The organism is Microbacterium sp. AG1240, from assembly GCF_003635115.1.
In the GTDB taxonomy this organism is placed as follows: domain Bacteria; phylum Actinomycetota; class Actinomycetes; order Actinomycetales; family Microbacteriaceae; genus Microbacterium.
Genome location: NZ_RBXJ01000001.1, coordinates 1244882 through 1469305, shown reverse-complemented (window position 1 = coordinate 1469305; position 224424 = coordinate 1244882). Strand labels below are relative to the sequence as shown.

Sequence of the window (224424 nt, the reverse complement as noted above, 5' to 3'; positions counted from 1 at the left end):
CGAAGATAGTCGCGGATGCCCGCGATGGCACGCTCGGCGCACACCTCTTCGGGTCCGGAGACCAGCACCACCGGCGCCGGCCTCGGTTCGCGCCAGGAGACCTGCGGGATCGCCGACTTCGCCTTCGCCGGAGCGGATCGACGGGGAGCGGCGGCCATACCCACCAGCCTAACGAGCCCCCACGACGTCACGCTCCCGCCAGAGGGCGAGCGCACCGTCATCGCCCCGCCACACCGCGACGATGCCTTCCTGATCGGTGCGGGCGACGGTCGCCCCCACCGAGGCCAACGTCGACAGGATCGACTCCCGGGGGTGGCCGTAGTCGTTGTCCGCACCGACCGTGATGAGCGCGAGCGTCGGCGACGCCGCTGCGTAGAGGCGTGCGTCCTGGTCGGCGCTGCCGTGGTGCGCGACCTTCACCACATCGAACTCCCCCAGCGGCTCGTTCCGCTGCATCGCCTGCTGCGCCTCGGCGGACAGGTCGCCCAGGAGGAGGGTGTCGGGGACGCCCCCGCCGCGCACGTCGAGCACGACGCTGGCATCGTTCCCGGCAGCGACAGCCGCCGACGGCCACAGCACCCGCCACCGTGCACCGCCGAGGATCCCCTGCATCCCCGGGTGGGCGATCTCCGTGCGCGCCCCGCTCCGCCGCAGACCGTCGAGCAGTCGATCGGCGGCGCCGCCGCCGGACGGCCCGTGCACGACCAGGTCGACGCGACCGCGCACAGCCTCGACACCGCCGCGGTGATCCGCATCGAAGTGAGTGAGCACGAGCAGGTCGAGCCGGGAGATCCCGAAGCGCGCAAGGCACGTCTCCAGCCGCGCGGGGTCGGGCCCGGTGTCGATGAGCGCGACGGCACCCTCCGATCTCAGCAGCACGGCATCGCCCTGACCGACGTCGCACGCGGCGACCGCCCACCTGCCGGGTACCGTCCATGGCCCCGCCACCGTGCGAAGGGCCGTCTGTCCGCCGCTGACCCCGACGACCGCGCAGACCACCACGACCGCGACGCCGCGCAGCATCCGCCGATTCGTTCCGGGCGGAGCGAGCACGACCACAGCGACGCACACCGACACGCCCGAGAGGGCGGCGAGTCCGCCCAGTTCGCTCCACCACGGCAGCTGCTGACCGGGTAGTGAGCCCACCACGTCGGCGATCGCGGCGATCCAGCTCGCCGGGAGCCACGCGATCGCCGTGAGGCCGTCCTGCACCCAGGGGAACGGAGCCGCAAGGCACGCCGCGAGCCCAGCGAGGGTCGCGACAGGGGCGGCCGGCGCTGCGAGCAGATTCGCCGCGACCCCGAGCACCGGCACGCGAGGGTCGACGAGCACCAGAAGAGGCCCGCAGGCGAGCTGGGCCGCCAACGGTATCGACAGAGCGAGGGCAAGCGGTCGCGGCATCCAGCGGCAGAGCCCGGCGGCCAGCGGACGAGCGAGCACGAGAAGGGATGCTGTCGCCACGGTCGAGAGCGCGAACCCCAGCGACACGGCGAGCCAGGGGTCGACGGCGAGCAGCAGCACGACGGCGATGCAGAGCACGCTCAGTCCCGCACCCGCACGCCCGAGCGCGAGAGCGAACATCGCGATGGCAGCCATCGCTCCGGCGCGCACCACGCTGGGTTCGGGAGTGACGAGCATGATGAATCCCCCCAGTGTCACGAGTCCGGCGGCGATCCGCGCACCCCGTCGCGCGCCGACGAGGGCCGAGGCGCCGTACGCCACACCGACGACGAGGGCGCAGTTCGCACCCGACACGGCTGTGAGGTGCGACAGCGATGACGCCTTCATGCTCTCGTCGAGGGAGGGCGAGACCGCGCGCGTCTCCCCCACCGCAAGGCCCGGCACGAGCGCTGCACCGGGGCCGGGAAGCGCTCCCGCCGACTCGACGAGCCCTCGACGCAGATCGGACGCGGCAGCCAGCACCGCGTGGGGCCGCTCCGCGCGCACGATCACCTCCTGAGCACGCACGACGAGCACGGCCCGGTCGCCCGCCCTCACCGGGATGGAGGTGCCACGGACGGTGACCTCGCTGCCGATGTCAGCACGACCGAGCGACGCGACGGCGTCGGCCGAGACCCCGATGCGCAGGGGCAGAACTCCGCCGGTGACGGCACGGTCACCGGCCGCAATGCGGTCGGCGAGAGCGTCGAACCAGATGTCGCCGGCACTGTTCGGGTCGAGCTTGCCCGAGATCGTCGCCTCGACGACGAGCGAGCGTCCGCCACCTGCAGCCAGGTCGTCCACGCTCGCGCGGCCCGGTTGCGCGAGGGCCACGTGCGACACACCCACGGCGGCGCCGACGACGGCCACTGCGATCACCGCGCGCACCGGCGTCGGATGCTGCCAAAGCAGGGCGCAGCCCACGACAGCGACCGCCCAGAGCGCCGGCGCTGCCCACACCGCCGCTTGGGGGACGCACACGGCGAGGGCGGCCGCCGCCCACGACGCCGCAGCCGCCGGAACGAGCCGCGCAGCGCGCCGGCGTCGACGCGCAGCACTCATACCGTGACGAGATCGCGCATGCCCTCGACGATCTTCTCGCCGATCCCGGGGACGCTCAGCAGGTCGTCGACGCTCGTGAACCGTCCGTTGTCACCGCGCCACGCGACGATGCGCTTCGCCAGCGCCGGGCCGATCCGCGGCAGCGTTTCGAGTAGCGAGGCGTCGGCCCTGTTCAGATCGACGAGACCGCCGGCGGCGCCGGCCCCAGCATCCGTCTGTGCCTGCGCCGGGTCATCGACGACCGCCCCGACCACGGGGACGACGAGCTGCTCACCATCGGTCACCGGGCGGGCGAGATTCACCGACCCCCGATCGGCGTCTTCGGCGAACCCTCCCGCCGACCCGACCGCGTCGACGACGCGCGCGCCCACCGTCAGACGGTAGAGCCCGGGCGTCGCGACCGCACCGGTGACGTGGACGTAGACCGCGCCGGCGGTCGGATCGCCCGACAGCGCTGTCGCCGACGGGGTCACCGTCGTGGTTCCCGCACCGCCCGCGCCGCGAGCGATCCCGATGCCGATCGTGATCACCAGACCGGCGAGCAGGAGCACGACGACCGCGCCCACGCCCAGGCGTCGCGAGGCGGTGCGGTCGTGGGCGTCTGGCACCCCGGTGACGCTACGTGGAGCCGGTGCGCGTCGGGAGACGCCGGCTCACGATCGGGGAGGAATCACGGCGCACGAGGCCTGGGGAGGGGCGGATGCTGCGCCCCGCCCCTCCAACCGGAGCTGCTACTTCGTCGAGAAGCTGACGACCTTCGGAGGGCGCACCACCGCACGCACGATCTCACGATGGCCGAGTGCTCGGCGCACCTTCTCGTCGGCGCGCGCGCGAGCCTCGAGATCGGCGGCATCGATCCTCGCCGACACCTCCAGCGTCGAGCGCACCTTGCCGTCGACCTGCACGACGGCGGTGACGGACTCCTCCACGAGGAGCGTGGGGTCGGGTTGACGCCAGACGGCCAGACCGACGAAGGGCTCGTAGCCGAGCACCTCCCACATCTCTTCCGCGGTGTGCGGGGCGAAGAGGTCGAGGATCATCGCGATCGCCTCGGCTGCCTCGCGGACGGCGGGATCGCCTGCCCCGGCTCCGGTGTCGATCGCCTTCCGGGTCGCGTTGACCAGCTCCATGAGTCGGGCGACCACGACGTTGAACTTCGTCTGCTCGATGAGACCGGGCGCATCCGCCCACAGGCGGTGCGTGACGCGACGCAGAGCCGTGTCGCCCTCGGCCCACACGACGTCGGTCTCGCTGTCGACGTCGTGGGCGATGCGCAGCGCTCGTGCGAGGAACTTCGTCGCGCCCGTCGTGGAGACGTCATCCCAGTCCTTGTCGTCTTCCACCGGGCCGGCGAAGCCGAGTGCGACGCGGAGGGCGTCAGCGCCGTGCGCGTCGAGCTCCTCCTGGAAGAGCACGAGATTGCCCTTGCTCTTCGACATCTTCGTGCCGCCGAGGATCACCATGCCCTGATTGATCAGGTGCGTGAACGGTTCGGTGAACTCGACCATGCCCATATCGAACATCGCTTTCGTGACGAAGCGCGCGTAGAGGAGGTGGAGGATCGCGTGCTCGACGCCGCCGATGTAGAAGTCGACCGGGCCCCACTTGTCGGCCTCACGCGAGGAGAAGGGCTGCGTCGTGTCGCCGGGCGACAGGAACCGCATGTAGTACCACGAGCTGTCGACGAACGTGTCCATCGTGTCGGGGTCGCGCCGAGCGGGAGCGCCGGTCTCGGGGTCGGCCACCTCCACCCAGTCCTTCGCGGCACCGAGCGGCGATGCACCCTTGGGGGTGAGGTCGAGACCCTCGACCGCGGGCAGACGCACCGGCAGCTGGTCGTCGGGCACGGGCACGATGCGACCGTCGTCGGTGTGGATCATGGGGATCGGCGTTCCCCAGAAACGCTGACGCGAGATGAGCCAGTCGCGCAGACGGAAGGTCTTTGCGGCGCGGCCGAGACCGTCCTTCTGCAGTTGATCGATCACGCGGGAGATGGCCGTGCGCTTGGACAGCCCGTCGAAGGGGCCGGAGTTGATCAGACGACCCTCCCCCGTGAGTGCGATGCCCGTGCGCGCCGGATCGAGGTCGTCGATGCTCTCCCCGCCCGGATCGATCGGGACGCCGTGCTCGTCGAGCTCGATCACGGGGATCGCGCCGGTGACCGGAGCGGTGGTGTCCACGACGATCCGCACCGGCAGGTCGAACGCGCGCGCGAAGTCGAGGTCGCGCTGGTCGTGGGCGGGGACGGCCATGACCGCGCCGTGACCGTAGTCGGCCAGCACGTAGTCGGCCGCCCAGACGGGCATGCGCTCGCCGTTGACGGGGTTGATCGCCCAGCGCTCGAGGAAGACACCGGTCTTCGGGCGGTCGCTCGACTGCCGATCGATGTCGGTGGCCTTGCGGACGTCGGCCAGGTAGGTCGCGAACCGCTCCTGCGCCACGGCGGACGCGCCCTGGATGAGCTCGGCGGCGAGGTCGGAATCGGGTGCCACGACGAAGAACGTCGCTCCGTGCAGCGTGTCGGGGCGGGTGGAGAAGACCGTGACCTTCTCGGCGCGCCCCTCGATCTCGAAGTCGATGTCAGCGCCCACGGAACGACCGATCCAGTTGCGCTGCATTTGGATGACCTTCTGCGGCCAGAAGCCCTCGAGCTGGTTCAGGTCGTCGAGCAGACGGTCGGCGTAGTCGGTGATGCGCAGGTACCACTGCGTCAGCTTCTTCTTGATGACCTCGTTGCCGCACCGCTCGCAACGGCCGTCCACGACCTGCTCGTTGGCGAGCACCGTCTGGTCGAAGGGGCACCAGTTCACGGCGCCGTCCTTGCGGTACGCGAGGCCCCGCTCGTAGAGGCGCTCGAAGAGCCACTGGTTCCAGCGGTAGTAGTCGGGGTCGCTCGTGTGGAGCACGCGGCTCCAGTCGAAGGAGACCCCGTAGTCCTTCATGCTCGTCTTCTGCTGAGCGATGTTCGCCGAAGTCCACTGCACCGGATCGGCCTTGCGCTGGATGGCCGCATTCTCCGCCGGCAGGCCGAACGAGTCCCAGCCGATCGGATGCAGCACGTTGTACCCGCGGTGCCGCCAGAACCTCGCGACGATGTCCGAATAGAGGTAGTTCTCGGCGTGGCCCATGTGCAGGTCGCCGGAGGGGTACGGGAACATCGCCAGCACGTACTTGCGGGGGCGGGTGTCTTCGTCGCCGCCGGCGCGGAACGGGTCTTTCTCAGCCCAGCGTTCCTGCCACTTCCGCTGGACCGCGTGAACGTCGGGGCCACCGCTCTCAGCGGGCGAAGAGGGCATAGAAGACATACGGAAGAGCCAATCGTGGGGTTCGGGTCGCGCACACGGCGCGCGATCCACGTTACCGGAATGCCACCGTCACCAGCCCGGCGGCAGAACGGCGCCGATCGCGGCCAGCGGGGCGCGTGCTTTCCAGCCCACCTCGCGCACCTCGGCCTCGGGTCGGGAGTGCCAGGTGATGCCGCCCCCGGCGCCGACGTACGCGCCGTCGGGGTGCACCACGACGCTGCGGATCACCATCGCGAGGTCGACTCCCCCGTCGTCGCCCACCCACCCGAAGCAGCCGGAGAACACGCCCCGCGGAGCCGCCTCGAGCTCGTGCAGGATCGTCATGGCCGACAGCTTCGGGGCCCCCGTCATGCTGCCGGCCGGAAACGCGGCCGCAAGCAAGGAGCCCAGGGTCGTGCCTCCGGCCAGAGAGCCCGCGATGGTGCTGACGAGCTGGTGGACGGCGGGGTAGCTCTCGACGTCGAGCAGCCGTTCGACGGTTACGGTGCCGGGAGCGCACACCCGCGCGAGATCGTTGCGCATCAGATCCACGATCATGACGTTCTCCGCGCGTTCCTTCGGATCGGCGCGCAGCTCATCGGCGAGCCGGCGATCATCGACGGGATCGATCGAACGAGGTCGCGTGCCCTTGATCGGGTGCGTCCGCACCACCCCGTCGGTCACCGAGAGGAAGCGCTCCGGGGTCGCGCTGACCAGCGCCGTGCCCCCCGCCCGCACGAAGCCGCCGTGGTGGCTCGGTGATGATGTGCGAAGTCTGCGATGCACCGCGCGGGCATCGATGGGCCCGTCGACGTCGAAGCGGGTCGTCAGACACAGGAGGTAGGCGTCGCCCTCACGGATGTGATCGCGGCACCTCTCCACCAGCTCGCCGTACTCCGACGGCACATGCCGGGAACGGGCCACGGATGCGACGGGCTCCGTCGGCAGCGCAGCATCCGGCCGGGAGCGTGCCGCCGCGGCGGCCACACGCGCGGCTCGCTCGCGCGTCGGCGCCCACGCCCAGACGCGGCGGTTCGCGTGGTCGAACGCGAGGAACTCGTCCACCCGCAGCCACCACCGCGCGGGGTCGTCGCCTGCCACGGTGGGCGCACCGGCAGCCGCAGCGCCGGCCTCGTAGGTGACCCAGCCCACCCATCCGCCGCGGAACGGGCCGGCCTCATCGGTGCGATCCGTCGGACGCGACACGTCCACCGCGTCGACCGCGGCGGTATCGGATTCGGGGCGACCGATGCCCAGCCAGCTCCAGCCGTCGGAGGCGTCGGCGCCGGCGTCGAGCCAGAAGCCGTGCGGATCATCCCCCACGACACCGGCGTACGCGTCGGAGGGGTCGATCCATGCGTCGACGGCGACGGCGACGTTCGGTGGCGACACGCTCCCAGGGTAGACGCGACGACGGGTTCTAGGCTCGTGGCGTGAACGAGATCCTGACGTGGCTGCTCGACACGGTGCAGAGTGTCGATCCCGTCGTGCGGACGATCATCGCCGGCGTGGCCATCATGCTCGAGACGAGCGTGCTGGTCGGCCTCGTCGTGCCCGGCGACACGGTCGTGATCGTCGCGGGCACCGCCGTCTCCGGCCCCGTCGAGGCCATCGCGCTCGGGTTCGCTGTCGTCGGTGGTGCGCTCGTCGGCGAGAGCATCGGCTTCGCGCTCGGGCGCTTCCTCGGACCCCGCATCCGCGCCTCGCGGTTGGGTCGGCGCATCGGGGAGAAGAACTGGCAACGGTCGGAGCGCTACCTCGAACGCCGCGGCGGCCTCGCGATCTTCCTCTCCCGCTTCCTCCCGGTGTTGCACTCGCTGGTTCCGCTCACGGTGGGCATGAGCAACTACTCCTACCGACGGTTCCTCGCCTGGACGACGCCGGCCTGCGTGATCTGGACGACGTTGTACATCTCGGTGGCCTCGCTCGCCGCGGGCACCTATCGGGATCTGTCGCAGTCGATCCACTACGCGGGGTACATCTTCGTCGCCGTGATCGTGGTGTTCCTGGTGCTGATCTTCATCGGCAAGAAGGTGATCGAGCGCGTGGAGCGCAAGCATCTCGGCGATGATTCGACCGAACCCTCGCGCGCGGACGATGCGGGCATGAAAGACTGAGGGCGATGCCTTCCGACGCACCTGAGCGCCCCAAGATCCTGTGGCTCGCCCGTCTCGAGCGACGCTTCCACTCGTGGCGGGAGCGTCGCGCCCGTGGGCGTGGCCTCGTGCCCACCGCGACCGGCTTCCCCGGATACGGCAGCGAGGAGTGGGTACGGGTCCTCGGACGCGTCCTGATCGTCCCCGCTGTGAAGCAGAGATCGTCCGGCGAGTACTCCAGCCTCCGCGGGTGGCGGAGCTTCGCGGCCGTTCCCGTGGCATTCGCGCAGGTCACGGTCACCATCGAGGGCGAGCGGCACGACGTGCGCGCCGACCGAGGCGGGGTCATCGACACGGTGCTTCCGGCCCGGCTCGAACCGGGCTGGCAGACGATCATGGTCGCTGTCGAAGACGGCGAGCCCGTCGAGTCACGAGTGTTCATCGTGGCCTCCGGCGTGCGCTTCGGGCTCGTCTCCGACGTCGACGACACGGTCATGGTGACCGCCCTCCCCCGGCCTCTCCTGGCCGCGTGGAACTCCTTCGTCGTCGACGAGCATGCCCGTCAGCCCGTGCCGGGCATGGCAGTGATGCTCGAGCGACTGACCCGGGAACACCCTGGATCGCCGGTCATCTACTTGTCTACCGGCGCGTGGAACGTTGCGCCCACCCTCATCCGCTTCCTCCGCCGTCACCTCTACCCTGCCGGGGCCATCCTGCTGACCGACTGGGGTCCGACCCACGACCGGTGGTTCCGCAGCGGGAAGGACCACAAGAAGACGAATCTGCGGCGGCTCGCCGAGGAGTTCCCCGACATCCAGTGGCTGCTGGTGGGAGACGACGGTCAGCACGACGACGAGATCTACACGGGCTTCGCGATCGACCACCCCGCGAACGTCGCCGGAGTGGCGATCCGCAAGCTCTCACCCGCCGAGGCGGTGCTCGCGGGTGGCCGCACGGTGGTCGACGATCACTCCGCGGCGGAGGTGCCCTGGGTCACGGCGTCGGACGGCGCAGGCCTGCTCGAACGGCTCGCGGCCGTCGGCATCGCCGAGGAAGACGATCCCGAGAAGTGACGGTGTCGTAGGGCCCGTCTACGGTGGAACCATGTGCGGTCGTTTCGTGGTTGCCAATGTCGGTTCCGAGCTCGTCGGGGTCTTGCGCGTCGACGTCGAGAACGATGACCTCCCCGCTCCGTCGTACAACATCGCCCCCACGGCGTCGGCGGCGATCGTGCTCGATTCCGTGAAGACCGATCCGCCCACCCGGCGACTCGAACCCGCCCGCTGGGGCCTCGTACCGTCGTGGGCGAAAGATGCCGGAATCGGCGTCAAGGCCTTCAACGCCCGCTCGGAAGAGATCGAGAACAAGCCGATGTTCCGGGGAGCTCTCGAGAAGCGCCGTGCCATCGTTCCGGCGTCCGGCTACTACGAGTGGAAGACGACCGACGACGGCAAGGTTCCCCACTACATCCACCCCGCCGACGGATCGCCGCTGTTCTTCGCCGGGCTCTACGAATGGTGGAAGAACCCCGAGCTCGCCGACGACGATCCGGCTCGGTGGATGCTGAGCTTCACCATCCTCACCCGCGCCTCGATCGGTCGGCTGGGGTCGATCCACGATCGGATGCCGTTGTTCATGGACGCCGATTACGCCGACGCGTGGCTCGACCCGTCGACCGACAACGTCGGCGACATCCTCGACGCCGCGATCGATGCCGCGCCCACCGTCGCCGACACCCTCGACGACCACGTCGTCTCCACGGCAGTCGGCAACGTGCGCAACAACTCCCCCGAGCTGATCGAGCCGGTCGACGAGTGACGCCGCCCATACCGCAGACCGCCACGACGATCCGGCTCAGCGACGACGAGTGGCGAGCGGCCGCCGAGACGCACGCGGCGCGCGCAGATGAGCTCACCGCGGGTCGTCGCGCCCGGGCGTCGCGCGGACAGACGCACCCGGTCGACGACTTCCTCTTCACGTACTACTCGTACAAGCCGTCGCTGCTGCGGCGCTGGCACCCCGGGGCCGGCGTGGAGCTCGCCGATGCCGGCGAACGAGCCGGATGGCGGTGGTACCGTTCGACCGACGACCACCGCGGCGTCGTCGTCGACACCGCCGCGTTCCGAGCTGATCGCGGCGATCTGATCACCGCCGTCTCCCGTCTCCTGCGGGCGACATCGCAACGCCCGGCGCATTTCGGATGCTTCGGACTCCACGAATGGGCGATGGTCTACCGAGACGCGACGCCCCGGCACGACGTGCCGCTACGCCTGAGTCCGGCCGAGACCGATGCCGTGGTCGAAGCATCCGAACTCCGCTGCACGCACTTCGACGCGTACCGGTTCTTCACCGATGCCGCGGTGCCGCTCAATCAGGAGCCGCTGAGCCGCGACCTGCAGGTCGCGCGCGAGCAACCGGGCTGCCTGCACGCGGGCATGGACCTCTACAAGTGGGCGGTCAAACTCGGGCCTCTCGTGCCGGGTGAGGTGCTGCTCGACGCATTCGAACTCGCGCGCGACATCCGAACGCTCGACATGCAGGCATCACCGTACGATCTGCGCGACTGGGGGTACGAGCCGGTGGCGATCGAGACGGTCGACGGGAAGACTGAATACGGACGCCGCCAGCGCGCGTTCAGCATGCGCGCGAGTGAGATCCGGGCGCGCCTTCTGACCCGGCTCGACGACGGGTCTTAGCCCCATCCACCCGAGTTGCGAGTGGAGCGCATGTCGAACTGGATACGCGTCATCGGGTCCTGCTCACCCAGCTCGCGCTGCCGCTGCATCTCTTCTCGGCTCATCGGCCGTCCCGTGAACACGCGGATCAGGCGTCGCCAGAACGAGAGCTTCTTCTGATCGGTCATCATGGCCTCCGTTTCTCTGTGACGCTTTCAGCCTGCACGATCAGCCCCCGCGGGTCCAGGCCCTGCGGCGACCGCTCCGTGAGCCCCGCCTGTCGGCGGGTCATCACGGGCACTCAGCACCCCTGGTCTCGCTGGAGCGTGAGTCGACCTGCGATCACCTCGGCCGCGACGGCGCTGATCGGAGTCTGGGTGGAGCGGGCGTGCATACGCAGCAGCCGGAAGGCTGCGTCCATATCGATGTCGTGGCTGAACGCGACGTACCCCTTCGCCTGTTCGATGACCACCCTGCTGTCCAGGGCCCTTTGCAGCTGCCTCTGAGCCATGGCGGATTCCTCGGTGCGCCGGCTTTGCAGAACGCTGATCGTTGCGATGTCGGCGAGGGTCTTCGCCGCTGTGGCGTCGGCGTGATTGAGATCGCCGGTCTGATCGCGGAACAGGGTGAGTGAACCGACCACAGCGCCGCGCAGCCGCATGGGGATCGCGTACAGCGAGGCATACCCGGATCGATGCGCGTCGACCGCGAATCGCGGCCATGTGTCGGTGATGTGCCGGAGGTCGGGGACCGAGACGACGTCGCCGGTCAGAGCAGCTTCGACGGAGGGCCCTTCGCCGACGCGACACTGGAGGAGTCCGACGAGCTCGCTGCGCTCGCTGGTGGACGCGCTGACCTGCCACCCAACACCGGGCGTGGCCAGCAGGACACCGGCGGCGTTGGCGTCGAAGAGCTCGGTGCAGTCGTCTACCAAGAGCTGCAGCAGTCGGGCGATGTCGAACTGCGCGTCGAGCGAGTCGGACAGTTTCGTCGCGGTTCGCAGCAGGTGCTCTTCGCGGGTGGCCATAACTGAGTCTAGATACCGCGACTGCTCAGAGATCGAATCGCACGCGACGTGCAACGACGTCTTCGGCGACCTGCGCCACCGTTCGACCCGTCGAATAGGCGCGCCCGCGCAGCACGAGGAGGGCGTCTTCTACTCCGATGTCGAGCTGCGCGGCGACCATGCCGGAAGCCTGGTGCATCTCTCGGCGGGAGTGCGGACCGTCCGGCAGGCCATCCTCGGTGTGCTCGACGTCGTCGAGCGCGCGCTGAAGGATCCGTCGGGAGGCGATCTCAGCGAGGGTCGTGACGTCGGCGACGGCCCGCGCGGTCAGGTTGCGAGGTCGTGCGCTGTAGAGGTCGACCGCACCGACGCTCAACTCGCCGACGTAGAGGGGAAACGAGTAGATCGCGCCGACATCGAGCGAGCGGAATGCCTCCCGCGCGCTCGGCCAGTTCGTCGACGTCGAGCGGGCGAGGTCCGATTCGAGCACCGGCCGCCGGTGCCTCAGGGCGTCCCAGCACGGTCCCTCACCGAGATCGATCTGGATCTCGTCGATTCGCGCCGCCGTGACGTCGGACGCGCAGACGGTCTCGCTGCCCAAAGGACGACCGAGCGTCGAGATGGAGGCACCGGTGACCTGCGCCGCGCCCACGAAAGGGCCACACAGGTCATCACCCTTGCGCGCCACCGAGAGACGTGCGAGCGCTTCTGAGAAAGCCGCACGATCATCGCCGGGGAGAGGCGTGCTCATACTCAACCGTCCACCTGCGTCGAATGCTCGGGCTGTCAATTCGGGTGCCGTATGGCCGACGCTATCAGCACAGATGCGGTCGCGGGGAGCAAACCCCACGGGGATCGCGCGGCACGGCACCGGAATGGCGCGCTCCCCGCCCCGCGTCGGTGCCGCACGGCCCCCCGGAGGGGAACTACGGTCGTGCACGGACCCATCTCTGGTCGAACGGGAGAGCCTCATGGACAGAACATTCACACTCGTCGAGCGAGTACCCACCGTAGCGGAGCTGCGTTCACTGGCTCGTGCCGTGGGCTGGGACGACCACTACGACTGGAACACGATGCAGAGTGCGCTCGACGGATCGCTCCATGGCGCCGTAGCCGTGTACGACGGGCTCGTCGTCGGCGCCGGACGCCTCGTCGGCGACGGCAGTCGCTACTTCTACGTCCAGGACGTGATCGTGCATCCCGACGCCTCCGACGACGGCCTGGCAACCCGGCTCGTCAATCGCCTGCTGACATGGGTTCGGCTCACGGCGGGGAGCTCCGCCATCGTCGGCCTGTTCTCCAGCCCTGACGCCGTCGGTGTCTACTCCTCCTTGGGATTCATCCCCGCCTCGGAAGACCCGGTGGGTATGACGCAGCACCTGCGCGGTGAGAACCATGCGGGGTGAGTTCGTAGGCGGCTACCGCCCGGCCCGTGAGACCGCCACCGGCCGTCGGCGCTCACTTGCCATGCCCGCGAACCCGCGCACTCGCACTCGAATGCGTTGGCCGTGTTCCGGTCGCACGACGAGGCCCATGCGAGCACGGGATCGTCGTGCCGACATAGGCTTCGGGAGACGTCGACGCGCACATCTGCGGATCGTCAACGGTGAGTGGTGGACCTGAGGGGACTCGAACCCCTGACCCCCTGCATTGCTTGCCACGATCCCAAGATGCTCCGAAGCGTCGTCGTTACTCGATGTTCGTAGGCGTTGACTGAGGTTCGGCGGATCGGAGGTGCTCGATCGAGGTGGTTGTTGGCCGATCAATACTGACAATCTCACTTACACACGGCCCCCAGAATCCTCACGCAGCGGAACCGGACAGTCGCCTTGACCGCGATACGCCCGGTCGTTGGGGCAGCTCCGCTGTTCGGGGTTCGAACCCCACCATCCTGACCTGGCGACCCCCCTCCAACCATTGGGATCTGCCTTTCGCCCCTCACGAACTCCGGAAACTCGCGGAAGTAGGTCGCCGCGCTCAACTCCTGACGCCCGACTCGACGCCACGATTGCGGGCGGAGAGACCGTCGCGCACATTGACATCGCTGAGAGGCTAGGGAAGGTGCTCGAACGTACTCCTCCAGGCGACCCCAAACCGCTGCCGACTACCTGCTTCGTCGACAAGCGCTCGGAAGTTCCGCCAGAACTGAATACGGACTTCTCTTGATTCGAGGCCGCGCAGCTTCGCGATGCGGCGCTCGACCGCCGCCACTCCCCCGGGCTGTTTCACACCAGCCGTTCGGCGGTCACCATACGGGTGATCGGTCTCAGGCAATATCCGCTCAAGCGGGATGAGTCGGAGAATCTCGAGCGACGACATCATGGCCGGGGGTAGCGAGAAATAGCAGCCAAGCCGCACCGCCTCCTCGGTTAGCTCCGCTGAGCCGGTCCACCAATGCAGAATCACACCTTCGACCGGCGTACGGTGAAGTTCCCGCAGCACCTGGAACTGGGCGCTCGAGCTGTGCACGCTCACAACACGTGGTTGTCGTCGGAGTTCCTCGAGCACTGCTCGGAACACCCGCGCCTGGTCAGCGAGCGGCACCCGACTCCCACCATCGAGCCCAACCTCACCGACAAAAGCAGCCGACGCTACCGCCGTGCTGAAGGCGCTGGCGTCAAATGACTTGATGCTCTGCACAAGCCCGGGGTGCACACCGACACCCCAGCTCGCCCGCAAGTCACTGCGCGACGATACCGCCGCGAACTCGTCGATGGACCGGGTCATCGCCAAGATGAACGCTCCAAGACCACGCAGTGCCGCCGGATCGATATCTGCGGCGAGGTGCGCATGTGTGTCGAGAGGGGGTGGGGTCCTCATAGGGCCAAGTGTCCGAGCTCGTCGCGACCGCGTTGGACCAGCTTCGCTACATCGGAGAGCGGGATGTCCACGGGTATTTGCAGGCGGGAGAGATCAAGCTCCTCGAACGGCGAAGCGAGAAAATCACGCATCGCCGGCACGACGGTTTTGTCTTCGAGCCAATTGCGCTGCCTGTCGTTCGCCGGCTTTAGGTAGTGGGTGCCGTCGTTCAGCCCGCTCGCTGCGAATGAGGCTTTCCGCAGCACACACCCGAAGCAGACACCGCAGGCCACATCGGGCCCAATGCCGTACGACCGAGCACCCGTGTGCGAGCAAGAAGATGTGGACGACAGGAAAGTACTTGCCGCCGCGCTGCCAATAACGTCACTGACGAGCGAGAACATCTCTCCCTTCGTCGCGGCGGCATAGGGATTGACGACATCATGGTGCGCACCGACCGCTTCGAGGATTCGCTTGAGATCTGCGATGAACTTCGGATGAGTGGTCTTGGTCGACAGGCTTCCGCGGCGACTCTTCGAGAGCGGTGGGTTAATTGACGCGTAGCCGTTCTCCGGAAGCCACAGCGGCAGGCCATCGATCGACGCGACAGCCAGCCCGAGCGCGATGAAAAGTAACGAGCGCGACCGCGTCGAGTTCTCCCGACCGTACGCCGCTCCGCTCGGGGCATGCCGCCCGCGCGCGATGCGCACCTTCATATGGTCTGCGGTCGCGCCCTTCGCCATCCGCTCGATCTCATTGGCCACCCGTGTTTGAAGCGGGCGGAGATTTGTTGATGCCCAACTCGAAACCAGCACTTGCTTCTCGGCGCGTCCGGCCAGCTCAAGAGCGGAAAGTAGCGCTCCAGTTGCAGAGTCCGCACCGCCGCTCAGAAGCACCGCACGCTTCGCCCCGACAGCAGCATTTCCGAGCTGCTCCGGCGCCCCGACTTCTCGTCGAAACGTGAGCGACCAGGCGTCGCCGGTCAGAAAGCCAAGCAGCCGTTCGAGGTCGCTCTTGACTCCGTCCCATGGGTCAACCGCAAGCACGTCGATTGTGAGCACGATGTCTCGTTGATTCCAACGCGACAGACTACCCGAGCGACTGGCTGAGCGGTCGGCGGCGAGCACTGCGGCGGCGATACGAACGAGGTCGATATTGCGGTTCTTCACCAGTCCGTACTCAGCAAGCCGCGGTCCGACGTTGGCATGAAAGTAGGGCATGCTCTGCTTGCTGTGCCAAAAGAAGGTGGTGTCCGCGTCGGTCGGCAGCGGGTCAGCAGGCGGAAGGACTGACAGACGAAACTCGAACATGATTACGCGGCACCCCCGCGGTGAGCGCGTCGAAGCCAACGCAGCCCGCGCTGGATGGCCTTGTCTATGTCCCTCTGACTCGCACCGGATTGAGTCAGATTTGATCCGGCCGCGAGTTGCTGACTTGTCTCGTACACACCGCTGATGAACTCTTCGCGGGATACGGCGTCGGTGGAGTGAAACTCTCCGGCCTCCGACAAAAAGATCTCGGCCACGATCAGCCCAATGGCATGCTCTGCGGTCGCGACCGCGTCCGGCAGCGTCGAGTTCTCAGTCGCATCGAACATCCAGTCCAGAAGGTGAGCAGCGATGTCACGCTGTTCTTCAGCTGGGATGTCACTCCCCATGTCGGCGCCGCAGACGACATCGAGAATCGCACGCACCAATTCGGAGCGAGACGGGAGCTCGGAGAGGCGATCGAAATCGAGACCCGCCTCGGCAAGCGCCTCGCGATTACCCTCTCGAAAGGCCCTCGCGAGCCCGGCTGCGCGACTTGCGGTCGAGGCGTACGCACGCGCGTCGCGGCGCGGCGAGCTCTGTTTCTTGGATCCGTCACCTTGACGGCCTCCGCCTCCGCCCGAACCGGCACCCCCGCCTCCTCCGCCAGAACCGCCGCTTGAACGCGGGAACACTGGAATATTGAGCGCCTGCGCGATCACACTCTGCGGAACCGGCGTCTTAGATCCGTCAGTCTGCGACTGCGACCACGAATCGACGCCGTCCCGAAGCGCGCTCGACACTTTGCTCGTCGAACCCTTGTAGGACGAGCTGGTCCCCACGGCTAGATGCCTTCCTTGACGGCACCAAACGCCCCAACGAGTTCTTCCTTACCGCTGGCGCTGGCCATCGCTTCGAACTGGTCGAGAATCCCCGGTGCGTCAGTGGGCTGCAGTGTCGTAAGCGCCGAGACCTTAAGCTCGGCGGGCTTGATCCGCTTGAGCGCGTTCACCACCGAGTCGACGGCACTAGTTTGCACGCGCGAGATGCGCAGCATGGCAATGATCCCCTGCGCCTGCCGCGCTGGCTCGTCCACGATGACGCCGCCGATGTAGGACACGAGACGCGTTGCGTTCGACTGTTCGAGCTGCCTGAGCATGTCGTCGCTCACGCGGCGCGCCTCTCCAGGCGAGCGAGAAAGGAGCTGCGTGGCCATGTCTCGGATCGACTCGGGAAGCGCATCAGACTCCAGGAAAACGCTCTTGAAGCTTGCCGCGAAAACGAGGTACGGCGCGATGTCTTTCTTGGCGAGCGCAGGCGAGAGGCGCGCCCATCGAACTAATCCCTCGCTGAATTGAGGCTTCGCTTCGGTCGGTGCGGGCCGTGCAGGCTTTATGACCTCGGCACTTGACTTCTTGTTGCCCTCTGTGGGCGAGTCGCCCGGACTCTCTGAATCCAGCTGGTCATCGGCTATGGGCTTGGAGGTGTCGTCAGTCCCGTCCGTGGCCTGCGGTGTACCCGCAAACGCCTCGAGGGCTTCGAGGTTTGTGCGCAGCGTGCGCTGCCGAAGCCAGTCCGTCAGGGTCATGAAGTCGGCGGGGAAATACTGCTCTAGCACCATGAGCTTGGCGATCATGGCCTCGTCCAGTGAAATGCCGCGCTTGGCAGCGATCGAAAGTCGCACGGACAGGTCATTGAGGAACCGCTTGATTCGTCGGGGATTGCCGCGGGTCTTCTCGTGGACGATAGGGCGGATACGCGCGGCGTTATTGCGCTCCTCGACGAAGTCGTCGCGCTGCAGCGACTTGACGGTTTCGAGGGTCGCGGCTGCGCGGCGGGCCTCGGCCACCTCCATGACAATGACGTTGTAGGCACCGTCGTCGGGCACGAGCGAGCGAATCTGAAGCAACACGAGATACGCCTCTGTGTCGAAGTCGCTGAGCGCAGGAACGGGTACGGAGGTCTGCACGATCTTGTGGAGATACAGCCGAGCCGGGGATTCCTCGCCGATCTCACCGTCATCCGAGAACCGAGTAGCGATGGCTTCCGCGACCCGTTCTTCGTCGGCAGCGATGACGAACGACATCTTCGGAACCGACAGGAATAGCCGAATCGTCTCGAGCGTCTCGACGACAGTTTCGGGAAGGCATCGATCGAGGTCATCGACGAGCACGACGACGTTCTCGATCGAGGCGAGACCTTCTGACTTCAGGAGATTCTCAAACTCGGCACGGAACTGCACCATGTCGGTGATCGGCTCTGGCTGCTCCTCGCCCTCGACTTCGCTCTTCGGCTTCACAAGATCGAGCACGCTTTGCACGGATGGCAGGGTGACCGTGATCGCCGACGTCGCCGCAAGCTTCATCGCCTTTGTCCAGTCGACGCGCCTGACGAGTCGCTTGAGAAGCGATTTTGATTTTTCGCCGAGTCCGTCATCTGGCAGTGCCGCCTCAATCGCCGCGAGGATCTCGCCGATGAGCGATTCCTTAATGCCGAGCTGCGGGTCGTAGCGCCAGGGATCAGTTTCGATGACAATACGGGTCAACTTCGCGTCGTCCGCCGGACGCAGTTGGCGTCCGATCAAGCGGAGGACGGAAGTCTTGCCACTTCCCCAGCTTCCAGAAAGCCCGAGCGCGATGGGGTCGAGACCAGGGTCGAGGACTGCGTCCACGACGGTCGATGCGACAGCATCGAAAGAAAGCAGGTCAACTTCAGTTGGCTCATCGAGCAGAAGCGGGTAACGCTTCGATTCGGTACTGCTTCCTCTTGTGTCTGTCATGCTCAATCCCCCAGAAGAGCTCAACCGGAATCGCTCATCGAACTCGGTCGTATCCTAGTCTTCCGGTAGATATGCCGCCAAGGGCATCACAGCCGTCGGCTGATGCTGCGATCGACAGTAGCGGGCAAGCCGGATGCCGTGGCCAGTTACAGCGAAGAGAGCCGGATGTTTGCGTACGCGCGCGCCCAACTGGTCGGCCTCGTACAAGCGCCTCGCCACGTGTGAGCACATTTCTGGCCCGCCGCGCATATAACAGTTATGACCGATTACAACGACAACAGCCCAGAACACTTCAATCAGATGATGCTGCCCGCGGCGGCTCGTATCCGTGGCATCGACCACTTCGTCAAGCACGGCGGCACGGACCGTCCTAGCCCCGTCCCCGCTGCCCCGGCCGACGAGATCCTCTACGCGTTGATCGCAGTCGGAGCGGACTTCGCGAACGATTACTCCGCAGACCTCGATTTCTTGCGAGACATGCTTCCTCCGGTCTACAGCGGCCGGTACACCGAGTCCTTCCAATGCGAGTTCAAGACCGCCCTGGCTGAGGTAACGAAGCAACTGCAGCAGCGCTGGGAGGGACCGCGCTGCGTCGCTCACGAGCTCGCGCTTGCCATCATCCTGGAGTACGCCCTCGGCGTTGCTCAGAGCTGGGAGATCCCGCTCGATGAGGAATTCTTCGATGACCTGTTCGTCTACCTCGTCGGTAACGGAGATTACGAGCAGCTCTACTTCGGAACCCTCGCGGCGGTGGAAGGTGGCGGCTACGACACCCTCAGGGACTACCGCTTCGACCTCTGGTTCGAACCGTATAGCTGAGACCCCCGAACAGGCCCGGACACCCTCGCTATCTCGCCAGCGGTGTCCGGGCCCCTTGCGAGCTCTGCCGAGTCGAGGTCATCCGGCGACGCGCCTGCGGTCCTGCCAGTACTGACCTCGGCTAAATCGAGCGGTCATGCGCTGAGCGTTTTGCCGCCGGGGCCCTGCTGTGAATTGCGGCGCTTCGTGGCGGTGTTCTGACGTCGCTCCGTGTCGCGCTTACAGCAGCTCGGCCCGGATCCGGGCGGCGACAGCCTCGCGAAGAGGTCGCACGTTCTCCGCACTCCAGTCGGTCGGGTCGGGGAAGGACCACTCCAGGTAGCGGCCCGTCGGGGTCGCGGGGAGCGGCAGTCCGGGCTTCATCGCGACGACGATGTCTGCGGTCTCGATGTCGTCGGCGGTGACTGCGCGGGGGGTGCGGCCGCTGATGTCGAGGCCGAGCTCCGCGACGGTCGCGGCGATCGCCGGGTTCACGCTGTCGGCTGGCGTGATGCCGGCGGAGGTGGCGGTGAAGCGGTCGCCGGCGATGACCTCCAGGAGCCCGGCTCCGAGCTGGGAGCGGCCGGCGTTGTGCTTGCAGAGGAAGAGGACGGTGGGGGTGCTCATACGGGGAGGCTGCTTCCGGATCGGTGGTCGTCGGGGTCGGGAGGAGTGTGCTCAGCGGCGGTGAACGGCCCGTGAACCGCGCCGCTCAGGGTGCGGGGAGGTGGCGGGGAGCCAGGAGTCGGACGCCCGCCCAGCCCAGGGCAGCGCCGACCAGCTGCGCGGCGATGAACAGCGGCGCGGATCCTGGCGCGATGCCCGCGAAGGTGTCCGAGAACATCCGGCCGATCGTGATCGCAGGGTTCGCGAAGCTCGTGGAGCTGGTGAAGAAGTACGCGGAGCCGATGTAGGCGGCGACGGCGCCGGCGGCCCAGACGGAGCGGCCGGTGCGGGCGAGGACGAAGATCACGGCGACCAGGCCGGCGGTCGCGACGACCTCCGCGACCAGGTGCCCCGGGGTGATGCGGTCCATGGTGCTGATCGCGACGGGCGGGAGGTCGAACATGATGTTCGCGAGGACGCTGCCGATGATGCAGCCGAGGATCTGCGCGCCGATGTACGGGGCGATGTCGCGGGCGCTGCGGTACCCGAAGGCGAGGTCGACGAGAGAGACGACGGGGTTGAAGTGGGCCCCGCTGATCGGGCCCAGCACCGTGATCAGCACGAAGAGCCCGAACACGGTCGCAATCGCGTTGATGAGCAGCTGCACCCCGACGTCGTCGGACAGGCCAGTCGCGGCTATGCCGGAGCCGACGACCATCGCGGCGAGGGCGGCGGAGCCGACCAATTCGGCGGCGACACGGCGGAGGAGGGCGGAGGGGGCGGGGGTCACGCGCCTAGCATCGCATAGACTTGCATCTATGGATTCCGTCGGTTCGACCACTGCCCTGCGGTTGCTCGCGGATCCCACCCGGGCGCGGATCGCGTCGATGATCCTCGACAGCCCGGACGGGCGCCAGCTCGTCGGCAAGATGGCCGAGGCGCTCGAGCTGCGCCAGCCCACCGTCAGCCATCACGTGCGCGCCCTCGCAGCGGAGGGCCTTCTGGTGCGCCAGCCGGAGGGGCGGACCGTCTGGTACTCGATCGCCCCGGATCAACTCGACCGGGTGAGCGATTACCTCCGCCTCCCGCCCGAGGACGCGCCCGTCGACGGCGATGTCCTCGAGCGGATCGTCGCGGACCTCTCGATCCGGTTCGCCGGCACCTTCTCTCCGGAGACCGTCGAACGCTACGTGCGCGAGAGCCGCGACCTCCTGGCGGAGCGTGCGCACCCGACCCGACTCCTGCCCTCGTTGACGTCACGCTTCGCCGCCGACCGCCTGGACGCGTTGCGCGCCTCCTCGGATCCCACTCGTGAGGGCGGCGCTCCAGAGGTGCTATTCGTATGCGTGCAGAACGCCGGCCGCTCCCAACTCGCCGCCGCGATCCTCCGCCACCTCGCCGGCGACCGAGTGCGTGTGCGCACCGCCGGCTCCGACCCGGCCGACGCGGTGCGCGCTGTCATCATCACGGCACTGGATGAGATTGGGGTGCCGGTCGGCGGGGAATACCCCAAGCCGCTGACCGACGAGGTGGTGCGCGCGTCCGACGTCGTGATCACAATGGGCTGCGGCGATGCCTGCCCGATCTACCCCGGCCGCAGCTACCTCGACTGGGACCTCGAAGACCCCGTGGGCCGGCCCCTGACGCGCGTGCGAGAGATCCGCGACGACATCGACGCGCGGGTGCGCGCCCTTCTCGCGACGCTTGAAGTGAACGCGGCGTGAACCTCGAGCGGGCCTGCTAGCCAAACCAATAGATGTGCGTCTATGGTTTGAGGTATCCGAGGAAGGAATACTCATGACCGAGAAGCCCACCGTCCTGTTCGTCTGCATCCACAACGCCGGGCGCTCCCAGATGGCCGCCGGATACATGCGCGCCCTGTCCGGCGGCTCCGTCGAGGTTCTCTCCGGCGGCTCCGAGCCCGGCGACCAGATCAACCCGATGGCGATCGCCGCGATGGCGGAGGAGGGCATCGACATCTCCCAGGCCGTCCCCACGCTGATGACCACCGATCAGGTGCGCGAGTCGGATGCCGTCATCACGATGGGCTGTGGCGACGTCTGCCCGATCTTCCCCGGCAAGCGATACGAGGACTGGGCGCTCACCGACCCCAAAGGCAAGTCGCTCGATGAGGTGCGTCCCATCCGCGACGACATCAAGGCCCGCGTCGAGGCGTTGCTCGCCGAGCTGCTGCCCGCGAAGGTCTGACGATGGTCGATTTCAGCGCCCGCCGGGAGATGCCCGGCCTCGTATACCCGGAGGCGTACCTGGCGCGGCTCGCCGACGAACTCAGCCAGAAGTTCACCGGAGTCTTCGCGGCCGAAACGGTCGAGAGGTACGTGCTCGAGTCGTACACGGGACTGCTGCGCACCTCGAAGGTCAAGGCGCACCTCGCCAGCCAGACTGCCCGCTTCGCGACCGACCGCCTTACCGCGCTCGCCCAAGCGAAGGGCGCGTACGCGCACGACGTGCCCGAGGTGCTCTTCATCTGCGAGCAGAATGCCGGCCGCTCCCAGATGGCGGCCGTCATCACCGCAGCCCTCGCTGGCGGCCGCGTCCACGTCCGCTCCGCCGGGTCCATGCCCGCCGCGGAACTGAACCCGTCCGTGGTCGAGGCGATCACCGAGCTCGGCCTCGACGTGGCCGAGGCGTTCCCCAAGCCCCTGACCGACGACGTGGTGCAGGCGGCGGACGTCGTCGTCACGATGGGCTGCGGCGACGCCTGCCCGATCTACCCCGGCAAGACCTACCAGGACTGGGACCTCACAGACCCGGCCGGTCTCCCGCTGGAAGAGGTCCGCACGATCCGCGACCAGATCACCACCAAGGTCGAGGCCATGCTCGCGACCCTCGGCGTCACCCCCGAAGGAGCCTCCGCATGAGCGGCATCGAGAACGTCGTCGTCGTCGGATCCGGCCCCGCCGGCTACACCGCCGCCATCTACCTCGCCCGCGCCGGCCTGAACCCGATCGTGCTCACCAGCGCCGTCGAAGCCGGCGGCGCCCTGGTCAACACCACCGAGGTCGAGAACTTCCCCGGCTTCCCCACCGGCATCATGGGCCCGGACCTGATGGAGAACATGCGCGCCCAGGCCGAACGCTTCGGCGCCCGCATCATCTACGACGACGCCACCGCACTTGGGCTCACCGGCCCGGTCAAGACCATCACCACCGGCTACGGCGACACCTACCAGGCGCACACCGTCGTCCTGGCAATGGGCTCCGCCTACCGCAAGCTCGGCATCCCCGGCGAGCAGCACCTCACCGGACACGGAGTGTCCTGGTGCGCGACCTGCGACGGGTTCTTCTTCAAGGGCCAGGACATCGCCGTCGTCGGCGGCGGCGACTCCGCTCTCGAGGAGGCAATGTTCCTCACCCGCTTCGCGGACAGCGTGACCCTCATCCACCGCCGCGACTTCCTGCGCGCGTCGAAGATCATGCAGGACCGCGCCCTCGCCAACCCCAAGATCCGCGTCCTCTGGGACACCGAGGTCACCGAAGCGGTCGGCACCGACCGGCTGACGGGGCTGCGCTTGCGGAACACCGTCACCGGTGAGGAGTCGGAGCTGGCCGCGACGGGCCTGTTCATCGCGATCGGCCACGACCCCCGCTCCGAGCTCGTCCTCGGCCAGGTCGACGTCGACGCCGACAACTACGTCCGCGTCTCCTCACCCACCACCGAGACGAACCTCCCCGGCGTCTTCGCCGCCGGGGACCTCGTGGACCACCGCTACCGCCAAGCGATCACCGCCGCCGGCACCGGCTGCGCAGCCTCCGCCGACGCCGAGCACTACCTCGCCGCCAACGGCCTCGCCAGCTACGCCCAGCAGGAGACCGCCGAACTGGACGACGCCCTCACTCGCTAGCCGGGGAATCCCTCCTTCCGCCTGTGCGCGGAGGGAGGGGGCGTCGTGGACGGTTAGCGTCAGACGCGAGTGAGCATCCCCGCGAGGGAATCGAGCGCGCCGGGGACGAGGGAGAAGTAGGCCCACGTGCCGCGCTTCTCGCGGTGCAGGATCCCGGCGTCCACGAGGATCTTTAAGTGGTGCGACACGGTCGGCTGACTCAGCCCGACCGGCTCGGTGAAGTCGCAGACACACACCTCACCGGATGCGCTGGACGCGACGATCGACACCAGGCGCAGCCTCGCCGGATCCGCCATCGCCTTCAGTGCCCGCGCCAGCAGTTCGGCGCCCTCGGCGCTCAGCGGCTCGCGCGTGAGCGGCGCGCAGCACGCGGCCGCCGCCGCGGTGAGAGTCAGCTCGATCGTCGCCATGCCTCCACCCTCCCATACATTGACAGTCATCGATATAGCGGGGCAGACTCGGTCCATTGATGACCGTCGATGTTGAGGAGTGCACCTGATGACCATGCTGCTGACCGTCCCGCCCCGCACCGACGAGCGCCGCCTCACCGGCCTGCCCGTCGCCGTCATCGGCGCAGGGCCCGTTGGTCTCGCCGCTGCCGCGCAGCTGCTCGAGCGCGGGCTCGATGTCATCGTCTACGAGGCTGGCGAGAGCGCCGGAGCCGCGGTGCAGCAGTGGGGCCACACCCGCCTGTTCTCCCCGTGGGAGTTCCTGGTCGATTCCGCTGCCGGGCGCCTGCTCGACGCCGCCGGCTGGGAGGCGCCCGCCTCGAAGAAACTGCCCACCGGGCACGATCTCGTCCGCGACTACCTCGCACCCCTCGCCGCGACCCCGCAGCTCGCCCCGGTCATCCGCTACCGCTCCCGCGTCACCGCCGTCTCTCGTGAGGGCATGGATCGCACCCGCTCCACCGGCCGCGCTGCGACCCCGTTCCTGCTGCGCCTGGACACTCCGGAGGGCGCCGTCGACGTCACCGCCCGCGCGGTCATCGACACCTCCGGCACCTACTCGACCCCCAACGCGCTTGCCTCCGCGGGCCTTGACCCAATCGGTGTCCTCGATGTCGCGGAGCACCTTAGTCACGCACTGCCGGACGTGCTCGGCGCCGAGCGTGCCCGGTTCGCCGGGAAGAGCGTCCTCGTCGTCGGCGCCGGCCACTCCGCGGCGAACACTCTGATCAAGCTCGCCCGTCTCGCCCGCGAGGAACCGGATACGAGGATCACGTGGGCGATTCGTGGCACGAGCCCGCTGCGCGTCCTCGGCTCGGGCGATGACGAACTCGAAGAGCGCGGCAAGCTCGGCGGCACCGTGCACCAGCTCGTCCGCGACGGCGCGATCACTCTCCTGGACCGCTTCGAAATCGACCGCCTCGAGAAGACCCCCTCCGGCGGTGTCACGGTGATGGGGCGGCGGCGGAAGGAGCGCGAGAGCGTGGAAGTCGATGTCGTGGTGCAGGCCACCGGGTTCCGGCCCGACCTCGACATGCTGCGCGAGATCCGCGTCTCCCTGGACGAGATCGTGGAAGCGCCCCGCGCTCTGGCGACGCTGATCGACCCGAACCTGCACTCCTGCGGCACCGTCGACCCCCACGGCGTCGCGGAACTCGCCCACCCCGAGCCGAACTTCTACATCGCGGGGATGAAGTCGTACGGCAGGGCGCCGACCTTCCTGCTCGTCACCGGCTACGAGCAGGTCCGCTCCATCGCGGACGAGCTCGCCGGCGATCACGCCGCCGCTCGGCGCGTGCAGCTCGTGCTCCCTGAAACCGGCGTCTGCTCCACCGACATCGGATCCGCCGGAGGAAGCTGCTGCGCATGACCGAGATCCGGGCGATGACCCCCGAGGACTGGGCGGCGGTCGAGACGATCTACCGGGACGGGATCACGACCGGGCACGCCACCTTCGAGGCCGAACCGCCCACGTGGGAGGCGTTCGACGCGGGCAAGCTCGACGTCGGGCGCCTGGTCGCCGTCGACGGGGAGCAGATCTTCGGCTGGGCTGCGTTGTCGAAGGGCTCGACCCGACCCGTCTACCGGGGTGTGGTCGAGCACTCCGTCTATATCGCCGCCGCCGCACGCGGCCGCGGCGTCGGTTCGATCCTGCTCGCCGCGCTCATCAGTGCAGCGGACGACGCAAACCTGTGGACGATCCAGTCGAGCATCTTCCCCGAGAACACCGCCAGTCTCACCCTCCACGATCGCGCGGGATTCCGGCGCGTGGGTATTCGGGAGCGCATCGCGCAGATGACGTACGGGCCGGAGGCTGGTCGGTGGCGCGACACGATCCTGATCGAGCGAAGGCGCCCGTGAGGCCGTGACTCGTTCAGGATCCGCGTGTATCGTGATCGTCACAACGGGCCGGTTCCCGGAACGTTGCCAGCCTAAGACCCCGCCTCGGTGGGGTCTTAGTTTTTAAGGCGTCCAGATCCAGTCGTGCGACGTCGACGCGGCGATCAGACCGCCCAGGCGCGCCATCGTCGCCGCGGACTTCGGGTGCGTCTTCGTCACCGTCTGCCGACGCCGGTGCAAGTAGATCGCGAGGTCGGCCGCCTGCACCCCGGCAGCGTTCCTCGAGGACGCGAACTGGATCGGAGAGGAAATCTGGTCAAGGCGGCTCGTCAGGTAGCCCGGCGTGCCCAGTGACCGGTAGCTCTCGAACTGCCGCCGGTGCTCCTCCTGCGTCGCGATCTCGTCGGCTACGACGATTACCTCCTCGGTATCGAAGGAGAAGACGTCACGGCGGTACTCATTCACCCGCTCGAGCAGGTGCTGCAACACGACCTTGTGCGGCTGCTCCGGGTACCGGTACCGGGCGTTCAGCCGCTTCACGTCCACGCCCCGGAACAGGTAGCGGACTTCGGCCTCCTGCGCGATGCGCAGCGCGGCCGCGTAGATGCCCGCCGCCTCACGATGCTTCCCCCGCAGAGGAGCCCACTCGCCGGCGCCGCCCATCAGCTCGTGCCCGTGGAACTCGACATCCGCCGGTACCCCGTGATCCGCGGCTATCTGCTCCCTGAGAGCGGCGTAGCCGTGCTCGAGCTGCTCCCACTTCTCCTGTGTCGTCACGGCAGCGCCGATGAAGTAGAAGTCCTGTGTGTAGGACTCGTCCACGTACGCGATCAGCATCCGGTCATCATGTCAGCGACCTCCGCCACCACCAGCGGCAGAACAACGCCGATGAGCCGCTTCGAACGGCTCGCAGACGTGAACACGTCGCGGGAGCACTGATGCTCGGGGTGCACGGAGCGCACCTGATCGATCTGTCGTCACTGGTGTTGTCCGCGGGCGCGGAAGATGCACTCGGTCGAGCAGAGCTCGTCCCGATCGGGGCACGCGGCGAGGTCGTGGTCGGCGCGGTCGAGGCGAGAGCGCAGCTCATCCAGTCGCGCACGCTTCTCGTCCAGCTGCCGGACTCGTTCCGCGAGGAGCGGGCGGAGCGCGTCCCGGACATCGGTGCAGGAGGTGGTTTCAAGGGCGCGCAGGTGCCGGCCGATGTCCTCGAGCGGGAGGCCGAGTTCCTTGCTGGACTCGATGAGGTCCAGGCGCGCCAGCACGTCCGCGTCGTAGTCGCGGTACCCGTTTCTACTACGGCCGGGGGTGATGAGTCCGATGGACTCGTAGTACCGCAGCGCCGTCGCGGAGACGCCGCTGCGCTTGCTGACGTCCGAGATCCGCACACGCCGACCCTACGGCGCGAACCCCCACTTGCGCTGGCAGGCCCACCAGCAGAACGGGCCCCGCCTGTCGAAGTCGACCGCGCAGCAGCTGTGGCGCCGGTTCCGCGACGCCCGCGCGACGGTCGACCGTCACCGCCGCGAGTACTTCTCGCAGCTCGACGACACCCACAAGGTCGCGCGCGACGCCAAGACGCGTCTCGTCGAGCGCGCCGAGGCCCTGGCCCCGCGCGGCGAGGACGGCATCGGCGCCTACCGCGACCTGCTCGACGCCTGGAAGGCTTCGGGCCGCGCCGGCCGCAAGGTCGACGATGCTCTGTGGGCACGTTTCAAAGCCGCCGGTGACGCCCTGTACGGCGCTCGCATCGAGCGGGAGTCCGCCGAGACCGAGGCCTCGAAAGAGAAGATCGAGCAGAAGAAGGTGCTCCTCGCCGAGGCGGCTCCGCTCGTCGACGAGAAGAACCTCGCCACCGCGCGACAGAAGCTCACCGCCATCCAGCGCCAGTGGGACGAGATCGGTCGCGTGTTCCCGCGCGACAAGGAGCGTGCCCTCGACGACGACCTGCGCAAGATCGAGCAGAGCGTGCGCACCCGCGAAGACGCCGACTGGAAGCGCAACGATCCCGAGCAGAAGGCGCGTGCCAACGACATGACGCGCCAGCTGTCCGACGCGATCGACAAGCTCGAGGCCGAGCTCGCCGACGCCACCGCGCGCGGCGACAAGCGCGCGGCGGCTCAGGCGTCCGAGGCCCTCGAAGCGCGACGGACCTGGCTGCGCGCCCTCGGCGGCTGAGCGGGTTCTCCACAGATCTCTACGGTCAACAGAAAGGGCGACACCCTCGCGTCACACTGACGGGATGGTGTCGCCCTTCCTGTTCTTCGCCGACGAGCGCATGGCCTGTGAGCAGCCTCGCTCTGTGTCGTCGTTTTCGCTGCGATCGGTGTCGGGTCAGGTGGTGCCGATGACGAGGGTGCTGCGGGCGGCCTCGACGACGTCGTTGGTGATGACGTCGAGCTCGTTGATCTTCAGGACGCGTTGGATCTGAGGGAGGAGGCGCTCAAGGAGCCGGAAGTTGCCGCGGGTGATGCGTTCGACGGCGGCGATGGCTTGCGCGTCGGTGAAGTCGTCGGGGTCGAGCGTCTTGCCGAGCTTGCGCCATTGACGTTCGAGGACGAAGAGCAGCTCGTCGTGGCCGAGCGGACGGTACTGGTGGGCGAAACCGAGGCGGCTGTAGAGCTGCGGGTAGTGGCTGAACTGCTTCTCGATGCCGGGCATGCCGATGAGGATCATCGCTATGCCGGTGCGGTCGTACTGGTCGCGGAGCCACTCGATCGCGTTGCCGGTGAGGCGTTCGGACTCGTCGATGATGATCAGCTCGAGCAGGGACGGGTTGGGGCCGTGTGCGTGGTCGAAGTGGCGACCCTGGAGCAGGAGGTGTTCCTCGATGCAGCGTTCGGTGCGGAGCATGTCGTGCCGGAGGTCGTCCTGCAGGGCGCGCATCGTGGCGGAGACCTCGGGCGTGTAGAAGACGGTGCGGGCTCGGTGGGCGGCGGCGTAGATCTTCGTGTCGTCTTCGCTGCGTGCGGCCCATCTGGCGATGAACGGGCCGATGCTGTCCCAGTGGGCGTAGCGGCGTGCGGAGAGGGTCTTGCCGACGCCAGCGGGGCCGAAGCAGACGCCGATGGTGTTCTGCTTCCGGACGGCGTCGGCGAACTCCGCGAACCGACGGTGTTCCTTCGTGATGATGAACTGGCTCGTCATGACCGGTCCTCCTCGTAGGTCATCAGTCGCGGTTGATCCGGTGCCGGTGCGGGTGCTGGTGGGGTGTGATCATCGGGTGTGGGGCGGACGATCGCGATGCGTTCGCGGATCTGCCCGCGCAGGGCTCTTCGTTGCGCGTTCCGGGCGGCCTGGATCTGCTTGAGACTGATGGTCTCGGTCTGATGCGCGGTACTGATCGCGGTGCACAGGAACGCGTCGCGGTGAAAGACACGGATCTCGGTGACGTCGCGGGGGTCGTACCGGACGCTGACGGTGCTGCCCACGAAGGGTGCGAGAGTGGTTGCGGTGTAGCGGAGCCCTTCGAAGTGGATGCCGTCTCGTTGCACGACACGCGTGGTCGGGACGGTGAGCAGGAACCCGTCGAGCTGCTCGAGGGAGTCCGGCATTCGTGGCAGCCACCCGTCTGCGATCCACGCTTCCAGTGGGCTCTTCCGGAGCTCGCGGTGGATGCGGGCGTTGTAGCGGCGGATGAACGTGTTGATGGCACTGTCGACACCGGCGAGATCCAGCGCCGGCGTCGGCGCCGGCGCCGAGGATCCGGGTGCGAGGTGGCCGGGGAGCGTTGGGAGCAGCTCGGTGTTGATGGTGCCGAAGAACCGCTCGATCTTCCCGCGGCCCTGGGGGCGAGCGACCTGCGAGTGGATGATGCGGAGGTGCAGCACGGCGGCGGTGTCGCCGATTCGGTGGCTGGTGAAGTCGGACCCGTGGTCTGTGTAGAGCACGTCTGGGATCCCGCAGACAGGCCAGTCCGGTTCCGGCTTGTGCCAGATCGCTTGCCGGAGCGCGAGCGCGGTGTTCGCGGCGGATGGGGCGCCGAGGAACACCATGTACCCGCAGACCGCGCGGGAGTAGTCGTCGAGGATCACCGTCAACCACGGCCATTCGGGCTTGCCGTCGGGTCCGACGATGAGCAGATCGAGCATCGTGTGGTCCGCCTGCCAGATCGCGTTGGGGCGATCCGCACGACGTCGGAGCAGCAGTTCGTGCTTGTCCCGATATGACGCGGGCCCCTCAAGCGCGAGCGTCACCATCCCGGGATCAAGCCCGTTCACGATCGACCGCACAACGGAGTACGACGGCGCTGAGAGACCTCGTTTGGTGCAGTAATTGTCGACCTGGCGGTGAATCGTGGCGATCGAAGGTCGTGGCTTGGTGAGTGCGAGCCCCTCAATCAGGCGCACCAGTTCCGGTGCCGTCCGTCGGGCGCCGTGATCGGTGCGGGTGCCGTCGGCGAGAGCCGGGTATCCGCCGGTTCGGTAGCGGGCCAACCAGCGTTGCAGGGTGCGCTCAGCGACGCCCGTGGTGCGGGCCAGGGTGGCGAGCGGGATGGCGTCCTCGACGTGCAGTCGAAGGATGCCCCACCGCTCGCTCGCGTCCATAGCCAGCTACATCGTTGGGGAAGGCTTGGTTCGTCGCGCCGCGACGGGCTCGGCGTGCTTCGCGAGTGCACGGTAGATGGTGGTGCGGCTAACGCCGAGCACGTCGCCGATCTGCGCGACGGTCATGTCCTGCTGTTCGTAGAGCCGGCGTGCGGTGCGCACCTGGTCCGCGGAGAGCCGAGATGGTCGGCCGCCGGTGCGGCCGCGGGCTCGAGCGGCGGCGAGGCCGGCGTTGGTGCGTTCCTTGATGAGGTCCCGTTCGAACTCCGCCAACGCGGCGAAGACGTGGAACACGAGCCGGCCGCCGGGCGAGGTGGTGTCGATGGTCTCCTGCAGGGACCGGAACCCGATGCCGCGCTCGGCGAGAGCGTGCAGCTGATCGATGAGGTGCCGGATGGACCGGCCGAGCCGGTCGAGTCGCCAGACGACGAGAGTGTCGCCGGGGCGGAGCTGGTCGAGGAGCTTGTCGAGCTCGGGCCGGTGTTGGAGCGACCCGGACATGGTGTCGACGAACACGCGGTAGCAGCCAGCGGCGTTGAGCGCGTCGATCTGCAGCGACGCGTCCTGGTCTGTGGTGGACACGCGCGCATACCCGAGAAGGTGACCCATGAAGAGAACGTAGCGAAACTCGACCAGGAGGGGTAGTGGCGGCACGTAGATTCTGGGACTGGGTTCCGCTACAAGACACGGCGCCTCGCACCCGGACTGAGCGCCGGTACGGATAGTTGTAGCGGAATCGTTCGTATTTGTTACGTCTGCCGCGCTCGCGCGGCGAGCCGGAGTGCTTGCACGGAACGGAGGTGTTGTTCCGATCGGTGGCGGCCGTTGGCGGGAGACGGATGTGGTGCTGCGATGACCGGAAGGAGTCGGGGGTGCTCGTCCAGGGTGAAGTGTCGCATGACGCCGTCGAGGGCAACGGCCCCGTACGTGACGATCGCAGTGAGAGCGGGGAGGGCCGCGAGCAGTGTGGCGAGGGCATGCCGCCCCTCGTCGATGTCCTCGAGTCGCACGCGGTCGGGCAGTTCCCATGGGACAAGGTTCCAGCGGACGTACTCGCCGCGTGCGAGTCCGGACTCGATACGGGCTGCTCGGAACGCGGCCGCGGTCGGGCCCGGGTTGTCCTCGCTGCAGATCGCTGCGTGCGCTGCGGCGATGGTCTGGGGGCCAGGCGACTGCATCAGGACCAGGACACGGCTGAATCTGCCGCCGGATCGTGGGTCGAAGCTCGGGACGAACCGTCGGCTGCCGTCGGGCGCGGTCCGCCACGTCTCCGCGAGACCGTTCAGCGATCGAACGTCAGCGAGTTCCTCGGGGGTACTCATGCCGGCTGTGGCGGTGCCAGCAGGGTGCCACGGATGACGGATCCGTGAAAGGTGCGAAGGGCAACGGTGATCCATGCGGCGACGAGGCCGGCGTAGTAGATGACGGCGAGGACGGCAACGACGGTCAGGCCTGAGTGCAGGGCGAGCCCGTTCAGGCCGGTGACGCAGGTCCCGACGGGGAACGTGAAGGACCACCAAGTCAGGCTGAACGGCAAGTGTTCGCGGGCAGTGCGGATGGTGATCGCGAGGGCGATGACGGTCCACAGCAGCGCGAAGCCGAGCATCGCGAACCCGTACACCAGCGCCACGACCAGCAGGGCATGCGCGGTACTCGCATCGACAACGGTGGGGGCGTTCGATGCGAGGAGGTTCACTGCGGTGATCGACTGTCCGACCGGCCCGAGGACGATCCACAGAGTCGGGACCATGCCGGCGGCCCCGACCTTGTGCTGCGCGAGACGGTTCCAGATCAGCGTGATCACGACCAGCGACGTGATGAGGCTGAGGCCGAAGAAGCCGTAGCAGGACCACAGCAGCGTCTCCCGCGCCTGCCCGGCGGGGGCGTACGGCAGCAGGAGCGCACCGGTGGAGGCGGACACCATCGGCGGGACGATCGGCATCAGCCAGCCGCCGAACGCGGAGTCGGGCTTGTTCTCGTGGCGGGTGAACGCCAGGTACGGCACGAGCACTGCCGTGAGCAGTCCTCCGATGGTGCCGATGGTCCACAGGACCCAGTCGATGGTGACGGCGGCGGGCAGGCCGACCCAGTCCTTGCCGAGCAGGAGTGTCCCGGCGCCGACGGTGAGGAACGCCATCGGTGGTGCGCCGTAGAAGTGCGAGATCACCGGGTTGAGCTGGTGCCCGGCTGCAGTGCTCCGGTAGCGGATCCAGTGCAGCACCGTCGCGGTCGTGAGGGCGACGAGGAGCACCGCGGCGATCGCCCACACGACCGTCGCCGCGAGGCGCAGCCCGGGGAACTGCAGCGGCAGTGACGCAGCTGCGACAGCGACGATCCCCGTGCCCATGATCGACGCGAACCAGTTCGGTGTGAGATTCGACACGATCAGGCCTGGCCGCTCCAGGTCACGGAACAACGCCGTCTGCGGCCGTTGGGGCAGCTGGCTACCGTTCGCGGGTGCAGGGTCCGTGCGGAGCGTTGTCATGGGCCAAGCCTGCGCGAATCCTGCCTCTGGCGGTACCCGGAACCTCTTGGCAGGGCACAATCAATGATTGTGGCACTACGGCGACTCACGGACCGAACCCTCGACCTCGACACACTCGACGTGCTCGCACGCGTCGCCGAGACCGGCTCCCTCTCCGCTGCCGCTGGAGCGCTCGGCGTCACGCAACAGGCAGTGTCTGCTCGGATCCGGGTCGCCGAGCGCATGGTCGGTCACTTGTTGGTGCACCGCTCGACCACGGGGTCGGTGCTGACCGAGACCGGCAGGCTCGTCGTCGGGCTGGCCGGACCGGTCCTCGACGCGTCTCGCCACCTCGAAGCAGGAGTGGCTGCGCTGCGGACTCCCACGGGTTCGCTCGTCGTCGCAGCGTCACAGACGATCGCGGAGCTGCTGCTGCCGGGCTGGCTGCTCGAATTCCGCCGCCGCGAACCCGACGTGCGGGTGCGCCTGATCGCGGGCAACTCCGCCGCGGTGACGGACCTCGTGCAGTCGGGTGGCGCGAACCTCGGGTTCACGGAGACCCCGGTGACGGCGGCAGGTGTGTCCGCGCAGGTGATCGCGGACGATGAGCTCGCGGTCGTCGTTGCGCCGGAACATCCCTGGGCTCGGTCGACCGGGATCACTGCGGAGGTCCTGGCGGCGACGGCTCTGCTCCTGCGGGAAGAAGGTTCCGGAACTCGCGCGACCCTCGCCGCATGGCTCAGGGAGGCCGGTTTGAGCATGTCGGTTCCGGCCGCGGTGCTGGAGACCACGAGCATCATCCGGGCGAACGCGCAGGCTGGAATTGCACCGGCGGTGATGAGCCTTCGCACGGTCGCCGCCGACATCAACGACGGGTCGCTGGTGCGGGTCCCGCTCGCTGGGCCGCCACTTGCCCGGCCGTTGCGGGCGATCTGGTCGGGAGAGCCTCAGCCAGCTGGTTCTGCTTTCCTGCGCGTCGCCCACGAGGTGACCGGTCGGGGTCAGCGCAGCCCGTAGGGCAGCTCCGGATTGTTCTCCGCGATCTCGGTGAGCCGGTTGTACTTGGCGACGCGTTCTCCGCGGGCGGGTGCGCCGGACTTGATCTGTCCGGTTCCGGTGCCGACGACGAGGTCCGCGATGAACGTGTCGGTGGTCTCGCCGGACCGGTGCGACACCATGCTCCGCATCCCGAGCGAGCGTGCGACGCCGATCGCGTCGAGGGTCTGGGAGACGGTGCCGATCTGGTTCGGCTTGATGAGCGCCGCGTTCGAGAGCCCGTCCTTCCCACCGTCGCGGATGCGCTGCGGATCGGTGACGTAGAGATCATCGCCGACGATCTGGAGCATGTCGCCGAGCGCGAACGACATCGCCTTCCAGCCGCCGTGGTCATCTTCGGAGAAGCCGTCTTCGATACTCCGGATCGGATACCGGCTGATGAGGTCGCGGTAGTAGTCGACCATGCCTGCGCGGTCGAGCCGGCGGTCCACGACCCGGTAGCTACCGTCACCGAGCGCGAACTCGTTCGCCGCCGGGTCGAGTGCGATCGCGACGGTGTCCACGCCGGGCTCGTAACCGGCGGCACTGATCGCGGCGACGAGGAGGTCGAGGGCCTCCTCGGGCGCGGCGATCGACGGGGCGAAGCCGCCTTCGTCCCCGAGACCGAGACTGCCGAACCGTTCCCGGACCAGTGCCGCCAGCGCGTGGTAGACGTCCGATCCGATCCGAACCGCGTCGGTCATGGTCTCGGCGTTCACCGGGGCGATCATGAACTCCTGGAAGTCGAGCGCGTTCGCTGCGTGCGCTCCGCCGTTGAGCACGTTGAAGTGCGGGACGGGCAGGCGGGGCGTGCTGCCGGTGACGTCTGCGATCCAACGCCAGAGCGGCAGCTCCGCTGCGGCGGCGAGAGCGCGTGCCATCGCGATCGAGGTCGCGACGACACTGTTCGCGCCGAGCCGGCGGTGGTTCGGGGTGCCGTCGAGGGCAGCGAGGGCGGCGTCGGCCTGCCCGATCGAGGTCCACGACTGGCCGGTGATCATCGGTGCGACGTCCGTCGTGATGAGGTGCAGTGCCTGGCTCACGTCGCGGCCGCCGTAGCTGCTGCCGCCGTCGCGAAGCTCGACAGCCTCATGCGCGCCAGTGGATGCGCCTGCGGGGGCGTCACCGGTGACGACGGTGCCGTCCTCGAGCTCGAGACGCACCTGGATCGTCGGGTAGCCGCGGGAGTCGAGGATCCGGGAGCCGTGCAGGCTGCTGATGGTGACGGGGCGGCTGGTGTGGGTCACGTACTCGCCCTGATGGTGGGTGGTGTGGTGGACGTTGCTGATGTAGTCGTTCACGGCGGTTGTCGCCTTTCGGGTTGGTCGTGCGGGTGTGGGCCGCGGGGAGGCGGAGGGACGACCTCCTGGCGATCACTGGGCGCCAGTTGCCTCCCCACGGCGGTTCAGGGCGCGCACTGGATGGTGTCGGGTGCGCGGGTGCCGGTCAGGGGTGCGGGGTGAACCGTTCCTGTGCGGCGCGGATGATGGCTTCGGCGTCGACACGGTTCGCCCACCCGTTGGTGGTGACGTGCTTGCCGTGCTCGATCTCCTTGTAGTGGGCGAAGAAGTGCTCGATCTCCGCCAGGACCGGCTCGGCGACGTCGGAGATGTCCTGGACGTGGTCGAAGCGGACGTCTCCGGCGGGGACGGTGAGGATCTTGTCATCGCCGCCGTTCTCGTCGACCATGCGGAGCATCCCGACCGGGCGGACGTCGATGACGACGCCGGGGAACGTGGGCCGGGGCAGCAGCACGAGCGCGTCGAGGGGGTCGCCGTCATCGCCGAGAGTGTCGTCGATCGAGCCGTAGTCCTGCGGGAACACCATGCTGGTGAACACCGCCCGGTCCAGGCGGATCCGTCCGGTGGCGTGGTCGACCTCGTACTTGTTGCCGCTGCCGCGGGGGATCTCGATCGTGATGTCGAAGTGCATGAGCTGTTCGTCTCCCAGTCGGATGGTCAAGTGAGGGTGCCGAGGGTGACGCCCCCGGCGGCTGCGGCGACGGAGACGACGAGCATTCCGAGCCCGTTCACGGCAGCCGCGGTGGTGCGGCCAGTGCGTGCGAGGCGGACGGTCTCGAAGCTGGCGGTGCTGAACGTGGTGTAGCCACCCATGAGCCCTGTTCCGAGCACCGCGACGGGGGTGGCGCCGAGGTGACCGGTGGCGCCGGTGATCAAGCCCAGCAGGAACGAGCCGGTGATGTTGATCGTCAGCGTCCCGACCGGGAGCCGGAACTGCCGACCCCGGTTGATCGCACCATCCACGAAGAACCGTGCGGCCGCGCCGACACCGCCAGCGACCGCGACGCTGAGGAAGGCCAGGGCGCTCATGATGTGGCCCCGTTCGGTCGGACCAAACCCGCGATCGCGAGGCCGCTACCGGTGGCGATCGCGCCGGCGAGGACCGTCAGGAGCGCGTACCCGGTGCCGGCCAACCCGCGGCCAGCGAGGAACAACACCGCGGTGCTGGTCGCGAGGGTGCTGTAGGTGGTGAACCCGCCGAGGACACCGGTTCCCAGAAGCAGGCGCAGTGTCCGGCGGCGACCCTCGTCAGGTCCGCGATGCGCGAGGTGTTCCAGCAGCACACCCAGTAGGAGCGCGCCGGCGATGTTGATCCAGAAGATCGCCCAGGACACCTCCTGCTGAGCGGGGAACGCGGTGCTGAGTCCGTCGCGTGCGGCGGTACCGATGGCGCCGCCGAGTGCGACGACACCGAGGTACCGCCACCGCGGATGCACTGGCCGGTCGATACGTTCCGGGTCGTTGGCGTCGATGTCTGGGTCGGGCGGGAGCTGCCCATCGGGCAGGTGCGTGTCCGTTCGGGAGGTCATGTTCCACCTTCCGCAGCGACCGCTGCCGCTGCTGCTCGTGCTGCCGGATGCAGGTACTCCCCACCCCGCGGACAGAACCCACCGTCGCCGTCGAACCGGTAGATCAGGGGTTCGCCCGTGGGGAGGTTCAGGTCCGCGAGCTCACCGTCAGTTAGGCCGTCCATGCAGGCACACAGTGCCCGCAGTGAGTTGCCGTGCGCGACGACGAGCACTGTCTGCCCGTCGCGGAGTGCCGGGGTGATGCTGTGCGACAGGACGGGTTGGACCCGGCGGATGACGTCGGAGAGTGTTTCGGTTCGACGAAGTGCCGCCCACGGCAGTCCACGAAGCGCCGGCGTCCGCCGGAGCGCCAGCCACGCGCGGATCGACATGCGTGGTGGCCGTCCCGTGCGGGTCCGACGAACAGCGAAGAACTGCTCCGCCCCCAACGCCGCTTGCGCATTCTGCTTGGACATGCCGGTGAGGGCGCCGTAGTTCCGCTCGTTCAACCGCCACGTCGACTCGATCGGCGCATCACGTCCGAGGACGTCGGTGACGAGCTCCGCCGTGTGGAGCGCCCGCTCGAGCGTCGACGTGAGCACGAGGTCCGGTCGGATGCCGGCATGCAGAAGTAGCAACCCAGCCCGATTCGCTTCGGCGCTGCCCTGTTCGGTCAGCGCGACGTCTCGCAAGCCGGTGAAGGTACCGGCAGCGTTCGCAGTGCTCTGTCCGTGGCGGAGCAGAACAAGCTGGCCGGTCACGGGGTGTCCCACGGCAGTGGGGCATCGAACCCGACCGGATCAACGGGCACTACGAGCACTGAACGGTGCTGCTGATGGGTCAGCCGTACCGCGACCGACCCCGTGAAGAACTCCGCGATTCGACCCGCTCCCGTCCTGGCCCCGACGACCAGCATCGCCGCGTCGCGGTCTTCGGCCACCTGCGACAGTGCCCGGCTCGGATCCCCGACACCCGGGACGAACGTGACGTCGACGCCGTAGGTCGTTGCGGCAGCACGTACTGCCGCCTTGTCACTGTCCGACAAGCCCTGCGGTGTCGTGTCAGCGGTGTCAGGGTCGATCGGTTCCACCATCACCGACCCGTCCGAGCGCGTACCGGCATCGAAGAGCGATGCATCCACGCTGACGCACACCAGCGTCGTACCGAAGCGCCGCGCGATAGACGACGCAACCTCGATGACCCCCGGAGCGAGGCCGGGCAGGACGCCGACGACGACCGGTCCGGAACCGATTGGTGCTGTCATGACACTCCCTACCTCAGGCGCGCAGAAGCGCGACCAGCTGAGATAGGGACTGTTGTCGACAACTGTCGAGGTTGGGTCCGGCAAGCCCCACTACCGGGTCCGAAGACACCACCATTATGCACCCGAACCCCAAGTCACGCGGGCCGTCTCGCGCACCCGCGACGTCCCGACACCGAAGGAAGCGATTCCGACGACACGGAGCGAAGCTGCCCACACCGAGAGCTATGCGTCGCAAGGTACGTCCGCAGTACAGTCAGCTCATGGCATCGATCGGATACGCCCGCGTCTCGACCAGGGACCAAAACCCGGATGCGCAGACCGACGCGCTCACGGCCGCCGGCTGCGAGAAGGTATTTGTGGAGCACGCCTCGGGAGTGCTCGCGAAGCGACCCGAGTTTGAGAAGGCTCTCGACTACCTGCGCGACGGCGACTCCCTCGTCGTGACGAAGCTGGACCGTCTCGGCCGATCAGTGCGGAACTTGAAAGAAGTGGCGGATGGTCTAGAGCTGCGCGGCGTGGGGTTGAAGGCGCTCTCGCAGGGCATCGATACGACGACTCCGGGCGGGCGGCTGTTCTTCCACATGCTCGCCGCGATCGCGGAGTTTGAGCACGACCTGATCGTGGAGCGAACCCACGACGGCCTCGCCGCCGCTCGGGCCCGCGGACGTAAGGGCGGTGGGCGCTTCAAGATGACGCCCACGAAGGCGAAGCAGGCGCGCGCGATGTACGACGAGAAGACCTACACGGTCCAGCAGATCGCAGACACCTTCGGCGTCTCCCGCGGCACCATCTACCGCCACCTGACCGAAGACCACTGACGCCGAGCTGCGCCACGGAGCGGCGTCAGAACGCCGCCACCGAGCGTAAACATCCACAGCCCTGCAGAACAAGCGTGACCGTTGAGGAGCCCGTCCCGGCGGCCGCGCCCACCATCAACGCGGACCAGGGGTCCGGTCGGCAGGTGAGACCTGGCGTCTCAGAACCATGGTTCTGAGACAACCCGCCGTGCGCACGCCGAGGGGCGTCTCTTGCCGCGGGAGGCGTTCTAGAAACTGTCTCTGCAACCGATTCGCATAATGCGACACAGAGCCAGCTTTTGAACACAGAGTCGCGCTACCCGGGGACGACATGGATGGCGAGCCCGAGATAATTGTTGTCCGCGGGGCCTATCTGCTTACCAAGACGGGTGCGGAGTACATCTCTGCGATCCGCGACGCCCGGGAACTGCACTGATCTGAGGCTTGCGCACTGCCGCCGCGCTGCTATGACGCCCGGCAAGCCGCGACCATCGCGCATTGCCCGCGTGGGGATCGTAGGCGTCCTTCAGGGATCTACGATCGGTTCACGCAAGCCCTATCCCTTGAAGCCAAGCGTCCGCAGCAGCACACCGAACGCCTCTCGGGGGGTGTCGCGAGGTTCCGTAGTCGTCGCGGACCAGTTGGAATCAATCGATCGACTCTTGCCTACCCACCCCTGCGGACGAACTGAGATTGAGCCGATCTCGTCGCCATTGGCCGCGGTGACCTTGTACTCACCGGTTGCTTCCACGAAGGTGGCGACGTAGGCGCCATCTCGGAGTCTAATTTCGAACCGTCGCCAGATCTCAAGCGCCTGGGGGTACTCGTGGACACTGAACTCAGCGATCCTCAAGCGACGCTTCTCAGCGACCCAGTCGCTGACTGCGCCATGGGCATCGAGCGTGCTGTGACTTCCATCGCGATGCAGCTTTATCCGGTTCGTCTGAGGGTCGACGTCGATATAGCTAGCCTCCGCCGAGGCGCCGCCCTCGCCTGCGACCTTTAGCCAGTCATCGAGCAGCTCGAAGAGGCGGCCCTCGTTGCCTGCGGCAATAGCAGTGACTCTAGTGGGGCTGTGCTCGATACTCATGGCCATGAGGCTAGCTGGCCGCGCCGTTCCGGCAGAAGGGGACTTCTGCACGCATAGGGATCCCTGCGACCTCTCGTGGACACGTTTAGCGTGCATGAAATCGACCCGCGACCGACGATAGTTTCGTCTCGTGACTCCATCATCTGGACCGACGCCAGCGGTACCGCTCACGGGCAGTGAGATCGCGATGCTCACAGAAGCGATGCGGGACCTCCAGATGTCCGTCGCTGAGTACTACGCCGACTCGGCTGGTGCGGGTGACCTGGGTCGGCGGATCCGCGGATTCTTGACAGCGACGCAGACTTTGAACGACCTCCTTGCGAACCAGATCGCGCAGGCGCCGGCATACTTGAGCCTCTTCGCGACCAACCGCCACCCGGCCGCAGGACTTATCGAGGGGGTCAAATTCGCTAGGAACATCCAGCAGCACGTCCTTCACATCGTGCGGCCGAGCGACAACATGACGCTGATTGGCGGCACGTTGGGGTTCCGCCTATACGCCGTGTGGGACGAGGTCCCGGCGAATGTCGTCGCTCGGCTTCGCCCGGGTACTCAAGCGCTCGAGCCGCACTACCAGGCGGAGCTTCAGGGGAAGGAGGTCACCGGGACCATGATCGCGGTCCTCCGCTTCTTCGCCGAGGTCGTGCCCCAAATCGTGCACCGGGACGTACGCGGAGAGTGGACGGGATTCCCTCTGCTGAGCCAGCCGGGCGTCAACTCCGCCATCCACCCCGAAGAACCTGAAGATCAGGCTCACGCGAGAGCGTGGATGGATGGTCGTCGCCCGGGCGGAGACTGCCGGGTCGTTTGCGGCCAAGTCACGGTCAACGACGTGCCGTATGTGTACGGTCATACGTTCGTCGGACGACTGTCCTTCGCACCGTTCGTCGAGACCGTCGAGCAGGCGAACTTCGACATCAGTCTCGGCTATGCATATCTCGAAGGGAATCTCGCCGCGAACTTTGACGATGTCACCGACCGGTTCGACAACGTCCACCAGGGCGCGGTACTGCAAAGTCGAGGCGACGTCTCAAGCTGGGCGACCCAGATGGCCTCTATCCCCGGCCGCGCCGACTGGACTGCGCCAGGAGTCCTCGCTGAGTCCTGGGAGCAGGTCGTCAAGATGGAGATCGACACGCGGATTCCAGGATTCAGCTTTGGTCCGAGACGCGCGCGGCGTCTCAACGCGCTCGTGCCGCCTCGCTGATGCGGTTCACTGACTAATAATGCGGGGAGCCCGGTCGCCTCTCGGCGCGGACTCGGCGGGCATACTGAGGCTTCCGGACGTGCCTAGAACGACCCGGGTACGAGCCCCATGATCAATCTGTCCCCTCGGGTCGTCGAGCGTTGCAGATCGGCGTAGCCCGGATCGAGGAAGATGGTGTCTCGAGATGGATCGAAGTGAGGCTGGCGCGCTGTGATTGCAACTACGCCGTTGGTGGTCGCCTGTGATGAATCCGGTAACGACGGCGAAAACCTGCTCTCGGGGGGGTCTACGGTCTTCGCCCACGCCAGCGTGACCTTGTTGCCAGACGAAGCTGCCGCGCTGATGGAAGAGGTCCGTGCGCGCACGCGCAGCCAGGCCACGGAGTTGAAATCGAAGACGATCCTTCAGCCCCAGCACCTCGTCACGGCCAAGTGGCTGCTCTCGCATCCTTCGATCGACGGGAACGCGTCTGTGCACCTCACCCACAAAAAGTACTTCGTCGTTTCGAAGCTGTTCGACTCGACGGCGGAAGAACTCGCGCATGAGCTCGGGTACGACATTTACGAGACAGGGGTCGCCCTTGCCGGAGCGAATCTGCTCTTCTTCGTTGCGCCCCGGAGCTATGGGACCGCATGGGACATGCTCCTGATGACCTTCCAGCACTTCATGCGAGCGAAGGACGCAGACCAGGCGCAGCAGCTATTGGCACGCTTGATAGGAAGCACTGTGAAGCTGTTATCCGATGAGAATGCGGTTGCACGAGATGTCCTGGGTACGGTGTTCGCTGGATTCAGCCATCTTGGGTCACTGTCAAGGCTCCAACTCGGTGACGGCCTTGAGGAACGGCTTCGCACTATGGATCCGCTCATCTCCGCAGTCGGGGCGGCGGTGCACTTCTGGGCGTCCATCTCAGGCAAGCCCATTGAGCTGATTCACGATGCCGCGAAGGAATTGACCCCGGTGAAGATCGAGTGGGCGAAGCGGTCACTCGCCCGCCCGGAGGACATTGCCCCTTCGCGACAAGGATTGGCTAGCGAGCTGACTGATGTTCGGCTGGTCGACTCGAAGGAGGATCCGCGTGTCCAAGTCGCTGATCTGCTCGCTGGCATCGGTCGCATCGTCGGAGAATCGATCGTCAACGAGCAACAGCATCCGCTGGGTCCTAGCCTGCTCCCGATGGCCAGCGGAGCCAGTCTGTGGCCAATACCGGAGAATATGAACGTCGAGAATGCCCGTCAGGCGATGCTCTCGCAGTTCTAGCGCGACTCGGTGATCGCCATGCCCAATGCGGCCGCCCACTCCCGGCGGCGACGGGCACCATCGCGCACTGCCGCAGGAGGATCCGATGCCAGCAGATTGGTTGACGTTGACCTTGCTGCTCGCTGCGCTTTCCCAAAAACCCGGCTGCTTGACTGACGCGCCCACGCTGACCTAATCGGAGCGCCGCCATCGGTCCCTTGTATCGATGACGTGCGCAGTCGGGTGAGCATATTCACCGGTCCCGAAGCCGATGTCCGCGAGGCGAGAGCTGGTGACGCGGAGAGCGACGCTGACATCGTCGGGCACCTTGTAGTTCTCGAGTACGACTTCTGGCGCCGTTGTAGTCGTGTCGAATCGCCATGGACCCCACATGAGTGAAATCTTCAGCGGGTCGGCAGTCACTTGAGTCGGTGAGACCGAGACCCACACCACGCCCGCCCATGAGGCTGGCCATCTGTGCCCGGCCTCCCGCACCTCTCGAAGAAACGAATACTGCGGAGGCTTACGGCGAGCGCGTTGAGCCTCATAAAGATCCACGAGTTCGGTGCCGGTGCCGAGGGCGGCATCCAAACTCCTCAAATCAGGAAGCGTCGCGTGCGCGAGTCCCATCTCCATGCGCTGGAGGGATGACTTCGTCACCGGAACCAACCTCGATACGGCCTCGAGTGACAACCCGGCCTGTGAACGCGCGGCACGGATCGCGCGACCTATCATCACTCGATCGTCCACGAGCTCCCCCACCTCTGCCGACTCAGATTCGACCCAACCTGTCGCGCAGATCTTCATCATTCCCGATCTGACTCGCATCCTGGAACTGGATGGTGACGGCGGGTTGCCATTCGCACCGAAGGAGTGGCGTATGAGCACGAACACATCGCCGCGGCGTACGATCGCCGCGGCGCTGGCCGTAGCCTCGATTGTTACCGCGATGCAGATGGGAACGACGTCAGCACACGCAAGTTCCGAGCGGTTTGAGGTCGGCTGGACCCATATCGGCATCTATCCCCGCTCCACACCAGAATTGTTGGAGTCAAACCGTGTTGGAGGAGCGCTTCCAGACGGCTATGGGGTCGAAGTAGCTTGCGAGACAACCGGAGCCACAGTCAAAAGCGACGCCGGAACGTCGAACGTGTGGGAGAGGTTGACGGATGGAACTTATATCCCCAACGTGTTCGTGAAGACAGGACACGACGGGTTCACGCCTGGAGTGCCGCGTTGCTCGACGCCCACAACGCCAGCGTCGGCTGAGGTTCGGAAGGCCATCACCGCCGACTACTTCCTGCCCAATCAGGATGTGCCCAATTCCCTGCTGAACTACTACTTCTCGGCGGCGGGCGGCACAGTCGAGGTCGATTTCGCGTTCTACGCGTCTGACCCACGCCTTATGGCGTGGGCCAAGCAGCTCAAGATTGATGGCATCGGTAAGCAGTACCTGGCGACCGCGGCGGACGGAGACGTCTACTGGGCGAGCGGAGCGTTCTCCGTTGCCCGCACATCTGAACACTGCTGGGCAGTAAAGGACAACTACGACTTCAATCCAGATAAGCCCACAAACATACCCTTCATCGGCAACTGGGGGATGCAGTTCTTCGGCAATGCGAAAGAGTTCACTGTTCGCTCGTCAGGCTGCCTCTTCGATTAGCGTCAAGCGCACCGCAGCCTGGCACTTGCCGTATTCGTGCAGATGCCGGGCTGCGACTCGCCGCGTCCGGCCCCCGACTACGTCGACCGTTCCCAGCGTTGGCTGCCCAGGCGGGAAGACAGCCATAAGCGCAGAGGACGTCGCAAGGTCGAACGCACGTACAGCAGGGCGAACGCGCTGATCAGGCACGTGGTTGGCCTTCCGTGCCTGATCGAGGACGAATAGCGCGACGCCATGGTGTCGAAATGCGCCTCGAAAGCACGCTACGCCGACCCAGCGGTCAGCGAACGCATCGGCCCCTTGAACGCGCGATGCCCGCACAGGGATCCCCCAGCGGTCGTCGACCACGCGGCAAGCGTTGCGTCGCTAGATCGGTTCGATAAGTGTGGGGTCGGTGGGGTCGGCGGTGCGGGTGTTGTTGACTTTGCGGTCAACGTCGTAGCTGGTGATCGTCCCGGCGACGCGATCGGATTCCACGGTGAGCAACTGGATCATGTCCTGTTTCCCGGCGTCGTCGAGCCTGTCGGGCCACAGGTATTTGTCCCACACATCGTGCTCGAGGAACACCGGCATCCGGTCGTGGATCTCCCCCGACGCATCCCGTGCGGGACGGGTGATGATCGACGCTGACACCTCCCACTCGTCGTCCACCTTGCGCGCGGTGTAGATGCCCGCGGCCGCGAGGAGCACCCCGTCAGCGGAGTGCAGGAAGTGAGGCTGCTTCTTGCCGGCGGTGCCGGTCCATTCGAAGTACCCACGCATCGGGAACAACGCCCGAGAGGACGCGAACGCGCCCTTCCAGAGCCCGTTGGTTGCAACGGTCTCAATCCTGGTGTTGAAGTTCGGGCGTTTGGAGTCCTTCATGAACGCCGGATGGAAATTCCACACCGCGGCGTCCACAGTTCGTTGGAACTCCCCCGTCTGCGGGTTGGCACGCTCCCTCACGATCGGGACCACCTGGGTCGGCGCGATCGAGTACCGCGGGGTCCAATCCTGCGCATTACCGCCCGCGGCGACGAACTCGCTGATGAGCGTGTCGACTTTGTCGGCGGAGAGAATTATTGATGGGGGAAGTATTCGTCAGTCCCGCAGGGCTGGGTAGCTTGACCAGATTCCGCCGGCGCGACCCCTGCGCTGCTCGGCGGTGTGGAGTGTGACGCCGAGTGTGTCGGCGACGATGGAGGCCGGCAATTGGCGGGCGAGGAGGTCCAGTTGGGTCTCTCGAGCGTGGCGAGAGTGGATGCCGTTGTCGGTGAGGCGGAGTCGTGCGTATGCGGCGCTGAGGTGCTGGCCAGGCATGATTCCCTCGAACAGCCATCTCGAGGTGCCGGTCGCAAACCCCCGCCGCGCGGGGGCCGCAAGATGCTGCCGCACCAAGTCGGCGACGGGCTCGGGGAGTTGTACGGGGGTGGGTCCGAAAGCGACCATCAGGCTGTTCCCGCGGGTCTGCAGGTCGTCTCGGGTGAGGCGAACGGAATGATCGAGCGGTTGCGCGTAGATGAGGGCGAAGAGTCCGATGATGCGGACGGGAAGCTCGACAGTATCGGTGCGGAGAAGCTGGTGAGTGTCTTCCCAAAGCTCACCCTCGCTGTATGTCGAGGGCGCTGCGCGGACGGGTTGGGAATGGGTTACCAGGTCATCGGCAAGGTGTGACCGTGCGGCCCAGCCGATGAATTGATTAATGGTGACGCGCGCCTTCACGCGCGCCATGTAGTAGTCGAGGGTGGACTGGTCGAGATCCGTGAGGGCCAGGTCCTGCTCACTGACCCAATCGAGGAACCTCGCCCTGACTAGTGTTGCGCTGCGCTGCGTGGTGAAGACGCCGGTGGTGATGTCGACGCCCTGGTCTCGATAGCGGCGGTGCAGTTGCGGTAGCACTTCCCATCGGTGGAACCGGCGGAGCACTGGAGCGTGCTTGGTCGGGAGTTGCGCGGCGGCGGTGTCGACGAAGATGTTGAGCTCGTGGAGGAGTACGGGGATCGGTGGGAGTGTGCCGGCATCAATGAGGAGTCGCCGGAAGTAGCGGGTACGTGGTCCGGGCTCTAGCTGGTCGATGGTCAAGTGAGAGATTGGCAGCGTGTTGGTGGCCATTCCGCGCAGGGTCCGAGCGATCGGTTCGCGCCGTAGCCAGCGAACGATCGAGCGTGGATCCATCGGTGCGGCGGTGAGGTAGGAACGCAAGAGCGCGAGCGGCGGCAGGGTGGAACCGTGATTGTCGAGGAGTTCCTGGAGGCGTTGGTCTAGGCGGCAGTGACCGCAGTGTGTGCCGGTGAGGAATTGTTCGCTGCCGCGGCTACGGCAGGCGAATCGGCGGGGTTGACCAGCGCAGCTTGCGCAAGTGATCTGTCCCTTGTCGTCGATGAAGGCAAGGACCCGAATCTCGGTGCAGGACGGGCAAGGCTTCGGGTTGCGACGGAGTGAGCTGTAGCAGGTGTTGCAGATCTGTCCGCCGAGGAGCAGGTAGCGGCCGGTCGCTGTCTGCCCGCAGCGGGTGCACGTGTGTGGCGTGGCGGGCATGGTCAGCGGTTTGGTGTGTCGGGGCGATGGAGCCGGGCGCGGACGGGTGGGAGATCTCCGATGGAGATGTCGCGTCGGCTTCCCTGCCCGCCCGCTTCGGCTTGGGTGCTCGTGTGCTGGGCCTTGACGGTGATGAGTTCGCTGGGTCCGCAGTCGAAAATCTGGCAGAGGGCGGCGAGCACCTCGATGTTCAGCCGCTCTGGGGTTCGGGTGACCAGGCGGAAGACTTGCTCTCGCGAGAGTTGGACGTCGTGATCTCGAAGGGGCTGGATGAGGTCGGTGGTTTGGAACATGCCGGCGTCGGCCATGAGGGCGCGGAGGTTCCAGCGCACGGGACTGTTCTGATTAGCGGCCATCGGTATCTCCGTAGATGTGTGAGAGGGCGCGGGCAAGTGCGCGGTTCTTGAAGTCGTCGCCGACCGAGGTGTAGATCGCGGTGGTGGATGCGTAGGCGTGGCCGACTTGGTCTTGGACGAATTTCTCGCTATAGCCCCACTCGATCAGGTTGGTCACGTAGGTGTGCCGCAGAGCGTGTGGGGTGAGTTCGCTGGGGAGTCCGATTTGATCGCGGAGGTCCGCGAATCGCATGTTTAGGTAGCGGGTGCTGACCCTGGTATGCCGCTCCGTGGGCCATAGGGCATCGGTGTGCCATTCGTTGAGAAGTCGGGGACGAGCGAGATCGACCCATTGCGTCAGCCCGTCAACGACCCACCCGGTTTCCGGGACGGTCAGGACGGTGCGCCGCTTCGGACCGGTCCCCCGCGTGCCTTTACCGTGCCGGACGTAAAGTGCGCCGTAGCTACCGAACTGCGGTGCGCCCGGATTGGACCGTAGGTCGGCGATGTCGAGCCCGACCGTCTCAGCGCGGCGCAGCCCGAATGCGTAGATGGTCTTGAAAAGCTGCGAGTCCCTGAGCGCGTTGAGTGCGCCCTTCCGTCGGGTGCGGACGATTGCGTCCACGCGGCTGTCGGCGGCGTCGAAGAACTGTTCCAGTTCGTCCGTCGTCAGAGCCCGCCTGGCCGGGCGTCCTTCGAAGTCGAGCAGGTGCGCGATGGTGTTCCAATCGTGGCAGATCTGCTGAGGCACGGCTCCGAACCTGTTCGAGCACTCTGCTGGCCAGCCGTAGCGGGTGTCGGTGACGAACTCGCAGAACAATCGGATGGTCAGTTGGTAGCTGCGAACGGTGGACCGTGTCAGTGGAGCGGCGCCAGACCTAGCCTGGGTCGTAAAGTCTTCCAAATCGCCCGGTCTCCACCGCCACGGGTAGTCCTCACAGAACGACTGAAATCGGCGGATGAACTGTTGCCGCCGCTCAATCGTGGTCGGCTGTAGTCCACGGCTGGTCTGCTGGTCACCCCATCGCGCCACCATCGCATTGAAGACGAACCGTTCTTCGTCCAGCGCCACCACATTCGTCGCGAGGGCGATAAGTGAGGGCGGATGCATGGTTTTGTGTGGCACACCTATATGTTGCAGCTAACGCATCATCGTTGCAATAGATTGGACGCCGCTATTTGAGGAACGAGAGCGCCGGACCTGCGACGAGAGCTTGTGGCCGATTGTCCAACAGGTCATTGGACAATCGGCCGCTGCGCAAGCGGATCGTCATACGAAACATCAAGCAAAGGTTTGGTGAACGCCCGCTTTGCGCACGTCGCATTCGGGCGGAATACCAGACACGGAACCGCGGTTGATACCCTAGGGGGGTATGGTATCCGAGATGAACGGTTACGACGCGAGCAAAGACGATCTGCAGCAGCGACTTCGACGTATCGAGGGGCAGGTGCGCGGGATCGCGCGGATGGTCGATGAAGACAAGTACTGCATTGACATCCTCACGCAGGTGTCCGCGGCGACGCGGGCGTTGGAGACGGTTGCACTGTCACTGCTGGGCGATCATCTTCGTCACTGTGTCGCGGAGGCCAGCGCTGAAGGCGGCCAAGTTGCGGCCGAGAAAATTCGAGAAGCCAACGACGCGATCGCGCGTCTGGTCCGTTCCTGACAAACACCATCTATCACCTTGGAGGACACTATGACTGACCGCATCGACCTCGGCCTGAAAGACGCCGTTACCGCTGGTTGCGCGTGTTGCGCTGCGCCTGCTTCCACCGCTACCGAGATCCCTGCCGCTGGGAACGCCGCGGTGACGGAGGAGATCCTGGTGTCGGGGATGACGTGCTCGCACTGTGTGTCCAGCGTTACTGAGGAACTGTCGGGCATCGACGGTGTGCAGAACGTGACCGTGGACCTGCACGCCGGCGGCACATCCCGCGTCACCATTCACAGCACCAGCGCGCTTGACCCCGCACAGGTGAAAGCAGCCGTTGACGAGGCCGGGTACGCCCTGGCTGACAGCCCGGTCTAAACACTTCGCACGCACGCAACGAAGGAGGCTCTGATGAGCCAGCACGATCACAGCCCGCACCCCACGGACCACAGCAGACGCGCTGCCGCGACCGCCACGGAGCACGACCACGCGGCGATGGGCCATGCCGGTCACAGCGACGAGCGGGCACCGGCTGCGGGACACTCCGCGCACGGTCACGCCGACCATGGCGGGCATGCCGGTCACGGCGACCACGTAGCCCGGTTCCGAAGGCTGTTCTGGATCATGCTGGTTCTCGCGGTTCCGGTGATCGGGTTCTCGACGATGTTCTCGATGATCATCGGCTACCCCCTGCCGGACGCCGCATGGGTGGGGTGGGTGTCCCCGGTTCTCGGCACGGTCATGTATGTGTGGGGTGGCGCCCCGTTCCTCACGGGTGCCGTCAGCGAGCTCCGCGCCCGTAAGCCGGGGATGATGCTGCTGATCGCCCTGGCGATCACGGTGGCGTTCGTCGCGTCCTGGGGTGCGAGTCTCGGGCTACTGGATCACGAGCTGGACTTCTGGTGGGAGTTAGCGCTGCTGATCGTCATCATGCTGCTCGGGCACTGGATAGAGATGCGCTCCCTAGCCCAGACCACCTCCGCGCTGGACTCTCTCGCTGCGCTCCTGCCGGACGAGGCGGAGAAGGTTGACGGTGACACCACCGTGACTGTCGCCCCAGCTGATCTGCTGGTGGGGGATGTGGTGGTCGTTCGCCCCGGTGGGCGGGTGCCCGCGGATGGTCGGATCGTGCAGGGTTCGGCGAGCATGGACGAGTCCATGATCACTGGCGAGTCCCGCCCGGTGCGCCGCTCCGATGGAGATCAGGTGATCGCCGGGACAGTCGCCACCGATTCCGGTGTGCGGGTGGAAGTCACTGCGGTCGGTGCGGATACCGCCCTCGCCGGCATTCAGAAGCTGGTCACCGACGCGCAGAATTCGTCCTCGCGTGCGCAGCGGCTCGCGGACCGCGCCGCCGGGTGGCTGTTCTGGTTCGCTCTGGGTGCGGCCGCGATCACCGCGATTGTCTGGACCCTGCTGGGCTTTCCGGACGATGCCGTGGTTCGCACGATCACGGTGCTGGTGATCGCCTGCCCGCACGCGCTGGGGTTGGCGATCCCGCTGGTGGTGTCGATCGCCACCGAGCGGGCGGCGCGCGCCGGGGTGCTGGTGAAGGACCGGTTGGCGTTGGAGAGTATGCGCACCGTCGATGCGGTCTTGTTCGACAAGACCGGCACCCTCACCAAGGGCACCCCCGCCGTCACCGCCATCAACCCGACTGGCGGTATCGACGCCGACGAGCTGCTCGCTCTCGCCGCCGCTGCGGAAGCGGACTCCGAACACCCCCTCGCCCGGGCGATCGTAAACGCGGCGAAGCAAAAGCAGCTCACCGTGCCGGGCTCAACCGACTTCGAGTCCTCGCCGGCGGTTGGCGTGCGGGCGCTGGTGGGCGGGCGGACCGTGCAGGTGGGTGGCCCGTACTTGCTCGAGCAAGAGCGCGCGAGCGAGTTGCCTGTTGCTGACGAGTGGCGTGCCGAGGGTGCGATCATTTTGCACGTCCTCGTTGACGGGACGGTTGCGGGTGCGCTGCGGCTCGCTGATGAGATCCGCCCGGAGTCGCGTGCCGCGGTCGCCGCGTTGCGGGAGCGGGGTGTGCAGGTGGTGATGATCACCGGTGATGCCGAAGCGGTTGCAGCGTCCGTGGCCGGCGAGCTCGGCATCGACCGGTTCTTCGCCGGGGTCCGCCCGGAGGACAAGGCCTCGAAGGTGAAGCAGCTGCAGAGCGAAGGTCGGAAGGTCGCGATGGTCGGCGACGGTGTGAACGATGCCCCCGCCCTCGCCCAGGCCGACGTCGGGATCGCGATCGGCGCCGGCACCGATGTCGCGATCGCCTCCGCCGGTGTCATTCTCGCCAGCGACGACCCCCGGTCAGTGGTGTCGGTGATCGAACTGTCCCGGGCCAGCTACCGGAAGATGAAGCAGAACCTTTGGTGGGCAGCCGGCTACAACCTCCTCTCCGTACCGCTGGCCGCCGGGGTGCTCGCCCCGATCGGGTTCGTGCTGCCCATGTCGGTGGGCGCGATACTGATGTCACTGTCCACGATCGTGGTCGCCCTCAACGCGCAGCTGCTGCGACGCCTGGACCTTAGCCCGGACGCGATTATCGGTCGCCGCTGACCGAGGTGACGTACCGTAGAAAGGAGAGGGAGGTGACATGTCGCTGATCGCACTCACCGAGCACCTGCGTGCCGGCCGCTCGATGGCCCGCACGCTGCTGCTGCTGATTGCTCTGACCGGCGCTGTCATCATCGGCCTGCTGGCCATGCACTCCCTCAACACCCACGCCACCGCCGAATCTGGTCACCACACCACGATGACCAAAGACGCGGCCGGGGTTAGCGTGACGGGAGACGCCCACGCCGCCACCACCGTGTCGGCTGAGGAGTCGTGCGCTGACTGCGGCACGAGCCATTCCGGCATGCTCGCGATGGCGTGCGTGCTCGCGCTGCTGGCCACTGTGCTGCTTGTGGCACGCGCCCGCGGCGGGCAGCAATGGTTGGCGCTTCTTCCTCGCCCTGGGCCGGCTGCCCTTCCGCCTCCTGGTGGCCCCGGCCTGCACCCGCCCTCTCTGACAGTTCTCTGCATTAGCCGTACGTGATGCGGTGGAGCCCGCGGCAACTTTGCCGGGCTCCTCTGCCATACGCCTGGTCGACCCGACCAGCGTCCTTTCACGTACCCCTTTTGGAGAACCCTGATGAAAATTCGTACCGCGGCGACCGCCGCACTGGCCCTGGCCACCGCCCTCACTCTCGCTGGCTGCGCGGGCAGCAGCGGGTCCGGCACCGAGTCCATGCCAGGAATGGACCACGGCAGCAGCTCTTCACCGTCCGCAGGGATGGCGGACTTCAACGACGCGGATGTGATGTTCGCGCAGATGATGATCCCGCACCACCAGCAAGCCGTCGAGATGGCCGACATGATCCTCGGCAAAGACGGCATCGACGAGAGCGTCCTCACCCTGGCCGAAGAGATCAAAGCTGCCCAGCAGCCCGAGATCGAGCAGCTGCAGGGATGGCTGGAAGAGTGGGGCGCGGACAGCGACACTGACTCCATGGACGGCATGGACCACGGCGGCGGCATGATGAGCGACGAGGACATGCAATCCCTCGACGCTGCGACCGGCGCTGACGCGTCCCGGCTGTTCCTCGAGCAGATGACGATGCACCACGAAGGTGCCATCACAATGGCGCAAGACGAAGTCGACAACGGCCAGAACGCAGATGCCGTCGCGTTGGCGCAGACGATCGTCGAGACGCAGACCGCGGAGATCGCCACCATGCAGGAGTTGCTCGCACAGCTCTGACCGCACCCTCGGTGAGGGGCGCCCATCGCGGGTGTCCCTCACCCCGGACTCGAAAGGGTGCGTATGCGCATTCACCTGCGCGCGACAGCAAGCCTTGTCGCGCTTTTCACTCTGTCTCTCACCGGCTGCACTGCGCCCGCGCCGCCTTCCACCGGCACCGACCATGCAGACGTGAAGCCCCACGTGCACGCCATCGTGCCCGCCCCCGGCGGCGACGGGTTTCTACTCGGCACGCACGACGGCCTCTACACCGCCACCGCGGAGGGTCAGCTCGGTGCCCGCGTCGGACGGGATGATCTGGACGCGATGGGTCTCACCGCGGTCGGTGGGGAGCTCATCGCCTCCGGCCACCCCGGTGCTCGCACCCCCACGGAGCTGGGCGAAGGCAATCTGGGCATCATCCGCAGCCCAGACGGCGGCGTCACCTGGGAGCCGGTCGCGTTCACCGGCGAGAAGGACTTCCACGCACTGGCGGCCGGACCTGACGGGACCCTTTATGGGCAGGCGACGGATAACAACGTGCTGCTGACGAGCACGGACCTCGGCACCACCTGGACTCCTACCGGCGCCGGTCTCCTCGTGTTCGGTCTTGCCGTCGACGCGACGGGGCGCATCGTGGCCAGCACGCAGCAAGGACCGCAGGCCAGTACGGACGGGGGCAGATCGTTCGTTCCGCTGCCCGATGCGCCCACCTTGTACCCGATCGCTTCCTCCCCTGACAACCAGCGACTGATCGGCGTCGACAACGACGGCACCATTTGGATCAGCACTGCCGGCGCGACCCAATGGGTGAACGTCGGAACCGTACATCGAGCCGCGCAGGCAATCACCGTCACCGATACCGGCGACATCCTCGTCGTCGACGACAGCGGACTCACCCTGCTGCCCGGATAACACCCCACCCGAAAGACTCCACCATTGCGTACCCCCACACCCACCATCGCCCAGACCGGCACGGCCTCACAGCCCGAACCCTTCTTGACGCGACGCCAAGCCCGCGTTCGAACCCAGACATCCACCGAAACGCGTGCGACCATGCACCTGCGCCCCGATGAGTGGCCGGTAGACCCGTTCGATGACGCGGCACGCCTGTTTTCCTTCACACCGAAAGCGCCTACCGAACCCGAGCCGCCCGCATCTGCACCGCCGTCCAAACTCAGCCAGCAGCCGGCCGGAACCCGGAAGGGCGCCGCGCACTCTCGCACCCGGGCCGTGTTCTTCTCCGCACACGTGTTGGGGCTCGTGGCCCTGATGACCGTCGGGATGACCGTCGACGCCGAAGCGCTCCCCCACGAACACGTCACCCCGACGAGCATCACCGATGACGGCGTACCCGGCGGAGACATCCAGGCGTACGTCACACCCGCCCAGACGCAACCGAGCCCCGTCGTCAGTCGCGACGGCTACTCCACAGCCACCCTCGTGGATCTTGCCGGAACAGTCGGGATCACCAACTATTCCAGCGCGGTGTTCACCAACAATCCGGACTGCGCGGTGCAATGGCCCTACGCAGTCGGCGTGCCGATGACCTACGGGTTCGGGATGCGTGACGGTCGACTCCATCAGGGCACCGATTTCGTCCCCGGCGCTGGCGCCCACATTCAAGCAATCGCCGACGGAATTGTCAGCATCGCCACAGACAACGGCGGCGCGTACGGAGTCACCATCGTCATCGACCACCTTGTCGACGGTCAACTTGTCTCCAGCCGCTACGCCCACATGGAGTACGACTCACGACAAGTCGAGGTTGGTGACACCGTCAGCGTCGGCCAATACATCGGACGCACCGGCGACACCGGCCGATCGTTCGGCGCACACCTGCACTTCGAGATACTCCGCGATGGCACCACCGCCACCGATCCGCTGCCCTGGCTGCAGACCTACGCTGCGTGCTAGCGGCGGTCGTGAATTAGACACGGGTGCACCGAACCGGTAACCACGGAACCAGTCGAAGGGTCGCTGTGAACACTGTCAGACGATCGACGTTGCGTTAGTTCCGGATAATGCCCGGTTTCTCATTGAGGGCGAACCTGCCGCACATACCGGTGAATGTATCAGCCCGCAGTCGCGCCCTCCAGGCTCGGCAAGCTGTGGAAAGTCACAGCGAGGGGCCCTAAGTCTTCGCTGCCCTTCCGGTGATGGGTGCCGTCCCTCCGATCCGCCCCTCCCTCGACGACTCCTGGTTCACGACCGAGCCCCCTGCACACCCTCGGCTTCGACGGCGCCACGCCTCATCACGCGTAGGCGCGGTGCACGTGCCAGTCGTCCTCGGCGCGGTACACGTCGAACACAATGCTCTCCCCCGCCGGGTCGGTGGCCTGGAACCGCCACCCGTAGAGCCCGTGGTGGTGCTCCAATGGCACTGACCACACCGACTCTCGCAGCCGGGTGGGGGTGTCCGTGACGCGCCAGCGGCGGCCGTTGTAGATCATCCGGGCGGGGATGTCGTTGACCAGCTTCATAGCGTTGTCTCGGGCGCCGTCGTCGTGCTCATAGCGTGAGAAATTAGTACACACGTTCGAATACGGCTAGTCTGGGCCTTCGCGAGAGGAGGCTCAGCATCGGCACCTCGAAGCGCTATGCGCACTATATCGACACGCTGATGGATCAGCGCATCGTGGAGCGGGTAGCAGCGACGGCGGGTCCGCTGCAGTCGCTTAGTCGCGATGAGCTCGAGCTAAATACGGAACCGATCACGCGCGATCCCAATCGAAACCGGCGCGGGCCTCATTACTCATCCCCCCTGGTCGCGCTCGTAGGCCGACACAGCGCTGCGAGCCGACGCCAATGCCGATGTCTCGATCCCCCCAAGCGCCTCGCCGCGTGTGAACGGTTTTCTGGCCGGCCGCGCATATATGAGTTATGACCAATTACAACGACAACAGCCCAGAACACTTCCATCAGATGATGCTTCCCGCGGCGGCTCGCATCCGTGGCATCGACCACTTCGTCAAGCACGGCGGCACGGACCGTCCGAGCCCCGTGCCCGGTACCCCGGCCGATGAGATCCTCTACGCGTTGATCGCAGTCGGAGCGGACTTCGCGAAGGATCACTCTGCAGACCTCGATTTCTTGCAGGAGATGCTTCCTCCGGTCTACAGCGGCCGGTACACCGAGTCCTTCCAGGGCGAGTTCAGGACCGCCCTGGCTGAGGTCACGAAGCGACTGGAGCAGCGCTGGGAGGGACCCCGCTGCATCGCTCACGAGCTCGCACTTGCCATCATCCTGGAGTACGCCCTCGGCGTCGCCGGGAGCTGGGAGATCCCGCTCGGTGAGGAATTCTTCGATGACCTGTTCGTCTACCTCGTCGGCAACGGCGATTACAAGCAGCTCTACTTCGGAACCCTCGCGGCGGTGGAAGGTGGCATCTACGACACTCCCAGGAACTACCGCTTCGACCTCTGGTTCGTACCGTACAACTGAGACCCACGGACGAGCCCGGACACCCTCGCTACCTCGCCAGCGCGGTGTCCGGGCACTTGCGCACTCGGCCGACTCGAACTTATCGGGCGACGCACCTGCGGTCCTGCCAAGAATGAACTTCGGGTTAAATCGTCACGGCATATGCGGAGCGTTCTATCGCCCATGGCCCTCCGGACCAAGTTCTCATCCACCAAGCAGACCGTTCCGCTGGCCGTGAAAACCGTCAACAACGGACCCGAGACGCCGGTCGACGGCCGAGCCGTCAACGACGATCACACGAGTCAGGGGCGGCCTTCTCACAGAGCGCTGAGTCTCCGCGTCGGATTCGCACTCGCCGCTCTGCAACCGGCGGGAGCCCAGCTGCACCACGCACTCACGGGCCACCACCCACGCCTAGGCTTTCTCGATAAGCGGCGGCCGCGTCGCAGCGACACCACCTGCGAAGTGACCCGCCGTGACCACCAGACAGCCGACCTGGTTCTTGGACGAGCGCACGTCTCGGCCGGGAGAACACCGACGCAGAGCACGTCGCCCATTACGACGAGAAGGAAGACGCCGGCGCCGCTGCCGAGGTCGAGTGGCTGAGCACGGTTCCCCCGGAACGCAAGGGCACCGTAATCGATCTGGGAGCGGGAACGGGGCAATTCGCGCTCCTCGCCGCTCAACGATGGTCGAACGTGTTCGCCGTCGACCCTTCGCCCGTGATGCTGAGCGCATTGCGCCGCAAGGTCGCCGCGACGGGTGCGCCGGTCACGGTCGCGGAGGGCGGCTACCTCACCTTCGAGTGTCCGGCGGGCAGCGCGGACCTCGTGTACTCTCGGTACGCCCTGCATCACCTCCCCGACTTCTGGAAGGCGCTGGCGCTCGACCGGATGCGGCGCATGCTGCGGACCGGCGGGACCCCGCGTCTGGGATGTGGTCTACAACTTTCCCGTCTCCGACGCAGTCGAACGCATCGAGCATTGGTGCTCCACCGGGTACTCCGACGAGGACGGCGGCTGGACGCGAGCCGACCTCGAGGAGCACGTCACCGACGAGCACTCAACGTTCACATGGCTCCTGGAACCGATGTTTTCCCAGGCCGGCTTCTCTATCGAGCGGGCCGAGTATGACGACGACGGGATCTTCGCGAAGTACCTCCTCCGCGCGGCGCAGGCGCGGAGGCGTCCGTTGCTGGATCCTCTATCGAAAATGCGCTGGCCCGTCGAGGATCGCTTAGCGGGCGCCGCACCTACTCCCCCTACGGTCGGCTGGCCCTGCCTGCGCTTGCGGGACCGAATCGCGGACCGGGCAGAATCTGATGCGGGCGTCGCGGTTCCAAACGCCTACGCGGGACCGCCGCCGAATGGCCGCCCAGGTGACTCCATCCGGATCCGGTCGTCACGACGAATCAGGGATGCCCGCGAGGATCTGCTCGCGTTCCTCGTTCGTGAGAACCCCCTGGAATACGGTGTTGCCGCGCATCATGCGGCTGTCATCGTCTTCGCCGAGGAAAACCCGGCGGAGGCCATCGAAGTCGTAGTTGCGGAGAAGAGATTCCCAACGGTCGATGGCGTCCCGTGCTCCCCCGTTAGCGAGGTCCCGCTTGCGAGGTACGTTCTGCAGAGCGCGCACGACGACGAACACGGGTTCCAGGCGAAGTCGCTCATCGAGCTCCCGATGAAGGGCGAGCGAGACGACGTCGCCACGGGCTGTCCTCGCCATGAGAGAGATCCTATTCGAGTGTATCGAGCGCAGTCGTTCGAGTAGCTCCTCCGGATTCGTGGCGCTCGCTTCCACGCCGGACGCACGGAGAATCTCCTTCAAGCTGCTCAGCCCTCCGAGGGTATCGAAGCCACGCTCGACGGCTCCGGGAAGGTTCCCTCATTCATTGCCAGGGCAAGAGGCAATAGGCGAACTCCGCGGGTGGTACCGCCATGCGGCTGACAGCCGCTCATTTCCAGGGTTGACGAGGCAAGTCGCGAAGCGGCAGTGCGTAGATGTCGTCGGCATCGAGGAATCTGGATCTCAGCAACGCGGCGGCGATTATTTGATGATCGTGTGCCCGGAGCTCCAAGACTGTGCGCGCCAACAGGTATCCGGCTTCGATGTACCCGATGTGTATGACGTCGATGTCGCCTGCTTGACGTTCGAGCAGCTCGATTGTGTACGCGCGACCGTTTGCTCGCCACCAGTCTTGGTCTTCCGGTTCTTGGTCTGGATCGTCGACGAGTTCCTCAAATTCGTGCCGTGCGCCTCCCCGTCTCACCTCGTCGAGCCGGAGCTTGAGGCGCGCGCTGTCTGCCTTGCGCTCCTCCATCGGCGTCGGGCTGTACCGGTCTTCGACGACCGGGCCCGCCATACAGATGGCCGCGTAGTCGAGTCCGTCTATTTCGAACGCCGTGTCGCGACTCTTCGTCAGTCCTCTGCCGTCGTCGCTCAACTCAGTCGAGTGAATCGGGTAGCCCAGCTCTAGGTAGAGAACGACATGCGCCGCTTCGTGTTCTGCTCCGACTGCCAGATTGTCCACGACGTGATGCTACCTGCGGGAAGCGGGCCACTCGCTTACGACCCCTCAGCCACCGTTGTCGGGCAGCGTCAAGATCGAAGACAACAACGGAGAGCGGCGCAGAAGCCGCTGACACAGGCGCCGCCCGCGATCCCGTGGGTCTCGTTCCTGGATGTGACCGCTGAGCTCGGGCTGGGTCTCCGTCTGACCCGGCCGACGAGCGGTGCCTACTCAGCGCGACGCAGCGGGGATGTCAGCAGAAGACGCTCATCAATGGCGGTCAACCAACTGCGCGCGTCTGTGAACGGCCCGCAGAACGTGTCGACAATAGAAGACACCGCGAAGCTGCCGTCCACAGTCACTCGGAAGTCAGGCAAAAGGGACCTCGGCCCGCCCAGGTTGACGGCCCTCATGGCGAGCACGAGGGGGGAGTCGCTGGGTACGTCAGCCAGCGCCTTGTAGATCGTTCGGAATAGCAGCATCGTCTCCGCGCCCGTTGCGGACAGGTCGTCCAGCGAGAACCCCACCCTGCTTGCCCACGCGGCAACAGTGCTTCCCGGGTTCTCGCTGTAGAGATCCTTGATGGACAGGATGAGGTTGCCCTCGTCCGTCGACCGGTTCGAGTCGTCACCGAAGTATCGCTCCCAGGAACGGGTGCCATCCGAGGCAACAGAAGAAATGGCCGATGTGGGGAAGAGATCATGGAGTGGCATCGTGCTGCTTTCGTTGTGATGGTTGCGAGAGGCTGGGCCGTGCACCTCCCCTATGCGCGGTCTCCGACTTGCAGTGCTACCGGATCGTGGCAAGACCTTCTTCGCGAGCCCCGTCCTGCTCGGGCATCCATGAAACGTCCGGCGCACGACAGGGCTCACGCGCTCCGCCGCGACTAGCTCCCTGGGCAGACCTGCGCGAGCGGTTCGTCTCAACCCGCTAGACGGGGGCCACGCGGGTCAGCGCCACTTGTCGCACGCGGCCACACAGGAGTCACGTCTTGTCGGACGCGGTATCGGGATTTTCGGGGGTGACCTTGTACCAGGGGGCGAGCCCGTCAAGCACGTGGCGAACGTCAGGGGCGAGGTCAGAGCGCTTCGCGTAGCTGTTCTCCGTAACACCGGTCTCGCGGTGGCCCAACGTCTTAGCGGCCGCCTCAAGACTCTCCTCGTTCGAGATCGCGGTCGCAACCGAGCGGCGAAGTGCTCGAGGCACCATTTCCACGCTGACGGTAGGCACTAGGTCAGACGTCGTTGACCACTTCCGCACCGCTCGCAGCGACCGTTGAAGGTCCTGCTGTCCAGAGACGCGGCCCGTCTTGGTATGGAAGACGAACGGGCTTCCCATCGTGTTCTCCGTCGCCCGCCGCCGCAGAGTCTGCACCAGGAAGTCGGGGATGGGAACTGTCCGCTGCCCGGCCTCCGTCTTGGTGTGCGGTTGGTAGAACTTCGGGCCGCCCTTCTCCTGGACTGTCCCCCGGATGCTCACTGTCGGCACGTCGGCCTCGAGACGGACGTCTACCCAGTGCAGGCCAAGCGCCTCCCCCAACCGAGCGGATGTTCCCAGAACCACCTCGATGAGATCTTCCAGGTCTCGACTCGGCTCGGGCCCCATGCGGTTCGGCCGCTCTCGGTAAGCAACGGCGACGTCGAAGAAGTCGCGGAGCTCGAGGGGACCAGGTACGAACTTGTTCACGGGCTTGCGTGGCATCACGCCGCGGAAGTCGCGAGCAGGGTTGGAGGACACCAGACCCTTTTGCCTCGCAGTATCAAAGACCTTCCTTAGCTCGTTCTGGGCATTACGCGCTTCGGAGGGCGCCTTCAATGCGATGGAGAAGTAGAAGTCCGAGACGTCTTGGACCGTGACCGTCGTTGCAACGACTGAGCCGATTCGCGACGGCATGATCTTGTTCCTGATGATGCGAGTTTCGTTGCCGCGGGTTCCGCGGTTGATGTGGTGCCCCTGGGCCATGCGGATGTTGTCGATGAATTCCATGTGGGCGAGATGAATCTCGCAGAGCTGGCTCACGGTGACGGCGCTCGCCGAGCGTCCGGTCCGCCTCACCGTGAGGTCGTCCCCCGACCGGTCCGGGCCTTGGGCGATCTCCAGTGAACGCTGGCGGAGGTCGGCGAGGAGGTTTCGCAAGGCTTCCGCTCGCGTGCCCCCACGCCGCCTGACTGCACTGCCCCTGCCGTCGGCGTCTGTGAACCAGGCACGCGCCTGCCAGGTGGTCTCATCGAGTTGCTTCGCGTGAAGCTCCCCCCACTCACCGGGTGACTGCTTTGGACGCGCCATCACGCGGCCTTCTGGATCGACCAGGCCGTCAGCGCGGACTTGGGAAAGCGGAGGTGCTTCCCTACGAGTACCGCGGGCGGTCCGTAGCCGTCCTTGCGCCAACCGTAGAGGGTGTTCTTGGAAACGCTGAGGTAGGTCGCGGTCTCTTCCGGCGTGAGTAGGTCGGGGAGCATCTCAGCGACCCGAAGGGACATGCCTGCGTCCCTGGCCGCGTTCTCGTACACCTCTTGCTTCGCAGTTTCAGACGAGCCGTCAGCGTGAGTCTGCTCTTCAAGCAAAATCAGGGCGAGCTGCTTCCAGCCCGCGGCGGTGGATGAATCGGACGGTGTGTTCTTCTTATCGGTCATGCAAGCTCTATGCGCGGCACTCCACAGAACGACGACCATCGGTTCCACAACGCGATCAGGCATCCAGAGAAGACAGAGTTTAGAGAGGAAGCCCGCCCCCGATGGACCCTGCCCGCCCCGAACTCCGGCGCCCCGCGCCGACTACCCGTGGACAGCCCGTAATGGTCGACTGAACAGGACGCTTGCACCGAGATCGCCACGCTCTGCCGGATCCAAGCTCGTTGTGCGGGGTGGATGGCGCTCCAGGCTGCAGCAGGTATTGGACGACAGGGCCACCCGTCGAAAGCCAAAAGGGACTCGTCGTAGCAGCGCGGGATCGAGAACCTTCTCTGCGCGTGACGAACAGATCGTGCACCGCCGCAAGAGGTCAGGCCGTCGGTCTGACTTCGGCAGCGAACAACGCGTCCGCGACCGCCACCGCGACGTCGTTTATCGGTTCTCCACTACGGGCCACGGTGCGAACAGCCGCGGCCTACAGGCCCCCATCTTGATGTGCCAAACGTAGAAACGGCAGACAGGCGACGACTTTCCGACCGCGCCGCGCATATGAAGAGCATGACAACGAACGAACCGACCCCACCCCACCGAATCTCAGACCACCCCCGCGTCACGGCTATGGAGATCATCGACGCCGGACAGGACTTCCACGGCATCGACTTCCTCGTCCGCCCATGCGAAGCCAATGAATGCGACCCTCCGTTCCCCGATGAACTCGGCGCCCTCGTTGCCGGTCTACTCGTCTTAGGCGCCGACGCGGCGGCCGACGAGGTCACGGATCCATCTGTTCCCGAATGCCTCCCAGAGATGTACACGAGCCGATACACCACGAAGTTTCGATTGCGGTTCGCCACCGCATTTGCCGAAATGTCGGAGCAGCTCCGCATTGGCTACTCGGGTCCGAGGTGCGTTGCGCACCTCCTCATCCTCGGCTTCATTGTCGAGCGGGCCGTCGAGGTCGCGGAATACTGGGACGTCCCGATTCCTGAGGATCTGGGTGAGACCCTGAAGTACCTGCTCATCGGAGAGCTGGAGTACGAGCAGCTCTATGAAGGCGTCGTCCCGCCGCGCTCGATTGGACCTGAGGGTCCCGAGATCAACTACACATTCGACCACTGGTTCACACCGTTCGCGTGAGTCGCCGCTTGGAAGCCTGCACTCTGAAGCGACCCCGACCCCCGCCGCCCGGCCGAACCGGCCGGAGTTCGGTCTGTCCGGGCGCAGCGCTCAGAGGGAGCCTTAAGCGTCTGGAGCAGGGACACCCAGGGACATCTTTTCACCGAAGGAGGTGCCATATTCTGGTCTCAAAACTGACACAAGAACCGATGTTGTCAGTAATCAAGACCTAACTAACAGCGACCAACAACGAAAAACCCCCGGTAACCGGGGGTAATCGTGGACCTGAGGGGACTCGAACCCCTGACCCCCTGCATGCCATGCAGGTGCGCTACCAGCTGCGCCACAGGCCCTCACGCTGCCTCAAAAGGCAACCCCCCTAGACTACTACATCCTGAGCGATGCCTCGAACCAGGGAGCGCGTCCCGTCATTCCTGAGACGCGGGCGCCGGCAGATCGATGGGAACCACCGGGCAGTCCTTCCAGAGGCGCTCAAGGCCGTAGAAGACGCGCTCCTGCTCGTGGAAGACGTGCACGACGAGATCGCCGAAGTCCAGCAGCACCCACCGCGACTCCTGGCGGCCCTCCCTGCGCAGACGCTTGTGTCCCGCTTCGAGAAGGTCCTCCTCGATGGCGTCGGCGATGGCCGCGACGTTGCGCTCGTTGCGTCCGGTGACCATGAGGAAGACGTCGACGAGCGGCAGCGGCTCGGAGACGTCGAGAGCGACCAAATCCTCGCCGCTCTTGGCGTCGGCGGCGCGCGCCGCGATCTGCAGCATCTCGCGAGAGTTGTCGGTGGCGACCATTTAGAAGATTCCTGTCGTGAAAGCGAGGACGAGAAGTCCGGCAACGGTGACGAGCAACGCGCCGGCGGTGATCGTCAGCGCGATGAGCAGCCTGCCGCCCTTCTCAGGGGCGGGGGGCCGGATGATCTCGTCCGAGTTGCGCACCTGACTGATGGCGGCGCTGGCGGCGATCGGGGTGGGTGAGGATGCTGCGGGCAGCTCTCCGTCGACGAGGACGGCGTCAGCATCCTTCCCGTCGTGCAGCCCCGGCGCGTGCCCGACGGAGCCGAGCCCTTCGGGGAGGTCGAAGGTGCCGGTGATGAGCACTTCGCCGGTGGCCGTCACCGGCGCTACCAGGGGTGCCGCAGCGGGGGTCTGAGAGAGGATCAGCGCGTTCGGCGTCGACGACGAAACCCCCGCCGATCCGGTTCGGGTGATGAGCTGATCGAACGAAGGAGGCAGTTCCACGACGGGCGTCTCCCCGGCGAGAAGGCCCGACCCGAAGTGGGGGTTCACCACGGCGGTGGGTTCGTCGCTCCCGTCGCCGGCCGGACGGACGAGCCCGGGGACATCGGCGATCACCGCGTCGGACTCGGCTTCGCCTGTCGGCGCGGCCGCAGAATCCGGCTCGTCTGCCGGTGCCGTCGCATCGGCGTCCTGGGACGCCGAGGGAGCCGCGTCGGGCGCGATGATGGGAACCGACGCGGTGCGGATCCGCTCCACCTCGCGCGCTTGACGACGGGTCAGGGGCGTGACGGCGAGATCGGCGAACGATCCGGGGGCGACCGGCTCCTCCCCCACGGCCGACGGCGGAACGGCGACGGGCTCGGCCGACTCCGCAGATCGCTCGGCGCTGATCCCCGGCTCGGGCTCGGCACTGATCTCCGACTCGGTATGCGTCTCCGGCTCGGCGTGCGTCTCCGGCTCGGCGTGCGTCTCCGGCTCGGCGTGCGTCTCCGGCTCGGCGTGCGTCTCGGGCTCGGTCGACGTTCCCGACTCGTGCTGCGGTTCGGGATCGGTCGCATCGGATTCGGTGGACCCCGGGGTCGTGTCGACCGCATCGTCGTCGTGAGCGTTCTGCTGCGCGTCCCTCTCACGCTGTGCCGCAGCCGCGGCGCGATCGTCGGCCTCACTCAGGAAGGCTTCGTTCTTGGCGATGTCTTCGGGGGTGAGGACGGGAGTGGCGCCCGTGTTGCGGATCTCTCGCAGCCGCCGACGGGTCAGCGGAGGCGTGTCGGGCTGATCGGGTGTGCTCATGCCTTGCTCCGATAGAGGTGATGCTTCTCGATGTACTGGACGACGCCGTCGGGGACGAGATACCAGACCGGATTGCCCCTGCGGACGCGGTCTCGGCAGTCGGTCGACGAGATCGCGAGGGCGGGGATCTCGAGCTGGCTCACGTTGTCTCGCGGCAGGCCGTCCGTGCTGAGCACGTGACCTGGGCGTGAAACGGCGACGAAGTGGGCGAGGCCCCACAACTCATCATGGTCCCTCCACCCGAGAATCTGCGCCACGGCATCCGCACCCGTGATGAAGAACAGGTCTGCACCGGGGCGCTGAGCCTTGATGTCGCGCAGGGTATCGATCGTGTAGGTGAAGCCGTCCCGGTCGATATCGACCCGGCTGACGGTGAACTGGGGGTTCGACGCCGTCGCGATCACCGTCATCAGGTAGCGGTCTTCGCTGGGCGAGACCTCCTGCTTCTGCCACGGGCGCCCCGTAGGCACGAAGACGACCTCGTCGAGATCGAACGACTGCGCGACCTCGCTCGCCGCGACGAGGTGGCCATGGTGGATCGGGTCGAACGTTCCACCCATGACCCCGATCCGCGGGGCTCGCGTCGTCGTCATGCAGTGAGCCTCAGTGGCCGTGCCCCTCGGGAGTCGGCGTTCCGTGCTTGCGCGCGTAGGCGTCGGCCTTGTGCGCATGACGGTTGGCCACGTTGCGGTACGAGAGCGTGACGAGTCCGAGGAGGGTGAAGACGGCGAGGGCCACGGCGCCGTACCAGAACGTCTCGAGGGCGACGTTGCCGTGGTGTTCGGCTTCTTCAGCGGCGAAGGCGATCAGCGTGGCGATGGTCATCGAGGCTCCGTTCGGGTTCGCGCGGCGGCGACGCGCATGTACGAGTTTAGGCCGTCAGGCACGGGTCTGTCCGTCACCGCGCGCCAGCCACTTCGTGCTGGTGAGTTCGGCGAGACCCATCGGACCCCGCGCGTGCAGCTTCTGGGTCGAGATGCCCACCTCTGCGCCGAATCCGAACTCTCCGCCGTCGGTGAACCGCGTCGACGCATTCACCATCACGACGGCCGAATCCACCTCCGCGAGAAACCGCTCGGCGCTGGACGCGTCATCGGTGATGATCGACTCGGTGTGGTGGGTGGAGTAGCGGCGGATGTGGGCCAGCGCATCGTCGAGGTCGTCGACGACGCGCACGGCGAGGTCGAGGCTGAGGTACTCGCGCGCCCAGTCGTCTTCGGTGGCGGCGACGACGGAGGCGTCGTAGGCCGAGGTCTGCTCGTCACCGTGCACGGTGACGCCCGACTCCTTGAGTGCGGACAGCATTCCGGGAAGCACACGGGGAGCGGCATCGCGGTGCACCAGCACCGTCTCGACGGCATTGCAGACACTCGGGCGCTGGGCCTTGGCGTTCACGACGATGTCGCGCGCCCAGTCGGCACGTGCGGACGCGTCGACGACGACGTGCACGACACCTGCCCCCGTCTCGATGACGGGTACGAGCGACTCGGTGACGACCGTCTCGATCAGCTGAGCGCTTCCGCGCGGCACCAGCACGTCGACGAGTCCACGGGCGCGCATGAGCTCTCGGGCTCCGTCGCGACCGAATTCGTCGACGGTCTGAATGGCCTCCGGGTCGATGCCCCGGGTCTCGAGCGCCGCGCGCATACTCGCCACGAGCGCCGCGTTCGACCTCTCCGCGGCGCTTCCGCCGCGCAGCACGACGGCATTGCCGGAGCGCAGCGCGAGTGCCGTGATGTCGACGGTGACGTTCGGCCGCGCTTCGTAGATCGAGCCGACGACACCGAACGGCACCGACACCTTCGTGAGCCTCAGCCCGTTCGGCAGCACGCGCTCGTCGAGCACGCGCCCCACAGGATCGGGCAGTTCGCCGATGTCGCGCACGGCGGCCGAGAGCGCCGCGACACGGCTGTCGTCCAGACGCAGGCGGTCGAGCAGCGCGTCGCCGATGCCGTTCGCCCGGCCACGCTCGAGGTCCTCCGCGTTCGCCGAGACGATCTCGCGCGTGTCCGTGTCGAGCTGCGCGGCGATCGCGCGCAGCGTAGCGGTCTTCTCCTCGGAGGTCAGCAGTCCGATCGTGCGCGCGGAGTCTTTCGCACGCAGCATCCGGTCGTGCGCCGAGACGGTGAGAGCGGTCATCAGCCCAGCCTATCGGCGGCGCCCACCGTACCGACGGGCCCCGTCAGCATGGGTGCCGCGTCGGGATTCGGGGCGAACCACGTGCCGATCTCTTCGCCGCCGAGAGCCTCGGCGACGAGGTCGGCACTGGTCACCAGCACCCCGACTCCGGATGCTGCGGCCAGCCGAGCGGCTGAGACCTTGGTGGCTGCTCCCCCGGTGCCGACGCTGTTGACGACGACCGTGCCGAACTCGAAACCCGAGAGGTCGTCACCGAACTCGACGTGGGTGATGGGCCGAGCTCCCGGTTCGCCGGGAGGGCGCGTGTAGAGGCAGGCGATGTCGCTGAGGAGCACGAGCCCGTCCGCGCCGATGAGCTGCGCCACGAGCGCCGCGAGGCGATCGTTGTCGCCGAAGCGGATCTCGTGCGTCGCGACCGTGTCGTTCTCGTTGACGATCGGCAGGATGCGCAGACCCAGGAGCCGCTCCATGGCGCGTCGCGCGTTCGACCGGTGCGTCGCGTTCTCGAGATCGCCGGCTGTCAGGAGCACCTGACCGGCGAGGAGTCCGTGTCGGTCGAGGGCCGTCTGGTAGCGCCACATGAGCACGTTCTGCCCGACCGCCGCGGCAGCCTGCTGCGTTGCGAGATCGTTCGGACGACCGGCGAGATCGAGCAGCGGCAGCGCGGTGGCGATGGCACCGGAGGAGACCAGGACGATCTCCGTCCCCCGGGCCGACGCGGCGGCGAGAGCGTCGACGATCGTATCGATGCGGTGTGCACCCTCGCCGCCGATCGACGACGAGCCCACCTTCACCACGACGCGCTGAGCTCCGGGGAGGTCTGCGCGGGTCTGCGCCGTCATTGCTCGGTGATCTCCTCGGCGTGGCGCGCCTTGCGCTCGACCTCGTCTTCGGCGCGAGCGGCCGCCTTGGCGTCCATCCGCTCCTTGTAGCGCTCGCGACGCTGATCCGTGGTGCGACGGGGGTTCAGGTCGAGGCGCGGATCGGTTCCTCGAGGAGCGGTCATGAGCTCGGCAGGCGACGACATCGTGGGGTGCCAGTCGAACACCACGGCGTCGTCCTCGCCGATGACGACGGTGGCCCCGGGTGTCGCGCCCACCTTGTACAGCTCGGTCTCGACGCCCAGTTTCTCGAGGCGATCGGCAAGGTAGCCGACGGCTTCCTCGTTCTGGAAGTCGGTCTGCTGCATCCACCGAACCGGCTTCTCGCCCAGCACACGGAAGATCGGACCGTAGGTTCCGCCCTCGACCCGCACGGTGAAAGCCTTCTCCGAACCGGTGGGTCGGATGACGATCCTCTCGGGCGCCGGCGCGGCGGCGAGCTCGGCGCGGTGCTTCTCGACGACCTCGCCGAGGGCGAACGTGAGTTCGCGGAGTCCGGCACGGCTCACGGTCGAGATCTCGAACACGCGGAAACCACGCGCTTCGATCTCGGGACGCACGAGATCGGCCAGGTCTTTGCCCTCCGGGACGTCGACCTTGTTCAGCGCGACGAGCTGGGGCCGCTCGATGAGGGGCACCTGCCCTTCGGGAACCGGGTACGCCGCGAGCTCGGCCAGGATGATGTCGAGGTCGGTCAGGGGGTCGCGACCGGGCTCGAGCGTGGCGCAATCGAGGACGTGTACGAGAGCCGTGCAGCGCTCGACGTGGCGGAGGAACTCGAGTCCGAGGCCTCGCCCCTCACTGGCGCCCTCGATGAGCCCGGGCACATCGGCGATCGTGAAGCGCACCTCGCCGGCCTGCACCACGCCGAGGTTGGGATGCAGCGTCGTGAACGGATAGTCGGCGATCTTCGGCCGCGCCGCAGAGACGGCGGCGACGAGACTCGATTTGCCTGCCGAGGGGAAGCCGACCAGGGCGATGTCGGCCACGGTCTTGAGCTCGAGGTTGAGGTCGCCCTCCCAGCCGGGCGTGCCGAGGAGAGCGAACCCGGGCGCCTTGCGCTTGGGGTTGGCCAGGGTCGCGTTGCCGAGGCCGCCGATACCGCCCTGCGCGGCGATGAACCGCATGCCCGGGGTGATCATGTCGACGATGGTCTCGCCCGCGGCGTCCTTGACCACGGTGCCGACGGGAACATTGAGCTCAACGGGTTCGCCGGCCGCCCCGGAGCGGTGGTCGCCCATGCCGAACCCGCCGTTACCGGCGGACCGGTGCGGCGAGTGGTGGTACGACAGCAGCGTGGTGGTCTGCGGGTCGGCGATGAGGACGACGTCGCCGCCGTGCCCGCCGTTGCCGCCGTCGGGTCCGGCCAGCGGCTTGAACTTCTCGCGCTTGACCGAGACGCAGCCGTTACCCCCGCGCCCCGCACGAAGGTGCAGTGTGACGCGGTCTACGAACGTGACCATGCGTGTTCCTTTCGTGCGGTGATGCGGGACCAAGGCCCGGGAGGGCCGGGGTGAAACGGTGAAGGGGACGGGCAAAAGCCCGCCCCCTTCCAGAGCTGTGCGACCGGAGCCGCTGCTCGTGCGTGTCGGAGGTTACTCCGCGCCCGCGACGATGTTGACGACCTTGCGGCCGCCCTTCTGGCCGAACTCGACAGCACCGGCCGAAAGGGCGAAGAGGGTGTCGTCCTTGCCACGGCCCACGTTGGCGCCGGGGTGGAAGTGCGTGCCGCGCTGGCGGACGATGATCTCGCCGGCGCCGACGACCTGGCCGCCGAAACGCTTCACGCCGAGGCGCTGAGCGTTGGAGTCACGACCGTTACGGGTGGAGCTTGCGCCCTTTTTATGTGCCATCTCTGCGTCTCCCTGGCTTTACTTGATGCCGGTGACCTTGACGCGCGTGAGGTCCTGACGGTGCCCCTGGCGCTTCTTGTAGCCGGTCTTGTTCTTGAACTTCTGGATGACGATCTTCGGTCCGCGCAGCTCGCCAAGCACCTCGGCGGTCACCGAGACGCCCGCGAGCTTCTCTGCGTCGGTCGTCACGGCGTCGCCGTCGACGAGAAGCACGGCAGGAAGCTGCACGTTGTCGCCTACCTTGGCCGCGAGGCGATCGAGAACGACGATCGTGCCGACCTCTACCTTCTCCTGCCGGCCACCGGCCCGCACTACTGCGTAAACCACTTCATACCTGTTTCGTTCGGGAGCACGAGGCTCCGGTTTGTCTGATGACGGAAGTCTTGGTGCGAATCGTCCGCGTCGACCGCGTCATCCGGGCCGGCGTCCTTCTCAGGCCGCCGCTGCCGGGCACGTGACACGAACGCACCAAAGGGAAATGCTACCCGATGCCGACTCCCCTGGCAAAAGCTCGGAGCCGCGTGTCGCGGTGCCCGCATAGGATCTCGACGTGACGATCCTGATCGACAACCCCCTGTGGCCGGCACACGGACGGCTGTGGGCGCACCTGGTCAGCGACTCCGACCTTGCCGAACTCCATGCCTTCGCGCACGCGAACGGCATTCCGCGGCGAGCGTTCGACCTCGACCACTACGACGTCCCCGACGAGGCGCACCCGCGGCTCATCGCCGCGGGTGCCACCCATGTCGAAGGTCGTGAACTCGTTCGGCGTCTGATCGCCTCAGGACTGCGTGTGACGGCTCGGGAGCGTCGCAGCATCCACTGACGGCGCTCAGCCCTCTTCGGTCGGTCCGGCCTGCACCGGAGTACCGCTCAGGGCCGCGGTCGTCACACGGCGGCGCGAGCGACCCTGACCGGGCGCCTTGGGCTCGGGAAGCGCGCTCAGAACCGAATCGAGAAGAACGTCCTTCTCGGTGCGGGGGTTCTTCGACGCGGCCTCGGTGCGCTTCTTGCGGGGGCGCTTGACCGGCTCCGCTTCGGCGACGGGGGGTTCCACGACGACGACGGGCTCGACCGCGGGGGCCTCCTCCTCGCCGTTGGGCTGGATGGTCGACGCCGCGATCTGCGCGAGGGCCGACTTCACGCCCTCGGTGATGACGTGGGTTCCGCCCGTCGCACTGTTTCCGCCATTGCTTGTGTTGCCGCCCCCGTTGCCGGAACCGCGCGAGCGCCGGTTGGACGAGCCGTTGTTCGACGACGATCCGCCCCCGTTGGAGCGGTGCTTCACCACGGGGTCGTGGTGCACGACGACGCCGCGGCCGGCGCAGACCTCGCACGCCTCGCTGAAGGTCTCCAGAAGACCCAGACCGAGCTTCTTCCTGGTCATCTGCACGAGTCCGAGCGACGTGACCTCGGCGACCTGGTGCTTGGTCCGGTCACGGCTGAGGCACTCGACCAGCCGGCGCAGAACGAGATCCCGGTTGGATTCGAGCACCATGTCGATGAAGTCGACGACGATGATGCCGCCGATGTCGCGCAACCGCAGCTGGCGGACGATCTCCTCGGCCGCTTCCAGGTTGTTCTTGGTGACGGTCTCTTCGAGGTTTCCGCCGGAACCGACGAACTTGCCGGTGTTGACGTCGACCACGGTCATCGCCTCGGTGCGGTCGATGACGAGCGAGCCTCCCGAGGGCAGCCACACCTTGCGGTCGAGCGCCTTCTCGATCTGCTCGGTCACGCGGAACTCGTCGAACGGGTCGCGATCGGCCTCGTACGACTCGACGCGGTCGAGGAGGTCGGGTGCGACGCTGGCGAGGTAGCTCGTGATCGTCTGGTGCGCGTCTTCGCCCTGAATGAGCATCTTCGTGAAGTCTTCGTTGAAGACGTCGCGCACGATCTTGACGAGGAGGTCGGGCTCGGAGTGCAGCAGCGCCGGCGCCTGGATCGTCTCGATCTGACGGCTCACGTGCTCCCACTGGCTGGTGAGTCGCTGAACGTCGCGGGTGAGCTGATCTTCGGTGGCGCCCTCGGCCGCGGTGCGCACGATGACGCCCGACGATTCGGGGAGCACCTCTTTCAGGATCTTCTTCAGGCGCGCACGCTCGGTGTCGGGCAGCTTGCGCGAGATGCCGTTCATCGCGCCGCCGGGAACGTACACGAGGTACCGCCCGGGCAGCGAGATCTGGCTCGTCAGACGGGCGCCCTTGTGCCCCACCGGGTCTTTCGTGACCTGCACGAGAACCTTGTCGCCCGACTTCAGCGCGAGCTCGATCCGGCGCGGCTGATTGCCGGTCTCCACGGCATCCCAGTCGACCTCGCCCGAGTAGAGCACGGCGTTGCGACCGCGACCGATGTCGACGAACGCGGCCTCCATGCTCGGCAGCACGTTCTGGACGCGGCCGAGGTAGACGTTGCCGATGAGCGACGCGTCCTGGTTGCGGGCGACGTAGTGCTCGACGAGCACGTGGTCCTCCAGCACGGCGATCTGCACGCGACCGTTCTTGGATCGGACGATCATCTCGCGGTCGACGGCCTCGCGACGGGCGAGGAACTCGGCCTCGGTCACCACCGGGCGACGACGACCGGCCTCACGACCGTCGCGGCGCCGCTGCTTCTTCGCCTCGAGGCGCGTGGACCCCTTGATGCGCTGGGGTTCGGTGACGTACTCCACGGCGCGCTGGCGGGGTGCCGTGGGCGCGGACTCCGCGCGATCCTCGTTGCCACCGCTCTCGCCGCGACGGCGATTGCGTCGGCGTGCGGAGGTGCCGGCCGCGGGGGCCTCCTCGGGCTCGTCGAATTCCTCCGCACGCGGCGGAAGGGCCATGACCGGCGGGGCGTAGAAGTGCAACTGGGTGCTGACGGCCGAGACGAACACCTCGGGCAGCAGGCCGAGAGCGACCGCCGTGAGCTCGGCCGGCTCCTCGGGGGCCTGCTCCTGTGCGGGAGCCTCTTCGGGCACCTGCTCCGACGCGGGCGCCTCCGAGCTCGGGGCTCCCGCGGAGTGCTCGTCGGTGCCGACAGCATCGGCGAGCGGCGCCTCGATGTTTTCGACCGCGGGCGTCTGCTCCTCGGCGACGGGCTGCTCGGCGACGGGCTCATCGATCGCGCCCGGTTCGGGGGCGTCATCCGACTCGGCGGCAGCGGGCTCGGACGCGTCGGCTGCGGGGATCGCGCCGCGGTCGCCCTCGGTCGCCTCGACCGCGTCGAGCACGGCCTCCATGTCGGCGATCGTCGTCAGCTGCTCCGTGGCATCCTGCGGTGCATCGCTCGCGGGGGTGTCGTTCCGGTTGTCGGTCTCATCGGCCATCACGGGGGTGCTCCTTGCGGACGACACCGCGCATCGTCCGACGAAATCTCGTGCGGCGCCACACCCGGCGGGGCCGCGAACTCATTTGGTCTGCAGCCGGCCCGAGGCTCTAACTGCAAGGGCGTCCATCGCCCGAAGTCTGTCGTGATGCCGGTGCGGCGCGGCCGCGGGCATCACCGACCATTATCGCACTCCCCCGCCGGTGATGCCGACCAACGCCTCGAGAGTCGGTTCATCGCCGAGCCGGCCCAGAGGTACGGGTGCCATAATCCGAGCCATGAGCGCACCGGCAGCATCCCCGCACCGTCCGACCGTGATGGCGGTCTGGCTGATCATCGCGGGGGTGGTCGGCTGGTGGGCCGCCTTCTCCCTCACGATGGAGCGTCTGCACCTGCTGACGGACCCGAACGCCACCGCCTCGTGCGATTTCAACCCGCTCATCCAGTGCGGCAAGAACCTCGTGTCGGCCCAGGGAAGCGTGCTCGGATTCCCGAACCCGATCATCGGACTCGCCGGATGGATGGCACCACTGTTCGTCGGAGTGGCGGTCCTCGCCGGCGCGCGGTTCGCCCGGTGGTTCTGGTGGGTCTTCACCCTCGGGACCGCCGGCGCGTTCGCCTTCGTGGTGTGGCTGATCGTGCAGAGCATCTTCGTCATCGGCACGCTCTGCCCGTGGTGCATGGTGACGTGGATCGTCACGATCCCGACCTTCTACGTCGTGCTGCTCCACGTTCTGCGCACCGGTATCGTGCCCGTGCCCGCGGGGGTACGGCGAGGAGCGGCCGCCACCATGGGGTGGATGCCGCTCCTCGCCGTCGGCAGCTACGCCATCATCGCGATCGTCGCGCAGCTGCGACTCGACGTGATCGGTTCGCTCGTCTGACCCGTCCGGTCAGAACCAGATAGCGAGCTCGCGCGCCGCCGACTCGGGGCTGTCGCTGCCGTGCACGAGGTTCTGCTGCACGGCCAGGCCCCAGTCGCGCCCGTAGTCGCCGCGGATCGTACCGGGCGCCGCGGTCGTGGGGTCGGTGGTGCCCGCGAGCGAGCGGAAGCCCTCGATCACACGGTTGCCGGCCAGGCGGATGGCGACCGACGGGCCGGAGAGCATGAACTCCAGCAGCGGCTCGTAGAACGGCTTGCCCTCGTGCTCTGCGTAGTGCTGCTCGAGCGTCGCGCGCTCGGGCTCGACGAGCCGGATGTCGACGAGGGCGTACCCCTTCGCCTCGATGCGGGCGAGGATCGCGCCGGTGAGGCCGCGGGCCACGCCGTCGGGCTTCACGAGTACGAGGGTCTCTTCGGTCGCCATGATTCAGTTTCCGTTCGTCGTGCGGGGATCGGCCAATGCGGCGTTTCGGCGGTCGAGGGACGCCCCCTTGATCGTCGCATACGCCCACATGCCGCCGAAAATGAGAGCCACGAGAAGAAGCGCCGGCACGAGGAATCCGCCGAGGGCGAGGACGACCTGGAGCCCCCACCCCGCGCCGATCGCCCACCGGTGGCGGAGGAACCCCGACGTGATGACCATCAACAGAGCCAGTACGACCCCGCCGACGATCCCCCACCACGGTTCGATACCGTCGGGCAGCACCTGCAGTCCGAAGACGACGAGGCCGCCGAGGAAGACGACGATCGACTCGAACCCGAGCACGACGGAACCGAGCGACTCCTGCGCGCCGCGCTGACGCCGCACCCGAGGCGTGCGCTCGCGGGGGCTCATTCCTGCCACCCGTTCTTCCAGTCCTCGGCTTCGGAGAGGCGCAGCGCCTCTCCGGCCAGCACGACCGAACCGGCGATCACCACGGCTCGGCGATCGGATGCTGCGGCCCACTCGCGTGCGGCTTCCGCCGCGTCGTCGAGCCCCGGGTGCACCGAGACCGTCGCTCCGCGAGCCTCGGCGAGGTCGGCGACGAGGTCGGGGTCGCTGGCACGCTCCGATTCCGGGGCGGTCGCGAACACGCGCGCCGCTACCGGGGCCAGGGCATCCACGATCCCGGCGGCATCCTTGTCTCCGAGCACGCCGACCACGACGCCCCACTCGTCGACGTCGAACGTCTCGCGCAGGCCCGCGACGAGCGCCCGCGCGCCGTGCGGATTGTGGGCGGCGTCCGCGACGACGACGGGGTGCGATCCGACGAGCTGCAGGCGTCCCGGCGATGTCGCCTGGGCGAGGCCGTCGGTGACGACCTCGGCGCTGATGCTTCCGAAGAGCGACTCGACGGCGGCGATCGCGAGAGCGGCGTTCGCGCCCTGGTGGAAGCCGTAGAGCGGGAGGTACTGCTCGTCGAACGTGCCGGACAGACCGCGCACCGAGATGAGCTGTCCGCCGACGGCGAGCCGCTGGGACGAGAGGCCGAACTCCTCGCCCTCGAACGCGATGGTGGCCCCCCGCGCAGCAGCGGCGGCGCGCAGCACGGCTGCCGCCTCGGGTTCCTGGCGGGAGGAGACCACGGCCGCGCCGTCTTTGACGATCCCCGACTTGACGGTCGCGATCTCTCGGATGGTGGAGCCGAGGCGGTCGGCGTGGTCGAGTGCGATCGGGGCGAACACGGCGACGTCTCCATCGGCCGTATTGGTCGAGTCCCAGGCCCCGCCCATGCCGACCTCGAGCACGAGGACGTCGACCGGCGCGTCGGCGAAGACGACGAAGCCCAGAACCGTCAGGAGCTCGAAGAAGGTGAGTGCGGCGTCGCCGGCCGCGGCGAGCTCGGCGTCGACGAGGTCGACGAACGGTGCGATCTCGTCCCATGCGTCGGCGACGGCCGCGTCGGAGACGGGCTCGCCGTCGACCATGATCCGCTCGGTGAAACGCACGAGGTGCGGGCTCGTGAACAAACCGGTGCGCAGCCCGGTCGACCTGACGAGACTCTCGATCATGCGGCTGGTCGATGTCTTGCCGTTCGTCCCCGTCACGTGGATCACGCGGTAGGTGCGCTGCGGGTCTGCGAGCAGCTCCAGCACCCGCCGCGTGCGCTCGACGCGGGGCTGCACCCACTGCTCGCCCTGCCGCGTCAGCAGGGCCGCATACACGGCGTCGGCGCGGTCGCGGTCGCTCATAGGGCACTCTCCTCGTTCAAACGGGTCACCGAGACGGTGAAAGAGCCGACGTTCGCGAAGGTGCCCTTTGCGAACTCGGCCTGATGTTCGGGCGTCTCCGACGGGGTGCCGCGCAGCGTGCTCCTCGACAGGGTGGTCGCACCGTCCGATCCGACGATCGCTGCTTCTCGGGCGAGGGTCTCCCCCGCGACGTCCGCTGCGTCGAAGGCGGCCGACACCGCTGCCGCGTCACCCTCGTCGCTGAAGCTCAGCATCAACCGGATGCGATCGCTCACGTCGAATCCCGCCGCCTTGCGGGTGTCCTGCACCGCGCGGATGACGTCGCGCGCGAGACCCTCCGCCTCCAGCACGTCGTCGGTCGTCGTATCCAGGAGCACGAACCCCCCACCGGCGAGCACGGCGAGAGCCTCACCCTCGGGGCGGCCGGCCGTCTCGACCACCAGCTCGTACTCCCCGGCCTGCAGTTCCACGCCGCCCGCTGTCACGACGCCGTCGGCCTCCGACCAGTCGCCGGCGCGCGCGGCCTGGATCACCTGCTGCACCTGCTTTCCGAGACGGGGGCCCAGGGCGCGCGCGTTCACCGTCAGGCGATGCGAGATGCCGTACGACGCCGATGCCCCGTCGACGAGTTCGACCAGCTCGACCGACTTGATGTTGAGTTCGTCGCGAAGGATGTCTTCGAACTGGCCGAGGGCGGCAGCATCCGCCACGACCACCGTGAGACGGGGAAGCGGCAGTCGCACGCGCTTGCCCTCGCGCTTGCGCAGCGCGTTGGCGACGCTCGAGACCTCGCGAACGGCGTCCATCGCGACACGGATGTCGGCCGACGCCGGGAAGGCGTCGGCATCGGGCCAGTCGGTCAGGTGCACGCTGCGTCCGCCCGTGAGCCCCTGCCACACCTGCTCGGAGACGAGCGGGATGAGCGGGGCGGCGACGCGCGTGAGGGTCTCGAGCACGGTGTAAAGCGTGTCGAACGCCTCGGTCGACGACGCGTCGTCGTCGCGTACGCCGACCCAGAACCGGTCGCGCGAGCGACGGATGTACCAGTTGGTGAGCACCTCGGCGAAGTCGCGCAGTCGCTCCGCGGCGGTCGTCGAGTCGAGTCCGTCGAGATCGGCGGCGACTCCGCGCACGAGGTCGCCCGTGAGGGCGAGGATGTAGCGGTCCAGCACGTCGGTCGAGTCGGTGCGCCAGGATGCGTCATACCCCGACTCCTCACCCGCAGTCCGACCGGTGGTCGCCCGCGCGGCGTTGGCGTAGGTCGAGAAGAAGTACCACGTGTTCCAGAGCGGAAGCAGGAACTCGCGCACCCCCGCTCGGATACCCTCCTCGGTGACCACGAGGTTGCCGCCGCGCAGAACCGAGCTCGACATGAGGAACCAGCGCATCGCATCGGATCCGTCGCGGTCGAACACCTCTCGCACGTCGGGGTAGTTGCGCAGCGATTTCGACATCTTCTGACCGTCGCTGCCGAGCACGATCCCGTGCGCCGAGACGGCGCGGAACGCCGGGCGATCGAACAGCGCGGTCGACAGCACGTGCATGACGTAGAACCAGCCCCGCGTCTGGCCGATGTACTCCACGATGAAGTCGGCGGGCGCGTGCTGCTCGAACCAGTCGTGGTTCTCGAACGGGTAGTGCACCTGGGCGAACGGCATCGAGCCGGAGTCGAACCAGACGTCGAGCACGTCCTCGACGCGGCGCATCACGCTCTGCCCCGTCGGATCATCGGGGTTCGGGCGCGTGAGGTCGTCGATGAACGGACGGTGCAGATCGACCTCGCCGTCGGTGTTGCGCGGCAGACGACCGAAGTCGGCCTCCATCTCGGCCAGCGAACCGTAGACGTCGAGGCGCGGGTACTCCGGGTCGTCGCTCTTCCACACCGGGATCGGCGAGCCCCAGTAGCGGTTGCGGCTGATCGACCAGTCGCGGGCGCCCTCGATCCACTTGCCGAACTGGCCCTCCTTGACATTCTCGGGAACCCAGGTGATCTCGGCGTTGCCCGAGATCATGCGGTCCTTCACGTCGGTGACGCGGATGAACCAGCTCGAGACGGCTTTGTAGATGAGGGGGTTCCGGCATCGCCAGCAGTGCGGGTACGAGTGCTCGTAGCTGGCCATGCGCAACAGGCGCCCGTTCTGACGCAGGATGCGGATGAGCGGGGTGTTCGCGTCGAGCCAGAGCTCTCCGGCGACGTCGGCGACGTCGGAGAGGAAGCGGCCGCCGTCGTCGAGCGACAGGATCGTGGGCAGCCCCGCAGCATCCGCCAGCCGCTTGTCGTCCTCGCCGTACGCGGGCGCCTGGTGCACGATGCCGGTGCCGTCGCTCGTCGTGACATAGTCGTCGACGAGGATGCGCCAGGCGTTCTGCGTGCCCCACTCGTCGGCGTCGGCGTAGTAGTCGAAGAGGCGGTCGTACGCGACGCCCTCGAGCTCGGAGCCGATGACCGTCTGCTGCACGGCGTCGCGCGCGGCGTCGGCCGACTCGTACCCGAGATCCTTGGCGTAGCCGCCCAGGAGGTCTTCGGCGAGGAGGTAGCGATGAGCGGTCGCCTCGATCGCGTCGTCGGCGAGCCCATCGGGAGTGTGGTGCACGTCTGCGGCACCCGCCGGCCCGCCGGGGACGACGACGTAACGGATGGCGGGGCCGACGGCGAGAGCGAGGTTCGTCGGGAGGGTCCAGGGCGTGGTCGTCCAGGCGAGCGCACGCACGCCCGTCAGTCCGAGCGCTTCGGCCTTGGCACCCACGAGCGGGAAGGTGACGGTGACCGACGGGTCCTGACGCATCTTGTAGACGTCGTCGTCCATGCGCAGTTCGTGGCTGGACAGCGGCGTCTCATCACGCCAGCAGTAGGGCAGCACGCGATAGCCCTCGTAGGCGAGCCCCTTCTCGTGCAGGGTCTTGAAAGCCCACAGCACCGACTCCATGTAGGTGGTGTCGAGCGTCTTGTAGCCGTTGTCGAAGTCGACCCACCGCGCCTGGCGGGTCACGTAGTCCTGCCAGTCGCGCGTGTACTCGAGCACCGACTCGCGGGCCTTGGCGTTGAAGGTCGCGACGCCCATGCGCTCGATATCGTCCTTCTCGGTGATGCCGAGCTGCTTCATGGCCTCGAGCTCGGCCGGCAGACCGTGCGTGTCCCAGCCGAAGACGCGGTCGACCTTCTTGCCCCGCATGGTCTGGAAACGGGGGAAGACGTCCTTGGCGTAGCCCGTGAGCAGGTGACCGTAGTGCGGCAGCCCGTTAGCGAACGGGGGTCCGTCGTAGAACACCCACTCCTCGGCGCCCTCGCGCTGGGAGATGGAGGCGCGGAAGGTGTCGTCGGAGGCCCAGAACGCGAGCGTCTGCTCCTCGAGCGAGGGGAAACGCGGGCTCGGCACGATTCCGGGCGCCGTGCTCGCCGAGGCGTCGGCAGCGGGTCCGAACGAAGACTTGGGGTAGGTCATGTCACTCCAGCAGGTCGAGGATCAGCCTGCGAGGACGACTCGATCGAGCCGCGGTACCACCCCGCGTGACGTCTCGGGCCCTTCGACAGGCTCACGGACCGAGTCGTCCACTTTCACAGCGGCTGTGACGGGCCTGCCCCGCCCGGTTCTACTGACGCGACCCGGGAGTCGACGCGTTCTTCCGGGAGCTCCCCGGTGATGGCCGGATCGAAACTCGTGCGTGCCATTCTACGCGTCGGGCGCGGAACGCCGGGCCCGCACCCCACGCCACTTTCTGCGCTGCGTCCAACAAGGTCGTACCGGTGGCAGGATGGATGCTCGTGACCACCGCAGCATCCGTGACTCCTCCGGCCCCGAAGACCTCCGCCCGCCGAGTATCCGTGGCCTCCATGGTCGGTACCTCCCTCGAATCCTTCGACTTCTACGTCTTCGCCTACTTCTCGGCGTTCTTCGTCGGTCCGCTGTTCTTCGAGCCGCTCGGAACCGCCGGCGCGACCCTCGCGTCGTTCACGACCATCGCGATCGCGTTCGTCGTGCGACCCATCGGCGCGATCATCTTCGGCTACATGGGCGACCGCCTCGGCCGCCGCGCGACCCTGCTGTGGACGGTCGCCATCATGGGTGTGGCCACCGGCCTCATCGGCGTGCTCCCGACCTACGCGCAGGCCGGCTGGATCGGGGCGGTGCTGCTGGTCGTGCTGCGTCTGGCCCAGGGAATCTCCCTCGGCGGCGAATGGGGCGGGTCGATCCTGCTGGCGACCGAGCACGCCTCTCCCGTGAAGCGCGCCTTCTACGCCGCCATCCCGCAGCTGGGCTCACCGATCGGGTCGATCCTCTCGGCGGCGCTGTTCATCGTGATGACTGCGACGCTGCCCACCGAGGAGCTCGTCGCCTGGGGCTGGCGCATCCCCTTCCTCATCGCCATCCCGCTGCTCCTCGTCTCGCTCTACCTCCGCTGGTCGATCGACGAGACACCGGTGTTCCGCGAGGTGGTCGCCGAGGGGCGTCGCGACCGGCTGCCCTTCCTCACGATGTTCCGCCAGCGCCCCACCGCCATGGCGATCGCGGCCGGAGCGGCGCTCCTCGGAATCGGGTCGTACGGACTCATGAACACGTACACGATCAATTACGGGGCGACACAGCTCGGGTACGCCTACACCGACCTCCTCATCGCCGCGACGATCGGCGCCCTGTTGCAGCTCGTGACGATCCCACTCTTCGGAGCGCTCGCCGCGCGCATCGGCTCGGCGAAGGTCGTGGCGTGGGGAGCTCTCGGCACGCTCATCATCGCGTTCCCGATCTACTTCATCCTCCAGGAGGCGAACTTCGGCGTGCTCGTCGCGCTCATGGTGGTCGGAGGCATCCTGCCGACGATGTCGTGGGCGGCGCTCGGCGGGCTCATGAACGACCTCTTCCCCGATGCGTTCCGCTACTCCGCGCTCTCGTTCGCGTACGCGCTCGCCGCGACCGTCGGCGGATTCGTGCCGCTGATCACGGGTGCCCTCGGCGTGCAGACGGACTACGCCTGGTGGCACCCCGGCGTCATCCTCGCCGTGATGTCGGCGATCACGCTCGTCGCAGCCTGGGCGGCAGCCCGTTACTCGACGGCCCGCTCCGCCGCGCCGGCCGAGCCGGCTCTCGCCGACCGCTGAGGCGCCGAGAGTGCCCGATCCCGCCACGGGTGCCCGGAATTTCGGGCGCCTACGGCGGAAACGGGCACACTCGGCGGGCCGGCGGTAGCGTCGGAGGATGATGCGCCCCCTCCCCACGACCGACCGGCTCGTCCTCCGGGAGATGGGGACCGACGACATCCCGTCACTCACGGCCATCATGGGCGACGCCGAGACCATGACCGCCTATGAAGGGCCGTTCGACGCGACCGAGATCGCCACCTGGCTGGCTCGATCGCAGCAGCGGTACGCGGACGACGGATTCGCCCTCTGGGCGGTGACGCTGCGGGAGACGGGCGAGATGATCGGCCAGTGCGGACCGACCCGCCAGATCATCGACGGGCGATCCATGGTGGAGGTCGGCTATCTGTTCGACCGCCGCTGGTGGCACCGCGGATTCGCCCAGGAGGCCGCCCGCGCCTGCCGCGATTGGGCTTTCCGCAACCTCCCGGTCGACGTGGTGTGCTCCAAGATCCGCGACACGAACCTCGCCAGCATGAACGTCGCGATCCGCAACGGCATGTCGGTGCGCCGGCGCACCGTGACCCACTACCGCGGCGTCGACATGCCCCACCTCGTCTTCGAGATCACACGGAACGAATGGATGCGTCAGCCGACGCCCGAGCCCTGACATCGACCGGGCACGACGCCTGCGCACCCGCCGGTAGACTGGCGGCGACCCACACTCAGGCACGCTCACACAGTGCCGCACATACCGAGGAGCTCTCGATGTCCGACGCGCAGATCCCCGACAAGCCCGTACTCGAAGGCCTCGAAGCGAAGTGGGATGCGGCGTGGACCGCAGCCGGAACCTACGACTTCGATCGCGCGAAGGCCGCCGAGGTCGGACGCGCGGGCGTCTTCTCGGTCGACACTCCCCCGCCCACCGCGTCGGGGAGTCTCCACATCGGTCACGTGTTCAGCTACACGCACACCGACGTCAAGGTGCGCTTCGAGCGCATGCGCGGGAAGACCGTGTTCTACCCGATGGGCTGGGACGACAACGGTCTGCCCACCGAGCGCCGTGTGCAGAACTACTACGGCGTGCGGTGCGACCCGTCGCTGCCGTACGACCCCGACTTCACTCCCCCGTTCGAGGGCGGCGACAACAAGAGCACGAAGGCAGCCGACCAGCGCCCGATCAGCCGCCGCAACTTCATCGAGCTCTGCGAGAGGCTGACCGCCGAGGACGAGAAGGCCTTCGAGGCGCTCTGGCGCGATCTCGGCCTCAGCGTCGATTGGACGCAAACCTACCGCACGATCTCCGGCGACACGATCCGCACCAGCCAGTCCGCCTTCCTTCAGAACCTCGACCGTGGCGAGGCGTACCAGGCGCTCGCTCCCACCCTGTGGGACGTCGACTTCCGCTCGGCCATCGCGCAGGCGGAGCTCGAGGATCGCGACCAACCCGCCGCCTACCACCGCCTCGGCTTCCACAAGGCCGACGGCTCGGGCGACGTACACATCGAGACCACCCGGCCCGAGCTGCTCGCCGCGTGCGTCGCGCTCGTCGCACACCCCGATGACGAGCGCTACCAGCCGCTGTTCGGCACGACGATGCGCACCCCCCTGTTCGACGTCGAGGTGCCGGTGCTCGCCCACCCGCTCGCCCAGCCCGACAAGGGCTCCGGCATCGCCATGATCTGCACCTTCGGCGACGTGACCGACATCATCTGGTGGCGCGAACTCGACCTGCCCAACCGCACGATCATCGGCAAGGACGGCCGCATCGTCGCCGACGCCCCCGACGCGATCGAGACGGATGCCGCCAAGGCCGCCTATGCGGAGCTCGCCGGTAAGACCGTGTTCAGCGCCAAGAAGCGCGTGGTCGAGCTGCTGCAGGAGTCCGGTGAGATGGAGGGCGACCCCCGCCCGTTCACGCACGCCGTGAAATTCTTCGAGAAGGGCGACCGTCCGCTCGAGATCGTCTCGACCCGTCAGTGGTACCTGCGCAACGGCGCCCGTGACGAGTCGCTGCGCGAGCGCCTCCTCGACCTCGGCCGCGAGATCTCCTGGCACCCCGACTTCATGCGCGTTCGCTATGAGAACTGGACCAACGGTCTCACCGGCGACTGGCTCGTGTCGCGCCAGCGGTTCTTCGGCGTGCCGATCCCGGTCTGGTACGCGCTCGACGAGAACGGTGAGCGCGACTACGGCCGCGTGCTGACGCCCGATGCGGCGTCCCTGCCGGTGGATCCGACGACCGACGTCCCCCCGGGGTACACCGAAGACCAGCGAGGCGTGCCGGGCGGGTTCGACGCCGAGCGCGACATCTTCGACACGTGGGCGACGTCGTCGCTCACCCCGCAGCTGGCCGGCGGGTGGCAGCGCGACGAAGACCTCTGGAAGCTCGTCGCCCCGTTCGACCTCCGTCCCCAGGGGCAGGACATCATCCGCACCTGGCTGTTCTCCACCCTGCTGCGCAGCGCGCTGCAGGACGGCCGGTCACCGTGGTCGGATGCTGCGATCTCCGGGTTCATCGTCGACCCCGACCGCAAGAAGATGTCGAAGTCGAAGGGCAACGTGGTCACCCCCGCCGACGTCCTCCACCAGCACGGTTCGGATGCCGTGCGCTACTGGGCGGCCTCGAGTCGGCTGGGCACGGACGCCGCCTTCGACCCGCAGAACCCCACCCAGATCAAGATCGGCCGGCGCCTCGCGATCAAGATCCTGAACGCGGCGAAGTTCGTGCTGTCGTTCCCGGTGCCCGAAGACGCCGAGGTCACGCACGCCCTCGACGCGTCGATGCTCGCGACGCTCGACCAGGTGGTGCGCGACGCGACGAAGGCCCTCGAGGCCTACGACCACGCTCGCGCCCTGGAGATCACCGAGTCGTTCTTCTGGACCTTCTGCGACGACTATCTCGAACTGGTGAAGGAGCGCGCGTACGACCAGACCGACGTCGGACAGGCATCGGCGGCGCTCTCGCTGAGGATCGCGCTCTCGACGATCCTGCGCCTGTTCGCACCGGTCGTGTCGTTCGCCTCGGAGGAGGCCTGGTCGTGGTTCAACGAAGGATCGGTGCACCATGCCCCGTGGCCGGCTCCGATCGGCTCCTCGGGCGACCCGGCAGTGCTGAGCGCCGTCGGCGAGGCGCTCATCGGCATCCGCCGGGCCAAGACCGAGGCGAAGGTCTCTCAGAAGACCGTGGTGGCCGTCGCAACCGTCGCCTCCCCGCACACCGCCGCGCTGCGATCGGCCGAGGGCGACCTCAAGGCCGTCGGACGCATCGAGACCATCGTGTTCGAAGACGCCGAGACGACCGCCGTCACGGGCATCGAACTCGCCCCCCAGGAGGCCTGACATGCAACTCGGTACACGCTGGACCTCCGGATCCACTCCCCCGTCGGCGGTCCCCGCCAGCCTGCATGCCCAGATCGCCGCGGTCGAGACGTCGCTCCCGGCCGACCAGTTCGGCCAGCCCGCACCGCGGTGGACGCTCACCTGGCTCGAAGGGCGTCCGGTCGTCGAGCTCGATACGGGCATCATCGTCACGCTGGATCGCTCGGGTGAAGCGGTCGTCACGCACCACGAGCACGAGCAGTTCTCCGACCGGGACTACTCCGGCCAGGACTGACCGTCGGGCCGCGGTTCTGGCACGATGGCCGGCATGGCCAGCAGCCCCGACCCGCGACGCGAGGAGCTGACGCGGCTCCGAAAGGTGCGCGACCGTATCGATCGCGAGCACAGCAGGCCCCTCGACGTCGCGGCCCTCGCTCGTGGTGCGCACATGTCGGCGGGCCACCTCAGCCGCCAGTTCCGTCTCGCCTACGGCGAATCGCCGTACGCGTACCTCCTGACGCGGCGCATCGAGCGCGCCACGGCGCTGCTGCGACGGGGCGACCTCTCGGTGACCGAGGTGTGCTTCGCGGTGGGTTTCTCCTCGCTCGGCACGTTCAGCACGAGGTTCACCGAGATCGTCGGAACGTCGCCGGACGGCTACCGCCGTGAGAGCGCCGCGGATGCTGCGGAGCTGCCCAGCTGCGTCACGCGATTCGTCATGCGACCGGTCAGGAATCGAGAAGCGCCCGTCGTGCGGGCGCTCTAGCGTGAGCGGCATGGACATCACGATTCGCGAGTCATACCTGCCCCACACCGATCCGGAGGCGTCGGTGCGGTTCTACCGCGACCTCCTCGGTTTCGAGGTGCGCACCGACGTCGGATACGAAGGGATGCGGTGGCTCACCGTCGGCCCGGCCGCACAGCCGGAGACCGCGATCGTGCTGCACCCGCCGACGGCCAACCCCGATCTCACCGCGGAGGAGAGCCGGATTCTGCTCGACCTCATCGCCAAGGGGAGCTACTTCGGCATCAACCTCGCGACATCCGACCTCCTGGCCACCTTCGAGGCGCTGGAGGCGTCGGGGGTAGAGATCGTGCAGGAGCCGACAGAGCAGCCCTACGGCGTCTTCGACTGCGCGGTGCGCGACCCCGCGGGCAACATGGTGCGCATCCAGCAGCCTCGCTAGCGCGCGACCCGGTCGGGAAGATCCGCCCCGGCCGCACGCGTGCCCCCGATCAGCAGAGGCACGGAGACGAGCGTCGCTGCGAGCACCACGGCCGCGGCGATCGCGAACGGAAGTCGCAGGTCGACCCGCGACACCCACCCGCCGAGTACGGTCGCGATCGGGAACAGGCCCCAGGTCAGCATCCGGATGATTCCCAGTACGCGCCCGAAGAGAGCACCGGGAACGATCTGCTGGCGTAGGGCGCCCCACGGCACGTTCCAGATCGCCACCGCGAAAGCGAAGACGGCGTATGAGACCATCGCGCTCCACACCCCGGGGGCGACGGCCGTCAGACCGAGTCCACCGGCGCACACCAGATTCGCTCCGAGCATGACCGGACCGCGTCCCAGGCGCCGCACCAGCGACGAGGCGACGAGCGAGCCGGCCAGCGCGCCCACCCCGATACCGGCGGTCACGAAGCCGAACGCGGCCGGCGGCACCGAATGCTCGTCGAGGAAGTAGAGCACGGTGACCGCCTGGGCGAAGCTCAGCGCCGAGCCGATCACCGCCGTGAACCCCACCATGGCCCGCAGGTATCGATGCCGCCACAGGAATGTCACGGCGTCGCGGGCGGAGCCGAGCGCCCGGCTCGAGCCGGCCGGCGACGCGACGGCCGGCCGCGCTGCCGCCGCGGGAAGCAGCAGAGCGAGGACGACCGGAACGAGGTAGCCCGCCGCCCCCACCCACAGGGGAAGCACGAGGGACACCGCGTACAGGAGACCGCCGATGGGTGTCGCAACGAAGGTGTCGACCGTGATCTGAGCGGCTTGGATCCTTCCGTTGGCCCTGTCCAGCTGGTCCCGCGAGACCAGGCCGGGGATGACGGCGTTCGTTGCGTTGTCGAAGAGCGTCTCACCGAGTCCGAACACGAGCGCGCCCACGAGCAGTGCGGTGATGTCGAGGCGACCGAGCACGGTCAGGAGCGCGAGGCCCACCGCGGCGAGACCGCGCAGCACGTTCGCGACGGCCATCACGGAACGCCTGTCGAAACGGTCGACGATCATGCCCGCCGGCAGGCCGAAGACGAGCCAGGGCACGAAGGCGAGAGCCCCCAGAACGGAGATCAGCAGCGGATCGCGGGTGAGAGTGGCGGCGATGAGCGGCACAGCGGTGCGACCCACCCCGTCGGCGAGGTTGCTGAAGGCGGCTGCCGTCCACAGCTTGCCGAAGTCGCGACCGAGGCCCCGATGCGGCGCATCGACCGGTCGGGACGTCACCGCGGCATCAGTTGCATGGCGACAGCGCCGGCTCGGTCACGCTGTGCTTCCGAGGCCGCCCGTCGTCGACCGTGCAACTCCAGCGAGTCGAGGCGCCGACGCTGACGTGCGCTGACGTAGCCGTCGAGCGCGTGTGCGGCGGCGCGGAGCAGGCGGTCGAGGGTCGTCGCCCGCGCCACGCGTCGTGACGCGGTCAGCACGGTCATCGTTCGTCTCCCAACTCCGGAAGCGGGAACACGTCGGCGCGAATAGTGACCGGCCTCACGCCGTCGCCGGTCTGATCTCGATGAGTGTCTACGGCGGCGTCGAGCAGCGCCTGGATCGAGCGAGAGAGTTCGCGTGTCTGTTCGACGGTCAACCGCGTGTTCGCCGTGGACAGGATCACGGCGTCGCGCCACTCGGCGGTCTCCGCGTCGATCCCGCGTTCGGAGAATTCCGCCAGTTGCTCGTGGCGGTTGCGCAGGAACTCGCTCATGACCATCTGCGAGACGGCCCGCCCGGCCGGCGTTCTCATCGCATCCGGGTTGGTGAGCTCGATCCCGCCCGCCGGGCGCTCCCACCATCGCTCCCGCGCTGTTCCGCGCCCCTCCACTTCGCGGATGAGCTGATGCTTCGCCAAGGCGCGGAGGTGGTAGCTGGTCGCACCGCTCGACTCGCCGAGGCGCTCCGCGAGGGAACTCGCGGTCTGCGGCCCGTACTGGCTGAGCATGTCGAAGATGCGCACGCGCAGCGGATGGGCGAGGGCTCGGAGGGCGCCGACGTCGAGGACACGGTCTGTTCTCGCGGGGAATCGCTCTGTGTGCGGCTCGGTCATGATGCAAAGATACCTTTGCCAACATTCATTTGCAACATTATCTTTGCATGCTCTCACCACCGCGCCTGAGGCTGTCGACCTCCGACGTAGGGTGGACGAATGGCTGCCGATAACCCCTTCCTGCGCCCGCCCACCCTCCCCTTCGGGCTTCCCGCCTACGCGTCGATCGACACCGATCACTACCTCCCGGCTTTCGCGGAGGGATTCGCGCGGCAGCGCGAGGAGGTCGAGCGCATCGCCACGAGCGCGGATGCGCCGACTTTCGAGAACACGATGCTCGCGCTGGAGAAAAGCGGAGAACTCCTCGGACGAGTAGCCAGCGCCTTCTACACGATCGCCTCCGCGGATGCCACCGGCGCGGTGCAGGAGATCGAGGAGGCCCTCGCACCCCGGATGTCCGCCCACCACGATGCGATCGAGCTGGATGTGCGACTGTTCGATCGCGTGCGAACCCTCCACGATCGGCTCGATGATCTCGACCTCTCGGCAGAGCAGCGTTACCTCGTCGAGCGTCGCTTCCGCGAGATGTCACGAGCCGGAGCCGGCCTCGGAGAGAAGGACAAGACGCGACTCACAGCCGTCAACGAACGACTCGCCGTCCTGACGACCACGTTCGAGAAGAATCTTCTGTCAGACACGAACGCTCTTGCCGTCGTCTTCGACACCGCCGTCGAGCTCGACGGACTCAACGCGGGCCAGTTGTCGGCCGCCTCGCAGGCGGCATCCGACCGCGGCCTCGACGGTCGCTTCGTCGTGACGCTCCCCCTGTTCACCGGACACCCTTACCTCGCGGCCCTGACGAATCGCGAGAGCCGTCGCCGCATTCTGGACGCGTCGCGGTTGCGCGGCCGCCGCCCCGGTGCCCACGACAACCGTCCCGTGCTCCTGGAGATCGTGCGACTCCGCGCCGAGCGGGCGGCGCTCCTCGGTTTCGCGAGCCACGCCGCGTACGTGACTGCGGACGAGACGGCCGGCTCTCCCGCTGCGGTGCACGACCTGCTGCGCCGCCTCGCCTCTCCCGCCGCGCGAAACGCGCAGCTCGAACGCAAGAAGCTGCGCGCCATCGCCGCCGCCGACGGCGTCGAGGTCGAAGCCCACGACTGGGCGTTCTACACCGAGAAGGTTCGTCAGGCCGAGTACGACCTCGATACCGCTGCGCTTCGACCGTGGTTCGAGGCGGAGCGCGTTCTGCAGGACGGCGTCTTCTTCGCGGCAGAGAAGCTCTACGGCATCACGATCTCCGAGCGTCACGATCTCGCGGCCTATCATCCCGAGGCCCGGGTCTTCGAGGTGACGAACCCCGATGGTTCGGCGCTCGGCCTGTTCATCCTCGACCTCTATACCCGCGACACCAAACGCGGCGGGGCCTGGATGAACTCGATCGTGGTGCAGTCCGCCCTGCGGGGCACCTCTCCCGTCGTCGTGAACAACCTCAACGTCAATCGCCCCGCCTCCGGCCAGCCCACTCTGCTCTCGCTCGACGAGGTCACCACGCTGTTCCACGAATTCGGGCACGCTCTGCACGGGCTGTTCGCGACGGTCACCTATCCGTCGTTCGGCGGCACGGCGGTCTTCCGCGACTTCGTCGAGTTCCCCAGCCAGGTCAACGAGATGTGGATCTTCTGGCCCGAGGTGCTGGCGAACTACGCTCGGCACCACGAGACCGGCGAGGCGCTCCCCTCCGCGGTGGTCGTCAAACTCGCGGCGACCGAGGCTTTCAACCAGGGCTTCGCGACCAGTGAGTACCTCGCCGCATCCTGGATCGATCAGGCGTGGCATTCCCTGTCGGCCGCAGAGTCGTCGCGAGAGATCGACGTGGCCGAGTTCGAAGAGACGGCACTCGCCGATATCGGCCTCGACGACCCGACCGTGCCACCCCGCTACTCGTCGACGTACTTCGCGCACATCTTCTCGGGCGGCTACAGCGCGGGCTACTACTCGTACATCTGGAGCGAGGTGCTCGATGCCGACACGGTCGAGTGGTTCCGCGAGAGCGGCGGGCTGACAAGGGAGAACGGCGACCGCTTCCGCGACCGCCTGCTCGGCGTCGGCGGGTCGAAGGACCCGCTCGAGGCTTATCGGGACTTCCGCGGGCGTACCGCCCAGATCGCGCCGCTGCTGAAGCGCCGCGGCCTGGAGGACTGAATGTGAGAGCGGCCGGGGTTCCCCCCGGCCGCTCTCACATTCGCGATGTCGTCAGGCGCTCTTGCGCTTCTGCTCGAGCACCATCGTCGGAGCGGCGCCGTCCTCGACGCAGGCCCGCGTGATGATGACCTTCGAGACATCGTCGGACGACGGCACGTCGAACATGATCGGTCCGAGCACGTCTTCGAGGATCGCGCGGAGACCGCGCGCACCGGTCTTGCGCCCGACGGCGCGATCGGCGATGGCGAGCAGGGCGTCGCGTTCGAACTCGAGCTCGACGCCGTCGATCTCGAACATGCGCTGGTACTGCTTCACGAGTGCATTCTTGGGCTCCGTCAGGATCTCCATCAGGGCGTTCTGGCCGAGGGGCGACACCGACGCGACCACGGGAAGACGCCCGATGAACTCGGGGATCAGTCCGAACTTGTGGAGGTCTTCCGGCAGCACCTCACTGAAGAGGTTCAGGTCTTCGCCCTTGCTGTGCAGGGGGGCGCCGAAGCCGACGCCGTGCTTGCCCACGCGCGCCGAGATGATGTCTTCGAGACCGGCGAACGCACCCGCCACGATGAACAGGACGTTCGTCGTGTCGATCTGGATGAACTCCTGGTGCGGATGCTTGCGGCCGCCCTGCGGCGGCACCGACGCGACGGTGCCCTCGAGGATCTTCAGCAGTGCCTGCTGCACGCCCTCGCCGGAGACGTCGCGGGTGATCGACGGGTTCTCGGCCTTGCGGGCGATCTTGTCGACCTCGTCGATGTAGATGATGCCGGTCTCGGCGCGCTTGGTATCGAAGTCGGCGGCCTGCAACAGCTTCAGGAGGATGTTCTCGACGTCTTCGCCGACGTAACCGGCCTCGGTGAGGGCCGTGGCGTCGGCCACGGCGAACGGAACGTTGAGACGCTTCGCCAGGGTCTGTGCGAGATAGGTCTTGCCCGTACCGGTCGGTCCGAGGATGAGGATGTTGCTCTTGGCGATCTCGATCTCATCGGCGCGCTGCTCGGCGGGCTGGATCGTTCCGTGTGCGCGGACGCGCTTGTAGTGGTTGTAGACGGCGACGGCCAGGGAGCGCTTGGCATCTTCCTGTCCGACGACGTATTCCTCGAGGAACGCGAAGATCTCGCGGGGCTTGGGCAGGTCGAAGTCGGACACCACGCCGGCGGAGGACTCGGCCATGCGCTCTTCGATGATCTCGTTGCACAGCTCGACGCACTCGTCGCAGATGTACACGCCGGGACCAGCGATGAGCTGCTGCACCTGCTTCTGGCTCTTTCCGCAGAAGGAGCATTTGAACAGGTCGGCGCTCTCACCGATACGTGCCATTGCGGCTCCTCCTCGCCACCACGGGAGCCACTCCCCCGTGCGCACTGACGAGCCTAACCTCTGCCCGCGACATCGGAGGGCATTGGAGATCGCCTGTTCCTCCCGCCGTCGGCGAACACGACGAAGCCCCCGTCGCGAGCTGCGACGGGGGCTTCGAAGCATCCGATCAGGAGGTGAGTGCCGCCGGAGTGCGCTTGCGCGTGGTGAGCACCTGGTCGATGAGGCCGTACGCCACAGCCTCCTCGCCCGAGAGGATCTTGTCGCGGTCGATGTCTTTGTTGACCTCTTCCGGCGTCTTGTTCGAGTGCTTGGAGAGGGTGGCCTCCAGCCAGGTACGCATACGGAGGATCTCCGCGGCCTGGATCTCGATGTCCGACGCCTGCCCGTGACCCGACTCGCCGACGGCGGGCTGGTGGATCAGGATGCGGGCGTTCGGCAGCGCGAGACGCTTGCCGGGCGCGCCGGCGGCGAGGAGCACCGACGCCGCCGATGCCGCCTGGCCGAGCACGACCGTCTGGATCTGCGGCGAGACGTACTGCATCGTGTCGTAGATCGCCGTCATGGCCGTGAACGAGCCGCCGGGCGAGTTGATGTACATGATGATGTCGCGGTCGGGGTCCTGGCTCTCGAGCACGAGCAGCTGCGCCATCACGTCGTCGGCCGACGCGTCGTCGACCTGCACGCCGAGGAAGATCACGCGGTCTTCGAACAGCTTGTTGTACGGGTCCTGGCGCTTGTAGCCGTAGGCCGTGCGCTCCTCGAACTGCGGCAGGATGTAGCGGCTGCTGGGCATCTGGATGCCCTGGCCGGACGCGGCTCCGAAGGTGGGGGTGTGCATGTGGGTTCTCTCTCTTTCGCCTTCGGGTGCGTTACTCGGCGGTCGTTCCGCCGCCGCCGGTCACGTCGAGCGCGCTGGAGCGGATGTGGTCGACGAAGCCGTACTCGAGTGCTTCCTCGGCCGAGAACCACCGGTCGCGGTCGCCGTCGGCGTTGATCTGCTCGACGTCCTTGCCCGTCTGGCCGGCCGTGATCTCGGCGAGGCGACGCTTCATGTCGAGGATGAGCTGAGCCTGGGTCTGGATGTCGCTCGACGTGCCGCCGAACCCGCCGTGCGGCTGGTGGAGGAGGACGCGCGCGTTCGGGGTGATGTACCGCTTGCCCTTCGTACCGCTCGTGAGCAGCAGCTGGCCCATCGAGGCGGCCATGCCGATACCGACGGTCACGATGTCGTTCGGCACGAACTGCATCGTGTCGTAGATCGCCATACCCGCGGTGATCGAACCGCCGGGCGAGTTGATGTACAGGAAGATGTCTTTTTCCTGGTCTTCGGCGGCGAGCAACAGGATCTTGGCGCAGATCTCGTTGGCGTTCTCGTCACGCACCTCTGAGCCCAGCCAGATGATGCGGTCTTTGAGGAGCCTGTCGAAGACGCTGGTTGCCATTAGTGGTTCGGCCATGAATACTCCTGATTCCTCGGGGTCGGCTTCGAATCTACCGGCGTGGTTTCAGGCCCGAGGTCGTGTTCGCCGTGGGCAGATCAAGCGTGTCCATCCACGATCTCCTCGGCGTAGCCCCGCACCGACCGGGTGTACCGCGGGAGGTGGGGAGCGAGCGCACGAAGAGCGACGGAGGCTGCTCGGTCGGCCTGCCCCGCCGAGACCAGCGCCAGTGCGTAGAACGCCGCGGCGGCGTCGTGCATCGGCGTGCCGGGGGCGCGTTCGTACTCCACGCGCAAGAGGGCGAGCGCCTCCGGCACCTGGCCGAGATTGCGGATCGTGCTCGCCAGCTGGATGGTCGCACGTGCGCGGCGCTCGTCGTCGAGCCCGAGCTCGAGCGCGCGCCGGTACAGCACCTCGGCCTCGGACTCTCGACCGGCCGAGTCGCGGGCGCCGGCGCGCTCGAACAACGCCACCGGGTCGTCCGCGGGCCGCTCGGAAGCGAGCGTGTCGATCGCCCGGACCACGTCGTCGGGGGCCAGGGTGTCATCCGCCCACACCGCGTCCACGCGGTCCTGCCAGCTCTGCTCGCTCATCGCTCTGCTTCTCCCGGGGACGAGAAAGGGGCGGATGCTGCTGCATCCGCCCCTTTCGAGGGTCTTACTCCTTGGCCGCGGCCTTCTTCTTGGCGGGGGCCTTCTTCTTGGGCTTCTCTTCGGCGACGACCGTCTCGGCGTCGGAAGCGTCTGCCGCAGCATCCGCGATCTCCTCGGCCTCTTCGACGACCTCGGCCTCGGCCTCCGGCTCGTCCTCGACCGCGACGAAGCCGCTCAGGTCGACGGGAGCGCCGTTGGAGTCGACGACGGTGACGCGACCGAGAGCAACGGCCAGCGCCTTGTTGCGCGCGACCTCGCCGACGAGCGCGGGCAGCTGGTTGCCCTGCTGCAGCGCTTCGACGAACTCCTGCGGAGCCATGCCGTACTGGGCGGCCGACTGGATGAGGTACTGGGTCAGCTCCTCCTGCGAGACCTGGACGTTGCCGTCCTCGGCGATCTTGTCGAGGATCATCTGCGTGCGGAACTGCTTCTCGCTCGCTTCGGTGACCTCGGCGCGGTGCTCGTCGTCTTCGAGGCGGTTCTCGCCCTCGAGGTGGTTGTGGACCTCGTCTTCGATGAGCTGCGGCGGCACGGGGATCTCGACCTGCGAGAGCAGCTCCTCGATCAGCTTGTCGCGCGCGGCGGAACCCTGCGTGAAGGTCGACTGCTGGGCGACGCGCTCCTTGAGGCTGTCGCGCAGCTCGGCGATCGTGTCGAATTCGCTCGCGATCTGCGCGAAGTCGTCGTCGGCCTCGGGAAGCTCGCGCTCCTTGACAGCGGTGATCTTGACCGAGACCTCGGCCTCTTCACCGGCGTGGTCGCCGCCGACGAGCTTCGAGCGGAACGTGGTGTCCTCGCCCGCGGTGAGCGATTCGATGGCCTCGTCGATGCCCTCGAGCAGTTCGCCGGAGCCGACCTCGTACGACACGCCGTCGGCGCGGTCGATCTCGGAGCCGTCGATCGTGGCGACGAGGTCGAGCTCGACGAAGTCGCCGGTGGCCGCGGGGCGGTCGACCGTGACGAGGGTGCCGAAGCGGGCGCGCAGGCCGTCGAGCTCGGCGTCGATGGCCGCCTCGTCGACCTCGACCGCGTCGACGGTCAGGGTGATGCCCTCGTAGGCGGGCAGATCGAACTCGGGGCGCACGTCGACCTCGACATCGACGACGAGGTCGCCGGAGTAGTCCTTGAGCTCGGGGAGCTCGACGACCTCGGCGTTCGGACGGCCGATGACGCGGAGGTTCTGCTGCTCGACGGCCGCGCGGTAGAACCCGTCGAGGCCCTCGTTGACGGCGTGCTCGACGACGGCGCCGCGGCCGACGCGCTGGTCGATGATGGGGGCGGGCACCTTGCCCTTGCGGAAACCGGGGATCTGCACGTCCTGCGCGATGTGCTCGTACGCGTGAGCGATGCTCGGCTTGAGCTCCTCCGGCGAGACAGTGATGTGCAGCTTCACCCGGGTGGGGCTGAGCTTCTCGACGGTGCTGTTGACCATGCCTGTTCGTTCTCCTCGTGGTGGACCGCGCACAGCGCGGCGTTCGGAAGGGTCTGGGGTCTGCGGGGCTCGTTCGTCGGGGCGACAGGATTTGAACCTGCGGCCTCCCGCTCCCAAAGCGGGCGCTCTACCAAGCTGAGCTACGCCCCGGGCGGTGCACGCGGACGTGCGACGATACGGCCCCGAGAAGTCTAGACGATGGGGCCGCCACCACCCGCCGGACGGGACGGATGTGCAGAACGGGTGCCCGGAACCGGTAGACTTTCGGATGCTGCGGCTGAGCCGTGGATAACTGAAAATCGCGGGGCTGTAGCTTAGTGGTAAAGCCTTAGTCTTCCAAACTAATGATGCGGGTTCGATTCCCGTCAGCCCCTCCAAAGATCATCCATTCGGTTGATGCGCCGCCTCTCCCCCTCGGGTTGGCTGGAGGAATGGACGTTCTCGCCCTCTTCCACCCGACGGCTTCCCACGCGCGCGACGAGTGGCAATCGAAACAGGAGCTCCCCGCGCCGGTGCCCACTCCGGGCGATGGTCCGGGGGTCATTCGCGGCGGGCGCATCGTCATCGAGCTCGGCTGAGGCGCCGACCCGCGTCACTCCGGACGGTCGCCGGTCACCTCGACCGCCGCGCGGTGATCGTCCAGCCTCGCCCGGTAGGCCTCCGCATTGCGGAGGATCGTGCTCTTCTCGTCGTCGGTGAGTTGGCGACGCACCTTCGCGGGCACACCGGCGACCAGCGATCCCGGCGGGATCACGGCCCCCTCCAGCACGACTGCTCCCCCCGCCACGAGGCACCCCTCGCCGATCACAGCGCCGGAGAGCACCACGCTCCCCATCCCGATCAGCGTCCCGTCGCCGATGGTGCATCCGTGGACGACCGCGTTGTGGCCGACCGACACGTTCTCACCGATGCGCACGGGATGCCCCTTGTCGACGTGCACGGAGACGTTGTCCTGGAGGTTGCTACCGGCCCCGATGACGATGTCGGCGCCGTCGGCCCGGAGCACCGCGTTGTACCAGACGCTCGATTCTCGACCGAGCGAGACCGCCCCGATCACCCGGGCGCCCGCGGCCACGAAGGCCGATTCGTGAACGACGGGGGCCGCCTCGCCGAGGCGGAGAAGACTGGCATCGTGGGCGCTGGTCATCCATCGACCCTACTGACACACCTCGACGGAACTCGGCCGCATCGTGCGATGAGCCGCCGACATCCGCTCACCGCGTCATGGCCTCTTCCAGGGCCGCGGTGATCTGAGGGGCGAGAGAATCGGCGAACGTCACGGTCAGGTGATCCTGGTCACGATAGATGTTCGCGCCTCCGACCACGGGACGGCAGACCTCGTCGTCGCAGTACACGTCGGTGAAATCGAGGAGCGTGACGAGGTCTTGCCCCTCCGCCGCCCCGCGCAGGGGGTCGTTCTCGACGAGGACGTCGGCCCGGGAACCCGTGCATTCCGCCGCGTCACGCGTGCGCAGGCACTTGTTGGGGTCGGTCTCCCAGACCGGATTGTCGACCACCGTCACCACGGGGATCCCGCGGTCGTTCATGGTCGACCATGCGTCACGGTACCCGGCCACCGCCGCGTCGTACGACGAGTCGTAGCCGGCCGGTGAGTACGGCGTCGTCGCGATCGCCGCGGTGAACACGGCGTCGAAGTCCTGGGAGTCCAGGCTCTGCTGCACGCCGGCGCGCCAGTCGGAGCACGCGTCTCCGAATGCACCGGGCGTCGACAGCGGCGTCGCGTTCCACGGGCACGCGCCCTTGAAGAAGGTGGTCAGGTGCCATCCCTCGGCGTCGGCGACGCGCTGCATCGTCGAGAGCAGCTGGAAGGCGTGGCTGTCCCCGACGAGAGCGATGCGCGGGGCGTCGGCCGCGTCGGAACCGAAATCGCACTGCTGGGCGCGCGAGTCGTTCAGTTGGATGAAGCACTGCTCATCACCCGGCCTGTCGACGCCGGCGAAGCCGGGGGCCGGGAGGATGCTGTCGCCGAAATCGGTGGCCGCGCACCCCGGTTCGAGCACCGACGCCGCTCCGAAGCAGTCGGGCGGGTCTTCGCGCAGCTGCGCGAGGGTGGTGACCCCGTCGCGGTAGGTGGTCGCGTTGACGGCCCATGCCCCGCCTGCGGTGAGAGCAACGACGAGCATCGCCGCGAGCGAGGTCCACAGCGTCACCTTCGCGGGCCGGGAGGTGAGCACCTTCCAGCTGCGCGTCGGATCCTCGACGAACCGCTTGGTCAACCACGCGAGCACGAAGCAGATGCCCAGGAGGGCGACACGGTGGTAGATCGTGAGACCCCAGAACGGAACGGACGGGGCGATGACGATCAGGGGCCAGTGCCACAGGTACAGCGAGTAGGAGATGTCTCCGATGAACCGAGCCGGACGGAGTGATAGCACCCGCGTCGGATACCACCAGCGCTCGGTGTTCGATGCCGCGATGATCGCCGCGGCTCCCGCCGTCGGAAGAGCCGCCATGTAGCCGGGGAAGGGGGTCTGACCGTCGAAGCGGAAGGCGACGAAGAGGAGGACGAAGACCCCGCCCCAACCGAGGACGAAGCTCAGCCATCTCTGGCGCACGCGCAGCATCGGCACGAGGGCGATCATCGCGCCGACCCCGAACTGCCACATGCGGGTGAAGGTGACGAAGTAGGCCGGCGCGGGGTTCGTGAGGGTGAAGACGACGCAGAAGACGAAGGAGGCCACCGAGACGGCGCCGAGGGTGACGAGCACCGTGCGGCGCACGTTTCCTCGGATCCACTTCACCGCGACCCAGGCGGCGAGCAGCATGAGGAGCGGCCAGATCACATAGAACTGCTCCTCGAGCGACAACGACCAGTAGTGCTGGACCGTGGTCGGTTCGCCGCCGTGGTTGAGGTAGTCGGCCGACGTGAAGGCCAGGAACCAGTTCTGCACGTAGAACGTGGAGGCGACGATCTCCTGCACCTCGTTCGGGAGCGCCGACGTGGGGGTCAGGTAGGGGGACGTCGCCACGAGGGCGCAGACCAGGAGGACGAGCAGCGATGCCGGCAGGAGGCGCCGAGCTCGACGCGCCCAGAACTGGCCGAGCTTCACCGTCCCGGTCGCGGTGAGCTCCCGCATGAGGTGACCGGTGATGAGGAACCCGGAGATGACGAAGAAGATGTCGACACCGACGTAGCCGCCCGGAAGACGCGCCGGCCAGAAGTGGTACAGCACGACGAAGAGCACGGCGATCGCACGGAGCCCCTGCACGTGCGGCAGGAAACGAGACGGCTCCGCGTGCTCGGGTGAGCGGTCGGAGCGGAGCCTGGCCCGGGTGACGACCGGCTCACCGAGGTTTCGCGGTCCGGAGCGGGAGTCGGCGCCGGAGCGGGAGTCAGCGGAGTGCACCCCTCGACGGTAGTCGACGGCGCACACGGAGCCGGGAACGACGCGTGTTTCCGCGGGCGTAAGCCGAGCCTCAGCTTGCTTGCGGAATGCGAAGGGCTGAGTAGCGTTGGCATCCATAGGGGCACGATGTGCCCAGCATGGAGGCGAAAATGACTGACATCCACACCACTTCCGAGACCGCGACGGTCGCCGACCCCACGATGGCCGCCGCCACCGCCCAGTTCCTCTCCCCCGTCGTCCTCGGCCTCGAGGCACTCGTCGTCAACGGCAAGCAGGCGCACTGGCACGTGCGCGGCGCGAACTTCATCGGCGTCCACGAACTGCTCGACACGATCGTGAGCCACGCTCAGGATTGGTCCGACCTCGCCGCGGAGCGCATCGTCGCCCTGGGGCTGCCGATCGACTCGCGGCTGCAGAGCGTCGCGTCGAAGGCGAAGCAGACCAGCGTCCCCGCCGGGTTCGCTCCGTCGGACGTCATCATCCGCGCGGTCCTCGCCGACATTGACGCCGTCCTCGGCGACCTGCAGGCCGCAGTCGACGGACTCGACGAGACCGACCTCACCAGCCAGGACGTCGCGATCGAGATCAAGCGAGGCCTCGACAAGGACCGCTGGTTCCTCTTCGCGCACCTCGCCGCGTAAGCACGCACTCCACGACGAAGGGCTCCGGGTCGATCCCGGAGCCCTTCGTCGTCTCACGTGAGGTGCGTCAACCGCCCTCCCAGCAGCGTCGCCGAGACCTGCATGCCGCGCAGCTCGAGTTCGGACGCTCCCAGCGGGTCGTTCTCGCAGAGCGCGAGATCAGCCAGAGCCCCCGGCTCGATGCGCGCCCCGCCGCGGGATCCGCCGGCCGTCGACGCCGCCAGCGCCGTCGCCGCGTCGATCCGTTGCTCGGGACGCCAGGGCGTCCTGCCGTCGCGGGTGCGGTACACGGCACCCGCGATGGCGGCCCAGGGATCGAGCGGAGAAACCGGTGCGTCCGATCCGAGGACGAGGTTCGCGCCGGCGTCGACGAGAGCGCGTAACGGGTAGGCCGTCGCAGTCTGCGACGCCCACATCTCGTCCGTGACGTCGCGGTCGTCTATCGCGTGCTCGGGTTGAACGCTCGCCGTGACGTCCAGTCGGGCGAACCGCGGGACGTCGGCCGCGGCGACCAGCTGCGCGTGCTCGATCGTTCCGACCGCGCCGGTTGTCGCGAACGCATCCAGGGCGTGCGAGTTCGCGACGTCTCCGATCGCGTGGATCGCGCACTCTAATCCCGCACCGGTCGCACGCATCATGAGGTCGACGAGGGTTGCGGGATCGACGGTCAGCACGCCGCGGTTGTGCGGATCACCGGAGTACGGGTGCCCGCACGCGGCGGTACGCGTACCGAGCGAGCCGTCGGTGATCACCTTGAGCGGTCCAGTGCGGATGAGGCCGCCCGCCGAACCGCGAACCGGATCACCCGTCCGCAGCCCCTCGGCGATTGCGCGGTCGAGATGCTGCGGGTAGATCCCGTAGCGCACGCGCAGCACGTCGAACCCCGCGGCCGCGCGCCGCATCCACGGCTCGTCGTTCCACGCCATGTCGAGGTCGACCATCCCGACCACGCCGCGGGCCGCAGCCGCGCGCGCGGCTTCCTCGACCAACCGATCGCCCCCCGACGGATCGGCGGCGTTCAGCCGGCGCGAGATCTCGAAGGCGTCCTCCTCCCCGAGGAACCCCGACGGGTCAGCGGGGAATCCCTCCCGGGCGAAGGCAGCGGTGTTGAGCCACACGCTGTGGACGTCGGCGTTGATGAGGTAGGCGGGCAGATCACCGGTCGCCTCATCGAGCAGCGCGAGCGACGGCTCATCGGGCCACAGCGCATCCCGGAAACCGACGCCGATGCGGCGTCCGTCGACCGGCGTCGACGCCGCCATGATCGTGACCGCCTCGCGCGCGGTCGCGGCGTGGCCTAGATCGATCCGCCGGGACGCGAGGGCCCATTGCAGCGCGTGCACGTGGTGGTCCCAGAGCCCGGGGATGAGCCATGAGCCGTCTGCATCGACGATTTCGCCCAGCGCGCGCAGAACACCGGTGGGCGCGATGTCCACGATGCGCCCGTCGGCGATGAACACGTCGAACGCGCCATCGTGCGGCAGCACCTCCCGTCCCGCTCCGGCGACGCGGGCACCACGGATCGTGCCGACCTGCGCCCCGATCATCGCTGCACGCGCGTGTCTGCCGCGCGCCGCATCTCCGCCGCGAGCTCGGGCTGCGCGTACGCGCCGGCGCCACTGAGCTCGGCGATGATGGTCTCGACCACGTCGGGCGTCTTGTTCTGACTCAGCTTCCGCTTCGCGACGACCCTCGTGGGCGTCATCCGGAATCCGACGGTTCCTCTTTCGAGCCGCTCGACGAAGATCTCGTCGTTCGGTCTCTCCCACAGCATCCGCGGCTCGGGCACCCGCCGCTCGTAGCGCTCGACCAGTCGATCGAGCACGCGCAGGTTCTCCTCCGGCGCGAGGATCTCGGGGACTCCCGTGAGGTGGGCCGAGACGAAGTTCCAGGTGGGGACGGCAGCCGCGTCGCCGTACCACGATGGGGAGATATATCCGTGCGGGCCCTGGACCACCAGCATCAGCTCTCGCTCTCCGAGCCCGAGAATCAGGTCGTCGGGCTTGCCGACGTGCCCGACCACGGTGAGATCGTCGCGATCCTCGTCGAGCAGCACGGCGTAGTGGGACGCGACGAGACCGTCGTCCGTACTGCTCACGAGGGTCATCCAGGGGTGGCGCTCGATGAGGCGACGCAGCTCGCCCACATCGGTCATCGCGAAGCTCGGGTTCTGCCGCATCCGCTCAGCCTAGAGCCGTCACGCCTGGCACCGGGGGCACCAGTACAGCTTCCTCCCGGCGGCTTCCTCGACGATGATCGACGTCCCGCAGACCCGGCAGGGCAGGCCCGCGCGATGGTAGACCCAGTGGCGATCGTCGCGGCTGGCCATGGCCGCGCGATAGGCCGCCGGGTCGAGGTCGTCCATGGTCATCATCTGACCGGCCTCGACACCGATCGCCAGCAGCCGCACCCAGTCGCGCCACAACCCGCGGACGACCTCTTCGGGCACGTCTTGACCGGGCGTATGGGGGTTCTGGCGCGCACGGAACAGCATCTCGGCCCGGTACACGTTGCCGATGCCGCTGACGACGCTCTGATCCATGAGCAGCAGACCGATCGCCGTCGGCTTCCGACGGACCACGGAGACGAAGCGCTCCTCCCCCTCGGCGACGTCGTCGACGAGGGGGTCGGGTCCGAGCTTGGCGATGGTCGTGGCCACTTCATCGGGTGTCTGGATCTGGCATGCCGTGGGCCCGCGGAGGTCGGCGCACGTCAGTTCCGTGAGCAGGCGGAGCCGCACCTGGCCCACGACGGGCGGGGGCCACTCGGTCTCCTCCTCCAGGCCGCGCGTCTGCTCCGACATCCGGACACGACCCCGGGCGCGCCGGGGGGCCCCGATCGACGACAGGGAGTTCTCGCCCGCCGCATCCATGATCGGCTCGTCGTCGTCGCCGACGACCGTGCCGCGCTGATTCGTCTGCCCCATGCGCCCGTTCGACGACGCGATGGTGGGATCGACGACGATGTCACCGGCGAAGTCCCAGGCGCCGTACATGCCGAGGTGCACGCGCAGCCAGACGTCGTCGTCGAACTCCAGGAACATCTGCTTGCCGACCGCGCGCACCGATGTCGCCTGGCGACCATCCAGCATGGAGGCACCGTCGGCGAAGCGCCCCTGGGGGCTGGATGCTGCGACGCGGCGCCCGACGATGTTGCGGTCGAACTGGCGGGCGATGCGGTGGACGGAATGGCCCTCCGGCATCAGCCTGCTCGCAGTTCGATGGACAGAGCGTCGAAGGATCCGGATGCAGGCATCAGCCTGCTTCCGGATCGAAGGCGTCGACGTCTTCGCCGCCCCGGATCGCCGCGCGGGGGTCGGGGAGCAGAGAACCGTCGTTCTCGAACGCGGCGAGCTGGGCGATGCGCCGCGCGTGGCGTTCCTCATCCGAGAACGGCGTGGCGACGAAACGATCGATGAAGGCCGCGGCCTCTTCGAAGGTGTGCTGGCGCGCCCCGATCGCGATGACGTTGGCGTCATTGTGCTCGCGAGCCAGTTCGGCGGTCGCCATGTTCCATACGAGCGCCGCCCGCACACCGCGCACCTTGTTCGCCGCGATCTGCTCGCCGTTGCCCGAGCCTCCGAACACCACGCCCAGGGTGTCGATGCCGGCGGCCTGGTCGCGGACCACGGCCTGCGCCGCGCGGATGCAGAACGCCGGGTAGTCGTCGACCGGGTCGTACTCGATGGGGCCGTGGTCGACGACCTCGTGGCCCTGTGCCGCGAGGTGGTGCTGGAGCTGGGTGGAGAAGTCGAGACCCGCGTGGTCGGTCGCGATGTGGATGCGCATGGCACTCATCCTAGAAGTGCGTCGGGATCAGGGGAGTACGCCCGAGACCGCGGGCTTGAAACCCGCTCGGACGTTCTCGCAGCAGCCCGGCCGGCAGACGTCGAACCACGGCCCGAGCGTGGTCTCGTGGGGGCGTTCCGAGGCGGGCGTGCCGTTGAGGCGCTCCTCGATGAGGTCGACGAGACCGGCGACGTAGGCCGGATCGACGCCCGGCGTCGGTGTGCGCACAGCGCGGATGCCGACCTCCTGGGCCGACTCCATGGCCTCGGTGTCGAGGTCCCACAGCACCTCCATGTGGTCGCTGACGAAACCGAGCGGCACGATCACGACCGCTTCCACGCCCCTTCCGGGCAGCTCGGCGATCACGTCGTTGACATCCGGTTCGAGCCACGGCTGCGTGGGCGGGCCCGAGCGCGACTGGTACACGAGCTCCCAGTCGAGCACGCCGGCCGACCCCGGGACGGCTGCGTACACGGCGTCCATGACGACCTCGGCGACCGCTCGGTGCTGGGCCGCGTACGCGCCACCCTCGCCGAAGTCGACGTCGCGGGGGCCGGAGCGCTCGGCATCGGCGGTGGGGATGGAGTGCGTCGAGAACAGCACCTGTATGGCGGAGGGATCGACGTCCTGAGCGACGAAGGCCTGCACCGCGTCGCGGACCCCGGTCACGAAGGGCTCCACGAAGCCCGGGTGGTCGAAGAACTGGCGCACCTTGTCGATGGTGACCGACGCTCCCGCTCCGGTCTCGGTCAGCACGCGCGCGAAGTCCTCGCGGTACTGCCTGCAGCTGGAGAACGAGCTGTAGGCGCTGGTGGCCACCGCCAGCAGCGTCGTGTCGCCGGCCGCAGCGGCATCCGACACGGCCTCCTCGAGGTACGGCGCCCAGTTGCGGTTGCCCCAGTAGACGGGGAGCCCGAGGCCGCGGCGGGCGATCTCGGCCTCCAGCGCCGCCTTCAGCGCGCGGTTCTGCGCGTTGATCGGACTGATGCCGTCGAAGTGGCGGTAGTGGTGGGCGACCTCTTCGAGACGCTCGTCGGGGATACCGCGACCCCGCGTGACGTTGCGCAGGAACGGGATCACGTCGTCCTGCCCCTCCGGGCCGCCGAATCCGGCGAGGAGGATCGCGTCGTAGGCGACCGGCGTCTCGACGTGGGGAGCACCTGACGACGCGGCGGGCGATGCGAAGAGCACGGTCGCGGGGGCGTCGGCCGGGGCTGGCTGGAGGGATTCGTTGGCGGTCACGCCGTCGATTCTTCCACTCCCGCCGCATCGCTTCGCCGGGTTAGCTCGATGGTGTAGCGAACCACCCCCTCCGCGTCGATCCGCCCCGGAGATAGGGTGGGACGGTTGTCAACGGCGCCAGCCGCGTCGCGCAGCATCCGACCCCTCTACCCCTGGGAGAACGTCAGTGCCTGGAGAGAACCTCACCCGCAGCGAAGCGCAGCAGCGCCGCTCCGTCGTCGACCCGGCCGCGGGCGGTGGCATCGAGTACGAGATCGCGCTCGACCTGACGCGAGGTGCGGAGGTCTTCGGTTCCCGCACCGTCGTCCGTTTCTCCGCGGTCGAAGGCGCCGACACCTTCATCGACCTCATCTCGGGCTACGTGCACTCGATCACGCTGAACGGCCGCGACGTGCCGGTGTCGGCCCACTCCGACTCGCGTATCGCCCTGAGCGGCCTCGAGGCCCGGAACGAACTCGTCGTCGTGGCCGACTGCAGCTACACCAACACCGGCGAGGGCCTGCACCGTTTCGTGGACCCGGTCGATGGCGAGGTGTACCTCTATACGCAGTTCGAGGTTCCCGACTCTCGCCGCGTGTTCGCGGTATTCGAGCAGCCCGACCTCAAGGCGACGTTCCAGTTCACGATCACGGCCCCCGAGACCTGGGTCGTCGTGTCGAACTCGCCCTCCCCCGAGCCCGTCGCTTCGGCAGGCCCCGGGGCCGAGAGCACCGGCGTCGCGACGTGGACGTTCGAGCCGACCCCGCGTATCTCCTCGTACATCACGGCCCTGATCGCGGGCCCCTACGAGTCGACGTTCTCCGAGCTCACGAGCGCCTCCGGCCGCGTGATCCCCCTCGGCGTGTTCGCGCGCAAGAGCCTCTGGGAGCACCTCGACGCCGACTACGTCTTCGAGAAGACCCGGCAGGGTTTCGCGTACTACGAGGAGAAGTTCGACTACCCCTACCCCTTCGCGAAGTACGACCAGCTGTTCGTCCCGGAGTTCAACGCCGGAGCGATGGAGAACGCCGGCGCCGTCACGTTCACCGAGACCTACGTGTTCCGCAGCAAGGTGACGGATGCGGTGAAGGAACGCCGCGTCGTCACGATCCTCCACGAGCTGGCCCACATGTGGTTCGGCGACCTGGTCACGATGAAGTGGTGGAACGACCTCTGGCTGAACGAGTCGTTCGCCGAGTGGGCCTCGACGATCGCGACGGCCGAGGCCACGGAGTGGACCGAGGCGTGGACGACCTTCAACGCCATGGAGAAGACCTGGGCGTACCGCCAGGACCAGCTCCCCTCCACCCACCCCGTCGTCGCGGAGATCAACGACCTCGAGGACGTGCAGGTCAACTTCGACGGCATCACCTATGCCAAGGGCGGTTCCGTCCTGAAGCAGCTGGCGGCGTGGGTCGGAATCGAGCAGTTCTTCGCCGGCGTCGCCGCCTACTTCGCCAAGCACGAGTGGTCGAACACCGAGCTCGGCGACCTGCTGACCGAGCTCGAGGCCACGAGCGGCCGGGAGCTCGGCGCGTGGTCGCGCAAATGGCTCGAGACCGCCGGCGTGAATACGCTCTCCCCTCTGCTGGAGGAGTCGACCGACGGCACGCTCTCGCGTTTCGCCATCGTGCAGACGGCCCCGGCCGACTACCCCACCATCCGCCCGCACCGCCTCGCGGTCGGCTTCTACTCGCTGAAGGGCGGGTCGCTCCAGCGCGTGCACCGCATCGAGCTCGACGTCGACGGCGACCGCACGGACGTGCCCGAGCTCGTCGGCGTCCGGCGCCCCGACCTCGTGCTCCTCAACGACGAAGACCTCGCGTACGCGAAGATCCGTCTCGACGAGCGGTCGCTGGCCACGGCGATCGCGCACCTGAAGGACATCAGCGACCCGCTGGCCCGCTCCATCGTCTGGGGGGCCGCCTGGGACCAGACGCGCGACGCCGAAGCATCCGCGACCGACTACGTCGACCTCGTGCTGCGCAACATCGGCTCCGAGACCGAGTCGACGACCGTGCGCACGACGCTCGCCCAGCTGCAGCTCGCGGCGAACGCGTACGTCGCCCCGCACAAGCGCGACGAGACCCGGGCCAAGGTGGCTGACGCGATGTGGGAGCTGGCACGTGCCGCCGCGCCCGAGAGCGACAGTCAGCTGCAGTTCGTCACCGCCTTCGCGTCCGCCGCCGCCACCGACGCGCAGTGGGCCCAGGTGCGCGCGCTCCGAGACGGCGACACGACGCTCGACGGTCTCACCGTCGACACCGACCTGTCGTGGCAGCTGCTGGTCTCGCTCGCCGCCGGCGGTGCCGTTTCAGCGAAAGACATCGACGACGCCCTCGCCGCCGACAACACGGCGAAGGGCGGCGAGTTCGCGGCGCAGGCGAAGGCCGCGCTCCCGACGGCCGAGGCGAAGCTGGCCGCGTGGGACTCCCTCGTGGTCAAGGACGACGCTCCGAACACGATCGTGCGCGCGGCGGCAGCCGGACTCGTACACCCCGCCGGCGTGAGCGTGCTGCGTGACTTCGTCACGCGGTACTTCGACATGCTGCTGCCGATCTGGAACTCGCGCAGCTACCAGATCGCGCAGTACCTCATCGTCGGGCTCTACCCGGCGGCTCTCGCCGACACCGCGCTGCGCGACGCGACGCGCGCGTGGCTGGCCGAGAACGCCTCGGCGCCCGCAGCGCTGCGTCGTCTCGTGAACGAGAACCTCGCCGGCGTCGAGCGCGCACTGTCGGTGCAGGAGCGCGACGCCGAATAGGAACGCCCCCTCGAACGCCTCGGAGCCCAGCCGGCTCCGAGGCGTTCGTCGTTAGCATTAAAGGGATGCCCTCCTTCCTCGCCGCACCCGCCCCCGAACCCACCGACCCGCCCAACCCCGGCGTGATCCTCACCCCTGAGTTCTGGCAAGCGGTACTGGTCTGGCTGCGGGAAGTCGGCATGAACCTGCTCGGCGTCGCCGGCATCATCGTCGTGGCCCTCGCGGTGTCATGGCTTCTTCGCGCGGTCATCCGTCGAGTGGTCGGCCGCGTGGTCTCCGGCGCGAAGAACAAGGCGAACGTCGACGATACCCAGGCACTGGAGCGGTCGCCGCTCGCGGCCGTGCGGCTCGTCCAGCGCACGCGCACGCTCGGCACGATCCTGCAGAACATCCTCAGCGTCGTCATCGTCGTCGTCGCGCTCGTGCTCATCGTCGGCATCGTCGCCCCCGACGTGCTCGCCTCTCTGACGCTGCTGACCGCCGCCGTGGGTGCGGGTCTCGGTTTCGGTGCGCAGAACATCGTGAAAGACGTGCTCAACGGCATCTTCATCGTGGCCGAAGACCAGATCGGCATCGGCGACGTGGTCGACCTCGGGCTCGCGACCGGCGTCGTCGAATACGTGAGCGTGCGCGTCAGCCACGTCCGTGACGTGAACGGCACGCTCTGGTACGTCCGCAACGGCGAGATCCTGCGCATCGGCAACATGTCGCAGGGGTGGTCGCGGGTCATCATCGACCTCGCGGTGCCGGCCAACGCCGACATCCCGGAGGTCGAGGGAGCCATGCTCGCCGCAGCGAAGTCGCTCACCGACGAGCCGAAGTGGCGCTCCCGCATCATCGAGCAGCCCGAGGTCTGGGGTCTCGAATCGGTCTCCGGCGACGCGCTCGTCATCCGCCTCGTCATGAAGACCCGCGCCAACGCGAAGGACGACGTCGCCCGGGAGCTGCGGATGCGGCTGAAGAACGCGATCGACGAACTGGGCCTCACCCTTCCTCAGCTGAATTCGATCACCCTCAGCGGGCTCGAGGGCGCGCAGCGGGTGCGCGGGGCGAATCCTCCCCGCACCCGCCCCAACCCGGTGACCGTCGAGCATCGGCCGGTGTGGAAGCCGCGCAAGCGACCGAAGACGAAGGATCAGGGCGGCGAGGCCCGTGAGCAGAAGACACCCCCCGCCACCAAGGCGAGACCCGAAACCGGCGAGGAAGACCAGTGACCGAGCAGACGAGCTTCTACGACGAGATCGGCGGCATGCCCACGTTCCGACGACTCGTCGACACGTTCTACCGGGGAGTGGCGGGTGACGAGGTGCTCAAGCCGATGTACCCCGAGGAGAACCTCGGCCCCGCCGCCGAACGATTGACGCTCTTCCTCGCGCAGTACTGGGGCGGCCCCACCACCTACAGCCAGCAGCGCGGTCATCCGCGGCTGCGGATGCGTCACCAGCCGTTCCACGTGAACCCCGATGCCCGCGACCGTTGGCTCACACACATGCGCGCTGCGGTCGACGAGCTGGAGCTCTCCCCCCTTCACGAGGCCACGCTGTGGGATTATCTGCAGAGGGCGGCGCTGGCGATGGTGAACACCTTCGAGCCGACCGGTATCGGAACCCCTCCGGAGGGGCGTTCGGCCCCGGGACTCCCCGTCTCGAGCCGGAGCGACAGCGCCGACTGACAACGCACGACGACGAAGGAGTCGCCATGACCGCTCGCATCTACGACACCGACGTACTCGTCGTGGGGTGGGGGCTGGCCGGCCTGGTAGCGACACGCGAGGCGCTTCTGGCCGGCAAGCGCGTGGTGATCGTCGATCAGGAGCCTCGCACGAACGTCGGGGGCCAGGCGTGGTGGTCGTTCGGCGGCCTGTTCCTCGTCGACTCACCGGAGCAACGACGGCTCGGCGTGAACGACTCGCTCGATCTCGCGCGGCAGGACTGGTTCGGCAACGCCGGCTTCGACCGTGCGGAGGATGCGTGGCCCCGGCGGTGGGCCGAGGAGTATCTGCAGTTCGCCGCCGGCGAGAAGCGCTCGTGGCTGCGCGGGCTCGGCCTGGGTTTCTTCCCCGTCGTGGGATGGGCCGAGCGCGGCGGGTACGGCGCGATCGGGCCGGGCAACTCGGTGCCTCGGTTCCACATCACATGGGGAACCGGACCGGGCGTGCTCGCTCCTTTCCTTCGCGCGGCCGATGACGCCGAGTCGGACGGGCGCCTCCTGGTGCTCCCCCGCCACCGCGTCTCGGAGCTGGCGGTCCATGACGGCGTGGTCGTCGGCGCGGTGGGCGACGTGCTGGCACCGAGCCTCGCCGAACGGGGCGCGGCCACGAATCGCGACGTGATCGACCGCTTCGAGGTGCGTGCGGGTGCCACGATCATCTCCTCGGGTGGAATCGGAGGGAACCACGACCTCGTACGGGCGATGTGGCCGGCGAGACTGGGCACCGCGCCCGGCGCGATGCTCTCGGGGGTGCCCGCCTACGTCGACGGCTCCGTGCTCCCCGTGGCCGAAGCCGCCGGGGGGAACGTGATCAACGCCGACCGGATGTGGCACTACGTCGAAGGCATCCAGAACTGGTCGCCGGTCTGGCCCGATCACGGCATCCGCATTCTGCCCGGGCCGTCCTCGCTCTGGCTGGATGCGACGGGACGGCGGCTCCCCGTGCCCCTCTTCCCCGGCTTCGACACCCTCGGCACACTGGCTCATCTGCGCAGCACCGGCCACGACCACTCCTGGTTCGTCTTGTCCTCGCGGATCGCCGAGAAGGAGTTCACCCTCTCCGGCAGCGAGCAGAACCCCGACCTCACGGGCAAGGACGTCCCGCTCCTGGTGCGCTCGCGTCTCGGGAAGGGCGCGTCCGCGCCCGTGCAGGCGTTCCTCGACAACGGCGCGGACTTCGTCGTGCGCGACAGTCTCGACGACCTCCTCACTGGTATGCGAGCGCTCCCCGACGGCCATCTGCTCGACATCGAGCGCGTCCGGTTCGAGGTCGAAGCACGGGACCGTGAGATCTCGAACGACTTCACCAAGGACGCCCAGATCGCGATGCTGCGCTCCGCGCGCTCGTTCCGCGGCGACCGCCTGGTGCGCACGGCCGCACCCCACCGCATCCTCGATGCCGCAGCGGGGCCTCTCATCGCCGTGAAGCTCCACGTGCTCACCAGGAAGTCGCTCGGTGGGCTCCAGACGGATCTGCAGGCGCGAGTTCTCGACGCCGGGGGGCACCCGGTGCCGGGATTGTTCGCCGCCGGTGAGGCGAGCGGCTTCGGGGGCGGCGGCATGCACGGCTACCGCGCGCTGGAGGGCACGTTCCTCGGCGGATGCCTCTTCTCCGGGCGCGTCGCCGGACGCGCGGCTGCGGCGGTCTAACCCGCGCTGCCCGTGGAACGCACGGGCGTGAGCCCGCTGCGGACGGTGGACCTCACCAGCACGTGCCCCCGTCGCAGCGAGAGCCGACGCCATGGTCCGGCTTCGCGCACCTGCGCCTGCTCCTCGCCCGATATGAACCCGAGCGCGAACGCCGCGAACGCGGCGCCCAGTGGCAGACCGTCGAGAAGGGGCTCGTCGGCACCCCACACACTCGCCCGGACGCTCTGCACGATCTCCTCGCCCGCATCACGCGGCACGGTCTGCGCGACACTGGCAATGCCCGCCTGCGCACGCGAGGCGAGAACGGATGCGGCGACCTCGCCGACGGCTCGCCATCCCGCGCGCGGCGGCGAGATACCGGCCCAGGTCGCCGTCACGGCGGAGTCGGGCAGCACGACCTGCGACGCATCGTCGGCAGCGATCGCGAGGGCGCTGCCGGGCACCACGAGATCGCAGACGAGCTCGGGATCGACAGAGGTGGCGCGCAGACCCAGCACCGTGGGGGTCGCGTCGAGCAGGTCGCGGGGCGCCAGCGGGGCGGACGTCATCACGAGCGTCCCCTCTGCGGCGCGCAGCCGAACCGCGCCGTCGCCGAGCTGGGCGGCGCGGGAGGCGAACGTGAAGACGTCGGCGGCGCCCTGCGGATCGGGGAACACGAGACGAGCGGACACCCGCCCTAAACTACCAAGCGGCGGGCGGATGCTCGTCGGAACGGGAGAACCACGTGTCTGACGCCCTCGATCCCGTCGCCTCGCTGCTCGCGGTGCTCGATCTGCGCGATGCGGGCGCCCGAACGACGGAGGACATCTTCACCGGTGTCTCGCAAGCGATGCCGGGCGGACGAGTCTACGGCGGACAGGTGCTGGCCCAGTCGGTGGTCGCCGCATCCCGCACCCTCCCGGCCGATCGCGCGCCGCACTCCATGCACGGGTACTTCCTCCGGCCCGGCGACGCCAGCGCCGACATCACGTTCTCGGTCGATCGCATCCACGACGGGCGATCGTTCTCGACCCGGCGTACCCAGGCCTACCAGTCCGGCGTGCCGATCTTCTCGATGATCGCCTCGTTCCAGGACGAGGATCCCGGTCTCGAGCATCAGGCGCCCATGCCCGGGGGGTACCCCGACCCCGACGAGCTGCCCGACATCGAGAGCGAGATCGTGCGCGCCCACCCGCACTCCGGGCGCATCTTCCGCGAACGCCCCGTCGACGTCCGACACGTGCCGTCGCCGATCTACGTCGAGGTCGACGAGCCCGTGGCTCGGCAGGCGGTGTGGATGCGCGTGAAGCGCACCCTGCCCGACGACGCGGGAATCCACCGTGCAGCCCTCGCGTACATGAGCGACATGACGATCCAGGAATCGATCATGCGCGCGCACGGCATCGCGTGGGCGACCCCCGGGCTCAAGGTTGCCAGCCTCGACCACGCGATGTGGTGGCACCGCCCCGCACGCGTCGACGAATGGCTGCTCTACGTGCAGGAGTCACCCAGCGCCCGAGGCGGCCGCGGACTGTCGAACGGGCGGATCTATTCGCGCGACGGCGCGCTCGTCGCCAGCATCGCGCAGGAGGTCATGGTGCGGGTGCGTCAGGACGCGGAGCCGCGCCGGTAGTCGATGGGCGCCGAGATGAACGGCGCCCACGCCGCCCGCTCCAGCTCGCTCCAACGAGTCGGCCGCCCGCTCGCGGTGTCGACGATCACCACGACCGCCGTCGCGCGCGCGTAGAGCACCGGGGCCTCGTCGCCCAGGGGGCTGTAGACCTCGAAGCAGATGTCGGCGCTCGACCCGCCCATGCGCCCGATCCACATCTGCACGTCGAGGGGTCGCTGCCCGTACGGCACGGGCCGGTAGTACTCGATCTCCTGGCGCGCGATGAGCGTTGCGCGCGACCCGCCGCTCTCGAGCACGTCCATCTCGAAGACGGCGGTAGGAAGAGGATCGGCCTCGCCGTCGCCCTTCCAGAACGCTCGGAGCCGAGCTTCCTCGAGCAGCTTCAGCATCGAGGTGTTGTTCACGTGCCCGAGCGCATCGAGGTCGCCCCATCGCAGGTGGATGGGCACGTGGATGCGGGGGCGCGCAGCATCCGGTTCGATGGCGCTCCCCCGCTCCGGAGACGTGTCAGTCACGCGTGAGCTTGCGGTACGACGAGCGGCTGGGGTTGCCGGCGTCCGGACCGAGCCGCTCGATCTTGTTCGCCTCGTACGCCTCGAAGTTGCCCTCGAACCAGTACCACTGATCGGGGTTCTCGTCGGTGCCCTCGTACGCGAGGATGTGCGTCGCGATGCGGTCGAGGAACCACCGGTCGTGGGTGATGACCACGGCGCAGCCGGGGAACTCGAGCAGTGCGTTCTCGAGCGAGCTCAGCGTCTCGACGTCGAGGTCGTTCGTCGGCTCGTCGAGGAGGAGGAGGTTGCCGCCCTCCTTCAGGGTGAGCGCCAGGTTGAGACGGTTGCGCTCTCCACCCGAGAGCACGCCCGCCTTCTTCTGCTGGTCGGGGCCTTTGAAGCCGAACTTCGACACGTAGGCGCGCGAGGGGATCTCGACCTTGCCGATCGTGATGATGTCGAGTCCGTCGGACACGACCTCCCACAGCGTCTTCTGGGGGTCGATGTTCGATCGGTTCTGATCGACGTAGCTGATCTTGACGGTCTCGCCGATCTTGACCTCGCCGCCGTCGACGGGCTCGAGGCCCACGATCGTCTTGAAGAGAGTCGTCTTGCCGACGCCGTTCGGACCGATCACGCCCACGATTCCGTTGGGCGGCAGGCTGAAGCTCAGGTTCGAGATGAGCGAGCGCCCGTCGAATCCCTTCTGCAGCTTCTTCGCCTCGATCACGATGCTGCCCAGGCGCGGCCCCGGCGGGATCTGGATCTCGTCGAAGTCGAGCTTGCGCGTGCGGTCGGCCTCGGCGGCCATCTCCTCGTAGCGGGCGAGTCGAGCCTTCGACTTGACCTGGCGGCCCTTGGCGTTGGAGCGCACCCACTCGAGCTCCTCGGAGAGGCGCTTGGCGAGCTTGGCGTCCTTCTTGCCCTGCACCTCGAGGCGCTGACCCTTCTTCTCGAGATAGGTCGAGTAGTTGCCCTCGTAACCGATGAGGCGACCGCGGTCGACCTCGGCGATCCACTCCGCGACGTTGTCCAGGAAGTATCGGTCGTGCGTGATGGCGATGACGGCGCCGGCGTACTTCTGCAGGTGCTGCTCGAGCCACTGCACGCTCTCGGCATCGAGGTGGTTGGTGGGCTCGTCCAGGAGCAGCAGGTCGGGCTTCTGGAGGAGGAGCTTGGTGAGCGCGACGCGTCGCTTCTCGCCACCCGAGAGGTTGGCGATCGCCGCGTCGCTGGGCGGCGTGCGCAATGCCGACATCGCCTGCTCGAGCTGAGAGTCGAGATCCCACGCGTCGGCGGCGTCGATCTCTTCCTGCAGGGTGCCCATCTCGGCGAGGAGCGCGTCGAAGTCGGCGTCGGGGTCGGACATCAGCGCCGAGATCTCGTTGAAGCGGTCGACCTTCGCCTTGATGGCGATGCCCTCCTGGATGTTCTCCAGAACGGTCTTGGTCTCGTCGAGTTCGGGCTCCTGCATGAGGATGCCGACCGAGAAGCCCGGACTGAGCTTCGCCTCGCCGTTGGAGGGAGTGTCCATTCCCGCCATGATCTTCAGGATCGTCGACTTACCGGCGCCGTTCGGACCGACCATTCCGATCTTCGCGCCGGGGAGGAACGACATCGTGACGTCGTCGAGGATCAATTTGTCGCCCACGGCTTTTCGCGCGCGGACCATCTGATAGATGTACTCAGCCATATCGTTCCCAGTCTAGGGGCGCGAGCCGGCCCGGCCGGGGCGCGGGGTCACCAATCGATCGGGCGGGTGTTGCCCACGAGGCACCGACCGGCCGCGAGTCCCGGCATGACCACGGCGACGGGCTGTCCTGTCGAGGGGCCGACCTGACCGATCAGGCACTCGTCTCCCCACCGCACCGAGAACTGCATGCTCTCCGCCGCATTGCCGACGGTCGACTGGTTCTCGGTGACCTGCATGGCCCCCTTGTCGAAGCCCCCGGCGACCAGGGCGTCGACATACGCACGCCCGGTGTCGGGTCCGGCGGCGACCGACTGCACGATCTGCGAGAAATACGGGAGGTTCGCCGATGCATCGCCCTCGGGGACGAGCGTCGGAGCCTCGGCCGTGGGCGCCGCTTCGGCCGTCGGGGTGAGCGAGGCCGTCGCGGTCGGTGCGGGCTCGGGCGAGTCGGTGCACCCGGTCAGGGCGGTCGCCACGGCGACGGCGAGCACGACGAGGCCGGCACGGCGGGAGGCTGTGGATCCGATCACGCTGCGAGTCTACGGGCGCACCTCAGAACGGAGTGTCGGCGAGCTCGGCCTCCGGCGCACGGTCGACCGTCGCGGCGGGAATGCCCCACCCGCCGGCATCGGTCGCGGCCACCGGCGACACGCCCGCGGCCGCCGGCGCCGGCTCCGGCTGCTCCGCGACGGCCCCGACCGCAGGCCCCGACGGGCCGGGCTCGGCGGCGGCGCCAATCTTGTGGAAGGTCGTGCGGCCCCGGAGCAGATCGTGCCCGACGGCGTCCGCCTCGACCTCGACCGCCAGACCGCGCTTGGTGCCGTTGTCCCACTCACGCAGACGCAGGCGACCCGTGACGATCACGCGATCCCCCTTGTGGAGCGAGGCGAAGGCGTTCTCGCCGAGCGCGCGGTAGGCCGACACCTGGTACCAGTTCGTGTAGACGTCGACCCATCGTTCGGTCGGCTTGTCGAACCGGCGATGCGTGGACCCGACGCGGAAATTGGTGACGGACACACCGCCCCCGAGGATTCGTTGCTCCGGCTCCGCGGCGAGATTGCCCGTGAACGTGATCGTGTCGGCCATTCCTGTTCCTTTCCGTCGAGGATGCTTCGGCACCCGAGTGCCCGTCGGGCGCCGAAGCGCATCCAGCTTCGCCGTGGGACCGGCGGAGGGGCGGCGCCCATCGGTCTTCTGGGGATGACCACGCCTCTGCCCCCGGTGGGGAGGAGCCGATCGGCGAAACGCCGATGGGAGGAGGCGATGTCGGAGGGTGGACATACCTTCGAACTCGAACGGAGGAACGATCATGCAGACGCTGGAGCGGGGAGCCCCGATATTCGACCTACCGCCCTGGGTGCGCCTCACCCGTGCGGCGCCGACGCTGTGGCGAGTGGCGGACGCAGAGGGAAGACCGCTAGGTCACGTACGAGCCATCCCGAGCGGCGACGAGTGGAAGTTCCGTGCGGAGCGTTACCACGGCGGCACGCGAACGTTCCGCTCACTCGGCGAATTCTGGGCCGTCTCCGACGCGTTCGACTGTCTGCGCTATCAGCGATGACGCTCAGACCACGGCGTCGAAGCTGTCGACGAGGGCGCGAGGAGCGCCGTCGTGCACGGTCGGCCAGACCTGCTCCAGGATCGACACGGCACTGACGAGGGTCGTCGCCGGGGCCGTGAAGGGCACGCGCAGGTGGCGGTCGTAGCCGCCCTCGACCGCGAAGCGCGAACCGGCCGAGAGGTACAACCCCCGCGCTCGCGCGGCCATGACCAACCCGGAGCTCAGCGGAGCATCCAGTTCGACCCACAGCGAGACTCCTCCATCGGCGGTGGGCACCCGCCACTGGGGAAGCCGCTCGCGCAGTGCGGCTGAGACGGCATCGCGCCCCTGCCGCAGGAGGTGGGCGCGTTGATGGGCGATCTCGTCGAGACGCGGAAGGAGCGCCTCCGCGACCGCCTGTTCGATCTCCGGCGTGCCGAGGTCGTGCACCGCCCGCGCCGAGACCAGGCGGCGAATGAGCTCGACCTCCGCACGGATCCAACCGATCCGCAGGCCACCCCACACCGTCTTCCCGAGCGACCCGAGTCGGATCAAGGCCTGGCCCCCGCCGAACGGCTCCGGCTCGACCGCCCGATCGATGTCGAGATCGGACGTGGTCTCGTCGACGACGACGAGCGTGCCCGAGCGGTCGGCGGCGGCGGCGATGATGGCGCGCTCCTGCGCCGTCATCGTGCGACCCGTCGGATTCTGGAAGTCGGGCATCAGGTACGCCAGCACCGGAAGGGTTCGCGCGAACGCCTGCTCGGCGCGGTCGAGGTCCCAGCCATCCGACGTCGTCACCGGAACGCCGACCATGCGAGCTCCGGCTCGACGGAAGGCGTCGGCGGCGTGGGGGTAGGTGGGTGTCTCGATGAGTACTCTGTCGGCACGCCCCAGCAGCACCGAGGCGATCAGGTGGATGGCGCTCTGCGCCCCTGTCGTGATCATCACCTCGTCGGGCGAGGTCGGAATCCCCCGAGCCGTGTAGCGAGCGGCGATGGCATCGCGCAGACCGGGGCGGCCGACGATGTCGTAGCCGACGGTGGAGACGAGTGTCGCCGCACCGGCGGCGACCTCGGTGATGACGCCGGCCAGCCCGGGCCAGGCCGGTGGGCTCGCCTGCTGGAGGTCGATGGTCTCGTCGCCGGTGGCGCGGTGCCCAGGATCCGTGCGCCGCAGCGGCAGAGTGATGCTGCCGGAGCCGCGAACGCTCTCGATGTGCCCGGTGTCCCGCAGGCTCCGGTAGGCGGCCGCCACCGTCGTGCGGCTCAGGCGCAGCTCGGCAGACAGTTCACGCTCCGCCGGGAGCGCCGTGCGCGGCGCGATCCGATTGTCGAGGCACAACAGCCGGATACCGTCCGCGAGGGCCTCGTACACGGGCTCCTTCGAACGCCACCCACCCAGCGAGGCAGCGAGGGCGCGAGCCGATATCCGTGAGTCCATGGGTCCAGATTACATAGATTGGACTCTTCGAGGTGATCCAATCCGGTGATTGGATGTGGGCATGGCACGACGCATCCTTCAACTCCTCATCGGTCTGATGCTGTACGGCGCCGGGTGCGCCCTGACCATCCGTGCCGGATGGGGCGTCGACCCGTGGACCGTCTTCGCCGAGGGCATCTCGATCCACACCGGTATCGGCATCGGCTGGGTGACGAACATCCTCGGTGCGCTCGTGCTCCTGGTCTGGATCCCGCTCCGGCAGAGGCCCGGAATCGGCACCATCGCCAATGTCGCTCTCGTCGGTACGTCGATACAGGCGACCATGGCGCTCGTGCCCGCCGCACCGGACCTCTGGACGGGCGGCGCGATGCTCGTCGGCGGAATCCTGCTCGTCGCGCTCGCCTCCGGCCTCTACCTGGGGGCCGCCTTCGGGCCGGGCCCGCGGGACGGCCTCATGACGGGTCTGCACCGCCGTCTCGGGTGGCCGATCTGGGTGTGCCGGCTCCTCGTCGAGAGCTCGGTGCTCATCGCCGGGTGGCTGCTGGGCGGCACCGTCGGAGTGGGCACCGTGATCTTCGCGATCTGCATCGGACCGCTGGTGCACCACGCGCTGCCGCTGTTCGACCTCGGAGAACGACGCCGGGTGCGGGTCGAAGCCTGACCGCCCGGCGCTCCTCGCTCAGTGCTCGCGGAACTCGGGGCGCTCGGACCCGGGTTTCAGATGCGCGGTGAGGGCGGATTTGGCGATCTCCATGGTCGGGTACCGCCCGAGCTCCTCGTTCGCGCCCGCCATCTGGACGACGTACGACTCCTCGTCCGTCTGGATCTTGCCCACGGCACCCGCCGGCCCATAGGCCACCCACAGCCTGCGCGTCTTCGCTTCGGTCATCGTCGACTCCTTACGCCTGTTCTGCCGACGCTACGCCTGGCGCGGAGCTCGCGCCAGTGCACGCCGGTGCGACCCCCGCTACTCTGGTCGTCGGCCCCCAGTAGCTCAGTGGATAGAGCAACGGCCTTCTAATCCGTTTGTCGCACGTTCGAATCGTGCCTGGGGGACTCCACACCGCGTGTCGACGCCCGTCATTAGACTGAGGCGCATGGTGGCTGCCTCCGAGAACGATCGACTTGTCTGGATCGACTGCGAGATGACGGGACTCGATCTCGATGTCGACGAACTCGTCGAGATCGCCGTCGTCGTCACCGATTTCGATCTCCGCATCCTCGACCCCGGGTTCTCCATCGTCATCAAACCCGACGACTCGGCCCTGGCGTCGATGAGCGAGTTCGTCACCGACATGCACCGCTCCTCCGGACTGCTCGAAGAGATCCCCCACGGCGTGAGCCTCGCCGACGCCGAGTTCCACGCGCTGGAGTACATCCAGCGCTTCGCACCGGTGGAGGGCAAGGCGCCGCTGGCGGGCAACACGATCGGCACCGATCGCATGTTCCTCGCGAAGTACATGCCGCGCGTCGATCGCTGGCTGCACTACCGGAACATCGACGTCTCGAGCGTGAAAGAGCTTTCCCGTCGGTGGTTCCCGCGTGCGTACTTCCACGCGCCTGCGAAAGACGGCGGGCACCGCGCGCTCGCCGACATCCGTGAATCGATCCGTGAACTCGCGTACTACCGTCAGGCGGTGTTCGTGCCCGAGCCCGGGCCCACCAGCGATGCAGCGAAGGCAGCCGCGGCCGCCACCGTGTCGTCGTTCCCGGTGGGAGTGTGAGAGAATCGTTGGGTTGCCCGCGCGAGCGGGAGACATGGTGGGTATAGCTCAGTTGGTAGAGCGCGGCCTTGTGGTGGCCGATGTCGCGGGTTCGAGCCCCGTTACTCACCCCAATGCATGACCTGGATGCCGACGCGTTCGAAAGAATCGTCGTAGACGAGCTCGACCGGCTTCCCGACGAGATGATCGACGGTCTCGACAACGTCGTCTTCGTCGTCGAAGACAGAGCAGAAGACGGCAGTCTCGACCTGCTCGGCCTCTACGACGGCTGGGCGTTGACCGAGCGGGAACGCTACGGCGTCGGCGAGCTGCCCGATCGGATCATCCTCTACCGCGAGGCCCATCTCGCCGTGTGCGAAGACGAGGAAGAACTCCGCGACGAGGTGCACACGACGCTGGTGCACGAGATCGCGCACTTCTACGGCATCGATGATGAGCGGCTGCACGAGTTGGGATGGGCCTGATGATCTCACTCACGCTTACCGACGTCCGAGAGCACCTCGACACGGATCGGGTCGGCGACGACGCCTGGCAGACCGTGGTCTGGAACGATCCGGTGAACCTCATGAGCTACGTGGCGCATGTCTTCCGGGAGTACTTCGGCTTCGACGCCGACACGGCATCCCGCCTGATGCTCGCGGTGCACCACGAGGGGCACGCGGTCGTCGCGCACGGACCGCGCGAACAGATGGAACTGCACACCCAAGCGATGCACGACTACGGCCTGTGGGCGACCGTGCGGAATGGAACGTCGTCATGACCGGCAGGATCGTCGTCCTCGAGATCTCGGCCATGGAGGCCGTGCACCTGTCCGGGATGGTGAGGCAGTTCGTCGAACTCCTCGACGCCACCTCCATCGAAGGCGCAGCTCCCCCCGATCCGGCCGTGGCACGGCTCCTCCCCGACGCCTATGCCGACGACGCCGATGCCTCCGCCGAGTTCCGCAGACTCACGGGTTCCGACCTGCTCGACCGACGTCAGCACGATGCCGACGTGGTGCTCGCGTCGCTCTCGACCGGCGGGCCCGAGCTCGACATCGCAACCGCCGACGAGGCCGAACTGACGCGCGCCTTCGTACTCACCCTGGACGACGAAGAGTCGGGGGCATGGATGCGTTCACTCGCGGCTATACGGCTCGTGCTCGCATCGCGGCTTGGGATCGAAGCGGAAGAAGACCACGACGAGGATGACCCCCGCTTCGGAATCTACGAGTGGCTGGGCTTCCGCCTCGACGGTCTCGTTCAGGCGGTAGAGGCCTCGCGCTGATTCACGGTACCGCCAGGACGAGCGTGGCGTGGGCGGTCGGGTCGTCCCGGACGATGTGCGCTTCCTCCTGCGCCGCCCAGCGATTCCAGTGCGGCTCGTACGTCTCACCGTCACGCGCGATACCGCGCCTGCGTCTCTCCGGTGCCGGAGACTCCAACCAGACCCTGACATCGCCGAGACGCGCCGTGGCCGGGGTGAGGAGTCCCGACCCTTCGACGATCAGCGGCAGCGAAGGGTCGACGGCGCTCGCCTCGGCGCGGGCGCCCTCGACCCAATCCCAGCGATGCCACACTCCGATCAATCCGCGCGCATGCGGCATGAGAATGGCCCCGCGCGCGTACTCGACTCCCGCCTCGAGCCCATCCCATCCGGGATAGAGGGAATCCAGCGCCACCGACTGCACGCGGCCCTGCACGGGCCATCTCTCGACGATGCGCCGCGCGAGCGTGGTCTTGCCCGCACCACTCTGCCCGTCGATCAGGATGACGGGGTTGGCGGCCTCGACCCCGATCACGGAGTCGAGGACGCGTGCGACAGCCGCGTCGAGTGCGCGAGCGACCGGATCGACGCTACTTCTTGAGTGCGCGGATGACACGGCTGAGCGCGCGTCCGACCACCCACACCAGCGGGATGGCCACCGCGGCGAAAGCGACGATGTTCGGCTCGAATCGCAGATCGTCGCCGCGACGGATGTACGCACCGAGCGGCAGAGAGTACCCGCCGCCACCGCCACCGCCGTTGCCGGACTCGTCGGAGCCGCCCCCGAAACCGGTCCAGGTGAGTGCCACCGGGATGAGGCGGACGCCGTCGACGTCCTGCTGCTCACCGTAGGAGGACTTCACTCCGAAGGAGGCGGACTGCTCACCGAGCTCTAGTGCGATGTTGGGCATGCCCCCACCGTACCCGTCGGACTTCCGGGTTCCCAGGCCTTGACGGCGGCGAGATGCGCGGATCACCGCCTGTCAGAAGACGGGCGGGGATGCGACGGCAACGCCCCCGTGTCACGCATCGGTCCGAGAAGAGCCGCCCTCGTGATGACGCCCTTGCCGAAGCGCGCGGTCGCGTCGTCGAGCGCACCCTCGACCCGGCGCCACTCCTCGTCGTCGTCCCACAGGGCGAAGCCCGACGAGGGGGCGCGGAGCTTCTCGGCACGAACTCCGATCAGCCGCACGGGCAGCGGGCGCTCGATGGCGTCGAAGAGCTCGATCGCCGCCTCGCCGATGCGCTGACCGACCGCCGACGGCTCGGCGAGGGTGCGCGATCGGCTGAGCGTGGTGAAATCCGAGAAGCGCACCTTGATGGCGATCGTGGACGCCTCGACCCCGTGACCGCGGAGGCGCGCGCCCACCCGATCGGCGAGGCGGCGCAGCTCGACGTGCAGAACGTCGGTCGAGGAGATGTCGTCGGAGAAGGTCTCTTCGTGGCCGATGCTCTTCTCGACGCGGGTCGTGTCGACCTCGCGCACATCGATGCCTCGCGCGAGGTTCCAGATGCGTTCGCCCATGGCCGCGCCGAGGGCTCGATCGAGTACGGGACGAGGCGTGCCGAGCACGTCGCCGACGGTGCGGATACCTCGGGACTCGAGAGCCTCCGATGCCTTGGGCCCCACCCCCCAGAGCGCACGGACGGGTCGCGGAGCCAGGAACGCCGCCGTCTCGTGCTCGGCCACGATCAAGAGCCCATCGGGTTTGCTGATCGTCGAGGCCATCTTGGCGACGTGCTTCGTCGCCGCCGCACCGATGCTGCACGTGAGACCGGTCTCGTCGCGCACGCGTTGACGGAGCGCACGCGCGATCACGCCGGGACTCCCCCACAGACGGCGCGCGCCGCGCACGTCGAGGAATGCCTCGTCGATCGAGAGGGGCTCCACCAACGGGGTGACGTCGGAGAAGATCGACATCACCTGCTTGGACAGCGCGACATAGCGATCGAAATGCGGGCTCACCACTGTCGCCATCGGGCACAGGCGCAGCGCCTGCCCCATCGACATCGCCGACCGCACACCGTATCGGCGTGCCTCGTACGATGCCGCCGACACCACGCCGCGCCCCTCGGTGCCTCCGACGATGATCGGCTTACCGCGCAGCGACGGGTCGTCGAGCATCTCCACCGACGCGTAGAAGGCATCCATGTCGACGTGCAGGATTCCTGCTCCGGTGTCGTCCGCCGCATCCGACGAGACGATGCGCCCCGATCCGTCAGCTCGACCCATGGTTCGATTCTCGCCCTCCCCACCGACATCGCGGCGAGGAGACCATCACTGGGCGGCGCGCTCCAGGATCAGCTCGCGCACGCGCGCCGCGTCGGCCTGACCCTTCATCGCCTTCATCACGGCACCGATGATCGCTCCGGCGGCTTGCACTTTGCCGTCGCGGATCTTCGCCATGACATCCGGCTGGGACGCCAGCGCCTCGTCGATCGCGGCGATCAGCGCGCCATCGTCGGAAACCACCGCGAGCCCGCGCGCGTCGATGACCTCCTGCGGCGTGCCCTCCCCCGCGACGACGCCCTCGAGCACCTGGCGGGCGAGCTTGTCGGTGAGCGTTCCGGAGTCGATGAGCTTCTGCAGCGCGGCGACGTCGGCCGGAGCGATGAGATCGGATGCTTCGCGGTCGGCGGCGTTGGCGATACGGCTGATCTCGCCGGTCCACCATTTGCGCGCCGATGCCGGGCTCGCGCCCGCAGCCACCGTCGCCTCCACCTCGGCGAGCAGACCGCCATTGGCCACGTCCTGGAACTCCAGGTCGGTGAAGCCCCAATCGGCCTTCAACCGGCGACGACGCACCGCCGGCGGCTCGGGCAGCTGTGCGCGCAGCTCCTCGATCAGCTCGATCGACGGTGCCACGGGAAGCAGGTCGGGCTCGGGGAAGTACCGGTAGTCGTCGGCATCGGACTTCGGCCGTCCCGGCGAGGTCGTCCCGGTGTCCTCATGCCAGTGACGGGTCTCCTGGGTGATCGATCCTCCCCCGGCGAGGATCGCCGCCTGCCGCTGGATCTCGTACCGCACGGCGCGCTCGACCGAACGCATCGAGTTCACGTTCTTCGTCTCGGTGCGCGTTCCCAGCGGTGCCGGCTCCTCGCCGGCGGCGCTGCGCGGCCGGAGGGAGACGTTCGCGTCGCAGCGGAGGTTTCCGCGCTCCATCCGCGCCTCGGAGATGCCGAGCGAGAGCACGATGTCGCGGATCGCCTGAACGTAGGCCTTCGCGATCTCGGGCGAACGGTGCTCGCCCCCGTAGATCGGCTTGGTGACGATCTCGACGAGCGGGACCCCCGCACGGTTGTAGTCCACGAGGGAGTACTCCGCGCCCTGGATGCGCCCGGTCGCGCCTCCGACGTGCGTGAGCTTGCCGGCGTCCTCCTCCATGTGGGCGCGCTCGATCGGCACGCGAACCAGGGTGCCGTCGGCCAGCTCCACCTCGACCTCGCCCTCGAACGCGATCGGCTCGTCGTACTGCGAGATCTGGTAGTTCTTCCCCAGGTCGGGATAGAAGTAGTTCTTGCGGGCGAAACGGCTCGACGGAGCGATCGAGCATCCGAGCGCGAGGCCGAGACTGATCGAGTAACGAACCGCTTCGGCGTTGACGTTGGGGAGCGCCCCCGGCAACCCCATGTCGACCGGTGCCACGAGGGTGTTCGCTGCGGCGCCGTGGTTGGCCTCGTTGGCGGGGTTGGGCGCGCCCGAGAACATCTTCGTCGCGGTGTTCAACTCCACGTGGACTTCGAACCCCATCACGGGTTCGAAGCGCTCGAGCGCCTCATCGAAGTCCATCAGTGCACTCTTGGCCATCACGCCACACCTTCCGTTGCCTGAGCCTGTCGAAGGACCGGCGCCCGGTCGAGCAGGGGGCCGCCCCACGAGTCGACGAGCAGCGCTTCGAGCGCCGCGCCGACGCGGTACAGGCGGGCGTCCTCACGGACCGGCGCGAGGAACTGGATGCCCACGGGCAGCCCGTCCTCCTCGGCGAGTCCGGAGGGGATCGAGATACCCGGTACACCAGCGAGGTTTGCGGGGATCGTAGTCACGTCGTTCAGGTACATCTGCAGCGGGTCGTCGATCTTCTCGCCGATGCGGAATGCGGTGGTCGGCGCCGACGGCGTCGCGATGACGTCGACGGCCGAGAACGCGGCGGCGAAGTCCTGCTGGATCAGCGTCCGCACCTTCTGCGCGCTGCCGTAGTAGGCGTCGTAGTAGCCGGCCGACAGGGCGTAGGTGCCCAGGATGATGCGGCGCTTCACCTCGTCGCCGAAGCCTGCTTCGCGCGTGGCGGCCATGACCTCCTCGACGGTCGCACCTCCGGGAGGCGTGACGCGCAGGCCGAAGCGCACGGAGTCGAACTTCGCCAGGTTGCTCGACGCCTCCGCCGGGAGGATGAGGTAGTAGGCCGCCACCCCGTACTCGAAGTGGGGAGCGCTGATCTCGACGATCTCGGCGCCCTGCGCTTCCATGGCCGCCAGCGACGTGCGGAACGACGCGGACACTCCGGCCTGGAACCCGCTGTCGGGCAGTTCCTTGATCACGCCGACCTTCAGACCGCGCAGCACGTCGCCCCGGGCGCCGTCCCGCGCGGCGTCGGCGAACGACGGCCACGCGTCGGTCAGCGACGTCGAATCCTGCGGATCGTGCCCGCCGATCACGTCGTGCAGGAGGCCCGCGTCGAGCACCGTGCGAGTGACGGGGCCGACCTGGTCGAGGCTCGAGGCGAGCGCGATCGCTCCGTAACGGCTGACGCCGCCGTAGGTCGGCTTCACGCCGACGGTGCCGGTGACGTGCGCCGGCTGACGGATCGAGCCTCCGGTGTCGGAACCGAGGGCGAGAGGAGCCTCGAAGGCGGCCACCGCGGCGGCCGAGCCCCCGCCGGAACCGCCGGGGATGCGATCGAGGTCCCACGGGTTGCGCGTCGGCCCGTACGCCGAGTGCTCGGTGGAGGACCCCATGGCGAACTCGTCCATGTTGGTCTTGCCGAGGGGGACGAGATCCGCAGCGCGCGAGCGCGCGACGACCGTCGCGTCGTAGGGCGACATGTACCCCTCGAGGATCTTCGAGCCGCTCGTGGACGGCATGTCGGTGGTCACCAGCACGTCTTTGATGGCGAGCGGCACGCCCGCGAGGGGACCGAGTTGCTCGCCCGCGGCCCGTCGCCGATCGATGTCCTCGGCGACAGCGACCGCGTGGTCGCTGACGTGCAGGAAGGCGTGGACGTCGCCGTCGACGGCCGCGATGCGGTCGAGGTGCGCGCGCGTGGCCTCGACGCTCGACACCTCGCCGCGAGCGAGCGCCGAGGCGAGGTCGGCGGCATTCAGACGAGTGAGGTCGCTCACTGTTCCTCCCCCAGGATCGCGGTCACGCGGAATCGGTCTTCGGTGGCATCAGGCGCGTTCTGCAGCACTTGCTCGCGACTCAGCTCCCCGCCGGGCACGTCGGCTCGGAAGACGTTCTCCAGCGCCACCGGGTGGCTCGTCGCGACGACGTCGGGGGTCGCGACCTGCGACACCTTCGCGATGTTGTCGACGATCGCGTCGAGCTGGCCGGTCAGGCGCTCGACCTCCTCGTCGTTCAGCTGGATCCGGGCGAGCACGCCGAGATGGCGCACGAGATCGGGGGTAATTTCAGACACTCCCCCAGTCTAGGTCTGCGCGGCGACGCTCCTCGGTGCCCGACGCATCGCTGGCTAGGCTGTGCGCGTGACGACCTACGACCCGCCGCGCCCCTGGATCGCCAGCTACGCGGAAGGGGTGCCGTCCGACCTCGAGGCCGTCTCGGGTTCGCTCGTCGACATCGTCGACGCCTCGGCACGGGATTATCCCGACGCCCCCGCCCTGCAGTTCTTCGGCCGGGTGACCAGATATCGCGACCTCGACGAGCAGATCGCCCGAGCCGCCGAGGGGCTCCGCGCTCTCGGCGTGAGGGCCGGCGATCCGGTCGCGATCGTTCTGCCGAACTGCCCGCAGCACATCGTGGCGTTCTACGCCGTCCTCCGTCTCGGCGCGGTCGTCGTCGAGCACAACCCGCTCTACACGCCGCGGGAGCTGCGCAAGCAGTTCGAGGATCACGGCGCGAAGCACGCGATCGTCTGGAACAAGGTCGTGCGCACCGTCCAGGAGTTCCCCGCGGACCTGCGCGTGCACGCGCTGGTCTCGATCGACGTCACGCGGGCGATGCCCGCCGCCACGCGGTTGGCGCTGCGGCTCCCCATCGCGAAGGCCCGAGAGTCGCGTGCCGCCCTCACCGAGAAGGTGTCGGGCACCGTGCCGTGGGAGAAGCTGCTCGCCGGCCCCTCGCTCTCGCCCTCCCACCCTCGTCCTGCGACCGACGATCTCGCGATCATCCAGTACACGAGTGGAACGACCGGGGTGCCCAAGGGCGCGTCCCTGACCCACCGCAACCTGCTCGCCAATGCCGCCCAGTCGCGCGCGTGGGTGCCTCAGATCGTTCGCGGCGAAGGGTGCGTCGTCTACGCCGTCCTTCCGATGTTCCACGCGTACGGCCTCACGCTGTGCCTCACCTTCGCCATGTCGATGGGCGCCCGACTCGTCCTCTTCCCCCGCTTCGATCCGGATATGGTGCTCGCGGTGACCAAGAAGCATCCGGCGACGTTCCTACCTCTCGTGCCGCCCATCGCCGACCGCCTGCTGAAGGCATCGCTGGAGAAGGGGATCGCACTCACCGGCACCGACATCGCCATCTCCGGCGCGATGGCGCTGCCCCACGACCTCGTGGTGCCCTTCGAAGCGGAGTCGGGCGGATACCTGGTCGAGGGCTACGGCCTCAGCGAGTGCTCGCCGGTGCTCATGGCGAACCCCGTCGCCGCGAACCGCGTGCCCGGCACCGTAGGCCTGCCGCTGCCCGGCACCGAGTGCCGCGTCGTCGACCCCGAGAACCCCACGGCGGACGTCGCCCCCGGGGCCGCGGGCGAGCTGCTGGTGCGGGGTCCGCAGGTCTTCGGCGGGTACTTCGGTCGCCCCGAAGAGACCGAGGCGGTCTTCGTCGACGGATGGTTCCGCACGGGCGACATCGTGACGATCGATGACGCGGGGTTCGTCCGTATCGTCGACCGCATCAAGGAGCTCATCATCACGGGCGGGTTCAACGTGGCCCCGACCGAGGTCGAGAACGTGCTCCGGCAGCATCCGCTGGTCGAAGACGTCGCGGTGGTCGGCCTTCCCGACGAGCACAGCGGGGAAGAGGTGGTCGCCGCGGTCGTGCTGGCACCCGGAGCAGCCCTGGACGAGGAGGCCATCCGCACCTATGCGCGCGGCATCCTCACGCCCTACAAAGTGCCGCGCCGGGTCGTCGTCGTCGACGACCTGCCGAAGTCGCTGATCGGGAAGGTACTGAGACGACAGGTGCGCGAGCGACTGCTCGCGGACTCCTGACGGCCGCGGTCACTCGTCCTCGTCCACCGGCTCGGCAAGAGCGCTCGGCCCTTCGGTGACGAGCAGATGGAACTGCGCCGCATCGATGATGCGCAGACCCAGTTCTTCAGCCTTGGCGAGCTTCGAGCCGGCACCGGGGCCCGCCGCGACGAAGTCGGTCTTCTTCGACACGCTCGAGGCGGCTTTGCCACCGGCCTGGAGGATTGCCTCCTGCGCTCCCTCGCGGCTGTAGCCCTCCAGGGAGCCGGTCGCGACGACCGTGACGCCCTCGAGCACGCCTCCGACACCCGCCGCGGCGCCCGGACCGGGATGCCCGGGTGTGGCGAAACGCACCCCCGCGTCGCGCCAACGATCGACGATCTCGCGATGCCAGTCGACGGCGAACCAATCGACGAGCGAGTCGGCGATGATGCCACCGACGCCTTCGACGGCCGCCAACTCGTCGCGCGAGGCCGATCGGACGGCGTCGAGGGAGCCGAACCAGTGGGCGAGCGCACGGGCGGCGACGGGGCCGACATGGCGGATGTTCAGAGCCACGAGGAGCCGCCACAGGTCTTTGGTCTTGGCCTTCTCGAGTTCGGCGATGAGCTTGATCGCCTGCTCCGACGGCAGGACCACCCGGTGATCCTTGCGGATCCCGGCTCGACGGCGCTCGGCGGCGTCGAGCAGTTCGGCGCCGGGAGGGTAGGTCGCCGGGCCGAGTTTTTGAAACGGCGTACGCCGCACGTACTCGCCGGTGCCCTCATCGACCCGGGGTTGCCCCGTCTCGGAGTCACGGACGACGACCTGGATGGGGACGAGCTCTTCGAGGGTGAGATCGAACAGACCCGCCTCGGTGTCCAGCGGCGGACGCTCGGGAACCTCGGGCTGTGTAAGCGCCGCCGCGGTCACTTCGCCGAGCGCCTCGATGTCAAGAGCCCCCCGCGAGCCGATGTGCTCGACGCGCCCGCGCACCTGCGCGGGACACGACCGCGCGTTGGGGCAGCGCAGGTCGATGTCGCCCTCCTTGGCCGGTGCGAGCGGGGTGCCGCACTCGGGGCACCGCTCGGGCATCACGAAGGCGCGCTCGGTTCCGTCGCGGAGTTCGGCGACCGGGCCGAGCACCTCGGGGATCACATCCCCCGCCTTGCGGAGCACCACCGTGTCGCCGATCAGCACGCCCTTCGCCTTGACCACGTCTTGGTTGTGCAGCGTGGCCTGCCTCACGACCGAGCCGGCGACGCGCACCGGCGCCATCACCGCGAAGGGCGTCGCTCGCCCGGTGCGCCCGACCGACACCACGATGTCGAGGAGCTTCGTGTTCACCTGTTCCGGCGGGTACTTGTAGGCGATCGCCCAACGCGGCGCACGGCTCGTCGCCCCCAGCTCGTCGTGCAGATCGAGTTCATCGACCTTGACGACGATGCCGTCGAGTTCGTGCTCGACATCGTGACGGTGCTCGCCGTAATGGGTGACGTAGCCGAGCACGCCGTCGACGTCGTCGAACGTGCGGTAATACGGGCTGGTCGGCAGCCCCCAGGAGGCGAGGAGCTCGTAGACCTCGCTCTGCGATGCCACCGGCGGGTGCGGCCACGCGCCGATGCCGTGAACCAGGAGGCGCAGCGAGTCGAGCCGCGCCTGCCCCGCCTCGAGTTCGAGGCCGTCCTTCTTCTCGAGCTGCTGCCGCAGCCCGCCGCTCGCCGCGTTGCGGGGGTTCGCGAACGCCGGGAAGCGACGCTCTGCGCTCAGCGTCGCGCGAGCCTCGTCGAAGCCCCTGCCGCGCGAACGCGCCTCGTCGACGACGCGCTCGCGCATCCGAGCCTGCAGGGCGTTGAGCTGCTCGAACGACGCGACGGGGATGAACACCTCGCCGCGCACTTCGACGATCGGCGGGTGCCCGGCGCCGGTCAATCGCTGCGGGATGCCGTGCACCCGCACCGCGTTGACGGTGACGTCTTCGCCCGTGCGGCCGTCGCCGCGCGTGGCAGCCGATGTGAGCACGCCGTTCTCGTAGCGCAGGCTGATCGCCAACCCGTCGATCTTGAGCTCGGTGAGCCACCGCACCGGGCGTCCGGCGGCCCCCTGGGCCTTCTCGCACCATTCACGCAGCTCATCGGCGCTGAAGACGTTGTCGAGGCTCAGCATGCGCTCGGCATGCTCGACGGGGGCGAACATGGTGCCGGATGCTGCGCCGACGGAGAGCGTCGGGCTGTCCTGCCCCTGCAGCTCGGGATGCACGCGCTCGATGGCCTCGAGTCGCTGCATCCACCCGTCGTAGGTGGCATCGTCGACGAGTTCGGCATCGGCGCCGTAGTACGCGTCGCGCGCGCCGAGGATGCGCTCGACCAGCGACGTGACCTCGTCGCGCGCCTCATCGAGGGTGAGGTCGGGGAGTTCGTCGACGCCGTCAGCCATCCCGCCAGTTTAGGGAGCGGCGCCGACATCGCAGCGGGCTGGACACCACCGCGCCGTCGCGTCAGACGACCGCCGGGACCGCCGACACGGTGCGGGCGATCGTGAACTGTCCGAGCACGCGCGTCCCGTCGTAGAGGACGGCGGTCTGGCCGGGTGCGACCCCGTCGAAGGGCTCGTCCGGCACCACGGTGACCCAGCCGTCGGCCACCGTCGCACGCGCGGGCACCGGATCCGAGTGCGCGCGGATCTGCACGTCGCAGGCGAACGCCGTCTGCGCCGGCGCGCGACCGGCCCACGAGTGGCGCTCCCCCGCGATCTCGGCCGTCGCGAGGGCCTCCTTCGGACCGACGACCACCGTGTTCGACACCGGGCGCACCTCGAGCACGAACCGGGGCTTGCCATCGGCGGCCGGAACACCGAGCTGGAGTCCCTTGCGCTGACCGACGGTGAAGGCGTGCGCGCCGTCGTGACGACCGATCACCGCGCCCGATCGATCGAGGATCTCACCTTGCTCGGCGCCGACGCGCTCCGCGAGCCACCCGCGGGTGTCGCCGTCGGGGATGAAGCAGATGTCGTGACTATCGGGCTTCTGCGCCACGGTCAGCCCCCGCTCGGCGGCCTCTGCGCGCACGAGCGCCTTCGACGGCGTCTCGCCGAGCGGGAAGTACGTGTGCGCCAGCTGCTCGGCGGTCAGCACCCCGAGCACGTAGGACTGATCCTTCGCGGAGTCGGATGCTCGGTGCAGCTCGAGCCCGTCGGGTCCGTCGACGAGGGTCGCGTAGTGGCCCGTGCACACCGCGTCGAAGCCGAGCTCGACGGCGCGCTCCAGGAGCGCGGCGAACTTGATCTTCTCGTTGCAGCGCATGCACGGATTGGGAGTGCGCCCCGCGCGGTACTCCGACACGAAGTCGTCGATCACGTCGTCGCGGAACCGCTCGGAGAAGTCCCAGACGTAGAACGGCATCCCCAGCTTGTCGGCCGCCCGCCGGGCATCCATCGCGTCCTCGATGGTGCAGCATCCCCTGCTTCCGGCGCGGAGCGTGCCGCCCGCGCGCGAGAGGGCGAGGTGCACGCCGACGACCTCATGGCCCGCGTCGACGGCTCTGGCGGCCGCGACGGCCGAATCGACGCCACCGCTCATGGCTGCAAGAATCCGCATTCCTCCAGTCTACGGAGGGTCGCGCGCCGGGGCTCAGCGAGCGGCGGCGGCGCGCTCGTAGGCGAGCGGCAGCGCACGGGCGACGGCCTCGGCATCCGCGACCGTGGACGTGCGTCCGAACGTGAACCGCAGCACCGACCGGGCGTCGCGTTCGCTCCGCCCCAAAGCCAGCACGACGTGCGAGGGTTCGGGAACACCGGCCTGGCACGCCGACCCCGTCGACACCGACACCCCGACCTGATCGAGCAGGAACAGCAGCGTCTCCCCCGCCGCGCCGGGGAACAGCACGTGCAGATTGCCCGGGATGCGATCGACCGGGTCGCCGAGCACATCGGCGTCCGGCAGGGCGTCTCGGATGCTGCGGGCCAGCGCGTCGCGAAGACCGTCGAGACGCCGCGCCTCCCCCTCGCGCTCGCCGTCGGCGAGCTCTGCGGCCACGGCGAACGCGGCGGCACCGGCGATGTCCTGGGTTCCGGCGCGCAGGCCCCGCTGCTGCCCGCCGCCGTGCTGCAGCGGTGTAGGGGTCGCCGCTCGACCCACGACGAGAGCTCCGACGCCCACGGGCGCTCCGACCTTGTGCCCCGACACGCTCATCGCGACGAGTCCGGCGGGGCCCTCCGCATCCGCTCGCCACCGCCGGAATGCGACCGGCAGATGCCCGAAGGCCGAGACGGCGTCGAGATGGAGCGGAACGCCCGCCGCTGCGGCGGCGGCCGCGAGTCCGGCGGCGTCATTGACCGTTCCCACCTCGTTGTTCGCGACGAGGGCGGTCGCGACCGCCGCGCCGGGAAGTGCGCGCGCGAACGCGGAGGGATCGATCCGACCCACCGCGTCGAGGGGCACGGGGACGACGTCGGCACCCTCGTGGTCGGCGAGCCATCGAACGGCGTCGAGCGTCGCGTGGTGCTCACCGTCGGGAAGCACCACCGAGCCGGAATCCGCACGCCGTGACCACCACAGACCTTTGAGTGCGAGATTGATCGATTCGGTGCCTCCGGAGGTGAAGACAACCTCGACCGGATCGCAGTCCAGCACCACGGCGAGACGCTCGCGTGCACCCTCCAGCACACGGCGGGCAGCCTGCCCGCCGCCGTGGATCGACGAAGCGTTGCCCACCACGTCCTGGGCTTCGAGCCACGCGGCTCGCGCCTCAGGGCGCAACGGCGTCGTGGCCGCATGATCGACGTAGACGGCCACGCCGCCTCCTTGCGTAACTTTCCGGACTTCCGGCCTCATTACTCTAGGACGCATGGTCCGCACCGAGACGCCCTCCGTCCTCTCCGGCCCCCGCTTCCTCGGTCCTGCGCTCGACGACCTGGGCGTGCGGCGGGGCGCGGACGGGATCGCCACCCTCCGGGTGTGGTCGGGTACCGCCGACGCCATGGATCTCGTCGTCTTCGACGACACCGATCTCGACTGGGCGACCGCGGTGCTGCCGATGGCCGACGTCGGCGACGGCGTATGGAGCGTCACGAGCGAGCTGCTGCGCCCCGGCGCGCGGTACGCGATCCGGGTCAACGGTCCGCACGGCCCCGGCAACACCTTCAACCCGACGACGCTCCTCGTCGAGCCGTACTCCCGGGGACTCGTCTCCGGCGGATACGAGGACTGGCGATCCGTCGTCGTCGACGGCGGGTTCGACTGGGGCGACGCACGCAAACCCCGCATCCCGCTCGACCGCACCGTGATCTACGAAGGTCACGTCAAGGGCCTCACGAAACGCCACCCCGACGTGCCCCCGGCGCTCCACGGCACCTACGCCGGCCTCGCACATCCCGCGATGATCGAACATCTGCAGACGCTCGGTGTGACCAGCGTCGAGCTCCTGCCCGTGCATGCCTTCGCGACCGAGCCACGGCTGCTCCAGCTCGGACTGACCAACTACTGGGGGTACAACTCCCTCAACTTCTTCACGCCGCACGGTGCATACGCGACGGCCGAGAGCCGGCGGGAGGGGCCGGAGGCCATCCTGCGCGAGTTCAAGGGCATGGTGAAGCTGCTCCACGAGGCGGGCCTCGAAGTGATCCTCGACGTGGTCTACAACCACACGGCGGAGGAGGGCATCGGAGGACCGCGCACCAGTTTCCGCGGCATCGACAACCGCAACTACTACCGGCAGACCGAGGACGGCACGTACATCGACGTCACCGGGTGCGGGAACGCGGTGAACACCTCCACCGACGCGGCCGCGAGACTCGTGCTCGACTCGTTGCGCTACTGGGCGCAGGAGGTGCAGGTGGACGGTTTCCGCTTCGACCTGGCGGCCACCCTCGGCCGTGACGATACGCACGCGTTCACCCCGCAGCATCCGCTCCTGCAGGCCATCCTCCATGACCCCCAGCTGGCCGACGTGAAGATGATCGCCGAGCCCTGGGATGTCGGGATGGGCGGATGGCAGACCGGCAACTTCGGGGCGGGCTGGTCGGAATGGAACGACCGCTACCGCGACCGTGTGCGCAACTTCTGGCTGAGCGATGTCGACTACGCGCGACGCGCCGATACCGCGCCCGTCGGGGTAGGCGGATTTGCGACGCGCCTGGCGGGTTCGTCGAACACCTTCAGCGTCGAGCGCGGGCCCCTGGCGAGCGTGAACTTCGTCACGGCTCACGACGGCTTCACCCTGCGCGACCTCGTCTCGTACGACGTCAAGCACAACATCGGCAACGGCGAACACAACCGCGACGGAGCCGACACCAACCGTTCCTTCAACCACGGAGCCGAGGGCAAGACCGACGACGAGGGCGTCCTCGCGATCCGCCGCAAGGCGATGCGCAACCTGCTGGGCACGTTGCTGCTGTCGGCGGGCGTGCCCATGCTGACGGCGGGCGACGAGTTCGCGCGCACCCAGCGCGGCAACAACAACGCCTACTGCCACGATTCCGCACTGACGTGGCTGTCGTGGCAGCACGAGCCCTGGCAGGAGGACCTGTTCGCCCACGTGCGCGAGCTGATCCGCCTCCGCCAGGCCAACCCCGCGTTGCGCCCCACGCGCTTCGCTCGATCGGGCGAGTCGACGCCGTCCGCCTCGGTGATGGCCTGGTACGACGAACGCGGCGAGACGATGTCGGAAGACCGGTGGACGAACCCGGCGCACCGCACGCTGCAGTACGTCGCCACCTCCACTCCGGAGTTCGAGGACCCCAACACGGTGCTCCTCATGGTGCACGGCGACGAACGCCCCATCGACGTGACACTCCCCCTGCTCGATGGCGTCGCACGGTACGTGCCGGTCTGGTCGAGCGCGGACGAGCGGCCCACCGCGCAGGAGGACGCCTCATCACCCGGCGACACCGTCTCCCTCGTGGGCACCTCGATGCGACTTTTCGTCGCTGAGTGATCACGACGCATCTGTCAACCGCTTCCGGTCCGCTGTCTTGCGCCGGGGAGCCACGGTAGGTTTCAACCGTGGCTCCGACGACGCGAACTCCTTCCCCCTCGGCGTGGCGTAGCGCCTCGTCCATCCCTGTGCGACCGGTGGTCGCGACGCCCTCTCCGGGGGCGACGCAGACTCCTCGCATTCCGATTGCGCTCCCCTTCCCACAGGTGCCGGGTGGCAGGTTCGACCCGACCGCGTACGTGGGCGAGGCGGTGCCGTTCACCGTCACCGCCTTCCGCGAGGGCCACGACCGCATCGGCGTGCACGTGCGGCTGTTCTCCCCCGGCGGCGACGAGTCGCTGCACCGACTGACTGCGCTCGGCGACGGCTTCGACCGGTGGTCGACTCTCATCGTGCCGCTGGAGCAGGGCGTCTGGAAGTTTCGTTTCGAAGCGTTCGCCGACGACTTCGCCACCTGGCAGCACGCGGCCGACGTGAAGATCTCCGCCGGCGTCGACGCGGCGCTCATGCGCGAGTCGGGTGCGCTCCTGTTCAGTCGGGCCGCGAAGGAGAAGTCGCGCCCGGCCGAGGAACGGCGCCTGCTCGAGCGCGGCGCCGTGACCCTCCGCGACCCCGCAGCATCCGACGACACCGCACTCGAGGTGGTCCGCTACGCCGAGATCGAGAAGTCGTTCGCCCGACGCCCGCTCGCGTCCCTGGTCACCGTCGGCGACGAGCATTCGCTCCTCGTCGAGCGCGAGCGCGCCGGTGTCGGCGCCTGGTACGAGTTCTTCCCGCGTTCCGAGGGTGCCGTGCGTGCCGAGGACGGCACGGTGGTCAGCGGCACGTTCCGCACCGCCACCGCGCGGCTGGCCGGGGTCGCCGGCATGGGCTTCGACGTGCTCTACCTCCCCCCGATCCACCCCATCGGCGAGCGGAACCGCAAGGGACCCAACAACACGCTCGACCCGAAGCCGGGCGATCCCGGATCGCCGTGGGCGATCGGCGGCGCCGCGGGCGGTCACGACGCGATCCACCCCGACCTCGGCGACCTCGACGACTTCCGCGCCTTCGTGGCGGAGGCCCGACGCCACGACATCGAGATCGCCCTCGATCTCGCCCTGCAGGCCTCCCCCGACCACCCCTGGGTGACAGAGCACCCCGAGTGGTTCACGACGCTCCCCGACGGCTCGATCGCGTACGCCGAGAACCCGCCGAAGAAGTACCAGGACATCTACCCGGTCAACTTCGACAACGACCCGGAGGGCATACGGGCGGAGGTGCTGCGCGTCGTCCGTCACTGGATCGCTCAGGGCGTCAACATCTTCCGGGTCGACAACCCGCACACGAAGCCGCTGCAGTTCTGGGAGTGGCTCATCGCGACGGTCAACGCCGAAGCCCCCGACGTCGTCTTCCTTGCCGAGGCCTTCACCCGCCCGGCCCCGCTGCAGGGGCTCGGCATGGCCGGGTTTCAGCAGAGCTACACCTACTTCACCTGGCGGAACACCAAGGAGGAGCTCACCGAGTTCCTCACCGGTCTCGCCCACGAGACGGCCGACTTCCTGCGTCCGAACCTCTTCGTCAACACCCCCGACATCCTCACCGAATATCTGCAGTACGGCGGTCGTCCGGCGTACAAGACCCGCGCGGCGCTCGCCGCCACCGCGGCTCCCACCTACGGCGTCTACGCCGGGTACGAGCTCATCGAGAACGTCGCGCGGCCGGGGTCGGAAGAGAACATCGACAACGAGAAGTACGAGTACAAGTTCCGCGACTGGGCCGGCGCCGAGGAGCGCGACGAGTCGATCGCGCCGTACCTGCGCCGCCTGAACGAGATCCGCCGCGCGCATCCCGCGCTCGCGCAGCTGCGCAACATCTCGTTCCACTGGACCGACGACGACGCGATCCTCGTCTACTCCAAGCACATCGACGCGGCGCTGAGTCCGACCGGCCGAGACGACACGATCATCGTCGTGGCGAACCTCGACCCGCACTCCGCTCGCGAGACCACCGTCCACCTCGACACGCGGATCTGGGGCGTGGACGGCGCAGCCGGTGAGACGTTCGAGGTGGAAGACCTCGTGACAGGAGCCCAGTGGACGTGGGGCCAGCACAACTTCGTGCGTCTCGACGCCTTCGTCGAGCCCGTCCACATCCTGCACGTGAAGGAGATCCGATGAGCCGCTCATCCACCCCCGACGACGTCGTCCTCGACACCATCGCGACGGGCAGCTACCACGATCCGCACTCGGTGCTGGGCGTCCACACCGACGCGGACGGCACCGGGGTGCTGCGCACGCGGCGTCCTCTCGCGTCGACCGTCACGGCGGAGCTCGCCGACGGTTCGACCGTCGAGTTCACCCATCTCCGCGCCGGAATCTGGGAAGCCGACATCACCGGTGCGCCCGGGCGCTACACCGTCACCGCGACCTACGACGACGGATCGACGCACACCGCCGACGACCCGTACCGGCACGCGCCGACGATCGGCGAACTCGATCTGCACCTGATCGCCGAGGGCCGTCACGAAGAGCTCTGGCGGGTGCTCGGTGCTCACGAGCGTGTGCTGGACGGCACAGCCGGGGTCGCCTTCACCGTGTGGGCGCCCGATGCGCGCGCGGTACGCGTGCTCGGCGATCACAACGGGTGGGACGGCCAGGCGCACTCGATGAGGTCCATGGGCGGCAGCGGCGTCTGGGAGCTGTTCATCCCGGAGATCGGTGTCGGCGCCCGCTACAAGTTCGAGATCCTCACGCGGGCGAGCAACTGGATCGAGAAGGCCGATCCGATGGCCCGTCTCGCCGAGGTCCCGCCGGCCACCGCATCCGTGGTCACCTCCTCTGACTACACCTGGACCGACGACACCTGGCTGGCCCAGCGGTCATCGGCGCCGGTGACCGACCAGCCCATGTCGATCTACGAGGTGCACCTCGGCTCGTGGCGGCCCGGCCTCGGCTATCGCGACGCGGCCGACCCCCTGGTGGAGTACGTGACCCAGCAGGGGTTCACCCACGTCGAGTTCATGCCCCTGGCCGAGCACCCGTTCGGCGGATCGTGGGGATACCAGGTGACCGGGTACTACGCCCCGACGAGCCGGTTCGGCGCACCCGACGATCTGCGGTACCTCATCGACCGTCTGCACCAGGCGGGCATCGGCGTGATCATGGACTGGGTCCCCGGGCATTTCCCGAAGGATGCTTTCGCCCTCGCCCAGTTCGACGGCGAGCCCCTCTACGAGCACCCCGACCCGCGACGGGGCGAGCACAAGGACTGGGGCACGCTCATCTTCGACTACGGTCGCAGCGAGGTGCGCAACTTCCTCGTCGCGAACGCCCTGTACTGGTTCGAGGAGTTCCACGTCGACGGGCTGCGCGTCGACGCCGTCGCGTCGATGCTGTACCTCGACTACTCGCGCAACGAGGGCGAGTGGGCTCCGAACCAGTACGGCGGCCGCGAGAACCTCGAGGCCATCAGGTTCCTGCAGGAGGTGAACGCCACCGCCTACAAGCGCTACCCCGGCATCGCGATGATCGCCGAGGAGTCCACGAGCTTCCCCGGGGTCACCGCCCCCACCTCCCACGGCGGGCTCGGCTTCGGCTTCAAGTGGAACATGGGGTGGATGAACGATTCGCTGCAGTACATCTCCCGCGACCCGCTGTACCGCGCCCATCACGAGGGCGAACTGTCGTTCTCGTTCGTCTACGCGTTCACCGAAAACTTCGTGCTGCCGATCAGCCACGACGAGGTCGTCCACGGCAAGGGCAGCCTCTTCGGCCGCATGCCGGGAGACCACTGGCAGAAGCTCGCCAACATGCGCGCCTACCTGGCCTACATGTGGGGGCACCCGGGCAAGCAGCTTCTCTTCATGGGCCAGGAGTTCGGCCAGATGTCGGAGTGGTCGGAGGGTCGAGGACTCGACTGGTGGATGCTGGAGCAGCCAGCCCACGCCCAGCTCCACGACTTCGTGGCCGCGCTGAACCGCGTGTATCGCGACGAGTCGGCGCTCTGGGCGCGCGATCACGACGGCGCGGCCTTCGGTCGGCTCGGGGGGCCCTCGTGGAACCCGAACGTGTCGGCCTTCTCGCGGCGAGACTCGCACGGCAACACCGTCGTCGTCATCGCCAACTTCTCGGGCGAGCCGTTGCACGACTACGCCCTGGATCTGCCCGAGGGCGGCGTCTGGACCGAGGTGCTCAACAGCGACGCCACCGTCTACGGAGGTTCGGGCGTCGGAAACTACGGTGTGGTCCACGCCGACGACCACGGGCGCGCGACCCCCACGCTCCCCCCGCTCGGAGTGCTCTTCCTGAAGCACAACGCCTCCTGACCGCGAGACCCGTTCCACGCAACGAGACCCCGACATGATGTCGGGGTCTCGCCGTCGGAACGCGGTCTCGGTGGTTCAGAAGAGAAGCGACGTCAGGCGGCGGCGCGCCACACCCACGCGAGGGTCGGCATCGCCGACCAGGCCGAACAGCTCGAGGAGGCGTTCGCGCACCGGAGCGCGGTCGTCCGCCGGCAGAGCCGCGAACAGCTCCAGCAGGCGATCGAACGCGTCGTCGACGTGGCCGCCGGCGATGTCGAGGTCGGCCACCGCGAACTGGGCCTGGACGTCGGAGGGCGACGCGGCGGCAGCCGCCCGAGCGGCCTGCAGGTCGAGACCCTGCACGCGATCGAGCAGACGCACCTGGCCGAGCCCGGCGCGGGCGTCGTCGTCACGCGGGTTCTCGCCGAGAGCCTTCTCGTACGCGGCGATCGCACGCGGGTAGTCGCCCGCCTCGATGGCCTCGAACGCCTCGGCGTGGAGCGGCGGCAAAGCGGGCTCCTCGGGCTCGGCAGCATCGGCCGGCTGTTCCGACGGGGCCAGCGAACCGGTCACACCGTTCTGCGCTGCCAGCTGCAGCAGCTGTGCGAAGACCTCGCGCACCTGCTGCTCGGGCACCGCGCCGGTGAACATCGGCACCGGCTGACCCGCGACGAGCGCGACGACCATGGGGATCGACTGTGCGCGGAAGCCCTGGGCGAGCTGCGGGTTCGCGTCGACGTCGACCTTCGCCAGCACGACGCGTCCGCCGAGCTCGATCACGACCTTCTCGAGGATCGGGCTGAGCTGCTTGCACGGTCCGCACCATTCGGCCCACAGGTCGACGACGACCGGAACGGTGCGCGAGAGCTCGAGGATCTCGCCGAACGTCTGGTCGGTGACGTCGCGAACGAGCGCTCCGGCGTCGCCGGACGGCGCCGGCGGCGCCGCTCCCTCGGCAGGGGGTTGCGGACGGTTGCGCAGGGTGGACAGGTCCACCGCTCCGCGCATGACGGCACCGGGTGCGGGCGTGCTCACGGGATCACCTTTGCTTCGAGGATGCTGGACCGATACCCGAGCAGACGGATCTGCTCGCTCGAGCCCTGGGCGGGGACATAGAAGAAGAGCTGGTCGGAGTAGGTGGTGAAGAAACCCGTCGACGACTCCTCGACGCCGGTGAGGGTCTTCACCGCCGGGTTGTCGAGCAGCTTGATGACGGCATCGGTGTTGGTCGGCTTCACCGTGTCGTTGTCGTTCACGTTGACCGCCACGATGGCGCCGCCCTCGAGTGTCGCGAGGGCGAAGGGCTCCTGCGACCCGGCGACCGATTCGAAGGCGATCTCGGCCGTGTTCGTGCCGGTCTGCGCCAGATCGGCGGTGCGCTGATCCTTGTTGGCCTGGATGCCCGCGAGGAGGAGATCGCCCTGCGTGTCGAACTTCGACCAGTACTCGCTGTTCTCGCCGTTGTTGATGACGTCGGCGTACGCGGCGGCGAGGTCGTCGGGTGCGAGCGAGAGGAAGCCCGAGTCGGGCGGCACCTGGTACGCACCGACATAGGATGCGGCGACATCGGGCAGCTCGGTGGATGCTTCGAGGCTCGCCACGTACATCGCCTTGTAGTCCGACCAGGGATCCTCCTGGGTCAGAAGCATGATGGTCGGCGCCACGGTGGTGTCGGCGTCGTTCTCCACCACGGTCAACACCGAGCGGGGCCAGCCGTCGAACGCCTGCGGCAGCACGATCTCGACGGGTGAGGCGGGGATCGCCGGCATGGCGGGGTGTTCGGGGATCGCGGCGCGAAGGGTGTAGTTGGTCTGTCGCTCCGCCAGGGCCGCACCACCGAGACGCGTAGCGGCCAGACCTGCGTCGTTCGCGGCATCCGCCGAAGCGACCGTCGCGGCGACCTCCGAGACGATCCGCTCCGCCTGGTTCTCGGTGACGGCCGGGGCCTGCTGACCCTCGGGCACGATCACCGTCTCGGTGGGCGTCGGGGTCGCCGAGCTGGCGAGATCGGGCCACGCGTCGGCCGAGCAGCCGGCGAACAGCAGCGACGTCGCCGCCACCGCGGGCACGACGAGGAAGGCGCGTCGACGCGACGACACCGACCTGCGCGAAGCGGGGGCACCGGAGGTGATCACGCCTTTATCGGAACCCTCGATGGCGAGGTCGATCGGTTCGGTCACGGGCATCGGCAGGCCCTTCCTGCGCGGGCCGCGTGACCGGCGCGAGTGCCGGATCGCGAGCACGTAGAGGAAGATGCCCACGAGCAGCACGATCGACCCGCCCACGATCAGCGGTCCGGCCCAGGGGGTCGTCACGGGAACAGGCCACGACAGCTCGATGGTCGACGGTGCGGGTTCGGTCCCGTCGGAGGCGAGCAGCACGCTCATGGTGTCGGGAAGCTGGAGAGGCATGGTGAGCGAGCCGTCGCCCTGGAACTCCTCGAGCCAGAGATCGGATCCTGCGGGATTGCGCACGACCGGCGCAGCGGCGTCGTCGCCGGTGGACTCGCCACCGGTGGCGACCTCGCCGGCCGCCGCACTCGCAGATGCGCTGGGGCTCGGGGTGGGTGTCGGGGTGCTCGTCGCATTCGACACCGCGCCCTCGCCGTCGACGGTGACCTCGGTGAACGTCGTGTCGGCCAGCCACGCGCGCAGATCGGCGGTGCGCCCGTATGCGGCGAAGATCGCTCCGTCGCCCTCGGCCGTCACCGTCTGAGCGCCGGGGAGGCGGGTGAGGACCGCGCCGTCGATGAGCGTGTAGGCGGCCGAGCCGTCGGTCTGAATCGTCTGCGTCTCGGTCGAAGGACCTTCGAAGACCGTCCGCTGGGCTATGCCCGCTCCGATCATGACGGCGGCGATGAGGAACGCCACCACGGCCCACACGAAACGCACGAATACACCTACCCCATCGCCGGTCTCCGGGGCGGAAACCGCTACTCGACATTCCAGACTATCGAACACCGCCTGAAAGTTGTCCCGATGGGCCGGGTTCCGCGAATCACCCGCGCCGCGCCGTATTCTGACCTCACCCCCGGTATCGACCGGTCCGAGTCAGGAGCAGCGCACTGTGAAAATCCACAACCCGTTCCGCGTCGCTCTCGTTGCGACGCTGGGCGTCGGCGTCGGGCTTCTGCTGATCGGCAGCATCCAAGCACTCTCGACGATCCTGCTGTACGTCGGTACGGCTCTGTTCCTCTCACTCGGACTCGAACCGATCGTCGGCTGGCTCGAGAAGCGCCGTCTGCCGCGCTGGGCGGCGGTGCTCGTCACGATCCTCGGCGTCCTCGCCGTCTTCGCCGGCATCATCCTCGCGGTCGTGCCGATCATCGTCGACCAGATCGTGCAGCTGATCGGTCAGATCGACGTCATCGTCCAGACGAGCAACCTCGACGACATCGTCGAACAGGTGCGGCAGTGGGTCCAGACGAACTTCCCGGGCATCAACGTCGACCAGGCGTGGCAGTACGTCGAGAACTGGTACACCTCCCTCGACGTCGGCTCCATCGGCGGCGAGATCGGCGGCAGCATCATCGCCATCCTTGGCACCGTGATCGCCGGTTTCGGAGGGGCGTTCATCGTGCTCATCCTGACGATCTACTTCACGGCGTCGACCCCGTCGCTGAAGTCTGCGGTGTATCAGCTCGTTCCCGCGTCGAAGCGGCCGCGCTTCATCGACCTCGCCGAGCAGATCGTCGACTCGGTCGGCTTCTACGTCATCGGCCAGATCAGCCTCGGCGTCATCAACGGCGTGCTGAGTGCGATCTTCCTGACCATCATCGGTGCACCGTTCCCGGCCGTTCTCGCTGTCGTCGCCTTCTTCTTCTCCCTGATCCCGCTCGTGGGCACCTTGACCGGCTCGACGATCATCGTCCTCACGTGCCTGATCCCTGGCCTCGGCGGCGGGGGTGGCCTCTTCGGTCTGCAGTCGCCGACTCTCGCCCTCGTCGCGGCGGTCTACTACCTCGTCTACATGCAGATCGAGGCCTATATCGTCTCGCCACGCATCATGAATCGGGCCGTGTCCATCCCCGGGGCTGTCGTCGTCATCGCCGCCCTCGCCGGAGCCGCGCTCGGCCAGCTGCTCGGTGCGCTCGTGGCGATCCCGGTGGCTGCCAGCATCCTGATCATCTATCGCCAGGTCATCATCCCGAGGCAGAACGAACGCTGACGCGGGTCAGGATGCTTCGTCGTTCTCCGGCCATTCGGTCGGAAGCGGCAGGGCGCCCGGATGGACGGCTCTGACGATCTCGGTGAGCACGCGCGCGGTCTGCGACTCGCCGACCCAGAGGTGCTTCCCGCCGTCGACGGCGATCAGCTCGGCATCGGGGATCGACGCGAACCGTTCGGCGGCCTCTGCGGGGCGCAGATAGTCGTCGAACTCGGGGACGAGGATCACCACGCGGCGGTCATCGCCCGCCCACGCGGCCACCTCGTCGGGGGTTGCCCGGTGCAGTGGAGGCGAGAGCAGGATGATGCCCTCGATGTCGTGCTCGCGGGCGTACTTCAGGGCGAGCTCGGTACCGAACGACCACCCCACGATCCAGGGCCGGGGAAGGCCGCGCTCACGAACCAGGTGCATGGCCGCAGCGACGTCGAACCTCTCCCCCGCGCCCGCATCGAAGGCGCCCTCGCTCGTGCCCCGTGGCGAGGTCGTGCCCCGGGTGTTGAAACGCATGACCGCCAGATCGGCGAGAGCCGGCAACCGCGCCGCGGCCTTGCGGATGATGTGGGAGTCCATGAAGCCGCCGGCCGTCGGCAACGGATGCAGCGTGACGAGCGTCGCGACCGGCGCGGTGTCCTCGGGCAGAGCAAGCTCTCCGACGAGCCGGAGGCCGTCGGAGGTCTGCAGTTCGATGTCCTCGCGGTGCGCGGGGAGCACGATCGGTCCTCGGATCTCCATGTCAGCCCAATCTCCAGCAATGCGTGTGCCAGTGTCGTCGATTCGCGAGGTCGGCGGCATCGCCGAGCACGCCGTCCGCGCGCCAGGCGACGACGTGCGCCGTGCCGGCGGTGATCGTGCGGCCGCACCCCGGGCACGTGTAGGCCTTGACGGCCTTGGACGCCGAGACGGGCTGAACGGTCCATTCGGCGCCGCGACGGGTCTCCGAGCGCTTCCACCCTGCGATCAGTCGGTCGAGGGAGTCGTCCGACGACGAGGGGTCAGGACGACGACGATGTGAGCGGGGCATGACGCGGCTCGCTCACCACCAGTGGTTGCGGGTCCAGAAGTCGTACGCGGCCGCCCAGCTGCCGTACCGCCCGACGGCGTATCCCGTCGCCCAGCGCAGGTTATCGACGGGGTCGTAGCCGTTGCCCGGCACCTTGCTGCACGGCAGGGCCTGCACGAGCCCGCATGCCCCCGAAGACTTGTTGGTGGCGTTCGGGTTCCAGCTGCTCTCGCGCGACACGATGTAATCGACATAGCCCTGGTCGCTCTCGGCGATGCCCGCGGCCGCCATCCACTCCGCGGCCGAGCCGCCCCCGGTGTACTGCGGGCGCGCGGAGATCGACTGCTGCGAGGTGCCGCCCGACGCGCTCGCGCTCGGGGTCGGGGTGGGGGTCGGCGTGGGCTTCGGGGTCACGTAGACGGAATAGCCCGCCCGGTCGAGCGATGCCGCCGCACCGTCGGCCCCACTCGCGAACGACTGGGCGTCGTCCATCGCGACGGCGTAGAGCGAGACGCCATCGGGCTCCGCGGCTCGTGCATCGACGACCGCACCTCCCAGAGGGCCGACGTAGGCGACCGCGAACGCCAGGGCCGCGCACCCGGCGAAGACCGACAGGACACCGCGACGCCGCGACCACCGCGGCTGCGGACGGACCGAGGCCACCGGCGAGACGACGTCGACCGTCGCGTGCGACCGACGAGCGAGGCGGCGCGAAGAAGCGCGAGTCAGGTCGGTGCCGGGAGTCACAATGCGGTCGAGTCTAATGGGAGCACAGCGGGGCTGTCACCCGCGTCGGGCGCGTCCGGTCACCCGACCGCGAGCATCACTTCGACGACGGCATCGAGCACGGCGTCGACCTGCGTTTCGCTGTATCCGCCCCGCTGCATGCGGAAAGCGACCGCCCGCACCTGATCGGGAGTGACGGGGTCGCCCGACGCGATGTAGCGGGCGATCTTGTCGGCCACGAGATCGACCTCGTCGATGCGGTAGCCGTAGCGGAGAACACCGACCCGATCGAAGCGGTGCCGACGGGGCCTCGTGAGCCGATCGAGCACGACCTGCGCGGTCTGGCGCGATTCGGCCACCCAGGCACGGGCTCCGCGCCGCGACATGGCCTGCTCGCGCTCGCGAGCGGCGAACGCGTCTTCGATCCTTCCCAGTGCGGCATCCACCGGGGCGATCGCATAACCCTTCTTCACGAGCGGGAAGGCGGTCTCGCGCACGACCGCGGACCGCAGGGCACCGGGCTCATCGGATTCGAACGCGGCGCGCGCCTGCGCGAGGAAGGCATCGACGGCACGCTTCTCGTAACCCTTCTGGCGTCCGAACGTCTCGGGGAACGGCGACTCGGTCGCGGCCGTATCGAGTTCGGAAGACATCGTCATGACACCGCCAGAGGTGAGAGGAGGTAGAAGAGCGCGAGGGCGGCCGTCGCCGAGGGGAGGATCGAGTCGAGACGATCGAGCACCCCGCCGTGCCCGGGGAGCCAGGAGCTCATGTCCTTGATGCCGAGGTCACGCTTGACCATCGACTCTCCGAGATCGCCGATCGTGGCGGTCCCCAGGATGACCGCACCGATGATCAACCCGGTCCACCACGGCAGGCCGAGCATGTACAACGACAGCAGTACGCCGGCGATCAGCGCCGCCACGAACGCGCCGCCGAAACCCTCCCATGTCTTCTTGGGGCTGATCCGCGGTGCCATCGGGTGCCGCCCGATCGTGAGCCCCGTGACGTAGGCGCCGGTATCGGCGGCCACCGTGATGATGATGAAGGCCAGGGCCCACCACTCGCCGCCGTCCTGGCTGAGCAGGATCATCGCGAGGCTCCCGAGGAACGGGACGTACAGGACGACGAGACCGGTGATCAGCACATCCGAGAGCACCGCGCCGTAGGTGCGCTCGTCACGGGAGAACATCTGCCCGAGAAGGCGCCAGACGATCAGCACGACGACCACGACCACGGTCAGCACCCAGTGCAGCCAGAGGTCGACGAAGTAGCCGCTCAGCATCAGGACCACGCCGCCCAGCAGCTGTGGGATCAGGTCGACGCGTCGGCCCGACGCCCGCAGAGCTCGCACGAACTCGAAGACGCCGAGCGACGTCGCGCCGATCGCGAACAGCAGGAAGATCCACTTGAAGAAGATCAGCGACGCGATGACCACGACGCCGATCGCGACACCGATGACGATCGCGAGGATGAGATCGCGACCCGTGCGCTGCTTGATCCGCTCGTTCGCCTCTTCGAACTCCGCCCGCGCGTGCGCGACGTGGGTCTCGAACTCCGCGCGCGCAGAACGCGCGCCGGTCGCCGTCGAGGCGGAGGCATCGGCTGCGCTGTGCGCGCGCCGGAGCCCACCGCTCTCACGGCGGCTGGTCGGAGGATCGGACGGCTCGGAGCCTTCCGACCCGGGAGCGTCGGTCACGGGGATTCTCAGACCTCGAGCAGCTCTGCTTCTTTGCGCTTGAGTGCATCGTCGATCGCGTCGACGTGCGCACGCGTCAGGGAGTCGAGCTCCTTGTCGGCGCGGGCGATCTCGTCTTCGCCGATCTCGCTCTTGAGCGCATCGAGGTCGTCCTTCGCCTTGCGACGGATGCCGCGGACGTGCACCTTGGCGTCCTCGCCCTTCGTGCGCACGATCTTGACGTACTCCTTGCGGCGCTCCTGCGTCAGCTCGGGAAGCGTCACCCGCACGAGGTTGCCGTCGTTCGTGGGGTTGGCCCCGAGGTTCGGCATGTCGCGGATCGCCTGTTCGATGGCCTTCAGCGCCGACTTGTCGTAGGGGGTCACGACGAGCGTGCGAGCCTCGGCGTTGTTCAGCGAGGCGAGCTGCGCGAGCGGCGTCGGGGTGCCGTAGTAGTCGACGAGGATCTTCTGGAACATCTGCGGGTTCGCCCGCCCGGTGCGGACGGTGGCGAAGTCGTCCTTCGCCGCCTCGACGGCGCGATCCATGCGCGTTCCTGCATCGGCCATAACTTCGGCGATCACGGTGACTCCATTCGTAAAACCTGTGCCATAACTCTAACGGCGGTGCGGCGCGCTTCCCTGGCGCGACGAACCGTCACACCGAGACGCGTGTGCCGATCGGCTCCCCGACCAGCGCGCGGGTGACGTTGCCGGCGGGCTCCATACCGAACACCCGCATGTCCATGCGGTTGTCCATGCAGAGGCTGAAAGCCGTGGAGTCCACGACCTTCAGGCCGCGCTGCAGAGCGTCCATGTAGGTGATGTGGTCGATACGCGTCGCCGTCGGATCGGTGCGGGGGTCGGCGGTGTACACGCCATCGACCCCGTTCTTCGCGACCAGGACCTCGGTGCAGCCGGTCTCGAGAGCGCGCTGCGCGGCCACCGTGTCGGTGGAGAAGTACGGAAGCCCGGCGCCCGCACCGAAGATGACGATGCGACCCTTCTCCATGTGCCGGACGGCCCGGCGCGGGATGTAGGGCTCGGCGACCTGGGTCATCGAGATGGCCGACTGCACGCGCGTGGCGGCACCGGCCTGCTCGAGGAAGTCCTGCAGGGCGAGGGCGTTCATGACGGTGCCCAGCATGCCCATGTAGTCGGCGCGACCACGGTCCATACCGCGCTGGCTGAGCTCGGCTCCACGGAAGAAGTTGCCTCCGCCGACGACGATGGCGATCTCCACCTGGTCGACGGCCGCGGCGATCTCGCGGGCGATCTGGCTCACGACGTCGGGGTTGACCCCGAGTTGACCCCCACCGAACGCCTCCCCGGAGAGCTTCAGCAGAACCCTGCGGCGGGTGGAGTTCTCATCGATCACGGGTGTCATCCTCTCGTCGGGTTCAAAGGTACCGCGCGCATGTCGCGGGCAAGACAAGAGCCCGGGATGCTGATGCATCCCGGGCTCTGAAGACGAGCTACGCGCCGACCTTGAAGCGGGCGAAGTCGGTCAGGGTGATACCGGCGTTCTTCGCGACCTGGGCGATGGACAGCTTGTTGTCCTTCGCGTAGTCCTGGTCGAGCAGCGACACCTGCTTGAAGAACGCGTTGACGCGTCCTTCGACGATCTTCGGAAGAGCTGCTTCCGGCTTGCCCTCGTTGCGGGAGATCTCGGTGACGATCTCGCGCTCCTTGTCGACGTCGGCCTCGGGCACGTCGTCGCGGGAGAGGTACGACGGGTTGGCGAACGAGATGTGCTGCGCGATGCTGCGCGCGGTCTCCGCGTCGTCACCCGAGTAGGCGAGGACGACGCCCACCTGGGGCGGGAGGTCCTTGCTCGTCTTGTGGAGGTAGATCTCGAAGTGGTCGCCCGACAGGGTGCGGACGCGACGCAGTTCGACCTTCTCGCCGATGATCGCAGCCTCGTCCGAGATGAGCTGGTCGACCGTCTGGCCGTTCGCGTCGGCGGCGAGGGCCGCCTCGGCGGAGTCCGCTGCGGCGGCTGCCGCAGCATCCGCGACCTTGTCGGCGAGGGCGATGAAGCGCTCGTTCTTCGCGACGAAGTCGGTCTCGCAGGCGAGCTCGACGAGAGTGACCTTGCCGTTCAGCTCGCGCGCGGCGACGAGGCCCTCGCTCGTGGAACGGTCGGCACGCTTCGCGTTGCCCTTCGCTCCCTTGAGACGGAGGATCTCGACGGCCTTCTCGACGTTGCCGTCAGCCTCTTCGAGCGCCTTCTTCGTGTCGACCATGCCCGTGCCGAGCTGCTCGCGCAGCGCCTTGATGTCGGCGATGGTGAAGTTTGCCATGGGGTGCTGGCTCCTTGGTTCGTATGTGGGTGACGGATGCCCGGCGCGCCCGCCGCTCCGACCGGAGTCGGAGGGCGGGCGCGCCGATCGTAGCGTCTGCGCGGAAAGCGCCGGTTACTTGGCGTCGGTGGCTTCGTCGGCGGCGACCTCTTCGGTCGACTCGCCGGCGGCGGCCGCGACGGCCTCGTCGTGCGCCTCGGCGCCGAGGGCGTCGGCGATCGACTCGGTGGCGCGCTCGGTCGTCTCGACCTGCTCGTCGGCGACGAGCTCGGTGGCTTCGGCCGTGGCCTCACCCTGGTCGGCGACCTTCTCGGTGTCGGCCGACGACTGCGCCGGAGCACCCTGCTCGAGCAGCTCGCGCTCCCAGTCGGCGAGGGGCTCGGCCTCGGTGGCCGCCTCGTCGGTGGGGTTGTGGCGCTGGATCAGGCCCTCGGCGGCGGCGTCGGCGATGATGCGCGTGAGCAGGCTCACCGAACGGATCGCGTCGTCGTTGCCGGGGATCGGGTACTGGAACTCGTCGGGGTCGGCGTTCGTGTCGAGGATGCCGATCACGGGGATGCCGAGCTTCTTGGCCTCGTCGACCGCGAGGTGCTCGCGCTTGGCGTCGACGACCCAGATGGCCGAGGGGGTCTTCTGCAGGTTGCGGATACCGCCGAGCGACTTGTGGAGCTTGTCGAGCTCGCGCTTCTTCAGGAGGAGTTCCTTCTTGGTGAAGCCGCTCTCCGACGGGTTCTCGTAGTCGAGCTCCTCGAGCTCCTTCATGCGAGCGAGGCGCTTGGAGACCGTCTGGAAGTTGGTGAGGAGACCGCCGAGCCAGCGCTGGTTGACGTAGGGCTGGTTGACGCGCGTCGCCTGCTCGGCGAGCACTTCCTGGGCCTGCTTCTTCGTACCGACGAAGAGGATGGTGCCGCCGTGGGCGACCGTCTCCTTGACGAACTCGTACGCCTTGTCGATGTAGGTCAGCGACTGCTGGAGGTCGATGATGTGGATGCCGCTGCGCTCGGTGAGGATGAAGCGCTTGACTTTCGGGTTCCACCGGCGGGTCTGGTGTCCGAAGTGGACGCCGCTGTCGAGCAGCTGGCGAATGGTGACGACGGCCATGGCCGTTCTCCTGTTCTCGGCGCGCGCACGCGCCGTCTGCGGTTGATCTCGCCGGTCCGGAGGAGCGGCGGGCCTGGTGCCCGGCGCGCACCCACCCTGAAAACTTCTCAGGGACCGATGGGTGCGGGATGCCGCGCGGTGCGGTTCGAGGAACCACGGAGCGCTGAGGGCACGCGGAGTCACCCCGATACACGGGGTGCAACGTCCACTCTATCAGCGCGTCCCGCTTCCCGGGCACGTCTGCCGCCCGGGGTCGGCCTCTCCTCCCCAGGCCTCGTGCGGAACGACCTTCACCACCGAGCGACCGACGGCCCGCTCCCCCGAGCCTGGGAGGAGCAAGGCTCGCTCGCATGTCGACACGCGCCCTATTCCTGCCGATCGCGGTGGCGACCGCCGCGGTCGCACTCATCCTCACCGCCGATGCGTCGTCGGCCGAGACGCCCGACCTCTCGACCCTCGGATGGCGTTGGCCGGTCGACACCGTCCAGGTCGTCGAACCCTTCGCCGCCCCCGCGCACGCCTACGGCCCGGGCCATCGCGGGATCGATCTGGTACTGCACGGGGCTGCCGTGCTCGCACCGGCCGGAGGGACCATCGCTTTCGCCGGGCCGGTGGCCGGGCGCGGGGTGGTGACTATCGATCACGGTGGGGGCCTGGTCACGACGCTCGAGCCGGTCGAGCCCCGGGCGACCGTCGGCACCGTCGTCCATGGCGGCGACGTCGTGGCCGCTCAGAGCGAGGGCGGGCACACCCCGTCGGGGGTGCTCCATTTCGGCGTGCGCCTCGACGGGAACTACATCAACCCGCTGCTGCTGCTCGGAGGCGTGCCGCGCGCGGTGCTCCTCCCGTGCTGCTGATCACCCGATCCGGTTGCGCTGTCCGTCTACCGAGACGTTCGACACCGGAGCGGTGACCGTGTTGTCGTTGCCCGAGACGACCACGTCTGCGCCGCCGCCCGGCGCGGTGACCGCGTTGCGATCGCCGCGGATCGTCAGCGCACCGACCGAGGACACCTCCAGCGACGTGTCGTTGCCGTCGATCGTCGTGTCGCCGATCGTCTCGGCGGCGAGGGTGATGCGGTCTCCCGCGATCGCCACCGCGTCCACGCTCGCTCCCCGGGCATCGACGGTCACCGCGTTCCCCTCGATGCGAACGAGCGGGCACTGCCCGGTCAGCACCACGGTTCGATCGCTCGCGGTGATGGTCTGCTCCTGACCGCCGCAGTCGTCCGCGTCTTCGGGCGACGGCGACGGGGACGAAGACGATGTCGCCGAGGTGGACGGTGCGCCGGATGCGGATGAAGAGGCAGACGCGGACGGGGAGGCAGAGGCGGCCGGTGCGCCGTCGGAAGGAAGACGCGTGACGACGGGCTGCGGCGCCGCGGAGCATCCGGCCACGAGGATCGCACTCACGAGGGCGAAGGCGGCGGCGACGGAGCGGGCTCGAGTGCGCATTGCACCACCGTAGCGCCGGGTGTCGGTTCAGGCGCGGGGGTGGGCGAGTTGGTACGTGGCGGCCAGTCGTTCACTCGAGACGTGGGTGTAGATCTGGGTGGTTCCCAGACTCGCGTGACCGAGGATCTCCTGGACGGCTCGAAGGTCGGCGCCGCCGTCGAGCAGGTGGGTGGCTGCGGAGTGACGGAGGGCGTGAGGTCCGACGCTGCCCCCCACGAGCGGCGCGAGTGTGCGCGAGACGAGGTCGTACACGCTGCGGACGCCCATTCGACCGCCCCGCGCCCCGAGCAGGAGTGCTCTGCCGGCGGTCGTCGCGCGAGAGGCGAGCACCGGACGACCGCGGACGAGATACGCGTCGACGGCGCGCCCCGCGGGAGCGCCGAACGGCACGACGCGCTCTTTCGACCCCTTACCGAGCACACGCGCGGTGCGACGGTCATGGTCGACGTCGTCGACATCGAGTCCGCAGAGTTCCGAGACCCGCATCCCCGCCCCGTAGAGCAGCTCGAGGATCGCGTGGTCGCGGAGCGCGATCGCGTCGCCCTCGGCGGCGACACCCGCCATCGCATCGAGGGTCTCGCGCAGTGCGTCGGCCGTCGCGACCCGAGGAAGGGTTCGACCGCGCTTGGGCGTCACCAGACGCAGTGTCGGATCGACCGAGATCAGCCCCTGCTCGGCCGCCCAGGCGAAGAATCCGCGCACGGTGGCCGTTCGCCGCGCGATCGTCGACCGCGCCGAGCCGGCCTGGGTCGCCGACCACAGCCACGAGCGGACCTCCTCGAGGTCGATGCGATCGAGGTCGACGCGACCGACATGAGATCGGAGGTCGGCGAGATCGGAACGGTAGGCGCGGACCGTGGCGGGAGAGAGTCGGCGCACCTCCGCCAGCTGACGGAGGTAGGCCTCCACCGCGCGCTCCCATTCCATGTGCCCAGCATGCCTCTCGTCGCGGGCGCCGCGGCGTGCCGCGTCGGCGCGTCATCGGGTGGAGGGTGCTCGGCGCCACCCGTCCGCTCGCTCGATGGCCTGCCCCGCCAGCTCGGCGAGGGCGATCAACCCTGCCACGTCGTGAGGTGCGATGCCGCTGCGCCGAGCGATCTCGTCGGCGCTGCGCGACTGTCGCGTGCTCATCGCGTCGAGCACACGGGTCATCTCGTCGGTGCGGGTTTCGTCGAACGACAGGGTGGGCGCGTCGCTCAGGCCGAGCATCTCGCGCACGTCGCCGGCGCACGTGACGAGCGCACCGTCGAAGTCACGGATGACGCGATGGCACCCCGCCGACGACGCACTCGTGATCGCTCCGGGAACCGCCCCGAGGGGCCGGCCGAGGGCGGCCGCATGCGCGGCGGTGTTCAGCGAACCGCTGCGCACCCCCGCCTCGACGACGACCGTCGCGTCGGCCAGCGACGCTATGAGCCTGTTCCTGGCGAGGAAGCGCCATTTCGTGGGTGGAGTGCCGCACGGGGTCTCCGCGAGCACCGCGCCGGAGCGGGCCGTCGCCTCGATCAACGCGGTATGACCCGAGGGGTAGGGCCGATCCACTCCCCCGGCCAGCAGAGCCACCGTTCGCCCGCCGACGTGAAGTGCAGCGCGATGCGCGACGCCGTCGATGCCGTACGCGGCACCGGAGACGATCGTGATCCCCGCCGATGCGAGTTCCGCCGCGAGTTCGCCCGCCACGTGCTCGCCGTAGGCGGTCGCCGCGCGTGCCCCCACGATGGCGACCGTTCGCCGGTCGTCGGCGACGAGCGCGGCATCGCCCCGCGACCACAGCACGAACGGCGCGTGCACGCCGAGGTCGGCGAGACGGCCGGGCCACCCGACGTCGCCGGGGAGGATCAGACGGGCACCCGTCCGCCGCGCGGACTCGACGGCCGCTCGCACCGCTGTCGCGTCGCCGCGGGGTCTCCACCGGGCGATGCCCTTCGCCAGGTCGGACGCATCGACCCCGTCCATGGTCAACGACCGACCCGCAACGAGACGCCTCAGAGCTTCGGCCGCGCCCCATTCCTCCACGATTCGGCCGGCCACTCCGTCGCCGGGCTCGACGACGACGCTCCAGACCACACGAGCGAAGGCCTCCACGAGCGTCGCCTCCGCCACGTCGACCTCGCGCACGCCCGCCAGCGCCGCCCGGGCGGCGGCGGCGGTCACCTCGATCCGTGTCACGCCGGCACCCCTTTCTTGAGGTAGAGCGCGCGACCGACGTCGCCGACGTCGATGGCCCCGCGCCCCGCCAGATCGGCCAACGACCACGCCACGCGCAGCACGCGGTCGTAGCCTCGCAGCGTCAGCATCCCCCGATGCAACGCCGCGTCGATCGGGCGCCTCACCACCGGGGCCGGGGCCAGCGGCCCCTGTCGCAACCACGAGCCGGGCACCTCGGCATTGCGCCGCCACGGGGTGTCCCGCAGCCGGAGGGCCGCCCTCGCCCGGGCTTCGCCCACCTTCTCGCGTGCGGCGGAGGTCGTCATCGACCCGCCGAGCGACGGATCGTTGCGGGCGACGGCCACTCGCCGCATCGACAACTCGATGTCGATGCGATCGAGCAGCGGCCCCGACAGTCGCGAGAAGTAGCGTCGGATGGCGTGCGGCGGGCAGACGCACTCCGCACCGGGCACGGCGAAGTTCCCGCACGGACAGGGGTTCGTGGCGACGACCAACTGGAACCGGGCGGGATACGCGGCCGTGATTCCGGAGCGGTGGATGACGATCGACCCCGACTCCAGAGGCTGCCGCAGCGCGTCGAGAGCGCTCGAGGCGAACTCCCCCGCCTCGTCCAGGAACAGGACGCCTTCACTCGCCCGGGCGATCGCGCCGGGACGGACGATCCTGGACCCGCCGCCGACCAGTGCGGCGATGCTCGCGCTGTGATGCGGAGCCTCGAAGGGGGGCACCTTCGAGAGCCGGGTCACGGGCTCACCCGACAGCGATCGCACCGAACCGACCGCCAGCGCGGCAGACTCGTCGAGCGGAGGCAGGATGCCGGGGAGCCGCTGAGCGAGCATCGTCTTGCCTGCGCCGGGCGGACCGCTCATGAGCAGATGGTGGCCTCCCGCCGCGGCGACGAGCAGCGCGTCGATCGCCTCGCGCTGGCCGATGACGTCGGCGAGCTCCGGCACCTCGTCGGTGGAGACCTCCTCGCGGGCGAGTACCACCGGCTCCACCGGGGGGATGTCGACGTCGAGCCCGTGCCACCGTACGACCTCGGCGAGACAGCTCGCGCCGCATACCTCGATCCCGTCCACGAGCTCGGCCTCCGCGAGGTTCGCGCGAGGCACGACCGCACGACGGATACCCGCGCGCGCCGCCGCCGCGACCGCGGGGAGAACGCCCGGCACCGGACGCAGACGCCCGTCGAGACCGAGCTCGCCCAGATGTACGGTCGACGCGACGCCCGCCGCATCCATCTCGCGCTCGGTCGCGAGCGCCGCGACCGCGATGGCGACGTCGAAGCCGGATCCCTGTTTCGGCAGGCTGGCGGGCGAGAGGTTGACGGTGAGGCGCCGTCGTGGAAGCGCCAGCCCCCTGTTCACGCACGCGTTGTGCACGCGTTGCACGGCCTCGCCGAGCGACTTGTCGGGGAGGCCGATGATCACGAACTTCGGCGTCTGCTCCGACAGGTCTGCCTCGACCTCGACGATCGCTCCTTCGAGGCCGTTGAGCGCCACCGACAGAGTGCGTGCCACACTCACAGCGCGTCTTCCAGGTGCTCGAGCACACCCGTCGCGGGGTCGGCCCCGGTGATCGCGATCGCGTCGAGGCGAAGCCTGCGCCCCCGGGCCTCCCGCGGGTGCGCCGCGATCCACGCTGCCGCGAGACGCCAGAGCCGCGCGGCCTTACGCTCGTCGATGGCCTCGAGGGGGTGACCGAACGCCAGCGACCGCCGGGTCTTGACCTCGACCACCGCCAGCGTGCTCCCGCGGACGGCGACGATGTCGACCTCCCCCTGAGAACACCGCCAATTGCGGTCGATGATCCGGTATCCGAGGGTGATCAGGTGGTCGGCGGCGCGCTGTTCACCCGCGCGCCCGACGTCGTCCTTGGCTGCCATGCCCCCATGGTGCGCGGGGCCGGGCGGTCAGACCGGGCGCTTCGCACGAGCTGTGAACTCCGCGCGTGATCCACGTCCTGTGGAGGAACGGATGCGGCGGCATCAGCTGTCGAGCGAGAGCTCCTCGGGCAGCTGGAAGTCCCGTCGCGAAAGCTCCTCGACGTTGACGTCCTTGAACGTGAGCACACGCACCGACTTCACGAACCGGTCGGCCCGGTAGATGTCCCAGACCCAGACGTCGGTCATCGAGATCTCGAAATAGAAGTCGTGCTCGGTGTCGCGACGGACGACGTTCACCTCGTTCGCGAGGTAGAAGCGCCGCTCGGTCTCGATCACGTACTGGAACTGCGAGACAACGTCGCGGTACTCCCGGTAAAGGGCGAGTTCGAGTTCGCGGTCGTAGTCCTCGAAAACATCGTCATCCATGGTTGCTCCATCCTACGGGCGCGCGCGTGCGCCCGGCACAGCCGGTGTCAGAAGAGCGTCGGTGCGTCGGTGATGGCCCAGGAATGCCGGTGATGGGCGCTCAGCCCGTTGGCGGATATGGCCTCGCGGTGATCGAGGCTCGCGTAGCCCTTGTTCCTCGCCCAGTTGTACGCGGGCAGGTCGTCGTGCAGCGTCACCATCAGCGCATCCCGCGCGACCTTCGCGATCACGGAGGCGGCGGCAGCGCTGGCGCAGTCGCGGTCGGCCTTGATGATCGGCGTCACGCGCAGCCCCTGGGCGCCGGCGGGGGTGATGTAGTCGTAGTTGCCGTCGAGGATCACGATCGCCGTCTCGGGCACGACCCCGTGCGCCCGCAGGTCGGCCAGCGCCCGGACGGCGGCGAGGCCGAGCGCCGCCATGATCCCGATCTCGTCGATCTCGACCGAGCTCGCCCACCCGACCGCGCTCTCCGACACCCACGATGCCGCGCGAGCGGCGACGTCGGCACGCCGGGGTTCAGGAACCAGCTTGGAGTCACGCAGCCCCGCGGGGATGCGTTTGCGCGACAGAGCGGGATCGACGACCGCAGCACCCACGGCGACAGGACCCGCGAGGGCCCCGCGCCCGACCTCGTCGCAGGCGATTACCAGGGGGTAGTCCTTGAGCAGCCGACGCTCCAGCGTCAGACGCGGCTCGACGACGGTCACGACGTCATCCCCGACAGGAGCGTCACGGCGCGGCCTCCGGCGCGGGCACCCCCGCGAACACCTCGTGGTGGAAGTCGATCAGCCCGAAGCGGTCAAAGGGCCAGGTGATGAGGAACGCGCGTCCGACGACGTTGTCCACGGGCACGAACCCGCCCCCGGGCTGATCCTGGTGGAAGCGGGAGTCCTGCGAGTTGTCGCGGTTGTCGCCCATCACCCAGATCGAGCCCTCGGGCACGGTCACGTCGTACTCGCGCACGTCGGGCGCCGTCTTGCCAGGAAGAAGATTGAGGTAGGCGGTCTCGTCGATCGCCTGCCCGTTGACCGTCGTCTGTCCGAGAGCATTGCAGCAGACCACGTGGTCGCCGCCGACGCCGATGATGCGCTTGATGAGGTGCTCATCGCTGTCGGGAGCCGCGAGGCCGACGAGGGAGAGCACCCACTCCACGCTCTCGGTGAAGGGCGAGACAGGCGCCTGGGGCGCCTTCTCCAGCCAGCCGCCGGGATCGCGGAAGACGACGACGTCGCCGCGGTCGTAGCCGCCGAAGCGCGGCGTGATCTCGTCGACGAGGATGCGGTCGTTCTCGATCAGCGTCTGATTCATCGACGCCGACGGGATGTAGAACGACCGAACGAGGAAGGTCTTGACGAGGAACGACACCAGCAGCGCGATCAGGACGATGACCACGACGTCTCGAAGGAACGTCAGCCACCCGCGACGGGGCTTGTCCTCCGCCAGGACGGGGGCCGATTCGTCGGCGGGGGCGGCCTGGTCACTGCTCATGGGATGCCTCACTCGGCTCGCCGCCGTTCGGGAACCGCACACACAAGGTTCGCACACGCTCCGCCGCCCGCGGTGCACCGGGCCGCCCATCTCGACCGATGTCGGACGGGGTACGACGAACGCCCCGGGCATCAGCCCGGGGCGTTCGAGAGAGGCGACTCAGCGAGCGTCGCGCTTCTCCTTGATCTTGGCCTTCTTGCCGCGGAGGTTGCGGAGGTAGTAGAGCTTCGCGCGACGAACGTCACCGCGCGTGACGACCTCGATGTGGTCGATCACCGGGCTGTGCACGGGGAAGGTGCGCTCGACGCCCACCTGGAAGCTGATCTTCCGGACCGTGAAGGTCTCGCGGACGCCGTCACCGGAGCGGCCGAGCACGACGCCCTGGAAGACCTGGATACGGGAGCGGTTGCCCTCCGTGATGTTGACGTGGACCTTCACGTTGTCGCCGGGGGCGAAGGTCGGGATGTCGGTGCGGAGCGAAGCCGCGTCGACTGCGTCGAGGATCTGCATGATCGTCTCTTCCTGCGGCCGCCACAGGTCGACGGCATGATGTGTTCAAGAATGGGATGACGCGTCCGTGCCGCGAATGCGGCGGGTTCCCCTGTGGCAGAACCGGTCAGGACACAAACGTCTATTCTGCCACGGATGCGGCAGCGGTCCAAAACCCTACGACTGGTGGGGCCGCTCCTCGAGAACGACGACCGTCGGATCGGCTCTCGGGGTGGACGAAGAACGCGTCGGCGGGATGTACCCGGTGCCATCGGCGGTGCGCAGGAGCATGACCGATGCCCGGCTCTCACGCCAGAGCTGCGTGATGCTCACCCAGAAGACGCCCACCGCCGCGACAATCGCCAGGACGAGCGACAGAGCGAACCACGACGAGAAGAATCCCGTGGCGATGATCAGCGCGTGCCAGACCGAGAACGCCAGGACGTCCCACCACGACACGGCGCGTTCCGCACGAACGCTCCCGCGCGCGCGGACGAGCAGCGCGAGCACGGTCTGACCGACCAAGACCGACGGGGCGGCGATGAACAGCACCCAGAGGAAGGCGAGTCCGCCCGCCTGGAACACACCCCACCCGACGAGGAGCCAGAGGGGCAGCACCACGGCAGCCGGGAAGAGGCAGTGGAAGTACAGCCGTCGGAGCCACATGCTTCGATGCTACGCGGCGGTCTCGGCGTCTCTGCCGTTGCAGGGCGAGCCCGAAGCATCCTCTCGGATTCGCGCCGTCGTGAATAGGTCGGAGGGCCCTGTCGCGGAAGAATGGGGCGGGTGAAAGGACACTCATGATCGAACTGCGCACCCCCGCCGAGATCGACGCCATGCGCCCGGCGGGTCGCTTCGTCGCCGAGACGCTCGCCGCACTCCGGGAGGACACCACGGTCGGCACGAACCTCCTCACCATCGATCGCCGCGCGCACGAGCTGATCCGGCGTGCGGGCGCGGAGTCCTGCTACATCGACTACCACCCCTCGTTCGGCGCGAGCCCGTTCGGGAAAGTCATCTGCACGTCCATCAACGATGCCGTGCTGCATGGTCTCCCCCACGACTACGCCCTCCGCGACGGCGACCTCGTCTCGCTCGACTTCGCCGTCTCGGTGGATGGGTGGGTCGCCGATTCGGCCCTCTCGTTCGTCGTCGGAACCCCGCGCGACGAGGACCTCGCCCTCATCGACACCACCGAGCGCGCCCTCGCCGCCGCCATCGACGCGGCTGTGGTGGGCCAGAAGATCGGCGACATCTCCTCGGCGATCGCCGCCGTCGCCCACGCCGACGGCTACTCGATCAACACCGACTTCGGCGGCCACGGTGTCGGTCGGGTCATGCACGGCGATCCGCACGTGCCCAACGACGGCAAGGCCGGACGCGGGTACCCGCTGCGCGAGGGGCTGGTCGTCGCGCTCGAACCGTGGTTCCTCGCCACCACCGACAAGCTCGTCACCGACGCCGACGGCTGGACGCTCCGCAGTGCCGACGGTTCGCGCGGCGCGCATGCCGAGCACACCGTGGCCATGACGTCCGCAGGCCCGATCGTGTTGACCGACCGCTCGTTCCTCGGCGTCGACTGACGCGCGGAAGACTACTCGGGCAGCAGGTCGGGACGACGCTCGCGCGTGCGCTCGACCTGCTGCTCGCGACGCCACGCGGCGATCGCCCCGTGATTGCCGCTGAGAAGGATCGGCGGCACCTCTCGCTCGCGCCAGGAAGCGGGCTTCGTGTACGACGGGTACTCCAGCAGGCCGTCCTCGTGCGATTCCTCGACCAGGCTGGCCGGGTTGCCGACGACACCCGGCACGAGACGGCCGATGGCCTCGATCATCGCCATCGACGCCACCTCTCCCCCGTTGAGCACGTAGTCGCCGAGGCTCACCAGCCGCACGCGGCCGATCGTCGCCGCGTACGAGAACACGCGCTCGTCGATGCCCTCGTAGCGGCCGCAGCCGAACATGAGGTGGGACTCCTGGGCGAGCTCGCGCGCCGTGGCCTGGGTGAAGACCTCGCCGGCGGGCGAGGGGAAGATGATGACCGGATGCTGCGCCGCGGGGTCGTCGCCGGCATCCGTCACGATCGTGTCCAGGGCGGCACCCCAGGGCTCGGGCTTCATCACCATGCCGGCGCCGCCGCCGTAGGGCGTGTCGTCCACCGTCCGGTGACGATCGTGCGCCCAGGAACGCAGGTCGTGCACCCGGACGTCGAGGATGCCCGCACCGCGGGCCTTGCCGAGGAGAGATACCTCGAGGGCGTCGAAGAAGGCCGGGAAGATGGTGACGACGTCGATGCGCACGTCAGCGGTCCGTGTCGTCGCCCTCGGAGGACTCTGTCGCGGCCGGCTCCACGACGTCCGCCCTACCGGCGGCCGTCTCCGATTCGTCCGACTCGAGCTCCTCGAACAGACCCGCCGGAGGGGTCACGATGACGCGCCCCGCGGAGATGTCGACCTCGGGCACGATGGCCTTGACGAAGGGGACGAGGATCTCGTCGTCGGCGGCGCCCGCGGGGCGCACGGCCAGCAGATCCTGCGAGGGAAGGTGGTCGACGCGGATCACACGGCCCACGACGGACCCGTCGCGCACGACGTCGAGACCGACCAGCTGGTGGTCGTACCAGGCGTCGTCCTCGACGGGAGCGGACTCGGCGTCCTCGTCGATCCAGAGGATCGCGCGAACCAGCTCTTCGGCTCCGCTGCGGTCGTCGACACCCTCGAAGAAGGCGACGGGGTGGCTGTTCATCCAGCGGAACTCGCGCACCGTGAGGGGCTTGCCGTGCCACGGCGACGACTCGGGAACCTGGAGGGTGAAGGTCGACCCGGGCGCGAAGCGGCCATCGGGATCGTCGGTGTAGAGCTCGATCTTTAAGGCTCCCTTGAGCCCGTGCGCCTTCACGAGGCGCCCCACGCGCAACTGGGTGCGAGCCGGACGCGGGGAGTGCGCGCGGCCTTCTGCGGGCACGTCAGTCATCGGCGACGTCGACCCGCACGCGGCGACCGTCGGCGAGAGCGCCGACGACCGTCCGCAGGGCTTTGGCCGTGCGTCCGCCGCGCCCGATCACGCGACCCCGGTCATCGGGGTGGACGTGCACCTCCAGCACGTCACCGCGAGGCGACGTGGAGGAACGGATGGACACGGCGTCGGGGTGATCGACGATCCCCTTGACGACGTGTTCGAGCGCGGCGGCGAGCAACGGCTTACTCGGAGGCGGACGCCGCGTCGGCGTCGCCCTCAGCGTCGGCCGGGGCCGCGGCGGGCTTGTCGGCCTTGGGCTTGATGACCGACTTCTTCGAGGAGTCGACCTCGAAGGGGACCTTCTCGGCCTTGGTCTTCAGCGTCGACGTCGCGTTCGCGTCACCCTTGAAGGTGCCCCAGTCGCCCGTGATCTTGAGGATGGCGAGCACCTGCGGGCTCGGCTGAGCGCCGACGCCGAGCCAGTACTGCGCACGCTCGGAGTCGACCTCGATGAACGAGGGCTCCTCGGTGGGGTGGTACTTGCCGATCTCTTCGATGACACGGCCGTCGCGCTTGGTGCGCGAGTCGGCGACGACGATGCGGTAGTACGGCGCACGGATCTTGCCTAGGCGCTTGAGACGGATCTTTACAGCCACGATTCTCCTGAATGTGTGGAAAGCGAACGAACCGAACGCCTGGAGAGTGGGGTGCACACCCGGCGGAAGCTCAAATAGGTGGACCGGGAACTGGATAGAGGGTCGAGTACCGGGTCCGACCCTCTATTCTGCCAGATGACGGCGCGTGCCGCGAAACGACGGTTCGCGGATCGCGGGATGTCAGAATGTGGCCATGACGGTGCCCTTCGCGACATCCCCCCGTTCGACGGTCGGGATCGAGTGGGAACTCATGCTCGCCGACGCGGATACGGGCGACCTCGTCCCGCGCGCCCCCGAGATCCTGGATGCGCTGGAGGAGTCCACGGCGCTCGAGCGCTTCACCGTCACGGGCGAGCTCCTGACGAACACCGTCGAGATCACGAGCGGTATCGGCGACACGGTCGCTGCGGCCGTCGACGACGTCGCGGACGCGATCGCCGCCGTGCGGGCCGAGACCGAGCCGCGCCATCTGGAGCTGCTGTGCGCCGGCAGCCACCCCTTCGCGCAGTGGTACGACCAGCAGGTCACCGACAAGACCCGTTACGAGAGCCTCATCGAGCGCACCCAGTGGTGGGGTCGCAACATGATGATCTGGGGCATCCACATCCACGTCGGCGTCGAGGACGTCAACAAGGTGCTGCCCATCATCGGCGCCCTCACGACCTACCTGCCGCATCTGCAGGCGCTCTCGGCCTCCAGTCCGTTCTGGGCGGGTGAGCGCACCGGATACGCATCGAACCGCGCACTGGTCTTCCAACAGCTCCCGACGGCCGGGCTCCCCTGGCCGCTCGACGATTGGGCGCAGTTCGAGGGCTATCTCGACGACATGGCGCGCACCGGCGTGATGGCCGACGCCTCCGAGGTGCGGTGGGACATCCGCCCCGCCCCGCGCTGGGGAACGATCGAGGTGCGCGCGTGCGACGGGATGTCGACGCTGCCCGAGCTCGCCGCCGTCGCGTCGCTGGTCCAGGCGCTGGTCGAGCAGTTCTCGCGTGATCTCGACGAAGGGCGGGACCTCCCCCGCATCCAGCCGTGGTTCGCCCGGGAGAACAAGTGGCGAGCGGCCCGCTACGGCCTCGACGCCAGGGTCATCGTCGACTCGGCCGGGCGCGAAGAGCCCGTCGTCGAGCACCTGCACGAGACGATCGATCGGCTGCGCGAGGTAGCGTCCGAGCTCAAGTGCGCACGGGAGTTCGAGGGACTGCAGACGATCCTCGCAACCGGCGGCAGCTCCGCGCGCCAGATCGCGGTCGCCGACGCCGCCGACGGCGATCTCCGTCAGGTCGTGCAGCACCTCATCCGCGAGTTCCGGGGCGGACCCACGCTCCGCGAGCACCTGCTGTCGTCGCTCTAGCGCGCAGCATCCGTCCTTCACCGCGCCGAAAGCAGGAGATGGCGTCGACGGAGGACGATCTGCGGCGGAACGTCCTATCCGCGCGCCGGGTCCTACGTTCGAGACGGCGTATGCGACGCGTCAGCCGCGGCCGAGCATCTTCTGCAGCTCGGCGAGGTCGGCCTCCGACGGAGCGGCGCCCTTCGCACCACCCAGGCCGAACCCCGAGCCCGTCGGGGCGGCGGGGGCGGAGGCGGCGATGCCGGCGTTCTCGGCGGCACGCTTGGCCGGGTTGCCCGACCGCGACCCCTTCGCCTTCTGCTGCTTGCCGCGCTTCGAAGAGGCTCCCGGACGCCCCGCTCCGGGCACCGGACCCATGCCCGGGATGTTGGGCACTCCGCCGCGGGCCATCGTCTTCATCATCTTCGCGGCCTGGTCGAAACGCTGCACGAGCGCGTTCACGTCGGTGACGGTCATGCCCGAACCGCGCGCGATGCGCAGGCGCCGCGAACCGTTGAGCAGCTTGGGGTTGCGCCGCTCGGCGATCGTCATCGAGCGGATGATCGCCTCGGTGCGATCGATCTCGCGCTCGTCGAAGTTCTCCATCTGCTGCTTCATGGAGCCCATACCCGGGAGCATCCCGAGCATCTTCTTCATCGAGCCCATCTTCTTCATCTGCTGCATCTGCTCGAGGAAGTCCTCGAGAGTGAAAGTCGACGTCGCGAGCTTCTCGGCGACCTTCATCGCCTCTTCCTCGTCGAAGGCCGACTGCGCCTGCTCGATGAGGGTCAGGATGTCGCCGAGGTCGAGGATGCGGCTCGCCATGCGATCGGGGTGGAACGGCTCGAGATCGTCGAGGCCCTCGCCGGTCGACGCGTAGATGATCGGACGGCCGGTGACGGAGGCCACCGACAGAGCCGCTCCACCGCGGGCGTCGCCGTCGAGCTTCGACAGCACCACACCGGTGAAGTCCACGCCCTCCTGGAAGGCCTTGGCGGTGTTGACGGCGTCCTGACCGATCATCGCGTCGATGACGAACAGCACCTCGTCGGGATCGGTCGCCTTGCGGATGTTCGAGGCCTGCTTCATCAGCTCGGCGTCGACGCCGAGGCGTCCGGCCGTGTCGATGATGACGACGTCGTGCTGCTGACGCCGCGCGTGCTCCACGCCCGCCTTCGCGACCTTCACCGGATCGCCGACGCCGTTGCCCGGCTCGGGGGCGAAGATCGTCGCACCGGCCTGCTGCGCGACGACCTGCAGCTGGTTGACGGCGTTCGGGCGCTGGAGGTCGGCGGCGACGAGGAGCGGCGTGTGGCCCTCCTTCTCGAGCTGCTTCGCGAGCTTTCCGGCGAAGGTCGTCTTACCCGACCCCTGGAGACCCGCGAGCATGATCACGGTCGGCGGGTTCTTCGCGAACTGCAGGCGACGCTGCTGCCCGCCGAGGATGCCGACGAGCTCCTCGTTGACGATCTGCACGACCTGCTGCGCCGGGTTGAGCGCCTTGTTGACCTCGTCGCCCAGGGCGCGTTCGCGCACGGACGCGGTGAAGTCCTTGACCACGGGCAGCGCGACGTCGGCGTCGAGGAGGGCGCGACGGATCTCGCGCACGGTTCCGTCGACGTCCGCGGGCGTGAGCTTGCCCTTGGTGCGGAGGTTGCGGAACGTCTCTGTAAGACGGTCGGAGAGCGTGCCGAAAGTAGCCATGATCCAACAAGTTTACGCGAGCGGATGCTGCCGACCGGCATGAGTCGGCAGCATCCGGTTCATCGCACCGTGGCCCCGAGCGCCGCTCTCAACTCCGCCTTCGCGCGCTGGTACCGCCCGCGCGCCGTGGAGGATGAGATGCCGACCACCTCGGCCGCCTCAGCGAGCGACATCCGCTCCCAGTGCACCAGCTCGACGAGTTCGCGCAGGTCGGGATCCAGGCGGGTGATCGCGTCGCGCACGTCGGCTCCATGATCCGCTGCCGGAGCGACCGTGTCTTCCCGCACGACGTACGAGCGGATGCGGTCGGCCAGCGCCCACCGCCTCCGCTCGCCGCGGCGGTGGTTCAGCAGCACGCCGCGGGCGAGACCGAACAGCCACATGCGCGCCCGCTCGGGATCGTCGGGCAGATCGTCGACGCGCCGCCACGCCACGACCATCGCCTCACCGAGCAGGTCGGGCGCGTCGTCGTGACCCACACGACGCGAGAGGTAGGAGAGCACATCCACAGAGCATCCCTCCAGAGCCGCCGTCAACCGTCGTGACGCGGCGGTCACGGGGCGACCGGCGCGCACTGGAGATCCTCGTTCGCAGACCAGCCCTCATCGCCCCATCCGAGCGCATCAAACTCGTCGTGGAGCACGTCGGCGAGCGAGACGTCGATCGCCGCCGCGTAAACGTCGTCGTCGGTCGGGCCCGCGCCCGTCGCCGGCACGTCCTCGAGTCGGCCGTCCGCACCGAGCACGACCATCGCTGTGCCGCTATCGCGCGCTCGCACCTGCGCGACGGCGGCCTCTATGTCGATACGGGCGATCGCATCGATCGAGCGGAAGTGCTCAGTGAGCTCGCCGTTCACCGAGGTCGCGACTCGGCCGAACTCGTCCACCGATGTGACCTCCAGTACCTGGACGCGTGCCTCGCACGCGCGCCCGCTCGGCAGCTCGAAGGCGTAGACCACGTCGGCATCCTGCGCCCACGGCGCCCAGTCGAAGACGGTCCCCGCCACGGCGACGCCCGCCCCGCCGACCATCGCTGTCGCCAGAACCGCCCCCAGCGCTACGCGCATTCCCCGTCGACGACGAGGATGGGCCGCCGCCCGGGCGCTCCTCGCCATCGATGCGATCTCCCGGCGTAGCCCCGCGTCCTCCTGCACGCCGCGCGGCGCGGCGGCTGCCAGCATGCGATCGAGCTCAGTGGTGTCCGTGTCCATCTCGTCCTCCTCAGGTCGGTTCATCTATCGACCTGTCCGGATGTGCGCCGAACGTCCACACGGCGGCGTCATTCGGACACCGCTCCCTCCTCGAAGAGCGTGACCTGAAGATCCGCGGGCGCGCGCAGACGGCTGTTGCGCGACCCCCACGGGGTGGTGCGGGGCGAGGCCTGGAGCGCCGCGCCTCCCGCGACGAGACGCTCGGTCGCCTCCGCCGCGTGGGAGACCTCCAGGGCGAGGCGGATGCTGTCGCTCGGGGCGTCGCCGTCGGTCTCGACGCGATCGATCATCGCGACCTGAGCGGCGTTCGCGAGTTCCAGGGTCGCGACTCCGGCCTCGAGGATCGTCACTCGCGCATCGCCATCACCCTCGTAGGCAGCCCTCTCCGGCATGCCCACGACGTCCCGGTAGAACGCCACGGCGGCCTCGTAGTCGTCGGCGCGGACGACGACGCGCAGCTGCCGCACGGCCCCTCCGCCACCGGCCGGCGCAACCGCCTCCAGGGCTTGCGACAGGATCGCGCCCAGCGGGGTGCGGCCCGCGCCGGAACCCGCCCATCGCGACAGCGCCGCCAGCACCGCTCCCCCGTGCGCCGCACCCAGCACCTCGGCGCGCAACGGGTCGACACCCCCGGCGACGAGTCTCTCCGCGACCGCTCGCGCGATGCGCGCACGCCGCACCGCCGACTCGCGCTCGATCTCGTCGGCGAGTCCCATCGTGTCGGACTGCGCGAGCGCCAACGCCAGCGTGTCGGGATCGAATCCGTCGAGCAGATCCCGCAGCGCCCGACGCACCACCGCGTCGACGTCGCCGCCGTCGCGGTCGAGCGCTGCGTCCAGGCCGGCGACGCGCTCGTCGAAGCCCGCCCAGAGCACATCGCTCTTGGTCGCGAAGTAGTTAAAGAAGCTGGAGCGGCTCACGCCGGCGCGCGTCGTGATGTCGGCGACCGAGGTCTCGGCGAAACCCTTCTCGAGGAAGAGCTCGGATGCTGCTTCCGCCAGAGTCTCTCGAGACGACGCGCGAGGTCGCCCCCCGCGCTGATCGGGTGCCATGTTCTCCAGGGTAGGCGCGCGGGTGCGGACTCCGCCCCCGCATCAGGGTTGTTAGACTCCATGCAACAACCCCCGGCGGAGGTCGAGATGGTCGAGATCCTCGAGGCGGGCCTTGCCCCGCACTACGTGCCCTACCCCGACGGGTGGGCTCTGCAGCGACGCATCCACGCCGAGGTGCTCGCCGGAACCAGGGCCGACACGCTGATCGTGCTGGAGCACGAGAGCGTCTACACGGCGGGCACCCGCACGCAGGAGGCCGATCGCCCGCGCGACGGCATTCCCGTCGTGGATGTCGACCGGGGTGGACGCATCACGTGGCACGGTCCGGGTCAGCTCGTGGGCTACCCCATCGTGCGGCTGCCGGAGCCCATCGACGTCGTCGCCCATGTCCGACGCCTCGAGCGCGTGCTCATCACCGCGCTGCGCGCCCACGGCGTCGACGCCCACCAGATCGAGGGACGCAGCGGCGTCTGGGTGCACGGGCCGCTGTCCGACGACAAGATCGCGGCGATCGGAGTCCGCGTCGAGAAAGGCGTCACGATGCACGGGTTCGCCCTCAACTGCGACAATCCGCTCGCGCCCTTCCGTCAGATCGTGCCGTGCGGCATCACGGATGCGGGAGTGACGACCGTGAGCGAGGTCACGGGCGCATCGCTCTCGCCGCGCGACGTCGTCGAGACGGTGACGGCCGCCTTCGCGTCCGAGTTCGCGGCGGTGGCCGCGTGAGCGTCGCCGCTCCGGACGGGCGCAAGATGCTGCGCCTAGAGGTGCGCAATGCGCAGACGCCGATCGAGCGCAAGCCGGAGTGGATCAAGACGAAGGCGCGCATGGGGCCCGAGTACACCGCGCTGCAGTCGCTCGTGAAGACCGAGGACCTCCACACCGTCTGCCAGGAAGCCGGCTGCCCGAACATCTTCGAATGCTGGGAAGACCGCGAGGCGACATTCCTCATCGGCGGCTCGCAGTGCACCCGGCGGTGCGACTTCTGCCAGATCGACACCGGCAGACCCGCCGACTACGACACCGACGAGCCGCGCCGCGTGGCGGAGAGCGTGCAGCGCATGAACCTGCGCTACGCGACCGTCACCGGCGTCGCCCGTGACGACCTCCCCGACGAAGGCGCCTGGCTCCACGCCGAGACCGTGCGGCGCATCCACGCCGACAACCCGGGCACGGGAGTGGAGATCCTCGCCACGGATTTCTCCGGCAACCCGGTTCTTCTCGACGAGGTGTTCGATGCGAGACCCGAGGTCTTCGCGCACAACGTCGAGACCGTGCCGCGGATCTTCAAGCGCATCCGGCCGGCCTTCCGCTACGAACGCTCGCTCGGCGTCCTCACCCGCGCCCGCGCGGCGGGCCTCATCACCAAGTCGAACCTCATCCTCGGCATGGGCGAAGAGCCGGCGGAAGTCGTGCAGGCGCTGCGCGACCTGCGCGAGGCCGGCACCGACATCATCACCATCACGCAGTATCTGCGCCCCACTCCCCGCCATCTGCCGGTCGCGCGGTGGGTGAAGCCCGCCGAGTTCGTCGAGTTCAAGGAAGAGGCGGAGCGGATCGGATTCCTCGGGGTGCTGGCCGGCCCGCTCGTGCGGTCGTCATACCGCGCGGGACGTCTCTGGGCGCAGTCGATGGTGTCGCTGGGTCGCGACATCCCGCCGCACCTCGCCCACCTGGCGAAAGACATCGCCGCCGCTGACGAGGGGTTCGCCCAGGCCGTGTAGCCGGACAATCAGTCGGCGCTGGTCACCGACTGCACGATGCCGTCCGAACCGAGATTGACCAGCAGCACGTCGTCGGTGGCCTCGGGGTCGAGCGCGTACTCGAGCACGGCGAACGGATCATCTCCCCCGTGCTCGTCGGCGAGGATCGTCATGCTCATGAGCTGCAGCGACCGGATCACGTCGATCTGCGTGTCACCGGACACGTCGACGAGGAGGTCGTCGAGTTCTTCGCCCAGGAGCTGCTGCTGCTGGAGGATGTACTCGATCACCTCGCTCGTACGGTCGTCGAGCTCGGAGACCATCGCGTCCCGCGCGGTGCGGTCGATGCCCTCCAGTGAAGAGACCATCCCGGCAGCGGCATCGAGCGCCTCCTGCGAGACGTCGTCCTGGTCGGGAGCCGTCAGGTCGACCGTCACCGTCTGGTCGCCGAACTCCACGTTCTCGGACCAGAAGATCGATCCGTCCGGACCCGACTCGAGGAGTCCGAAGAAGTCGTGCTCGATCGCCATGGCCCTATGAAACCAGTCCGGCCGTCGCGACGGTAGTCGCCGCACCGCACACGGTCGGGCCCGCCCCGATGTCCGCCATCAGTCGACCAGTGCCGAGGCGAAGACGTGCGGTGTGAAGCCCGTGAGATCCCCGATCCCCTCGCCCTGTCCGAGCAGTTTCACGGGAATGCCGGTGAGTTCCTGAACGGCCAGCACGAACCCCCCGCGGGCCGACCCGTCGAGCTTCGTGAGCACGAGGCCGGTGACCCCGGCGCTGTCGAGGAAGGCCTGCGCCTGCATGAGTCCGTTCTGGCCGGTCGTCGCGTCGAGCACGAGCAGCACCTCGCTGATGGGTGCCTGCTTCTCGATGACGCGCTTGATCTTGCCGAGCTCGTCCATCAGCCCGCCCTTGGTGTGCAGGCGTCCGGCGGTGTCCACGAGCACGATCTCCGTGCCGGTCTCCTTCGCGTAGGTGATGGTCTGGAACGCGACGGATGCAGGATCCTGGCCCTCGTGCTGCGGCCGCACGATCGCGGCTCCCCCGCGCTCCGCCCAGGTCGCGAGCTGGTCGACAGCGGCCGCCCGGAAGGTGTCGGCGGCTCCGACGACGACCGAGCGCCCGTACCGCTGCAGGAACTTCGCGAACTTGCCGATGGTCGTCGTCTTACCGACCCCGTTCACCCCCACCACGAGCACCACCGCGGGACGCTCGGTGAGGCGGAGGGTCGTGTCGAACTTGGCGAAATGCTCCTCGATCGTCTCGCGCAGCATCCGCTGGAGGTCTTTCGGGTCGGTCGTGCGGAAGCGCTCGACCTTCTCGCGCAGCTCGTCGATGATCCGCTCGGTGACGTCCGGACCGAAGTCGGCGGTGATGAGCGCCGTCTCGAGGTCGTCCCACGTGGTCTCGTCGATCGTGGGTTTGACGAACATGCCGCGCAGAGCACGGCCGAGCGACCAGGGATTCTCAGCCATGCATCCAGCCTACGGTCAGCGGGCGGCGCGGTCGCCGACGCGCTGACCGACCACGGCGGAAACGCCGTCCTGGCGCATCGAGACACCGTAGAGCGCGTCGGCGATCTCCATCGTGCGCTTCTGGTGCGTGATCACGATGAGCTGGCTGCTCTCGCGGAGCCGCTCGAAGACGCCCAGCAGGCGCCCGAGGTTCGCGTCGTCGAGAGCGGCCTCCACCTCGTCGAGGATGTAGAAGGGGCTGGGCCGGGCGGTGAAGATCGCCACGAGGAACGCCACGGCGGCCAGCGACCGTTCGCCGCCCGACAGGAGGGAGAGCCGTTCGATCTTCTTGCCCGCAGGGCGCACGGTCACCTCGATGCCGGTCGTCAGCGGCGCGTCGGGATCGGTCAGCGCGACGCTTCCCGTTCCACCGGGGAAGAGGATCGGGAAGATCTCGCCGAAAGCGACCTTCATATCGTCGAAGGCCGCGATGAAGATCGTCTGCATGCGCTCGTCGAGCTCGTCGATGATCGTCATGAGGTCGGCGCGCGTCTGGGTCAGGTCGGTCAGCTGCTCGGTGAGGAACGCGTGACGCTGCTCGAGAGCGGCGAACTCTTCGAGAGCGAGGGGGTTCACGCGCCCCAGCTGACCCAGTTTGCGCTCGGCCTCGTGCAGCCTCCGACGCTGCGCCGCGCGGTCGAAGGGAACGGATGCTTCGGCCGTCGCGTCGTCACCGTCGGTCGGGACGGGCTGGTCGGGGCCGTATTCCGCGATGAGAATGTCTTCGCTGAGGCCCAGCTCCGACCCCACCCTCTCGAGAAGGCTGCCGGCGTGCAGACGCTTCTCGTGGATCTGCAGCTCGAGGCCGTGGACGCTCTCGGTCAATCCGGCGAGCCGCTCCCTCACGGCGGTCTCCTGGGCGCGCACCCCCGCCAGCTCGGCCGTGACCGCGGTGCGCGCCGATTCGGCCTCGGCGAGTTCGACGCGCGCCCGGCTGACCGAACGGTCGACGGAGTCGAGGAGGGCGGGGAGCTGTTCGGCGACGTCTGCCGCGATCTCGCGCTGCGCACGTCGGATGACGGCGCGCCGTGCAGCCTCCTCTGCAGCGGCGCGTTCGCGTTCGCGCTGCCTTTCGAGCTGGACGATGCGGGCCTCGCCCGCACGCACCCGTTCGCGAAGCGTCTCCACGTCGAGCCTGGCGCGCATCTCGCCGTCGCGGGCGGCCTCCAGTTCGGCGAGCATCCCGTCACGCGCCGATGCGTCGAGGATCGGACGCGGCGCCTCCTGCGCCGACTCGAGAGCCTGCTGCGCGACCCGGGCCGCATCCTCCGCGCCGGTCACAGCGGCAGCGGCTTGCGCCAGCCCGGCGGCGAGCCGCTCGCACTCCGCGACGGCCGCCTCGAAACGCACGGTCGCGCGGTTGACCTTCTCGGCCTGCGACGCGAGATTGGCGTCATGCTCCCGGAGCGCGGCCAGCGTGTCCTTGGTCTTCTGGCGGGACTCCCGGTGCACGACGGTCGCATCGGCGAGGGCCGCACGGAGCGAGTCGGCGACGACGACGATCTCCGACAACCGATCGGCCGCAGCATCCCGCTCGGCCGCGAGTTCCAGGCGTGAGCGGCCTTCGCCCGAACCGGCCCGGATCGTGTACGCGGTGACGGTCTCTCCGGTGCGTGTGACGATCGTCGCGTGGCCGAGCCCGGCGGGAAGCACCGATGCCGCAGCACGCGCCGCGTCGAGATCGTCGGCGACGAACACGTCGGCGAGAAGTCCGAGCACCCCCGCCGGCGCCGTGACCACGTCACGGGCGGCGACGAGTCCGGCGGGCGCGGCGTTCGACGCCGCCGCGACCGCGGGCTCGGCCACGGTGATCTCCACGACGCCGAGGTCGTCGTCGCGCGCTGAAGAGGCTGCCGAGAACGCGTCGTCCCACGCGTCGACGAGCAGTCCTTCCGCGAGCGGACCGAGCGCCGCCGCGATGGCGGCCTCGAAACCTGCGGTGACCTTGACGCTGTCGGCGAGCAGTCCCCGCACGCCGCGCTCGCCCCGCGCGGCGAGTCCCGCGGCGGCGTTGCGGACGTCGAGGGCTCGCCCGAGGGCCGTCGTCTGCGCGGTCAGCGACTCGACCTCGCGCTCCGCGGCATGCAGCCTCTCGCGGAGCGACTCCAGCGTGCTCTCCGCCTCCGCCGCGTCGCGTTGCGCGCGCTCGTAGGCGGCCGCGTGCTCGGCCACCGACTCCTCGGGCATGACCACGGGCTCGAGTGCCTCCAGAGCCTGTGCGGCCTCGTCGCGCCGAGCGGTCGCCGCATCGAGGGCGCGCTGCTGTCTGTCGACACCGGCGAGCATCGCGGTCAGCGCCGACGTCGCCGCCTCTGCCCGGCCGCGCAGCGCGGTCAGCCGCATGTCGTGCTCGGAGACGAGGGCGCTCTGCGCGGCGATGTCGGTGTCGAGGGCGTCCAACTCGGCTCGCGCGCGCGAGACCTCGCGGGTCGCGGCCGACGCCGCGTCCTGCGCATCGCCGAGCCCTTCGGCCAGCTCGTCGATCTCGGTCCGCACGTCGTCGATCGAGGCTTGCGACACGGTCGTCGCCATCACCGACGGGTCGACGTCGTCGGAACCGAGAAGCGACAGTCGCTGACCGGCGAGCGAGTAGAGCCCGCGCAGGCGCTCCTGCACCTGTTCCAGAGAGAACGCGACACGACGCGCGGCGTCGACGGCCTCGGAACGCTGGTCCGCCTCCAGACGCTCGACGCGGGCGCGGATGTTCTCCGCCTGGTCCTGGAGCACGAGCCTCTCGGTGTGGCGCTCGTGCTCGGTGCGGGCGTGATCGGCGAGCTCACGGCGAAGACCGACCAGCTCGTCGGCGAACAGCCGCGCCTTGGCATCCCGTACGACGGCTGCGATCGTCGCGGCCTCCCGCGCGATCTCGGCCTGGCGTCCCAGGGGTTTCAGCTGCCGGCGCAGCTCGCCGGCGAGGTCGCTCAGGCGCGTGAGGTTGGCTTCCATCGCCTCGAGCTTGCGAAGCGTCTTCTCCTTGCGGCGGCGGTGCTTCAGGATGCCCGCTGCCTCCTCGATGAACCCTCGGCGATCTTCGGGCGTGGCCTGCAGCACGCTGTCGAGGCGCCCCTGTCCGATGATCACGTGCATCTCGCGTCCGAGGCCCGAGTCGCTCAGCAGCTCCTGCACGTCGAGGAGGCGACAGCTTTCGCCGTTGATCGCGTACTCGCTCGATCCGGTGCGGAAGAGGGTGCGGCTGATCGACACCTCGGAGTACTCGATCGGAAGCGCCCCGTCGGAGTTGTCGATGGTGAGCTGCACCTCCGCACGACCGAGCGGACCACGCGTTGACGTGCCGGCGAAGATGACGTCCTCCATCTTCCCGCCGCGGAGGGTCTTGGCGCCCTGCTCGCCCATGACCCAGGCGAGGGCGTCGACGACATTCGACTTGCCCGACCCGTTCGGACCGACGATGCAGGTGACGCCGGGCTCGAGGGCGAACGTCGTCGGCTGGGCGAACGACTTGAACCCCTTGAGCGTGAGGCTCTTCAGATGCATGACGTCGTCCTTCGGATCAACGCATCACGGTACCGGAAAGAGCGCCGCTCCCCTTCTCGACGTCCCGCCGACCCACCGAAGTCAATCGATGACACGCCCGACTTCACCGCATATCTGGGAGCTAGCTTGACGTTTGCTGTGCGACGCGGGTATCGTCTTACCCCGCCACGACGTCGAAAGGAGGTCACCATGATTCAGCCCACTCTGACGGGAGACGCGTTCCGCGTCCGCGCTGCGGTGACCCGCTCCTTCGTCGCCCCCCGCGCGACCGCCTGCTGACGCGTCGGTCTCCACGTCGCCCGCTCCGGGCCCACGCTCGCGCTCCGCGTTCGAGCCCTCCGACGCATCCGGCGTCCCCTCCCTCCGGTGAACACCCTCGCCTCCGCGCGCGTCGACTGCTCGACCGCGCACCACTTCGAAAGTGACTGCCATGAACGATCTGGCCTCGCGCGCTCGGTCGACCGACCGTGCCGAGCACGACCTCCTCCAGACGGTCGCCGAACCCGGCGTCCGCATCTCCCTCGTCGACCGACTCTCGCTGCGTCTCGGACTGTGGCTGCTTCTTCGAAGCACCCGCCGTATCCACCGGGTCCGCGACCACGCGGACCACGCCCGGCTCCTCGCCGCGCACCGCGCCGAGGAGGACCGCGCTCGCGCAGCCGCGTGGGTGCAGTTCGATCGGCGCCTCCCCCTCTGACCCCGTTCCGCCCGCCGCTCACGCGGCGGCCGGCGAACGCCTCTTCAAGGAACATCATGAACACCCCACCCGCGGGGCTGGAGATCCGGCCCCTCACCATCCCCCGCGCGATCGACGACCCGGATGCCACCGACTTCGTCGCCATGACGCACGTGCGCAACCTCGTCTACTCCGAAACCTCCGGTCACGACGACGAACGCATGACCCCCGCCGAGCTCCTGCCGAACTACGGGCCGGATCCGGCGGAACTCCGCCTCGCCTGGCTCGTGCTCCTCGACGGCGAAGCCGTCGGGCGCATCGGGGTCGACGTGCCGCAGGAGGCCGGCTCCCGCGTGGTGTACTGGCTCGTCGAACTGAGACAATCCGTCTGGGGCCGCGGGATCGGAAACGCCGCATACGCCCTCGTCGAGTCGACCGCTCGAGCGCACGGCCGCACCGTGCTGCAGACCTGGGCGGAGCACCCGCCCTCGTCCGGCGAGCACCTGCAGCCGCCCACCGGTTTCGGCAGCATCCCGTTCGATCACATCGCGCGGTTCCTCCTGCGTCGCGGATATCAGCTCGAGCAGGTCGAACGGATCAGCGCCCTCGACCTCCGCGATGGACTCCCCCGAGTACGCGAGTTGTGCGCGCGGGCCACGGAGGCCGCCGTCGGCTACCGCACCGTGCAGTGGCGCCTGCCGACCCCGCCCGAGTTCGTCGAGGGGTACGCCTGGATGAAATCGCGCATGAACACCGACGCCCCCGCTGCCGGTCTCGAGTTCGACGAGGAGGTCTGGGACGCCGCCCGGGTCGCCCGTGCCGACGCCAAGATCGTCGATGCCGGACGCACCGCCCTGGTCACCGCGGCGCAGCACATCGAAACGGGTGACCTCGTCGCGTTCAACGAACTGGTCATCAACAACGATCTGACCGAGGCGACCTCGCAGTACGACACTCTCGTGCTCTCATCGCACCGAGGTCACAGACTCGGGATGCTGGTCAAGTGCGCGGGCCTGCTGTCCTGGCTCGACATCGCACCGCACTCGCCGCGGGTCCTCACGTACAACGCGGAGGAGAACCGCCCCATGCTCGACATCAACGAAGCCATCGGGTTCGCACCGATCGGCTACGAGGGCGCCTGGAAGAAGGTGCTCAGCGACTCGTCGACGACGGCAGACGCTGGCATCGCGGACAGTAGTGGCTCGAGCGGTTCGTGAACGACACGCGCATGATCGGTCGCCCGCATCGGGCGCACGGCTCGCCCGTGCGCCCGTACGCGTTCAGCGAGTGCGCGAAGTAGCCTGCCTGCCCGTTCACGTTGACGTACTGCGCGTCGAAGCTCGTGCCGCCCTCGGCCAGGGCCTTCTGGAGCACCGCGCGTACTTCGGCGAGGAGGCGGTTCACGGCCCGAGTCGACAGATCGAGCGCGCGGGTCTCGGGATGGATACGCGCCGCCCAGAGCGACTCGTCGGCGTAGATGTTTCCGATGCCGCTCACGACGGTCTGGTCGAGGAGCACGCGCTTGATCCCCGACGCCTTGCGGGCGACAACCGCGCGGAATGCGCCGTCGCGGAAGGCGGGGTCGAGCGGGTCGCGGGCGATGTGGGCGACCTGACGGGGAGCGAGGGCTGCCTCGTCGCCTCGGCCCCCGGCGGCACCGTCGGGCGTCGGTTCGAGAGCGTCGATCGCGAGCGAACCGAACGTGCGTTGATCCGCGAAGACCACCGCGATCTCGCCGTGCGTCGGATGCTGCAGGTCGAGTCGCACACGCTCGTGGCGCTCCACGGGAGCCCCCGACGGTCGCAGCAGCATCTGCCCGCTCATGCCGAGGTGCGCGATCATCGCGTGTCGCTCGGGACCGGTGTCGTCCAGTGGCAGCCAAAGGAACTTCCCCCGACGCACCGCGGCGGTGAACGAACGACCCGTCAGAGCACGCTCGAATGACGGGCCGCTGTCACCGTGGCGGGTGAGCGCGCGCTCATCGAGCACGGTCACCGCCGCGATGCGCGCGCCGGAGACGGCGGGCGCGAGGCCGGCGCGGACGACCTCGACTTCGGGGAGCTCAGGCACGTCCGCCGAGTTCGCGCCACGCCGCCAGCGCCGCCACCATCTCGGCCTGCTTCTTGCTGGTGCCCTGACCGTGGGTGACCACGTCTCCAACACGAACCGTCGCCGTGAACCGCCGGTCGTGGTCGGGGCCGGTCGCGTCGACCTCGTAGCTCGGCGCGGACGCCCCCTGCTGGGCGGCCAGTTCTTGCAGACTCGTCTTCGGATCCATCGCCGCGCCGTAGCGCTCGGGATCGTCGAGGAGGGGTTCGACCAACCGCAGGACGAGAGCCGTCGCCTCTTCCTGGCCCGCCGAGAGGTAGGCCGCACCGATTACGGCCTCGGTCGTGTCGGCGAGGATCGAGTCCTTGTCACGCCCTCCGGTGAGCGTCTCGCCTCGGCCGAGGAGCACGTGATCGCCGAGGCCGATGCGTCGCGCGACTTCGGCGAGAGCCACCGTCGATACGACGCTCGCGCGGCGCTTGGCGAGCGAGCCCTCGTCGAGGTCGGGATGACGCGTGAACAGGCGCACGGTCACGGCCTGCCCGAGCACGGAATCGCCGAGGAACTCGAGGCGCTCGTTGTGGGGGATGTGGCCGTTCTCGTACGCGAACGAACGATGAGTGAGGGCAAGCGACAGAAGCTCGGGGTCGATATCGACCCCGAGCCTGTCGATGAGCGTCTGGCGCTCAGCAGAAGCGACTGTCACGGCACCTGCCGCGGACGTCAGACGTCGGCGACCTTGCGTCCCTTGTACTCCAGGAAGAGCTCGGTGCCCTGCGAGTCGGTGACGACCTTGGCCTGGTGGGGACGGCTGTACACGACCTTGCCGTTCTCGACCGTGGTGGTCAGCGTGATGGGGGCAGCCTTCCACTGGGCACGGCGCGAGCGCGTGTTGGAGCGGGAGACCTTCCGCTTCGGGGGGTTACCTGCCATGACTAGCTCTTCTCTGTGACGGTGTCTTCGGATTCGGGCGTGGCGCTACGGGGCGCTTCGCCGTCAGGGTCTGAGGGGTACTGCTGGAGCGCGGCCCATCGAGGATCGACGGGCGTTCGCTCGCTTTCGCCGGTGCTCTCGGTCAGTCGCTCGCCTGTTTCCGGGTCGAGCCCGAGGCAATCCGGCTGACACACCGGCTGGAACGGAAGCGAGAGGACGATGGCATCCCTGATCAGAGTTTCAAGATCTACGTAATCGTCTTGAACCTCGAAATCAGCCGCTTCATTTCCAGGATACGTGAAAAGCTCCTGAAACTCGACTTCGACAGGCTCGGCGATGTCTCGCAGGCAGCGCCCGCACACCCCGGTCAGTCGAGTGTCGGCGGTACCGGTGACGAGGATGCCCTCGTGCACCGATTCCAGACGCACGTCGAGGTCGAGCGGTTCTCCCGCCGGAATGGACACCAGGCCCTCGCCCCACTTCTCGGGCGTGTCGAGATCGAGCTCGAACTCGCGCATCTCCCCCGGGTGGTGGACGATGTCGCGGACGTGCAGCATGAAGGGTCCGGGTCGGCGAGTTCTCACGGTCGTCCATGCTACCCGCCACGAGCGTCCGCGGCTCCGTCAGCGGGCGCTGGTACCGGTATCGAGGAACCGCGCGACGGCCGGCGGAACGAACGGCGAGACGTCTCCGCCGAGAGCGGCGACCTGTCGCACGAGCGAGCTCGAGACGAGCGCGTGGGCAGGATCGGGCAGGAGGAAGACGGTCTCGATGTGAGCGAGGTGGCGATTGACGATCGCCATCGGCGATTCGTACGCCACGTCGATCTGCGACCGGATGCCTTTCACGAGCACACCCGCCCCGACGTCGGTGGCGTAGTCGACGAGCAGGCCCATGCTCCACGCAGCCACGACGACATCGCCCTCGATGCCGTCCTCGGCGATCGACTGCTCGAGGAGCGCCTGACGCTGCGCGATGGGAAGCAGTGCCTCCTTGCCGGGGTTGTGCACCACCAGCACGTGGAGCTGGTCGTAGAGCGCTGCGGCTCGGCGGATGACGTCGATGTGTCCGAGCGTGGGCGGGTCGAACGACCCCGGTACGACGGCGATCCGGCTGTCCATGCCGTCAGCCTATCGAGGGACGACGGCACTCACCTGAACCTCGCGGCCCGATGGGTCACGAACGGGCGAGGGCTGCCCGCTCCAGCGCACCGACTCGCCGATCAATCGCGGCGGCGAGAGCGGGATGCTGAGCGAGGGTCGGGTCATCGGCGAAGATGCGTTCGGCCGCTGCACGCGCCTCTGCGATGACGTCGGCGTCTTTGACCACGCGCAGCAGCCGCAGCGACGAGCGAGCACCCGACTGGACCGCACCGAGGACGTCGCCCTCCCCGCGCAGCTCGAGGTCGACCTCGGCCAGCTCGAAGCCGTCGAGGGTGCCGGCCACCGCCTCCACCCTCGCGCGCGCCGACGTGCCCGTCGACGCTTCGGTCACGAGCAGACAGATGCCGGGGAGGCCGCCTCGCCCGACTCGGCCTCGCAGCTGGTGCAACTGCGAGACGCCGAAGCGGTCGGCCTCGAGGATCACCATCGCCGAGGCGTTCGGAACGTCGACGCCGACCTCCACGACGGTCGTCGCGACCAGCACGTCGATGTCACCCCGCGAGAACGCCTGCATGACGGCGTCCTTCTCGTCGGAGGGCATCTTGCCGTGCAGGATCTCCACGCGCAGCTGGGCGAAGGCGGGATGACGTGAGAGCACGTCGGCGACCTGCACCACGCCCCACCGGATGCGCGGAGCCGCGGCTTCCGCTTCGGCCACGATGTCGTCGTCGGTGTCGTCCTTCGTCGACGCCTCCGCGTCGATCGCGGGGCACACGACGAACGCCTGCCGCCCCTCCGCGACCTCTTCGGCGACGCGGTCCCACACCCGGGCGAACCACCCCGGCTTCTCTGCGACGGGGGCGACGAACGAGGAGATCCCCGCGCGCCCCGCGGGCATCGTTCGGATCGTGGAGACGTCGAGGTCGCCGAACACGGTCATGGCCACGGTGCGCGGGATGGGGGTCGCCGTGAGAACGACGGTGTGCGGGGTGGAGCCCTTCGCGCGGAGCGCCTCTCGCTGTTCGACGCCGAACCGATGCTGCTCGTCGACCACCACGAGACCGAGATCGGCGAACGTGGTCGACGCGCTCAGCAGGGCGTGCGTTCCGACGATGATGCGCGCTTGACCGGATGCGGCGCGCAGCGCGGCCTTGCGTCGCTCCGCGGCCGGCAGCTGCCCCGTGAGAAGCGTCGGCATCAGCTCGGGGGCGAGCTGCGGACCGAGCATGCGGGCGATCGAACGCACGTGCTGCGCGGCGAGCACCTCGGTCGGCGCGATCAACGCCGACTGGCCTCCCGACTCGGCGACCTGCAACATGGCCCGCAGAGCCACGAGGGTCTTGCCCGACCCGACCTCGCCCTGGATCAGACGGTTCATCGGCCACTCGCCGACCAGATCAGCCGCGACGGCATCGCCCACCGTGACCTGGTCGGGGGTTCGATCGAAGGGAAGCAGCGCGTCGAAGCGTTCGAGCAGTCCGCCGGGGGCGGCGGGGCGCCGCGTCGCCGACATGGCCCGCACGAACTGCCGCTGCTGGAGGAGCGCGGACTGCAGGACGAGCGCCTCGTGCATGCGGAGCGTCGCGACGGCTGGTCCGACCTGCTCCTCGACGTCGGGCCGGTGCACCCGCTCGAATGCCGTACGCGCTTCGAGCAGACCGTGCCGCTCGCGAAGGGTCTCCGGGAGCGGATCATCGATCGGGCCGAGTGCGGCGAAGACGAGGGCGATGGCGTCCGAGATCATGCGGCTGGTCACCGTGCTGGTGGCGGGATAGATGGGGATGGGCAGATTCGCGTTGGCCTCGGCCGTCATGCGCGCCTGCTCGACGTCTTCGAACAGCTCGTAGTCGGGATTGGTCAGCTGCGTCGCGCCCCGGTACTCGCCCACCTTGCCCGAGAAGATGCCCCGGCGCCCCGGGTAGAGCTCCTTGATGCGCCACGGCTGGTTGAAGAACGTGAGGCTCATTTGCCCGTCGCCGTCGGTGATGACGACCTCGACGAGCGACCCGCGCTTGTTCTGCATGCGACGCTCCCCCGCGCGCACGACCTCGGCGACGATCGTCACGGGCTCACCGAGGGGAAGCGAAGCGATCGGTGTCAGCTCACCACGCTTGGCGTAGCGACGCGGGTAGTGCCCGAGCAGTTCGCCGACGGTCGCCATGCCGAAGGCACGGTCGAAGGCGGCAGCCGTCTTGCCACCGACCACGCCGTCGAGACGCGACGCGAGAGTCAGGGCGGGCATGGGGAAAGTCTAGGCAGGATCACCGACATCGCCGGCGGACGCCGACTCCGGTGCATCACGGGTGTTTGTAGGGTGAGACGGTGACCCGCATCATCTCCGGCTCGGCCGGAGGCACCGTGCTCGACGTGCCTCCGAAGGGGACCCGCCCCACGAGCGAACGCGTCCGCGAGTCGCTCTTCGGCGCGCTCGACGCCGCCGGACTCGTCGACGGCGCGAGGGTGATCGACCTCTACGCCGGATCGGGCGCGCTCGGACTCGAGGCCGCCAGCCGGGGCGCAGCATCCGTCGACCTCGTGGAGCATGCCCCGCAGGCGGTGTCGCTGATCCGGCGCAACGCCGAGCGGGTGGCGAAGGCCCTCGCGAGCCCGCCGCCGATCCGAGCGCACCGCGCGACCGTCGTCGGCTTCCTCCGAGATGCGGCGGGGCCCTACGACCTCGTCTTCATCGACCCGCCCTACGACGTCTCCGACGCCGACCTGACCGAGACCCTCACCGCCCTCGCCCCGCACCTGTCCCCCGACGCCGTCGTGGTTGTGGAGCGCGCCAAGCGGTCCCCCGGTCCGCGCTGGAGCGACGCGGGCCTGGAGCCCCTGCGCGACCGTTCCTACGGAGACACGGCGATGTGGTGGGGTCAGCCTTTTCCGGCGTCCCAGTCCCTGTAGGGATCCCACCCGCCGGGCTTCTCGTACGGGAGCCCGTCCACCGTCACCGGCGCATCGACGCGCGCGCGCACCTCGCCGATCACGCGGAACCCGTCCGGGAGAGCGGCGCCCGGGGGGAAGGCCGCGAGCAGAGCATGGTCTTCGCCGCCCTCGAGGGCGGCGTCGGGGGCGTCACCGAGCAGCGCGCGCGCGATGTCGAGGGTCACCCCGGACGCGTCGGCCATGCGACGCGCATCGAGCGCGAGACCGTCAGAGACGTCCATCATCGCCGTCGCTCCGGCGATCGCGGCGGTCGCTCCCGCGGCGATCGGGGGGCGCGGCGCCAGCTGCCTCTTCAGCCCCTGGGTCTCGGCGTCGGTGAGCCCCGCCCACGTGCTCGGATCGACCGCGACGGGCGAGCCCGCCGCGTCGACGAAACTGCGGAACAGCACCGACAGGCCCAGGGCCGCGACGCCGAGGTCGCCCACGACGGCGACCACGTCGCCGACGGCGGCCCCCGACCGACGCACGGGCTCCCGACCGTCGAGCGACCCCAAGGCGGTGACGGCGATCGTGAGCGTGTCGGAGACAGTGAGGTCGCCGCCCTCGACCGCGCACCCGGGGGCGAGCTCCGCACAGGCGGCGGCGAGCCCCGCGGCGAGCCCGTCGACGAAAGACACGGGGAGGTCGTCGGGCATAGCGAGGGCCACGAGCAGGGCGGTGGGGCGCGCACCCATCGCGGCGATGTCGGCGAGGTTCACCGCGGCGGCCTTCCACCCCAGGTCGAACGGACTCGACCACGCCAGCCGGAAGTCGGGGCCGTGCACGAGGGTGTCGGTCGTCGCGACGACCCGCCCGTCGGCCGCGTCGAGCACGGCCGCGTCGTCGCCCGGCCCGACGATCGCCCGGCTGGTGGGAAGACGGTCGAGGATGCGGCGGAGGATCGCGCCTTCGCTGAAGTCGCCCACGGTCTGCTCCTGCACGGTTCCACGCTAGCGCCCGGCGCCGCGACCCGATCGCGCGGCGGGTACCCTGGAGAGGTGACCCGCCTGCCCCGCCTCCTCGCCGCGGGCGTGGTGCTCGCCGCCGTCACCGCACTCTCCGCGTGCGCAGGCACCGTCTCGATGGACGCCGCGCCGAATGCGAACGACCCCGCGTGCGCCGACGTGTCGGTGAGGCTCCCCCAGACCATCGCGGGCGAGTCGCGCCGGTGGACCGACGCTCAGGCGACGGGGGCGTGGGGCGACCCGTCGACCATCCTCCTTACGTGCGGCGTGGCCGTACCGGGGCCCTCCACGCTCTCCTGCGAGACGGTCGAGGGCGTCGACTGGCTCGTCGACGGGACCGACGCCCCGTTCTACCGTTTCACCACGTTCGGACGCACCCCCGCCGTCGAGGTCTACCTCGACTTCGACGTCGTCGGCAGCGCAGACACCCTCCGTGCCGTCTCGCCGATGCTCGCGCGTCAGCTGGCCGAGACCGGCAGCGTCTGCACCGACCGGCCCGCTACCGACGGCTGACGGGCCGCCGGCTCCTCGGAACACCTCGATCGGCCGAGACATCGCGCCCGGCGGTGTTTCTCAACCCGGATGCTGTGTCTCGCCGCCGACCGACGTCACGCGCGCTCGAGAGCCTGTTCGATGAGGTCGGTGATGAGCGCCTCGTACGACAGGCCCGACGCGATCCAGCACTTGGGGAACATCGAGATCGGCGTGAAGCCCGGCATCGTGTTCAGCTCGTTGACGACCGGGCCGTCCTCACCGAGGAAGAAGTCGACGCGCGCGAGTCCGCGACCTTCGACGGCCGCGAAGGCCCGCAGCGCAGCATCCTGCACCGCCGCCGTCTCGGCATCGCTCATGGCCGCGGGGCAGACGACATCGACGCCGTCGCCGCCGAGGTACTTGCCCTCGAAGTCGTAGAACTCGCGGCTCGTGAGCACGATCTCGCCGGGGAGCGACACCCGCGGCTCGCCGCCCGCGCGGGCCCCGAGCACGCCCACCTCGATCTCGCGCCCGGCAATGCCCCGCTCCACCAGCACCTTGTCGTCCTCGGCGAAGGCGACGTCGAGCGCGCCGGCGAGCTCGCCGAGGTCGTGCACCTTCGACACCCCCACCGACGAGCCGGCGCGCGCGGGCTTCACGAACCAGGGGAAGGGGAGCTCGGCCGCGCGCTCCGCGATCGCCGCGACGTCACCGGTCCACTCCGCGCGTCGCACCGTGATCCACGGCGAGACCGCGATTCCCGAGTCGCGCAGCACGATCTTCATGAAGTGCTTGTCCATGCAGAGCGCGGAATCGAGCACCGCTCCCCCGGCGTAGGGAATGCCGAGGGTGTCGAAGAAGCCCTGGACGGTGCCGTCCTCGCCGTGCGTTCCGTGGAGGATCGGCAGAACGACATCGATCTCGCCCAGCTCTTCCTCCGTGCCGTCGGCACGGCGCACGACGAGCGTGCGCTCGCCGGCGTGCGGCCAGAAGACCCGGGTGCCGTTGTCGACGACCTCCGGCAGGGCGTGCGCATCGAGCGCGAATTTGTCAGGGTCGTCGTCCTCGAGCACGAACACCCCATCACGGGTGATGCCGACGGGGAACACGCGGTAGCGGTCGCGATCAATCGCCCGCAGCACCCCGCCCGCCGTGGCGGAGCTGATCGAGTGCTCGCTGGATCGACCGCCAAAGAGCACCGCTACCGCTGTCCGAACCATTCTGCGTCCTCTCGCCCTTCGGCGTATCGTCGTCGGTCGTCAAGTGTGGCGCGATGTCGCGCGGGTTCATGGTGCCGTCCAGCACGCGCTTGACCTGCGCGACGATCGGCATCTCCACCCCCGCCTTGCGGGCGAGTTCGAGCACGGGCGTCACCGATGACAGCCCCTCGGCGGTCTGCTGCATCTGCTTGACCACGTCCTGCAGGCTGTAGCCCTGACCCAGCAGGCGTCCGGCGGTGTTGTTCCGGCTCAGCGGCGACTGGCACGTCGCGATGAGGTCGCCCAGGCCCGCGAGCCCCTGGAGGGTCTCGGGCTGCGCACCCTGCGCCACCGCGAAGTCGGTCATCTCGACCAGCCCCCGCGTGATGATCGAGGCCTTCGTGTTCTCGCCGTATCCGACGCCGTCGACGATCCCGATTGCGACCGCGATGAGGTTCTTCAGCACGCCCCCGAACTCGGTGCCGATGACGTCGGTGTTCACGAACGAGCGGAAATAGCGGTTGCGAGCCCGCCGAGCGACGGCCTCGGCGGTCTCCCGGCTGATGGATGAGATGACGGCGGCCGTGGGCTGCTCGCGAGCGATCTCGAGGGCGAGGTTCGGGCCGGACGCCACGGCGATGCGCTCCGGGTCGCACTGCAGCTCCTGCGCGATCACTTCGCTCATCCGCAGACCGGTGCGCTTCTCGACGCCCTTCATCAGAGAGACGATCGGCACGTCGGTCGCCTCGACGAGCGGCCGGAGCGCCTTCAGATTCTCGCGCAGTGCCTGGCTCGGCACCGACAGGTAGATCTGAGTCGCCCCCTCGACGGCCTCCGCGAGGTGCACACTCGCCGACATCTCCCGGGGAAGGTTGATTCCCGAGAGGTACTGGCTGTTGCGCTTGGCCTCGGTGATCTCCTGGGCGATCTCGGCGCGACGCGCCCACATGGTCACGTGCGCCCCGCCATCGGCGAGGATCTTGCCGAAGGTCGTTCCCCAGCTCCCGGCTCCGACGACGGCGACGCGCGGCAGCGCAGCATCCGATCTACGACTCAAGGCGGCCCGTCTCGGTCTGGCCGTGAGCGGACGGGTTCCAGCGCTGCTCGGGCGGGGTTCCGCCCCGCAGCCGCGCCAGGAGTCCGGAGATCCGGTCCATCAGCACGTCGGTGGCCGCGACGAGCGTGGACGGGCGCGATACGTCGGCACCGTACTCGGACGGCAGGATCGGGTCGCCGAACACCACGCGCACGCGGCGACGCAGCGGCCAGAGCCTGATCTTGCCGTAGCGCGGCATGATCTCCTGCACACCCCAGTGCGCCATCGGCACGAGCGGGATGTCGCCGGCGATCGAGAGGCGGACGGCCCCGGTCTTCCCGCGCATCGGCCAGAGGTCGGGGTCGCGGGTGAGGGTTCCCTCGGGGTACACGATGACGCCGCGCCCGTGCTCGACGAGCTGCTCCGAGCCCCGGATCGTGTCGCGGGCCGCCGACGCCGACGAACTGCGTGACACCGGCACCATCCCGGTGGCGCGGAGAGCCGCCCCCAGGACGGGCACACGGAAGAGGCTCTCCTTCGCCATGAAGCTCGGAGCGCGGCCGAGCCGCCAGACCACGACGGCGACGATCAGCGGATCGAAGTTCGAGTAGTGGTTGGGGGCGAGCACGAACGCGCCCTCGCGCGGCAGCTTGTCGGCGTCGTCGATCTCGATCTTGGCGAAGATGCCCGTGAGGGGCACGACGACGGCCGCGAGCGGCCAGAAGACGCTCGGGCGGGACTTCTCGCGCGATGCCGCGCGACGACCGGACGCCACGGTTATCCGATGACGTCGAAGTCGGCGCCGAGCGTGTCAAGCTTGGCGAAGAGCTTCTCGTACCCGCGACGGAGGATGCCCACGTTGCGCACGACGGACTCGCCCTCGGCCGCGAGAGCGGCGATGAGGTAGCTGTAACCGCCCCGGAGGTCGGGAACGACGACGTCGGCACCCCGGAGCGGCGTGGGCCCGGTGATGACCGCGGCCTGCTCGAGCGCCCGCCGCGGAACCCGGCGCGCGGGATCGGCGATGCCGTTCGGATGCACGACGATGTCGGCACCCATCTGCACGAGGGCGCGGGTGAAGCCGAGCCGGTTCTCGTACACCGTTTCGTGGACGGTCGATACGCCGTTCGCCTGGGTCAGCGCGACGACGAGAGGCTGCTGCCAATCGGTCATGAATCCGGGGTGCACGTCGGTCTCGACCACGACCGGACGCAGTTCGCCTCCGCGGAAGAAGCGGATGCCGTCCTCGTGGATGTCGAACTCGCCGCCGACCTTGCGGAAGACGTTGAGGAACGTGAGCATCTCCTGCTGGCGGGCACCGCCGACGAAGATGTCGCCGTCGGTCGCGAGCGCGGCGGCGGCCCACGATGCGGCCTCGTTGCGGTCGAAGATGCACCGGTGGTCGTAGCCGCGGAGCTGATCGACGCCCTCGATGAGGATGACCCGGTTGGGCTCGTAGGAGATGATCGCGCCCATCTTCTGCAGCACGGCGATCAGGTCCATGATCTCGGGCTCGATGGCGGCGTTGCGCAGCTCGGTGACGCCCCTGGCCCGCACGGCCGTGAGGAGCACCTGCTCGGTCGCGCCCACGCTCGGGTACGGCAGCTCGATCTGGGCGCCGTGGAGGCCGTCGGGGGCCGTGATGCGGATGCCCTCGTACGTCTTGTCGACGACCGCTCCGAAGGCCCGCAGGGCGTCCATGTGGAAGTTGATGGGGCGATCGCCGATGCGGCAGCCACCGAGGTCGGGGATGAGTGCCTCGCCCAGGAGGTGCAGGAGCGGTCCGCAGAACAGAATCGGGATGCGGGATGCCCCGGCGTACGCGTCGATCTGTTCGAAGTTCGCCGACACGGCGCCGCTCGGATCGAACACGAGCTCGCCGGGGTTCTCACCGTCCGTGACGTGGACGCCGTGCACCTCGAGGAGCGAGCGGACGACGCCGACATCGCTGATGTCGGGAACGTCGCGCAGGATGCTCGTGGAGTTGCCGAGCAGCACCGCGACCATGGCCTTCGTCGCGAGGTTCTTCGCGCCCTTGACCTCCACGCGACCGGTGAGCGGCCTGCCGCCGCGGATGCGAAGCGTCTCGCCCTCTTCGGAAGAAGATGCCGGCGCGACCGCGCCCGTGACGACTGAACTCATTCGATGGACCTCACTTGTATGGACGAGGGGCGGAAGAACCGGCCCGGGTGGGGTCGATCTGGCTTACGGAACAGGAAGTGTTCGCGGCCGCCATGCCTCGCGACGAGCCTCGAACTGCGCGATCTTGTCTTCGTTGCGCAGGGTGAGCCCGATGTCGTCGAGCCCTTCGAGAAGCCGCCACCTAGTGTAATCGTCGATGTCGAAGGCGACCTGGAGGTCGCCGATGCTCGCGCGCCGCTCGCGCAGATCCACGGTCATCTCGACACCCGGCTGCGCGTCGACCGCGGCCCAGATCCGTTCGATATCGGCCTCGGTCACGGCGCCGGCCACGAGGCCCTGCTTGCCCGAATTGCCGCGGAAGATGTCGGCGAATCGCGAACTCAGCACGACGCGGAAGCCGTAATCGCGCAAAGCCCAGACGGCGTGCTCGCGACTGGAGCCGGTGCCGAAATCCGGACCGGCGACGAGGATCGAGGCACCGGAGAAGGCGGGCTGGTTGAGCACGAACTCCGGATCCTGCCGCCAGCTCGAGAAGAGGGCGTCCTCGAAACCGGTCTTCGTGACCCGCTTGAGGTAGACGGCGGGGATGATCTGGTCGGTGTCGACGGCCGAGCGCTTCAGCGGCGCGACGATTCCCGTGTGCGTGGTGAAAGCATCCATGTCAGACCTCCACCTCCGTTCCCTGGTTCTGCGTACTGGGCTCGTCGGAAAGCGGCGCGAGGTCGCTCGGGCTGGACAGCGTGCCGCGCACGGCCGTCGCCGCAGCGACCAGCGGCGACACGAGGTGCGTTCGCCCGCCCTTGCCCTGGCGCCCTTCGAAGTTGCGGTTCGACGTCGACGCGCAACGCTCGCCGGGTGCGAGCTGGTCGGGATTCATGCCCAGACACATCGAGCAGCCGGCGAACCGCCATTCGGCACCGAAGTCGATGAAGATCTTGTCGAGTCCCTCGGCCTCGGCCTCGAGACGAACCCGCGCGGAGCCCGGAACGACCATCACCCTGACGCCGTCGGCTTTCGTGCGGCCCTCGATCACCGATGCGAAGGCGCGGAGATCCTCGATGCGGCTGTTGGTGCAGGAGCCCATGAACACCGCGTCGACCGCGACCTCCTTCAGCGGCATGCCCGGAGTGAGGTCCATGTACTCGATCGCCCGCTCGGCCGCTGCTCGTTCGTTCGCGTCGGTGAACTGCGACGGGGTGGGCACGACGTCGCTGAGCGACACACCCTGCCCGGGGTTCGTGCCCCAGGTCACGAAGGGCTCGAGCTCGTTCGCGTCGAGGAACACCTCGGCATCGTAGACGGCGCCCTCGTCGCTCGGGAGCGTGCGCCAGTAGGCGACCGCGTCGTCCCAGTCCTGCCCCGTGGGCGCGTGATCGCGACCGCGTACGTACTCGAAGGTGATGTCGTCGGGCGCGACCATTCCGGCACGAGCGCCGGCCTCGATCGACATGTTGCACATCGTCATGCGCCCCTCCATCGAGAGGGCGCGGATCGCACTGCCGCGGAACTCGAGCACATAGCCCTGCCCGCCGTTCGTGCCGATCTTGGCGATGACCGCGAGGATGATGTCTTTCGCGGTGACTCCGGGCTTGAGGTCGCCCTCGACCGTGATGGCCATCGTCTTGAACGGCTTCAGCGGCAGCGTCTGGGTCGCGAGCACGTGCTCGACCTCGCTCGTGCCGATGCCGAAGGCCATCGCGCCGAAGGCACCGTGGGTCGACGTGTGGGAATCGCCGCAGACGACCGTCACTCCGGGCATGGTGAGACCGAGCTGCGGGCCGACGACGTGGACGATGCCCTGCTCGGCGTCTCCGAGCGAGTGGATGCGCACCCCGAACTCGGCGGCGTTGCGCCGCAGGGTCTCGATCTGCGTGCGACTCGTCAGATCGGCGATCGGCTTGTCGATGTCGAGCGTCGGGGTGTTGTGGTCCTCGGTCGCGATCGTCAGATCGAGGCGGCGAACCGGTCGACCCTCCGTGCGCAGACCGTCGAAGGCCTGCGGACTGGTGACCTCGTGGACCAGGTGGAGGTCGATGTAGATGAGATCGGGCTCGCCGTTCTCGCCTTTGACCACCAGATGGTCGTCCCAGACCTTCTCGGCCAGGGTGCGCGGACGATCGGGCACGACGATGTCGTCGAAGGATGCTGTGCTCATGAACTCTGTCGTTCTCCTCGGGTGGGGATTTCGGCCCGCGATGAACTCCGCGACGAGAGAGGCCTAGATGAACGAGGTCTCGCCGCGGCCGCTAAGAAGGAGACGAGCGATCCGCACGGCGCCAGGATACCACCGCCCATCGCCCGCCCGCGGAATCGACGTCGCGTCGACTCGCCATTCACAGGATGGACGATGTGTCAAGGTCTCTTCCCGAAACTCCCACCGCTTCTACAGTGAGGGACGCGTACGACGACACGACCGGTGTCCGCAGGTGACCACCACCAGCGCCGGTCAGCGCAGCTTCTCACCCGGGAGCCGCGCGTCGCTCGTATTCAGTGAAAGGACATCTCGCCATGGGCTTCCTCGGATTCCTCCTTCTCGGCCTCATCGCCGGCGCCATCGCCAAACTGATCCTCCCCGGCAAGCAGGGCGGCGGCTGGCTCGTCACGCTGCTGCTCGGCGTCGTGGGCGCGCTCCTCGGCGGATGGATCGGCAGCGCCATCTTCGGTGTCGGTGTCGACAGCTTCTTCGAGATCAGCAGCTGGCTGCTGGCCATCGGCGGTTCGATCATCGTTCTGCTGATCTACGGCCTCATCGTGGGTCGCCGCAAGGCCTGACCACTCGGTCGTCCGAAGGAGTCGTCCCCTCGGGGGCGGCTCCTTCGTGGTTTCCGCGTAACACGGCGCCCCAGACTTTCGCCCGGAGGCGGGACACGTGTCAGCCTGTTCCGATGACCAGGCAGGAGAGAGACGCATGACCGAGTCGACCGGATTCACCACGCGCCAGGTGCATGTCGCAGACGAGACGGTGTCGGCGGAGCCCCGCGCTCTCCCCATCTACCTGACGGCCGGTTTCCGGTTCAGCGATGTCGAGCACTCCGCCGACCACTTCGGCACGGGGGCCGGCTTCGGCTATTCGCGCACCGGCAACCCCACCGTCGATGCCGTCGAGCGCCGCCTGGCATCGCTCGAGGGCGGCGATCAGGCCATCCTCGTCGCCAGCGGGCAGGCCGCCGTCGTCGCGGCACTGCTGTCACTGCTCAGCGCCGGCGACCACCTCGTCGCCGCGACGCAGATCTACGAAGGCACCCGCGGCGCCATCATCCACAATCTCGAGCGCCTCGGCATCGAGACGACCTTCGTCGACGCCACCTCGCTCGACGACTGGCGCGCCGCGATCAAGCCGAATACGAAGGCGCTCTTCGCCGAGTCGCTCTCGAACGCCCGGAACGACGTTCTCGACGTCGCCGCGGTCTCGGCCATCGGAGACGAGCGCGGAGTCCCGCTGATCGTCGACAGCACCTTCACCACCCCCTATCTCCTCCGCCCGATCGAGCACGGCGCGGCCATCGTCGTCCACTCCGCGAGCAAGTTCCTCGCCGGCCAAGGCTCGGTTCTCGGAGGCGTGATCGTCGACGACGGGCGGTTCGATGCGGCGAAGTCGGGCCACCTCTACCCCCACCTGACCACGGCCGACCGCCTCGGCGGCCCGAGCTACGCCGAGAAGTACGGGCGGCGGGCTCGCGGCCAGTACATCCGCGAGAGCGTCGTGCCGCGTCTGGGCCCCACCCCCTCGCCACTCAACGCCTTCTTCATCGGACAGGGGATCGAGACGCTCAGCCTGCGGGTCGAACGCCAGAGCGCGAACGCCCTCGCAGTGGCCCGATGGCTCACGACCCGACCGGAGGTCGTCGGAGTGGACTACGTCGGGTTGCCGTCTCATCCGCATCACGCACTCGCCGAGCGCTACCTGCCCCGCGGAAGCGGATCGGTGTTCACCTTCACCCTCGCCGGGGGCAAGGAGGCGGCCAGCCACATCGCCGAGTCGGTCGAGATCATCACGCACATGACCCATCTCGGCGACGTGCGGTCGCTGATCCTGCACCCGGCCAGCACGAGCCACGCGGGTCGAACGGACGCCGAGCGAGCGGAGGCCGGCGTGTACCCCGGCACGCTCCGCGTCTCGATCGGTATCGAGGACATCGACGACCTGCTGCGCGACCTCGGCCGCGCGTTCGACAGTCTGCCGACCTCGGCCTCGCAGCGCGAGGTGGTCGTGCTGTGACGAAGCTGCAGCACTTCGGGTGGTTCCTTGCACGCGGCTTCGGACCGCACGGGTGGGGTCACCCCTACCTGGACTGGAACTACCGGTGGACGAGCCCCGACCTCTACCAGGAGTCCGCACGAGCGCTCGAGCAGGCCGGGTTCGATCTCGTCATCATCGAGGACGCTCCATCGCTGGGAAGCGCGGACACGATCGACCTCCGGGTGCGCCACGCGTTCGGAGGACCCAAACTCGACCCCCTGCTGCTGGCGCCGTACCTGTTCGCCGCGACGCGGCAGCTCGGCATCGCGCCCACGGTCAATCCGGCGGCCTACCTGCCGTACACCGCCGCCCGCCAGTTCGCGACGCTTCAACACCTCAGCGGGCATCGCCTCGGGCTGAACGTGGTCACCGACACCGGCAGCGCGCGCCATTTCAGCACCGCTCCCCAGCTCGGCCACGACGCCGCCTACGACCGCGCCGAGGAGTGGCTCGCCGGCATCCGCGATCTCTGGCGCAGCTGGGACGACGGCGCTCTGCTCGAGGACACCGCGACCGGCCGGTACGCCGACGGCTCACGGCTGCGCACCGTGCGCCACCGCGGGGAGCACTTCGGCTTCGACGGCCCGCTCAACGCCGTGCCCTTCACCGACGGCGAACCCTCGATCGTCTCCCCCGGCGGTTCCGGGCGCGGCTTGGCGTTCGCGGGCACCAACTCCGACGTGCAGCTCGCACTGGCCCCTCTCGACGAGGCCAGCATCACGGCCTACCGCGGGCGCATCCACGACGCGGCGCGAGCCGCCGGCCGCAATCCCGACGACATCAAGGTGCTGTTCGCGATCCAGCCCGTGATCGTCTCGTCGGCGGAGGAGGCCGACCGGCTGGTCGCAGCATCCGCTCATCCCGACGATGCCGCTCTGGCCTCGATCGCTCGGCGCCAGTCGAGCGACCTCGAGACCGACCTCACCGGCCTCGACCTCGACAGGCCCCTCGATGTCGGCATCTTCGGCGATCACGTCTCACAGGGCAGCATCCGCCGCCTCATCGGGGCGCACGACGCCTCCGCTCCCCTTCGTCAGGTGCTCACCGCGCACGCGCGGCTGGGGCGCCTGTCGGACGGGTCGGGTTTCGTCGGCACGGCCGCGGAGCTCGCCGACCGCATCGAGGAACTCGGCACCTGGGGCAACGACGGCGTGCTCCTCTGGGGCGACCTGCACCCGGTGACGGTGCACCGCATGCTCGACGAGCTCGTGCCGATCCTCCGCCGTCGAGGCATCCTCCGCTCGGAGTACACCGGCGGCGGTCTCGGATCTAACCTGGCGGCGTTCTAGCCCCTCGTAGACCGCGAGACCCTTTCCGCGCAGCGAGACCCCCGCATCATGTCGGAGTCTCGCCGGCGCGATCGGGTCTCGCGGTCAGCGGCGTTCGTCGGGTGCGGGCGGCTGCTCCACCGTGGCGGGTGTGCCCTTCTCGTCCGCGACCGCGGCGGCGGCATCGTCGGGGGTCTGCTGCGACTTCTCGCGCGAGGAGGCGATGAGGCTGGCGATCGTGGCGACGGCCATCGACAGCACGATCACCGCGAGCGAGACCCACGTCGAGATCTCGGGAGCCCACTCGATGTGCTCCCCTCCGTTGATGAACGGCAGCTCGTTCACGTGCATCGCGTGCAGCACGAGCTTCACACCGATGAAGGCCAGGATGAACGCGATCCCGTAGTGCAGGTAACGAAGCCGGTCGAGCAGGTCGCCGAGCAGGAAGTAGAGCTGGCGCAGACCCATGAGGGCGAAGATGTTCGCGGTGAAGACGATGAACGGGCTGGTCGTGATGCCGAAGATCGCGGGGATCGAGTCGATCGCGAACAGCAGGTCGGTCACGCCGATCGCGACGAACACGATGATCATCGGGGTGAACATCTTCTTGCCGTTCACGACCGTGCGCACCTTGGCGCCGTCGTAGTCGTCGCTGATGTTCACGGTTCGCCGGATGAGGCGGACGATGAAGTTCTCGCGCTTCGTGTCGTCGTCGTGCGCGTCGTCGCCGGGGAAGGCCTGACGGATCGCCGTGTACACGAGGAACGCGCCGAAGACGTAGAAGATCGGACTGAAGTTCTCGATGACGGTCGCGCCGACGAGGATGAACGCGCCGCGCAGCAGCAGCGCGATGATGATGCCGACCATCAGCACTTCCTGCTGGTACCGACGCGGCACCGAGAACTGCGACATGATCAGCACGAAGACGAACAGGTTGTCGATCGAGAGGCTGTACTCCGTCAACCACCCGGCGACGAACTGCCCCGCGAACTCGCCACCGGCGACGATCCACATGATGCCCGCGAAGATGAGGGCGAGCGTGACGTAGAACACCACCCAGAGGGTCGACTCCCGCGTCGACGGGATGTGCGGCCGTTTCAGGATGATCAGCAGGTCGGCGACGAGGATCAGCGTCAGCACGACGAGCGAGCCGATCTCGAAAGCGAGCGGGAGTTCCAGGTCCATGACGGCCTTTCGAAGCGGGGGGTGTGACGGAGGCCGAAAGCGTTGCCGGGCGAGTCTACCGCCGTGTCGAAATGGTCTGAGACGATCCCGCCCGAGGCGACACCTGTAGGTGAGAGACAATGCACCGAAGGCTGACGGATGCTTCGGGGACGGGATGCCGATGATCGACTCGATCGACGATGCCACGCTCATCGCGCGCGCCGCCGGCGGGTCGGAGGTGGCGTTCCGCACGCTCTACCGCGCCCACGTGCGCCCGGTCTACTGGATCGCGCACCGACTGCTCGGTAACGCGACCGACGCCGAGGACGTCACCCAGGAGACGTTCGTCGTCGCGTGGCGGAAGCTGCCCGCCCTGCGCCTCGAGGGGGCCTCGGCGCTGCCGTGGCTCGCGACGATCTGCCGCCTGCAGGCCTCCAACCGACTGCGTTCGAGAGCCCGGGACCGCGCCCGCACGACGGAGGTCCACGACGGCATCCCCGACACCGTGGACGTCGAGAAGCAGGTGATCGACGCGGCGACGGTCGAGGCCATCCTCCGCGAGGTGTCGACGCTCACCCCGCTCGACCGGGAGATCTTCCGGTTGTGCACGGAAGAGGGCTACGGCTATCAGGCGGCGGCCGACCACCTCGGGGTCGCTCACGGAGTGGTCCGCAACCGTCTCTCCCGCATCCGCACCCGGGTGCGCGGCGCTGTCACCGAGACGGAGAGCTCATGAACACCACTCCCCCCACCGAATCCGCGCTCCCCGATCTCCCCGACGAGCGTGTCGAGGAGATGGAGAAGCGCGTGTTCGCTCGTATCGGCGCCGAGCGGAAGACGCAGGTGGCCCGACGGACGGTTCGTCGCCGATGGTGGGCGGGCGGAGCGGCCGCCGCGGCCGTGGTCGTGCTCGCCGCCGTGATCGCGCCCTACATCTCGGTGGGCACCACGGCGACCAGCAGCGCAGGGTCGAGCGCTGCCGACGCGCCGGCCGTCGTCCCCGGGCGCGGCCTCCCGGGTAGCACCGAGGAGGGATGGGTATCGCTCGACGGGTCGACCGTCCCCGGGGCGCAGACGGGCTCGGGAGCCGCAGACGGCGCACGGGAGATCGCCACGACCGCCTCGGCGAACGTCGTCGTCGACGACGTTGCCGGCGCCGCCCGCGCCATCGGCGACGACGCCGAGGCACGGGGAGGCTACGTGGAGACGACGAGCATCGACTCCGCCGTCCCCACGCGCGAGACCTCCGGCGGTGCCTCCGACACGATGGTCGCTCCCTACCCGTACCCCGTGGACGGTGGGTGGATCAGCGTGCGCGTGCCGTCGGATCAGCTGACCGACGCCGTCGAGGCGCTCGATGCGCGCGGTGAGGTCACGTCGTCGAGCATCGCGCGGCAGGACGTCACCGACCAGGCGATCGACCTGCGGGCACGTGTCGCCGCATCCGAGGCCTCCGTCGCACGCCTCACGGAACTGATCGGTCAGGCACAGTCGGTCGCCGATCTCATCGCGGCCGAGTCGGCGCTCGCCGACCGCCAGGCCACGCTGAACTCCGACCGTCAACAGCTGGAGTCACTGGAGAATCAGGTGTCGCTCTCGACGCTGACGGTGCAACTGACCCCGGTCACGCCGACCGTCACAGCGGATCCCGCCGGCTTCGGCGACGGCATCGTCGCGGGGTGGAACGGACTCGTCGCCACCCTCAACGGCATCGTGGTGGCGATCGGATTCCTGCTGCCGTGGATCGCGGTCGTCGGAGTGATCGCGATCGTGGCGTGGGGCGTCACGAGACTCGTGCGCGGCGCGCGCGCGCGGAAGGGCGCAGCGGCACGACGGCCGAGCGAATGACCCGCTCGTCGTATCCGGCCCGAGCTCAGGCCGCCCAGCCGCACATCCCGCACTCGCCGGTCGCGGTGACCTCGACGAAGCAGTTCGGACAGGTCTCTCGCTGCTTCTCCACGATCGGCTCTCGACGCGCGGCGGGCGCTCGGCGTTCGCGGGTCGGTGCCGGACGCGAGCGACCCACCGTCTCGGTCACCGGAGCGGCGAACACCGGACGGTGGTCCGCGCAGTAGAAGCGGACGAACCCGCCGTGGTCGTTCGGGTGGCGGTGCTTCACGACCCACAGCTCGGTGCGTGGCTTCGGTTCGGCCGTGGAGCCGCACGTGAAGCACCGGGTCGGCTCGCCCGGGGCGACGTCTGCGACGATCATCGGCGTCTCGAACGGGATGCTGTCGCGCCAATCGGCTGAGGAGACGACTCTCATGGGGTGGCCCTTCGTTGCGAGATGCGCGTGCGGGTGAACGCGGGTCTCTCGTATCGAGGCTAGTCGACCCGCGCCGACGCGGGAGGCAGACCTGTCAACCCGGGCCTCGCGACGACGGAACGCTCGTAGCGTCGCTCCTATGAACGCAGACAACGGCACGCCCGAGACCGAGGGCCTCACCGATCCCGAATCGGTGCGCAAGGATCGCACGTACAGCCCGGCGAGCGAGAGCGAGACCGAGCAGAAGCAGGCCGAAACGATCTCCGACAACGTCGACTCCGACATCGATCCCGACCAGGTGGAGGTGGCCCCCGGCACCGGAGGCCCCGACGACGTCGGAGAGATCGAGGTCGACCCCGGTGACCTGAATCTGCCCTGGAAGGCCTGAAAACCGGCATGGGAGGATCGGAGCATGCCGCGCGCCGTCCAGCTGATCCGCTCCTCCGCCCTCTCCAACGTCGCGGAATACGCCTACGCGGCCACCGCCCCGAAGGATGCGCGCCTGATCTTCCTGGCCGGAGCGTGCCCGCTGGATGCTGACGGTGCGACCGTCGGACGCGGAGACGTCGCCGCCCAGGCCGAGGCGTGCGTGGGCACGCTGAAGCTCGCCCTGGATGCCGCCGGCGCCACGATGAACGACGTGATCACCACGCGCGTGCTGGTCGCCTCCACGAGACAGAGCGACCTGGTCGCGGCGTGGGAGGTCGTGCGCGACGCCTTCGGCGATCACGACGTTCCCAGCACCCTGCTCGGCGTCACCGTACTCGGGTACACCGACCAGCTCGTCGAGATCGAATCGGTCGCCGCCGTGCTCGATGAGATGGCCCCGGTGTGACGCGTTCGTTCTCGGTCGAGACGAGCTCGCAGCATCCTGTCGAGGCCCTGTTCGACCTGTCGCTCGACATCGACGCGCACGTGGGCTCCATGCGGCGATCGGCGGAGTCCGCCGTCGAGGGCGTCACGCACGGGCGGATCGGGCTCGGCGAATCCGTGACCTGGCGCGCGCGCCACTTCGGAATCTGGTTCCGCCTCACCACGAAGATCACGGCGCTCGAGAGACCTCGCCTGTTCGTGGACGAGCAGACGCGCGGCCCGTTCCGTATGTTCCGGCACGAACATACCTTTCACCAACACCCCGAGGGCGGGACCGTGATGGTGGACAGGATCACCCTCGCCTCCCCCGTGCTGGGTTTCGTCATCGACAGGGCGATCCTTGTGCCCTACCTGCGACGGTTGATCCAGCAGCGCAACGCCTTCCTTCTCGACACGCTCGACGCGCGGTCCGCCGATGACTGACCCCTCCGCGATCGTCTGGCGCACCGGCGACGCGGCGTTCCGCCGTTCCGAGGTGTCATCGGTGATCGGCACGGGCGAGGACGTGTGGGAGCGGGCCTCGGCAGACCTGCTCCAGTGGCGCGTCAAGACGCGGAGCGGCTTCGCCGTGAAAGGACCGACGCCGATCTCGGTCGGCGATCGTCCGGTGATCCACGTGCGCGTGCTGGGTGTCACGGTGATCGAGCCCGTAGAGGTGGTCGAGGTGGTGGCGGAGCACGATCGCGTCGCCTTCGCCTACCGCACCCTCCCCGGGCATCCCGTGCGCGGCGAGGAGGCGTTCATCGTCCACAGGGGCGACGACGATGTCGTCCGTATCACCGTGCGATCGCTCACCGCACCCTCCGACGTCGCGGGCTGGCGCGCGGTGCATCCCCTGCTCCGCCTGGCGCAACGCGTGGCTCGTCGCCGCTACCTTCGCGCGCTGTCCTGACACGGTCCGCACTCCAACGCGGCGCTCGTCAACCCCCGCGCCGGCACCGAGGGCCCCGGCGTAGGTTCGTGAACCCGACAGAGGAGACAACGATGACGACCAACTCCCTCCCGCCGATCGTGCCCGGCCCCGACGACGACACCGCGACGAACGCGACGAAAGAGGTCGACGGCGATGAAGTGCTCGACGCCGATGCGAACGACGATCTGATCGACAGCGCCGACGCCGACCGGCTCGCCGCCACAGACCCCGACGCCTGACGCGTCGACACCCGACAGGAGAAACGACACGATGACGGATACGACCCCCCAGCGCGATGCCGACGACGCCCACGCCGACGACGGCCCACCGACCGATGCACTCACCGACGAGGTGAAAGCCGACTCGGCGGAGAGCGTCGTCGCAGAGACGGAGGCCGGTGAGACGTCGGCCGAAGAGAACGGCGAATCGACGGCAAGCGTCGAGGAACCCACCGACTGAACGCCCCGACGGCCGTGGGCGCGGCGTGCGGATGCTGCGTCGCGGAACGAGAAATGCCCGTCCATTCGGACGGGCATTTCTCGTGTTGTGACCCCAGCGGGATTCGAACCCGCGTTACCGCCGTGAGAGGGCGGCGTACTAGGCCGCTATACGATGGGGCCGTTGCGACAACCGTTCAATTATGCCACGGCGATGACGGCTCGGCCAAATCGAGCCAGGCCCGCCCCCGGAGGTTGCCGTCTGCGGTGCGGGCGAGTTGACTCGCACCATGCGAGTGACGAAGTACGAACATGCCGCCCTGCGCCTCGAGATCGCGGGCAAGGCCCTCCTCATCGATCCCGGCACCTTCACCAGTCCACTCGATGACCTGCAGAGCGTCGTCGGTGTCGTCATCACCCACGAGCATCCCGATCACTGGACCGCCGACCACCTCGACCGGGTTCTCGCCGCGGTGCCTGGAGTCCCGATCTACGCGCCTGAGGGAGTCGCCAAGGCGGCTGCGGGCTTCGACATCACCGTCGTGCATCCCGGAGACACCGTGGCCCTCGACCCGTTCGAGCTCGAATTCTTCGGCGGGATCCATGAGGTGATCCACGCCTCCCTCCCCACGGTCGACAACGTCGGCGTGCTGGTGAACGGGCAGTTCTACTACCCGGGAGACTCCTACTCCGTGCCGAAGGGGCACGACATCGCCCTGCTCGCCGCGCCGCTCGGAGCCCCGTGGCTCAAGGTCGGCGACGCGATGGACTTCGTCCTCGCGGTGAAGCCCCGGCGCGCGTTCGGCACCCACGACATGACGGTCTCGCAGATCGGCCGCGATATGCACCGCGCACGCCTCACCTGGGCGGTCGAGGAGAACGGCGGGGAGTTCCTCGCGCTCGACCCGGGCGACTCCACCGACCTCTGACACCTCCTCATCGCCACCCCTGAGCGAGCTCGCCTCGCACGAACTCAGGATGGATGTCTACCGGCTCCCGCGCGTCCGCGGGATTTCGGGACGCACACGGTCGTCTGGCACCTTCCATCCTGAGTTCGGGCGAGATGAGTGGCGCGCCGCCTCGGCCGTGGCGCCCGTCAGACCTCGGGAAGATCGGCGGATGCCACCGCCCCGGTGCGGGAGTCGCGGATCTCGAGACGCACGACGTCTTCCCGCAGCACCGCCGCGTTGACGCTGCAATGGATCGGTACGCTCGAGCCCAGCATCGCGCCCGCCGAGAACTCCGTACCGTCCGAGCCGACGAGCACGATGGCGTAAGTCACCCCGACATCGAGTCCGGTGGCATCGAGGATGGCCTCCGTGCCCCACGTGTGCGCGACCAGGTCGGCATCGATGGCCGCGCCAGACGGCTCGTCGCGCACGTCGACGGTTTCGAGCGCCCCGAGCGTTCCGGGCGGCCCGGTCGGCGTCGTCCCGACGGGCGGGAGCGCCACCCCGACGGCGAGCCCGACTGCGAGGCAGGCGGCCCCGACCGCGGGCAGGATCCACCGCCGCCGACGCACCGATCGCAGAGGGGTGACATCGGAGGGAGCGGCGTGCGGGATCGCCGTGATCCGGTCGCGGAGCGCCGCATCCGGCTCGATCTCCCGCCAGCTCATCCCCTCGAGATCTGCGGTCAGCCGCTGGAGCTCGGCGATCTCGCTGTCGATCCAGGGATGCTGCGCGCGGAGCGCGGCGAGTTCGCGCTGCTCGTCGGGCGACAACGCGCCGGCGACGGCCCCCGCGATCAACTCGGCAGTGCGGTCATCAGGACTGTGCATCGGGGTGCTCCGATCCTTCGAGGTGGCCGCGGAGGGCCCGGAGTGCGTGGAAGGCGCGCGTGCGCAGGGTCGCGACGGGCGTCCCCGTGGCATCGGCGAGCTCCTGATACGACCGCCCGTCGAGGTGCACCGCGACGACGACCTCGCGGTGGGCGTCGCTCAGCCGCGAGAGCCCCTCCACGATGCGGAGCCGCTCGAGCGGATCACGGTCGGTCGACGGATGCTGCTCGAGCAGGGCGTCCGAGCCGATCCGTCCGAGCCGGGCGCGTGCTCGGAGGGCATCGGCGACGACGTTCCTCGCGATCGCGAACAGCCAGGTGCGCTCGCTCGCCCGGTGCGGGTCGAACCGGTCGCGCGATCGCCACGCGCGCAGGAACGTCTCCTGCACGCAGTCCTCGGCGAGAGCGCGGTCGCGCAGCGCGTTGACGGCGAACCCGAGGAGCACCGATCCGTGGTCGTCGAACGCCCGCGACGTATCGAAGTCGATCGGCTGCTCCATCACGCTCCCCGCGCGCATCTCGACGACTGCCGCCACGGGCTCACGCTCCTCACAGGCTAGACGACCGCACCTCCGACAGAGGTTCTGCAGGTGATACCACGACCGTCGCCGCCGTGTTCACCCGGGTCGAAAAAAAGATGCTGTCGTCGTGAACGCCGGCGGCCTCCGTCACGTATCCCCCTCCAACGGAGGCACCCCGCGTCCGCGTCGAAAGGTCGAGACATGTCGAACAACACACTCCCCCGCACGATCGCGCTCGGTGCCGTCGCTGCCGTAGGCCTGGTCGCCCTGGGTTCGCCGGCCCACGCCGAGACGGAGGTGGCCGAGCCCTCGTCGTTCACGAGCGCCTTCACCGTGATGGCCACGCCCGACCAGGTCATCAACAACGACGGCGTCGCCACCCCGGGTCAGGAGGGTGCGACCGGCTCGTTCACCTTCCGCATCAACAGCGACGAAGAGATCATCTGCTACGACATCACGCTCAATGGTGTCTCGGGCGACTACCAGAGCCCCGCCAAGACGGCGACGCACATCCACGAGGCCGCGGTCGGCAAGCCCGGCCCGCCGCGTATCGCGTTCCCCAACCCCGCGCCGGTCGGCGACGGCCCCCGCACGAGCTCCGGCTGCCTGCAGGGCCCCTTCACCACGGGCATCGTGACCGACGGCGTCGACAGCGGCGAGGGCTTCTCCCTCGCTGAGATCGAGGCGAACCCGGCCGGCTTCACCGGCGACTCGCACACGGTCGACTTCGCCGCCGGTGTCGTCCGCGGACAGCTCTCGGCCGTGCCCGTCGGCGGAGTCAGCACCGGAGCCGGCGGCACCGCGACGTCGAGCGTCGACGCTCTCGGCCTGACGCTCGCCGGTGCCGGCGTCGTGGGCCTCCTCGCAGCCCTCGGCGTCACGTCGCGGCGTCGTCTCCACGCGAGCGCGTGATCACGGCTCACTCTCGGATCACCGAGCACCGTCGTGTCCGCACGGCGGTGCTCGGCCCCCTGTGCGCCGCGGTTGTGGCAACAGCCCTCGTGCTCGGCGGCTGTTCGTCCGCACCCCGCGCCGAATCCGCTCCGTCGGAGCCGGCCGTCCCCGAGCCCACGCGCACACCCGCGGCGCCCGAGCCGCCACCGACCGCCGCGATCGTCGAGGCGCTCGCTCCCGCGAGCGTGCGGATCCCCGCGATCGAGCTCGACGAGCCCCTGATCGACCTCGGGATCACCGCCGAGGGCGACATGGAGGTGCCGGAGGACTTCGACGAGGTCGGTTGGTTCACCGGCGGCGGTCGCCCCGGCGGCCGAGGCCCCACCGTGATCGCCGCGCACGTCGACTCCCCCACCGGCCCGGCCGTCTTCCTGCGCCTCGAGCAGCTGGTGCCGGGCGACACCGTGGAGGTCACCGACACGGCGGGATCGACCTTCTCCTACGTCGTCACCGAGGTGGCCGATTACCCGAAGTCGGCATTCCCCACCAGCCGCGTCTTCGGCGCCGTCGCCGACGACCAACTCCGGCTCATCACGTGCGGGGGCGTCTTCGACACCGCGGCCGCCTCCTACGTCGACAATCGCGTGGTCTACGCCGAGCGCACCGGCTGACCCCGGAAACGACGGATGCTGCGGACCCTCGCGGGTCCGCAGCATCCGATCGATTCGTCCTACTGAGCGTCGAGGTCGGTCTCGAGCAGGGTGACCAGCTCGTCGAGCGCCTGGTCGGCGCCGTCGCCCTCAGCCTTGAGCGTGACCACGGTGCCCTTGGCTGCGCCGAGGCCCATGAGCGACAGGATGCTGCCGGCATTCAGGTCGGCACCACCGGCGACGGCGATCGTCACGGGGATCTTCTTCTCCTGGACCGCCTGGACGAAGAGCTTCGCGGGACGCGCGTGAAGTCCGGAGCTGCTGGCGATGGTGGCCTGACGTTCTGCCATGGTGCTTCCTTCCGATGGGTGTATATCGATCATGCCGGAACGGCGGCGAGTTGCGGCGCTTCGGCGTCGTTCAGCTCCTTGCGGCCGACCCACTTCTTCAGCGCCACGACGAGCAAGGCCGACACCACGGTGCCCGCGACGATCGAGATGAGGAAGCCCCAGATGGGGTTGATGGCGAAGAACACGAAGAGCCCGCCGTGGGGGGCGTACGACTGCACCGAGAAGGCCATGCTGAGCGCACCCGTGACCGCGCCGCCCACCATCGAGGCGGGGATGACGCGCAGCGGATCGGCGGCCGCGAACGGGATGGCACCCTCGCTGATGAACGACGCACCGAGGAGCCAGGCCGCGACACCGTTCTCGCGCTCGACCGGGGTGAACGACTTGCGCGCGAGAACCGTCGACGCGAGAGCCATGGCGAGCGGGGGCACCATGCCCGCCGACATCACGGCGGCCATGATCAGGTACGGAGCGGTGTTGTCCACTGTGGCGGCGGCGAGTCCGGCCGTTGCGAACGCGTAGGCGACCTTGTTGACCGGCCCGCCGAGGTCGAAGCACATCATGAGTCCGAGGATGACCCCGAGGAGCACCGCGCCGACGCCGCTCTGCGACATCGAGGTGAGCCAGTCGGTCAGCACGGTCATGAGCGCGGCGATCGGGCGACCGAGGAAGAGCACCATGAGACCCGAGGCGACGATCGATCCGAGCAGGGGGATGATGACGACCGGCATGAGACCCCGGAGGAACCGGGGCACGTTCAGGCGTCCGAGCCACCAAGCGATGAAGCCGGCGAGCAGACCGCCGATGATGCCGCCGATGAAGCCGGCGTTCATCAGCACGGCGACCGCACCCGCGACGAATCCAGGGGCGATACCCGGACGATCGGCGATCGCGAACGCGATGTAGCCGGCGAGGGCGGAGACGAGGAAGCCCATCGACGTCGCACCGATCATGAACGCCACCGAACCGAGGTACTGCCCGAGCGGTCCGATGGGCGAGGTGATATCGGTCGTCGGGAGGTCCCATAGCGAGTTCTGGGTGATGACCGTCGCGGCATTCGTGGTGACCTCGAACCCGCCGAGCAGGAAGCCGAGCGCGATGAGCAGACCGCCACCGGCGACGAACGGGATCATGTAGCTCACACCGGTCAGCAGGATGCGCTGGATGCGCGCGCCCCACGACACCGGGGCCGTCTCGGCGGTGACCGAGGTCGCGTCACCCGTGACGCGTGCGGCGTTCGGGTTCTTCGACGCGGCGATCGCCTCGGCGATGAGCTGCTTCGGCTGCTCGATGCCGCGCTTCACGCCCGAACGCACGACCGGCTTGCCGGCGAAACGCTGGGGTTCGCGAACGTCGACGTCGGTGGCGAAGATGACCGCGTCGGCGTTGTCGATCACGCTCTGCGGAAGAGCCTTGTAGCCGCTCGAGCCCTGGGGTTCGACGATGAGATCGACGCCCTCCTCCTTGCCCGCCGCCGTGAGTGCGTCGGCCGCCATGAAGGTGTGCGCGATACCCGTGGCGCACGCGGTCACCGCGACGATGCGGGTGGGCGAGGACTCCGACGACGTCTGCGTGCGCGCTTCTGCGCGGGTCGCCGCCGGAGCCGGCTCGGCCGCCGCGGCAGGCGCGGGCTCGATCGCGGCGCTCACGATCCCGACCGCCTGCTCGGGCGTGGACGCCGCTCGCAGACCCGCCATGAAGTCGGGATTCATGAGGCTGCGCGCCAGCTGCGACAGCACGGCGAGGTGGGCCTCGTCGGCCCCCGCGGGAGCGGCGATGAGGAACACGATGTCGGCCGGGCCGTCCGGGGCGCCGAAGTCGACCCCGGGGGTCAGCCGGGCGAAGGCGAGCGTGGGCTCGGTCACCGACGCGCTGCGGGCGTGCGGGATGCCGATTCCGCCGGGCAGGCCGGTCTCATCCTTCTCCTCGCGTGCCCAGGCGTCGGCGAACAGCTCGTCGGCGTCACGCGCCCGGCCGTTCGCGACGACGCGTTCGGCGAGGGCCCGGATGACGTCGGCTTTGCCGTCGCCCAGCGGCACGTCGAGGCTGACGAGCTCAGGTGTGATGATGCGGGACATGTCATGACCTCCGTGGTCAGGGGTGGATCAGTGCGAGGGGACGAACGGGAGAACGCGGATGCGTCCGGGAGGAAGGTCTGCGGGGGTGGGGGCCTGGGTTCCGGGCAGCGTGGCCGCGGCAGCTCCGTACGCGACGGCGTTGGCGAGACGCTCGGCGGGCGCCGCTCCGGCGACGTCGGCGAGGAGGTATCCCGCGAGCGAGCTGTCGCCCGCACCGACGGTGCTCGCCACGGCGATCTTCGGGGCGACGGCGCGCAGCACATCGTCGCCGGTGACCAGGAGGGCCCCCGCACCGCCGAGGGTGACGAGTGCGGCGGCGGCGTGGGACGGGACGACTGAGCGTGCCCGCCGGGCGGCCTCCGTGACCGGATCGACGTCGTTCGACGGGTCTTCGCTGACGAGCGCGGCGAGCTCCTCGTCGTTCGGTTTGATGAGGTCCGGACGCCCGTCGCGCACGACGGCATCCAGCGCGGCTCCGGAGGCGTCCACGGCGATGCGCGGGGCGCGATCACCCCACGCCCGTCGCACGGCGCGGATGACGTCGGTGTAGAACGCCTCCCCCGCGCCCGGGGGAACGGATCCGGCCAGCACGAGCCAGTCGGCGTCGGCGCAGGCCTCGACGACCGCCGCCGTGAGCTCGGCGGCCCCGCCCGCATCCAGTACCGGCCCCGGCAGGTTGATCTTGGTGGTCGTGCCCGCCGGGTCGGTCACGGTCAGGTTCGCGCGGACGCGCCCCGCGGAGGCGACCGCCCGCACGGGGATGCCCGTGGTCGCGAGCAGCTCGCTGTAAGGATCGTGGTCGCCGACCGGGACGACGGCGAGCGTCGCCCGACCCGCGGCGGCGATGACCCGGGCGACGTTGACGCCCTTCCCGCCGGCGTCCTCCCGCGCGTCGGTCGCGGACTGCACTTCACCGACCTCGAGCGGAGCCGACAGCGTGACGGCACGATCGATCGACGGATTCGCGGTGAGGGTGACGATCATGCGATCCACACCTCCGCCCCCGCGTCGCCGAGCGCATCCGACAGGCCGCTCGCGGGTGTCGCGTCGCAGACGAGGTCGTCGATGTCGGTGAGCCCACCGAAACGAACGAGCAGCTCCGCTCCGAACTTCTCCGCATCGGTCACGACGACCACTCGCCGCGCCGCCGCGATGATCGCGGCCTTCACAGCAGCCTCGTCGGGATCGGGGGTGCTCAGTCCGAAGCCGTCGCTGAGGCCGTTCGTGCCGACGAAGGCGACGTCCGGTCGCAGGTGGGAGATCGCGTTGACCGTCTCCGCGCCGACCGCGGCGGCCGTCAGACCACGGATGCGCCCCCCGATGACGGTGAGCCCGAGGTCGGACCCCGCGAGATCATGGGCGATCGTCATCGAATGCGTGACGATCTCGGCGCCCCCGCGCGAGTGGGCGAGGTGAAGTGGGAGGGCGGCTGCGACGGCCGAGACGGTCGTTCCCGCGTCGAGATAGACCGATCCGCGGAATCCGGCGTCGAGGAGCGCAGCGGCACGTCGGCCGATGGCCTGCTTCGCGTCGCCCTTGCGCAGCGCGCGCTCGGCGACCGGGGTCTCGACGGTGCTTCCGCGGTCGGTCGCGACGGCGCCGCCGTGGACACGACGAAGGGTGCCCGCCTCCTCGAGGAGCGCGAGGTCGCGACGGATCGTCTCGGTCGTCACGCCGAAGCGGGTGGACAGGTCGACCACACCGACGCGGCCTTCTTCACGCAGCAGTCGCTCGACGAGCTCTTGTCGCTCCATTGCGTACATCGTGGTCCTCCCGATGGAATTCCCACACAGTACAACAGATACGCAGACAAAGCCACACATCACCCACAGCGGCTGTGGATTTCGCGGCGCCATGCGCCGCGATCACCCCGCGAGGGAGCATCGGTGACCGGGTCGCGGCATCCGCGGGGACAGACGGCGCGCGATCCGATGACCGGGGCGGATAAGGGGGCGTCGATGGCCGCACGGCCGTGATCGGCGCCAACGAAAAAACCCCGCCTGAGCGGGGTTTTTCATCGAGCTGGGGTACCTGGACTCGAACCAAGAACAACGGTACCAGAAACCGCCGTGTTGCCAATTACACCATACCCCACAGGGCTGCGACCGAAGCCGTGCCGAGGATCAACTCTAGCCGACGGCGGCGATCGCGCCAAACCGAGACGCTACTGCGCCAGGTGATCCACCAGTGCGCCGAGGCGTCGGACCGACTCGGCCTTGCCGAGCAGCTCCATCGACTCGAAGAGCGGAGGTGAGATGCGGCGGCCCGTCAGCGCCACGCGCGGCGGCCCGTAGGCCACGCGCGGCTTCAGCCCGAGCTCCTCCACGAGCGCCCGCGAGAGGGCCTCCTGCACACCTGCGGCGGTGAACTCCTCGGCCGGTACGAGCTCGAGCGCACCCACGCACGCGACGAGCACCTCACCGGCGTTCGCGGGGAGGCCTTTGAGTGCGTCCTCCTGGTAGGTGATCTCGTCGGTGAAGAGGAAGCCGAGCATGCCGGGCACCTCACCGAGCATCTGCACGCGCTCCTGCACCAGCGGAGCCGACGCCGCGATCTTCGCGGTCTCCTCGGGGGTCGGAATCGCCTCGATCACCCCCGCCTGGGCGAGGTAGGGCACGATTCGCTCGGCGAAGTCCGCAGCATCCAACATGCGGATGTGGTCGCCGTTGATCGACTCGGCCTTCTTCTGGTCGAAGCGCGCCGGATTCGGGTTCACGTCTGCGATGTCGAACGCCGCGACGAGCTCGTCGAGCGAGAAGACGTCGCGGTCGGCGGCGATCGACCACCCCAGGAGGGCCAGGTAGTTCAGCAGCCCCTCGTGGATGAAGCCCTTCTCGCGCTGCAGGAAGAGGTCGGCCTTGGGATCGCGCTTGGAGAGCTTCTTGTTGCCCTCCTCGCCGAGCACGAGGGGCATGTGCCCGAAGCGCGGCACGAAGTCGGTGACACCGGCCTCGACGAGTGCGCGGTAGAGCGACAGCTGGCGAGCGGTCGACGGCATGAGGTCTTCACCGCGGATCACGTGGGTGATGCCCATGAGCGCGTCGTCGACGGGGTTGACGAAGGTGTAGAGCGGCACTCCCCCGGCACGCACGATCACGAAGTCGGGGAACGACCCCGCGGGGAAGGTCACCTCGCCGCGGATGAGGTCGACGTAGGTGAGGTCTTCGTCGGGCACGCGCAGACGCCAGGCGGGCTCGCGCCCCTCGGCGCGGAAGGCCGCCTTCTGCTCGTCGGTCAGGGTGCGGTCGAAGTTGTCGTACCCGAGCTGCTTGGCCCGCCCGTTCGCAGCGTTGCGCTCGTCGATCTCTTCGGCGGTCGAGTAGCTCTCGTACACGACGCCGGCCTCGACGAGCTTCGCCAGCACCTCGCGGTAGATGTCGTGGCGCTGCGACTGCCGGTAGGGGGCGTGCGGGCCGCCGACCTCGACGCCCTCGTCCCAGTCGATCCGCAGCCATCGGAGCGCATCGAGGAGCTGCGCGTAGCTCTCCTCGCTGTCGCGCGCGGCATCGGTGTCTTCGATACGGAAGATGAGCTTGCCGCCGTGGTGCCGGGCGTACGCCCAGTTGAACAGAGCCGTGCGGACGAGGCCGACGTGCGGCAGGCCGGTGGGGCTCGGGCAGAAGCGGACGCGGACGTCGGCTCCCGTAGCGGTCGTGGTGCGGGGATCGGGTGTAGACATCGCGCTCCAGCCTAGTCGCGGGAGGGGCGCCCCCATCGAGCGAGCATCGTCACCAGAGCGACGAGCACCAGCGCGCACCACGCCAGCCCGTCGTAACCGATCGCGGCCAGGGCGACGCCGGCGAGCACCGAGCCGGCGGCGGCGCTGAGAGTCATGACGGTGTCGCTGAGCCCCTGGCGGCGCGGGCGTCGTTCGGTCGGTGTCGATTCGGTCAGGAGGGCGGCGCCGGCGACCGTCGCGGCGCTCCAGCCGAGGCCGAGGAGAAGAAGGGCGACCGTGACTCCCGCCTGCGAATGCGTGAAGAGCGCCGCACACACGAGGGAGGCGGCGAGGATGGCTTGCCCGAGGAGAACCACGGGCAATCTTCCGACGCGATCGGCGAGCCACCCGAACAGCGGCGAGAGGCCGTACATCCCGAAGACGTGGACGGCGATCGTGATGCCGACGGTGGCGGTCACCTCGCCACCCGAAGACAGATGCGCCAGGTGCACCGGCGTCATCGCCATGACCGACGCCATCACCACGTGGCTGCCGGACACGGCGAAGATCGCGTATCGCGCGACGCGCGGACGGTCGACCGCGTCGATCCGGTCGGCCCCCGCTCCCCTGGAACGCTCCAGCCTCTGCGCCCACAGCAACGGGTCGGGACGCAGCGCGACGAGGTACAGCGCGAGGGCTGCTGCTTGCGCCGCGAAGGAGAACAGGTAGGAGCCGGTGAGCGCGGGCATACCGATCATGCGCCCGAGGCCCTCGCCCGGACCGACCAGCAACGGACCGGCGACACCGCCGACGGTCGTCGCCCAGACGACGACCGAGAGGTCGCGCGCGCGCCTGCGGTCGGTGGCGAGGTCGGTCGCTGCGAACCGGGACTGCAGATTCCCGGCGTTACCCATCCCGATGAGTACGACGCCTGCCAGCAGCATCGGGAACGATCTGACCACCGCCGACGCGACGACGATCGCGATACCCACGAGCGCGAGGGTGTTTCCGAGGGTGAGCGCGAGACGGCGTCCCCGCCGAGCAGCCAGACGAGCCAGCGGGATCGCGGCGAGAGCCGCACCCAAGGTCACCGACGCCGTCGCGAACCCCGACAGGCCGTCCTGGCCCGAGAGATCGGCGGCCAACAGCGCGCCGAGCGATACGGTGGCGCCGAACGCCACGCCGCCGAGCACCTGCCCGGCCGCGAGCACACGTACCGTGCGGCGCTGTGCGCGCTCGATGTCGCCCGTGAGCGGCGTCGCCGCCGCCGCGCTCACGCGTCGCGCGCGGGGTTTCGGAGGATGCCGAGGCCGGTGATCTCGACCTCGACCACGTCGCCGGCCCCGAACGCGCCGATGCCGGCCGGGGTGCCGGTGAGGATCACGTCGCCGGGCAGCAGGGTGAACGCCGCCGAGGCGTAGGCGATGATGTCGGGGATCGAGTGGATCATGTCCGAGATCGGCGCCTGCTGCACGATGTCGCCGTTCAGGCGGGTCGTGACGGTGGCGGATGCCGCGTCGAACTCGGTCTCGATGGCCGGGCCCAACGGGCAGAAGGTGTCGAAGCCCTTGGCTCGCGCCCACTGGCCGTCGCTCTTCTGCAGGTCGCGGGCGGTGACGTCGTTGGCGATCGTGTAGCCGAAGACGTAGTCGAGAGCCTGGGCGGCCGGCACGTTCTTCGCGATGCGTCCGATGACCACGGCCAGTTCGCCCTCGTAGTCGGTGCGCTCGGACTGCGGCGGCCGCACGATCGAGTCGTTGGGGCCGATCACCGCGGTGTTCGGCTTGAAGAAGAGCAGCGGCTCCTTGGGGGCCTCGCCGCCCATCTCGGCGGCATGGTCGGCGTAGTTCTTACCGACGCAGACGACCTTCGACCGAGGGATAACCGGTGCGAGAAGGGCGACGTCGGCCACGGGCACGCGCTCCCCCGTGGTCTCGTACCCGGCGAACATCGGATCGCCCGCGAGGACGACGAGCTCCGTTCCGTCGACGATGCCGTAGCGGATGGCGTCCTGGTGGCTGAAGCGTGCGATTCTCACCCGCCCAGCCTACTCAGCCCCGCCCGTGGGCCGAAGACCGCGAGACCCGACCCACGCGACGAGACCCCCGCAGAATGTCGGGGTCTCGGCGCGCGGACCGGGTCTCGCGGTCGACAGACGGAGGTCAGGCGTCGAGACGCAGCATCCAGCCGTGCTTGTCTTCGGCGCGGCCGTACTGGATGTCGGTGAGCTCCTGGCGAAGCTCCAGGGCGAGCGTGCCGGTCGGCTGCTCGTCGAAGAAGTCGCGGCCCTTGAGCACGCCGATCGGGGTGACGACGGCGGCGGTACCGCAGGCGAACACCTCCGCGATCTCGCCGGATGCGACACCCTCGCGCCACTCGGTGAGCGAGACGGCGCGACCCTCGACCTTGTGACCTCGATCGATGGCGAGCTGCAGGATCGAGTCGCGCGTGATGCCCTCGAGGATCGACTCGGACTGCGGCGTGACGATGCGGCCGTCCTTATAGACGAAGACGATGTTCATGCCGCCGAGCTCCTCGACGTTACGAGCCTCGTCGAGGAAGACGACCTGGTCGCACTCGTGCTCGTAGGCCTCCGACTGAGGCAGCAGGCTGGCGGCGTAGTTGCCGCCGGTCTTCGCGGCACCCGTGCCACCCTTGCCCGCGCGGGCGTAGTCCTCGCTCAGCCAGATCGAGACCGGCTTCACACCGCCCGTGAAGTAGGCGCCCGCGGGGCTCGCGATGACGTAGTAGTTCACCTTGTGGGCGGGACGCACACCGAGGAACGCCTCCTTGGCGAACATGAACGGACGCAGGTAGAGGCTCTGGTCGTCGCCCGAGGGCACCCACGCGCCGTCGGCGGCGATGAGCTCGCGCAGCGACTGGATGAAGTACGGCGCGGGCAGCTCGGGAAGGGCGAGACGACGAGCGCTGCGCTGAAGGCGGCGGGCGTTCTGGTCGGGACGGAAGGTGTGGATAGATCCGTCGGCGTGACGGTAGGCCTTGATGCCCTCGAAGACCTCCTGGCCGTAGTGCAGGACGGCCGCGGCCGGATCGAGCGCGATTGGGCCGTACGGCGAGACGCGCGGGCGGTGCCACCCGCCGCCGACCGACCAGCAGATGTCGACCATGTGATCGGTGAAGCTCTTGCCGAAGCCGGGGTCGGCGAGGATCGCCTCCCGCTCCGACGCGCTCTTCGCGTTCAGGTTGCGGCGGACGAGGAACTCGAGCGGGTCGAGTCCGGTGTCGGGATCGGTGTCGATGGTAGTCATGTGACGTCTGCTTTCATGCCGGGGTACCGCGGCGGAGATCGGCGGGCGGACCCGCGCCTTCAGATTACGCCCGGAGGCGTTCGACGATGGCGTCGCCGATCTGCGTCGTGGTGCGAGGAGAGTCGTCCCTCGCCGCGATGTCGTCTTCGGCCGCGCGGGTCACGCGGGCGGCCTCGTCGGAGAGCCCGAGGTGATCGAGCAGAAGCGAGACGGAGAGGATCGCGGCCGTGGGGTCGGCCTTGTGCTGTCCTGCGATATCGGGCGCCGATCCGTGAACGGGCTCGAACATCGAAGGGAACGCGCCGTCGGGGTTGATGTTCCCGGATGCGGCGAGACCGATGCCACCGGTGACGGCGCCGGCCAGGTCGGTGAGGATGTCTCCGAAGAGGTTGTCGGTGACGATCACGTCGAAGCGGCCCGGGTTCGTGACCAGGAAGATCGTCGCCGCGTCGACGTGCAGGTAGTCTACGGCCACGTCGGGATGCTCGGCGGCGACGGCGTCGACGAGGCGCTTCCACAGACTTCCGGAGTTCACGAGCACGTTCGTCTTGTGCACGAGCGTCAGCTTCTTGCGGCGACGCTCGGCGAGCTCGAACGCGTACCGCACCACCCGCTCGACCCCGAAGGCGGTGTTGACGGAGGTCTCGTTCGCGATCTCGTGCGGCGTGCCGACGCGGATCGAGCCGCCGTTGCCCACGTACGGCCCCTCGGTACCCTCGCGGACGACCACGAAGTCGATGTCGCCGGGCTCGGCCAGCGGGCCCGGAGCCCCGGGGTAGAGCTTGGACGGACGCAGGTTGACGTAGTGGTCGAGCGCGAAGCGCAGACGCAGCAGCAGACCGCGCTCGATGTTCGCATCCTTCAGGCGCGGGTCTCCGGGGGTGCCCCCCACCGCGCCCAGCAGGATCGCGTCGTGCGATGCGATCGCGGCGAGGTCTGCGTCGGTGAGGGTGTCGCCGGTCTCGAGGAAGCGCCCGGCGCCCAGGGCGAACCGCGTGCGCTCGAACGTGACGCCCGTGCCGGCGGTCACCGCTTCGAGAACCTTTTCCGCCTCGGCGATGACCTCGGGACCGATTCCGTCACCGGGGATCACGGCGAGCTTCACGACACGCGACGGCGTAGTTTCCACGGGGGTGTGCTCCTTCGACAGGGAGCCGCGCCCCTCAGCCCTTGCGGCTGCGGGACGGTGCGGCTTTCGACCCCTTCAGAGTAGTGGCCGCCACCACGCCCGCCACGACGATGAGCGCGGCGCCGATGAGGGAGGTGACCACGACGCCCGAATCGAACGCGTGCGCTGCGGCCTGGCGGAGTGCCTCGGCGAGCTCGGGAGAGAGTCCGTCCGAGGCGCGGATGGCACCGGCGAGCGTCTCGCGCGCCGCGTCGCCGGCCTCGACGGGGAGCCCCGCCGGAAGAACCAGCTGCGCGCGGTAGGCGGCGGTGAGGATGCCGCCGAGAACCGCCGTGCCGAGAACCGCTCCGAGTTCGTACGCCGTCTCCGACACGGCGCTCGCCGCTCCGGCCTTCTCCCCCGGCGCACTGGCGAGGATCAGCTCGTTGCTGACCGTCTCGGCGGCGCCGATGCCGAGACCGAGCGCGGCGAACGCGGCGATCAACAGACCGAGCTCCGCCGTGGATACGGCGACGAGCACGTATCCGAGCGCCGAGAACGACAGCGCGACCGGCACGATGATGCGCGGCGGGAACCTCTTGGCGATCGGCACGACCACCAGACCCGACACGATCATCGCCGCGAGTCCGGGAACGAGGGCGAAGCCCGACTCCATCGGGCTGAGCCCGACGATCAGCTGCAGATGCTGGGCGACGAAGTAGAGGAACCCCACGAGTCCGACGACGCTGAGGAGGTTGACCACGATGGCGCCGCTGAAGGTGCCGCGCCGGAAGAGCGACATGTCGAGCATCGGCGTCGTCAGGTGCTTCTGCCGTCGGACGAACAGAGCGCCGAACCCCAGGCCGACGAGGAACAGCACCGGGATCGCGGGCACCAGTCCCTCGACCGCGAACTCCTTGATGCCGTAGACGATGGGGATCATCGTTGCGAGGGAGAGGATCACGCTGAGCGCGTCGAAGCGGCCCGGGTGCGGGTCGCGGCTCTCGGGCACGAGGATGGGCGCGAGCACGAGGAGCGGGATCAATACGGGCACAGACAGCAGGAACACCGACCCCCACTCGAAGTGCTCGAGGAGGAACCCGCCGACGATCGGGCCGAGGGCCGATCCCGCGGAGAAGCCCGCCGCCCAGATGGCGATGGCGATGCGCCGCTGATCGCGATTCGCGAAGATCGTGCGCAGCAGCGACAGGGTCGAGGGCATGAGCATGGCGCCGAAGACGCCCATGCCTGCGCGAGCGGCTATGAGGAGCGCAGCGCTGGGGGCGAAAGCGGCGAGCACCGACACGACTCCGAAGCCGGTGGCGCCGATCAGCAGCATCCGGCGCCGTCCGAAGCGGTCACCGAGCGTGCCCATCGTCACCAGCAGCGCCGCGAGCACGAGGGCGTACGCGTCGACGATCCAGAGCTGCTCGATGCTCGTCGGGGCGAGGTCGGAGGCGATCGACGGCAGCGCGAAGCTCAGCACCGTGTTGTCGACGGAGACCAGGATCACCGGCAGCATCAACACCGCGAGTGCGAGCCATCCGCGCCAGCCGGCACGGGGCACGTTCACCGTCGAAGTGGGCTGGGTGAGGGTGGAGCTGGCCATGAGTGTTCGTTCCGTTTCTAAACCGTCTAGCCGGTATAGTATCAGAGGATCGCCCTCCCCTCCTCGATACGATCGGTGCTATGAGCCGCCCACCCCGCGCCCGCGAAAGCGTGCTCGACGCGTTCGCCCGCATCCTCGCCGACGACGGCGAGCGTGCGGCCACCATGGACGCCACGGCGCGCGAGGCCGGAGTCTCCAAGGGCGGACTCCTCTACCACTTCGGGTCGAAGGAGGCCCTCGAGGCCGGGCTCATGGAGCGCATGGAGGCGCTCGCCGTCGACGACATCGAAGAGATCAAGCGTGCCCCCGAAGGGCCCGTCGCCGCGTTCATGCGCACGTCGATACACACCGGATCGGTTCTCGACCAGGCGATCGTGGCCGTCTCACGGCTGGCGCAGAACGGCAGCGCCCCCGCCGTCGAGGCACTGAGGCGCGTTCGAGTTCTCTGGGAGGAGGCCCTCCGTCCGCTGGCGAAGGACGAGACGGCGCTGCAGTTGATCCTGCTCGTGAGCGACGGCCTCTACTTCAACAATGCGCTCACGGTCGGATCGGTCCCCGGACCGCAGCTCGACACCGACGACATCGCCGCGCTGATCCGGCTGGTCGAAGCATCCACCACCCCCGACGCCGACGCATCGTAGCGACGACGCCGAGGGGGCGGATGCTGCGTGCGCAGCGCGCGGCTCAGGCCTCGGTGATCTCGATCTGACGGAACAGGTCGGCGCCCACGGCCTCGCCCATCTCGGCGAGCAGCTCGTCGGGCACGGGCGAATCGACGGTGAGCACCGAGAGGGCGCGCCCCCCGGCGTCGGCGTGGGCGACCTGGAGCCCTTCGATGTTGATGTCGACGTCACCGAGCGCGCGGGCGTAGATCGCAACGATGCCGGGGCGGTCGGCGTAGCGCATCACCACGTGGTGGCGCTCGATCGGCACCTCGATCTCGTAACCGTTGATCCCGACGATCTTGGGCACCATGCGCGTGCCGGCGAGGGTGCCCGACACGGTGAGCACGGAGCCGTCGGACAGTGTGCCGCGCAGGGTCGTGAGGTTGCGGTAGAGCGGGCTCTCGGCCTCGACGACCAGACGGGTCTCGATGCCGCGCTGCTCGGCGAACAGCGGCGCGTTCACGTACGAGACGGTCTCGCTCACGATGTTCGTGAGGATCCCCTTGAGAGCTGCGAGACGGTAGACGCTCACGTCGTAGCCGGCGAGCTCGCCGCGCACCTCGATCTCGAGGTTCGTCAGCGCGCCCTGCGCGAGGCCGGTGAAGAACTGTCCGAGCGACTCGACCAGCGCGATGCCGGGGCGCACGAACGGGTCGATGACGCCACCGGCGACGTTCACCGCATCCGGCACGAGGTCGCCCTCGAGGGCCAGCTTGACCGACCTGGCGACCGAGACGCCCGCCTTCTCCTGGGCCTCTTCGGTCGACGCTCCGAGGTGCGGGGTGACGACGACGTTCGGCAGGTCGAGCAGGCGAGCCGCGGTGCCACCGGCGACGGGAGGTTCGGTGGTGAAGACGTCGAGGCCGGCGCCGGCGATCTCGCCGGTCGTGAGCGCGTCGAACAGCGCTTCTTCGTCGATGAGACCGCCGCGCGCGACGTTCACGACGTAGGCGGTCGGCTTCATGCGGCGCAGCTGCTCGGTGCTGATCATGCCGGTGGTCTCGGCCGTCTTCGGCATGTGGATGGAGACGAAGTCGCTCTGGTCGAGCAGATCGTCGAGGCTCAGCAGCTCGACGTCCAGCTGCTGTGCGCGGGCGCTGGTGACGTAGGGGTCGTAGGCGACGACGCGCACGTCGAAGGCTTGCAGGCGGGCGGCGATGAGCGCACCGATACGGCCGAGCCCGATGATGCCGACCGTCTTCTCGTACAGCTCCGTGCCGGTGAACGAGCTGCGCTTCCAGGCGCCCGCCGCGAGCGAGGCGTGGGCTGCGGGAATGTGACGGGCAAGGCTCAGGATGTGGCCGACCGTCAGCTCTGCCGCCGAGATGATGTTCGAGGTCGGGGCGTTGACGACCATGACACCGGCGGTGGTCGCCGCCTTGATGTCGACGTTGTCGAGCCCGACGCCGGCACGGGCGACGACCTTCAGCTTCGGCGCCGCGGCGAGAGCCTCGGCGTCGACCTTCGTCGCGGAGCGCACGAGGATCGCGTGCGCATCGGCCAGAGCGGCGAGGAGCGCGGGGCGGTCGGTGCCGTCGACGTTGCGGACGTCGAAGTCGGGCCCGAGGGCCTCGACCGTGGCGGGAGAGAGTTCTTCGGCGATGAGGACGACGGGCTTCGTCACAGACAGATCCTTCGGCGGTACGCGAGAGCGGTGGATGCGGCGGACCGACGGTCACACGACCGAGGGCACGGGTTGGGCCAGCCTATCGCGGCCCGGCACCCCCGCCCGATCGTGTGACGGCCGCACACTTCCGGCCGGGAGGGGCGTCGTGCTTCAACCCAGCAGCTCCGCGCCCTTCGTCGCCGCGTAGGCCAGGACGTTGAACCAGAACACCGCCGAGAGGCCGAGACCCGTCAGCAGGACGAGCGCGAACTGGCCGGCCCGGCGGCGGTAACCGATGGCGAACGCGGCTCCGAACGCGAGGAGCGGGAACACGGCGGCCGACAGCAGCAGCGCCCACCCCGCGGCGTTGATCCCCAGCGGCCCGGTCGCCTGCGACACGAGCAACCCGACGGAGTTCCACACGATGTACGCGTAGAAGAGACCGAACCCGCCCGCGATGGCCACCACCATCCACGTCGGGTTGCGCCGCGTGGTCGGAGACTCTTCGACAGCGGTCATGCGCCGGCTCCCGTCTGCAGGAAGGGCCACGGCACGACGAGGACGAGCCCGACGAGAAGGGCGACGAAGCGCACCCAGGTGCTCGAACGGCGCGTCAGCACGAACGCGGTGAGGAACCAGATCGGTCCCGCCAGAGCGGCGCCCCAGGTTCCCGCGGCGTACATCACGGGGTCGACCAGGAGCCCAGAGACCGCCTGGAGCCGGAGCCCGGCGATGACCCAGCCGATGGCGAAGAAGATGTAGGCGCCCGCGATGAGACCGATCGACACGAGCGCGGCGTTGCCCATGCCTGACGGCTCTTCCGCCTGCTCGGGTTCGACATCTGAGAGCGCCACCGGCTCGGGTTCGGCCGCCGCTCGCGCGGGTCGTTCCTCGGTAGGGGCGGGCGCAGCATCCGTTACCGGCTCGTCGATCGGCGACCGGGACGTGTCGACGCCGACGTCGAGAGTGGGGTCGTCGTCTCCGTCCCAGCTCAGGGCGTCATCGTCGCGGCGGGTTGTCACTCCCCCAGCGTAATGCGCGGGCCCGTGTCAGGTGCCCGAGACCGCGACGCGGATGACGTCGATCTCGTCGCGCACCCGCCCGCCTCGCTCGCCGACCTCGTCGACGCCGACGAGCGGCGCGTCGTCGTCGCCCTCCGACGCATGCTTGCGCGCCAGGCGGACATTGGCGCGGAGATTGATCAGCGCCGCGCCGAGTCCCGCGGCCAGCGCCTCGGCGGCCACGCCCGTGTCGGCGACCACGCTCGGGTTGCCGACGTCTGCGACCGTCCGCAGCTCCGCGGCGAGGGCGATGCCGACCTCCGCGAGCTCCGCCGACGACAACGACGCCGCGACCGCTTCACGATGCAACGGGATGCTGCGATCGGGATCACGGGAGGCGAGGGCGGCACCGAGCGCGCGCGAGCGGATGCCGTCTTCGTTCGCCGCGCGAAGTGCCCTCTCGCGCAGCTCGCCGACGCGATCGCCCGCGACGACGGCGGCCGGCTCGTCGGGCGTGTACCCGCACACCATGTGCAGGAGCGCCGCGGCGAGCCCCATCATCACCCCGGCGGCCGATCCCCCGCCGGGGGCTCCGGTGGGCTCGGCGAGCTTGGCCAGCCAGGTGTCGAGGGCGATCGAGGTGGGCACGTCTCCGTCGGCGTTCATCCGGCCACCCTAAACGGCGAGACCCGTCCCCCGCAGCGAGACCCCGACACGATGTCGGGGTCTCGCCGGTGGGAACGGGTCTCGCGGTCGACCGGCGAGGTCAGCGCGCAGCGCTGCCCGCGGTGATCGCGGAAGCGATCACGTCAGACGACCCTGCCTCCGGCGAGGTCAGCGCGCAGCGCTGCCCTCGGTGTAGTCGGTGTCGGTCTGCTTCCAGGCGAAGAGCGAGCGCAGCTCCTTACCGGTGGCCTCGATCGGGTGCCCAGCGGCCTTCTCGCGCAGGGCGAGGAACTCGGGGGCTCCGGCGTCCTGGTCGTCGATGAAGCGCTTCGCGAACGCCCCCGACTGGATGTCGGCGAGAACGGCCTGCATGTTCTCCTTGACGTGCGCGTCGATCACGCGCGGGCCCGAGACGTAGTCGCCGTACTCGGCCGTGTCGGAGACCGACCAGCGCTGCTTGGCGATGCCGCCCTCCCACATGAGGTCGACGATGAGCTTGAGCTCGTGGAGCACCTCGAAGTACGCGATCTCGGGCTGGTAGCCGGCCTCGCTGAGGGTCTCGAAGCCGTACTGGACGAGCTGCGACACACCGCCGCAGAGAACGGCCTGCTCGCCGAAGAGGTCGGTCTCGGTCTCTTCGGTGAAGGTGGTCTTGATGACCCCGGCGCGGGTGCCGCCGATCGCCTTCGCGTACGACTTCGCGGTGTCCCACGCCTGGCCCGACGCGTCGTTCTCGACGGCGATGATGTCGGGGATGCCGCGGCCGGCGACGAACTCGCGGCGCACGGTGTGACCGGGCGCCTTCGGTGCGACGAGGATGACGTCGACGCCCTCGGGCGCGTCGATGTAGCCGAAGCGGATGTTGAACCCGTGCGCGAACGCGAGGGTCTTGCCCGGGGTCAGCTTGTCCTTGATCGACTCGCTGAAGATCGACCGCTGGTGCTGGTCGGGCGCGAGGATCATGATGAGGTCGGCCCACTCGGCCGCATCGGCGACCGACTTGACCTCGAAGCCGTCCTCCTGGGCCTTCGGAGCCGACTTCGAGCCGTCCTTGAGTGCGATGACGACGTCGACGCCCGAGTCGCGCAGGTTCTGCGCGTGGGCGTGGCCCTGCGAGCCGTAGCCGACGACCGCGACCTTCTTGCTCTGGATGAGCGACAGGTCGGCGTCGTCGTCGTAGAAGATCTCTGCCATTTCGGTGTTTCTCCTTGTTTGAGGAATCGGTCGCTGAACGAGCGTCAGCGAGACGAAGTGGGATGTGTCAGCCGCGCAGCACGCGTTCGGTGATGCTCTTGCCGCCGCGACCGATGGCGAGGAGCCCGGACTGGGCCTGCTCCTTGATGCCGAACGGTTCGAGCGCGCGCAGGAAGGCCTCGACCTTGCCGTGGTCGCCCGTGATCTCGGCCACGATCGCGTCGGGGGCGTAGTCGACGACCGAGGCGCGGAAGAGCGCGACGACCTCGAGCACGTTCGAACGGGTGGCGTTGTCGGCCCGCACCTTCACGAGCATGTGCTCGCGCTGCACGGATGCTGCGGGGTCGAGCTCGACGATCTTGATGACGTTGATGAGCTTGTTCAGCTGCTTCGTCACCTGCTCGAGCGGGAGCCCTTCGACGTCGACGACGACGGTGATGCGTGAGAGGCCGTCGACCTCGGTCACGCCCACCGCGAGCGACTCGATGTTGAACCCGCGACGGGCGAACAGCCCCGCCACGCGGGTGAGCAGGCCCGGCTTGTCCTCGACGAGGAGGCTCAGCACGTGTCTTGCCATGTCGATCCCCCTCAGTCTTCCTGGTCGAACGCCGGAGCGTGTTCACGGGCGTATTGGACGTAGCTGTTGCTGACGCCCTGCGGCACCATCGGCCACACCATCGAGTCGGCGCTCACGACGAAGTCGATCACGACCGGGCGATCGTTCGTCTCGAGGGCGAGCTTGATCGCCGCATCCACCTCGTCTTCGCGCTCGACGCGGATCGCGAGGCAACCGTAGGCCTCGGCGAGCTTCAGGAAGTCGGGGATGCGCGCGCTGCCGTGCCCGGTGTTCAGGTCGGTGTTCGAGTAGCGGCCGTCGTAGAACAGCGTCTGCCACTGGCGCACCATGCCCAGAGACGAGTTGTTGATGATCGCGACCTTGATCGGGATGTTGTTGATGGTGCAGGTGGCGAGCTCCTGATTGGTCATCTGGAAGCATCCGTCGCCGTCGATGGCCCACACGACCCGATCGGGTTCGGCGACCTTCGCGCCCATCGCCGCCGGGACGGAGTAGCCCATGGTTCCGGCCCCGCCGGAGTTGAGCCAGGAGTTGGGCCGCTCGTACTTGATGAACTGCGCCGACCACATCTGGTGCTGCCCGACGCCCGCGGCGTAGATGCCCTCGGGTCCGGTCAGCTCGCCGATGCGCTGGATCACGTGCTGCGGGGCGAGGAGTCCGTCGGTCGTCGGCGCGTAGCCCAGCGGGAACTCTGCCTTCAGGCCGTCGAGGAACGACCACCACTCCTCGGTGTCGGGCTTCGTGTCGCCGGCGACGGCACGATACGCCGCTTCGAGGTCGACCAGCACGTCTTTGAGGTCACCCACGATGGGCACCTCCGCGGCGCGGATCTTGCCGATCTCAGCGGGGTCGATGTCGACGTGCACGACCTGCGCGTGGGGTGCGAAGAGCGCGGCCTTGCCGGTGACGCGGTCATCGAACCGCGCTCCGAGCGAGACGAGCAGGTCGGCCTCCTGCAGCGCGAGCACCGCGGGGACCGTTCCGTGCATGCCGGGCATGCCGAGCTGCTGCGGGTGGGAGTCGGGGAACGCGCCGCGCGCCATCAGCGTCGTGACGACCGGCGCACCCGTGGCCTCGGCGAGAGCGAGCAGTTCCGCAGACGCGCGGGAGCGGATGACGCCGCCGCCCACGTACAGGACGGGCTTCTTGGCGGTGGCGAGCAGCTGGGCCGCGGCCTGGATCTGCTTTCCGTGCGCCTTGGTGACGGGACGGTAGCCCGGAAGGTCGATCTTCGGCGGCCACACGAACGGTGCCTCGGCCTGCTGGGCGTCCTTCGTGATGTCGACGAGCACCGGTCCGGGGCGGCCCGTGCCGGCGATCTCGAAAGCCGACGCGATCGCACCGGGGATCTCCGACGCATCCTTCACCAGGATCGAGTGCTTGGTGATCGGCATCGTGATACCGACGATGTCGGCCTCCTGGAAGGCGTCGGTCCCCATGAGGGTCGAGAACACCTGGCCGGTGATGCAGACGATCGGCACCGAGTCCATGTAGGCGTCGGCGATGGCGGTCACGAGGTTCGTCGCACCCGGACCCGACGTCGCGATCGCGACGCCGGTGCGGCCGGATGCTGAGGCGTAGCCCTCCGCGGCGTGACCGGCGCCCTGCTCGTGGCGCACGAGGATGTGGCGGATCTCGGACGTGTCCATGAGCGGGTCGTAGACGGGCAGGATGGCGCCGCCGGGCAGGCCGAAGACGTCGGTGACGCCGAGCAGCTCGAGCGATCGGACGACGGCCTGGGCGCCCGTGATGATCGGCGCCGCGGCTGCGGCGGAGCGGGCGGGTGGCCGGGGTACGGCCGTGGTTGAGTCGGCAGACATGGTGAAGCTCCTCGGAGCGGTGATGGGGGCGGGCCGTCAGCCCGTGACAGCGCCGCGGGCGGCGGACTGCACGAGCTTCGAGTACTTGGCCAGGACGCCACGGGTATAGCGCGGGGGAAGGGGCTCCCAGCCAGAACGGCGGGAGCTCAGCTCGGTCTCGTCGACGAGTAGGTCGAGAGTGCGAGCCGCGATATCGACCCGTATCAGATCACCATCGCGCACGAAGGCGATCGGACCAGCGTCCACCGCTTCGGGTGCTATGTGGCCGATGCACAGGCCGGTTGTGCCGCCTGAGAATCGTCCGTCCGTCAAGAGTAGTACATCCTTGCCGAGCCCGGCTCCCTTGATGGCGGCGGTGATGGCGAGCATCTCGCGCATGCCGGGGCCGCCCTTGGGCCCCTCGTAGCGGATGACCACGACGTCACCGGCGTTGATCTCGCCGGCTTCGAGCGCGTCCATCGCGCCGCGCTCGCGCTCGAAGACGCGCGCGGGTCCTTCGAACACGTCGGCGTCGAATCCGGCCGACTTCACGACCGCGCCCTCGGGCGCGATCGAGCCGTGCAGGATCGTGATGCCGCCGCTCTCGTGGATCGGGTTGTCGAAGGTGTGGATGACGGTGCCGTCGATCGGGTCGGGGTCGAGGTCGCGCAGGTTCTCGGCGAGCGTCTTGCCCGTCACCGTCAGCGCGTCGCCGTGAAGGAGGCCCTCGTCGAGCATCGCCTTCATGATCACGGGGATGCCGCCGTGGCGGTCGACGTCGTTCATGACGTATTTGCCGAACGGCTTCATGTCGGCCACGTGCGGCGTCTTGTCGCCGATGCGGTTGAAGTCGTGGAGCGAGAGCTCGACCTCGGCCTCGTTCGCGATCGCGAGGAGGTGGAGCACGACGTTCGTCGATCCGCCGAGCGCCATCGCCAGGGCGATCGCGTTCTCGAAGGCTTCCTTCGTCAGGATGTCGCGCGTGGTGATCCCCTGGCGCAGCAGGTTGACGACCGCCTCGCCCGATCGGTGCGCGAAGTAGTCGCGGCGACGGTCGGCCGACGGCGGGGCAGCCGATCCGGGGAGGCTCAGACCGAGGGCCTCGGCCACCGAGGCCATCGTGTTGGCGGTGTACATACCGCCGCAGGCGCCTTCGCCCGGAGCGATGGCGCACTCGATGCGCTTGAGGTCGGCTTCGCTCATCTTGCCCGCGAGACACGCACCGACCGCCTCGAACGAGTCGATGATCGTGACGTCCTTCTCGGTACCGTCGCTGAGTTTCACCCAGCCCGGGGCGATGGAGCCCGCGTAGAGGAAGACGCTCGAGAGATCGAGACGGGCGCTGGCCATGAGCATGCCGGGGATCGACTTGTCGCAGCCGGCGAGCAGCACCGACCCGTCGAGGCGTTCGGCCATCATCACGGTCTCGACCGAGTCGGCGATCACCTCGCGCGAGACGAGCGAGAAGTGCATGCCCTCGTGACCCATCGAGATGCCGTCCGAGACCGAGATGGTTCCGAACTGGAGCGGGTAGCCGCCCCCGGCGTGGACGCCTTCCTTGGCGCCCTGGGCGAGCCGGTCGAGGCTCAGGTTGCAGGGGGTGATCTCGTTCCAGCTCGACGCGATGCCGATCTGGGGCTTGTCCCAGTCGGCGTCGCCCATGCCCACGGCACGGAGCATTCCGCGGGACGTGGTGGCTTCGATGCCGTCGGTCACCACGCGGCTGCGGGGTTTGATGTCGATGGAGTTGTCGGGGTGGGCCATATCCGAAGTCTATTCCGGGCGCGCGGCTCGCCGACGCGCCAGGTCGTCCAGCAGCGCGGCGAATGCGGGGATGTCGGGGACCGACACGGTCGCGGCCGTTTCCTTCGCGCCCACGTGCACGCCGAGATCGCCGTCCGAGAGACTGCGCAGCGCGTCTTCGTCGGTCACGTCGTCACCCGCGAAGAGCACGGCCGTCGATCCCGTCTGCTCGCGGAGCGCGGCGACCGCCGTGTCTTTGCCCTCGTGGCGGAACGCGAACTCGACGATGTTCTGGCCCGTCCGGCGGCGCCATGACGGAGCCTCGGCTGCAAGGATCGCGTCGACGGCATCGTTCGCGGCCGTCCGCGACGCAGCATCCTGCGCCATCCGGGTGTGGACGGCGAAGCCGAAGGTCTTCGGCTCGATCCAGACGCCCGGGTGATCGGCGACCGCCGCCTCGGCCTCGGCGAACAGCCGGTCGCGGAGGCGGACGTCGTCCGACTCATCCTGCGGCTCGATCGCCCCTTCCCCCGGGCGCCAGTACTCCGCACCGTGCGACCCGGCGAGGAGCCATGGCGAGTCGTCGTCGTGCTCGGCGATGACGCGGAGGTCGGACAGGCTGCGCCCGGAGACGAGCGCGACCGTCGTATCGGGCAGCGCGGCCAGCGTCTGGAGGGCGGAGCGGGCGGCCGGCAGCATCCGCGACTGCATCGGGTCATCGGCGTGCGGCGAGATCGTGCCGTCGAAGTCGAGCGCGACGAGCAGGCGGGGCGTCGCGGCGAGGGCGTCGAGCGGTGCGTCGGAGGTCGGCATGGCCATCACTCCACCACCGATCCCGGTCCGTGGAAGACGGACAGCGCCTCGAGGAACTCGCGCGACCAGTCTTCGACGTCGTGCTCGCGCACGCGGCGCCGCAGCGCTCTCATGCGCCGACCCTGCTCGGCCGCCGGCATCTCGATGGCACGCATGATGGCGTCCTTCAGGCCGCCGATGTCGTGCGGGTTGATGTGGATGGCGCTGCCGAGCTCGTCGGCGGCACCCGCGAACTCGCTCAGCACGAGCACGCCACGGTTGTCGACGCGGCTGGCGACGTACTCCTTCGCGACGAGGTTCATCCCGTCGCGCAACGCCGTGACGAGCATGACGTCGGCCGCGAGGTACAGCGCCACCATCTCCTCGCGCGGATACGCCTGGTGCAGGTAGCGGATGGCGGTGTGGCCCATGGTGTCGTAGTCGCCGTTGACGCGGCCGACCGCCAGCTCGATCTCGTCGCGCAGCTGCACGTACGCCTCGACCCGCTCGCGGCTCGGGCTCGCGACCTGCACGAGCGTCACGTCGTCGACCGACACCCGCCCGTCTTCGAGCAGCTCGCCGAACGCCTTCAGACGGTGCCGGATGCCTTTGGTGTAATCGAGGCGGTCGACCCCGAGGAGGATCTTCTTCGGGTTTCCGAGGCTCTCGCGGATCTCGGCCGCGCGCGCCTGGATCTCGGGCCGCTGGGCGAGCTCGATGTACGAGTCGGCGTCGATGGAGATGGGGAACGCCTTCGCGAGAGCCCGGCGCGTTCCGCCCCGGCCGTCGGGCACCGTGATGCCCGACGCCTTCGTCTCGTAGCGGAGCTGACGGCGGACGGCGCGGGCGAAGTTGCCCGCGTCCGCCACCCGCTGGAAGCCGATGACGTCGGCACCGAGCAGCCCCTCGAGCACTTGTCGACGCCACGGCAGCTGCGAGTACAGGCCGTAGGCCGGGAACGGGATGTGATGGAAGTACCCGATGGTGAGGTCGGGGCGCGCTTCGCGCAGCATCCGCGGCACGAGCTGCAGCTGGTAGTCCTGCACCCAGACGATCGCGTTCTCGTCGGCCGCGGCGGCTGCGGCCTCGGCGAAACGCCGGTTCACCCGCACGTAGGCATCCCACCACTGCCGCCGGTATCGGGGCGCGGCGATCACGTCGTGGTACAGCGGCCAGATCGTGTCGTTCGAGAAGCCCTCGTAGTAGTTCTCGATGTCTTCGGCGGTCAGCATCACCGGCACGAGGTGCGAGCCCTCGAACTCGAAGGGCTCCAACTCGACATCGGGCTGCCCGGCCCACCCGACCCATGCGCCGTCCGCCTTGCGCATCACCGGTTCGAGGGCGGTGACGAGACCTCCGGGCGACCGGCGCCACGGCTCGTCGTCACCCGACCGATCGACGGGGAGTCGGTTTGCGACGACGACGAAATCGGCCTTGGTCACGGAAATTCTCCTCGCTGGGCGGAATCCCAGGCTAACAGCGGGCGGCAGACGGCCCCGGCGGGTGCCTGTCAAGCCTGCGTCGGGTACGCTCCCGGCCCCGGTAGCGTGAGACTCATGCGCAAGTACATCTTCGGAACCGGTCTCCTCAGCGCCATCACGAGCGGCCTCACGCTCCTTCGGAGCCTGCGCAGCAACGAGCCGTTCACGTGGCGGACGGCGCTGGGCTGGCTGAGCTGGGGAATCACGCTCGCCCTGGCGATCGGCGCTGTCGTCGACACCCGCCGCTCGTCCCGCGGCAAGCTCATCGCGGGCGACTCGCCCCTGTCGAAGGGCGAGCAGAAGCGCCTCCTCAAGGATCGCGTGAAGCGCTAACCCATAACAAGGGTATATATCTGCGTTATGCTTCTTGCATGACGCGTGCAGAAGACATACAGCGGCTGATCATCGCCGCGAGCGCACTCACCCGAATGGCGGCGCTCACACTCGACAACGAGACCCCGTC

General features: G+C 68.5%; 231 protein-coding genes, 7 tRNA genes and 3 pseudogenes (2 of these 241 only partly in view). 84 read left to right on the top strand and 157 right to left on the bottom strand.

Annotation, left to right across the window (positions count from 1 at the left end; translation table 11 throughout):
• The 5 genes from holA to DEU34_RS06925 form a co-directional block, all read right to left on the bottom strand.
• Positions 1-158, bottom strand: the 5' end (the start) of a protein-coding gene (gene holA, locus DEU34_RS06945) for a DNA polymerase III subunit delta (protein WP_121149375.1). The gene continues 880 nt to the left of window position 1, outside the view; only the first 158 of its 1038 coding nucleotides appear in the window; the start codon lies at positions 156-158; its stop codon lies off the left edge, out of view.
• A 10-nt stretch (positions 159-168) separates the two neighbouring features.
• Complete coding sequence (locus DEU34_RS06940) at positions 169-2502, bottom strand: ComEC/Rec2 family competence protein (RefSeq protein ID WP_121149374.1); 2334 nt, start codon at positions 2500-2502, stop codon at positions 169-171.
• Positions 2499-3110: a ComEA family DNA-binding protein gene (locus tag DEU34_RS06935; RefSeq protein ID WP_259460055.1), complete on the bottom strand. Its 612-nt coding sequence runs from the start codon at positions 3108-3110 to the stop codon at positions 2499-2501. Before DEU34_RS06935 ends, DEU34_RS06940 begins: the two co-directional genes overlap by 4 nt.
• A gap of 123 nt (positions 3111-3233) precedes the next feature.
• The gene (gene leuS, locus DEU34_RS06930) at positions 3234-5807 is read right to left on the bottom strand and encodes a leucine--tRNA ligase (RefSeq protein ID WP_121149372.1); all 2574 of its coding nucleotides are present in this window, start codon (positions 5805-5807) and stop codon (positions 3234-3236) included.
• A 69-nt stretch (positions 5808-5876) separates the two neighbouring features.
• Positions 5877-7178: an anthranilate synthase component I family protein gene (locus DEU34_RS06925; protein WP_121149371.1), complete on the bottom strand. Its 1302-nt coding sequence runs from the start codon at positions 7176-7178 to the stop codon at positions 5877-5879.
• Positions 7179-7219: 41 nt separating this feature from the next.
• Between DEU34_RS06925 and DEU34_RS06920 the strand changes: the two genes are divergently transcribed.
• The 4 genes from DEU34_RS06920 to DEU34_RS06905 are packed head-to-tail and all read left to right on the top strand — an operon-like array spanning position 7220 to position 10578.
• On the top strand, positions 7220-7903 hold the full coding sequence (locus DEU34_RS06920) for a DedA family protein (protein ID WP_121149370.1): 684 nt from the start codon (positions 7220-7222) through the stop codon (positions 7901-7903).
• Between the two features lie 5 nt (positions 7904-7908).
• Complete coding sequence (locus DEU34_RS06915; protein WP_121149369.1) at positions 7909-8955, top strand: App1 family protein; 1047 nt, start codon at positions 7909-7911, stop codon at positions 8953-8955.
• A 31-nt stretch (positions 8956-8986) separates the two neighbouring features.
• Entirely contained in the window at positions 8987-9700 is a 714-nt protein-coding gene (locus tag DEU34_RS06910; RefSeq protein ID WP_121149368.1) for an SOS response-associated peptidase, read from the top strand.
• Positions 9697-10578, top strand: a complete 882-nt coding sequence (locus DEU34_RS06905; RefSeq protein ID WP_396652105.1) for a 3-methyladenine DNA glycosylase — start codon at positions 9697-9699, stop codon at positions 10576-10578. Before DEU34_RS06910 ends, DEU34_RS06905 begins: the two co-directional genes overlap by 4 nt.
• On the opposite strand, the gene DEU34_RS16220 is transcribed toward DEU34_RS06905, so the two are convergent.
• From DEU34_RS16220 to DEU34_RS06895, 3 genes are all read right to left on the bottom strand, one after another.
• Positions 10575-10745, bottom strand: coding sequence for a hypothetical protein (locus DEU34_RS16220; protein WP_183042378.1), 171 nt, complete (start codon positions 10743-10745; stop codon positions 10575-10577). The two genes, DEU34_RS06905 and DEU34_RS16220, sit on opposite strands and share 4 nt — an antisense overlap.
• A gap of 113 nt (positions 10746-10858) precedes the next feature.
• Positions 10859-11584, bottom strand: a complete 726-nt coding sequence (locus tag DEU34_RS06900; RefSeq protein ID WP_121149367.1) for a GAF and ANTAR domain-containing protein — start codon at positions 11582-11584, stop codon at positions 10859-10861.
• 25 nt (positions 11585-11609) lie between these two features.
• Positions 11610-12314, bottom strand: coding sequence for a GAF and ANTAR domain-containing protein (locus DEU34_RS06895; RefSeq protein WP_121149366.1), 705 nt, complete (start codon positions 12312-12314; stop codon positions 11610-11612).
• 220 nt (positions 12315-12534) lie between these two features.
• Between DEU34_RS06895 and DEU34_RS16215 the strand changes: the two genes are divergently transcribed.
• Complete coding sequence (locus tag DEU34_RS16215) at positions 12535-12969, top strand: GNAT family N-acetyltransferase (protein ID WP_183042377.1); 435 nt, start codon at positions 12535-12537, stop codon at positions 12967-12969.
• Between the two features lie 646 nt (positions 12970-13615).
• Here DEU34_RS16215 and DEU34_RS06885 read toward each other — a convergent pair.
• The 4 genes from DEU34_RS06885 to DEU34_RS06870 are packed head-to-tail and all read right to left on the bottom strand — an operon-like array spanning position 13616 to position 18388.
• Positions 13616-14383 carry a TatD family hydrolase gene (locus tag DEU34_RS06885; protein WP_121149365.1) on the bottom strand — a complete coding sequence of 256 codons (768 nt, stop codon included), beginning with the start codon at positions 14381-14383 and terminating at the stop codon, positions 13616-13618.
• Positions 14380-15672 (bottom strand): hypothetical protein, encoded by a 1293-nt coding sequence (locus tag DEU34_RS16095; RefSeq protein ID WP_147424016.1) that lies wholly within the window; start codon positions 15670-15672, stop codon positions 14380-14382. The genes DEU34_RS06885 and DEU34_RS16095 overlap by 4 nt, the downstream gene beginning before the upstream one ends.
• A gap of 2 nt (positions 15673-15674) precedes the next feature.
• Positions 15675-16451 (bottom strand): hypothetical protein, encoded by a 777-nt coding sequence (locus DEU34_RS16090; protein WP_147424015.1) that lies wholly within the window; start codon positions 16449-16451, stop codon positions 15675-15677.
• Positions 16452-16453: 2 nt separating this feature from the next.
• A complete protein-coding gene (locus tag DEU34_RS06870; RefSeq protein WP_147424014.1) occupies positions 16454-18388 on the bottom strand; it encodes a P-loop NTPase fold protein in 1935 nt (644 codons plus the stop codon).
• A gap of 258 nt (positions 18389-18646) precedes the next feature.
• Between DEU34_RS06870 and DEU34_RS06865 the strand changes: the two genes are divergently transcribed.
• Complete coding sequence (locus DEU34_RS06865) at positions 18647-19207, top strand: hypothetical protein (RefSeq protein WP_147424013.1); 561 nt, start codon at positions 18647-18649, stop codon at positions 19205-19207.
• A 219-nt stretch (positions 19208-19426) separates the two neighbouring features.
• On the opposite strand, the gene DEU34_RS06860 is transcribed toward DEU34_RS06865, so the two are convergent.
• Both DEU34_RS06860 and DEU34_RS06855 read right to left on the bottom strand, forming a co-directional pair.
• Complete coding sequence (locus tag DEU34_RS06860) at positions 19427-19813, bottom strand: low molecular weight phosphatase family protein (RefSeq protein ID WP_121149360.1); 387 nt, start codon at positions 19811-19813, stop codon at positions 19427-19429.
• Positions 19814-19898: 85 nt separating this feature from the next.
• The gene (locus tag DEU34_RS06855; protein ID WP_121149359.1) at positions 19899-20582 is read right to left on the bottom strand and encodes an MIP/aquaporin family protein; all 684 of its coding nucleotides are present in this window, start codon (positions 20580-20582) and stop codon (positions 19899-19901) included.
• Positions 20583-20610: 28 nt separating this feature from the next.
• Here DEU34_RS06855 and DEU34_RS06850 point away from each other — a divergent pair, with 28 nt between their 5' ends.
• The 4 genes from DEU34_RS06850 to trxB all read left to right on the top strand — a co-directional run bounded on the left by DEU34_RS06850 (position 20611) and on the right by trxB (position 23657).
• A complete protein-coding gene (locus DEU34_RS06850) occupies positions 20611-21516 on the top strand; it encodes a metalloregulator ArsR/SmtB family transcription factor (protein ID WP_121149358.1) in 906 nt (301 codons plus the stop codon).
• A gap of 73 nt (positions 21517-21589) precedes the next feature.
• On the top strand, positions 21590-22000 hold the full coding sequence (locus tag DEU34_RS06845; protein WP_121149357.1) for an arsenate reductase ArsC: 411 nt from the start codon (positions 21590-21592) through the stop codon (positions 21998-22000).
• Positions 22001-22002: 2 nt separating this feature from the next.
• On the top strand, positions 22003-22674 hold the full coding sequence (locus tag DEU34_RS06840) for an arsenate reductase ArsC (protein WP_121149356.1): 672 nt from the start codon (positions 22003-22005) through the stop codon (positions 22672-22674).
• Complete coding sequence (trxB, locus tag DEU34_RS06835) at positions 22671-23657, top strand: thioredoxin-disulfide reductase (protein WP_121149355.1); 987 nt, start codon at positions 22671-22673, stop codon at positions 23655-23657. The genes DEU34_RS06840 and trxB overlap by 4 nt, the downstream gene beginning before the upstream one ends.
• A 59-nt stretch (positions 23658-23716) precedes the next feature.
• Here trxB and DEU34_RS06830 read toward each other — a convergent pair whose 3' ends face one another.
• Positions 23717-24067, bottom strand: a complete 351-nt coding sequence (locus DEU34_RS06830; protein ID WP_121149354.1) for a helix-turn-helix transcriptional regulator — start codon at positions 24065-24067, stop codon at positions 23717-23719.
• An 88-nt stretch (positions 24068-24155) separates the two neighbouring features.
• Between DEU34_RS06830 and DEU34_RS06825 the strand changes: the two genes are divergently transcribed.
• Positions 24156-25475, top strand: coding sequence for an FAD-dependent oxidoreductase (locus DEU34_RS06825; protein ID WP_121149353.1), 1320 nt, complete (start codon positions 24156-24158; stop codon positions 25473-25475).
• On the top strand, positions 25472-25966 hold the full coding sequence (locus tag DEU34_RS06820) for a GNAT family N-acetyltransferase (RefSeq protein WP_121149352.1): 495 nt from the start codon (positions 25472-25474) through the stop codon (positions 25964-25966). The genes DEU34_RS06825 and DEU34_RS06820 overlap by 4 nt, the downstream gene beginning before the upstream one ends.
• Positions 25967-26068: 102 nt before the next feature.
• Here DEU34_RS06820 and DEU34_RS06815 read toward each other — a convergent pair whose 3' ends face one another.
• Together DEU34_RS06815 and DEU34_RS06810 are read right to left on the bottom strand one after the other, a co-directional pair.
• Entirely contained in the window at positions 26069-26782 is a 714-nt protein-coding gene (locus DEU34_RS06815) for a DUF3800 domain-containing protein (protein ID WP_121149351.1), read from the bottom strand.
• Positions 26783-26922: 140 nt separating this feature from the next.
• Positions 26923-27333, bottom strand: a complete 411-nt coding sequence (locus DEU34_RS06810; RefSeq protein ID WP_121149350.1) for a MerR family transcriptional regulator — start codon at positions 27331-27333, stop codon at positions 26923-26925.
• 31 nt (positions 27334-27364) lie between these two features.
• Here DEU34_RS06810 and DEU34_RS06805 point away from each other — a divergent pair.
• Positions 27365-28123, top strand: a pseudogene (locus tag DEU34_RS06805) (DUF349 domain-containing protein); the annotation flags it as partial.
• Positions 28124-28279: 156 nt separating this feature from the next.
• On the opposite strand, the gene DEU34_RS06800 reads toward DEU34_RS06805, so the two are convergent.
• The 5 genes from DEU34_RS06800 to DEU34_RS06780 all read right to left on the bottom strand — a co-directional run bounded on the left by DEU34_RS06800 (position 28280) and on the right by DEU34_RS06780 (position 32875).
• Positions 28280-29092 (bottom strand): AAA family ATPase, encoded by an 813-nt coding sequence (locus DEU34_RS06800; protein WP_055960810.1) that lies wholly within the window; start codon positions 29090-29092, stop codon positions 28280-28282.
• The gene (locus tag DEU34_RS06795; protein WP_121149349.1) at positions 29089-30492 is read right to left on the bottom strand and encodes a Mu transposase C-terminal domain-containing protein; all 1404 of its coding nucleotides are present in this window, start codon (positions 30490-30492) and stop codon (positions 29089-29091) included. The genes DEU34_RS06800 and DEU34_RS06795 overlap by 4 nt, the downstream gene beginning before the upstream one ends.
• Positions 30493-30498: 6 nt before the next feature.
• Positions 30499-31101: a recombinase family protein gene (locus tag DEU34_RS06790; protein ID WP_055960814.1), complete on the bottom strand. Its 603-nt coding sequence runs from the start codon at positions 31099-31101 to the stop codon at positions 30499-30501.
• Positions 31102-31241: 140 nt separating this feature from the next.
• Positions 31242-31670 (bottom strand): uracil-DNA glycosylase, encoded by a 429-nt coding sequence (locus DEU34_RS06785; protein ID WP_228506156.1) that lies wholly within the window; start codon positions 31668-31670, stop codon positions 31242-31244.
• Positions 31671-31810: 140 nt separating this feature from the next.
• Entirely contained in the window at positions 31811-32875 is a 1065-nt protein-coding gene (locus DEU34_RS06780; protein ID WP_240614499.1) for a TDT family transporter, read from the bottom strand.
• 165 nt (positions 32876-33040) lie between these two features.
• Here DEU34_RS06780 and DEU34_RS06775 point away from each other — a divergent pair, with 165 nt between their 5' ends.
• The gene (locus DEU34_RS06775) at positions 33041-33973 is read left to right on the top strand and encodes a LysR family transcriptional regulator (RefSeq protein WP_208385475.1); all 933 of its coding nucleotides are present in this window, start codon (positions 33041-33043) and stop codon (positions 33971-33973) included.
• Here the strand turns inward: DEU34_RS06775 and eno are convergent.
• The 6 genes from eno to DEU34_RS06745 form a co-directional block, all read right to left on the bottom strand.
• Positions 33958-35292, bottom strand: coding sequence for a phosphopyruvate hydratase (gene eno / locus DEU34_RS06770; protein ID WP_083393829.1), 1335 nt, complete (start codon positions 35290-35292; stop codon positions 33958-33960). The genes DEU34_RS06775 and eno overlap by 16 nt on opposite strands.
• Before the next feature lie 145 nt (positions 35293-35437).
• A complete protein-coding gene (locus tag DEU34_RS06765) occupies positions 35438-35923 on the bottom strand; it encodes an inorganic diphosphatase (protein WP_055960822.1) in 486 nt (161 codons plus the stop codon).
• A 26-nt stretch (positions 35924-35949) separates the two neighbouring features.
• Entirely contained in the window at positions 35950-36321 is a 372-nt protein-coding gene (locus DEU34_RS06760; protein WP_121149348.1) for a CrcB family protein, read from the bottom strand.
• Complete coding sequence (locus tag DEU34_RS06755; RefSeq protein WP_310793504.1) at positions 36318-36821, bottom strand: CrcB family protein; 504 nt, start codon at positions 36819-36821, stop codon at positions 36318-36320. Before DEU34_RS06755 ends, DEU34_RS06760 begins: the two co-directional genes overlap by 4 nt.
• Positions 36818-37561: a 2,3-diphosphoglycerate-dependent phosphoglycerate mutase gene (locus DEU34_RS06750; protein ID WP_055960826.1), complete on the bottom strand. Its 744-nt coding sequence runs from the start codon at positions 37559-37561 to the stop codon at positions 36818-36820. Before DEU34_RS06750 ends, DEU34_RS06755 begins: the two co-directional genes overlap by 4 nt.
• Positions 37558-38064, bottom strand: a complete 507-nt coding sequence (locus DEU34_RS06745) for a universal stress protein (RefSeq protein WP_060915497.1) — start codon at positions 38062-38064, stop codon at positions 37558-37560. The genes DEU34_RS06750 and DEU34_RS06745 overlap by 4 nt, the downstream gene beginning before the upstream one ends.
• 260 nt (positions 38065-38324) lie before the next feature.
• Here DEU34_RS06745 and DEU34_RS06740 point away from each other — a divergent pair, with 260 nt between their 5' ends.
• The gene (locus DEU34_RS06740; RefSeq protein WP_121149772.1) at positions 38325-38882 is read left to right on the top strand and encodes a recombinase family protein; all 558 of its coding nucleotides are present in this window, start codon (positions 38325-38327) and stop codon (positions 38880-38882) included.
• Positions 38883-39417: 535 nt separating this feature from the next.
• Here DEU34_RS06740 and DEU34_RS06735 read toward each other — a convergent pair.
• Positions 39418-39951: a hypothetical protein gene (locus DEU34_RS06735; RefSeq protein ID WP_147424012.1), complete on the bottom strand. Its 534-nt coding sequence runs from the start codon at positions 39949-39951 to the stop codon at positions 39418-39420.
• 187 nt (positions 39952-40138) lie between these two features.
• On the opposite strand from DEU34_RS06735, the gene DEU34_RS06730 reads away from it, so the two are divergent.
• Positions 40139-41158: a hypothetical protein gene (locus DEU34_RS06730; protein ID WP_121149346.1), complete on the top strand. Its 1020-nt coding sequence runs from the start codon at positions 40139-40141 to the stop codon at positions 41156-41158.
• Positions 41159-41368: 210 nt separating this feature from the next.
• The gene (locus DEU34_RS06725) at positions 41369-42418 is read left to right on the top strand and encodes a DUF3800 domain-containing protein (protein WP_121149345.1); all 1050 of its coding nucleotides are present in this window, start codon (positions 41369-41371) and stop codon (positions 42416-42418) included.
• 171 nt (positions 42419-42589) lie between these two features.
• Here DEU34_RS06725 and DEU34_RS16550 read toward each other — a convergent pair whose 3' ends face one another.
• Positions 42590-43132 (bottom strand): helix-turn-helix domain-containing protein, encoded by a 543-nt coding sequence (locus tag DEU34_RS16550; protein ID WP_396652114.1) that lies wholly within the window; start codon positions 43130-43132, stop codon positions 42590-42592.
• A 145-nt stretch (positions 43133-43277) separates the two neighbouring features.
• Here DEU34_RS16550 and DEU34_RS16210 point away from each other — a divergent pair, with 145 nt between their 5' ends.
• Positions 43278-44060, top strand: a complete 783-nt coding sequence (locus DEU34_RS16210) for a hypothetical protein (RefSeq protein WP_183042375.1) — start codon at positions 43278-43280, stop codon at positions 44058-44060.
• 366 nt (positions 44061-44426) lie between these two features.
• Here the strand turns inward: DEU34_RS16210 and DEU34_RS06710 are convergent, their stop codons facing one another.
• From DEU34_RS06710 to DEU34_RS06695, 4 genes are read right to left on the bottom strand one after another with little or no spacing between them, the layout of a single operon-like run.
• A complete protein-coding gene (locus DEU34_RS06710) occupies positions 44427-45089 on the bottom strand; it encodes an SOS response-associated peptidase (protein WP_259460086.1) in 663 nt (220 codons plus the stop codon).
• Positions 45090-45140: 51 nt separating this feature from the next.
• Positions 45141-46577 carry a hypothetical protein gene (locus DEU34_RS06705; RefSeq protein ID WP_147424010.1) on the bottom strand — a complete coding sequence of 479 codons (1437 nt, stop codon included), beginning with the start codon at positions 46575-46577 and terminating at the stop codon, positions 45141-45143.
• A 2-nt stretch (positions 46578-46579) separates the two neighbouring features.
• Complete coding sequence (locus DEU34_RS06700; RefSeq protein ID WP_259460054.1) at positions 46580-46909, bottom strand: helix-turn-helix transcriptional regulator; 330 nt, start codon at positions 46907-46909, stop codon at positions 46580-46582.
• A 13-nt stretch (positions 46910-46922) separates the two neighbouring features.
• Entirely contained in the window at positions 46923-48038 is a 1116-nt protein-coding gene (locus tag DEU34_RS06695; protein WP_259460053.1) for a tyrosine-type recombinase/integrase, read from the bottom strand.
• 259 nt (positions 48039-48297) lie between these two features.
• On the opposite strand from DEU34_RS06695, the gene DEU34_RS06690 reads away from it, so the two are divergent.
• The 7 genes from DEU34_RS06690 (at position 48298) to DEU34_RS06660 (ending at position 54202) form a co-directional block, all read left to right on the top strand.
• Positions 48298-48579, top strand: coding sequence for a metal-sensitive transcriptional regulator (locus DEU34_RS06690; protein ID WP_121149770.1), 282 nt, complete (start codon positions 48298-48300; stop codon positions 48577-48579).
• Positions 48580-48609: 30 nt separating this feature from the next.
• Complete coding sequence (locus DEU34_RS06685) at positions 48610-48942, top strand: heavy-metal-associated domain-containing protein (protein ID WP_121149339.1); 333 nt, start codon at positions 48610-48612, stop codon at positions 48940-48942.
• Positions 48943-48975: 33 nt separating this feature from the next.
• Positions 48976-51120, top strand: coding sequence for a heavy metal translocating P-type ATPase (locus tag DEU34_RS06680; protein ID WP_396652104.1), 2145 nt, complete (start codon positions 48976-48978; stop codon positions 51118-51120).
• Positions 51121-51157: 37 nt separating this feature from the next.
• Positions 51158-51601 (top strand): DUF6153 family protein, encoded by a 444-nt coding sequence (locus DEU34_RS06675; RefSeq protein ID WP_121149338.1) that lies wholly within the window; start codon positions 51158-51160, stop codon positions 51599-51601.
• A 96-nt stretch (positions 51602-51697) separates the two neighbouring features.
• Positions 51698-52306, top strand: a complete 609-nt coding sequence (locus DEU34_RS06670) for a DUF305 domain-containing protein (protein WP_121149337.1) — start codon at positions 51698-51700, stop codon at positions 52304-52306.
• A gap of 63 nt (positions 52307-52369) precedes the next feature.
• Positions 52370-53200, top strand: a complete 831-nt coding sequence (locus DEU34_RS06665; protein WP_259460052.1) for a F510_1955 family glycosylhydrolase — start codon at positions 52370-52372, stop codon at positions 53198-53200.
• A gap of 141 nt (positions 53201-53341) precedes the next feature.
• Complete coding sequence (locus tag DEU34_RS06660; RefSeq protein ID WP_121149336.1) at positions 53342-54202, top strand: M23 family metallopeptidase; 861 nt, start codon at positions 53342-53344, stop codon at positions 54200-54202.
• Between the two features lie 338 nt (positions 54203-54540).
• On the opposite strand, the gene DEU34_RS06655 is transcribed toward DEU34_RS06660, so the two are convergent.
• Positions 54541-54768, bottom strand: a complete 228-nt coding sequence (locus DEU34_RS06655; protein ID WP_121149335.1) for a hypothetical protein — start codon at positions 54766-54768, stop codon at positions 54541-54543.
• Between the two features lie 400 nt (positions 54769-55168).
• On the opposite strand from DEU34_RS06655, the gene DEU34_RS06650 reads away from it, so the two are divergent.
• From DEU34_RS06650 to DEU34_RS16430, 3 genes and pseudogenes are all read left to right on the top strand, one after another.
• On the top strand, positions 55169-55729 hold the full coding sequence (locus tag DEU34_RS06650; RefSeq protein ID WP_147424009.1) for a hypothetical protein: 561 nt from the start codon (positions 55169-55171) through the stop codon (positions 55727-55729).
• 569 nt (positions 55730-56298) lie between these two features.
• Positions 56299-56619: pseudogene (locus tag DEU34_RS16435) on the top strand (class I SAM-dependent methyltransferase); the annotation flags it as partial.
• 25 nt (positions 56620-56644) lie between these two features.
• Positions 56645-57478, top strand: a complete 834-nt coding sequence (locus DEU34_RS16430; RefSeq protein ID WP_259460051.1) for a hypothetical protein — start codon at positions 56645-56647, stop codon at positions 57476-57478.
• 184 nt (positions 57479-57662) lie between these two features.
• On the opposite strand, the gene DEU34_RS06635 is transcribed toward DEU34_RS16430, so the two are convergent.
• The 4 genes from DEU34_RS06635 to DEU34_RS16370 all read right to left on the bottom strand — a co-directional run bounded on the left by DEU34_RS06635 (position 57663) and on the right by DEU34_RS16370 (position 60850).
• Positions 57663-58238, bottom strand: coding sequence for a hypothetical protein (locus DEU34_RS06635; RefSeq protein WP_121149331.1), 576 nt, complete (start codon positions 58236-58238; stop codon positions 57663-57665).
• A 206-nt stretch (positions 58239-58444) separates the two neighbouring features.
• Complete coding sequence (locus DEU34_RS06630; protein ID WP_121149330.1) at positions 58445-58930, bottom strand: hypothetical protein; 486 nt, start codon at positions 58928-58930, stop codon at positions 58445-58447.
• Positions 58931-59201: 271 nt separating this feature from the next.
• A complete protein-coding gene (locus DEU34_RS06625) occupies positions 59202-60353 on the bottom strand; it encodes a tyrosine-type recombinase/integrase (RefSeq protein ID WP_183042374.1) in 1152 nt (383 codons plus the stop codon).
• A gap of 149 nt (positions 60354-60502) precedes the next feature.
• The gene (locus DEU34_RS16370) at positions 60503-60850 is read right to left on the bottom strand and encodes a helix-turn-helix domain-containing protein (protein ID WP_220659926.1); all 348 of its coding nucleotides are present in this window, start codon (positions 60848-60850) and stop codon (positions 60503-60505) included.
• Between the two features lie 615 nt (positions 60851-61465).
• On the opposite strand from DEU34_RS16370, the gene DEU34_RS06615 reads away from it, so the two are divergent.
• Positions 61466-61984: a hypothetical protein gene (locus DEU34_RS06615; protein ID WP_121149328.1), complete on the top strand. Its 519-nt coding sequence runs from the start codon at positions 61466-61468 to the stop codon at positions 61982-61984.
• 259 nt (positions 61985-62243) lie between these two features.
• Here DEU34_RS06615 and DEU34_RS06610 read toward each other — a convergent pair.
• The 10 genes from DEU34_RS06610 to rplU form a co-directional block, all read right to left on the bottom strand.
• A tRNA-Ala gene (locus tag DEU34_RS06610) sits at positions 62244-62316 on the bottom strand.
• Between the two features lie 75 nt (positions 62317-62391).
• On the bottom strand, positions 62392-62769 hold the full coding sequence (gene rsfS, locus DEU34_RS06605; protein ID WP_121149327.1) for a ribosome silencing factor: 378 nt from the start codon (positions 62767-62769) through the stop codon (positions 62392-62394).
• Positions 62770-64005: a hypothetical protein gene (locus tag DEU34_RS16425; protein WP_259460050.1), complete on the bottom strand. Its 1236-nt coding sequence runs from the start codon at positions 64003-64005 to the stop codon at positions 62770-62772.
• On the bottom strand, positions 64002-64598 hold the full coding sequence (gene nadD / locus DEU34_RS06595; protein ID WP_121149326.1) for a nicotinate-nucleotide adenylyltransferase: 597 nt from the start codon (positions 64596-64598) through the stop codon (positions 64002-64004). Before nadD ends, DEU34_RS16425 begins: the two co-directional genes overlap by 4 nt.
• Positions 64599-64608: 10 nt before the next feature.
• On the bottom strand, positions 64609-64830 hold the full coding sequence (locus DEU34_RS06590; RefSeq protein WP_121149325.1) for a hypothetical protein: 222 nt from the start codon (positions 64828-64830) through the stop codon (positions 64609-64611).
• A gap of 54 nt (positions 64831-64884) precedes the next feature.
• Positions 64885-66144, bottom strand: coding sequence for a glutamate-5-semialdehyde dehydrogenase (locus DEU34_RS06585; protein WP_121149324.1), 1260 nt, complete (start codon positions 66142-66144; stop codon positions 64885-64887).
• Complete coding sequence (gene proB, locus DEU34_RS06580; protein ID WP_121149323.1) at positions 66144-66986, bottom strand: glutamate 5-kinase; 843 nt, start codon at positions 66984-66986, stop codon at positions 66144-66146. The genes DEU34_RS06585 and proB overlap by 1 nt, the downstream gene beginning before the upstream one ends.
• On the bottom strand, positions 66983-68488 hold the full coding sequence (obgE, locus tag DEU34_RS06575; RefSeq protein ID WP_121149322.1) for a GTPase ObgE: 1506 nt from the start codon (positions 68486-68488) through the stop codon (positions 66983-66985). Before obgE ends, proB begins: the two co-directional genes overlap by 4 nt.
• 132 nt (positions 68489-68620) lie before the next feature.
• Positions 68621-68878, bottom strand: coding sequence for a 50S ribosomal protein L27 (rpmA, locus tag DEU34_RS06570; RefSeq protein WP_116646439.1), 258 nt, complete (start codon positions 68876-68878; stop codon positions 68621-68623).
• A gap of 18 nt (positions 68879-68896) precedes the next feature.
• Positions 68897-69205 carry a 50S ribosomal protein L21 gene (rplU, locus tag DEU34_RS06565; RefSeq protein WP_121149321.1) on the bottom strand — a complete coding sequence of 103 codons (309 nt, stop codon included), beginning with the start codon at positions 69203-69205 and terminating at the stop codon, positions 68897-68899.
• Positions 69206-69428: 223 nt separating this feature from the next.
• Between rplU and DEU34_RS06560 the strand changes: the two genes are divergently transcribed.
• A complete protein-coding gene (locus DEU34_RS06560) occupies positions 69429-69704 on the top strand; it encodes a DUF4031 domain-containing protein (RefSeq protein WP_121149320.1) in 276 nt (91 codons plus the stop codon).
• A 6-nt stretch (positions 69705-69710) separates the two neighbouring features.
• On the opposite strand, the gene DEU34_RS06555 is transcribed toward DEU34_RS06560, so the two are convergent.
• Positions 69711-72185 (bottom strand): Rne/Rng family ribonuclease, encoded by a 2475-nt coding sequence (locus DEU34_RS06555; protein WP_121149319.1) that lies wholly within the window; start codon positions 72183-72185, stop codon positions 69711-69713.
• Between the two features lie 277 nt (positions 72186-72462).
• On the opposite strand from DEU34_RS06555, the gene DEU34_RS06550 reads away from it, so the two are divergent.
• Positions 72463-73068: a vitamin K epoxide reductase family protein gene (locus DEU34_RS06550; RefSeq protein WP_121149318.1), complete on the top strand. Its 606-nt coding sequence runs from the start codon at positions 72463-72465 to the stop codon at positions 73066-73068.
• A 9-nt stretch (positions 73069-73077) separates the two neighbouring features.
• Here DEU34_RS06550 and ndk read toward each other — a convergent pair whose 3' ends face one another.
• Genes ndk through ileS form a run of 4 tightly spaced genes read right to left on the bottom strand, consistent with a single transcriptional unit; the run spans position 73078 to position 78682 of the window.
• On the bottom strand, positions 73078-73491 hold the full coding sequence (gene ndk, locus DEU34_RS06545) for a nucleoside-diphosphate kinase (RefSeq protein ID WP_121149317.1): 414 nt from the start codon (positions 73489-73491) through the stop codon (positions 73078-73080).
• 3 nt (positions 73492-73494) lie between these two features.
• On the bottom strand, positions 73495-73902 hold the full coding sequence (locus DEU34_RS06540; RefSeq protein WP_121149316.1) for a DUF4233 domain-containing protein: 408 nt from the start codon (positions 73900-73902) through the stop codon (positions 73495-73497).
• Positions 73899-75239 (bottom strand): folylpolyglutamate synthase/dihydrofolate synthase family protein, encoded by a 1341-nt coding sequence (locus DEU34_RS06535; RefSeq protein WP_121149315.1) that lies wholly within the window; start codon positions 75237-75239, stop codon positions 73899-73901. The genes DEU34_RS06540 and DEU34_RS06535 overlap by 4 nt, the downstream gene beginning before the upstream one ends.
• The gene (ileS, locus tag DEU34_RS06530; RefSeq protein WP_121149314.1) at positions 75236-78682 is read right to left on the bottom strand and encodes an isoleucine--tRNA ligase; all 3447 of its coding nucleotides are present in this window, start codon (positions 78680-78682) and stop codon (positions 75236-75238) included. Before ileS ends, DEU34_RS06535 begins: the two co-directional genes overlap by 4 nt.
• 302 nt (positions 78683-78984) lie before the next feature.
• On the opposite strand from ileS, the gene DEU34_RS06525 reads away from it, so the two are divergent.
• The 6 genes from DEU34_RS06525 to DEU34_RS06500 all read left to right on the top strand — a co-directional run bounded on the left by DEU34_RS06525 (position 78985) and on the right by DEU34_RS06500 (position 84821).
• Entirely contained in the window at positions 78985-80334 is a 1350-nt protein-coding gene (locus tag DEU34_RS06525) for an MFS transporter (RefSeq protein WP_259460049.1), read from the top strand.
• 97 nt (positions 80335-80431) lie between these two features.
• Positions 80432-80983, top strand: coding sequence for a GNAT family N-acetyltransferase (locus DEU34_RS06520; protein WP_310793503.1), 552 nt, complete (start codon positions 80432-80434; stop codon positions 80981-80983).
• 98 nt (positions 80984-81081) lie between these two features.
• Positions 81082-83655, top strand: a complete 2574-nt coding sequence (gene valS, locus DEU34_RS06515) for a valine--tRNA ligase (protein ID WP_121149311.1) — start codon at positions 81082-81084, stop codon at positions 83653-83655.
• 1 nt (position 83656) lies between these two features.
• Complete coding sequence (locus tag DEU34_RS06510) at positions 83657-83929, top strand: hypothetical protein (RefSeq protein WP_121149310.1); 273 nt, start codon at positions 83657-83659, stop codon at positions 83927-83929.
• 33 nt (positions 83930-83962) lie between these two features.
• Positions 83963-84400: a helix-turn-helix transcriptional regulator gene (locus DEU34_RS06505; RefSeq protein WP_121149309.1), complete on the top strand. Its 438-nt coding sequence runs from the start codon at positions 83963-83965 to the stop codon at positions 84398-84400.
• A gap of 10 nt (positions 84401-84410) precedes the next feature.
• Positions 84411-84821 (top strand): VOC family protein, encoded by a 411-nt coding sequence (locus DEU34_RS06500; protein ID WP_121149765.1) that lies wholly within the window; start codon positions 84411-84413, stop codon positions 84819-84821.
• Here the strand turns inward: DEU34_RS06500 and DEU34_RS06495 are convergent.
• Genes DEU34_RS06495 through DEU34_RS06485 form a run of 3 tightly spaced genes read right to left on the bottom strand, consistent with a single transcriptional unit; the run spans position 84818 to position 86891 of the window.
• The gene (locus DEU34_RS06495) at positions 84818-86077 is read right to left on the bottom strand and encodes an MFS transporter (protein ID WP_121149308.1); all 1260 of its coding nucleotides are present in this window, start codon (positions 86075-86077) and stop codon (positions 84818-84820) included. The two genes, DEU34_RS06500 and DEU34_RS06495, sit on opposite strands and share 4 nt — an antisense overlap.
• Positions 86074-86283 (bottom strand): hypothetical protein, encoded by a 210-nt coding sequence (locus tag DEU34_RS06490; protein ID WP_121149307.1) that lies wholly within the window; start codon positions 86281-86283, stop codon positions 86074-86076. The genes DEU34_RS06495 and DEU34_RS06490 overlap by 4 nt, the downstream gene beginning before the upstream one ends.
• On the bottom strand, positions 86280-86891 hold the full coding sequence (locus DEU34_RS06485) for a transcriptional regulator (protein ID WP_121149306.1): 612 nt from the start codon (positions 86889-86891) through the stop codon (positions 86280-86282). The genes DEU34_RS06490 and DEU34_RS06485 overlap by 4 nt, the downstream gene beginning before the upstream one ends.
• 99 nt (positions 86892-86990) lie before the next feature.
• Here DEU34_RS06485 and DEU34_RS06480 point away from each other — a divergent pair, with 99 nt between their 5' ends.
• The gene (locus DEU34_RS06480; RefSeq protein WP_121149305.1) at positions 86991-89036 is read left to right on the top strand and encodes a M3 family metallopeptidase; all 2046 of its coding nucleotides are present in this window, start codon (positions 86991-86993) and stop codon (positions 89034-89036) included.
• A 51-nt stretch (positions 89037-89087) separates the two neighbouring features.
• Here the strand turns inward: DEU34_RS06480 and clpX are convergent, their stop codons facing one another.
• The 6 genes from clpX to DEU34_RS06450 all read right to left on the bottom strand — a co-directional run bounded on the left by clpX (position 89088) and on the right by DEU34_RS06450 (position 94030).
• Complete coding sequence (clpX, locus tag DEU34_RS06475) at positions 89088-90356, bottom strand: ATP-dependent Clp protease ATP-binding subunit ClpX (protein ID WP_121149304.1); 1269 nt, start codon at positions 90354-90356, stop codon at positions 89088-89090.
• 166 nt (positions 90357-90522) lie between these two features.
• Positions 90523-91194, bottom strand: a complete 672-nt coding sequence (locus DEU34_RS06470; protein WP_121149303.1) for an ATP-dependent Clp protease proteolytic subunit — start codon at positions 91192-91194, stop codon at positions 90523-90525.
• A 31-nt stretch (positions 91195-91225) separates the two neighbouring features.
• The gene (locus DEU34_RS06465; protein ID WP_116646420.1) at positions 91226-91813 is read right to left on the bottom strand and encodes an ATP-dependent Clp protease proteolytic subunit; all 588 of its coding nucleotides are present in this window, start codon (positions 91811-91813) and stop codon (positions 91226-91228) included.
• Positions 91814-91893: 80 nt separating this feature from the next.
• Positions 91894-92388 (bottom strand): tetratricopeptide repeat protein, encoded by a 495-nt coding sequence (locus DEU34_RS06460; RefSeq protein WP_121149302.1) that lies wholly within the window; start codon positions 92386-92388, stop codon positions 91894-91896.
• Between the two features lie 64 nt (positions 92389-92452).
• On the bottom strand, positions 92453-93880 hold the full coding sequence (tig, locus tag DEU34_RS06455; protein WP_121149301.1) for a trigger factor: 1428 nt from the start codon (positions 93878-93880) through the stop codon (positions 92453-92455).
• 76 nt (positions 93881-93956) lie between these two features.
• Positions 93957-94030: transfer RNA gene (locus tag DEU34_RS06450), tRNA-Pro, on the bottom strand.
• A 153-nt stretch (positions 94031-94183) separates the two neighbouring features.
• Between DEU34_RS06450 and DEU34_RS06445 the strand changes: the two genes are divergently transcribed.
• Both DEU34_RS06445 and DEU34_RS16205 read left to right on the top strand, forming a co-directional pair.
• Positions 94184-94257, top strand: a tRNA-Gly gene (locus DEU34_RS06445).
• 54 nt (positions 94258-94311) lie between these two features.
• Entirely contained in the window at positions 94312-94458 is a 147-nt protein-coding gene (locus DEU34_RS16205) for a hypothetical protein (protein WP_183042373.1), read from the top strand.
• A 14-nt stretch (positions 94459-94472) separates the two neighbouring features.
• Here the strand turns inward: DEU34_RS16205 and DEU34_RS06440 are convergent, their stop codons facing one another.
• A complete protein-coding gene (locus tag DEU34_RS06440; RefSeq protein ID WP_121149300.1) occupies positions 94473-95027 on the bottom strand; it encodes a gamma carbonic anhydrase family protein in 555 nt (184 codons plus the stop codon).
• A gap of 67 nt (positions 95028-95094) precedes the next feature.
• Entirely contained in the window at positions 95095-97248 is a 2154-nt protein-coding gene (locus DEU34_RS06435) for an acyltransferase family protein (RefSeq protein ID WP_259460048.1), read from the bottom strand.
• 149 nt (positions 97249-97397) lie between these two features.
• Here DEU34_RS06435 and DEU34_RS06430 point away from each other — a divergent pair, with 149 nt between their 5' ends.
• A complete protein-coding gene (locus tag DEU34_RS06430; protein ID WP_121149298.1) occupies positions 97398-97889 on the top strand; it encodes a Dps family protein in 492 nt (163 codons plus the stop codon).
• A 53-nt stretch (positions 97890-97942) separates the two neighbouring features.
• Here DEU34_RS06430 and DEU34_RS06425 read toward each other — a convergent pair whose 3' ends face one another.
• The 5 genes from DEU34_RS06425 to DEU34_RS06405 are packed head-to-tail and all read right to left on the bottom strand — an operon-like array spanning position 97943 to position 102919.
• A complete protein-coding gene (locus DEU34_RS06425) occupies positions 97943-99436 on the bottom strand; it encodes an amidohydrolase (protein WP_121149297.1) in 1494 nt (497 codons plus the stop codon).
• The gene (locus DEU34_RS06420) at positions 99433-100068 is read right to left on the bottom strand and encodes an FMN-binding negative transcriptional regulator (protein WP_121149296.1); all 636 of its coding nucleotides are present in this window, start codon (positions 100066-100068) and stop codon (positions 99433-99435) included. Before DEU34_RS06420 ends, DEU34_RS06425 begins: the two co-directional genes overlap by 4 nt.
• Before the next feature lie 18 nt (positions 100069-100086).
• A complete protein-coding gene (locus DEU34_RS06415) occupies positions 100087-101091 on the bottom strand; it encodes an Fpg/Nei family DNA glycosylase (protein WP_121149295.1) in 1005 nt (334 codons plus the stop codon).
• A gap of 52 nt (positions 101092-101143) precedes the next feature.
• The gene (locus DEU34_RS06410) at positions 101144-101677 is read right to left on the bottom strand and encodes a ribose-5-phosphate isomerase (protein ID WP_121149294.1); all 534 of its coding nucleotides are present in this window, start codon (positions 101675-101677) and stop codon (positions 101144-101146) included.
• A gap of 27 nt (positions 101678-101704) precedes the next feature.
• Positions 101705-102919, bottom strand: coding sequence for a ferrochelatase (locus DEU34_RS06405; protein WP_396652103.1), 1215 nt, complete (start codon positions 102917-102919; stop codon positions 101705-101707).
• Between the two features lie 166 nt (positions 102920-103085).
• Here DEU34_RS06405 and pepN point away from each other — a divergent pair, with 166 nt between their 5' ends.
• The 4 genes from pepN (at position 103086) to DEU34_RS06385 (ending at position 109022) form a co-directional block, all read left to right on the top strand.
• Positions 103086-105662, top strand: coding sequence for an aminopeptidase N (gene pepN / locus DEU34_RS06400; protein WP_121149293.1), 2577 nt, complete (start codon positions 103086-103088; stop codon positions 105660-105662).
• A 65-nt stretch (positions 105663-105727) separates the two neighbouring features.
• Positions 105728-106876 carry a mechanosensitive ion channel family protein gene (locus DEU34_RS06395; protein WP_121149292.1) on the top strand — a complete coding sequence of 383 codons (1149 nt, stop codon included), beginning with the start codon at positions 105728-105730 and terminating at the stop codon, positions 106874-106876.
• Positions 106873-107334 (top strand): globin, encoded by a 462-nt coding sequence (locus DEU34_RS06390; protein WP_121149291.1) that lies wholly within the window; start codon positions 106873-106875, stop codon positions 107332-107334. The genes DEU34_RS06395 and DEU34_RS06390 overlap by 4 nt, the downstream gene beginning before the upstream one ends.
• 26 nt (positions 107335-107360) lie before the next feature.
• Positions 107361-109022, top strand: a complete 1662-nt coding sequence (locus DEU34_RS06385) for an FAD-binding dehydrogenase (RefSeq protein WP_121149290.1) — start codon at positions 107361-107363, stop codon at positions 109020-109022.
• Here DEU34_RS06385 and DEU34_RS06380 read toward each other — a convergent pair.
• Entirely contained in the window at positions 109019-109693 is a 675-nt protein-coding gene (locus DEU34_RS06380) for a hypothetical protein (protein ID WP_121149289.1), read from the bottom strand. The two genes, DEU34_RS06385 and DEU34_RS06380, sit on opposite strands and share 4 nt — an antisense overlap.
• A 53-nt stretch (positions 109694-109746) precedes the next feature.
• Here DEU34_RS06380 and DEU34_RS06375 point away from each other — a divergent pair, with 53 nt between their 5' ends.
• The gene (locus DEU34_RS06375) at positions 109747-110634 is read left to right on the top strand and encodes an acyl-CoA thioesterase II (RefSeq protein ID WP_183042372.1); all 888 of its coding nucleotides are present in this window, start codon (positions 109747-109749) and stop codon (positions 110632-110634) included.
• Here DEU34_RS06375 and DEU34_RS06370 read toward each other — a convergent pair.
• The 5 genes from DEU34_RS06370 to DEU34_RS06345 all read right to left on the bottom strand — a co-directional run bounded on the left by DEU34_RS06370 (position 110610) and on the right by DEU34_RS06345 (position 115804).
• Positions 110610-111149, bottom strand: a complete 540-nt coding sequence (locus DEU34_RS06370; protein WP_259460047.1) for a thioesterase family protein — start codon at positions 111147-111149, stop codon at positions 110610-110612. The genes DEU34_RS06375 and DEU34_RS06370 overlap by 25 nt on opposite strands.
• Entirely contained in the window at positions 111142-112821 is a 1680-nt protein-coding gene (ettA, locus tag DEU34_RS06365) for an energy-dependent translational throttle protein EttA (protein WP_121149288.1), read from the bottom strand. The genes DEU34_RS06370 and ettA overlap by 8 nt, the downstream gene beginning before the upstream one ends.
• Positions 112822-112868: 47 nt before the next feature.
• The gene (locus tag DEU34_RS16200) at positions 112869-113351 is read right to left on the bottom strand and encodes a DUF6993 domain-containing protein (protein ID WP_310793502.1); all 483 of its coding nucleotides are present in this window, start codon (positions 113349-113351) and stop codon (positions 112869-112871) included.
• A 22-nt stretch (positions 113352-113373) separates the two neighbouring features.
• Positions 113374-113907: a single-stranded DNA-binding protein gene (gene ssb, locus DEU34_RS06355; protein WP_121149287.1), complete on the bottom strand. Its 534-nt coding sequence runs from the start codon at positions 113905-113907 to the stop codon at positions 113374-113376.
• A 478-nt stretch (positions 113908-114385) separates the two neighbouring features.
• Positions 114386-115804, bottom strand: a complete 1419-nt coding sequence (locus DEU34_RS06345) for a PLP-dependent aminotransferase family protein (RefSeq protein ID WP_121149286.1) — start codon at positions 115802-115804, stop codon at positions 114386-114388.
• Between the two features lie 61 nt (positions 115805-115865).
• Here DEU34_RS06345 and DEU34_RS06340 point away from each other — a divergent pair, with 61 nt between their 5' ends.
• Positions 115866-116465 carry a YitT family protein gene (locus DEU34_RS06340; protein ID WP_121149285.1) on the top strand — a complete coding sequence of 200 codons (600 nt, stop codon included), beginning with the start codon at positions 115866-115868 and terminating at the stop codon, positions 116463-116465.
• An 18-nt stretch (positions 116466-116483) separates the two neighbouring features.
• Here DEU34_RS06340 and DEU34_RS06335 read toward each other — a convergent pair whose 3' ends face one another.
• Positions 116484-116693 (bottom strand): methyltransferase, encoded by a 210-nt coding sequence (locus DEU34_RS06335; protein ID WP_121149284.1) that lies wholly within the window; start codon positions 116691-116693, stop codon positions 116484-116486.
• A 94-nt stretch (positions 116694-116787) separates the two neighbouring features.
• On the opposite strand from DEU34_RS06335, the gene DEU34_RS06330 reads away from it, so the two are divergent.
• From DEU34_RS06330 to DEU34_RS06305, 6 genes are all read left to right on the top strand, one after another.
• A tRNA-Arg gene (locus DEU34_RS06330) sits at positions 116788-116860 on the top strand.
• Positions 116861-116901: 41 nt separating this feature from the next.
• Positions 116902-117528: an oligoribonuclease gene (gene orn, locus DEU34_RS06325; RefSeq protein ID WP_121149283.1), complete on the top strand. Its 627-nt coding sequence runs from the start codon at positions 116902-116904 to the stop codon at positions 117526-117528.
• Between the two features lie 37 nt (positions 117529-117565).
• Positions 117566-117641 (top strand) — tRNA-His (locus tag DEU34_RS06320).
• Entirely contained in the window at positions 117642-117992 is a 351-nt protein-coding gene (locus tag DEU34_RS06315) for a metallopeptidase family protein (protein WP_121149282.1), read from the top strand.
• Positions 117983-118288, top strand: a complete 306-nt coding sequence (gene clpS, locus DEU34_RS06310; protein WP_183042371.1) for an ATP-dependent Clp protease adapter ClpS — start codon at positions 117983-117985, stop codon at positions 118286-118288. Before DEU34_RS06315 ends, clpS begins: the two co-directional genes overlap by 10 nt.
• A complete protein-coding gene (locus DEU34_RS06305) occupies positions 118285-118794 on the top strand; it encodes a DUF2017 family protein (RefSeq protein ID WP_121149281.1) in 510 nt (169 codons plus the stop codon). The genes clpS and DEU34_RS06305 overlap by 4 nt, the downstream gene beginning before the upstream one ends.
• Position 118795: 1 nt before the next feature.
• On the opposite strand, the gene DEU34_RS06300 is transcribed toward DEU34_RS06305, so the two are convergent.
• The 6 genes and pseudogenes from DEU34_RS06300 to gatC all read right to left on the bottom strand — a co-directional run bounded on the left by DEU34_RS06300 (position 118796) and on the right by gatC (position 124409).
• Positions 118796-119389, bottom strand: coding sequence for a hypothetical protein (locus DEU34_RS06300; RefSeq protein ID WP_121149280.1), 594 nt, complete (start codon positions 119387-119389; stop codon positions 118796-118798).
• Complete coding sequence (locus DEU34_RS06295; protein ID WP_121149279.1) at positions 119364-119684, bottom strand: hypothetical protein; 321 nt, start codon at positions 119682-119684, stop codon at positions 119364-119366. The genes DEU34_RS06300 and DEU34_RS06295 overlap by 26 nt, the downstream gene beginning before the upstream one ends.
• A 62-nt stretch (positions 119685-119746) precedes the next feature.
• Positions 119747-121009 (bottom strand): annotated as a pseudogene (locus tag DEU34_RS06290) (DNA polymerase IV); the annotation flags it as partial.
• Between the two features lie 42 nt (positions 121010-121051).
• Positions 121052-122581 (bottom strand): Asp-tRNA(Asn)/Glu-tRNA(Gln) amidotransferase subunit GatB, encoded by a 1530-nt coding sequence (gene gatB, locus DEU34_RS06285; RefSeq protein WP_121149277.1) that lies wholly within the window; start codon positions 122579-122581, stop codon positions 121052-121054.
• Positions 122581-124113 (bottom strand): Asp-tRNA(Asn)/Glu-tRNA(Gln) amidotransferase subunit GatA, encoded by a 1533-nt coding sequence (gene gatA, locus DEU34_RS06280; protein WP_121149276.1) that lies wholly within the window; start codon positions 124111-124113, stop codon positions 122581-122583. The genes gatB and gatA overlap by 1 nt, the downstream gene beginning before the upstream one ends.
• Positions 124110-124409, bottom strand: coding sequence for an Asp-tRNA(Asn)/Glu-tRNA(Gln) amidotransferase subunit GatC (gatC, locus tag DEU34_RS06275; RefSeq protein WP_121149275.1), 300 nt, complete (start codon positions 124407-124409; stop codon positions 124110-124112). Before gatC ends, gatA begins: the two co-directional genes overlap by 4 nt.
• A gap of 67 nt (positions 124410-124476) precedes the next feature.
• Here gatC and DEU34_RS06270 point away from each other — a divergent pair, with 67 nt between their 5' ends.
• Positions 124477-126168 carry a long-chain-fatty-acid--CoA ligase gene (locus DEU34_RS06270; RefSeq protein ID WP_121149274.1) on the top strand — a complete coding sequence of 564 codons (1692 nt, stop codon included), beginning with the start codon at positions 124477-124479 and terminating at the stop codon, positions 126166-126168.
• 9 nt (positions 126169-126177) lie between these two features.
• Here the strand turns inward: DEU34_RS06270 and ligA are convergent, their stop codons facing one another.
• The 3 genes from ligA to DEU34_RS06255 form a co-directional block, all read right to left on the bottom strand.
• The gene (ligA, locus tag DEU34_RS06265; protein WP_121149273.1) at positions 126178-128562 is read right to left on the bottom strand and encodes an NAD-dependent DNA ligase LigA; all 2385 of its coding nucleotides are present in this window, start codon (positions 128560-128562) and stop codon (positions 126178-126180) included.
• Between the two features lie 61 nt (positions 128563-128623).
• Positions 128624-129721: a tRNA 2-thiouridine(34) synthase MnmA gene (gene mnmA / locus DEU34_RS06260; protein ID WP_121149272.1), complete on the bottom strand. Its 1098-nt coding sequence runs from the start codon at positions 129719-129721 to the stop codon at positions 128624-128626.
• A gap of 33 nt (positions 129722-129754) precedes the next feature.
• Positions 129755-130918: a cysteine desulfurase family protein gene (locus DEU34_RS06255; RefSeq protein WP_121149271.1), complete on the bottom strand. Its 1164-nt coding sequence runs from the start codon at positions 130916-130918 to the stop codon at positions 129755-129757.
• A 52-nt stretch (positions 130919-130970) separates the two neighbouring features.
• Between DEU34_RS06255 and glgX the strand changes: the two genes are divergently transcribed.
• The 3 genes from glgX (at position 130971) to glgB (ending at position 137364) form a co-directional block, all read left to right on the top strand.
• Positions 130971-133058 (top strand): glycogen debranching protein GlgX, encoded by a 2088-nt coding sequence (glgX, locus tag DEU34_RS06250; protein ID WP_121149270.1) that lies wholly within the window; start codon positions 130971-130973, stop codon positions 133056-133058.
• 206 nt (positions 133059-133264) lie between these two features.
• Positions 133265-135217, top strand: coding sequence for a maltotransferase domain-containing protein (locus DEU34_RS06245; RefSeq protein WP_396652102.1), 1953 nt, complete (start codon positions 133265-133267; stop codon positions 135215-135217).
• Complete coding sequence (glgB, locus tag DEU34_RS06240; RefSeq protein ID WP_121149268.1) at positions 135214-137364, top strand: 1,4-alpha-glucan branching protein GlgB; 2151 nt, start codon at positions 135214-135216, stop codon at positions 137362-137364. The genes DEU34_RS06245 and glgB overlap by 4 nt, the downstream gene beginning before the upstream one ends.
• 75 nt (positions 137365-137439) lie before the next feature.
• Here the strand turns inward: glgB and DEU34_RS06235 are convergent, their stop codons facing one another.
• Complete coding sequence (locus DEU34_RS06235; RefSeq protein WP_121149267.1) at positions 137440-138378, bottom strand: tetratricopeptide repeat protein; 939 nt, start codon at positions 138376-138378, stop codon at positions 137440-137442.
• On the bottom strand, positions 138375-140234 hold the full coding sequence (locus tag DEU34_RS06230) for a glycosyl transferase (RefSeq protein ID WP_121149266.1): 1860 nt from the start codon (positions 140232-140234) through the stop codon (positions 138375-138377). The genes DEU34_RS06235 and DEU34_RS06230 overlap by 4 nt, the downstream gene beginning before the upstream one ends.
• A gap of 175 nt (positions 140235-140409) precedes the next feature.
• On the opposite strand from DEU34_RS06230, the gene DEU34_RS06225 reads away from it, so the two are divergent.
• Positions 140410-141510: an AI-2E family transporter gene (locus tag DEU34_RS06225; RefSeq protein ID WP_121149265.1), complete on the top strand. Its 1101-nt coding sequence runs from the start codon at positions 140410-140412 to the stop codon at positions 141508-141510.
• Positions 141511-141516: 6 nt separating this feature from the next.
• Here DEU34_RS06225 and DEU34_RS06220 read toward each other — a convergent pair whose 3' ends face one another.
• The 9 genes from DEU34_RS06220 to rpsB form a co-directional block, all read right to left on the bottom strand.
• Positions 141517-142242: an alpha/beta hydrolase gene (locus DEU34_RS06220; protein WP_121149264.1), complete on the bottom strand. Its 726-nt coding sequence runs from the start codon at positions 142240-142242 to the stop codon at positions 141517-141519.
• A 1-nt stretch (position 142243) separates the two neighbouring features.
• Positions 142244-142531, bottom strand: a complete 288-nt coding sequence (locus DEU34_RS06215) for a hypothetical protein (protein ID WP_121149263.1) — start codon at positions 142529-142531, stop codon at positions 142244-142246.
• Positions 142532-142543: 12 nt separating this feature from the next.
• Entirely contained in the window at positions 142544-143257 is a 714-nt protein-coding gene (locus DEU34_RS16420; protein WP_259460046.1) for a lytic transglycosylase domain-containing protein, read from the bottom strand.
• Between the two features lie 59 nt (positions 143258-143316).
• Complete coding sequence (locus DEU34_RS06205) at positions 143317-143895, bottom strand: DivIVA domain-containing protein (protein ID WP_121149262.1); 579 nt, start codon at positions 143893-143895, stop codon at positions 143317-143319.
• On the bottom strand, positions 143892-144941 hold the full coding sequence (locus DEU34_RS06200) for a phosphatidate cytidylyltransferase (RefSeq protein WP_396652113.1): 1050 nt from the start codon (positions 144939-144941) through the stop codon (positions 143892-143894). The genes DEU34_RS06205 and DEU34_RS06200 overlap by 4 nt, the downstream gene beginning before the upstream one ends.
• Before the next feature lie 2 nt (positions 144942-144943).
• On the bottom strand, positions 144944-145498 hold the full coding sequence (frr, locus tag DEU34_RS06195; RefSeq protein ID WP_116646379.1) for a ribosome recycling factor: 555 nt from the start codon (positions 145496-145498) through the stop codon (positions 144944-144946).
• A gap of 73 nt (positions 145499-145571) precedes the next feature.
• Positions 145572-146300: a UMP kinase gene (gene pyrH / locus DEU34_RS06190; protein WP_121149260.1), complete on the bottom strand. Its 729-nt coding sequence runs from the start codon at positions 146298-146300 to the stop codon at positions 145572-145574.
• Between the two features lie 88 nt (positions 146301-146388).
• Positions 146389-147216 carry a translation elongation factor Ts gene (gene tsf / locus DEU34_RS06185; RefSeq protein ID WP_121149259.1) on the bottom strand — a complete coding sequence of 276 codons (828 nt, stop codon included), beginning with the start codon at positions 147214-147216 and terminating at the stop codon, positions 146389-146391.
• 114 nt (positions 147217-147330) lie between these two features.
• Positions 147331-148317 (bottom strand): 30S ribosomal protein S2, encoded by a 987-nt coding sequence (rpsB, locus tag DEU34_RS06180; RefSeq protein ID WP_121149258.1) that lies wholly within the window; start codon positions 148315-148317, stop codon positions 147331-147333.
• Positions 148318-148667: 350 nt separating this feature from the next.
• On the opposite strand from rpsB, the gene DEU34_RS06175 reads away from it, so the two are divergent.
• Positions 148668-149174 (top strand): murein hydrolase activator EnvC, encoded by a 507-nt coding sequence (locus tag DEU34_RS06175; RefSeq protein WP_121149257.1) that lies wholly within the window; start codon positions 148668-148670, stop codon positions 149172-149174.
• Here DEU34_RS06175 and DEU34_RS06170 read toward each other — a convergent pair whose 3' ends face one another.
• The 10 genes from DEU34_RS06170 to DEU34_RS06125 all read right to left on the bottom strand — a co-directional run bounded on the left by DEU34_RS06170 (position 149175) and on the right by DEU34_RS06125 (position 156894).
• On the bottom strand, positions 149175-149771 hold the full coding sequence (locus DEU34_RS06170) for a DUF3060 domain-containing protein (protein ID WP_121149256.1): 597 nt from the start codon (positions 149769-149771) through the stop codon (positions 149175-149177). It lies immediately after the preceding gene.
• A gap of 27 nt (positions 149772-149798) precedes the next feature.
• A complete protein-coding gene (locus tag DEU34_RS06165; protein WP_121149255.1) occupies positions 149799-150698 on the bottom strand; it encodes a tyrosine recombinase XerC in 900 nt (299 codons plus the stop codon).
• Positions 150699-150749: 51 nt separating this feature from the next.
• On the bottom strand, positions 150750-151940 hold the full coding sequence (dprA, locus tag DEU34_RS06160) for a DNA-processing protein DprA (RefSeq protein ID WP_121149254.1): 1191 nt from the start codon (positions 151938-151940) through the stop codon (positions 150750-150752).
• Entirely contained in the window at positions 151937-153466 is a 1530-nt protein-coding gene (locus DEU34_RS06155) for a YifB family Mg chelatase-like AAA ATPase (RefSeq protein WP_121149253.1), read from the bottom strand. Before DEU34_RS06155 ends, dprA begins: the two co-directional genes overlap by 4 nt.
• A complete protein-coding gene (locus DEU34_RS06150; RefSeq protein WP_121149252.1) occupies positions 153463-153825 on the bottom strand; it encodes a YraN family protein in 363 nt (120 codons plus the stop codon). Before DEU34_RS06150 ends, DEU34_RS06155 begins: the two co-directional genes overlap by 4 nt.
• 102 nt (positions 153826-153927) lie before the next feature.
• On the bottom strand, positions 153928-154251 hold the full coding sequence (locus DEU34_RS06145; RefSeq protein WP_121149251.1) for a DUF2469 family protein: 324 nt from the start codon (positions 154249-154251) through the stop codon (positions 153928-153930).
• 47 nt (positions 154252-154298) lie between these two features.
• Positions 154299-154958, bottom strand: coding sequence for a ribonuclease HII (locus DEU34_RS06140; RefSeq protein WP_121149250.1), 660 nt, complete (start codon positions 154956-154958; stop codon positions 154299-154301).
• Between the two features lie 22 nt (positions 154959-154980).
• The gene (gene lepB / locus DEU34_RS06135) at positions 154981-155739 is read right to left on the bottom strand and encodes a signal peptidase I (RefSeq protein WP_121149249.1); all 759 of its coding nucleotides are present in this window, start codon (positions 155737-155739) and stop codon (positions 154981-154983) included.
• Positions 155740-155898: 159 nt separating this feature from the next.
• Entirely contained in the window at positions 155899-156249 is a 351-nt protein-coding gene (gene rplS / locus DEU34_RS06130) for a 50S ribosomal protein L19 (protein WP_121149248.1), read from the bottom strand.
• Between the two features lie 156 nt (positions 156250-156405).
• A complete protein-coding gene (locus DEU34_RS06125; RefSeq protein ID WP_121149247.1) occupies positions 156406-156894 on the bottom strand; it encodes an MFS transporter permease in 489 nt (162 codons plus the stop codon).
• A 134-nt stretch (positions 156895-157028) separates the two neighbouring features.
• On the opposite strand from DEU34_RS06125, the gene map reads away from it, so the two are divergent.
• Positions 157029-157811, top strand: a complete 783-nt coding sequence (gene map, locus DEU34_RS06120; RefSeq protein ID WP_121149246.1) for a type I methionyl aminopeptidase — start codon at positions 157029-157031, stop codon at positions 157809-157811.
• Positions 157812-157822: 11 nt separating this feature from the next.
• Here the strand turns inward: map and trmD are convergent, their stop codons facing one another.
• From trmD to rpsP, 4 genes are read right to left on the bottom strand one after another with little or no spacing between them, the layout of a single operon-like run.
• Entirely contained in the window at positions 157823-158527 is a 705-nt protein-coding gene (trmD, locus tag DEU34_RS06115) for a tRNA (guanosine(37)-N1)-methyltransferase TrmD (RefSeq protein WP_121149245.1), read from the bottom strand.
• 1 nt (position 158528) lies between these two features.
• A complete protein-coding gene (gene rimM / locus DEU34_RS06110) occupies positions 158529-159200 on the bottom strand; it encodes a ribosome maturation factor RimM (protein WP_121149244.1) in 672 nt (223 codons plus the stop codon).
• Positions 159193-159423 carry an RNA-binding protein gene (locus tag DEU34_RS06105; protein ID WP_116646361.1) on the bottom strand — a complete coding sequence of 77 codons (231 nt, stop codon included), beginning with the start codon at positions 159421-159423 and terminating at the stop codon, positions 159193-159195. Before DEU34_RS06105 ends, rimM begins: the two co-directional genes overlap by 8 nt.
• Positions 159424-159427: 4 nt before the next feature.
• Positions 159428-159841, bottom strand: a complete 414-nt coding sequence (rpsP, locus tag DEU34_RS06100) for a 30S ribosomal protein S16 (protein ID WP_116646360.1) — start codon at positions 159839-159841, stop codon at positions 159428-159430.
• 193 nt (positions 159842-160034) lie between these two features.
• Here rpsP and DEU34_RS06095 point away from each other — a divergent pair, with 193 nt between their 5' ends.
• Positions 160035-161195 carry a glutamate--cysteine ligase gene (locus DEU34_RS06095; protein WP_121149243.1) on the top strand — a complete coding sequence of 387 codons (1161 nt, stop codon included), beginning with the start codon at positions 160035-160037 and terminating at the stop codon, positions 161193-161195.
• Between the two features lie 120 nt (positions 161196-161315).
• On the opposite strand, the gene ffh is transcribed toward DEU34_RS06095, so the two are convergent.
• From ffh to DEU34_RS06075, 4 genes are all read right to left on the bottom strand, one after another.
• Positions 161316-162878, bottom strand: coding sequence for a signal recognition particle protein (gene ffh, locus DEU34_RS06090; RefSeq protein ID WP_116646358.1), 1563 nt, complete (start codon positions 162876-162878; stop codon positions 161316-161318).
• Positions 162879-162937: 59 nt separating this feature from the next.
• A complete protein-coding gene (locus DEU34_RS06085; RefSeq protein WP_121149757.1) occupies positions 162938-163435 on the bottom strand; it encodes an RNA polymerase sigma factor in 498 nt (165 codons plus the stop codon).
• On the bottom strand, positions 163432-164088 hold the full coding sequence (locus DEU34_RS06080; RefSeq protein WP_121149242.1) for a hypothetical protein: 657 nt from the start codon (positions 164086-164088) through the stop codon (positions 163432-163434). Before DEU34_RS06080 ends, DEU34_RS06085 begins: the two co-directional genes overlap by 4 nt.
• Positions 164089-164156: 68 nt before the next feature.
• Positions 164157-165140 carry a TetR family transcriptional regulator gene (locus DEU34_RS06075; protein ID WP_121149241.1) on the bottom strand — a complete coding sequence of 328 codons (984 nt, stop codon included), beginning with the start codon at positions 165138-165140 and terminating at the stop codon, positions 164157-164159.
• 87 nt (positions 165141-165227) lie between these two features.
• Between DEU34_RS06075 and lipB the strand changes: the two genes are divergently transcribed.
• Both lipB and lipA read left to right on the top strand, forming a co-directional pair.
• Entirely contained in the window at positions 165228-165866 is a 639-nt protein-coding gene (gene lipB / locus DEU34_RS06070) for a lipoyl(octanoyl) transferase LipB (RefSeq protein WP_121149240.1), read from the top strand.
• Between the two features lie 26 nt (positions 165867-165892).
• Entirely contained in the window at positions 165893-166864 is a 972-nt protein-coding gene (gene lipA, locus DEU34_RS06065; protein WP_121149756.1) for a lipoyl synthase, read from the top strand.
• Between the two features lie 8 nt (positions 166865-166872).
• Here lipA and DEU34_RS06060 read toward each other — a convergent pair whose 3' ends face one another.
• The 3 genes from DEU34_RS06060 to smc form a co-directional block, all read right to left on the bottom strand.
• Entirely contained in the window at positions 166873-167373 is a 501-nt protein-coding gene (locus DEU34_RS06060) for a DUF2004 domain-containing protein (RefSeq protein ID WP_116646354.1), read from the bottom strand.
• Positions 167374-167451: 78 nt separating this feature from the next.
• Positions 167452-168324 carry a signal recognition particle-docking protein FtsY gene (gene ftsY / locus DEU34_RS06055; protein WP_116646353.1) on the bottom strand — a complete coding sequence of 291 codons (873 nt, stop codon included), beginning with the start codon at positions 168322-168324 and terminating at the stop codon, positions 167452-167454.
• A gap of 15 nt (positions 168325-168339) precedes the next feature.
• Positions 168340-171858, bottom strand: a complete 3519-nt coding sequence (gene smc, locus DEU34_RS06050; RefSeq protein WP_121149239.1) for a chromosome segregation protein SMC — start codon at positions 171856-171858, stop codon at positions 168340-168342.
• A 430-nt stretch (positions 171859-172288) separates the two neighbouring features.
• Here smc and DEU34_RS06045 point away from each other — a divergent pair, with 430 nt between their 5' ends.
• Together DEU34_RS06045 and DEU34_RS06040 are read left to right on the top strand one after the other, a co-directional pair.
• Positions 172289-172555, top strand: coding sequence for a hypothetical protein (locus DEU34_RS06045; RefSeq protein WP_121149238.1), 267 nt, complete (start codon positions 172289-172291; stop codon positions 172553-172555).
• 56 nt (positions 172556-172611) lie between these two features.
• The gene (locus DEU34_RS06040; RefSeq protein WP_121149237.1) at positions 172612-173751 is read left to right on the top strand and encodes a GNAT family N-acetyltransferase; all 1140 of its coding nucleotides are present in this window, start codon (positions 172612-172614) and stop codon (positions 173749-173751) included.
• Here the strand turns inward: DEU34_RS06040 and mutM are convergent.
• From mutM to DEU34_RS06010, 6 genes are all read right to left on the bottom strand, one after another.
• Positions 173687-174604 (bottom strand): bifunctional DNA-formamidopyrimidine glycosylase/DNA-(apurinic or apyrimidinic site) lyase, encoded by a 918-nt coding sequence (mutM, locus tag DEU34_RS06035; protein ID WP_121149236.1) that lies wholly within the window; start codon positions 174602-174604, stop codon positions 173687-173689. The genes DEU34_RS06040 and mutM overlap by 65 nt on opposite strands.
• Positions 174597-175289 carry a ribonuclease III gene (rnc, locus tag DEU34_RS06030; protein WP_121149235.1) on the bottom strand — a complete coding sequence of 231 codons (693 nt, stop codon included), beginning with the start codon at positions 175287-175289 and terminating at the stop codon, positions 174597-174599. The genes mutM and rnc overlap by 8 nt, the downstream gene beginning before the upstream one ends.
• Positions 175290-175306: 17 nt before the next feature.
• Entirely contained in the window at positions 175307-175516 is a 210-nt protein-coding gene (gene rpmF / locus DEU34_RS06025) for a 50S ribosomal protein L32 (protein WP_028495421.1), read from the bottom strand.
• 2 nt (positions 175517-175518) lie between these two features.
• Positions 175519-176073 carry a DUF177 domain-containing protein gene (locus DEU34_RS06020; RefSeq protein WP_259460045.1) on the bottom strand — a complete coding sequence of 185 codons (555 nt, stop codon included), beginning with the start codon at positions 176071-176073 and terminating at the stop codon, positions 175519-175521.
• Between the two features lie 66 nt (positions 176074-176139).
• The gene (gene coaD, locus DEU34_RS06015) at positions 176140-176637 is read right to left on the bottom strand and encodes a pantetheine-phosphate adenylyltransferase (protein ID WP_116646347.1); all 498 of its coding nucleotides are present in this window, start codon (positions 176635-176637) and stop codon (positions 176140-176142) included.
• Positions 176638-176692: 55 nt separating this feature from the next.
• Positions 176693-178861 carry an ATP-dependent DNA helicase RecG gene (locus DEU34_RS06010; RefSeq protein ID WP_121149234.1) on the bottom strand — a complete coding sequence of 723 codons (2169 nt, stop codon included), beginning with the start codon at positions 178859-178861 and terminating at the stop codon, positions 176693-176695.
• A gap of 80 nt (positions 178862-178941) precedes the next feature.
• On the opposite strand from DEU34_RS06010, the gene DEU34_RS06005 reads away from it, so the two are divergent.
• Positions 178942-179523, top strand: a complete 582-nt coding sequence (locus DEU34_RS06005; RefSeq protein WP_121149233.1) for an RsmD family RNA methyltransferase — start codon at positions 178942-178944, stop codon at positions 179521-179523.
• Here the strand turns inward: DEU34_RS06005 and thiL are convergent.
• Positions 179493-180485: a thiamine-phosphate kinase gene (gene thiL / locus DEU34_RS06000; RefSeq protein ID WP_121149232.1), complete on the bottom strand. Its 993-nt coding sequence runs from the start codon at positions 180483-180485 to the stop codon at positions 179493-179495. The genes DEU34_RS06005 and thiL overlap by 31 nt on opposite strands.
• 57 nt (positions 180486-180542) lie before the next feature.
• Between thiL and DEU34_RS05995 the strand changes: the two genes are divergently transcribed.
• On the top strand, positions 180543-181022 hold the full coding sequence (locus DEU34_RS05995; protein WP_121149231.1) for a DUF3515 family protein: 480 nt from the start codon (positions 180543-180545) through the stop codon (positions 181020-181022).
• Between the two features lie 95 nt (positions 181023-181117).
• On the opposite strand, the gene DEU34_RS05990 is transcribed toward DEU34_RS05995, so the two are convergent.
• The 6 genes from DEU34_RS05990 to leuC form a co-directional block, all read right to left on the bottom strand.
• Positions 181118-182203: a D-alanine--D-alanine ligase family protein gene (locus DEU34_RS05990; protein WP_121149230.1), complete on the bottom strand. Its 1086-nt coding sequence runs from the start codon at positions 182201-182203 to the stop codon at positions 181118-181120.
• Positions 182109-183239 (bottom strand): NAD(P)H-dependent glycerol-3-phosphate dehydrogenase, encoded by a 1131-nt coding sequence (locus DEU34_RS05985; protein WP_121149754.1) that lies wholly within the window; start codon positions 183237-183239, stop codon positions 182109-182111. Before DEU34_RS05985 ends, DEU34_RS05990 begins: the two co-directional genes overlap by 95 nt.
• Positions 183229-183999 (bottom strand): 1-acyl-sn-glycerol-3-phosphate acyltransferase, encoded by a 771-nt coding sequence (locus DEU34_RS05980; protein ID WP_121149229.1) that lies wholly within the window; start codon positions 183997-183999, stop codon positions 183229-183231. Before DEU34_RS05980 ends, DEU34_RS05985 begins: the two co-directional genes overlap by 11 nt.
• Positions 183996-185360, bottom strand: a complete 1365-nt coding sequence (gene murA, locus DEU34_RS05975; protein WP_121149228.1) for a UDP-N-acetylglucosamine 1-carboxyvinyltransferase — start codon at positions 185358-185360, stop codon at positions 183996-183998. Before murA ends, DEU34_RS05980 begins: the two co-directional genes overlap by 4 nt.
• A 63-nt stretch (positions 185361-185423) precedes the next feature.
• On the bottom strand, positions 185424-186020 hold the full coding sequence (leuD, locus tag DEU34_RS05970; RefSeq protein WP_121149227.1) for a 3-isopropylmalate dehydratase small subunit: 597 nt from the start codon (positions 186018-186020) through the stop codon (positions 185424-185426).
• A gap of 1 nt (position 186021) precedes the next feature.
• Positions 186022-187515, bottom strand: a complete 1494-nt coding sequence (gene leuC, locus DEU34_RS05965) for a 3-isopropylmalate dehydratase large subunit (RefSeq protein ID WP_121149226.1) — start codon at positions 187513-187515, stop codon at positions 186022-186024.
• A 353-nt stretch (positions 187516-187868) separates the two neighbouring features.
• Here leuC and DEU34_RS05960 point away from each other — a divergent pair, with 353 nt between their 5' ends.
• The 3 genes from DEU34_RS05960 to DEU34_RS05950 all read left to right on the top strand — a co-directional run bounded on the left by DEU34_RS05960 (position 187869) and on the right by DEU34_RS05950 (position 190889).
• Positions 187869-188132: a GlsB/YeaQ/YmgE family stress response membrane protein gene (locus DEU34_RS05960; RefSeq protein WP_121149225.1), complete on the top strand. Its 264-nt coding sequence runs from the start codon at positions 187869-187871 to the stop codon at positions 188130-188132.
• A 136-nt stretch (positions 188133-188268) separates the two neighbouring features.
• Complete coding sequence (locus tag DEU34_RS05955; RefSeq protein WP_121149224.1) at positions 188269-189579, top strand: O-acetylhomoserine aminocarboxypropyltransferase/cysteine synthase family protein; 1311 nt, start codon at positions 188269-188271, stop codon at positions 189577-189579.
• Complete coding sequence (locus tag DEU34_RS05950) at positions 189576-190889, top strand: LLM class flavin-dependent oxidoreductase (protein WP_121149223.1); 1314 nt, start codon at positions 189576-189578, stop codon at positions 190887-190889. Before DEU34_RS05955 ends, DEU34_RS05950 begins: the two co-directional genes overlap by 4 nt.
• Positions 190890-190973: 84 nt before the next feature.
• Here the strand turns inward: DEU34_RS05950 and DEU34_RS05945 are convergent, their stop codons facing one another.
• On the bottom strand, positions 190974-192053 hold the full coding sequence (locus DEU34_RS05945) for a TerC family protein (RefSeq protein ID WP_121149222.1): 1080 nt from the start codon (positions 192051-192053) through the stop codon (positions 190974-190976).
• Positions 192054-192213: 160 nt separating this feature from the next.
• Between DEU34_RS05945 and DEU34_RS05940 the strand changes: the two genes are divergently transcribed.
• Together DEU34_RS05940 and DEU34_RS05935 are read left to right on the top strand one after the other, a co-directional pair.
• Complete coding sequence (locus DEU34_RS05940) at positions 192214-192768, top strand: RNA polymerase sigma factor (protein WP_121149753.1); 555 nt, start codon at positions 192214-192216, stop codon at positions 192766-192768.
• Positions 192765-193880: a DUF4349 domain-containing protein gene (locus tag DEU34_RS05935; protein ID WP_121149221.1), complete on the top strand. Its 1116-nt coding sequence runs from the start codon at positions 192765-192767 to the stop codon at positions 193878-193880. Before DEU34_RS05940 ends, DEU34_RS05935 begins: the two co-directional genes overlap by 4 nt.
• Positions 193881-193905: 25 nt before the next feature.
• On the opposite strand, the gene DEU34_RS05930 is transcribed toward DEU34_RS05935, so the two are convergent.
• A complete protein-coding gene (locus DEU34_RS05930; protein WP_121149220.1) occupies positions 193906-194298 on the bottom strand; it encodes a glucose-6-phosphate dehydrogenase in 393 nt (130 codons plus the stop codon).
• Between the two features lie 139 nt (positions 194299-194437).
• Here DEU34_RS05930 and DEU34_RS05925 point away from each other — a divergent pair, with 139 nt between their 5' ends.
• The 6 genes from DEU34_RS05925 to DEU34_RS05905 all read left to right on the top strand — a co-directional run bounded on the left by DEU34_RS05925 (position 194438) and on the right by DEU34_RS05905 (position 196543).
• Positions 194438-194686, top strand: coding sequence for a hypothetical protein (locus tag DEU34_RS05925; RefSeq protein WP_121149219.1), 249 nt, complete (start codon positions 194438-194440; stop codon positions 194684-194686).
• A gap of 24 nt (positions 194687-194710) precedes the next feature.
• Positions 194711-195133, top strand: a complete 423-nt coding sequence (locus tag DEU34_RS05920; RefSeq protein ID WP_121149218.1) for a RidA family protein — start codon at positions 194711-194713, stop codon at positions 195131-195133.
• Positions 195130-195594 carry an SRPBCC family protein gene (locus DEU34_RS05915; protein WP_121149217.1) on the top strand — a complete coding sequence of 155 codons (465 nt, stop codon included), beginning with the start codon at positions 195130-195132 and terminating at the stop codon, positions 195592-195594. Before DEU34_RS05920 ends, DEU34_RS05915 begins: the two co-directional genes overlap by 4 nt.
• Positions 195587-196063, top strand: coding sequence for a DUF1990 family protein (locus DEU34_RS05910; protein ID WP_121149216.1), 477 nt, complete (start codon positions 195587-195589; stop codon positions 196061-196063). Before DEU34_RS05915 ends, DEU34_RS05910 begins: the two co-directional genes overlap by 8 nt.
• A 92-nt stretch (positions 196064-196155) precedes the next feature.
• Positions 196156-196323: a hypothetical protein gene (locus DEU34_RS16195; protein WP_183042370.1), complete on the top strand. Its 168-nt coding sequence runs from the start codon at positions 196156-196158 to the stop codon at positions 196321-196323.
• 31 nt (positions 196324-196354) lie between these two features.
• Positions 196355-196543 (top strand): hypothetical protein, encoded by a 189-nt coding sequence (locus DEU34_RS05905; RefSeq protein ID WP_121149215.1) that lies wholly within the window; start codon positions 196355-196357, stop codon positions 196541-196543.
• An 88-nt stretch (positions 196544-196631) separates the two neighbouring features.
• Here DEU34_RS05905 and DEU34_RS05900 read toward each other — a convergent pair.
• Positions 196632-196704: transfer RNA gene (locus tag DEU34_RS05900), tRNA-Glu, on the bottom strand.
• Positions 196705-196811: 107 nt separating this feature from the next.
• Between DEU34_RS05900 and DEU34_RS05895 the strand changes: the two genes are divergently transcribed.
• Positions 196812-197450, top strand: coding sequence for an MBL fold metallo-hydrolase (locus tag DEU34_RS05895; protein WP_121149214.1), 639 nt, complete (start codon positions 196812-196814; stop codon positions 197448-197450).
• A gap of 167 nt (positions 197451-197617) precedes the next feature.
• On the opposite strand, the gene DEU34_RS05890 is transcribed toward DEU34_RS05895, so the two are convergent.
• Together DEU34_RS05890 and DEU34_RS05885 are read right to left on the bottom strand one after the other, a co-directional pair.
• The gene (locus DEU34_RS05890; protein WP_121149213.1) at positions 197618-198301 is read right to left on the bottom strand and encodes a hypothetical protein; all 684 of its coding nucleotides are present in this window, start codon (positions 198299-198301) and stop codon (positions 197618-197620) included.
• A complete protein-coding gene (locus DEU34_RS05885; protein WP_259460044.1) occupies positions 198288-198836 on the bottom strand; it encodes an RNA polymerase sigma factor in 549 nt (182 codons plus the stop codon). Before DEU34_RS05885 ends, DEU34_RS05890 begins: the two co-directional genes overlap by 14 nt.
• 186 nt (positions 198837-199022) lie before the next feature.
• Here DEU34_RS05885 and DEU34_RS05880 point away from each other — a divergent pair, with 186 nt between their 5' ends.
• Both DEU34_RS05880 and DEU34_RS05875 read left to right on the top strand, forming a co-directional pair.
• Entirely contained in the window at positions 199023-199733 is a 711-nt protein-coding gene (locus tag DEU34_RS05880; RefSeq protein WP_121149212.1) for a CHRD domain-containing protein, read from the top strand.
• The gene (locus DEU34_RS05875) at positions 199730-200386 is read left to right on the top strand and encodes a class F sortase (protein ID WP_259460043.1); all 657 of its coding nucleotides are present in this window, start codon (positions 199730-199732) and stop codon (positions 200384-200386) included. Before DEU34_RS05880 ends, DEU34_RS05875 begins: the two co-directional genes overlap by 4 nt.
• 59 nt (positions 200387-200445) lie before the next feature.
• On the opposite strand, the gene DEU34_RS05870 is transcribed toward DEU34_RS05875, so the two are convergent.
• The 11 genes from DEU34_RS05870 to DEU34_RS05820 all read right to left on the bottom strand — a co-directional run bounded on the left by DEU34_RS05870 (position 200446) and on the right by DEU34_RS05820 (position 212437).
• Positions 200446-200715, bottom strand: coding sequence for an HPr family phosphocarrier protein (locus tag DEU34_RS05870; RefSeq protein WP_121149211.1), 270 nt, complete (start codon positions 200713-200715; stop codon positions 200446-200448).
• A 29-nt stretch (positions 200716-200744) separates the two neighbouring features.
• Positions 200745-202793, bottom strand: a complete 2049-nt coding sequence (locus DEU34_RS05865) for a fructose-specific PTS transporter subunit EIIC (RefSeq protein ID WP_121149210.1) — start codon at positions 202791-202793, stop codon at positions 200745-200747.
• Positions 202794-202820: 27 nt separating this feature from the next.
• The gene (locus DEU34_RS05860; RefSeq protein ID WP_183042369.1) at positions 202821-203777 is read right to left on the bottom strand and encodes a 1-phosphofructokinase family hexose kinase; all 957 of its coding nucleotides are present in this window, start codon (positions 203775-203777) and stop codon (positions 202821-202823) included.
• On the bottom strand, positions 203774-204556 hold the full coding sequence (locus DEU34_RS05855) for a DeoR/GlpR family DNA-binding transcription regulator (RefSeq protein ID WP_121149208.1): 783 nt from the start codon (positions 204554-204556) through the stop codon (positions 203774-203776). Before DEU34_RS05855 ends, DEU34_RS05860 begins: the two co-directional genes overlap by 4 nt.
• A 259-nt stretch (positions 204557-204815) precedes the next feature.
• Positions 204816-204887: transfer RNA gene (locus tag DEU34_RS05850), tRNA-Gln, on the bottom strand.
• A 70-nt stretch (positions 204888-204957) separates the two neighbouring features.
• Positions 204958-206472 carry a glutamate--tRNA ligase gene (gene gltX / locus DEU34_RS05845; RefSeq protein WP_121149207.1) on the bottom strand — a complete coding sequence of 505 codons (1515 nt, stop codon included), beginning with the start codon at positions 206470-206472 and terminating at the stop codon, positions 204958-204960.
• An 11-nt stretch (positions 206473-206483) separates the two neighbouring features.
• Entirely contained in the window at positions 206484-207728 is a 1245-nt protein-coding gene (locus tag DEU34_RS05840) for an MFS transporter (protein ID WP_121149206.1), read from the bottom strand.
• Complete coding sequence (locus DEU34_RS05835) at positions 207725-208489, bottom strand: fumarylacetoacetate hydrolase family protein (RefSeq protein WP_121149205.1); 765 nt, start codon at positions 208487-208489, stop codon at positions 207725-207727. The genes DEU34_RS05840 and DEU34_RS05835 overlap by 4 nt, the downstream gene beginning before the upstream one ends.
• Before the next feature lie 124 nt (positions 208490-208613).
• Positions 208614-209720, bottom strand: a complete 1107-nt coding sequence (locus DEU34_RS05830; protein ID WP_121149204.1) for a branched-chain amino acid aminotransferase — start codon at positions 209718-209720, stop codon at positions 208614-208616.
• 64 nt (positions 209721-209784) lie between these two features.
• A complete protein-coding gene (locus DEU34_RS05825; protein WP_121149203.1) occupies positions 209785-210849 on the bottom strand; it encodes a 3-isopropylmalate dehydrogenase in 1065 nt (354 codons plus the stop codon).
• A 34-nt stretch (positions 210850-210883) separates the two neighbouring features.
• A complete protein-coding gene (locus DEU34_RS05820; RefSeq protein ID WP_121149202.1) occupies positions 210884-212437 on the bottom strand; it encodes an MFS transporter in 1554 nt (517 codons plus the stop codon).
• A gap of 80 nt (positions 212438-212517) precedes the next feature.
• Between DEU34_RS05820 and DEU34_RS05815 the strand changes: the two genes are divergently transcribed.
• Positions 212518-213078 carry a TetR/AcrR family transcriptional regulator gene (locus DEU34_RS05815; RefSeq protein ID WP_121149201.1) on the top strand — a complete coding sequence of 187 codons (561 nt, stop codon included), beginning with the start codon at positions 212518-212520 and terminating at the stop codon, positions 213076-213078.
• A gap of 43 nt (positions 213079-213121) precedes the next feature.
• On the opposite strand, the gene serA is transcribed toward DEU34_RS05815, so the two are convergent.
• From serA to otsA, 10 genes are all read right to left on the bottom strand, one after another.
• On the bottom strand, positions 213122-214726 hold the full coding sequence (gene serA, locus DEU34_RS05810) for a phosphoglycerate dehydrogenase (protein WP_121149200.1): 1605 nt from the start codon (positions 214724-214726) through the stop codon (positions 213122-213124).
• A gap of 153 nt (positions 214727-214879) precedes the next feature.
• A complete protein-coding gene (locus tag DEU34_RS05805; protein WP_121149199.1) occupies positions 214880-215227 on the bottom strand; it encodes a bacitracin resistance protein in 348 nt (115 codons plus the stop codon).
• A complete protein-coding gene (locus tag DEU34_RS05800; protein WP_121149198.1) occupies positions 215224-215730 on the bottom strand; it encodes a DNA polymerase III subunit gamma/tau in 507 nt (168 codons plus the stop codon). The genes DEU34_RS05805 and DEU34_RS05800 overlap by 4 nt, the downstream gene beginning before the upstream one ends.
• A 27-nt stretch (positions 215731-215757) precedes the next feature.
• The gene (locus DEU34_RS05795; protein WP_121149197.1) at positions 215758-216375 is read right to left on the bottom strand and encodes a cyclodeaminase/cyclohydrolase family protein; all 618 of its coding nucleotides are present in this window, start codon (positions 216373-216375) and stop codon (positions 215758-215760) included.
• Positions 216376-216543: 168 nt separating this feature from the next.
• Positions 216544-217596, bottom strand: coding sequence for a ketol-acid reductoisomerase (ilvC, locus tag DEU34_RS05790; protein ID WP_259460082.1), 1053 nt, complete (start codon positions 217594-217596; stop codon positions 216544-216546).
• Between the two features lie 40 nt (positions 217597-217636).
• On the bottom strand, positions 217637-218146 hold the full coding sequence (gene ilvN / locus DEU34_RS05785) for an acetolactate synthase small subunit (protein WP_116646309.1): 510 nt from the start codon (positions 218144-218146) through the stop codon (positions 217637-217639).
• Positions 218147-218157: 11 nt separating this feature from the next.
• Complete coding sequence (locus tag DEU34_RS05780; protein ID WP_121149196.1) at positions 218158-219966, bottom strand: acetolactate synthase large subunit; 1809 nt, start codon at positions 219964-219966, stop codon at positions 218158-218160.
• A gap of 36 nt (positions 219967-220002) precedes the next feature.
• The gene (ilvD, locus tag DEU34_RS05775) at positions 220003-221709 is read right to left on the bottom strand and encodes a dihydroxy-acid dehydratase (protein ID WP_121149195.1); all 1707 of its coding nucleotides are present in this window, start codon (positions 221707-221709) and stop codon (positions 220003-220005) included.
• Between the two features lie 9 nt (positions 221710-221718).
• Complete coding sequence (gene otsB, locus DEU34_RS05770) at positions 221719-222501, bottom strand: trehalose-phosphatase (RefSeq protein ID WP_121149750.1); 783 nt, start codon at positions 222499-222501, stop codon at positions 221719-221721.
• Between the two features lie 5 nt (positions 222502-222506).
• Complete coding sequence (gene otsA / locus DEU34_RS05765; protein ID WP_121149194.1) at positions 222507-223922, bottom strand: alpha,alpha-trehalose-phosphate synthase (UDP-forming); 1416 nt, start codon at positions 223920-223922, stop codon at positions 222507-222509.
• A gap of 114 nt (positions 223923-224036) precedes the next feature.
• Between otsA and DEU34_RS05760 the strand changes: the two genes are divergently transcribed.
• Together DEU34_RS05760 and DEU34_RS05755 are read left to right on the top strand one after the other, a co-directional pair.
• Positions 224037-224294: a hypothetical protein gene (locus tag DEU34_RS05760; RefSeq protein ID WP_121149193.1), complete on the top strand. Its 258-nt coding sequence runs from the start codon at positions 224037-224039 to the stop codon at positions 224292-224294.
• Between the two features lie 38 nt (positions 224295-224332).
• Positions 224333-224424, top strand: the 5' portion of a protein-coding gene (locus DEU34_RS05755; RefSeq protein ID WP_121149192.1) for a MarR family winged helix-turn-helix transcriptional regulator. It continues 340 nt past the right edge of the window; the window shows 92 of its 432 coding nt (coding positions 1-92); the start codon lies at positions 224333-224335; its stop codon lies off the right edge, out of view.

Excerpts from the sequence above, each read along its gene's own strand:
- DEU34_RS06940 (WP_121149374.1), bottom strand. The coding sequence starts at position 2,502 with ATGAGTGCTGCGCGTCGACGCCGGCGCGCTGCGCGGCTCGTTCCGGCG.
- leuS (WP_121149372.1), bottom strand. The coding sequence starts at position 5,807 with ATGTCTTCTATGCCCTCTTCGCCCGCTGAGAGCGGTGGCCCCGACGTT.
- DEU34_RS06915 (WP_121149369.1), top strand. The coding sequence starts at position 7,909 with ATGCCTTCCGACGCACCTGAGCGCCCCAAGATCCTGTGGCTCGCCCGT.
- DEU34_RS06910 (WP_121149368.1), top strand. The coding sequence starts at position 8,987 with ATGTGCGGTCGTTTCGTGGTTGCCAATGTCGGTTCCGAGCTCGTCGGG.
- DEU34_RS16220 (WP_183042378.1), bottom strand. The coding sequence starts at position 10,745 with ATGACCGATCAGAAGAAGCTCTCGTTCTGGCGACGCCTGATCCGCGTG.
- DEU34_RS06900 (WP_121149367.1), bottom strand. The coding sequence starts at position 11,584 with ATGGCCACCCGCGAAGAGCACCTGCTGCGAACCGCGACGAAACTGTCC.
- DEU34_RS06895 (WP_121149366.1), bottom strand. The coding sequence starts at position 12,314 with ATGAGCACGCCTCTCCCCGGCGATGATCGTGCGGCTTTCTCAGAAGCG.
- DEU34_RS16215 (WP_183042377.1), top strand. The coding sequence starts at position 12,535 with ATGGACAGAACATTCACACTCGTCGAGCGAGTACCCACCGTAGCGGAG.
- DEU34_RS06885 (WP_121149365.1), bottom strand. The coding sequence starts at position 14,383 with ATGAGGACCCCACCCCCTCTCGACACACATGCGCACCTCGCCGCAGAT.
- DEU34_RS16095 (WP_147424016.1), bottom strand. The coding sequence starts at position 15,672 with ATGTTCGAGTTTCGTCTGTCAGTCCTTCCGCCTGCTGACCCGCTGCCG.
- DEU34_RS06870 (WP_147424014.1), bottom strand. The coding sequence starts at position 18,388 with ATGACAGACACAAGAGGAAGCAGTACCGAATCGAAGCGTTACCCGCTT.
- DEU34_RS06865 (WP_147424013.1), top strand. The coding sequence starts at position 18,647 with ATGACCGATTACAACGACAACAGCCCAGAACACTTCAATCAGATGATG.
- DEU34_RS06860 (WP_121149360.1), bottom strand. The coding sequence starts at position 19,813 with ATGAGCACCCCCACCGTCCTCTTCCTCTGCAAGCACAACGCCGGCCGC.
- DEU34_RS06850 (WP_121149358.1), top strand. The coding sequence starts at position 20,611 with ATGGATTCCGTCGGTTCGACCACTGCCCTGCGGTTGCTCGCGGATCCC.
- DEU34_RS06845 (WP_121149357.1), top strand. The coding sequence starts at position 21,590 with ATGACCGAGAAGCCCACCGTCCTGTTCGTCTGCATCCACAACGCCGGG.
- DEU34_RS06840 (WP_121149356.1), top strand. The coding sequence starts at position 22,003 with ATGGTCGATTTCAGCGCCCGCCGGGAGATGCCCGGCCTCGTATACCCG.
- trxB (WP_121149355.1), top strand. The coding sequence starts at position 22,671 with ATGAGCGGCATCGAGAACGTCGTCGTCGTCGGATCCGGCCCCGCCGGC.
- DEU34_RS06830 (WP_121149354.1), bottom strand. The coding sequence starts at position 24,067 with ATGGCGACGATCGAGCTGACTCTCACCGCGGCGGCGGCCGCGTGCTGC.
- DEU34_RS06825 (WP_121149353.1), top strand. The coding sequence starts at position 24,156 with ATGACCATGCTGCTGACCGTCCCGCCCCGCACCGACGAGCGCCGCCTC.
- DEU34_RS06820 (WP_121149352.1), top strand. The coding sequence starts at position 25,472 with ATGACCGAGATCCGGGCGATGACCCCCGAGGACTGGGCGGCGGTCGAG.
- DEU34_RS06815 (WP_121149351.1), bottom strand. The coding sequence starts at position 26,782 with ATGCTGATCGCGTACGTGGACGAGTCCTACACACAGGACTTCTACTTC.
- DEU34_RS06800 (WP_055960810.1), bottom strand. The coding sequence starts at position 29,092 with ATGACGAGCCAGTTCATCATCACGAAGGAACACCGTCGGTTCGCGGAG.
- DEU34_RS06795 (WP_121149349.1), bottom strand. The coding sequence starts at position 30,492 with ATGGACGCGAGCGAGCGGTGGGGCATCCTTCGACTGCACGTCGAGGAC.
- DEU34_RS06790 (WP_055960814.1), bottom strand. The coding sequence starts at position 31,101 with ATGGGTCACCTTCTCGGGTATGCGCGCGTGTCCACCACAGACCAGGAC.
- DEU34_RS06785 (WP_228506156.1), bottom strand. The coding sequence starts at position 31,670 with ATGCAGTCGCCTGGCCCCCAGACCATCGCCGCAGCGCACGCAGCGATC.
- DEU34_RS06775 (WP_208385475.1), top strand. The coding sequence starts at position 33,041 with ATGATTGTGGCACTACGGCGACTCACGGACCGAACCCTCGACCTCGAC.
- DEU34_RS06765 (WP_055960822.1), bottom strand. The coding sequence starts at position 35,923 with ATGCACTTCGACATCACGATCGAGATCCCCCGCGGCAGCGGCAACAAG.
- DEU34_RS06760 (WP_121149348.1), bottom strand. The coding sequence starts at position 36,321 with ATGAGCGCCCTGGCCTTCCTCAGCGTCGCGGTCGCTGGCGGTGTCGGC.
- DEU34_RS06755 (WP_310793504.1), bottom strand. The coding sequence starts at position 36,821 with ATGACCTCCCGAACGGACACGCACCTGCCCGATGGGCAGCTCCCGCCC.
- DEU34_RS06745 (WP_060915497.1), bottom strand. The coding sequence starts at position 38,064 with ATGACAGCACCAATCGGTTCCGGACCGGTCGTCGTCGGCGTCCTGCCC.
- DEU34_RS06740 (WP_121149772.1), top strand. The coding sequence starts at position 38,325 with ATGGCATCGATCGGATACGCCCGCGTCTCGACCAGGGACCAAAACCCG.
- DEU34_RS06735 (WP_147424012.1), bottom strand. The coding sequence starts at position 39,951 with ATGAGTATCGAGCACAGCCCCACTAGAGTCACTGCTATTGCCGCAGGC.
- DEU34_RS06730 (WP_121149346.1), top strand. The coding sequence starts at position 40,139 with ATGCTCACAGAAGCGATGCGGGACCTCCAGATGTCCGTCGCTGAGTAC.
- DEU34_RS16550 (WP_396652114.1), bottom strand. The coding sequence starts at position 43,132 with ATGATAGGTCGCGCGATCCGTGCCGCGCGTTCACAGGCCGGGTTGTCA.
- DEU34_RS16210 (WP_183042375.1), top strand. The coding sequence starts at position 43,278 with ATGAGCACGAACACATCGCCGCGGCGTACGATCGCCGCGGCGCTGGCC.
- DEU34_RS06705 (WP_147424010.1), bottom strand. The coding sequence starts at position 46,577 with ATGCCCGCCACGCCACACACGTGCACCCGCTGCGGGCAGACAGCGACC.
- DEU34_RS06690 (WP_121149770.1), top strand. The coding sequence starts at position 48,298 with ATGAACGGTTACGACGCGAGCAAAGACGATCTGCAGCAGCGACTTCGA.
- DEU34_RS06685 (WP_121149339.1), top strand. The coding sequence starts at position 48,610 with ATGACTGACCGCATCGACCTCGGCCTGAAAGACGCCGTTACCGCTGGT.
- DEU34_RS06680 (WP_396652104.1), top strand. The coding sequence starts at position 48,976 with ATGAGCCAGCACGATCACAGCCCGCACCCCACGGACCACAGCAGACGC.
- DEU34_RS06675 (WP_121149338.1), top strand. The coding sequence starts at position 51,158 with ATGTCGCTGATCGCACTCACCGAGCACCTGCGTGCCGGCCGCTCGATG.
- DEU34_RS06670 (WP_121149337.1), top strand. The coding sequence starts at position 51,698 with ATGAAAATTCGTACCGCGGCGACCGCCGCACTGGCCCTGGCCACCGCC.
- DEU34_RS06665 (WP_259460052.1), top strand. The coding sequence starts at position 52,370 with ATGCGCATTCACCTGCGCGCGACAGCAAGCCTTGTCGCGCTTTTCACT.
- DEU34_RS06660 (WP_121149336.1), top strand. The coding sequence starts at position 53,342 with ATGCACCTGCGCCCCGATGAGTGGCCGGTAGACCCGTTCGATGACGCG.
- DEU34_RS06655 (WP_121149335.1), bottom strand. The coding sequence starts at position 54,768 with ATGAAGCTGGTCAACGACATCCCCGCCCGGATGATCTACAACGGCCGC.
- DEU34_RS06650 (WP_147424009.1), top strand. The coding sequence starts at position 55,169 with ATGACCAATTACAACGACAACAGCCCAGAACACTTCCATCAGATGATG.
- DEU34_RS06630 (WP_121149330.1), bottom strand. The coding sequence starts at position 58,930 with ATGCCACTCCATGATCTCTTCCCCACATCGGCCATTTCTTCTGTTGCC.
- DEU34_RS16370 (WP_220659926.1), bottom strand. The coding sequence starts at position 60,850 with ATGACCGATAAGAAGAACACACCGTCCGATTCATCCACCGCCGCGGGC.
- DEU34_RS06615 (WP_121149328.1), top strand. The coding sequence starts at position 61,466 with ATGGAGATCATCGACGCCGGACAGGACTTCCACGGCATCGACTTCCTC.
- rsfS (WP_121149327.1), bottom strand. The coding sequence starts at position 62,769 with ATGGTCGCCACCGACAACTCTCGCGAGATGCTGCAGATCGCGGCGCGC.
- DEU34_RS16425 (WP_259460050.1), bottom strand. The coding sequence starts at position 64,005 with ATGAGCACACCCGATCAGCCCGACACGCCTCCGCTGACCCGTCGGCGG.
- nadD (WP_121149326.1), bottom strand. The coding sequence starts at position 64,598 with ATGACGACGACGCGAGCCCCGCGGATCGGGGTCATGGGTGGAACGTTC.
- DEU34_RS06590 (WP_121149325.1), bottom strand. The coding sequence starts at position 64,830 with ATGACCATCGCCACGCTGATCGCCTTCGCCGCTGAAGAAGCCGAACAC.
- DEU34_RS06585 (WP_121149324.1), bottom strand. The coding sequence starts at position 66,144 with ATGACCGCTCTCACCGTCTCGGCGCACGACCGGATGCTGCGTGCGAAA.
- proB (WP_121149323.1), bottom strand. The coding sequence starts at position 66,986 with ATGACGGCGCAGACCCGCGCAGACCTCCCCGGAGCTCAGCGCGTCGTG.
- obgE (WP_121149322.1), bottom strand. The coding sequence starts at position 68,488 with ATGGTCACGTTCGTAGACCGCGTCACACTGCACCTTCGTGCGGGGCGC.
- rpmA (WP_116646439.1), bottom strand. The coding sequence starts at position 68,878 with ATGGCACATAAAAAGGGCGCAAGCTCCACCCGTAACGGTCGTGACTCC.
- DEU34_RS06555 (WP_121149319.1), bottom strand. The coding sequence starts at position 72,185 with ATGGCCGATGAGACCGACAACCGGAACGACACCCCCGCGAGCGATGCA.
- DEU34_RS06550 (WP_121149318.1), top strand. The coding sequence starts at position 72,463 with ATGAGCGCACCGGCAGCATCCCCGCACCGTCCGACCGTGATGGCGGTC.
- ndk (WP_121149317.1), bottom strand. The coding sequence starts at position 73,491 with ATGGCGACCGAAGAGACCCTCGTACTCGTGAAGCCCGACGGCGTGGCC.
- DEU34_RS06540 (WP_121149316.1), bottom strand. The coding sequence starts at position 73,902 with ATGAGCCCCCGCGAGCGCACGCCTCGGGTGCGGCGTCAGCGCGGCGCG.
- DEU34_RS06535 (WP_121149315.1), bottom strand. The coding sequence starts at position 75,239 with ATGAGCGACCGCGACCGCGCCGACGCCGTGTATGCGGCCCTGCTGACG.
- ileS (WP_121149314.1), bottom strand. The coding sequence starts at position 78,682 with ATGACCTACCCCAAGTCTTCGTTCGGACCCGCTGCCGACGCCTCGGCG.
- DEU34_RS06520 (WP_310793503.1), top strand. The coding sequence starts at position 80,432 with ATGATGCGCCCCCTCCCCACGACCGACCGGCTCGTCCTCCGGGAGATG.
- valS (WP_121149311.1), top strand. The coding sequence starts at position 81,082 with ATGTCCGACGCGCAGATCCCCGACAAGCCCGTACTCGAAGGCCTCGAA.
- DEU34_RS06510 (WP_121149310.1), top strand. The coding sequence starts at position 83,657 with ATGCAACTCGGTACACGCTGGACCTCCGGATCCACTCCCCCGTCGGCG.
- DEU34_RS06505 (WP_121149309.1), top strand. The coding sequence starts at position 83,963 with ATGGCCAGCAGCCCCGACCCGCGACGCGAGGAGCTGACGCGGCTCCGA.
- DEU34_RS06500 (WP_121149765.1), top strand. The coding sequence starts at position 84,411 with ATGGACATCACGATTCGCGAGTCATACCTGCCCCACACCGATCCGGAG.
- DEU34_RS06490 (WP_121149307.1), bottom strand. The coding sequence starts at position 86,283 with ATGACCGTGCTGACCGCGTCACGACGCGTGGCGCGGGCGACGACCCTC.
- DEU34_RS06485 (WP_121149306.1), bottom strand. The coding sequence starts at position 86,891 with ATGACCGAGCCGCACACAGAGCGATTCCCCGCGAGAACAGACCGTGTC.
- DEU34_RS06480 (WP_121149305.1), top strand. The coding sequence starts at position 86,991 with ATGGCTGCCGATAACCCCTTCCTGCGCCCGCCCACCCTCCCCTTCGGG.
- clpX (WP_121149304.1), bottom strand. The coding sequence starts at position 90,356 with ATGGCACGTATCGGTGAGAGCGCCGACCTGTTCAAATGCTCCTTCTGC.
- DEU34_RS06470 (WP_121149303.1), bottom strand. The coding sequence starts at position 91,194 with ATGCACACCCCCACCTTCGGAGCCGCGTCCGGCCAGGGCATCCAGATG.
- DEU34_RS06465 (WP_116646420.1), bottom strand. The coding sequence starts at position 91,813 with ATGGCCGAACCACTAATGGCAACCAGCGTCTTCGACAGGCTCCTCAAA.
- DEU34_RS06460 (WP_121149302.1), bottom strand. The coding sequence starts at position 92,388 with ATGAGCGAGCAGAGCTGGCAGGACCGCGTGGACGCGGTGTGGGCGGAT.
- tig (WP_121149301.1), bottom strand. The coding sequence starts at position 93,880 with ATGGTCAACAGCACCGTCGAGAAGCTCAGCCCCACCCGGGTGAAGCTG.
- DEU34_RS16205 (WP_183042373.1), top strand. The coding sequence starts at position 94,312 with ATGGACGTTCTCGCCCTCTTCCACCCGACGGCTTCCCACGCGCGCGAC.
- DEU34_RS06440 (WP_121149300.1), bottom strand. The coding sequence starts at position 95,027 with ATGACCAGCGCCCACGATGCCAGTCTTCTCCGCCTCGGCGAGGCGGCC.
- DEU34_RS06430 (WP_121149298.1), top strand. The coding sequence starts at position 97,398 with ATGACTGACATCCACACCACTTCCGAGACCGCGACGGTCGCCGACCCC.
- DEU34_RS06425 (WP_121149297.1), bottom strand. The coding sequence starts at position 99,436 with ATGATCGGGGCGCAGGTCGGCACGATCCGTGGTGCCCGCGTCGCCGGA.
- DEU34_RS06420 (WP_121149296.1), bottom strand. The coding sequence starts at position 100,068 with ATGCGGCAGAACCCGAGCTTCGCGATGACCGATGTGGGCGAGCTGCGT.
- DEU34_RS06415 (WP_121149295.1), bottom strand. The coding sequence starts at position 101,091 with ATGCCGGAGGGCCATTCCGTCCACCGCATCGCCCGCCAGTTCGACCGC.
- DEU34_RS06410 (WP_121149294.1), bottom strand. The coding sequence starts at position 101,677 with ATGCGCATCCACATCGCGACCGACCACGCGGGTCTCGACTTCTCCACC.
- DEU34_RS06395 (WP_121149292.1), top strand. The coding sequence starts at position 105,728 with ATGCCCTCCTTCCTCGCCGCACCCGCCCCCGAACCCACCGACCCGCCC.
- DEU34_RS06385 (WP_121149290.1), top strand. The coding sequence starts at position 107,361 with ATGACCGCTCGCATCTACGACACCGACGTACTCGTCGTGGGGTGGGGG.
- ettA (WP_121149288.1), bottom strand. The coding sequence starts at position 112,821 with ATGGCTGAGTACATCTATCAGATGGTCCGCGCGCGAAAAGCCGTGGGC.
- ssb (WP_121149287.1), bottom strand. The coding sequence starts at position 113,907 with ATGGCCGACACGATCACGTTCACGGGCAATCTCGCCGCGGAGCCGGAG.
- DEU34_RS06345 (WP_121149286.1), bottom strand. The coding sequence starts at position 115,804 with ATGGACTCACGGATATCGGCTCGCGCCCTCGCTGCCTCGCTGGGTGGG.
- DEU34_RS06340 (WP_121149285.1), top strand. The coding sequence starts at position 115,866 with ATGGCACGACGCATCCTTCAACTCCTCATCGGTCTGATGCTGTACGGC.
- DEU34_RS06335 (WP_121149284.1), bottom strand. The coding sequence starts at position 116,693 with ATGACCGAAGCGAAGACGCGCAGGCTGTGGGTGGCCTATGGGCCGGCG.
- orn (WP_121149283.1), top strand. The coding sequence starts at position 116,902 with ATGGTGGCTGCCTCCGAGAACGATCGACTTGTCTGGATCGACTGCGAG.
- DEU34_RS06315 (WP_121149282.1), top strand. The coding sequence starts at position 117,642 with ATGCATGACCTGGATGCCGACGCGTTCGAAAGAATCGTCGTAGACGAG.
- clpS (WP_183042371.1), top strand. The coding sequence starts at position 117,983 with ATGGGCCTGATGATCTCACTCACGCTTACCGACGTCCGAGAGCACCTC.
- DEU34_RS06305 (WP_121149281.1), top strand. The coding sequence starts at position 118,285 with ATGACCGGCAGGATCGTCGTCCTCGAGATCTCGGCCATGGAGGCCGTG.
- DEU34_RS06295 (WP_121149279.1), bottom strand. The coding sequence starts at position 119,684 with ATGCCCAACATCGCACTAGAGCTCGGTGAGCAGTCCGCCTCCTTCGGA.
- gatB (WP_121149277.1), bottom strand. The coding sequence starts at position 122,581 with ATGGCCAAGAGTGCACTGATGGACTTCGATGAGGCGCTCGAGCGCTTC.
- ligA (WP_121149273.1), bottom strand. The coding sequence starts at position 128,562 with ATGGCTGACGGCGTCGACGAACTCCCCGACCTCACCCTCGATGAGGCG.
- mnmA (WP_121149272.1), bottom strand. The coding sequence starts at position 129,721 with ATGCGGATTCTTGCAGCCATGAGCGGTGGCGTCGATTCGGCCGTCGCG.
- glgX (WP_121149270.1), top strand. The coding sequence starts at position 130,971 with ATGGTCCGCACCGAGACGCCCTCCGTCCTCTCCGGCCCCCGCTTCCTC.
- glgB (WP_121149268.1), top strand. The coding sequence starts at position 135,214 with ATGAGCCGCTCATCCACCCCCGACGACGTCGTCCTCGACACCATCGCG.
- DEU34_RS06220 (WP_121149264.1), bottom strand. The coding sequence starts at position 142,242 with ATGGAGATCCGAGGACCGATCGTGCTCCCCGCGCACCGCGAGGACATC.
- DEU34_RS06215 (WP_121149263.1), bottom strand. The coding sequence starts at position 142,531 with ATGCCCCGCTCACATCGTCGTCGTCCTGACCCCTCGTCGTCGGACGAC.
- DEU34_RS06205 (WP_121149262.1), bottom strand. The coding sequence starts at position 143,895 with ATGACGATGTCTTCCGAACTCGATACGGCCGCGACCGAGTCGCCGTTC.
- pyrH (WP_121149260.1), bottom strand. The coding sequence starts at position 146,300 with ATGACACCCGTGATCGATGAGAACTCCACCCGCCGCAGGGTTCTGCTG.
- tsf (WP_121149259.1), bottom strand. The coding sequence starts at position 147,216 with ATGGCAAACTTCACCATCGCCGACATCAAGGCGCTGCGCGAGCAGCTC.
- rpsB (WP_121149258.1), bottom strand. The coding sequence starts at position 148,317 with ATGGCCGTCGTCACCATTCGCCAGCTGCTCGACAGCGGCGTCCACTTC.
- DEU34_RS06175 (WP_121149257.1), top strand. The coding sequence starts at position 148,668 with ATGTCGACACGCGCCCTATTCCTGCCGATCGCGGTGGCGACCGCCGCG.
- DEU34_RS06170 (WP_121149256.1), bottom strand. The coding sequence starts at position 149,771 with ATGCGCACTCGAGCCCGCTCCGTCGCCGCCGCCTTCGCCCTCGTGAGT.
- DEU34_RS06165 (WP_121149255.1), bottom strand. The coding sequence starts at position 150,698 with ATGGAATGGGAGCGCGCGGTGGAGGCCTACCTCCGTCAGCTGGCGGAG.
- DEU34_RS06150 (WP_121149252.1), bottom strand. The coding sequence starts at position 153,825 with ATGGCAGCCAAGGACGACGTCGGGCGCGCGGGTGAACAGCGCGCCGCC.
- DEU34_RS06145 (WP_121149251.1), bottom strand. The coding sequence starts at position 154,251 with ATGGATGACGATGTTTTCGAGGACTACGACCGCGAACTCGAACTCGCC.
- lepB (WP_121149249.1), bottom strand. The coding sequence starts at position 155,739 with ATGAGCAGTGACCAGGCCGCCCCCGCCGACGAATCGGCCCCCGTCCTG.
- rplS (WP_121149248.1), bottom strand. The coding sequence starts at position 156,249 with ATGCAGATCCTCGACGCAGTCGACGCGGCTTCGCTCCGCACCGACATC.
- DEU34_RS06125 (WP_121149247.1), bottom strand. The coding sequence starts at position 156,894 with ATGTGGCTCCGACGGCTGTACTTCCACTGCCTCTTCCCGGCTGCCGTG.
- map (WP_121149246.1), top strand. The coding sequence starts at position 157,029 with ATGATCGAACTGCGCACCCCCGCCGAGATCGACGCCATGCGCCCGGCG.
- rimM (WP_121149244.1), bottom strand. The coding sequence starts at position 159,200 with ATGACTGACGTGCCCGCAGAAGGCCGCGCGCACTCCCCGCGTCCGGCT.
- DEU34_RS06095 (WP_121149243.1), top strand. The coding sequence starts at position 160,035 with ATGACGGTGCCCTTCGCGACATCCCCCCGTTCGACGGTCGGGATCGAG.
- ffh (WP_116646358.1), bottom strand. The coding sequence starts at position 162,878 with ATGGCTACTTTCGGCACGCTCTCCGACCGTCTTACAGAGACGTTCCGC.
- DEU34_RS06080 (WP_121149242.1), bottom strand. The coding sequence starts at position 164,088 with ATGGACACGGACACCACTGAGCTCGATCGCATGCTGGCAGCCGCCGCG.
- DEU34_RS06075 (WP_121149241.1), bottom strand. The coding sequence starts at position 165,140 with ATGGCACCCGATCAGCGCGGGGGGCGACCTCGCGCGTCGTCTCGAGAG.
- lipB (WP_121149240.1), top strand. The coding sequence starts at position 165,228 with ATGGTCGAGATCCTCGAGGCGGGCCTTGCCCCGCACTACGTGCCCTAC.
- lipA (WP_121149756.1), top strand. The coding sequence starts at position 165,893 with ATGCTGCGCCTAGAGGTGCGCAATGCGCAGACGCCGATCGAGCGCAAG.
- DEU34_RS06060 (WP_116646354.1), bottom strand. The coding sequence starts at position 167,373 with ATGGCGATCGAGCACGACTTCTTCGGACTCCTCGAGTCGGGTCCGGAC.
- ftsY (WP_116646353.1), bottom strand. The coding sequence starts at position 168,324 with ATGGCTGAGAATCCCTGGTCGCTCGGCCGTGCTCTGCGCGGCATGTTC.
- smc (WP_121149239.1), bottom strand. The coding sequence starts at position 171,858 with ATGCATCTGAAGAGCCTCACGCTCAAGGGGTTCAAGTCGTTCGCCCAG.
- DEU34_RS06045 (WP_121149238.1), top strand. The coding sequence starts at position 172,289 with ATGAACGATCTGGCCTCGCGCGCTCGGTCGACCGACCGTGCCGAGCAC.
- DEU34_RS06040 (WP_121149237.1), top strand. The coding sequence starts at position 172,612 with ATGAACACCCCACCCGCGGGGCTGGAGATCCGGCCCCTCACCATCCCC.
- rpmF (WP_028495421.1), bottom strand. The coding sequence starts at position 175,516 with ATGGCAGGTAACCCCCCGAAGCGGAAGGTCTCCCGCTCCAACACGCGC.
- DEU34_RS06020 (WP_259460045.1), bottom strand. The coding sequence starts at position 176,073 with ATGCTGCACGTCCGCGACATCGTCCACCACCCGGGGGAGATGCGCGAG.
- coaD (WP_116646347.1), bottom strand. The coding sequence starts at position 176,637 with ATGGACAGCCGGATCGCCGTCGTACCGGGGTCGTTCGACCCGCCCACG.
- DEU34_RS06010 (WP_121149234.1), bottom strand. The coding sequence starts at position 178,861 with ATGCCCGCCCTGACTCTCGCGTCGCGTCTCGACGGCGTGGTCGGTGGC.
- DEU34_RS05990 (WP_121149230.1), bottom strand. The coding sequence starts at position 182,203 with ATGGTTCGGACAGCGGTAGCGGTGCTCTTTGGCGGTCGATCCAGCGAG.
- murA (WP_121149228.1), bottom strand. The coding sequence starts at position 185,360 with ATGAGTTCAGTCGTCACGGGCGCGGTCGCGCCGGCATCTTCTTCCGAA.
- leuD (WP_121149227.1), bottom strand. The coding sequence starts at position 186,020 with ATGGATGCTTTCACCACGCACACGGGAATCGTCGCGCCGCTGAAGCGC.
- leuC (WP_121149226.1), bottom strand. The coding sequence starts at position 187,515 with ATGAGCACAGCATCCTTCGACGACATCGTCGTGCCCGATCGTCCGCGC.
- DEU34_RS05960 (WP_121149225.1), top strand. The coding sequence starts at position 187,869 with ATGGGCTTCCTCGGATTCCTCCTTCTCGGCCTCATCGCCGGCGCCATC.
- DEU34_RS05955 (WP_121149224.1), top strand. The coding sequence starts at position 188,269 with ATGACCGAGTCGACCGGATTCACCACGCGCCAGGTGCATGTCGCAGAC.
- DEU34_RS05945 (WP_121149222.1), bottom strand. The coding sequence starts at position 192,053 with ATGGACCTGGAACTCCCGCTCGCTTTCGAGATCGGCTCGCTCGTCGTG.
- DEU34_RS05940 (WP_121149753.1), top strand. The coding sequence starts at position 192,214 with ATGATCGACTCGATCGACGATGCCACGCTCATCGCGCGCGCCGCCGGC.
- DEU34_RS05935 (WP_121149221.1), top strand. The coding sequence starts at position 192,765 with ATGAACACCACTCCCCCCACCGAATCCGCGCTCCCCGATCTCCCCGAC.
- DEU34_RS05930 (WP_121149220.1), bottom strand. The coding sequence starts at position 194,298 with ATGAGAGTCGTCTCCTCAGCCGATTGGCGCGACAGCATCCCGTTCGAG.
- DEU34_RS05925 (WP_121149219.1), top strand. The coding sequence starts at position 194,438 with ATGAACGCAGACAACGGCACGCCCGAGACCGAGGGCCTCACCGATCCC.
- DEU34_RS05920 (WP_121149218.1), top strand. The coding sequence starts at position 194,711 with ATGCCGCGCGCCGTCCAGCTGATCCGCTCCTCCGCCCTCTCCAACGTC.
- DEU34_RS05910 (WP_121149216.1), top strand. The coding sequence starts at position 195,587 with ATGACTGACCCCTCCGCGATCGTCTGGCGCACCGGCGACGCGGCGTTC.
- DEU34_RS16195 (WP_183042370.1), top strand. The coding sequence starts at position 196,156 with ATGACGACCAACTCCCTCCCGCCGATCGTGCCCGGCCCCGACGACGAC.
- DEU34_RS05905 (WP_121149215.1), top strand. The coding sequence starts at position 196,355 with ATGACGGATACGACCCCCCAGCGCGATGCCGACGACGCCCACGCCGAC.
- DEU34_RS05895 (WP_121149214.1), top strand. The coding sequence starts at position 196,812 with ATGCGAGTGACGAAGTACGAACATGCCGCCCTGCGCCTCGAGATCGCG.
- DEU34_RS05890 (WP_121149213.1), bottom strand. The coding sequence starts at position 198,301 with ATGCACAGTCCTGATGACCGCACTGCCGAGTTGATCGCGGGGGCCGTC.
- DEU34_RS05880 (WP_121149212.1), top strand. The coding sequence starts at position 199,023 with ATGTCGAACAACACACTCCCCCGCACGATCGCGCTCGGTGCCGTCGCT.
- DEU34_RS05870 (WP_121149211.1), bottom strand. The coding sequence starts at position 200,715 with ATGGCAGAACGTCAGGCCACCATCGCCAGCAGCTCCGGACTTCACGCG.
- DEU34_RS05865 (WP_121149210.1), bottom strand. The coding sequence starts at position 202,793 with ATGTCCCGCATCATCACACCTGAGCTCGTCAGCCTCGACGTGCCGCTG.
- DEU34_RS05860 (WP_183042369.1), bottom strand. The coding sequence starts at position 203,777 with ATGATCGTCACCCTCACCGCGAATCCGTCGATCGATCGTGCCGTCACG.
- DEU34_RS05855 (WP_121149208.1), bottom strand. The coding sequence starts at position 204,556 with ATGTACGCAATGGAGCGACAAGAGCTCGTCGAGCGACTGCTGCGTGAA.
- gltX (WP_121149207.1), bottom strand. The coding sequence starts at position 206,472 with ATGTCTACACCCGATCCCCGCACCACGACCGCTACGGGAGCCGACGTC.
- DEU34_RS05830 (WP_121149204.1), bottom strand. The coding sequence starts at position 209,720 with ATGACTACCATCGACACCGATCCCGACACCGGACTCGACCCGCTCGAG.
- DEU34_RS05820 (WP_121149202.1), bottom strand. The coding sequence starts at position 212,437 with ATGGCCAGCTCCACCCTCACCCAGCCCACTTCGACGGTGAACGTGCCC.
- DEU34_RS05815 (WP_121149201.1), top strand. The coding sequence starts at position 212,518 with ATGAGCCGCCCACCCCGCGCCCGCGAAAGCGTGCTCGACGCGTTCGCC.
- DEU34_RS05805 (WP_121149199.1), bottom strand. The coding sequence starts at position 215,227 with ATGACCGCTGTCGAAGAGTCTCCGACCACGCGGCGCAACCCGACGTGG.
- DEU34_RS05795 (WP_121149197.1), bottom strand. The coding sequence starts at position 216,375 with ATGAACGCCGACGGAGACGTGCCCACCTCGATCGCCCTCGACACCTGG.
- ilvN (WP_116646309.1), bottom strand. The coding sequence starts at position 218,146 with ATGGCAAGACACGTGCTGAGCCTCCTCGTCGAGGACAAGCCGGGCCTG.
- DEU34_RS05780 (WP_121149196.1), bottom strand. The coding sequence starts at position 219,966 with ATGTCTGCCGACTCAACCACGGCCGTACCCCGGCCACCCGCCCGCTCC.
- ilvD (WP_121149195.1), bottom strand. The coding sequence starts at position 221,709 with ATGGCCCACCCCGACAACTCCATCGACATCAAACCCCGCAGCCGCGTG.
- otsB (WP_121149750.1), bottom strand. The coding sequence starts at position 222,501 with ATGCCGACCTCCGACGCACCGCTCGACGCCCTCGCCGCGACGCCCCGC.
- DEU34_RS05760 (WP_121149193.1), top strand. The coding sequence starts at position 224,037 with ATGCGCAAGTACATCTTCGGAACCGGTCTCCTCAGCGCCATCACGAGC.